A 230686-nucleotide genomic window follows, 5' to 3' on the forward strand; every position below is an offset into this window, starting at 1 on the left:
AAAATCGACGCCCAAAAAACTCTGTATGTTTCAATTCCAGATAGCAACGTTGTTATTTCGGATACAATTGGTAATATATTTAACGAATTCGGTAAAACTATAAAAGCTAAATCAGTTACCGAAGAAGATGCTTCTGAATTTCGTTTTCTTTCTGCTTCAATCAGAGATAGTTCAATAAACATACCGTTAGATAGACAAATATTATTTACTTTTTCCGAGCCTGTGGATAGTGTAATCAATGAATTGATTGATTTTCATCAATTCTCGGATAGTTCAGATGTTATTTTTTCTTCCAGTATTATTAATTCTACTAAATTGTTGCTGAATGCTTCATTAGTATATAACTCTTCCTATTCAATTAAAATACCACCTGAAGCAATTATTCCGCAATTCAAAGCGAACAAAGTCCGTGATACAATTTCCCTCTTCTTTAAAACAGAAGACAATAGGAATTATGGAACGGTTAGTGGATCGCTTATAGACTCTTCTGGAACAGAGTTGCAAAAAATTGTTGTATTCGAAGGTGTAAATGATAATAGATTATTTCAGGCAGTAGTAAATCAGGAAGGGAAGTGGCGTATCGATAATATTCGAAGTGGCGACTATAAAATATGGATATACGAAGATAGAAATAGCAATAATCGATATGATTTTGGAAAAGTTTTACCATTTGATTTTTCAGAAAAGTTTTATCTAACTGGCTTGACTGTTTCTGTGAAAAGTCGCTGGGAAACCGAAGGAATTACTCTCCGCATAGGGAAATAATATGAAAGTTGATAATTTAATATCGCTACGTTATATTTTCCCGAAGCATTCATTTAATTTCATTTCCTATGTTACATTCCTTTCTATTTTGGGTATAATTATCGGTAATGCTTCGCTGGTTGCCGTTCAGTCAATATTTAATGGATTTCAGGAACTTACTCTCAAACAAATTGTTGGTATCGACCCTCACTTGAGAATAGTTCCACAAAAAGGTAATTATATTAATTTAAACAATATAAATATTGAAAAAATCAAAGCGATTAAACAAATTCGTTACATCAATCCTACAGTTCAAAGCAAAGTAGTTGCTGTGCATAATTCTAAAATGCAAGTTTTTAATCTTAATGGTTTAGAGCCGAATAGTAATCTACTTAATAATGAATTACCTAAATATATTATCTCAGGAAGTTTAGGAATTTTCAATCAGTTGAGCGAACAGACCATATTTATTGGCTCTGCTCTTGCTGAACGTCTGCAGGTTTCTGTTGGTGAAAGTATAGAACTATTTACACCTAATAATATTGAAAACAGTTTGTTGGCATTTTCGCAGCCAAAAGGCTATACCGTTATTGTTGGGGCTATTTTCAATACAAACATTAAAGATTATGATTTAACAGTTGCATTTATTAGTTCTAATGATTTAAAAAATTTACTCTCAATTCCTTCAAATTCAGTTAATTCAATTGGTATTTTTCTTGATGATTTTCAGAAAGCAGAAGAAGTAAAATCAAAGTTATCGAATGCCTTGCCATCCGAAGTTAAAATTCAAACCTGGAAAGAGTTAAATAGCCAACTCTATTCAATAATGAAATTTGAAAAACTTGTTTCATTTGCAATAGTAGGAATAATTATTATCATTGCTGTATTTAATCTTTTTGCTTCACTTTCGATGACATTAACCGAAAAACAACAAGATATTGCTACTCTAAAAGCTCTTGGGGCAAACGAGAAACTGATTAAAAAGATATTTTTAAAGGTGGGCTTATTAATTGGGGTTATTTCTACATTCTTGGGAATTATGCTCGGAATAGTTTTCGTTTTTGTTCAATCTCATTACAAATGGTTCAAAATTGACATTAACCGCTATATTATTGATGCAATACCAGTGAGTTTGAACGCTGTTGATGTACTTATTGTTGCTTTTTTCTCAATATTTTTATGCTTTCTTGCAACTATTTATCCTGCAAGCCAGGCTGTAAAAATTAATATAGCAGAAGAATTGCGTAATGATTAATATATTTTTAGGAGAATTAATATGAACCCATCCGATTACAAAATCAAAACGGCTATTATTTCTGTTTCCGACAAAACCGGTGTTGTTGATTTCGCTAAAAAACTTGCAAATCTTGGTATTGAAATTTACTCAACCGGTGGCACTGCTAAAATTCTCAAAGATGCTTCAATTGAGGTAAAAAGCATCTCCCAGCTTACTGGGTTTCCTGAGATTTTAGGTGGTCGGGTGAAAACCTTGCATCCTGCTGTTCACGCTGGCTTGCTTGCAGACCTATCAGACGAAACGCATATCCAACAACTTGCTGATAATAATCTTAAATCAATTGATTTACTTGTTGTAAATTTATATCCTTTTGAACAAACTCTGAATAAGGAAAATGTTACTCACGAAGAATTAATTGAAAATATTGATATAGGCGGTCCGGCTATGCTTCGAGCTTCAGCAAAAAATTACAAATGGACTGCCGTTGTTGTCAATCCAGAACGCTATCCGGAAATCATTGCCTATCTCGAAGCAGGACAATCAATCCCAGAAGAATATCGCTTGAAGCTTGCTGGGGAAGTGTTTTCTCACACTGCATATTATGATAGCCTTATTGCAAATTATTTTAATCAATGTAATAAAATTGAAATTCCTGAAAAACTAAATTTGTCTTTCAATTTGTCTCAAACATTGCGTTATGGCGAAAATCCTCACCAAAATGCTGCTCTATATGGATATTTTAATTGCATTTTTGAAAAATTACATGGAAAAGAACTTTCTTTCAATAACATTATTGATATTAGTGCCGCTTCAGAACTTATTTTAGAGTTCGATGAACTTGCTCTTGCAATAATTAAGCACACGAACCCTTGTGGTGTTGCTTTGGGTGATACTATTGCTAATGCCTTCGAAAAGGCACTTGCTACTGATAATGTATCTCCTTTCGGTGGAATAATCGCTGTCAATAGGAAAATTGATTTCGATGCTGCCAATGCAATGCATTCTATGTTTACCGAAGTAATAATTGCACCCGATTTTACCGATGATGCTTTGGAATTGCTAATGAAAAAGAAAGATAGAAGACTAATAAAAGTTAATTTTGAATTGCTGAAAAAACATTCTTCGAAAAACATTCGTTCAGTACCTGGCGGATTGCTTGTTCAGGATAGTGATAATTTACTCCTTAATGAGAATAATCTTCAAGTTGTAACCAAAAGAAAACCAACAGACGAAGAACTTAATTCAATGAAATTTGCTTGGAAAGTCTGTAAACACGTAAAATCCAACGCTATTGTTTATGCAAAAAGCGATAGAACTTTGGCTATTGGTGCTGGGCAAATGTCGCGTGTCGATTCTTCGAGAATTGCAGTTGAAAAAGCAAAACTTCAAGGTATTGATTTAACCGGGTCAGCTATTGCTTCTGATGCTTTCTTCCCGTTTGATGATGGTGTTCGTTATGCTGCTTCTGCTGGTGCTACTGCCGTGATTCAGCCAGGTGGTTCTGTCCGTGATGAAGAAGTTATTAAAACTGCAGATGAACTCAATTTAACTATGATTTTCACTGGGATAAGACATTTCAGACATTAATTGAGTTTTCTTGATAAAATAAAGGCGGGATAAATTATATCCCGCCTTTTATTTAGATTGTTAGGAGATATTATTTTTCGTATTCTGAAACTGGAGTTCGAATAACCACCTGAACTGTTCTATTGTAGAAACGACCTTCCGGCAAATCATTCGTATATAATGGATCGTCTTCGCCAACGCCTTTTGAATTCAACGTAGCATATCTACCACCGGTAGCTTTAATTATTCCTTGACGAACTGTTTCAGCACGTCTTTCGGATAATTTCAGATTGTGATCAAATAATCCTACAACGTCAGTATGCCCAACAACTTCTGCTACAGAGGTTGGTTTTACACGGTCATATACATATTCACGCATAATTCTGTTGTTTGTTTCACCTGCTTCAGCAGAGTTGAATGGGAAAAGAATAAGATTATAGCGCTCAAGAGTACTATCACCAACTACAGATGTTTTCTTTTCTAATGTAGAAATTTGCTTGACTGGAATTGTGATAGGATCGGAGGAACATTCTGCTCCACTCTTTGTGGTTACTATTAATTGCGCTGTATATGGAACTTCATCTTTCGGATATTTCCCGTCTTCATTTGTCCAATCCCAAGTATAATTGGGTTCTGTCAATCCGATATTATTCAATGTCATCCATTTTTCATTCCCGCGCTTGATTTCAATTCTTCTTTTAGCAATTATTGCGTCATCAATTCCATTCTTTATTACAAATTTCATCTCTTCTGGTTGTGGGAATGTAGTAGGATCTTTATCAAATACAGGTTTTGTAATATTCCAATCATCGCAAAGAATTTCTACACGACGATTTTCCTGTATTCCTAATGAATCTTTAAGATTAGAAACTACAAGAGGTTTGTCTCTAAATGTAAGTTTCATTCTATCAGGGCTTATCTTCCAGATATTCTTGAAATAATTATAAACAAATTCAGCCCTTTCTTTCGAAAGATTTACTCTCTTTTCTTCAGGAGTAGTACCATCTGTTGTCCCTACAATTTCAATCTTAGCATCCGGGAATTTATTCAAACGATAACCATAAATATTCAATACGTGATAATATTTATTCAGTGTACCACCTGCTATAGTTGTGTCTGTGAAGTTCTTAGCTTCTTCAGGTGATTTGAATAAAATATAGCGAGGCGGAAGAACAGATGAACCTAAATCAAAAAATACATAATTCAACAAAGGATACAAATCCCAGGTTTGAACTTCTTCCATTACAAGTCCGCGATAACTTGCGAGTTTCGGGTCGGCAACTTTTGCTCTTTTAATATAATCTGCTTCATCTATTTCTGCCGTAAGAACTGGTCTTTGTCCCATTAATATTTTAACATTAATTTCATCAGCGAATTTTTTGGCTTCTTCCGGATCGTCTGTTTTCTTTGGTTTTATTACTTCTTGGAATACCGATCTTTTACCATATTTTGGATTGAAAGCACTTATTTCTAATTGAACTCTATCAGCCGACTCTTTTCCTTCACCATAATCGCTGTTGGTTACAACATATTCAAATTTTGTGCGTTGCAAATTAAGAGAATCCGTATATATTCTGCCGGTAATAGGATTTTTTATCTCAATTTTTGCAGGGATAAATTCACCGGTACATTCATCAACAACAGTACCAGCAACGTTTACAGCACGGAAGAATGTAGGAACAAACGCCATAAAAATATCATAATCTCCTTGGTAACTTGGAATATCTGTTCTTCTCGAAGAGAAATATAGAATATCACCGGATGCAGGCAAAGTGATAAACATTTCATCTTCTTTCGTATTAATTGGTTCACCCAGATTTTCCGGTGTACTCCAGGTTTTAGTTACAGGATCGTAGCGAGTAACATAAAAATCAAGCCCTCCATAGTTTGGTTTGTGTCCATCAGAAGCAAAAAATAGTGTTTGATTATCTGCAGCTATGAATGGTGAAACTTCACGCCCTTTTGTATTGATTGCTTCTAAATTTTTAGCAGGTTTCCATTCTTCTAAATCATAGTCCCAATCTGAATACCAAATATCAAAATTCTTTGGAACATTTCTGCCATCGCTATTTGGTCCTTTTCTGGTTGAAACAAAATATAACCTACTTTGGTCAGGTGCAATTGATGGTTGCGAATCAAATACTTCTGAATTAATGTTCTTACCTAAATTCACAGGGCGTCCCCAACGATCACCTTCGATTGTTGTCTTGTATATATCGCAGTCTCCGATTCCATCTGGACGATTGCAACCTGTAAAATACAAAGTTCTACCATCCGCACTTATTGAAGCAACGCCTTCATTTAATTCAGTATTAACACCTAATCTCCCATAATTTGTCGTAGTATCAATATTATATGGCTGGAAAAATACTGAATCCAATCTTTCTAATTTTTTTGCTGCCCAAAAATCATGAGATGGTTTCCCATCTGGTGTGAGCTTGCTGCCCGGTCTGTTCGACACAAAGTATAAAGTTCTGCCATCAGCACTTATTGTCGGAGCGTAATCCAATCCTTGCCAATTGACAACCGGCCCTAAATTGATTATTCGAATTCTTCTGCTTGCAATGATATTGGACTGCCCTTCAGACGGTTCAATCTTCATTGCAATTAAATGCATTTGGTTACTTAGTGCAGTCTCGTCATTTTCTTTTGTGTTTTGAGAAAACAAAGACTGAGAAATCAATATGCAGAGAAATAAATACAATGAAATCAGCGAAAATGTCTTAAACTTTTGCATTTACATCCACCTTGTTTGTTTACTAAAAATTAATATTTTAATAATTTTCAATTAATAAATTACCTTAAAATCTTAAAAAATCAAAATCATTTATAATTAAAATTACAATATTTTCAAATTTTTACTCTCAATTCGATTAACACTCTCCAATTTGAAATTTTAAAGTTATCTCCATAATCAGAATATTTACTAAATGGATAATAATAATAAAATTGTGGAGACAAATAGTAGTTATTATCAACTTTGAAGTCAAATCCAATATTGGTTGCAAATCCAAATTGTAAAGAATTAATTTCTCGATAATCATTATCTTCAAGAATTATTTTATTCGAATTAGTTTCTGGGAACAATATTTTTACCTGCTCTCCATTTGGCAACAATATGCTTTCATCTAATATTTCTTTTTTATGTATTAAATTCGATGATATAATATAAGAGATTGACGGAGATATTTTAATGAACATTAATTCAAATCCAATAAACTTCAGATACGGTTGTATTGCTAACGCACTGGTGTTGATTTCGCTCGTGTTTCTGAAATTAACACCAACAAATCTATTCTTTTCATATTCAAAGGCTTCTCTTTCCCTATAACTTGCTTTAACAGATATATTTTCATACATTAAAGCAAATCCGTATTTGATACTATTCTCATTCACAAAATCTTCCATATTTAATCCAAATGTATAGCCAAACCTATTCCCATTTTCGAACTTGCAGTCTTCGCAGTCTACATAGCTTGTTCCAAGTTGGTGATTCCCACCTAAACCAATAAACATACCTGCTTCTTTTGGTTTCTTAGGGATTGAAGGAGTAAGTGGGTCAGAAATTTGGCTAAAAACTGTATTTATTGAAAAAAGTGCTAATACAATATATAGGAACTTTTTCATAAATTCACCAAAAGTTTTTTCTTGTTTATTCGACTATACATTTGTAATTAACAATTTAACAAAAAAACGTTACATTATTTATGGTAAATTTTGAATTAAGCGAAGAGAAGAAATCAAAATTAAACTGGGTTCGCTATCTTGCAGTCAGAATATTAAGTCGTTATGAGCGGAGCGATTCTTATTTGGACAAATTATTAGCGAACGAACTTAAAAATAATGAACTTACTCAACAAGATAAAGCTTTGCTCACTGAACTAATCAATGGGGTTGTTCGCTGGAAGTTGAAATTAGATTGGGCTTTGACCGGATTTTATAATGGCGATTTTCAAAAATGTTTGAACTTCGTCAAAAATGCTATGCGAGTTGGGCTTTATCAAATAATGTTTTTAGAAAAAATACCTGCCTATGCAGCAATAGATGAATCGGTTGAGATAGTAAAGCAAATTCAGGGCGAAAGAACTGCTGGTATGGTGAATGCTGTCCTGAGAAACCTTCATAGGAACTTAGACAAAATTCGTTATCCCGATAGGGAAGAAGATTTAGTCTATTATCTTGCAACTGTTCATTCTCATCCTAAGTGGATGGTTAAGCGATGGTTGGAAAGATTTTCAGAAGATGAAACAGAAAAGTTGCTCATTGCAAATAATCAAAGACCATACATTCCAATTAGAGTTAATCTGTTAAATTCCTCTATCGACAAAATTAAATATCTGCTTGATAAAAACAATGTTGAATACGTCCAATGTGAATATCTTCCACAAACATTCCTGTTAAAAAATCCCAAATTTGATATTACTTCTACTGAAATTTTTCAGAATGGTGAAATTACAATTCAAGACCCAAGTGCTTCTCTTGCAGTTATGCTCGCCAATCCCAAGCCAGATTACAAAGTCCTCGATATTGCTGCCGCTCCTGGTGGGAAATCCTTTTTTCTTGCTGAACTTATGAAGAACCAAGGCAACATCTTAGCAATCGAAAAATATTCTTCAAAGATTAAATCAATTAATGAAGGTCGCCAAAGATTAAAACTATCGATAATTGACACACTTGTAGAAGATGCTCGTAAACTTCGCTTGCAAGAAAAAGTTGATTTGATTTTTGCTGATTTGCCGTGCTCTGGATTGGGCACCTTACGCAAAAAACCAGATATCAAATGGAAACGGGATACAGACGACATACCAAAAATTGTTGAATTACAAAAAGAAATCATCTCGAATGCTGTTAGATTTATGGCAACAGGTAGTGTTTTGATTTACTCAACCTGCACAATCGAACCCGAAGAAAATCAGGAAGTTGTTTATTGGCTGCTTGATAATTACAAAGACCTGCAGATTGATCCCGCTGAAAACTATTTGCCTAAAAAAGTTTGTAAAGATGGTTTTATGCAAACTTTCCCGCATATTCACGGGATTGATGGTGCTTTTGCTGCTCGTATTGTTAAAGTTTAGTTCTTTGCACTTCTGACGATATATTAGATATGAAATTGAATAAAAAAAATAATTTTCAGCACTCATCTCATGGTTCAGAAAAAGATAGGTATTTAGTTACTTATGCTGATTTGATTACTTTGCTTTTGGGATTATTTGTTATTCTTTATGCTTCTTCACAAGTTGATCAAGAAAAGTTTAAAGAAATTTCTTCAGCACTTACCAAATATTTCAAAAGCCAGCCAGCAAACCCAATTGAGGGTGGTGATGGTGTGCTTGAATCAGGTCATAGAGCTATCCCAGAACCTATGATTTCTCCTCGTGAAGCTAAGGGCATAAAGGAAGTTGAGAACCAGGCAGCAACTGTTCTCAAAGATTATATAGCTAAAGGCGAAATTTCACTTAGAACTTCCTCAGAGGGGCTTGTAGTTGTTCTTCCAGAAAAATTAATGTTTCGTTCGGGTAAAGCCGAAATTCAACCTGATGGTATTACTGTTATTGATTCTCTTGCTAAAATATTGTCTACTCTGAACAATACTATTTTTATTGATGGACATACCGATAATACTCCGATAAGGACTTTCCAATATGAATCAAATTGGCATTTATCTGTTGCTCGTGCTTTAAATGTTGGGTATAGACTTATTTCTCTTGGTGTGTCCGGTGATAACATTGTTATAAGAGGTTTCGCCGATAAAAGACCTGTCGATGACAATTCTACAGAAGAAGGAAGAGCAAGAAATAGACGTGTCGAAATCACTATCTCCAGAGTTGATATAAACTCTCCTGCAAAAGTATCACAATCAGACTAATTACCTATTATTGTTTTTTTATTCGTTAAAATAAGGTAATTTTGTAATTATTCTAAATTTTAAATGGGATTTTTATGATCAAAAGTATGACTGGGTTCAGCAAAGTAGAACTCAATGAAAATGGAATTTACGTTACTGTTGAAATAAAAACATTAAATGGTAAAAACTTAGAAATTAATTGCCGATTGCCCAAATCTTTGTCTCACCACGAACTCGAAATTCGCGAAATTTTAAGAAGTAATTTGTCTCGAGCAACCGTTTTTCTTTCAATTAATGTTGATGCCGATCCATCTGTCAAAAGTTTCAATTTAAATCTTGAAGCTGCTGCCGCCTGCTATAATGTTCTTAACCAAATCAAAAAAGAATTAAAGCTAAAAGATGCTGTCAAACTCGAAAATATTTTGGTTTTTCGTGATTTACTCTATAAGCAAGATGATGCAATAAATGAAGATGCCTGTATGAAACTTATTACCAAGTCGCTTAAGCAGGCTCTCAAAAACCTCGATGCAATGAGACTTCGGGAAGGGCAACAAATTTCAAAAGATATTATTGCCAGAATGAAAAAAATTCACGAAAATGTTCAAAAAATTGAACAAATCAGTTTAAATAAAGTGCCTCAGGAAAGAGAAAGATTAAGAAATCGCGTTGCTCAGCTTTTTGAAAGTGATGAAATTGACGAACATCGTCTCCAACTTGAAATTATTTTGCTTGCCGATAAACTCGATATTTCGGAAGAATGCACTCGGCTTTATTCTCATTTCAAGTTTTTCAATGATGCTGTTAAATCTAAGGTTTCTGAAGGAAGAAAAATCAATTTTCTTTTACAAGAAATTCATAGAGAAATTAACACTATCGGTAGTAAAGCAAATGATACCGAAATTTCTCACCTTGTTGTTCACTGCAAGGAAGAACTTGAAAAAATTCGCGAACAAGTGCAAAATATTGAATAATGAACAATTTCCTTGTAATTGCTTATTATTTCCCACCATCTGGTGGTCCGGGCGTCCAACGTGTTCTAAAACACATCAAGTATATTCGTGAGTTCGGTTGGCAACCAATTGTTCTTACTGTCGAAAATGGACAATTCCCCGCTCGGGATGAATCTTTGTTTGCTGAAATTCCGGATGATGTGATTGTTCGTCGAACTAAAATTTATGAACCATATGATATTTACAGGTTTTTTACAGGCAAAAAGCCCGGCACTCCTATTGATGTTAATACTATAAAAAAAGATGACCAGGAATTGAATTTAAAAGAACGTATCGCTGAATTTATCAGAGCTACTTTTTTTATTCCGGATGCTCGCGTCGGATGGCTGCTTACTGCAAAAAACGAAGCTATAAGAATTATCAGGGAATACAATTGCAAGGCTATTTATTCATCTTCGCCTCCTTATACTTGTTCATTAATTGCAAGATATGCTAAACGAAAAACTAAATTGCCTTGGGTCGCTGGTTTTCGCGACCCTTGGACTGGATTTATTTCTGCTCCTAAACGTTGGTTTATACCTGCCAAGATAGACAGATATTTGGAAAAATCAGTATTCGAAGAAAGTAATTATGTTGAATGTGCTTGGGAAGGAATCATAAAAGATGCTTTATCCAAATATCCTAGATTGATTAAAGACAAATTTATTCACGTCCCAAATGGATTTGATTCCGACGATTTCCCGAATGTTGAATACAAAAGAAACGAGAAGTTTACGCTTACCTATACCGGTTCAATGTATGGCAGACGAAATCCATATTCTTTACTTATTGCTATCGAAAATCTTTTATCTCAACATAAAATCAGCGTCAATGATTTCAGATTAAAGTTCATCGGGCGTTTTGGCAACGAAGTTCTTGATATGTTCAATAATTGTTCTTTCAGACAAAACATTGAAATTATTGGCTATATTCCACACAAAGAAAGCATTGCTCATCTTATGGCTTCCGATGCTTTGTTGCTTGTTGTAGATGAATCGAAAGAAAGCGAAGAAATAGTTCCTGGAAAAGTGTATGAATACATCGGAGTTCATCGCCCAATACTTGCAATTGCCCCTATCAACGGAGCTATTGCTCGCTTAATTTATGAAACAAACTCTGGGAAAGTTGCTCACCAAACCGAGATTAATACTATTTCTGATATTTTTTTAGAGTATATTAATTTATGGAAATCAAATTCTGCGATTATTAGGCCAAATCTGGAAGTAATTCAACAATTTGAACGGAAGAATGCCGCTAAAAAACTCGCTGAACTATTAAATAGCATTGCTACCCCAACTTGATTTTTAAGAAATTTGTAAATGTCTTGCCTCCTTCGCTTATTGTCATCGTAATTGGAAATACAATGAGCTTCATACCATAATGTTCAAATCTGTCGATATATTGAACTAATTTCACAGCATCTTTTTCTGTTAGTGCAATATAACGTGAATTGTTATTTTCAGCAAAGCGTCTTATTTTTTCAATATCATTTCTATCATAATAATAATGGTCGCTAAAATTCAAATAATTAACAAGATTGTAATCCAATTTTTTCACCATTTCATAAAATCTGTAAGGTTTAGCTATTCCTGCAATAGCAACAATTTTTTCCTTTTTTCTTATTCTGTCAATTTCTTCAAGATCGCTTTTCGCATTTCCTAAAATATATGGGTCTCCACTTTGAACAGTTACTTTTATGAAAATAGCATCTTGGTTTGTAAACTGCTTCAATTCATCTGTTATTTTTGCACCACCGGTTAGACATACAACATTTGCACGACTAAGAGACTCCAATGGTTCTCGTAACATTCCTTTCGGAAACAAATAAGGCTTTTCGATTGTTTCTTTGTCTATAATCACAATGTCGATATTTCTTTTTAACGCTCTGTGTTGAAACCCATCATCGACAATTACACAATCTATATCAAATCTTCTTTCAGCAGACAATGCAGCCTCTACTTTTGATTCGTTTGCAATTATTGGCACCATTAACTTTCTTGCAAGCAGTACTAATTCGTCTCCGCCTTCGCGTGCATCAACTAATACTTTTTTCCCATCGCAAATAATTATTTCACCTTTTGATTGTCTTTTGTATCCACGTCCAATAATTGCTGGCTTTTTACCTAATGATTGCAACAATTTTACTAAAAGTTCTTCAAAAGGTGTTTTGCCGGTACCGCCTACTGAAAGATTACCAACGCTGATGACGGGAATAGATATTTTTGTCGAAAGGTGTTCTTCCCGGTCATACCTGCGATTTCTGTATTTTACTATTTTCCCGTATACTTTTGAAAAAAAATTAGTTATCATTTTATCTGATTGAATTAATTGTATTTTCAATTTTAACAATCATTTCCGAGACTTCTTCTCTCGTAAGCTCTTTTGGAATATAATACTTCTCAGAAATAACAATACGTATCTTAGAAAATGGTAGTGGCAGAATAAATTTATCCCAACTTTTCTTGAAAATAATCTTGCCGCTTATAAATGCACGAACAAGATGAAGTGGCACTTCACTTCTGTAGGCAATTATTGCTGCACCGTTTTTGAATTTTCGGGCAGGACCACGAGGACCATCAGGTGTTATGAAAATACTTGCATTTTTTGCTAATTCAGTTGCCTTTTCCAATACATCCTTGCTGTTTTTTGAGGAAGAACCTCGAATTAAGGAATAGTTCCACTTTTCTAATAGCTCTGCTAATACTTGCCCGTCTTTGCTCAGGCTTACAATTGCAAATTTTTCTTCAATTTTTTGAGAAAAATATTTCCAGATTGGCAGCATCTCTCCGTGCCAAAATGCAAAAACTGCAGGCGTTTCTTCACATTCGCCAATAACTTTAATTCTCCAGGTTGAGCTTACAAGTGCAATTAATCTGTGCAGTATTTTTATTCCGATAGCTTTCATAAAAATAAAAAATGCCTTCCAAAATACAACTCGAAAGGCATTTTTTCTTTTAAATTAGCCTAATTACTTAATTTCTCTGTGAATAGTGTGACGTCTCAAAAAAGGATTGTATTTTTTGAGCTCCAATCTTTCAGGGGTATTTTGCTTATTCTTTGTTGTTGTGTATCTCGAAGCTGGTTTCCCTTCAGCTTTTGCTTCAGTGCATTCGAGCGTAATCATAAATCTTTGTTCTTTTTTTGCCATTTCCAAACTCCATTATACAATTTTAGTAATTACAAAATTAACTATATATTACATATTTTCAAAACTTCTTTTTTAGCTCGAATATTTTCTGCTCACTTTTTCACTCTTAGCAACCACCTGATTTTTTCTTAGGTTTTGTATCCGTATCCTGTGTGCTGCGTGAATATTTTGTTTCAAGTGTTTGTAATTTTTCTGGTGCAGATGTAATGAAATTTATGTATGCAATTTGATGCAAATCGTTTTGGTTGATTTCTTTTGGTTTGTTTTGAAACTGTTTCCAAAAGCTGTCTAAACCACCCTGAAGAGCTACTGTTCTATGATTTCCAATCTCGTTAGCAAATGCTACTGCCTTGCTTGATAAAGTGCCTTGATTATCAACAAATACAATTGTTTTAGGATTTTTTTTGATGAAATTTTGATTTTCTTTCAGGAATATCTCCTCGAATGGAATATTTTTCGAACCGGGTATTGTTTTATTTCTTTTATCGCTCTTTTCTCGCAAATCAACGACTACTAAAGAATTATCTTCATCAATTATTCTAAATGCAAATTCTAATGGGTCAATATGCTTAATTTCATTTTTCTGAGCAATTTTTTGAATTTTATTTTGTAAATATACTTCTCTGGTCGGCAAAAAGGTAAGAATTAATGATACTGCTATAAAAATAAATCCAAATATTAGTGGTTTGTTTTCTAAAATTTCAAAAAACTTTTTACCATTTGTGTTAATTTTATTTACTTTACTTTCAATCTTTGATGTGAAGATAAATGCAACAAAAGCCATTAACGTAAATCCAAAAGCAATAATCCCCGGGTTTACGTTTAATAACTTATCTATTCTCAATTCTCCATAGTCAAATCCAAGGTAAATACTTTTGAAATACGGGTAAAGCTCTGCAAAAATAAATACTCCTAATAATCCACCAATGATAAATATTATTGCATCAATTTTACCTATAGATGCTCCTGCAAAACTCGTTCCAGGGCAATATCCTCCAATAATAAAGCCTGCTCCCATTATAACTCCACCAATAATAGCAGAGTAAAGAAATGTCGGGTTTATGTACAACATATTCCAGTCTACTATTCCTAAATAGCTTAGCACTATTATCCCTATCATTGCAGTTACACCAGCAGTAAAAAACACTCTCAACACAGTAAAATCGTAACCGTAAAACAACCCTGCGAGTTTCCTTGATGAGGAAAAACCCGCCTGTTCAAGTATAAATCCAAAAAAGAAGCCAATTATCAATGCAACAACCAAGTTTAACTCGTTGCTGATTATGTCCGGAACAAATGGTCCCATTTATTTTTCTCCTCTATATCCACAATTTTCTAAAAATATATGCCAGAGCATATGCTGTGGCAAAAATAGCAAACATTGTAAGCACCCCGCCCGCAGAAAGAACAGCCATTCCGCTCAAAGCAGCACCGCTTGTGCAGCCACGACCAAATTGAGCACCTATCCCAAACAACATTCCGCCAAATAATGCCGCAATTAAGCGTGTTCGTGATTTTATTTTTGGATTGTGCTCTACCTTCCAGGTCAGTCTATTAGCTATCAATCCTGAAACAAAAGCTCCGGCAATAACCCCTAATATTTCAAACACAAGCCAGTTCTTTAACGCTCCTTCATTATGTGAAGCTACATACTCTTTGTAGAATTCCGAATTATTTGCGTGTGTAGGTGAAATTGTCTCAACTCCTGCCACTACTACGCTTTTTATTGCTCCACTTGCGCCAAGCCCCCGACCTGTAACTACAAAGGTAACAAGCAGCAGCAAACCCAATAAAAATCCAGCCAAATATGGATTCATAAAATTATTTTGTGTTTTCATCTTCAACCTCTTCTTTTTCTTTTTCTTGTTCTTGTTCTTGTTCTTCTTCTAATTCTTCATAACCAGTAATCATTGCTTTTAAATTGGATGTAATTGTTTGTCCTGTCGTAATTAAGTATAAATGTGCTATCACAAACGCAACCAATAGGAAAGCTCCTATTGTATGCCAATAAGCAATGGTGCTTAAATTATTAATTGTAATTTTAATTCCGGTTTCATCCTGAGGAAATCTATAAAATAAATATAATACGCCGGTAGTTATCATCAGTGGGAAAAGTATAATTTTAAGTCCTAAATATACAAGTCTTTGTAAAGGATTTAGCTTGCTCAATGCAGTTTTACGTACCGGATGTGGTGCATTATGAAATATCCCTGTAATATAGTAGCGTATTTGTTTGTTGATGTTTTCAAGAGTAGGGATATATTGTTTCCATTCTCCCGTTGCAAAATGCCAGAATATTGCAAATACAATCAAGATTATTAATGAATAAGCAGCAATTATATGCAATTTTACAGCTTGTTCAAATCCAAAAAAACTAAAAGAACCGTGGACTTCAAATCCGGTAAACCCTAAGAAAAATACCAAAAATGCTTGTGCCCAGTGCCAAAATCTTTCAAATCCACGATAAATATATATTTTTTTCATAATTATTTATCTCCTTTATTATTTTTCTTTCTTCTCTGGTAGATTATTCTTGTTCCGCCGTGAACTACAACACCGAATACTACAGCCAAAATTATCGCTATTCCGATATTGTCTATCCAGATATTCCTGTCTCTTCCTGGTAGGTAAACGTCCTTAATTGCTTTCAACCTGCTTTCATTTCTTGTATGGCAATCGTTGCATTTCAATGATTGTTCTTTTGGGGATACCATATGATTCAACAACCAATACATCTCTGTTTGAACAAATCCATATTTCCCGCTCCAATCAAGATTTACATATTTCATTCCGGTATCAATTGCTTTTGCCCAATCAAAGTCTTTCCAAAATGCTCCTTTTCCTTCTTCTTTGTCCCATAATTTTGGGGATACAAGCCTGTTGTAAACAGGGTCATATGGCTGGATTGTCCTCATTATTTTGACAGGGTATATTTTCGAGTTCATATCGTAATAGTTCGCATTGAACTCGTTCAATTTTACTGGAACTTTTTTTATGCTATCTCCTAATAAATAATGAGTTGCAGTGCCTTTGAACCAAACATATTCAGGGGTTAAATTGCTTTCCCACCGAATTTCTCCTTTTTCAGACAAATAAATGTCATTCCCTTGTTCGTTGTCCACTTTATATGGTTTCCCATCTTTAAGCTTCCCGGCTTTCGACCAGTCCCAGAAAGTTTTTGTTTGGTTTACTTTTGCATAAGTTGGAATATGACAAGTTTGGCAAGCTACCTTAGTAGTATGTTCATTGATAATACTTTCACTGTGCGGTGCTTCGCTATGACAGTCTTCGCATAAAAGACGATTGCGATCCATTGATGCAACAGTATATAGTCTGCCCTTTATATTATGGTTTTCTGCTTTATGGCAATCCACACAATCAAAATTTCCACCGTCACGTGCTAAATGAACATCAACATTCCGATTGGCTGTATACAATGCCTCTTCCAGATCTCCATGTTTCGAATTGTTTCCGCCTCCACCATTAAAATGACAGTATCCACAATTTTCCATCTTTGGGCGACCAACGCTTTGAGCAATTTTAGCGAAATCTAAGTTAGGTTTTGGATATCCAGCCGCTTCTTTTTCTTTTTCGTATAACCCGGAATTGTCGTGGCACGACAGACAATCAATGTTTTCTGATTTAGTGAAATCAAAATTCTTGCTATCATAACCATAGCCGATATGGCATCTATTGCAACTTCCTTCACTTCCACCGATTGAAATGCAATGATTATTTAAAGCATTTCGTTTTCCAAGAGATATTATTCCTTTTCCTTCCATATACTCGTCTATTAACCAACGCCAATGAGATGTTGCCATTACTTCAATATCTCGCTTATTATGGCAACTGATACAGGTCTTCGTTATTTCTTGCGGTCGTTCAAATTTTTTATTCAATTCAGCAAATTTACTGTGATCTACTGCCGATTTCTTTTTCTGCTGCATTGTTTGTTTTAATAATTCTAACTTTGTAGGATTATATTCTGGTTCAAAAAATAATAAATAGACTATCAATACAGGCAGCAAAAAAATCAGAATTAATCCTATTGTTTTTTTCATGATTACTAAACCGTATTACTGTTACGTTATATAACGCAAAAGTAATATAGAGTTTTGAAATAAGCAAATAAATGAAAAATAATTAATAAATATTTGATTACCAATTAATCGTTTAGTTAGCACTAATTGGAAGACTTTAAGACTATTATTATAGCAAGTTAATTAAATAAAGAAAAAGTAAAAAAGGTATGCAGCAACTGCATATCTAAATACAACTTTTGGATATTTGTATTTTGTAGTAGTATATTCATAGAGATACACAATTCCCAAAGTTGCAAAGATTACAAATAATGCAGCTAAAATCGAATATTCCAGAGTAAGTTGCGAACGAAAATACTTTGCTAATCCTACAGAAATAGGTGAGCCGTATATTAGCATTAAATGTATAACGTAAATGTAAATTGCTTTCTTTCCAAACATTGAATAATATTTACCTAAAGGTTTTGTCAGGTTGTAAATATACGTCATTATTGAGATTATTGTCATCACCAATCCAATACGAATGAAAAAGAAACCCGGAGATACTCTCATTACATCTACAAATGGAACATCTACTTTGTTGAAAAGTAACATCATCGGATAACCAATTAAAATAGTGGGCACTCCGATTTTCCAACAAGTTTTCATCAAAAATTCATTGCGTCGATTACGATCTATACTTTGCAACCAAACTCCAAACGAAGCTCCAAACAATAGATACGCTGAAAAAGGAAATACGGGGAATAACGATCCGTGTTCAGAAGATAAATATGCAGCAAAAAATTCAGGTAGATAGTCGAACCAATGCACTTTATGCACAAATGGCGAAGCAAAAACAATAAGCAGAGCTAAAAATAAAGATACATAGCCAAGTTTTTTGTTATTTTTCGTTACAATAAACAAAGTAAGCAGTAATAGTAATGATACACTAAATAGTTGCAAAATATTTACACTGAAAAATATTCTCCATGAATCTTCGCTTACAAATTGCAGATCATACACTTTTGCAGCAGGGAAAACAAGCAAGTAACCAATGATTAAAAGCATTATGGCAATTTTTATTCTCTTCCAGATAATATCTTTGCCTAACGAGCCATCCTCCAAGCGCTTGTTTGCAAAAACATTTACCGCACCTGAAATAAATAAAAATGTAGGAGCTGTAAGTCCTCTGATAAAATTCCAAACACTCCAACCAAAAGTTGAATAATCAATTGTATTGGGGCTTGCAAGTTCATAAATTACGTGTCCCTGCATCATCATAATCATTGCAAAAAAGCGGGTGAAATCTAATGCTGTTAGCCTGCTACTATTATTATTATTTGACATTTTTTTTATCAATTTACTATAAAATAAAGTATACAAAATTATGAATAATTTCTTGCATATTAAAGAAAAAATCAATCACTACTTTGTTATTTTCTCAAATACTTATGACGAAATTAATTGATTTCAATTTCTTTATTCAAGTAAATAATATTTTTACTGCTTGTTCGTTTTATCATTTATGTTCCGTTGGAGGTGCTAATACAATAGTATTGGCTGAGAGAAAACTCCTTGAACCTGATCCGGATAATACCGGCGTAGGGAAACGGAAACCGCAAAGGCTTCTTCCCCGAGTTTCTCTCAACTTTATTCTCCATCGGAAAAGCTTATGTTTAACTTTAACAAAGGGCTTTTCAAGATGGGAAAGTTTTATTTTTTAATCGCACTTATTGCGTTGAATTATTCTTTTGCTTCTGCAGAATTAGCTGAAAGCCGTGATTCACTTCGTGCTTTCAAAACACCAAGTATTACAATTTCTACAAACAGGGCAGAGGAACGGCGAAGCCCGGTCCCGTTTGCTCAGATTACTGTTTCGGAAGTTGAACGAAAGCATACTCTTAAAGATTTGCCTATGATGCTTTCTGAACTTCCTTCCATACTCGCTTTTTCAGAAAGTGGAGGTGGTGTTGGCTACTCGAATTTAACTATGCGAGGTTTCAATCAAAGACGAATTGCTGTGCTTGTTAATGGAGTGCCTCAAAACGACCCGGAAGACCACAATATGTATTGGATTAATTTCCCGGATATTGCTTCAAGCGTTGATAATATTCAGGTTCAGCGTGGTGCTGGTTTGTCCAACTTTGGTTTTCCTGCAATAGGAGGTAGCATCAACCTTGAAACTTCTAATTTTACTGTTCAGCCCGGTGCAACATTGGAAACTGGTGTCGGTTTTCAACAATTTGGTGATAACTATGAACAAAATACAAGTAAATATTCCATTCAGGCGTCATCCGGGATTATTGATGATAAGTATGCTGTTTATGCGCGTCTTTCGCGAATCAATTCTTTCGGCTACCGTGATGTATCTTGGGCTCGGCTTGATGGTTACTTCCTCGGTTTTGCCCGCTTCGATGGTAACTTAACGACTCAAATCAATATCTTTGGTGGTCCTTTCGCTGATGGTTTGGCTTATAATGGACTACCAAAATCATATATAAAAGACAAAAATCTACGCCGCAATAACTATAATTTTTGGATGTATGATTCCACTGGCGAAAATGTATCTTGGATTACTGTTCGCCGGAAACAGGAAATTGAAAATTTCTCGCAGCCACATTATGAAATGCTCAACGATTGGAAAATTACTGACAATGTAACTCTTAAATCTACATTATTCTTCTATTCTGGGAAAGGTTTCTATGATTTTGATGGAACTGGATGGATGGACAAGAATAATTTCAGACTAACACCTGAAAACGGTTTCCCAGCAGATGTCAAAGATCCGGAAAATCCTATTATCAGAGCATTTGTCTATAATAGACAAGGCGGATGGATACCTCGCTTGCAACTGCAACACGACAACGGCACGCTTACACTTGGCGGAGAACTTCGTATTCATCGCTCCGAGCACTGGGGAAAAATTAGATATGCTGATAATTTGCCAGCAAATTTCAACCCTGACTACAAGTTCTATTCATATAATGGAGAGCGGGATATTTTCTCATTTTTTGCAAGAGAAGAACACAATTTATCTGATAATTTAATTCTTACTGGCGAAATACAAACAGTGCTTCATTCATATAGAATTACTAACGAAAAAGCCGGAATTAACTATACTAAATACATAAACATAGATGGAGACACTGTTGGCAATGGAGGCGATTTATTTAATATCCATTATTTCTTTGTTAATCCTCGTCTCGGTATCAATTATAATTTAGATGATAAATCAAATATATATTCTTTTGTTGCTTACACTTCTCGTGAACCAAGAATGAAAAATCTTTACGACGCAAGTAGCAGTTATACTGGTAAAAAGCCTCTGTTTAAAGGCGAAAAAATGCCAGATGGCTCAGTTAGATACGATTTCTCTCAACCTATTATTAAACCGGAGTCTATGCTGAATTTTGAACTTGGTTACAATTTCAGAACAGAAAAATACTTCTTCAACATCAATGCTTACTGGATGGAGCATTACAACGAATTTGTTAAAAGTGGCAAATTAGACATTTTCGGCAACCCAATTGATGGCAATGCTCCCCGCACTCGGCACTTTGGTATTGAATTGCAATCATCAGCAAATGTTTTTGATTTATCATTTGGCAGACTTGATATTTCAGGCAATTTAACATTAAGTAAAAATTACATTGTTGAGTATGATTTCTTAACTGACCAAGGTACAGTTGTATCTCTAAAAGATAATCGCATAGCTGGCTTTCCGGATGTTTTAGGAAACTTGCGTTTCACTTATCAGATAGGTGATTTCTACTTATCGCTTTTGAGCAAATATGTTGGTGAATTCAGAACTGATAATTTTGATGATATGCTTAAAACTAACGAAGAAATAAAAAAACATCTTGACTGGGACTACTACACCGATAACATAGTTGATGCTTACAACATTTATAATTTGGACTTGTCTTACACTTTTCGCAAGGTCTTAGGACTGAACTCAATTGAATTACGTGCAAGCGTCTACAACCTTTTCAATAAACTCTATGCTGCAAGCGGTGAAGGCAAGGAATTCTTCCCGGCAGCCGAACGAAATGTCTATCTTGGCTTTAGAATTCAAATGTAATAGCGTTGTAACTTATAATTAACTTGAATTAATTTTATGCAGGGCGAGTTCACTCGCCCTTTTCTATTTATCGATTTTCCAGCAAATATTATTTCAAAGATTTTCTATTCTATCATACCAATAAAAGCGGACATTCTTCCTGAAATGTCTTTGTCTCTTCTAAATGAATGAAAACGGCTACTTTCAATTGTACATATCTCAGATATTTCAATATTTTTTTCATTAACTCCACTTTCAAGAAGTTGGTCTCTGATTGTGCCTTTAATATCCAGTAGAAATTTGTTGTTTTCAATTGGTTTAATATATTTATCAGCAAAAAGTTCCGCAACTTCTTGCCCAACTTCGTAATTTTCCTTTCCTGCGGAAGGTGAAATCCATACAATCATATCTTTAGCTGAACATCCATATTGTTCACCCATCTTTTGAATTCCTTTTGCTACTATGTTTTTCTGAGTCCCGCGCCAACCTGAATGAAATGCACCAATCACTTCCTTCTGCTTGTCATAAATCAATACTGCTGCACAATCAGCAACCGTTACATTTAAAATTACTTGTTTCAGATTGGTTATCATTCCATCTGATAAATTGATTTCTTCGATATTTGAATTATCGATAACCTGAATGTTGTCGCTATGTTCCTGCTTCTGAAAAACTAAATTTTGCCGTTTAAAACCAAGATTATTTGCCAGTATTTTCCTGAAATATTCAACTTCTTCATTAGAATAAATTTTCGCAGGAAAAATGGAAAAACCCCCTGAAAATCTATTGTAATTAGTTTCAGTAATTCCTGCAATTATTCTATTGTTAGGAAAAATAGATGGCTTGTGAATTTTAATCTTCATCAATCACCTGAATGATTTGAGATACAAAAGTATTTGGAAAAAGCTTAGCTTCCAATTCCTTCTGAACAGAAGGAGCAAGCTCAATATATTTGAATTTTCGCGTTTCTTTTAATATATCTGCTGTATTAATTCCAGCATTTCCATTGACAGCAATAATTAATTCATCTGGTATTTTTTTCAAATAATCAACAAGATAGTAATCATTTTTGGGATATTGAGCTGGCTTCCTATCTGCAAGATATACAAACACAGTATCGTTGCTATACCTGAAAAATGATGCTACAAGTTGATTGCGAGGATATATTTTTTTGTTCTTAATCGTATAGCTATCAAACGTTGGATTTGAGAAATATATAAATAAAGGTATCGTTAAAATACAAACTATTGTTCTCGAAATTGTAAGTCTTGTGCTAGTCGAAGAAAAAATATATATAATGGCAAAACAGAGCAATAATGAATAATAAAGCGATGTTTCTCCAGAGATATATGAAAATGGTATAGAAATTAATAGTTGATTGATTTTGTTCGTTAATAAAAGCAGAAAAGTTGTAAAATATGCATAATATGACGCAATAGAAAAACTAAATAACGATATTATTATTGCTATCAACGAGCTAATCAATACTAATGAAAATATTGGCACAACAAATAAATTTGCAACAAATGAAATCAAAGAAAATGTATTAAAATAATATGCTACGAGAGGCGAAAGAACCACTGAAGCAGAAAAAGTGATAGCTATGCTTCCTCTTAAATACATCAAAATTTTGCTTTTATCAGATAAAATATTTTTCAGAAAATTATTTATTGGCTTGAAAAACAATGAAATACCCAATATTGCAAGCGACGACATCTGAAAACTTATTGAATATATTAAATTGGGTGAGAAAATAATTGAAAATAATATTACAGCACTTGCTACATTTAGCAAAGTGTATTGCCTTTGATAGTATTTTGCGTATAATATCATTATTGCCATCAAACTTGCTCTTACTGCCGACGGTTGAAATTCAGTTATGAAATTATACAGCAACAATACTAAAACGAAGCACACAAACTTTATATGGTGATTTCTGAAAATTCCAATAAATATGTATATTACAAAACTAATTACGCCTATGTGAAGTCCGCTTAGAGCAAGCACATGTGCGGTTCCGGAATATGCATAGAGTTGTCTGATTTCAGGAGTAATCGATGATTTATCTCCCAGAAGTATTGCATTTATAACACTGCTTTGTTCATTATCAAACAATTTTCCCGAAACACTCTTTATGCCTTGCCGAACTAAATCTCTATAATAATAAAGGTTCATTGGTTTGCTTACAATTGATACTTTTTCTGCAATTGCAATCCACTGAATATCCTGTCCCGCGTAGTACTGCTCTTCATCGAATTCGTTAGGTAATACTTTTTTCCTTGGCAAACGTATTTTACCTGAAAATTTAATTCTATCGCCAGAGTATAGTTCAATAGATGGATTGTAATACTTGACAAATACTCTTTGCTCAACTGGTTTTTTGAAGTCTGGGATAAACACTTTGCCTTCGAAAACAAAATTTACTTTATTTTCATCGCTATTTTTTATAGAAATTATCTTCCCATCACAAAATGCTTTAAATTCAAGGTCGATTGGATAAGGATTACTGATTCTTGTTGATGGCACTGCAAAAGCATAAATTATACCGAAAAGAAATGATACAAAAATAAATGACCAAAAAAATAGTTTTCTAATGTAAGTTGATATGATTATTAACAATGAAATTGCTGCTAATACATACGCTAAATAACTAATATTTGAAAACACATTTAATGTGATAAAACCGGTTAGAAATGAAATTAAAGAAAAGAAAACAGGTATTTCTGAATATCTATATCCCAGAAATGTCCTCATTATACTCCAAAACCTTCATCATTTAAATATATTGAGTAAAGTTTTCTATAAAACTTTACCGTCTGTTCGTCATATTTTGCAGGTGAATATACTTGCTTGATTACAAATATATTATTCTGTTTATCAAATTCCATAACAAACCGAAAAATTTTATCCTGTTTATGCTGAAACATTACATCCAGATCAAAGGTGCCATTTTTATTTTCAGCAAAGTTTACCATTATAAATTTGCCGGTTAGATAGCCTTCCTGATGCAACCTCGCAAAAGAATAAAGTTCGTCATTCGAAGTTAATTTGCCAATATTTGAATTTCCACTACCATCAAATGCAAATTTTGAAATGTATTTATTAATCGATTGATTGGAATTAAACAAATCTATTGCTTTGCGTAAACTTATTGTATGACTGTTTTCGTGCGTTGCTTTAAGTAGTCTTTGCCTGTTTATTAGATTTGTATCAGTTGCATTCGAAATATTATTGTCCGAATTATTATTATAATGAATCTGACAAGTATCATCGCCTGTAATTACTTTTCTACCTTGAACGTAATTTTCTGAATTTTTAGCCAATTTTTCACTTCCTGCAATGGCATCTTTCTTCTCTGGATTATCACAAGATACAACTAAAACAAAGAATAAAAGTAGAACAAACTTTTTCATAAAATTCAAAAAATATTGATTGTGAGAAAAATACTAAATTTAAAATAATCCGTATATTTTTTTTATCTTTGATTTTCAATTTGACGTGATATTTCTTCTGCAAATTTCAGTGCTTTTGCAGCTGAATATGCATCAACAGCAATAGGTTCATTATACTTAATGGCGTTAATAAATGCTTTTTGTTCTTCTTCAATGGCATTTAATTTAGGTACAGATGGTTTTGAATAATATATATTCTGGTTTTTCAGTCCATCTTGTATAGAGCCAAGCAAATGGGCATATTCTGCACTCTCATCTGAAATATTTTCTGACAAGTAAAAATGTTCAACTTCTTGATTGCCGAAATCAATTGAAATATATGCATTTTTCTGAAATATTCTCATTTTTCGCATTGGATGTGCCGAGAGTCTCGACGCAGTCAAATTTGCAACTGCTCCGTTTTCAAATTTTATTCGAGCATTCGCAATATCAATTGTTTCCGTAATTACAGAAACACCTGTTGCGTCAAGCAATTTTATTTCTGACTTTATCAGCCATAAGATTAAATCTATATCGTGAATCATTAAATCGTGAATAACAGACACATCTGTAGCTCTGGGCTTGAACTGACTTAATCTGTGTGCTTCAATGAACAATGGTTCGATACGAGTATCTTTCAATGCTTTTATAGCTGGGTTAAACCTTTCAACGTGTCCTACCTGAATAAGCACATTACTTTTTTCAGCCAGTTCTATCAATTTTGTAGCCTCTTTGTAAGTCGAAGTAATCGGCTTTTCAATAAAACAATGCTTATTGTTCTCAATTGCTAATTTTGCAACATCGTAATGGGTTGTGGTTGGACTTGCAATTGTTACAGCATCCACATTCATAAATAATTCTTCAAGCGAATCAAATGATTTGATTAAATACTCATTTGCAATATTTATTGCTTTATCTTTATCTACATCGTATATCCCGACTAATTCCACTTCAAGGTTATGCTTCCACAATTTTGTGTGAATTGAACCCAAATGACCTGTTCCAATAACTCCAATTTTGATTTTTTGCATTTTAATCCCCGTTTCTTTATTAATAAGATAATATTTCTCTTATTTTTCAAATTTCATTGCTTCTTCAATAATCTTTTCTTGTTCCAAAATATGCTTTTTATGTGAACCCGTAGCAGTTGCAGCAGAAGCACGACGTCCGATATAGCGAAATCTATTCTTCATATCATCAATCATCTCAATAAAAATTGGGTATAAATAGGGGAATGCACCCATATTCTGTGGTTCTTCCTGAACCCATAAAATCTCTTTTGCATTAGAGTAACTATCGATGATATTTTGCAGCAATTCTTTATGCAGCGGATAAAGTTGCTCAATCCTGATAATTGAAATGTTGCTGATATTCCTTTTAATTCTTTCTTCAAAAAGTTCGTAATATATTTTGCCGGTGCACAAAATCAACCTATCAATATTGCTTTTATCAATTATTGTTTCATCATCATAAATATGATGAAACTCACCAAAGATAAATTCATCTCTTTTTGATACTGCAAGCGGATGACGTAACATCGATTTTGGTGTCATTAGTATCATTGGCAATTTATGAGTAAGTAGCAACTGGCGACGCAATGCGTGGAAATAGTTCGAAGGGGTTGTGAAGTTCCCAACAATCATATTTTCATCAGCACATAATTGTAAATACCTTTCTAATCGGGCGCTCGAATGCTCGGATCCCTGTCCATCATAACCATGAGGCAGCAAAACAACCAGATTAGAATTTTGCCCCCATTTTACTTCACCGCAGCTAATATATTGATCAAAAAATGTTTGAGCGTTGTTTGCAAAATCTCCAAATTGTGCTTCCCATACCGTTAAATCACTATCTGCAATAATGCTATAGCCATATTCATATCCAAGTGTCGCTACTTCAGACAACGGACTGTCGAATATCCTCATTCTCCCTTGATTTTTGCGAATATGATTTAAAGGAATGTAAATATCTTCATTGTAATAATCATAGAGAACAGCGTGTCTTTGGCTGAATGTTCCTCGTCTGCTATCTTGTCCGCTAAATCTTACATCTCGTCCCTCAACCAGCAGCGATCCAAACGCCAGAGCTTCTGCCATAGCCCAATCTATTGCTCCATCACTATCAAACACCATCTCGTATCGCTTCTTTAGAAATTGCTTTAATTTCGGGTTCAGATTGAAATTATCAGGAATAGTAGTTATTGCTTCTGTTATCTCTTTAAGTAAATTATCGTGGATAGCCGTAAAATACGGCGAAATTGTTCTGCCTTCCTTCAAGAAAAATTCAAACTTTTTCTGTCCTTTGAAAAACACTCTATTATTATATGCTTCTTCGTATTTTAGCTTAATACTGGATAAATAATTTTCTACATCTTGATTATTAATAACTTTTTCTCTAATGAGTTCATTCTGATAAATTTTTGAAATAGGCGGCATTGACTTTATTTTTTTGTAAAGCAATGGCTGAGTGTATGTAGGTTCATCTCCTTCATTGTGCCCGTATTTGCGATAGCATAATAGGTCTATAATTACATCGCTTTTAAACGCTTCTCTATATTCCATTGCAAAAATCGCTGCTTCAAAAACCGCTTCCGGATCGTTTCCGTTCACGTGCAAAATTGGCGATTGTATCATCTTTGCAATATCAGTGGCATAATAAGTGGAACGAGAGGCGTCCGATGGCGTAGTAAATCCAATTTGATTATTCACGACGATATGAATTGTTCCGCCAACCTTGTATCCTTCCAACTGTGATAAATTTAACGTTTCTGCAACAATTCCCTGGCCAGCAAATGCAGCATCACCATGAATGTTTATCGGTAAGGCTTTAGAATAAGTTCCGTCTTGTATCTTATTATCTATTGCTCTTGCCATTCCGGCAATTACCGGATTAACTAATTCAAGATGACTTGGATTTGGAGAAAGAAGTATCTCCAAAGTATGTCCGTTTTTCCCGGTATATTTTCCTTTGTCGCCTAAATGATATTTTACATCGCCTGCTGCTTGATCCAATTCAGGTGCATAGTCGCCTTCGAATTCATTAAATATTAATTCAGGTTTTTTCTCAACATTATTAACTAATACGTTCAACCGTCCTCTATGTGCCATTCCAATTACTATTGAATTAAGATGATGTTCGGCTGCTTTCTCAAATAGTTGCGAAAGCAGAACTATTAATGTTTCGCCACCTTCCAAAGAAAATCTCTTGTGCCCGATATACTTTGTATGTAAATAATTTTCAAAGAATTCAGCATCTATTAACTTATGTAAAATTTGTATCTTTTCTTCTTTGGAGATTTTTGGTTTTAAACTCTTTGTTTCGAGCTTTGTTTTTATCCATTCTTTTTTGTCCGGAGCCTGAATATGCATAAATTCATATCCAATATGCCCGCAATAAGTACTTCGAAGTATTTCGAAAATTTCCCTGAATGTAAGTTCGTTCTTTTCCCAACTGTCATCAGCGTGAAAATATCTATCTAAATCCCAAATTGTCAGCCCATAATATGCAGGATCTAATTCCGGATAATAATATACTGCTCTTCCTAATGGATTACTTGATGCTAATAAATGTCCCCGCACTCTATAAGCATTAATCATCAGCATTATATGCGCATTTTTCTCAATTTTATCCTCGATATTCAACGGATATGTTTTTTTATTCTCAATATCAGTTTGCCAATGTAGTGGTTCGAAAGGAACATCCAGACTATAAAAGATTTGATAATAAAAATTGTCTTTACCCAACAATAAATTTGAAATGTATGCAAGAAATTCAGCACTTTCGGCACCTTGAATTATTCTGTGGTCGTATGTTGAAGTAATTGTTACGACTTTGGATATTGCCATATCAGTCAATATCGCTGGGTTTACTGCCTGAAACTCTGTTGGATAGTCAATCGAACCGGTTGCAACAATCAAACCCTGTCCTTTCATTAATCTTGGACTTGAGTGCGTTGTTCCAATCATTCCAGGATTTGTTAATGTAACAGTTGTGCCCTCCAAATCGGCTAAATCAAGCTTATTGTTGCGTGCTTTGTCTATTAATAAATCGTATTGCTCAATAAATTCAGAAAATGTGAGCTCTTCCGCATTTTTAATGTTTGGCACAAGTAGCAGACGTGAACCATCTTTGCGTTCCAAATCAATCGCCAAACCTAAATTGATATGTTTCTTTCTGATTTTTGCAGGTTTCCCATCTATTACATCAAAATGTGAGTTCATCTGCGGAAACTTTGTTAACGCTTTTACGATTGCCCAAGCCAAAATGTGAGTAAATGATATTTTCTTTCTCTTTATATTTAATAGATGCTTATTAATGATTTGCCTGTTTTCGTCAAGTAATTTTACCGGAATAGTCCTGACAGATGTAGCAGTAGGAATTTCCAGACTTTTTGCCATATTTTCTGCAATTTTTGCTGATATTGAGGATAATATTTCAATTTCAGCATCTTCTTGGATTTTAGTAGCTTGAATAGGTGCAGTTTCTGGCTTTTCACTTGTTCTTGGTTTGATAATACCTTTTTGTGAAAAGTATTCTTGCCACTCTTTGCTTACTGAATGTGGGTCCCGAAGGTAGTTATAGTATAGTTCTTCAACGAATGCTGAATTTATTTCGCTCATTTTTATCGTAAAATTGTTGAATAAATTAATAATCTCTTAACGTTTTTGTCAATATTACATTGTAGAACATCACTTCTACTAATAATATCAAGTGCAACTTACAAAAAGGCTGTTGTTTTGCAACAACAGCCTTTTAAATTTAGTCTTGAAATAAGTAAAAAAACTATTCCTTCTTTAAATAATTCTCAATAAATGGCTTAATTAAATCAATTGGAATTGGGAAAACAGTGGTCGAATTCTTTTCAGAAGCAATATCGGTGAGCGATTGCAGATAACGCAATTGAAGAGCAACCGGATATTCCTGAATTTGAGCTGCTGCTTCGGTGAGTGTTTTTGCAGCCTGATTTTCTCCTTCTGCACGTATAATTTTTGCGCGGCGTTCACGTTCAGCTTCTGCTTGTTTTGCCATTGCTCGCTGCATCTCTATTGGTAAATCAATTTGTTTCACCTCGACTGATGTTACTTTTACTCCCCACGGTTCTGTGTGTTCATCAATAATTGCTTGAAGTTTCCTGTTAATACTTTCACGCTCAGATAGCAATTCATCCAAATCACTTTGTCCAAGAATACTTCTTAAAGTAGTTTGGGCTATTTGATTGGTTGCGTACAAATAGTTTTCAACTTCAACAATAGCCTTATCTGGATACATTACTCTGAAATATAGAACAGCATTTACTTTGATGGACACATTATCTTTGGTTATCACATCTTGCGATTCGACGTCGAAAGCAATTGTCCGAAGGCTCACTCTCACCATCTTATCGATAAAAGGGATTAATATTATTAATCCTGGTCCCTTCGAACCTATCAACCGTCCTAATCGGAAAACCACTGCTCTTTCATATTCGCGGATTACTTTGATTGATGAACTTATTATTAAGATTATGAATAGCACTAAGACGAAAGTGAATTCCATAACAGTTCTCCAAAAATAAGAAATATTTATATTATACGTCTTTTATATTAAATTAGTTTATTATTTATTGAAAATCATTTTCATTTTAACTAAATTGTATTCAATCGATTTTGTGAAAAATTATTATTGAGATATTCGGGATGAATAAAACTTTTTGTATAATTTCTGTTTTTCTTTTGTGTATAACTTCTTCATTTGCTAATCAAGACAAATTGTCGATTGATATTTCTTCTGCTCAGTTTTATTTAGGCTCAGATTTTTATGAATGGAATCTATATTATTCTTTCGATGAGAGAGATGTAAAATTTGTTTACGAAGATAATTTATTTGTCTCAAAAATTCAGTTTAATATCAAATTTTTCAGTTCATTGGGCTTAGAATTCGAAGACAAATGGATAACAACATACAATGTAAATGAAATTAATCCGGATAGCGATGTAAAATTGTTCGGCGTTCGTTCTTTTCGACTAAAAGAAGGACAATACACAGTAGAATTTTCAGTTACAGATCTCAATCAAAAAAATTATGCGAAATCTGCAAAATTTGATTTATTTATTCGCAAAATGAAAGACGACCGTCTTGAACTTAGCGATATTGTGCTGGCAAACCTAATTCTCAACCAGAAGAATTCCGGAATTTTTGCAAATGAACAATTTTTACGTAATTCTCTGTATGTTTATCCAAATCCATCAGCAGAAATATATGGAAGTTCGCCTTCACTTAAATCTTATTTTGAAATATACAATGCAAATAAAGTTTCTCCTGATGGTGTTCAACTGCATTACTATATATTTGATGGTGCAAATCGCGAAGTCTTTTATTTCCCAAAGCAACTGAAATCATTATTTGATGGAATGGTTGAAACAATCGAAATTCCTCTGGATGCTATTCCTACAGGAGTTTACAATTTAGTTGTAGCTGCAAAGGCAATAAACTCATACGATTCTGTTACCATTTCCAAAAAGTTTTACTTAATTAACCCTGATTTGCCCCCGGTTTTAGAGCTTTCTCGTGGCATCGACCATACTTTCGAGCTTTCAGAATTTGCAACTATGTCCGAAGATCAGTTAAATCAGGAATTTCAACAAGTTCGATTTATTGCCTCAAAAGAAGAAATAGACCAATTCCGCTTGCTTTCTGACCCTACTGCGAAAGCTCGTTTTCTCTTTTCTTTCTGGCAGCGAAGAAACACAGATACAACCTCTTCCATTAATTTAGCCCGGTATAACTATAAGAAAAGAATCGATCAGGCTAATAAATTTTTCTCCTGGGGTGGAAAGCAAAATGGCTGGGATACAGATCGCGGTCGTGCTTTTCTGAAATATGGAGAACCGTCGAACAAAGATTATTTCCCTCAAAGAGGAAATGAACGTGCTTACGAAGTTTGGTTCTATTCAGAGCTTGAAGGTGGTGTTTATTTCTATTTTGTTGATGTTGGAGGTTTTGGTAATTTTCAACAAGTCCATTCTACAAAATCAGGCGAAATATACAATCAAGATTGGTATGAATTATATGTTCCAATTACTAAAGAAAACAGAAAAGATTATCAAATTGATGAGGATATGAGAAAGTATAGATGAGAAAATCAGTTTTAATCGATTATTTTACATATATATTAATGAAAATTCTTGGATGGATTGCTTCCTTGCTTCCACCAAAATTTCGTGGTCATTTGGGGATGTGTATTGGTAACTTTTTATTTTTAATACCAAGCAAAAGGAAAAAAATTGCTCTTTATAATCTTAGAATAGCTTTCCCTGGTAAGTCTTTTGATGAACTTAAAAAAATTGCTCGCAAGTCTTTCCAAAATTTGTCTATTGTATTTATTGAAACTTCCGCTGCTGAATATTTTAGCGAAAAAGATATTACTAAACTTATTAAAATAAACAATATAGAGTTAGTTCCTCAACTTCTAAGTCAAAATAAAGGACTTATCTTTCTTTCTGCTCATTATGGGAATTGGGAATATGCTGCAATTGCTGCTGGGATTTACAGTAAAGTGCCAATAAACGTAATTGTTCAAAAACAGAAAAACAAATTTGTCAATAAATCTATCACGAAAACAAGAACAAAATTTGGGAATAATGTTGTCCCGATGAACAATGCAGCTCGTCAAATTGTCCATGCTATCAGAAAAAATGAAGCCATTGCTATGCTTGTAGATCAATCTGCAAAATTCGGTAAAGATAATTTTATTGATTTTTTTGCTACCCCAGCCCTCACTTATGATGCTCCGGCTGAACTCGCTCTACGTTTTCGCACACCTATCGTTTATGGTTTTGCCTTTCGTAATGATGATTTCACTTATACAATTGATCTAAAGGAACTTGACTTTTCAGACTTATCATATAGCAAGGAAAATATTAAAATTCTTACTCGTCGTCATGTCGAAGCACTTGAAAAACAAATACTTAAAGCCCCGGAACAGTGGGTATGGGAACATAAACGCTGGAAACATTCCGTCGACTACAAAAAAATTGAGTGATGATTTTTATTTCCGTGTTTATGAAGTTATTGCACAAATACCTTATGGTAAGGTTACAACTTATGGTGCAATTGCTCGTGCTTTGGGAATTTCTCGTTCAGCTCGATTAGTCGGAATGGCGTGTGCTGCAGCAGCTGGCAAACTTGATTTGCCTTTTCATCGCGTTGTCAATAGAAACGGTGAGCTAACTGGTAAACACAATTTCCCGACACCCGATTTTATGGAACAAATGCTAATTGCCGAAGGTGTTGAGTTTATTAATGGATGCGTCGACCTCAAAAATTTTTTATGGGAACCAGAAATTTATTAAATTGAATTTATGAATTTAAACGAGCAAGATATTAAAACTAATATTAAGGGAAGCCGAATACTTGGTGTTGATTTCGGACTAAAAAGAGTTGGATTGGCTATATCTGACGAACTCGGTATTACAACTACTCCATTAGAAACGTTGGATTATTCCAAACAAGATTTTTGGGAACGATTGTTAGCAATTATTAATAAACAAAAAGCAAAAGTTTGCGTTGTTGGTGTGCCTTTCTATGGTATACAAACTGAAACCGATATTACTAACGCTTTGAACGTCTTTATCAATTTGCTTCGCAGCAAATCTGGGATGGATGTTTATGTCTTTGATGAAAGTTATTCTTCTCGGAACGCTGTACAGACTATGCTCGCAATTGATAAGCCCAAAAAAAAACGTAGCCAGAAAGGCGAAAAAGATAAAATCGCCGCTGCTCTGATTTTAAGAAATTTTCTTGATTACTACTTAGGGTAATATGACACGCAAATTTATTATTACTGCCGCTCTATTAATAATGCTTATTTTTTCAGATTGTTTCTCTCAACCCGAAAGAAATTTTCCTAATAGAGAACCAGGTAATTTTGTCTTTGACTATTTTGCTCAACCATCTTATACACCTGATAGTGTGGAAATTACTATTTTCTACAAAATTGCCTTTCAGGCTCTTTTATTCAACCAGCAATCAACAGGTTTTTCTACTAATTATCAACTCGAAGTCACGTTCCGTGATGCTAATGGAATAATTCGCCGCAGAGCTAATGTTTTTGACACAATCATTGTTAATACTTTTGATGAAACAAAAGCTATCAATAATTATAAGTTTGGTTTTATCAACCAGAGGCTTCCATTATCAACTTACTTCGTTCAAATTCAACTTTTAGATTTTCGCAATCAAGTTCTTCACAGGAGCAATTTCCAGTTTAGCAAAGATAAACCAGGCAATGTTAAATTCCTCCCAATCTTTACATATAATTCAAAAGAAAAAGAATATGTTTCGCAGGTTGCTAATGGCGTTTCTTTTGCCGCTCCAAATTTTTCTATATATCTACCGGTAATTTTATCAAATCGTAGCGAAAAAATTCGCTATGAAATCACAAAAATTGATGAGAAAGAAGCAATTAATTGGGGTGATTTTTCTCCGATTTCTGATGAAATTGAACCAGTCTCAAATACTTATTTGAGCTTCGAATTAACTGATGCTGGCGTTGCAATTTCAAAAAATAATTCTGATGCTAAAAATCCCTTTTTTGCATTGATTGATAAACCAAACACATTTGTGCCTGGTTCATACAATCTGATTCTTCAGTACGGAGATAGATTGGACACATTTAATTTCAGGGTAGTTTGGGAAAATATTCCTAAATCATTGCGAGACCCTCAATATATGTTACGAGTAATGGAATATATATTAACTGATGACGAAATCCAGCTATTTAGATCATTCAAAAGACGTCAGCTTCCTGAAAAATTATTCGACTACTGGAAGCGCTTAGACCCAACACCAAACACACCGTACAACGAAGCAATGAATGAATACTTTGCTCGCGTTGATTATTCATCTGTTGCTTTTAGAACTCCAGCTCAAAACGATGGTGCTTTAACCGATAGGGGAATGATTTATATTCTTTTCGGACCACCTGATGATATTCGAAGATTTCACCAAAACCATAAATTGCGAGAGCAATGGACATATCGCAGACTGATTAAGGAATACACTTTTGAACAGGTTTCTACTGGCAATTTCCGTCTAATTCAAATTAAAGAATAAATCAAGGAATTATTATGAATGTACCTCTTTTGGATTTAAGACAACAATATCAATCAATCAAACAAGAGATTGAACCAATTCTTCTGAAAATCGCCGAAAGTCAGATGCTTATATTAGGCGAAGAAGTTTCAAAATTAGAAAAATCGCTTGCTGACTATTGTGGAACCAAATATGCAATCGGAGTGTCTTCAGGGACTGATGCTTTGCTTATGGCTTTGATGGCTTTGGGTGTTGGTCCAGACGATGAAGTTATTCTGCCCACTTACTCATTCTTTGCTACCGCTGGTGTAGTTGCACGTTTATTTGCAAAACCTGTGTTCGTTGATAGCGATCCAGTTACTTTTAATATTAACCCATCGTTAATTGAAAATAAAATCACCTCGAAAACAAAAGCAATAATACCTGTTCATCTCTACGGTCAAGCTTGCGAAATGAATGAAATTTTGGAAATAGCAAATAAATACAATATCCCGGTAATCGAAGATGCTGCTCAAGCAATTGGATGTCAATATAAAAATGGTAAGCCTGTGGGCTCTATGGGCACAATAGGCTGTTATTCTTTTTACCCAACTAAAAATTTAGGTGCTTTTGGAGACGGCGGATTAATTGTAACAAATGATGAAATGCTTGCTAAAAAATTATTCCAGATGAGAAATCACGGGATGGAACCAAAATATTATCATAAATTTGTCGGTGGCAATTTCCGTCTTGATGCTATTCAAGCAGCTGTTTTAAATGTGAAATTCCCTTATCTTGAAAGTTGGCACCAGGCGCGCAGAAATAATGCAGAAATTTATTACAATGAATTCATTAATTCAGGACTTGCTGATTGCGTTGGAGCAACTTCTTTTGATGCTCGGAACAAAGTTTTACTACCGAAGCCTATCTACAAAGATACCGGCGTAAAAAATTATCATATCTATAATCAATTTATTATTCGTGTTGAAAAACGTGATGAATTAAGACAATTTCTTTCGGCTCAATCAATTGGGACAGAAATTTATTATCCTGTGCCTTTCCATCGTCAGGAATGCTTCGCTTATCTCGGTTTCGCAGACGAAGAATTCCCGATTGCGAATGCTCTCGCAGGAACTTCTCTGGCTTTGCCTATTTATCCTGAACTCACAGAAGAACAAATTAAATACGTCGTCCAAAAAATCGCTGAATTTATCAACCAATAATATAATAAAAAAAGGAGGCTGATTGTTTTTCAGCCTCCTTTGTTTAGATATTTATTCCCACATATTTTATTCGCCCGGTTGCTTTGGTGCAGATTTCCTTTGTTTTAATTCATTATCGAGGAAGAATAATGCACCTTTCGAATCACCAATAAGTTTCAATCTTTCAACAATTTCACCAGCAGTTGCTTCTTCTTCGACCTGCTCGTCAATAAACCATTGAAGCATGCTCGAAGTCGCATGGTCTTTTTCGCTAAATGCTAAATCTGCAAGTTCATTAATCCATCCGGTAACAAGTTGTTCGTGACGGAGTGCATCTTCGAATGCTGCAAGTGGCGATTCCCATTCTGATGGTGGTGCTGCAATCTGTCCAATTTTTACTTTGCCTCCGCGGTCAATCAAATAATCGAAAAACTTCAATGCATGCATCATTTCTTCTTCTGCTTGAACATGCATCCAGTTTGAAAATCCGTTTAAATTGATTGATGCAAAATACGCAGACATTGCCAAATAAAGATTGGATGAATACATTTCACGAACAATTTGCTGATTAATTGCGTCTTCAATCACTTTCTTAATCATAATATCCTCATAAAATTGTAAAATATTAGTTTCAGACGAAATAATTCAGCAATATTGTTAATCTATTTCTTCAATTACTACAACTTTTCCAAGCTCCCGAAACCTTGCTGCAAGCAAGGGAATGATTTTCTTTCTCGAAAGAAGTCCTTGTTGCACAAAACCAATATTATCAGTTGCCGGATTATACGAAGTGCCAACAAAAAAATTAATTCTATCTGCATTCATCAAATAATCATAAAGTTCTGTTACTGGATTTTGCTCGTCCATCAGTGAACGGTCCTCGTCCAATATATTGTATAATTGATTAAGTGTAACTGCACCTTCGGTTACTAAATCAACACCTTCAATTGAATATTTAGGTGGTGTAAAATGATTGGCAAAAGTGTCATCTATATCAATTCTTTTATTCAGATATTTCGAAACTATGCTTGCGGTTGTCCCTCCACATACAATTTTTGTTCCATCCATTGAGAAGAACTTTCTGCATACCTCGTAATCACGACTTTTATTTATTGGCGGACCAGTCAGCACATTTGCAATTGCTCCAATTCGTGAATATGCCAAAATTGATGTTATATCATCATCATTATTGTTATTGCACAATGAGTATATTTTTGTCTGTAATTGGTGTGGTATTTCATAAAGTTTTCTTCCGTCTGAGAGTATCCCATTAATTATTTTGCAAACCCCCTCGGGTCCAAGTCCCATAGGTAAGCCCCTTCCAATACCTGCTTGTGTAACTCCATCCGACACAAGTAGTAAAGCATCACCAACCGATAGATAACAGTTTGTTTCAGTTATTACAGACTTTTCTACAGTAGTGGATCTGCCTTTCAATACAGTTGCATTACCTTTGGAAATATAAATAGGTGGTGGCATTTCAAAGCTAAGCACCACTCCCAGTCCATCATTTATTATTCTCGCAATTGAAAATACTGCATAAGGCAAGTTCTCACGCGCAGCCTGGTTCATTGTTCTTACCATTGCTGCAAAAGCTTGTCTCAAAGTGAAACCGCACTTTAACAACTCTCGCAAACGCGATACACACATTGTTGCATAAATACTTGCCTTTACACCCGAACCCATCCCATCAGCAAGAATAATTATTGTAGAGTTTTGGTCTCTATCAATAAGCACAACATCGCCACAAGCAGTATTTGTTTTTTTGGTTGCTTGGCTTTTTTCTATCTCGACATATACATATCCCATATCCAGCCTCGCTTATCCTTTTCTGCTTCTACACTTGTTGGGGATTGTTCTTCAGTGATTTTAAGTATGTTTTCTACAAGAGCTTCACCTTGTGCGGTACTCTCGGCTAACAATTTAGCAATATTTTGTGCCATTGAAATTTGATGTGAGAGCAATTGTCGTGCTTCCTTAATCGTTCTCTGCCTTATATCATCAAGTTTGGACTTATCTGCTATATTTTTCGTGATATTTACAAAAATTCCAACAATTTGTTTCTCATTTTTTAGCTCATAAATAATCTGATGGCAAACTATTCCATAATTTTCGTGTTTTTGCGTTAGCTCAATTATATCTTCGTGCTTTGTAGCAATTCTTACAAATGGCTCTGGGTCCATCAAATATGAAATTGGTTTGCCAATAATTGCTTCTGAACACATAAAAAACCGCCTGAATGCAGGATTCATACTTATTATTTTTAAATGTTCATCCACTATTACTATTCCATTTGGGCTTGATTCAATAATCTTATCATTCTTCATTTCTGCTTTTCGACGCATAAATGGTATACACATATCAATTTCTGCCATCCCGTCAAGCACTGCACGAGCCTTTTCTTCGCAAGTATTATACCCACACGACTGACAGTTCAGACGATTCTCTTCAGATGAATTTCCCGTTTTTTCAAGTATTTGTAATAATTCATCTTCTGAATATTGCTTGTTATCTATTGCTACATCTCTATAAAAATTCGTTGTTAAATCTAATCCTTCAATTGGCTTAAACTCTTTATTTGGATACTTCTTGAAGTAATTAAATATTTCTTCTTTCCGTTCGAACATATTTTTTTCAGAAGTGATACCTTTTCCATTAATACATCCGTTCTTACAGAAAAGTGGCTCAAATAATATATTTTCAAAATTGTTCTTTGTAAGATAATCTGCCATTTCTTTTACATCTTCAAAGCCACTTAAAGCAATTACTTTTGTTTGTGCAATATCTGTGTCGTATCCGGATGTTTTCAATAATCCTCCCGATAATGGATAAAGTAAAGCGTTTTGGGGAGCATATTCGTCAAAATCACTTGCTTCAAAATTGGCTAAATTTATTTCTTCATCAGCAAATAATTCATTGAGTTCATCAAAAGTAATTACGTAATCTATATCATCCTGATATTCTTTGCGGTCTGATTCTGCTTTCTTTGCGATACAAGGTCCTATAAATACAATTTTGAACTCCTCACCTAAACGTTTCTTTATGTGCCGTGAATGTGCAATCATTGGGCTGACAGTTTGGGCTAATCTATCGATTAATTCAGGGTGATACTTTTCTATGTAGCTTACAACTGCTGGGCAAGCAGAAGATATTATGCCGTTGCTGCTTTTTTGATTAAATATTTCCTTCGTGATTTGAGATGTATAATATGCTCCGACTGAGGTCTCTGCAATATACGAAAAACCAATTTTTCGAAGTGCCGATGGTATTCGGACGCGTTCCCAACCTTCATAGAAACTTGCAAAAGATGGTGCTATACTTGCTGCGACTTTTTTGCCACTTTTTAATAGTTCCCTCACAAGTTCGACTTCACGTCGATATGTTTTTGCTTTTTGTGGACATTCTGCAATACACGTTCCGCAATGAATACACCGGCTGTCAATTACTGAAGCTTGTCCTTTTTTCATTTCAATTGCTTTTACTGGACAATTCCTTATGCAACGATAACAATCTCGACAGCGAGCTTTATTCGTGAATACTACTTGCAACTCTTTGTCTTTCATTTTAATCACATTTTATTATTGCTACTTAATCAAAATTAAGCAAAAAAAATGTGAAATAAAAGATATTTTTATCGATAAATTTTTATCATTTAGAAGTCTATCTGAATTCCATTCAGTAGATTTAAATCTCGTGGTTTTACTTTTTCAGGAGGTTCGCTATCGTAACGTAATCTTAAACTGGTTCTAAATGTTAAATTTTGATTGAACTTTATATTTAAACTGCTTTCGTTTAATAGACGATAATCTTTGTCGTTCGAAAAACGTGGTTGATAATATGTTATGCTTTTAATTAAAATATTTGGTGAAACATTTACACCCAATGAAAAATAAGATGTAAGTCTGCCAACAGTTGTTTCTTTTGATGGCTTTGTTTTCAACTCTTCATTTTCAATCATCGCACCAAGCCCGACAAAAGTATATATATCAAGTCTTTCAGTTGAATCAATCTTTATTGTTTCATTAATGATTTGTATTCTTGAAGTTAATCCAAATAAATTCCTATCTTTTAATAAAATAAATTCATTGAATTCTTTTTGAACAAACGCTTCACCATACAAAAAAGTAAATATTTCATAACTTGAACGAAGATGAATAAACCCGCGATTTTCTCTTTTTTTAACGGCATCTTCTGCGTAAGCATAACTAACAATCCCAAAATTATGGAATTTGTCTTTAAGCCAGTCAATTCTATATGATGGTCTTACTGTTGTATATTCTGTATTTCCTTTTGTTATGCCTAAATCGACATTTATTTTATGGTAAATGCCATCTTCTGAAAACTCTTTTCGGAATACTTCTGTATTGATTTGCGAAAATAAACTGCTTGCCCAAAAGAATAGTAGTGATATACAAATTGTTTTTTTCATAATAATAAATATCTTAATATTAATCGATTACAATTACTAGTATAAAACAGTAATTATGCTATTTCATTACTCAAATATAAAACCTGTTCAATTAAATTAGTTTTCCAAAAAGAATTATTGAAAGTTAGAATTTATATTGTATTCCAGCTGAAAAAATATTAAATCTACTAATATTATAATCAGCAAAAACTGAAAAATTCCCAATACTTTTGTTCAATCCCAAAGTTGCTTTCCACGAACGGTTAATTAAATTAATCTTTGTAGTTTGTGGTTTTGTATCTCCTGGATAATCAGGTGGCTCTGGAGGCATAATTTTGTTGAGTACTGGATCGTATCTTAGAAGTCCCAACTGCATTTGCGTTTCTACAGGCAAGTAATACTTAAATCTTGCATCAATATCTATATAATCGTATGAGAGACCACCGTACAAATCAATAATATTCTCGAAGGATTTAGAAATATTAATATTTGCATTCCAAATTTGAGCGTTGGCTTTCAAATCCGATTGGGTAACTCCAACTTTGTTTTGTAAATCCGTTCCTTGATAAACGATTTGAATCGCTAAGTCGAAAGGTGAATATTCAAAAATTTCACCCTCGCTTGTTTCAATATATTCTGTGAAATACTGCGATATACTATGCTTAATTCCAAAACCCCAAAAAGCAAATTTCCCAATATATTTTCCTAAGTCAAGTGGTGGAACAACACGAATCAATAACTCAGTGCCATACAGTGAACCAATCTCGATTTGAGGCACTCCTGCAACAATTGTATTAATATTTCCACCTGCGGGTAAAGTGAAAAATGATGGAACTTGCTTCATCACATTCAATAATGTGTCCTTCATTTCTTGTGGAAGATATTGATAGATTACATGATTTTTCACCAGCTCCGTAAGAATAGTATTATCAAGATGAAGCTGTGTTGTATCTTTACCAAGTATCGACGAAGCTTTTTTGGGTGGAACAATCTTCCCGGCTTTGTAGCCGTCGAAAAGCACGGTTTTGAAAAGATAATTAATTAATCCCGCAGTATCTTTTATGTTTATTACTGACTTCGATGGATCAAGAACATTAATGTTAATTGTTCCATAGCGTGTTAGCTTGCTTAACGAGAAACTATCCATCGGAAGCTGCGGAGAATAATATTTATCAGAATTTTTTACAATTCCTGCCATCCCATTTATAGTAATTTTAAAATAAGGTTTATTTACACTTCTTGGAACATATGCTTTAGTGTAAAACCGGGAGTTTGAAGTTGAATTTACTGCCTTGACCATCGGAGATAAGTATGGAACACCATTTAAGTCGAATATATCTTTGCTGAAACTGCGTGCCAGATCAATTGTATATTCGCTTGCTGGTGCTGCCCAAATTGGCAACCCAAAACTTAAAACTGCAAAAAACAATAAAAATAACTTTTTCATCTATTATTTCTCTTAATTTCTTTTTTAATAATAACAAAAAAAGGAATAGCGAACAAGAATATAGGGAGTATCAGATATTGCCATAATGAACTTTCAAAATGACCAACTATCGAAATCACTGCTACTCTGACAAAAATTGCCGATACAGCAATTGCCAATATCCAACTAACAGGAGTTATCAGTTGCTTTTTCATCTATTTTAATAGCCTGTTTTTTATATACAAATACAGGGGAACTGCTATCAGAATTGCAAAACCCAAAAAGAAAAGACTTGATACTATTTTAAAGACAATTCCCAATATATAAAACACTACTCGCACTGCAAGTAATCCACCAATTAAAGCAATTATTGCTATTAAAATTTTTTTAAACATTCTTTCGTCCCTTATTATTTAAATACGACGTATAAACAAAATTATTTATTTAGCACAAATTAACAAAGAATAATGAAAAAAGTAACATGTATTTTACTCTTAATTGCTTTGGTAACTGGTTGTAAAAGTGTAAAATTTGATGAAAAAATTGAAACTGACCAACTCATTAATTTAAATCGGAAAAATATTGACTACCTCAATATTAAAGCAGATTTCAAAGTTGATTTTCCGGATTTCAATCAAAGCTTTACAGCTGATGTAAATATTGCGGGTTATGATTCTCTGAATATGACTATTTACGGTCCATTTGGAATAACTGTCGGACGACTTTATGCCGACATAAAAGATTTTATTTTTTACAATATTTTCGAAAATTCAGTTATTCAAGGTAACTCAGATGCTAAAAGTTTCGAAAAAGCACTAAAAATTAATCTTTCACTGCCAGACCTAATATCAGTTTTTATCAATGAGGTTCTTGGAAATCCAGAATCATATAAAAAATATGAAGATAGAAAAGAAAGTATTGTATATGCCAAACTCGCAGATAATGCAATCGATTTCATTGAATTCTCATCTCATAAAAATGGAATTCTTAGATATCAGCGTAAAGATGAGACAAATCAAAAATTATTTGATGTGCTTTGCGATAACTTTGAAACCACAAAAAATGGAGTATTTGCCAAAGATATTAAAATTTTAATGCCTCAACATGATGGTCAATTAATGATTTCCATAGAGAAAATTAATATCAACCCGAATAAAATTGAACAATTTAAATTCAAAGTTCCCTCTTCTGCTAAAATCATCCAAATGTGAAAAAGAGTAAAGTCTTTTGAAATATTGTTTTGCTAATTACAAGAAAAAATATAAATTTGTAATTCTATAATTAACAATTTGTTAAATAAGCAAGGCTATTATTAAAAAATAGGAGAAAAAATGAGCTTACGCCGTGTTTACGAAACTACTGTAATTATCAATGCCGCACTCGAAGATGCAGACATTGATGCAGTAATCTCCAAAATTACCAGCTACATTGAAAGCCATGGCGGCACTATTTCCCAAATTAACAAATGGGGACGCCGTCGTCTTGCTTATCCGATTAATAAAAAATATAACGGATATTATGTGCATTTGGTTTTCGATAGCGTTCCAAGCGTTCTTCCTGTATTGGAGAGATTTTTAGTTTTAGAAGATACTGTTCTTCGCCATCTTACTCTTGTTCTTCCTGAACGACTTCGTAAGTTGCGCCTCGAAAAAGCATTAGCAGAAGGTAAAACTGGAGAAAACACTACAATTACCTCTGACGAACCTGAAAAGAAAGAGGAAAAAGCTGAAAAAACAGAAAAATCTGAAAAAGAAGTTGCTACTGCTGAACAGACAGCTGAATAATTATTTTGTAATTAATATTTTGGGATATAGATATGAAAATCATACTTCGTGAAGATATTGCAAAGCTTGGGAAAATTGGTGACGTCGTAAACGTTAGAGACGGTTACGCACGTAACTTCCTTTTGCCCAAAGGTTTGGCTTTTGTTGCTACCGATGGCGCTATGAAGAGAATTGAAGCATTGAAGCGCTCTGCTGAAAAACGTAGTGAAAAAGAACGCCAGGTCGCAGAACAAATTGCAGCTAAAATCGCCGATGTTCAAATTACTATTCCTATGAAAGTTGGCGAAGAAGGCAAGCTCTATGGTTCTGTTTCCCAACAAATGATTGCAAACGAACTTCAGGCTCGTGGCTTCGATATTGACAAACGTAATGTTATTCTTGAAGACCCTATCAAAACTCTTGGTATTTTCGATGTTAAAATTAAACTTCACAGTGAAGTAATTCCTACTTTAAAAGTATGGGTTATCAACGAAGAACAACAATAAATAATAACTTCCTTATAAAAGCGTTTTATTACCAATAAGTGTAATAAAACGCTTTTTTGTTATGAATGTATTTATTACCGGTGGAACAGGCTTTATTGGGAAATTCCTAATTTATAGACTCATCAAGGAAAATGCTCATATTACAGTAGCTACTCGCCAAAAATTTAAACACTCTTCCCATATTGATTATGTTAATTGGAATAAATTAACTGATGATGAAAAACTTGATACTATTTCAAAATCGGATGTAATTATTAACCTTGCCGGCGAGAATATTGCTTCACGTCGTTGGTCAGACAAGCAAAAAGCTAAAATTATTCGTAGCCGGACCAAAATAACAAGCTCATTAGTTGAAATAATTAATAGATTGCCTCAAAATGACAAAAGAGTTTTTATCTCTGCAAGTGCTGTCGGCTATTACGGTGATAAGAAAGATGAAATTATCAATGAAGCCAGCACTATTGGCAATGGATTCCTTGCAGAAGTATGCGAACTATGGGAAAAAGAAGCTTTAAAGGTGCGTAATTGTCGATTGGTAATTCCTCGAATTGGTGTAGTGCTTCATCCATCGGGTGGTGCCCTAAAAAAAATGTTGCTTCCATACAAGTATTATCTTGGGGGGATTCTCGGCAGTGGCAAGCAATATGTTCCCTGGGTGCATATTGATGAACTTGTTAATATGTTTTTGTTTGTTGCGAAAAATAAAAGCTGCGAAGGCGTTTATAATTTTGTTGCTCCAAATCCGTGCACTATGAAAGAATTTGCTTTATCTATTGGTAATATCTTACGCAAACCAGTTCTTTTCAAAATCCCTGAGTTTTTATTGAACGTTATTTTTGGCGAATCTGCAACAATAATAACGAATAGTCAAAGAGTTATCCCACAGAGATTAATTGATGCCCGTTTTGAATTTGAATTTGAACGTATCGAACCTGCTTTGAATGACCTGTTGAAACATAATGAATAATACCAGATATATTGAACTGCTTTCGCCTGCTCAAAACTTAGAATACGGTATTGCTGCAATTAATTATGGTGCAGATGCTGTTTATATCGGTGCTAATAAGTTTGGTGCAAGAGCATCAGTTGGAAATTCAATACAAGACATTGAAAAACTTTGCAAATATGCACATCTTTATAATGCTAAAGTATATGTAACGCTTAATACAATTCTTTACGAAAACGAACTTGAACAAGCAAAAAAATTGGTTTTAGAACTATATGATTCTGGAATTGATGCAATTATTATTCAAGATACTGCTTTTCTTATGATGGATTTGCCCCCGGTACAAATTTTTGCAAGCACTCAGATGCACAATTATGAATTAGAGCGAATAAAATTCTTCGATAATATTGGAATTAGCAGATTTATTTTGGCCCGTGAATTAAACTTAAAGCAAATAATAGAAATCAGACAAAATACCAAAGCTGAACTCGAATTCTTCGTTCATGGTGCTTTGTGCGTTGGGTTGTCAGGAAGATGTTATGCAAGTTTCCATTCAACCGGATATAGCGGTAATCGCGGTGAATGTAAGCAAATCTGCCGTTTGCGTTATGATTTACTCGATGCAGACAGCAATACAATTTTAAAACAAAAACATCTGTTGTCTCTGAAAGATTTGAATTTATCGGACTATTTAGAAAAATTATCCGATGCTGGTATTTCCTCGTTCAAAATTGAAGGTAGATTGAAAGATATTAACTACGTCAAAAATATTACCGCTTTTTACAGAAAAAAAATTGATGAAATGATTGCAAAAAAGCAAGGTTTAAGTAAATCTTCCAAAGGCAATGTTTATCTTCACTTTGAACCAAATCCAGAAAGAACATTTAACAGAGGTTTTACTAAATACTTTATTGATGATGCTTCTTCGAAAATGGCAAATTTCGAAACTCCAAAATCAATTGGGCAGTTTATTGGGGTTGTTTCAAATATTAATAAAAACAAAATATTAATCCAGACTAATGAGAAAATTAATAATGCAGATGGACTATGCTATTTTACTGAGTCAGGACTTGAAGGTTTTCTTGTCAATAAAGTTGAAAACAATTGGGTTATCCCCAACAAACAACTAAAAATAAAAAATGGCACAAAGATATTTCGAAATCAGGATTATGAATTTGAAAAAATCCTTTCCCAAAATAAAACGACACGCAAATTACCTGTCGATGTTGAACTAACAATTGAAAATGATTATTTGAACATTAAATTTATTTTTGAAAACCTTTTTGTTGAAAGCAAAATCAATTTTCAGACTTCTTCTAATCCGAAGCAAACTGAAATCATAGAAAATCAGCTTAGAAAAACAAACGATACTCCTTTTGAAGTAAGAAAAATTATCAATAATATTCAAATCCCGATTTATATTATAATCTCTGAACTTAATTCTAATAGGAGAAAATTGCTCAATTCTTTAGAAAAAATGATAATTGACGCTTATCAAAGAAACTCAACAAAAATTTCTCTTCAAACAGCGATTTTCCCAATTGATGTTGTCGACTATTCAGAAAACATCTCAAACTCGCTCGCCAATAAATTTTACGTGATGCACGGAAGTAATGTTAAAGAAAATGCCTTCGAAATTCTCCATAACAAAAGCAATAAAGTTGTTATGACAACTAAATATTGCATTAGAAGAGAAATCGGTGAATGTCCAAAAGAAAATAAAAATAGAGACCATAATAATAAATATTACCTTCAAAATGCCTACAGGCGATACGAACTTGAATTCGATTGTGTTTCCTGTCTAATGAAACTTAAAGCAATTGATTAACATCGAATTGTTAATTTTTAGTTAAGACTATTTTATTTTTGATAATTACTCAATAAGCGAGTATTTTTGTTAATATTTTAATTGAAAATTTGTAAAACTTTAATAAAATTTTATGGAAATTTATCTGTTTGTTGTAATTGCTCTGGTCTTGCTGGCGACTACTAATATTTGGGTTGGTGTTGCCAATGATGCTGTTAATTTTCTGGGTCCTGCTGTTGGCTCCAAAGCAGCTTCTTTCAGAATGATACTCGCGGTTGCTGCTTTGGGTATGCTTGTGGGAGTTACTTTTTCAAGTGGAATGATGGAAGTTGCACGAAAAGGTATTGTAAATCCTGAAATGTTTTATTTCCAGGAAATAATTATCATCTTTCTTGCTTATGCAATTGGAGATTTACTACTTCTTGATTTATTCAACACTTTTGGTCTGCCTACTTCCACCACTGTTTCATTAATTTTCGGGCTATTAGGGGCGGGTGTCGCTGTCTCCATATTGAAAATTTTAGGAGCAGACGGAAACTTGTCTAATCTATATATGTATATAAATACTGCGAGAGTTCTGACTTTTGCATCTGCTATTATTGTATCAATTGTGTTGTCATTTATTGCAGGCTCAATAATTCAATACATTAGCAGAATTATCTTTACTTTCAATTATGAAAATACTTTTCGTAAGTGGGGCGCAATTTGGAGTGCTTTTGCAGTAACATCAATTCTGTATTTTATCTTAATTAAAGGGATTAAGGGAGCTTCTTTCATCACTCCGGAAATGGTTGATTGGATTGGAAATAATATTTGGTCTATACTTGGGGTATCATTAATTTTCTGGACTATCTTTTTTCAATTGCTGATTTCTTTTACTAAAATAAATATTTTAAAAGGAATAGTTTTAACTGGAACTTTCTCGTTAGCAATGGCTTTTGCTGCCAACGATTTAGTAAACTTCGTTGGTGCTCCGTTCGCAGGAATTAGTGCGTATATTGCTGCCAGTTCATCTGCTAATCCGTTTGAAGTTACAATGACAGCACTTACCGAACCATACAGGGCAAATACTTTTTATCTTTTGATTGCCGGAATTATTATGGTTATTGTGCTTTATTCCTCTAAGAAATCTAAAACTGTTACTAAAATGTCTGTTTCTCTTGGAAGTCAGGAAGAAGAAGTTGAACGTTTCCAGAGTTTTGGAATTTCAAGAGGATTAGTTCGATTGGTGATTTCATTTTTTGATATTGTTCAAAAAATAACTCCGGAAAAAGTTCGAAAATATATTGCATCTCGCTTCGATAAATCACAAATGCCAAGATGGACTGACGAAAAAACTCCTCCTCCGGCTTTTGATTTAATTCGTGCAAGTGTAAACTTAATGGTTGCTGCTGCATTAATCTCTCTCGGTACTTCTCTCAAATTGCCATTATCGACTACTTATGTAACATTTATTGTTGCAATGGGCACTGCATTTTCAGATAGAGCTTGGGGACGAGATACTGCTGTTTATAGAGTGTCTGGTGTGCTTACTGTTATTGGCGGTTGGTTTATCACTGCATTTATGGCAGCTTTGATTGCAGCAACAGTTGCTACCATTATTTGGTACTTAAGCTTTGCTGGTATGATTCTGTTGATTGGGTTAGTCATTTTCTTGGTTTTCAGAACAACGATTCTCCACAAACGCAGAGAAAAAGAATTTGAAGAACGTGAAAAAGTTACTTCTAAACATCAGATGACAAAAGAAGAATTATACGAAGCAATTATTAATGGTAGCAGCAAGTTCATTCACTCTATTTCTGATTTAGTAACAAATTGCAACGATGGTGTGGCTCATAACGATTTGCGTATTCTGAAGCTATGTAAGCAAGGAACTAAACAAATTCAAAAAGATGCAGACTTATTAATTCCTTATATTTCAAAAGCGTTAAAAAAATTAAATGATGAAGAGCTTAATAAAGCCTATTCTTTTACGGACTTGGTTGGCTATCTCAACGTGCTTGCTTCTCTTTCACGAAGAATGGCTGTTCAGGTCTATGACTACTTCGATAACAACCACAAGTATCTGACACAGGAACAAGTTGTCGAATTATCTGAAACTGCAAAATCCACAAGTAGTATAATAACTTCAGTTGCTAACTCTATTATGAATAGAGAATATTTTAATCAGAATATTGATGATAGATTTGAATCCGTTCGTTCACGTCTCGATCACTTTAAATCTGAACAAGCTAAAAGAATGCATCACGGCATTTCAACTACTTGGCAAAATCTTCTTTATTTAAGTTTTATTGATTATTGTGAACGTTTGGCTCTTAATTCCCTTAAAGTTGGCAAAGCTATGCGTAAGTTCTTCGTAGAATAATTTCATCTCACTGCTATGTATAAAAAGAGGCTGTATCATCAATACGAAACAGCCTCTTTTTAATATTTTACAAATCATATATATTTATTACTTTAAATTGTTTGATGATCAAATCCTTCAATATATTGTGTAATATAATCTTTTGGTAATCTGCGCTTTTTGATTTTTAGCAATCTAAAATAAAATAGTGTGCAGTAAAAGATAGTTTGGCTCATCATTATTATTAATTCATTCTTTGCAAAGTAAATAGGATTTTGCATTTGGGTTACTTTCATTATTGCCTGCAAAAATGGTACAAGTGGGAATACATAAGAAATGTATTTAATTACTTCTAACAGTTGGCTCTGTGGCCAGGCAAATCCACTAAGCATAAAGAACGGATAACTTGTAAAACCTAAAATGAGAAATACAGTAATTCTATGCTTAAAAAATGTTCCGACAAAAAGTCCAAATGAAGCAGAGGCTGCTACCCCAAATGCTGCAATAATTATTTTATTAACAAGTGTGCTATTGTAGCTTATGTGATAAAATGGAGCAAGTAAAATAAAATATATCAAAACATAAACTATAAAAATCAATAAATAAGAAATCAATTTCCCAGTTGTAATTAAACTAATATTTCTTGAAATAAGAAATTGGTCGCGCCATTTATTCATTCCCCATTCTTTTGCTTGTGATGCAGCAACACCAATTAAAACAATCTGCGAAATAATAATTATCAATAGCCCCGGAAGTATTAAATCTCCATATGTAAGATAAGGATTGAATAAATATTGAAAATTTATTTTTATAGGCTGTGCGTAACCTATCTCTTGCAGTACCGGCGTTCCTTTTTTCATAAGTGCAGAAGCTGTTACCTTTGCTCCATATGTTGTTACTATTTGAGAAATTGGCATCCCAATGTCGCTAAGAACAAGCAATCTCCCCGGATTTATTAATAATTGAACAGATGTTTTTCTACCATATTTTAAGTTTTCTGAAAAGTTCAGTGGAATAATAATTGCACCGTGAATATTTTCCTTTGCCATTTCTCTTAGTATTTCATCTTCAGAGTGCAATATTTGCGTGATAGCAATATTTTGGTGCGCATCAATTTCTCGAACTAAACTCCTTGATAAATTGGTATTGTCTCTGTCAAGAACAGCTATTGGCACATTTTCTTCAGCTTTGTGCAAGTATATCGCCCCATAAAGCAGGGGATAGGCAATTGGCGCTACAAAGAATATCAATGCAAGATTTCTATCCAGAAAGACTTTTCTTATTTCTCTTTTTATTATGGATAATAACTCTTTCATATTATTTCGTTACCGAGTTTATTTCACGTTTTTCAAATACTTCGCGAAACCAATCTCTCATCTTAATTCCGATTGGTCCCATTAATATTATTATCAATCCCCAAATTACTGAGCCAATAATAATTAACTGAACGTATCCCCGTTCCGGGTTAGAACCAAACAGAAATAGGGGAAAGAATGCTTCTAAGTAATGGGTAAGTGGTATCAATTCAGCAAATTTACTTATTGCTTCTGGCATTGCCCAGCGTGGGAAAGTGTATCCACTAAATACAAACGATGGTGCATTAATTACCAATAGTGCTTGTGCCGCCGTTACTAAATTTGATAAAATTAGAGATAAAAATGTTCCCATTCCAATTGAAGCAATTATATATAAATTCGTAAGCAAAATTATTTTGCCGTAGCCATCGTTGATTGGAATGCCAAGCACTGGAAAATATACAGAAAATAATATTATTGCTGCCATCAAAGATAGTAAATATATTGGTGTTAGTCGTGCTAATAGCCACGCAGTTTTATATCCTTTTCTTGGAGTAATCCGACCCGGAGCTGTTTCTTTTTCCTCTCGGAATATCCAAATTGATGCAAAGCTGCAAGACATTTGTAAAATTGACAACAACATACCCGGAAGCAAGTATATTGCATAATTAAAATACGGATTTCCCGGAGCAAAAATATCTGTAGTTATCGGAGTTGCACGAATTGAAGATTCTTTTTTGCTAAAACCTTTTTCCACAAGCCTTCTTATCTGGATGCTTTTTGATTCGTCAAGCAACACTTGTGCTATTGCTTTATATAGCACTTTGCTGTATATCATATTAAAACCATTAACTACAATATCTACTGAGCCACCTTTTCCTTGTTTGACTTTTTTTGTGAAGTCTTCCTCGAAAATAATTGTAGCAAATGATTTATTACTTTTGATTAAACTATCAGCTAATGTCTTATCATTTGTAACTAATGAAACGCTGATAGATTCAACTGCGTCTAATTTGTTACTAATTCCTTGCGTCAATTCCGAACCATCATAATCAACAACCACTATTGGTACATCTTTTACATCACCATTAACAAACGCCAAACCCAGCACGCTCCAGGCAAATAATGGCATTACAAAAGCTATTACTGCAACGTGAGGGCGTTTCTTTAATTTTCTAATTTCATTTATCAAAAAATAATTATATAGGAACCAAAAATTTCTTTTCATTTTTTATTCTTCTTTGGAATAGTGAAACGAACTGTCATTCCAGGGCGAAGAGATTGAATATCCTTTTCTATTGGCTTCAACTTCACTGTAAATGAACGAGTTTCGAATGTGGCTTTGTCAGCACTAATTCTCCAATTTGCATAATCTGCCATTGCTGAGAAATTTACTACTTTGAACTTTGTTTTAAGCCCAAGCCCATCAATTCTTCCTTCAATTATATCCCCAATTTTGATATTTTCAAGTTCAAGAGCGGGCAAGTTGAGTTCAACCCATACATCTTTTGGGTCGATGATAGTGATAACCGGGTAACCTGTTGCAACAAGTTCGCCTGCATCAACAAATCTCTTTGCAATTATTCCGGAAATAGGACTTGTGATAATAGATTCATCAAGATACGCAGCCACTTCTTCCATAGATTCCACTGCTCGGCGCAACTGACCGCGAGCCATATCTTTTTGCTCACTTCTTGAACCTGTAATTGCCATATCGAGTTGAGCCCGTGCCGCTTCTTTCTGAGCCCGAGCTGCATCATATTTTTGTTTTGCTACGTCAAAATCCTGTGCTGATAATAATTTATCTTCATATAATGATTTCATTCTCTGAAAAGTCTTTTCAGCAAGTTCAAATTGGCTCGAAGCAGCCTCATATTGCCGACGTGCCATTTCAATTTCTTCTTTTCTCGCACCTGCAATTAGCATATTTAATTGTGCACGAGCGCTTTCAACTGCACCTTCCGCTTGAAAATACTTTGCTTTCAGTTCTCTGTCTGTTAGCTTTGCGATAGTATCTCCAACATTTATTTCGTCTCCTTCGTCCACTTTTATCCAGTCAATTCTTCCCGGAATTTTGGGTGAAACGTCATATTCTCGCATCTCTACTTGTCCTACTCGAACGATGGTTTGTTCTTCCTTCCCCAATAATAGAATTACTATTATTCCAGTAATTACAATAATGATGGCACTAATAAGCAAAATCAGAGCAGTTTTCTTTTTCATTTCAACTCCTTTATATTAATTATTTTTTCCCCAAATATTTAGAAAATAATCGTTATTATTATTTATTTTACAGATTTGAGCAAGATTTGAAAAATATTCTTTCAATGCGTTATTTCTTTTAAGCTTTATTGCTTCAAGCGAAAGTTCAGCGTCCAGCACTTCAATAGATGTTCCCAGTCCGGTTTCATAACGCTTCTCGTTAAGTCGCAAATTTTCAGTTGCTTGTTCCACTGCATCTTCAAGCATTAGATAACTATTCTCTGCGAGCTTCATTTCCATATAGAAGTTTCTGACCGCAAGTTCGATTTTCCTTTCTATTTCTTCGGCTAATGAATAATAACTTTCGCTTTCTGCTTTAGCAGCCTGATAGTCATTTGTCCGACGCATACCGTTGAAAATAGTGAAGCTTGCTCCAATTCCAACTGCCCATTTTGGATCTATTGCCGAACGATAATGGTCGAATACATCATACATTCCAAAGCCATAAATCGTAGGAAAGTAGTTTGCCATCTCTGCATTTGCTTTGGCATCTAATGCTTTTGCCCCATAACGAATTTGTTCGAGTAATGGGTTGTTGTTTTTAGCAAGCTCAATAAAATAATCAACACTTTGTTCTACCGTTTTATATTGAATTTTTTCTGCAAGTTGAGAGACTTCATAATTGTTTAGAAGCGACGATAATGCAATTTTTGCAATTTTAAGTTTTTCTTCTGCTTCGAATACATTTCTTTTTGCTTCAGAATATGCAACATCTGCACGAAGCTTATCGTGTGGAGCTATTAGCCCCTGCTTTAACATTCCTTCTGCGCGCTCTTTGTGTTTTTCAATTGTTTTTAGAGCATCCTGACGCACTTGCAGATTTTCTTCAGCAATTAATACATTTATATATGAAATTATTACTTGACTAACGATTTCAGCTTTTTCTCCATCCAATTTTTTTAGTTCAAGTTCCTTCTGTGCTTTGGAAGCATCAACCCCAGCAGAAATTTTCCCGCCAGTAAAAATTGGCTGGTTAATTGAAAATGTAGCTTTTGGAAATGCTCTTTCTTTTAATGTTTTCTCAAATTCAGGAATTGCATTGTTTAATTTTTCAATTGCTCCCTGTTTTATTGCAAGTTGTTGTTCGGCTGTTAGTGGTGAACCGGTTTTCAATAGAGATTCAAGATTAGAAAAGCCAACTTGATTATTAGCCTGAAGTGAAATCATTGCTGAACGAATAGGGGATAGATCAATGATAATATCTCTATCGATATAATTGTAGGTAATATCGAAATTAATATTCGGAAAATACCTGCCATATGCCGATTGAACAGTGTTGGTTTTTGCTTCAACGCTTTTTCTCGCTGCTTCAATGCCTTTGTTCGTTGTAATAGAGCGATTAATTGCTTCTTTCAACGTTAGTTGTGCATTCGCATTGTGAAAAAACAGAAGCAAACCGATTAAACATAAAATTCTTTTTTTCATATCTTTATATCTGAATAATGAACCATAATTCATATCTTTTTATTTCAATCCATAAATAATATAATTAAATAAAGTATCTGTAAGTTCTTCCTTGGAATAAGACAACAAATCATCTGATTTAGAAGCTATCCAAAACCAAACTCCTCCAATAATATACATTGTTGCATCCTTGGAGTTGATGTCTTTCCGGAAAATGTTTGCTTTTATTCCATCGCTTATTAATTCTTCAATCAATTGTTGAGAGTTTTCCACTGTTTTAGATAACTTCTCTTTTTTATTTGAATTCCAGAAACTATACTCATAAACCAGTATTTTGGCAACTGAAACATTTGAGTATATTAGTTCAATAATTTCGGCAGTAATTTCAGCAATTTTTTGTAATGGTGTCATATTTTTTATTTTTTTCATTTCCAAGAGCTTCATTTCAATACGAGACCAGGAACGCAAGAATATTTCTTCAAGGATTGCTTCTTTGTTCTTAAAATATAAATATATCGTCCCGGCTCCGATTCCTGCAATTTCTGCTATTTTGCTGATTTTCGCTTTGTGAAACCCTTCGCGTGCAAACACTTGCGAAGCCGCATCTAATATTATGTCGTACTTGTTATCAATCATAATTTCAAATTGAACACTGAACCACAATTCATTAACGTGCAAAATTAATTATTATTTTATTAATAAAAAAATATTTTCATCACTTCATTCTTTTATATAAATGCAAAAAAAGGTGGTATATTCTACCACCTTTCATTTTACTTGGATTTTATAATAATTTTTATTTGTCTAACATTGCTTTATATGCATTAACATCCATCAAAGCATCTAATTCAGCAGGATTACTCAATTCAATTTTGATCATCCAGCCTTCTCCATATGGATCTTTATTCACTACTTCAGGATTGTCGTTTAGTGAACGATTTACTTCGACAACCTTTCCGCTTACTGGAGCAAACAAATCAGCAACAGTTTTAACGGCTTCAATTGTTCCAAAGGACTGACCAGCCGATACTTCTGTAATATCATCTGGAATATCTACATATACAACATCGCCCAATTCGCCTTGTGCGTGATCAGAAATACCGATAGTTGCAATATTACCATCAACTCTTACCCACTCATGATCCTGAGTGTATTTTAATTCTGCTGGGAAATTCATAATTATCTCCAAAAATGTGATGTAAATTTATACAAAAATACAAACAAAAAAACTAAATTAACAAATAAATAGTAAAAATCAAATTATTGCAAAAAATGATTATTAAAAGAAATTTTTATCGAGAAAACAATGTCTAATTAGTAATAGTTATAGTATTAGTTATGTAAATTAAAAAAAATATTATAATTTTGAATAATTTAACTTGCAAAATTATTTTTTGCATTAATAATTGAATTATTAACAAATCAAGTGTAAAGCTATGTCACAAAACAGTTTGAACTTGTCGGAATTATTCCCTTATCCAAGCTACGAAGAATGGAAAGCGGCAGCAGTTGAAGCTCTCAAAGGTGCTCCATTCGAAAAAAAGATGATCACTAATACCTACGAAGGTATCGAACTGCAACCGATTTACTCTAAATGCGATGTTGAAGAATTAGATAATCTCTTGCATAATTTCCCGGGAGAAAAGCCTTATCTTCGCCATACTGAACCTTTAGGTTTCAAAATTACTCCCTGGGAAATCGCTCAAGAAATCAATATACCTCTGCCAAATGTTTTCAATGAGGCACTTATTAACGCTCTCGAACGCGGTCAAACTCGCGTTGTGATGAAATTCAATGAAAATTTCGCAATAAATACTCAATCTTCTGTTTCAGGCAAAGATTTGCTCGTTGCTGATTATAAAGATTTCCAAAATGCAGTAAAAGACGTTCAGTTTGAATGCGCTTCATTGAAAATCAAACCTAATAGCCTTGGGCTTGAATTAGCTGCATTGATCATTGCATATATTGAAAAAAATAAATTCGATAAGTCTAAAATCAATATTAGCTTCGGTATTTCACCACTTGCTCAGCTTAAAAATTATGGTAAATCAATTGTTTCTATTTCTAAATTAATTGATGATGCTGAGCAGCTAATTCGTTGGAAAATAGCAAACAAAATTAATGCAAAAGTTATTACAATTGATGGTGAAACTTATCTGAATGGTGGCTCGAGCTCTGTTCAAGATGTTGCTTTTTCACTTGCTGAAGCCACATTTATTATTCGTGAACTTATTCAGCGTGGTCTTTCAATTGATGAGATTGCCCAAAGCATTGAATTTGACTTTGCTATTGGACCAAAATTCTTTACTGAAATTGCTAAATTTAGAGCTGCCCGTATTCTCTGGGCTAAAATCGTAGAAGCATTTGGTGGAAACGAAGAATCGCAAAAAATGTATATTCACGCTTCAACTTCAAAAATCAACAAAACTATTTTCGATCCTAATGTTAATATGTTGAGAGTTACTACTGAGGCACTCTCAGCAGTTTTGGGCGGTTGCCAGTCAATTAGTGTTGGTGCATATGATGAAGCAATTGGAATACCCGGGGATTTCTCTCTTAGAATTGCGCGCAATGTTCAAAACATTCTATATCACGAAACTCATCTTATCGATACAATAGATCCTGCAAGCGGTTCCTGGTATCTCGAAGTTCTCACAAACCAAATTGCTAACAAAGTTTGGGAATTATTCCGTGAAATTGAAAAGAAAGGCGGTATTTTAGAATCTTTAAAAACTGGATTTATTCAGGGAGAAATCAGGAAAACTGCAGAAAGTCGTAAAGCTAATATTGCTTCTCGCCGCGATACTCTATTAGGAACAAATAAATACCCAAATCTCAAAGAAAAGCCAGTTTCAAGTCTTCTTGATATTCCTCAATCAGAAATTGATAAACATCTGAAAAAATATGCCGAAAAGTGCACAAATCCTGCTTGCGAAGCTGCTACTAATGAATATCGTAAAACTATCTATAATGAAAGAAATAAATCATTAGAAAAAGCTATTGCGGCTTTCAACGAATGCACAACTATTGGGCAGCTTATTGAAGCAACCGGCGCTCTCAATTCTGATGATATTCAAGTTGAACCTATTTCCCCATATCGTATGGGAACAATCTTCGAAGAATTGCGACAAGCTTCAGCTCAGGCCGACCCACAACTTATTAAGATATGTCTTGTGAATTTCGGTCTTTTAAAAGAATACAAAATCAGAAACGATTTTTCGACTGATTTCTTCCAGGTTGCTGGTCTGGATATTGTTAATACCGATGGAGCAATGAATCCTGACGAGGCAATCGATCAAGTTAAATCGACTGATTATAAAGTATATGTGATTTGCTCAACTGACGAACGTTATGCTGAGTTCGTTGAAGATTTTGCGAGAAAGTTTAAACAGATAAAACCTAATGCTAAACTTATTTTAGCTGGTTATCCAACTGAACTTGTTGAAAATTTCCGTTCTGCTGGAGTTGATGATTTTATTCATATCAAGACTAATATTTATGAATTTCTTTCTGCTTTGATGAAAGAAATTGGAATTTTGAATTAATTTGGAGTGTGAAAAATGAAAACACCTGATTTTTCAAATATGGAACTAAATCTGAATTCTAACCAGATTGGCTTCGATGCTTGGCGACAAAAAGCTGAAAAAGAATCGGGCAAATCTCTTAATGATTTTATTGTTAATACGCTTGAAAATATTGATATTTTCCCAATATATACTATAAATGATATTAAAGATTTCGAACATCTTAACTATACTGCTGGGATTCCACCTTTCTTGCGCGGTCCATATCCTACAATGTATGTGGCTCGTCCTTGGACGATTCGTCAATACGCTGGATTTTCCACCGCTGAAGAAAGTAATGCTTTCTACCGTAGAAATTTAGCTGCTGGTCAGAAGGGGTTGTCTGTTGCATTCGATCTTGCTACACATCGTGGCTATGATTCTGACCACGAACGGGTTGTTGGCGATGTGGGCAAAGCCGGTGTTGCTGTGGATAGTATTTTGGATATGAAAATTTTGTTCAATGGTATTCCACTTGACAAAATTTCTGTCTCTATGACAATGAATGGTGCTGTAATTCCTGTGATGGCTTTCTATATAGTTGCCGCACTGGAACAAGGAGCAAAGCTTGAACAACTTTCGGGTACAATCCAAAATGACATTTTGAAAGAATATATGGTTCGCAACACATATATTTATCCACCCGAAACATCAATGAGAATAATTGCCGATATATTTGAATTTACTTCGAAATTTATGCCCAAATTCAATAGCATTTCCATTTCTGGCTACCATATGCAAGAAGCTGGTGCTACAGCTGACCTCGAAATGGGATACACTCTTGCAGACGGTCTCGAATATGTTCGCACTGGGCTGAAAGCAGGTATAGACATTGATGCTTTTGCTCCACGCCTTTCGTTCTTCTGGGCAATTGGTATGAACTACTTTATGGAAATTGCTAAAATGAGAGCCGCTCGCGTTCTCTGGGCAAAAATCATCAAACAATTCAATCCTAAAAATCCTAAATCACTTGCTTTGAGAACACATTCTCAAACTTCTGGTTGGAGTTTAACTGAGCAGGATCCATTTAATAACGTTGCCCGTACTTGTATCGAAGCTATGGCTGCAGCTTTGGGTCATACTCAATCTCTGCATACAAATGCTTTAGACGAAGCTATTGCCCTTCCTACTGATTTCTCGGCTCGTATCGCTCGCAACACTCAAATTTACCTTCAGGAGGAAACCGGTATTTGTAATGTTATTGATCCTTGGGGCGGTTCATACTATGTCGAAATGCTTACTAAGCAACTTATGGATAAAGCTTGGGGACATATTCAAGAAATTGAATCGCTCGGTGGAATGGCTAAGGCTATCGAATCTGGTATTCCTAAAATGAGAATCGAAGAAGCTTCTGCTCGTCGTCAGGCTCGTATCGATAGCGGTCGTGAAGTGATAATTGGTGTCAATAGATACAGACTTGAAAAAGAAGAACCTATCGAAATCCTTGATATTGATAATTCTGCTGTGCGTGAACAGCAAATTAAGAGATTGCAAGAACTTAAAGCAAATCGTAATCAAGCTGAAGTTGATGAAATTTTAAATAAAATTACTGAAGCTACTGCTTCCGGTAATGGCAACTTGCTCGAGCTTGCAATCGAAGCTGCAAAACGCCGTGCTTCTCTTGGTGAAATTTCTTACGCAATCGAAAAGGTATGTGGTCGTCACGTTGCTACAACCCGCACAATTTCCGGCGTTTATAGTTCTGAATATGCTGAAAAATCTGCTATCGAAGAAGTTCGTCGTATGACTGATGAATTTGAACGTCGTGAGGGACGTCGCCCAAGAATTTTAGTAGCTAAAATGGGACAGGACGGGCACGACCGTGGTGCTAAAGTTGTATCTACTGCTTATGCTGATATGGGATTTGATGTCGATGTCGGACCTCTTTTCCAGACTCCACAGGAAACAGCAAAACAAGCAGTCGAAAATGACGTTCACGTTGTTGGCGCTTCTTCTCTTGCTGCTGGTCATAAAACTTTAATTCCTCAATTAATCGAAGAATTGAGAAAGTATGGTCGCGAAGATATTATTGTTATTGCTGGTGGTGTCATTCCTCAGCAAGATTATGAATTCTTATATAAAGCTGGTGTTGCTGAAATATTCGGTCCAGGAACAAATATTCCTTATGCAGCTAAGAAAATTATGGAACATTTGTTCGAGAGATTTAACGATTAAAATATTATCTTAACAAGATAATTCTTATAAATAAGCAAGAGCTCCATAAATGCTCTTGCTTTTTATTTATTTCTCATTTCTGTCTATTATTACTGCAATCATAGCATCACTGGTTACGTTGATAACTGTCCGTATCATATCTAAAGGTCTGTCTATCGCTAATATCAAAGCTAATCCTTCAACTGGTATTCCAACAGCATTCAACACAATAACAAGCATCACAACTCCTGCGCCCGGGACGGCAGCGGTACCAATTGAAGCAAGGGTTGCTGTAAATAATATTGTCAGGAAGTGAAAAAATGTCATCTCAATTCCAAACACTTGTGCTATAAATACTGCTGCTACTGCTTGATATAGACTTGTCCCATCCATATTTACAGTAACTCCAACCGGCAAAACAAAACTTGCTATTTCGTTTCGAACGCCTAAACCTTTTTCCACTTGTTCCATAGTAACAGGTAGTGTCGCTGCACTTGAACTGGTAGAAAACGCAACAAGATGAACCGGAAACATTTCTTTATAAAAGATTTTGAAAGGGAATTTAGCAAATATTCTTAAAAAGGTTGGATAAATAACAAAACCAAGAAATAAAAGCCCCAATATGACCACCAAAGCATAGTAACCTAAAGTTTCGAATAGTTTAAGTGATTGAGAAGTGTTATTTCCTGAATAATCGACTATCAAGCCTGCTAACAATGCCATTACTCCAATTGGAGCAAAATACATAATAAAATCAATGATTTTAAGAATAATATCATTTAATCCGGAAATAAAATCTCTTACAATTTCTACCTTTGGACTTTTCAGAACTACAATAGCCACTCCAAATAAAATTGCGAAAAATATTATCTGTAACATATTTGAATTATTTGAGGCAGAAGCAACAATATTACCAGGAACAATTTCGACAATAAATTTTAATGGTCCATCTGACTTAGTTTTTTCAATAACATTTGTTTTAGTTTCTAATACTTGCGAATACTTGCTTAGCAATTCTATCCTTTTTTCTTCCGGGAATGATTGTCCTGGTTTGAATGTGGTTACAAACAACAAACCGATTGTTACGGCTACTATTGTTGTGAAAATATAGAAGAGAAGTGTTTTAAGACCAATCCGCGATAGTTTTGTGATATCTGATAATCCGGAAATTCCTGTAATAAGAGAAGCAAAAATAAGCGGTATTGCTACAAGATTCAGCAGTTTCAGAAAAATTACACCAAATGGTTTTATCCAATCATCAACAATCCATCCAGTATTGGTATAAACTGCAATAATCCCGAAAATTGCACCTATAAGCATCCCAATCAAAATGCGAGCGTACAAAGGTATTTTTTTCATAAGGAATACATTCAGTTCGACAACTGATGTATAATATAATAATATTTAAGAAAAAATTATGGAATAATAATTTCGCCAAGAGATATTTTTTTTAGGACTTCTGGATATAATTTGTGTTCAATATTAAGCACTCTTTCCGCTAAGCTTTCAGGCGTATCGTTAGGCAAAACATCTACTTCCATTTGCATAAGAATTCTACCTTTATCGTAGTCTGCATTCACTAAATGGACAGTTGCACCACTAACTTTTTCTTTTGCCTCAATCACAGCCTTATGAACATTAATTCCATACATTCCTTCACCACCAAATTTTGGTAACAGTGCAGGATGAATATTAAGCACCCGTCCACTGAAATGTTCTATAACAAATGGTTCTAATTTTTTCATATATCCGGCTAATACTACAGTATTAACCTTATATCTGTCAAAAATGTCGATAATCTGTTCGCTCACTTTTCCGGGATGAGTTTTTTCGCTTATGTGAAATGCAGGTATTCCTTCTTTGCGAGCTCTTTCCAGTGCACCAGATTGCGAATTATTAGAAATAACGGCACATAAGTGTGCTTTGAAATAACCAGATTTTACACTATCAATTATTGCTTGCATATTTGTGCCACTATGCGAGGCGAGAAATCCAAGACGAAGCTCAATCATTTTATTCTTTTGGAATATTCATTCAAAAATTTCTTTTCATAATACGAAAGCGATTCTTTTCCTTTTTCGTTTATTTTGTCAAGAATTCTATTTAATTTTTCTTCGTTTTCTTCATCATTTTCCGAAAGTTCGCAGTAATCTTCTTCATACTTATGGTAGATATGAGAAATATTCATATTTGATATTCTTTTTGTAGCAACGATTTCTTCTGGCTCTGGAATAGTTATCTTAACTTGTCTTTGCTTTGATGAATTTATCTCAATCTCTCTTTTTTCAATATATTTTCTCATATTCCGGATTGGTATATAAACAAGAAAACCTGATAATACACCAAACATTATTGGAAAAGTGTAATACAATTCTATAGAATTTGCAACATACTTAATAATTATCCACAAACTGGCAATTAAAATTGCAAATGTTGATACTGTTAAAGGATTTTTTCTCGAAAGTCTGTCTTTGGGCATTATCAGTGTTGCAAGTGTTAGAATAAAGAACCCTATAGTTTCGCCACCGCTTATGTAAATATTCTTATTCCACAGCGATAATGTGATTAGCAATCCATTTAATACTGTAACCATCAATAAAAAAACTGGATAAAGATATTTGTTCAGGTAGTTTTCTAATTTTGTGGACAAAAATATTAATATTGGTGCAAGAATAAAGATAAGTAAATTGTCTTTTAATACTAACGGAAAAGTTACAAGTTGCCAGAAATGAAAATTATGTGCAATTTCCTTAGGATTTAATAAAAATAAATTGCCTAAATTCAAATTTAGAATTGAATTAATCAAATTTGCAAAAACAATTACAAGCATTAGTAAAAAAGAAAAAGATTTTATTTTTCGCATTGTATTCATTACTTTAAACTATCAAGAATTTCATCTACTTTTTCAATAGTTAAATTTTCATAAAAATCTTCATTAATTGCAATCATCGGGGCTCCACCACAAGCACCCATACATTCAACTTCTTCCAATGAGAATTTTCCATCATCCGAAGTTTCATTATTATTTAGGTTTAACTTTTTTGAAATATGTTCATAAATTTCCTGTCCGCCTCGTAGCATACACGAAACATTTGTGCATACCTGCACATGATATTTTCCGGGCTGCTTTTTGTGATACATTGTATAAAACGATACCACTCCTTCAACAGTTGAAAGTGGGACATCCAGCAATTCAGAAATATATTTCATCACATCTTTCGAAATCCAACCGAATTTATTTTGAGCAAGCCATAGAACTCCCATCAACGCAGCCTGTTGATTCGGGTATTTCCGCTTTAAGTTCTCAACTTTTGCTAATTCTTCATCATTAAACTTTATTTCCATATGCTTATTATCCCTTTTTTATTCTACGAATAAAGAGTTTTACAGATAACCACAGTTTTAGTGCTGTCATTATTTTGTGAATATTCGATACCTTAATTCTTTTGGTGAATACATCGAATTCATTAAGTTCAATTTTTTCGAGCAAGCGATAATAAATAGCGTCCATTATTTCAGCTGATACTATTGTTGGTTTTTCATCAGGTCTTAAAAATTGCCTTGCACGATGAAAATACTCCCTTGCTCGCATTGCTTCGAAATTCATAAGTTCAATAAAGTTTTCATTATAAACTTCGTTATACAAATCTTCTTCTGAATAATTAAAACGCCTTAAATCTTCTTGTGGCAGATATATATATCCTCTATTTTTATCTACTTTCACATCTCTTAATATGTTCGTAAGTTGCAGTGCATATCCTAAATTAATTGCATAGTTCTTTGTTTCTTCATACTTATAACCAAAAATTTCAATACTGATTAGTCCGACTACACTTGCTACACCATATAAATACTCTTTAAGTTCCTCAAAAGTTTCATATCTTTTTTTGTATAAATCTCTTCGGCATCCATCAATTAATGTTAAAAAATATTGCTTTGGAATAGCAAATCGATCAATAGTCCTGATAAATGGAGCAAGCAGCGGAGTAGTTATTGAATTATTATATAATTTCTCTATTTCATTTTCCCACCAGTTAAGTCTTTCCAGTTTCTTCTGTATTTCTTTGGGATTGTTGTTCGGTGAACTATCAACAATTTCATCTATATAACTACAAAAAGCATAAATTGTATTAATTGCGTTTCTCTCGTCTTTTGGCAAAATAGAAAAAGAATATAGAAAGCTCGATTTTTCCTTCTTCGGAACATCTGCTTTTTCATAATTAGCTAATATTTCAGGTGTTATTATTTCCATCTTTTTATAGCATTCCACATAATTTTTATTTTATCTTTACTATTTAGCTTTGGACGATGAAACAAAATATTCTCTTTAAGACGAACAACTTTTTCAAGAATTATTGTTCCTCCTGAAATAATCATAGCAAGCTCAAATCTTAGTCTTTTCGAATTAACCAATTTTAATATTTTTTCTCCTTCTTTGAATAAATTATCAGTCAGTAAATATAATTCTTTCAATGAATTAATCAAAACAAATTTATTTTCATCTTTTGTAAAATTATCAATAGAAATATCCGGGATTAAACTTTTGGGTATATATATTCTTCCTATTTCAATATCTACCGACACGTCCTGCAAAAAATTTACAAGTTGCAAACCAGTACATACACAATCAGAATATACTTTGGTAGCCTCGAGATTCTCATCAAAAAGTCGAAGAACTAATTCTCCAACTGGATTAGCAGAATACTCGCAATAATCAAGCAACTCTTCTATGCTTTCTGGCTGAGAAAAGTTTAAATCTTTTTTGAATGCATTTGTTAATTTTACAAATGGTTCGGCTGGAAGATTTAATTCATTTACAGTATTGCTCAACGCAAGAAATAAAGGATTAGAAGTGTTAAGTTTGAATTTCTGATTTGCACAATCAGCTAAATAGTCAAGTAATTTTAAGCCCAAATCTTTGTTTCTTATTCCTACCACATCGCCAAGGTCATCGGCAATTCTGCAATATGCGTATATTGAATAAAAATGCTTTTTTTTCGAAGAAGGAATTGCAACAGAAGCTACCGGAAAATTTTCATAATGACCTAATGCAACTTTTTTACAAAAATTGTATGCTTCTTCGAGATTTTTTGTTCTAAATTTACCACCATCTTCAGTTAGCAAGTCAATTATATCATTTTCACTTAGCTTCATCTTATTCATTTACAAATTTTGGCAAGGTAATAAAGAATTTGGTTCCAACTCCAACCTGACTTTCTACAGATATTCTTCCGTTCGACTTATCAAGCAATTCTTTGCATAATATCAAACCAAGTCCTGTTCCTTTTTCGTTTTGCGTACCAAGTGTTGTGTAGTGTTTATCTATCCTGAAAAGTGATTTTATTGCATTTTCGTCCATTCCTATACCATTATCTTCAATACAAAAAGTAACTGTATCGCTGAATATTTCTTTTACATATAGCTTTACATATCCATCAATGTCTGTAAACTTTATTGCATTAGAAATAAGATTTCTCAGAAGTGTTTGGAGCATATTTTTATCAGCTAACACATATATTTTTTCATCAATTTCATTAATTAACTTAATTCCTTTCCTGCTTGCCTGATGCGAAGCCAAATTCAAATTCACATCAACATTTCTTTTTAAATTTAATGGCTCAATGTTTATTTCAGACAATCCACCTTGCAATTTAGACCATTCAAGTAGATTTATAAGCAATTCATATATATTTTTAGCAGAGGTATTCAATGCGTCAGACATAATTACAATTTCTTCTTTTGTCAAATCATCAATATCTTGACTTATTAATTCCGTAAGCCCCATAAATCCGGTGAAAGGACTTTTCAAATCGTGTGCTATTATCGAAAAGAGCTTGTCTTTGCTTTGATTTATGTTTTTAAGTTGTTCCGCTGAAACTATTAATTCATAATTCAAATCCATTATTTCATTTGCAAGCTGTTCGATTTTTGCTTTCGATGATTTGAGTTCAGCAATTAATTTTTCTCTCTCTTGTTCGTATTCTTTCTTTTCTGTAATATCTTTTAGTACACCCTCGTAAAACAATACCTTTCCGGATAAGTCACGCACTGCTCTTGCACTATCTTGCACCCAAATTACTTTTCCATTTGGAGTTTTCATTTGTAGTTCAGAATATACTACGTTATTTTTTTCGATTGTTTGCAACCATTTATCTCTATCGTTCGGATTTAAATACAATTCTCTTCCATTAATACTATTCAGTTCTTCCTTTGTAGATATTCCGAGCATTTTTAGCAATTCTTGATTGCCATCAATGAATACTCCGTCCGGCGTTGTGATATAAAGCCCTAAAGGTATTCTTTCAAATAAGCTTCTATACTTTGCCTCGCTTTCTGCAAGTTTGATTTCGGCTTTTTTCCTTGCTGTAATATCGTGGATAATACCTTCGTAACCGATTTTTTTATTTGCAGAATTAACGCGTAAATTACAAACAATTAAGCAACTTAATATTTCACCTTTTTTATTTAATAATTGAGCTTCAAAATTATTCACATATCCATTGTTCTCAATTTCATTTATAAAACTCATTCTATCGGTATAATTAGCAAATAACTCTCTTATGTTTATTTTCTCAATCTCATCTTTTTTGTAACCTAATAATTTCAGCATAGATTTGTTGCATCCTTGAATTACACCGTCTGTGTTTGTATAAAAAATTGCGTCAAGTGAATTTTCAAATAACTCATAGTATCTTTCTTGAGCTTGCTTTAAAGCCCTTTGGGATTCTTCCAATTTGCTTTCTACTTGAATTCTGTTTACAGTGTTCAGAACAACAGTTGGAAGAAAATCTAAAAAGTTCATATCCTTTACGATATAATCTCTTGCACCTCGCTTCATCATTTCTACAGCAACGTGCTCATTCCCAAAAGCAGTCATTGTAATAAATTCAACGTTATAACCTTCCTGTCGCAGTTCATCAATTACATCAAAGCCGTTCATATCCGGCAAATTGTAATCAAGGAGAATTAAAGGGTTGCCCAAAGTCTTGTATATCTCAATACCTTCCTTGCCAAGCATAGTGGAATATACTTCAAACCCTAATTTCCTTAATGATTCCTGAATTATTATCAGCTGATTATCATCGTCCTCGATTACTAATATCTTAATATCTTGATTAACTTGATTATTATTGTTGTTTTTCATATCGCAACACGAAATATTAATTCTAAGCAAAATATATATAAACAATTCAAATATAAAAAAAACAATATTGAAATAATAAGATTTTTCATTTTTGGAATAAATTTTGTTGTTTTAATTATTCATAAACATAAGGTGCATATTTATGAAAAATGATAGAATAAACGTAACAAAACCATATCTTCCTCCATTAAACGAGTTTATGCCATTTTTGGAAGATATCTGGGAAGAAAAATGGCTTACAAACAACGGCAAATATCATCAACTTTTCGAAGATGAATTAGCACGGTTTCTTGGAGTAAAATATATTTCGCTCTTTTCTAATGGGACTTTAGCTTTAATTACAGCTTTGCAAGCTCTGCGTATAAGCGGCGAAGTTATTACTACTCCTTTTAGTTTTGTTGCAACAACCCATTCATTATGGTGGAATAATATTAAACCTGTTTTTGTTGATATTGAGCCAAATTCTTTCAATATCGACCCGAATAAAATTGAAGCTGCTATCACTCCTAAAACTTCTGCAATTCTGCCTGTTCACGTTTATGGTAATCCTGCAGATGTCTATTCAATTCAAACTATAGCCGATAATTATGGTCTTCATGTTATTTATGATGCTGCTCACGCTTTCGGTGTGAAACTTGATGGTACTTCAATCCTCAATTTTGGCTCACTTTCCATATTAAGTTTTCACGCGACAAAAGTCTTTACTACTTTCGAAGGCGGAGCAATTATTTCACACGACCCAGCAATGAAAAAACGTATAGATAATTTGAAAAACTTTGGTTTTGCCGGCGAAACAACAATCGTTGCGCCCGGAATAAATGCAAAAATGAATGAATTTCAGGCTGCTCTGGGTGTGTTGCAACTCAAATATGTTCACGAAGCCATCGAAAAACGTCGGATTGCAACAAATCGTTATCGTCATTTATTAACTAATATTTCCGGTGTGTCTTTTCTTAATGATTTCAAAAATGTAGAACATTGTTACTCATATTTCCCTATCTTAATAAACTCTGGAATTTGTGGAAAAACACGTGATGAAGTCTATGAAAGATTAAAGGAATTTAATATTTATTCACGAAGATATTTTTATCCATTAATTAGCAACATTCCTACTTATCGAGGACTTGAAACTGCAAATCCTGAAAACCTTCCTATTGCAAACTCCGTTGCTAATCAAGTGTTATGTTTACCTCTGTATTCTGAAATAGGAGAAAAAGTTGATTATGTTGTTGAAAAATTAGTTGATATTTTAGAAAAATAATGAACATCTTGTAAAATATTTTTTTTATAAATACTTCTAAAAATTGCTGTTTAGATATTTCTTTGGAGGTCTATTATGTTAAAACTCACTTATGTAAGTCATTCTACATTTATTTTGGAAGATGGACAATATACGCTTGTTATTGATCCTTTTTTCACAGGAAATCCCACTGCAAACATATCAATCGATAGTGTCAAACCAAACTTTATTGTTCTTACTCACGCTCACGGTGATCACCTCGGAGATGCTTTATCCTTAGCCAAAAAGCACGATGCACTGATTATTGCGGTAAACGAGTTGGCTAATTATTGTGCAGCAAATGGTTGCAAAGCACATAATATGCACATTGGTGGTGCTTATAATTTCCCGTTTGGTCGCCTGAAATTTACAATTGCTCACCACGGTTCTTCCACAAATGACGGGCAATATATGGGCGAACCTGCTGGAGTGATAATAAACATTGGTGGAAATATTGTTTATCACACTGGTGATACAGGTCTGTTCTACGATATGAAGCTCATCGGAGAACTCAATCCTATTGATATTTTCTTAGTTCCTATTGGTGATAATTTTACTATGGGAATAGATGATGCTGTTCAGGCAACAAAGTTTGTCGATCCAAAATTAGTAATTCCTATGCACTACAATACATTCCCAGTAATAAAGGCTGATCCTAACGAATTTAAATCGAAAGTTGAAAAAATTGGCAAAAAGTGCGTTGTAATGCAATATGGAGAAACAATTGTATTTGATGAATAATTAGGAGAATTAGATGCAAATTGAAGCAATTCAAAACGCTTTGAGGGAAGCAAATATTGATGGATGGCTTTTCTATGATTTTCATAATCGTGATACTATTGCTCATAGAATTTTGAAAATCGACACAAATCGTTTTACTTCTCGCCGTTGGTTTTATTATATTCCTGCCGAAGGAACTCCCAAAAAATTAGTTCACAGCATTGAAACTTATAAACTTTCTCATCTCCCGGGTGATCAGTATGTGTATCTTCCTTGGGAACAGCAACACGAATATTTGCGGCAAATTCTTACAGGAGCCCGCAAAGTCGCAATGCAATATTCACCAATGAACTCTATTCCTTATGTTTCAATTGTTGATGGCGGAACAATTGACCTTATTCGTAGCTTCGGTGTTGAAATAGTTTCAAGTGCTGATCTTGTTTCTTTATTTGAGTCTCATCTTTCTGATGAAGATTTTGAATCTCACAGCAAAGCGGGAATTATTATGCAGCAAATCAAAGACGCTGCTTTTAAAGAAATTGCCAATAGAATAAAATCTGGGAACCCGCCCAAGGAATATGAAATTCAGCACTTTATGCATAATCTGATGCGAGAAAATAATCTAATTTGGGGCGATGGTCCTGTTGTGGCTGTTAATGAACATGCTGCCGACCCACATTTTGAACCAACACCTGAAAATAGCTACTCTATGCAAGTTGGAGATTTAGTCCTCATTGATTTATGGGCAAAATTCAATGTTCCTGGCAGTATATATTATGATATTACTTGGATGGGCTATATCGGCGAAACAGTCCCCGATAAAATTCAAAATATTTTCTCTGTTATTGCCAATGCTCGGGATGCTGCATACAATTTAGTTAAAGATCGATTCTCTACAAGCACTCCTGTCTATGGTTGGGAGGTGGACAAAGCTTGCCGTGCGGTTGTTGAAGATGCAGGATATGGCAAATACTTTATCCATCGAACAGGTCATAATATCGGCGAAGAAGTTCACGGAAACGGCACTCATATTGATAATCTCGAAACAAAAGATTTACGCCGTATAATACCAGGTTCTTGTTTCTCAATTGAGCCCGGTATTTATATTCCTGACGAAAAAATTGGCTTCCGAACAGAAATTGACGTTTTTGTTACAGATGATGGCAAAGTTGAAGTAGTGGGCGATATACAACAAAAAGTTATTCCTATTATGAAATTATAATTATTGATATGAATTAATGTTTGATAAACAATTTTTTGTTGCTCTAAAAAATTAATTCATATCTCCAAATTCAATAAAAAATGCTTGCCACAAATTAGGCAAGCATTTTTTATATGTATAATTTATCTTAACTTTTGTTTTTTATTTGTTTTACTGCATTTTGAGCGGCTTTTAATAATGGTTCAGCAGATAATTTATTGCCAACTGCACCAGTCATCCATATTTCAGGTGTCAATCTTCCCTGCACACACATTCTATACATTTCGTCTGCTAAATTTTTATCTTTTATATATTCAGCTATCTGAAATTCTATCAGATGACCTAATGGATATGCAGATAAATACAATGGATAATCAATCATATGCGAATAAATTGCAAGTATAGGCTGGTCTTTTATACCAAATACTGGTGCATAATATGAATTCCAAACATCTTTGGCAATCTCAATAACTTTTTGTTTAAGTTGTTCTTCATTTGTGTTTGGATTATCATATAACCATTTCCAAACCCGCATATCTACAAGCGATACGCCCATAATTTCATAGGTTGCCCAAGCTGCATCGAGCACATCCAAGATTTCTTTTTCATTATTTGTATTTTTTATTCCTAATAACGGCAAATCTCTTGATTGGAAGGTGAACGCCCAGGCTTCTGTGAAAGCAGTGTTTGGCACACCATTTAAAATGTAATAATCAACATCATAAAGCGTTAAGGTTTGTTCAACGTTATGACCCAATTCGTGTATAGCAATATTATAACCTTTATAATCCATTCCAGCTTTACCAATGCGAGTGCGTAGATGAGCTTTGTCGCCACGCATCTGTGCTCCCCAGGCATGCCCAGCACCTCGCGAAGGATCAACAGTAATTCTTGAAGCTATTTCTTTTGCTTTCTCAGTCTTAAATCCAAGTTTTGTTAAAATATTTGGAATATCTGCTTCTAATGCTTTGGGGTTAGGATATTTTTTCGAAGTAATTTTAGTTAATTCATCTTGATTTAGTAATGAACGTGATTTAAATCCATCATACCAAATATCAAAAGGTTCAAGCGAGCGTCCCAAACGTTCTTTTATTATTTCGCCAATTTCTTTAAAAACTGGGCTTGAACAATAATCAATAAACATTTTTTCTACTTCTTCTTGTGGAATTTCCATCTCTTTTTCAAATTTTGCTTTAATGTAAGTAGGGAAGAGAGGGTTGTATTTGTCAATTTCTTTCAGAGCTTTGAAGTTTTGAAGTAAATGATAGTATCTTGTGTTTGGCTCGCTTTTCAGACTGACTTCTTTGTTGTCTTGATACACTTTATTTGAAAAAGGATTCCATTTATATTTATTGCTATTTACAACATCTTGAGGTATTGATTGTTCTATAATTCTCAACATCACTTGGTAAATCATTTTCTGCTTGTTTAATGGATTTTCTTTTCCGTATTGTGCTTTTATTTCATCTCGCAAATTCCAGTGGCTGATTAATTTCATATCTTCTGGAAAATATGTATTCATGTTGTCATCAACAAGATAGCCAGCCATAATATTATAATTGCTAATATAATTATCAGCGTTTGCCATCGCCTCAGAAGATTTAAGCAGTAAATTTGCAGGAATGTTTGCAGTAAACAAATCTCCCATTCTCGCATAAGCCCATTGTTTGCGTGTCCAGTTTTTCCCAAGTTCATTTTTCTCTTTTAAACTATAATATGGAAAGTTAAGAGCAATATAATATGCTATCTTGTTTTCGAAAAAGTCAGCTGTTAAATGTGCAGAAGGTTCATATCCGGAAATCATTAAATCAAGAGGTGTTACTTCTCCTTCATCGATATGCACAGGTTTCTTCAAATCAAGTGAAATTCTATTGAAATTGCCCAATAAGGTTTCCCAGTGCTTCAAGAAACTATTAAAAACAGCTTCTAATTGATTCTCGTCTCCCACGAAATTGTCCAAACAGAATTTCTCAAACTCACTTTCACTTCCGGTCCATAGTTTTGCTACAACATTTACACCGCGTTCAATTCTATCTTTCTGCGCTTCACCATATTTTTCAAGCAAACTTTTTATTACTTGCTCGATTTTCTGCTTGGAAATTTCACCTTTTTCAATAGTAACCTCAACATTCTTGCCGCAAGAAGTTATCATAGTTGCTATTCCAAATATCAAAAACAAAACTAAAAGTAATTTTTTCATAAAAACCTCAAGTTTATGAAAATAAATAAAAATCAGACTAATAAAAATAGTGAAAAAATAACGAATTTCGGCATAGAAATGTTATTCGTTCAGAAGTTCAGCTATCTTTTTCTTCATTGCATCGAATTCCTCACGAACAAACAGTCGTGTGAGGAATCTCACTTTACCTTGCTTATCAATTATTACGTTGCGAGTAACTCCCGCTCCTTTCTCTGCGTATAATTCAAAAATCTTACCTTCTTCATCTAATAATATTGGGTAACTAACCTTTGTCTTTTGAATAAATTTCTCAATTGTTTCCTTGTCTTCTTTGAAATCAATACCAAAAAGTTTAAAATTAGGGTTTTCTTTATGCACTTCCCATATTTCTTCTTCAATATAGGGCATTTCCTTCAAGCAAACACTACACCAGCTTGCAGTGAATTGCAGCATAATCACATTTCCACGCAATTCTCGTAGCTGTTTGGTTGTCCCGTCTAAAAATCTCAATGTAAAATTAGGTGCTTCATCTCCGATTTTAACTTTGTGTTGTGGGTCAACTTTTTGACTGAATAGGTTTAACGAGATTACTAATAATCCTAAAACTACTATTTTTATTATTCTTTTCATTTCCGTTAATACTCTAAGAAAATTTGAGTGCTTTTGAATAGTATTCAGCTTTGTTTCTGACACGTTCAAAATATTCACCATTACCATCCGGATAAATTATCGCTCTCGATACATTGACTATTGCCGGTGAATTACCGTTTGCTTTTAGAACGCTATTTATATCACCACCCTGTGCACCAATACCCGGAATTAGAAGCAAATGCAGAGGAACTAATTTCCTGACTTCTACGATTTCGTCAGGATGGGTCGCTCCGACAACATATCCTGTTTGCTCAAAATTATAGCTCACAGATGTCTTGGTGATTACTAATTTATAGAGATCTTGATTGTTGATTTTTTGCTTTTGATAATCGAATGCTCCTTGGTTCGAGGTAAGAGCCAAAATAAAAATAATCTTGTCCTTATAATTGAAAAAGGGTGATAGTGAATCATATCCCATATATGGATTGACTGTAATTGAATCTGCATTGAAGTAGTCAAAAATGCTTTTTGCATAGGCCATAGATGTATTTCCAATATCGCCTCTTTTTGCGTCGGCTATTACAAAATGAGAAGGCGGTATTGCCTTAAAAGTATCATATAAAGCTTTATATCCTGCGACACCATATTGCTCGTAAAATGCAAAATTGATTTTATATGCTATCGCTAAATCCTTTGTGGCTTCAATTATTTCTTTGTTGAATTCAATAATTCCACTCGAATTTTTTGGGAAAACTTCTGGTATTTTGTCTAAATCTGTGTCTAACCCAACACATAGCAATGTCTTTTTGCTTTTTATCAATTCAATTAGCTTTTGATATGCTGCCATAAATTAATCCTGAATACTATTCTTGAAACTCAAATATCTTTGTGTATATAAATTACTTTCTGTGGGTTGCCCAATACCATGCTTGATTAATAAATTATCTACTTTTTTTATTCTTTCTTGTGGCAAAGGGTGAGTTGATAGTAATTCTTCAAGTTTTCCGCCTTGCTCATTTGCACCAATTTTTTCAAAAAACAGTTTTGTTCCACCCGGATACCAATTTGTTGAAAGCAGATATTTAAACGAATACTCATCTGCTTCGTATTCATCGTCTCGGCTGTTTTTCAGCAGAGCCAGACCAGTCAGCAAATTTGCTGCTATTTCTTCCAACGCACCTGGATTGCTTCCAAGAACCAAACTCAAAAGTATTGTTATTCCATATTGTTTTGTTAAGCGTTTAGTTGAATGTCTTCTTTCAATGTGTGCAATCTCGTGAGCCAATACAGCAGCCATAGTCGCTTCATTATCGAGAAATTTGATCAATCCCTTATACACATACACATATCCACCGGGCACCGCAAACGCATTTATTGTATTTGTATTAATGATTTTCACTTGATATGTAAACGTATTTTTATATTTTATTTCAGGCGAGTTGAGTATTGTATTAACAATATTCTGTAAATATGCTGTTGCTTGTGAATTTTTTAATATTGGATATTCATTGGTATTTGCAACTATTTCAGAATCAATTTGTTGCCCTAATGCTACTTCATCCGAAGTTGAAAAAAGATTGATATTGCTTGGACTTGTTGATTCATCGCAACCAGTTAGAGTAAAAGTTGCTACTACTGCGACAAAGAATACTACTTTATTAATGAGTGCTTTCACTGTTTTCATAATATTACCTTATTGACTGTTTATAATACGTCTAAAATTAAAACTATTTTATACTAAATAATACGAATATAGTTATTATTAAATATTTTTCAAATGTTATTGTTCTCTACTAATGGTAGTTCAATTACAAACTTACTCCCATTATTGTAATTCTTATCTACCCAGATTTGTCCGTTATTTAGTTCAATTAGTTGTTTTGCTATCATTAGTCCCAATCCTGTTGAAACTTCACCTCCTGTCGGTTGTGCAGAAAATCTGCCAAATGAAGTAAATACCTTGTCAATTTCATCTTCTTTAAATCCAGGACCACTATCGCAAATTTCTAATCGCAGGAAATTTCCATTTTCTCCTTTGCTTTTGCTTACAATTGTTTCTATCGGCTTTTCATAAGGACTGTATTTAATAGCATTACCAATAATATTATTTACTGCACGAACAATTTTTTCGCTATCAACTTTAAGTTTTAATGGTTCTGTAACTTCTTTTTTTACTATTATGCTTTGTTTTTTATTTTCTGCTAATGGTTTTTGAACATCCAATACTTGTGCAAGTATATCATCAAAATTTACAATCTCAAATTTTAAATCGACCTCATTATTCCCTAACTTGTTAAATTCAAGTATTTCATTTACGATTTTCAGCATTTGTTGGGAAGTTCTAACAATAATATCCAAGTTTGAATAATTCTCGTGTTGTGCATCAAAATCTTTTTGAACAAGACCAGCCAGAACCATTATAGTCATCAGCGGCGACTTCAAGTCGTGAATGTTCATCTGCAAAAATCTGTTTCTTTCCTCTAACTCTTGATTTAATAATCTGTTTGCCTTGTATAATTTTTTTAACCGAACAAGTGTTTGCACCCTCGCGATTAATTCACTTGGCTCAAATGGTTTCGTTACATAATCATTCCCACCGCATACAAAACCGAAAGCAACGTTTTCGCTATTATCTTTTGCTGACAAAAATAATATCGGCAATTCAAACATATCATACTTTTTACGAACACTTTTGCATATATCGTATCCCGAAATATTTGGCAAAAGAACATCTAAAATTAGCAAGTCATAATTGTTCTCAGTAAGAATATTATCCAGATTATCAGGTCCGGGTAGGTAATCAATTGTGTATTCCGTATGAAGAAAATAACGTTTAATCAGCTTATAAAACGGCTCTTGGTCGTCTATCAACAATATCTTACCTTTTTCTTTCATTTTATCGTTCCAATATATCAGTTTTTAGCAGAATTATCAATTATGCTATTTAATATTCTGACGTTTTTTTCCCAAGAATAATTTGTCTTAACAAAGTTGTATGCATTCTCTGAAATTGTATTGCTAAAAGTACTGTTATTCAATAGATTAATACAATGTTGTGCATATTCTTCTGGGTTTCTACCAATTAATACTTCAAAATTGTCCTTTGCTTGAATCGCTTTATTACACAATTCTGATGTTACTACTGGCAATCGCATCGCCATTGCTTCTAAAAGCTTATTTTGCAAACCTGTGCCTGTCTGCATAGGGGCAAGAAATACTTTCCCTTGCGAATATGCCTCTCTTATATCGTCTAATCTACCTGTAATTATTACATTCTTTCTTTTCAGTGCTAATACTTCATTTTTTGGGTCAGCACCAGCTATCATTATCGTAGCATCAGGCTTTGCTTTCTGTATTATTGGTAATATTTCATTCACAATATATTTTACACATAGTACGTTAGGTTCGTATTGCATATTGCCAACAAATAATAAATCGAATTTTCTTTCAAAATTTTTAAGGGGCATAAAAAAATCTAAATCTATTCCATTTGGAACAACGACTATTTTTGCTCTATCATCACGATTAATATGTTTTCTATCTTCTTCCGTAATTATTATCTTATCGTCGAATTCATCAAAAATCTCAACTTCATAATTACTCAATCGATTTGCTTCTTGCTGATAGAAAAACCGTCCAAACAACTTGTTTTTCTTGCTTCTTCTTTCAAATCCTATGGACAAAGCATCCTGATAGTCCAGCATTTTCCTGATTCTTATTCCTTTCAGGTAATCTGCTGGTCTAACCATCAAACAAATTGCATAGTCATATTTTTCATTTTTAATAATTCTTTCCACTTGCTTTTTTATTGATTTATCATACACAAAAGCATTTTGGAAAGGTTTACCGTTGAATAAGTTCAAAAGTAAATTTTTGACAAGCTTTAATTTTGAAAATTTTATTTCAAAAATATTATTAACATACATTTTGAGAATGTCTCTGGACCCATCGTCTATCTTTTCATCAATAATCGATAATAAATCTATTTCGTGATATTTGGATAAGTGCTTAATAAAATGAAACGCTCTTAATTTGTCGCCTTTATCAAGCGGGTAAGGAAATCTATACATCAGATAGAGGAGTTTCATTATCAGAATTATTTGTAATTACACTGCTTACAAAATTAGCATTTTTTATTAACTAAACGAAAAAAAAGGAAGCAATTCAATGCTTCCTTTGATAATTTATCTTTGCTTTTTTCTTCCAGGTCTGTCTTGTGGTTCATTGGGACCGCCTCTTTTAGGTCCTCTTTCCATAATTTTCTTTCTGACTTCATTATTAAAGTTTCTTTCGAATAGTATTAATTTTGCAAATTCTTCGTCGCTAAGCAGGTTCTGAAATTCTTTATAACGTTCTCCCATTGTTTTGGATAATTCCGAATGTAGATTAATGATTTCGACGTTCTTATTCTTTAAATCACTTGATTTAACACGTTCCTGTTTCATTAGTTCCATCAGTTCCCGAGTTGCTTTGTCTATTTGATTGTGAATTGTAAAAATTTTGTTTTCATATGAACTGTATTTTGCCAAAAACTTATCAGATTTTGCTTCATCAAGAGCCAAAACTTCCATCATTTTCAATTTTTTCATAGTTGAAAAACGCTGGAATGCTTTTTCCCCCTGAAATGGTTGTCCTGATACTTCTATATTAAAGAGTAATAATATCAAGGGGATAAGACTTAAAAAAAATTGTCGTCTCATTTTATCTATCCTCTATAATTTCTTGAAAAATATCTTCATCAATGTATTGAAAATAGTTATAAACATTGAATTCATCTAAATAATTAACTCCAACCTCATTATTTGCAAATTCAACTAACGAATTATCTATTTCTTCTATTTCTTTTTCATCAATTTCTTCCTGTTGTGTTGCTCCATATTCAACAATCTGTACTAATTCCGGTGAAGAAACTTCTTCAATTATCGAGCTATCAATAATCATTGGTTCGCTAAGCTTTGAAATCTGAGACTGGTCAATCTTAATATATTTTCCTTTGTTATTTAAATCTAATTGTATTGCAATAAAGATTACTATTAACGCAATCAACGGGAGTGCCAATTTGGGAACAAATCTAAGTGAACTCTGAGATTGTGCTTTTCTCTCCATTTTGTTCAGCACTTTTACCGAAGTATTAACTGTATGAGACTGAAATACTTTATCAAAGTCCATTTGTTCCAATTTCTCGAAGAAAAGCTGAACTTCTTCAACTTCCTTTTGTATTTCTTCAAACTCTTTGTAATGCTTTTCAAAGAACGCTCTTTCATCCTCATTAAGTCTTCGAAAAACATAATCGGGAATGAGTTCGAGAAGTCTTTTTTTTATTTGCTCTTGGCTATCCATATAATTTCTCACTTTTAAGTTTTTCTGATAATTTTTTTATTGCCTGAAAATAATTTGCTTTTAGTCCTCCAACGCTTGTCCCGAGCAACTTAGATATTTCCTCGTAACTTAAATTGTCAAAGTATCTCAATGCAAAAGTTTCTCTCTGTTTTTCAGGTAATTTCGATAGTTCATCTAAAAACTTTCTTTCTAATTCGTCAGCAATGTAATACTGTTCCGGGCTGAAATCTTTTTGTTTTTTTATCGCATCACTGTTATCGTCAAGTCTGAAAAAAAAAGTAATTTTCTTCTTCCTCATAAATGTTATGCAAGTATTAACAGTAATTCTATATAACCACGTTTTTAAAGAACTGTCCTGTTTGAATTTTTTCAAATTATTCAGTGCCTTTATAAAGACTTCTTGCGTCAAATCTTCTGCATCATCATAAGAACCTGTATATCGTAAAGCAATCGCAAAAACAAATTTTTCATATTTCCGAATAAGCCTCGTAGCTGCATTATTACTACCATTCGATAAATAATCATCTATTATATTTTTGTCATCTGTATCTATCAACTCAATAGCATCATATATTTTACTGAATTAGACACTAAAAATTACAAAAGGTTTAATTTTAAAAAAAATATTTTCAAATTATTGAATACGAAATTATTAATTTGCTTATATTTTTTTGTATTTTTTGGAGAAATTATGAAATATTTTCCTTTTATTTTACTGCTTCTTGTTGCTGCTGCGTGTTCAAACAATAGCAAAGAACAAAAAAAAGCTGATCTAAAATCTGAAAATGAAAAAATGAGTTATACTGTTGGATATGAACTTGGTGTTGCATTCCGGACAGATAGTTTCCCATTGGCAGAAGATGCCTATCTGCAAGGACTACGTGATGGTTTTGCTGATGACACATCCGAAGCAAAAGCTAAAATAAAGAAATCCGAACGCCAGGAATTAAATATGAAACTTATGGAACGTATTCGCAAAACTCAGGAAAACAGACAACAGAAAGAATTGGATAATTTCCGTAAAAACGCTGAAAAAAACAAAGAAGAAGAAATTAAGTTTTTAGAAGAAAATAAAAAGAAAAACGGTGTTGTTTCATTACCTTCTGGCATTCAATATAGAATTCTAAAACCCGGCAATGGACCTAAGCCAACACTCAACGATGCCGTAATGATGAAACTTGTTGCAAAATTCACCGATGGAACTGTTTTTGATAGTTCAGCTAAAAATAATCCGGTATATCTTCCTATTAAGGACTTAATCGAAGGATGGAAAATTGTTATTCCTATGATGCCTGTAGGTTCTCGTTGGGAAGTTGTTATCCCTTCCAAACTTGCTTACGGAGAAAAAGGATATGGAATGGTTATTCCTCCTTATGCTACTTTGATTTTCGAGATGGAACTCGTAGAAATTACTAAAAATAAACCTCAAGAAATGAAATAGTTAATTGCTCTGATATCTAATAAAAAAGGATGTTTGCTCTTAATTTATGCAAACATCCTTTTTTATTATAGTGTATTATGCTGTTTTATTATTTCTCAATTCTGATTATTACGCTTCTATTCAAAATTCGTCCTAATGGTGTTCGATTATCGTATAAATACTGTGTCGGATATTCTATTTTGTAGTCTTCATCTCGTAATTGTAATAATTGAACTGCAGCTAAAGCTCTTTTTTCTGCCAACTTTGAATTATACTCTTTACTTCCAATATTATCAGTGAATGGAATTATAGTTAATTTTTTTCCTCGATAATGCAAGTCGTCAAGCACTTTTTCTCGTACCCGATTGTCGAAAAGTGAAAACTCGCTACTATCAAAATCAAATAATCCTAATATTGCGTATTCTTTGCCATCATATGAATTTATTAACAAGTTAACTCTTGACAACTTCGGATTTATCAAATAAGTTTTATTTTTAGCCAGTTCAATTCCATTACTCAATTTAACTTTTGTTCTCACATTCATTGGAGTTTGCACCAAACCCCGGAAAAGGAAATAATCATCGAGTATATTAAATCTTGAATCGACACTATCGTTTTCGAAAACAAGGCTGTCATTGATGAATATCTCAAGTTTATAATTTTCATAGTCAAAAGGTATTTGTGCATTGAAAAACACAACATTTCTGTTTTTCGAGTAATAAGTATGTTTTGTATCTCTGTAATAATTAAATCGCTTAATATTGAAATCTTTATATTCAAATTTTGCACAAATGTACTCATCCTCGATTTTTTTATTTATGCTATCTTTTTTAACGACGTTTTCTTGAAATTCAAAGTTTGCTAAATTGTTCGGAGCAAATTTTTTGATGATTTCAGTAATTTTTTCCTTTCGTTCCTGATAGAATTTAGGATTTTCACTTTCTAATCGATTAATGGTAACTAATGTTGCCACTTCGCTATTTTGGATAAATTTAATGAAGGCACTATCCAAATTAATAGATTTCGCAATTGAATTAACCGGATTAATCGCATTATTTAATTGACTGCTATTTTTTTGAAAAAAAACAGTAGATGGGAGAATAGAAACATCTGCTTCAAGATTACTTGTAATCGGAATATTTATTATTGAACTATCATCGAGTTCAATATTTGAGTATTTAGCAATAAGATTATATTCAAAAGTTGGGTTAGGTGGAATAGCAGGTTCAGGCATCGGAGGATTTATTGGCTGTATCTTAGGTTCTTCCTTAGTTTTCGGAATATTCAGATTAACATCCATTCCAAGCTTAGTGCTTACTATTTTCCAATCTACATTTTTAACTACATTATTAAGCCCATAATTTAGTTCAAATTTAGGTTGAAGGGTGAAGTTCTTGAAAGAAAAACTGTAATAAGAAACACCGAAAGAGATTGAATAAAGAACAGCGGACAAATCATATATTTTGCCAGATTGTTCTCCTCTAATTCTTGATTTTGTGTCAGTGAAAGTAATATTGTCTGGCTTCTTTAATTTTTCAACTTTATATAATTCATTTGAGACTGGAAAATCAAGATTAACTCCAAAAGAGAAAGTAAGCGGTAAATTCAAAGGTGGTATTATATTGATTTGAGAAAAAATCCCCGTCGAAATTAAATCTACATCAAGTCGGTAGTTAGAAATTATTTTTTGATAAACATCTCTATCAATATAATATCCAATAAATTCATCTATTGAATAATTAGCTGACAAATTTGATAATTTAACTCCAAATAAATACGAAATATCACTGTTTAGTATCTTGCTATCCTGATTGTAGCCCATTCCAAACGCCAGAGAGTAACCCATTCCATTAGCAAAATCATAATTTGTGCAGCAACTTGGATATGCTGGTAAACTTTTGAAATTTGAATTATAAAAATTCCCTTGAATTGCTAATGAACTATAAAGAAAGATATTCCTGAAATTTGTGTCTTGAATTCCGAATAATGAATTACTGCTCAACAATAATAATAGTAGTAAAATCGTGTATTTTTTCACTTTCCACCTTGCTCTATCTTAATATGATGATTTTTTCAACAATAGTTTCTTTTTTAGTATGTAAAGCCAGCTTGTAAGTGCCATTGCTAATATAAGAAATGTTTATTGGAAGTAATATATTAGCACCAGAAGAAAGAGATATTTCCTCTGTTTTCATCATTACGTTTCCAAATATATCAATAATTTCTATATACGCAGTTGTCGGGGTCTCGTTATTAATAGAAATATTAATAATATCTTTTGCTGGAATTGGGCTAATAGCATTTATAAAAGTAGATTTTGAGTTAATAAGCCGATTATCGCAAATATTAATTAATCTGAATTCACCATTGAGAACATTTGTTTGAACAGATGTGCCCCAAAACATAGAATTTTGCCATTCAATCTGGAAAAGCACATCATCTGTCAGCCCGGGAACTCCGGTTATTTCGCACAATGTTCCGTTTAAATCAAAATTACCTTCTATTCTAAATTTTATTAGTCTTTTGTTATCCACAACCAGATTGGACAAAATTTTAGCATTTCCATATTTGGAATAGATACTTTGTGGATAAAACGCTCTTTGGTTTATTCCAATTTCTCCTTCGAAAAATCTTTCACCTTGATATGGATAATTTTCTGTATTAATAAATGATATTTCAATTTTTGCATTTTGTTTTGGGTCTGCCTCAACTTTTCCAATCTTTAGTTGAGAAGTGCCCAGATAATTATCCAGAATTATGGCATTTGATGCAAGGCAGGGGATTGCTGTAAAATACATTCGTATAGGTTCATTAGCAAAATTCATACGAACAATTTCCAACTCTACAGATTTATCTTTTTCAATCGTTATAGGTAATGGTGTACTTAACGCGTAGTAACCTTCCGGCTCAAAATGAACACCAGTAAGTGTTGTTTTTTGTTCGCTGTTGTTTTTAATAATTAACTTACGACTGTTAATTTCATTAATAAACATAAGCTTTTCGTGACTTGTCGATAAAAATGTCCCTATACCTTTGCCTTTAAGCAGAACTCGCTTGACTACATTATTTTGATTAGAATGATAAATATATAAATTGCAGGAATATTCTTTCAATTCCTCTGGTGAAAATGAAATATTTAAATATAATGTTTCACCTGGTTTAATGATTGTATCATAAATAAAGTCCTCAATCTTAAAAATGTTTCCATATCCATCTTCAATTTTTATTCTGTTAATCAACAAATCAAGAGTATCATCATTTCTGAAAATAGGGAATTTTACTAAATTGCTTGTTCTTAAACAGGTTTCCTCAAAAACATTTCCATTCGGATTAATTAGTGTTAATTTTCTATCCAAACTACGAAAATGAATAGGGAAAATAAAATCTTTATAACAGGAACGCATAATCACTTCATCTTCAATTATTCCGGTATCCTGTGGATTAATATTCACCAGCAATTCAAAACAATGATAAGGATACAAAGTGTCCGTCAATACTGAGTTTAAAATTTTAACATTGGTTCCATTTTTGGTGGATACATCATAGATATACACTGGAACTTCGCTGTTATTGCAAATTTCAGCAGTAAAAGCAAAAAAGTTGTCGGTACCGATTATTATTGGCTTTATTTGGGGTTCAGTGATAGTTAAATTGGCGGCTACAATACTAAAATTATTGTTCGATACATCCAATTCAGGATAAGAAAAAGAACGATGCTTAAAATTCCCTTCACCTCGTGATGAAGATAATATCGCAAATCCCTCTGGGTCTAATTTCATATCATTCATTGAATTGAAATGTCCGCTAAGAACCGTTTTGGTTCCCGAACCGGTTAAATCATAAATTACAATTTGGTCTAAATTGGGTGAACCTATAACAATCGCATTAGTTGATGGACTGAAATCTACTTCAACGGGCTCATTTACAGCAGGTCGAAATGTCCTTACTATCATTTGTTTTTCTAAATCATACAAATATGTGTCAGTTCCCACATTGTCTTCTTGCATTACCGACATTGCAAGAAATTGTCCATTAGGTGAAAATCTAAGGTTAACAGGTATTGCTGTATATTCAACAAAAAAGTTGTTGATTTTCGAAATATTTTTAGCGTGTGTAATCCGGTATAAACTAATTCTTCCATCAATTTCAATTATTGCCAATGTGTCGCCAGACTTATTGAAGCTAATACTACTGATAGGCATATTTGTGATGACAGTATTCAAAATCGATAAATCATTAATATCCAGAACGTAAAATTTAGGTTCAAAAGTGTTTTTTGTGATGAAGAACCTTCTTTTGGGATCAATATATACTTTATTAAGGTCAATTGGAGAAGATAAAGTTTTATATGAAGCCGAAATTCCTACCTTATAGTAAGCTGCTTTGGGCAATGAAAAATAGTTTTCTCTATAGAAATAAACAATTTCACTATCATTATTAATATAATCTACATTTATGTTTATCAGATTATTTGTAGATAAACCAGTAAAATATTTGTTCAAAGGTGCATCAGGTGAATTGTATATATCAAATTCGTAAATATTACCCTGAGTATTTGCACCAATTGCTTTGGCACCATTAGAATTGAACGCAATTTTAGTGATGTTCGACCAGTCTTCTTTTAGCACAACCTCGTTAGCTTTAATGAATTCTTGGCGAACCCTTACCAATGCAGATGAAGTTTCAACATTAGGAACAATCCATTTGTAAACAGAGTCCATAACCCTGGCAATTTGCATCCAATTGCGTCCATTATCAATAGAATATTCAACTACCACAGGCTGGTCTTTCGAGTGTCCTTTCCATTTGATTTCGTATGTTTCGCACGGAGTAAGCTTTTCCCCACCATTAGGTTGAAGCAGCTGCAACATAGTAGTCTGTTTTACTTCGAGATTCCCAGCAAGCAGTGGAAGGCTTTTTATCATTCCGTTATTATAATGAAATTGCATTAATGCTCTTATAGGTCTATTATCAGCAGGAGCCTGATAATTAATATCAACCAAATAATGTGTGCTGTTTTCTAATTCCATCGGGGGGCGGGAATACATATCAAATGATGTGCCCTGCCAATTGTATGAAAAATATGGACTTGTAAATGTGATGGAGTCTAATCGTAATTTTTCATTTAGTGAACTTTTATTAACAAATCCAACTACGTATATTTGTTGTTTGTTTGTTTTCTCAAAGGAAAGTTCTTTTTGCTGAATGCCGCTGTGAGCTTCTTTGATTACTAATATCGGTAGTCCTGGATTTTCATAAGGAATACTTAATTTGCCGATTTCTCCATTGTGTGAAATTAACAAAGTTAAACTAATTAATGGGACTTCATCAGGATTTGTTGGCTTTATATAAGTTGGGTAAGTCTCTAATGGAGTTCGCCAACTGATGGCATATTTTGTGTCAGAAATTTTTTCTACTTTATCAGGTTTTTTGGTTCGTGTTAGTTCAATTATTAATACGTCATCTATTGTTAAATCATTAATTGGGACATTATTCTGAAAAACTTCTACTTCAATATATCCGGCCGGTGCTTTCGAAAGGTCTAAATTTGAATATTTGATTGTTATTGCTGAAAATACCTGACAAATATTAATTAAAACTAAAATTAAAACAAAAGTTAATTTTCTCATATATTATTCCAGTTGCGAATTTTGTAACATTTACATAACAACTAATATGTTATTAAAGTTACAAATTATTCTTGCCAAATATAATCAAACAGAAAATACGAGAGAATTACATTAATTCCACTATATGCAACAAGCATATTAAGATAATTGGAAGCTTTTGCTAAACTTATTCCTTCTATTGAGTCAATCGTCAAACTTATTCCAATAAATACTAACGGGAGCAAAACTGGAAACGCAAGAACAGGGAATAGGGCGTTTTTGCTACCTGCCTTTGATATTAATGCGGAAATAATCGTAGTAGCGGCTGCCAATCCAATCGATGACAGCAACATTGCTAAAATAAACACATCCCAAGAATTAATTCTTACCTGATTAATAAAAAATAAAAATAACAAAATGGTAATAATATTGATAACTATGCTTAGTATTGTATTATAAATTAATTTACCAAAATATATATAACTGGAATTAGCCTGAATTAACAGAAACATTGATGTGCCGCGTTCTTCTTCCTGAATGAATATTTTGGAAAGTCCTACCATAGACGAAAAAAACATTACAACCCATAGCAAACCACCAGAAATTTGAGCATTTATCTGCTCGTTCCCAATTCCGATTCCTATTATTGTGATTGTAGTAACAATAAATAAGCCAACTGTTGCAAGCGATGATTTGGTCCTAAATTCACTTAAAATTTCTTTATTAATAATTCCAATTATTTCTTTCATAGTTTGTACTTAATACCCATAATTATCGAAAGCATATTCAATTTCCAACTGCCATCATCTATTATATTAGTTATATGCTGATTAATAGAAAATTCTCCAAAAGCATAGTATCTCTTATAGATACAGTAGTTAATTCCAGCGCCGATATTTATTCCGAGAGCAATCGAACTCATCGAATTAATCTCACGCGGAGCGTCATTTGGTCTTATTTTTCTTTTGTTGTTGGAATATACAAAATCAATAGGTTCTAATATTTCTCTTGAATATGATACAGTTGATGAAGAATTAATATCAAAACTTAACCCAAATTTTGTGTAAAAATAGTCCCACAAAGAGTAATTTGCAGAAACATTAAGTTGAATATAACTACCTGTGAGCTCTAAATTCGTCTGTTCTCTGAATTTTTTTAATTCACCTGTATTAATATCGCGCACATACGCTATGTTTGTATCTGGAGATGAAATTGTGCCGGCATATTTTTCAAAAGATAGCTGAGTAGCAATTTGCCATTTTGGGTTTAATGTTTTCGATACAAATAAGCCATATCCCACCGAACTTGATGACGAATTTTTAAATTTACCATTAGAGATAATATTTCCCGTGCTGGAAAAATCAACCTGATTGGTTACATACGATGGTTTTACAAACAGCCCAACACTGTAGCCCAAATCAATTGCACATTTTACATCTAATCCCTTATTTAAAAAGAACTTATATCCACCTTCATACTCGTCATTCACATAGCATACTGTATAAAATGCTTCGTTTAGTGCAATATCCCTTATCCTAAAAGAAATTCTACCTTCTTCATTAGAAGATAAAGGAGTAATTTCTAAATTTAATTGTGGTGTTGCTTCAACTATTGTCGGTTCTTTAAATTGAATATTATTATTTACTAATACTTTTAAATCTTTAATTCCAGTGTCGTCTGGTCTGTCATCTCTTATCAATACCATATATTTGTTGTTTATTATCTTTTCATCTGCTGTTGGCGGATTAACGTCCCTTGTAACCGAATACTCTATGAAAGACTGTCCTCCCATAGTTCCATAAGCATCAAATGCATCAAACCCTTTCCCAAATCCATATGAATACATTCCGAATGGCAGCGCCCCTTCAATGATATGGCTTCCATAAGGAATAGATAAAGACGCAATTGAATATCTACTTAATCCGAATGGTCTAAACTCATTTGTATCCAATGCTTTGCCATCAATCTGTATCGTATTTATGGCTTCCGTCGGAACTACAATATTGACTAAATGCTCCCAGTCACCGCTCACAGGAGTAGCAAATCGATATTTCCTTAAAAACTGTTGGGTTGGACTAATTAGCAGCATCATCGGGTCGCCAATGGAGTCCCCGTTTTTAAAACCTTGCGAGTATTGAGCAACAAGAACAGGCTTGTCGGCTGTGATTTGAACGTCCTTGTCGGTGGTTTGCTCAAAAAATTGACCTGTTTTTAAGATTGCGACTAAATTAGTATTTTCAAAAATTTTAGTATCCGGATAATGTGCCAACACTCTGTATGTATATTTTGTCCTGAATTTAAATTTCCCAATGTAAAAATGTTTGCCCCACGAATGAATAGGGGGCAGTTGTTCAGCTAAATGATTGCAAGCGATTATTTCTGGAACAACATTAGGAACATACGAACACTGATGTCCACCAAAAACTGCAATTCTTTTGTTTGCTCGTATATAGGTTCCCGTTAAATCGCTCTTTGAAATTTTTGTTCCGGCTACTTGATAAACGTCGCCTCTATTTAATGTAACCCGGAATGTTTCGCTGCGCTTCTTTCCTGAATATGTATCTACCGATGGTGTTATTTCAACAATAGTATTGTCTTCAGTAGCAACTACAGCAGCTATTGAAAGCAAGTCATCTGTTACATAATAGGACATAACTCGGTATTCTGTCCCCAATACTTCAACCGGTAGCCCCAAATAAGTATCGGTAGTTTGATATCTTCGATTTAAACCATATACTGTAATTGGATTGTCCGATGTTATATGAATTCCTTGATTTTCCTCTATTTGGTCGAAATTCCTCACCTGTGCGCGAACATCAATCTTGACGTTTTTAATCGTTCCAGCTTGGACAAACAAACTATTTCTATAACCAATATTTCTTATTTCAATTACAACATTAGCATCTTTATCGCTTGTTATGAAAAATTCTAATTGCAATTCATTCGATTTTGATAGTTTACGGTCGTCATCTTTGAAATTCTTTAAAAAGCATAGCCAAAACTCACGTCCTTCTGGATTTTTTACAATTGAAGAATTATACGTTGTATCTTGTTTCTCTTGTGCCCAAATATTAATTGAAATAAACAATACGAGTATGTATAATATTCTCTTAATCATTTTGCTACTATTTGTTATAAATAAAATTAGTTTTATATGTTCCTTTTTTGGTTTTGAGAACTAAATAATATAATCCACTTGAGAATTTGTTTTTGTGTGGCGAAAAAACAAGTTTATATTTTCCTTTGTCAAGGATTAGATTATTAGAATTCTCAATTTTTTCATCTTTTTCGTTAAAAATCGAATATCTGATTTCGTCGTGATTTTTGTTGAATTCGAATACTTTCATCCCCGCACTGTTGAAAATCATCATTTCTGCTTTTGTTTCTTCCTCGATAATAAAATTCACAGTAGCTTCGTAGTCGAACGGACTGGGATATACTAAAGAAATGCTTTCAATGTATTTTTGTTCAACTATTGGTGATTTTGTTGTAACTGTTGAACTAATAAACTCACATTCCACTTCTTTATCGTTTATTTTCAACGCTACAGGACGGATTAAAGTCAAACTATCCGGACCTACAAGTGCCTGAACATTTAAATAGAATAATATCCCATTGTATCTCGGAGCATAATTACTGCTTCTAACAACAACCTCAACACTATCCCACTTATGGCGAATAAATTCAGTTATTATATTTTTGAACCCTTGACCCTGTGCTTCCTTCACATCGCTAATATCTAAATTCAGAGCATTAAATATAATACTCAACTTAATCTCACCAGATTGATTAATATCGTAATCTCCATAAACTGGGATGTCGTAGGTTTTCCCAACTGGAACTAAAGTATCATTAATTGCTATTCTATTCTTTGCAAATAATATTTGGCTTCCTATCAGAAAAAATAATAGTATTAAAGTTCTATTTTTCATTTCACTTATTCAAATATTACAAAAATTTAATTTAGTTATTTTTTTCATAATCTCACAACAAAAATGAGTAGCGCTAACAAAAACAAAAGTATTGCTTTTTCGTAAGAATAAAACAAACTTTTTTGATTTTGTATTTGAGCTTTCAAGAAATTTATTAAATCATTTGTTTTGGTTAATTCATCGACTTTAAAGTGAAAACCTTTATATAAACTTGCAAATTCCTTAAATTGTGTATGATTAGATTTTGTCGTAAATGCTTTATCTACAAATCTATATTTTTCTGGTTTAACCTCCTGTCTATTATTATCTCCAAGCGAGACAAAGAAGCTTTTAATATTTTTGTCCCTACACTCATCAGCATATTCCCCGCTATTACCATCAAAAATTTCTCCATCTGATAAAATTATTATTATTTTATCAGTATTAGCATTGGAAAATGATAAAAGAGATTTTTCAATTGCTTTCTCTAAATTAGACCCTTGAAAAGAAAAATTGTTGGGAGATAAGTTTCTTATTGTTTCAATCACTTGTGATTTGTCTTGAGAAAGCGGATACATTACATAAGCATTCCCTGCAAAAGCAACAATCGAAAAATTTGCATCAAATGTGTAGACTATTTCTTCGGCAATATCTTTAGCTACCTGCAATCGTTCAACGTCCTGAAAATTTGCCAGCATACTACCAGAAACATCCATTGTAATAACAATCTCTTTTTCTTTTTTTTCAGATATTGAACTTTTATCAAAATATAATTTCAGAAAAAAAATTCCCATTGCAAAAAACAATGAGAATTTGACTATAAGCAGTGTTTTAGTTATTGTTATACTTTTCTGAGGCGAAATATCTTTTGTTAAACGAATTTTCCAAAAGTAATACTTTACAAACAAAAAGACAAGAACAGATGAATAAACGAGAAGTAAAGCGTAATATAGAAAGTCTTCATCCATTACATAGCTAATTATTGCTCATTATTTAATTTATTTTTAATCTTATCAAATTCCGCAAACAAATCCGGAAGTTGTCTCAAACAAGCTTCAATTTTGAATGCCAGCATTCTCTCTTTAATCGGTGAACCAAAATATATACCCGGCTTGGTAACTGATTTTGATACTCCTGATTGAGCAATAAGCGATACATCGTCAACTGTTTCAAGATGTCCGGCAAACCCAACCTGCCCACCAATTCGATTTCGCTTGCCGATTTTGGTGCTACCCGATACACCAGTCTGGGCTGCTATTCCTGTGTTCTCTCCAATTGTGCAATTGTGTCCAACCTGCACTAAATTATCAATTTTAACGCCTTTTTCTATTATTGTGCTACCAAGAAGTGCCCTGTCTATTGTTGTGTTAGCCCCAATTTCTACGTTATCTTGAATAACAACATTTCCAATTTGTGGTATTTTTGTGAATTCACCAGTTTCCTTGTTCTCTAAAAATCCAAAGCCATCAGCTCCAATTATTGCTCCAGAGTGAATTATACAATTGTTTCCAATTTGAACATCTTGGTAACATACTACCCCTGAATTTATAATTGTATTATTCCCTATACTAACATTTTCATATATTACCACATTTGGCATCAATACTGTATTATTTCCGATTGAACAACCTTCAGCAACTACACAATAAGCCCCAATCTGGACATTCTCACCAATATTAACTCCTTCGGCAATTACAGCGGTTGGATGTATGAAGCTTTTTGGTGTATTGCGAATATTCTCTAAATGCATAATAAGCGAGACAAATGCTTCATAGGGCTTCTCGCAACGTATGAAAGCTTGGTTTGCCTTTGGAGAATTTTTATAATTCATCGGAACAATTATACCCGACGCATTTGATTGACTCAAATACTTTTCATATTCCATTCTCGCTAAAAATGTCAAATCACCTTCGCCAGCATCTTCAATTCTCTGTAATCTCTTGATTACAATATCTTTGTTACCTTCGATTTGACCATTTACGATTTTTGCTATTTGTTCTATTGATAAACTAAACATATTTAACCTTTATTGTTTTCTTTCAAGTTCGCGTTGTAATTTTTCTTTTTCTTCAGGAGAAATATTTTCTTCCTTTTGTTTTGATGGTTCGGTCGTTTGTGTGCTTCTGCTTCTTCTGCGAGTTCTATCAGTTGGTTTTTCTTCTTGTTCTTGATTACGTGGGTCATTTTTAATCTTTTGATCTAATTCTTTTTCAAGTTGAGAAACATCTACTCCTAATCGTCTGAGAACCTTTACTGTAATATCATATTTGAAATTAACATAAGTGAGAGGTTGAGTGCTTTGGTCCCAAATAATATCATATTTTTCGGCTGCTGCCACATCTTGAATAGCTGCATATATTTTTTGTTCTATTGGTTTCATTACTTCTTTTACTACCAAATCATATTCTCCGCCCGGTTCAAATTTTTCTTTCGCGTACTTTTCTCGCTTAGATATTAATTCTTGCAATTCTTTTTCTTTACCGGAACGTTCAGTGTCTGTCCAGATTAATCGGTTTTTCTTTATCTCGAATTCTAAGTCCTCGATTTGTTTTTTCATTGCTGTAAGTTCTCTTTTCCATTCATCTACAATAGTTTGAACGCGTTGTTCTGCTGCTTTCGCTTCAGCAAAGTTTTTTCTTATTGTTTCGCTCGAAACAAAACCAACTTTTTGACAAAAAACATTGTTATTGAATGCCAAAAAGAGAGTAGCAAAAACAAATAATATGAGATTTTTGCGCATTATTTTCCCTAAAAAACTCAGAAATTAAGTAAAGGATTATTCTATATAAACTCCAAAACAAATAATTCTAACATATCTTAATATTAGTAGAGACACTAATTGTGTCTCTACTATTTATCAATCTTTTTACTTATTTCTTTTAATTTTATCTAAAACTCTGTAAGTTATATCAAACCTGTTTTCAGCATATAGCACGACTGAAGAACCCTTATCCAGAACATAATTGAAGCCTTCTTCACGAGCAACTTCTTCTATAGCTGTTTTCACCTTTTTTCTAATAGGATCTAAAAACATTTCTCGCATTGCAGCAAGCTCGCCTTGATTACCAAATTTATCTTCCTGATACTGCATAATTTTCATATTCAACATTTGAAGGCTCTCTTCTTCTTTTTGTTGGGCTTCTGCATTCATCATTCCTTTCTGCTTTTGATATTGTTGAAACTTTGTTTCAAGTTCTTTTCGCCAGGTAATAATAGTGTCTTGCCATTTTGTTCCCATTTCCTTCAATCTTGCATCAGCTTCAGCTGCTTCAGGAAGTTCTTTTACAATTGTCTCTATTTCAACAACTGCAATTCTTATTCCTGATTGTTGAGGTTGATTTTTTTGAGCAAAGATGTTAAACCCGAAAAGTATAAAAATTCCTAAAATCAAAAGTGCTTTTCTCATAAAATAATTCTCCTTTTGTATTGTAAAAAATTATTGACCTAAATGGAATAAAAATCTCCAACCGGATGGTGCTTTTCCTCCTGTTACAGGGTCGAAACCATATCCATAGCTAAATCCAAAAATACCAATTGGATTGATAAACATTTGAATTCCCACACCAGCCGCTCTTTTCAAATCGAAAGGATCAGTTTTTCTAAGCTCTTTCCATACATTCCCTGCTTCAGCAAATCCATATACATATATAGGCATTGGATTCAGCGATATTGCAAAACGCAACTCAGCTGTATATTTTGCCAGAACCTTGCTTCCTGTGGAAATCCCAATTGAATTATCCTCATATCCACGTAGTGGAGTAACTCCAAATCCACTAAGACCATTGCCACCCATTAAATATAATTCAATTGGTGATAAAGTTGTGTCTGTTTTAAGGCCAGTAACATATCCTAACTTTGAGCCAAGATATAGCACAACCCTATCATTGCCGCCAATCGAAACTAACGGCAAATATGTATCATAGTTTAGCTCGTTTTTCAGGAAGTCAGTTGCGCCTATTCCTATTGCACCCATCGCAAAATCAGTTGAAAAAGAAAATTTACTTCCCACAGTAGGGAAGAAAAGATTATTCAAACTAATCCTTGAAATTTTTTGAGAAATAGTAACTTCCGTATATTTACCAGGTCTATAATAATATGAACTTTGAGTTTGAATGTCATTTTTTTGAATTCGAAGTCCCCAATCTCCGCGGAAAAAGTCATCAGGCCATTTGAAGCGTCTTCCAAAATTTACTGCTAATCCAGTCCTACGTATGTTATAATAATAATTGTAATAAGAATCAAATATGTTGAAACCAACAGTTGTAGGTTCGTCAAAGAGCCAGGGTTCAGTAAATCCGAGACTTAAATTTCTATATCTTGTAATTTGACCGATTTCTGCATTGAAATTAAATATTTGTCCACCTCCGCCTTGCAGAGGTTCTGTGATAGAAAAATTATTTAATGTTATTCCAGCCGATAAAGTAAGTCCATAAGAGCCAGCAAATCCAATTGCGGCATTAAAAGTATCTGTTGAACGCTCCTCAACCTTATAAATAATATCAACAGAAGTAGCATCAACCGATGATGGCTGAACATCAGGTTTTAATGCTTCGGGATTGAAATAGTTCATAACTCCAAGTGCACGAACGCTTCTTATAATTGCAGATCTATCGAAATAGTCGCCAGGTCGTGTATATAATTCACGTCTTATTACTTTGTCTTTTGTTTTATCATTCCCTACTATTTCTACTCTACCAATCTTAAATCTGTCGCCTTCGTATACAACTATTTCTACATCTACTGAATCACTGGCAACTTTTTTTATTTTTGGTTCCATTCTGGCTTGCAAATATCCATTATCCATATATAGCGATAATGCATCAGTGGATTCCTGATTGCCTTGCAAATTCATCATAAACTTTTCGTCGTTATAAACATCTCCTTTGTCAAATTCCAATCTTCTTTTAAGTGCTTCACCACTCTGAATTGTATTTCCAACAAATGTAACATCTCGAAGATAATATCTATTCCCCTCATATATTTCGATTTCTATAAAAATTCCTTTTTTTTCTTCACTGAAAATTACTGTGTCTCTTATAATATCTGCATCTAAAAAACCTTCTTTTTTGAAATATTTCTTTAATAACTCTTTATCTTTCTGATAGTCTTCGAAGTTGAATTTAGCACTTCGCCAAAATTTCCACCAAACCTTTTCAAGTGTTTTATCAAACGCTCCCTTTAAATCGCTTTGAGTTAATTCTTTGTTGCCAATAAACTTTATACTACGAATTCTGTAATCCTGCCCTTCGTCAATCACAATATATAAATCATAAAACCTGTCCGAAGTATCAGATTTTTCAAGTTTTGTTTCTATTTCTGCGAATGCAAGTCCTTCTTTAGCATATAAATTTTTGATGCTTTTTTTCATCAAATATAAATCATACTGGGAAATCACATCTCCTCGCACTTTCCCGGCTGCCAAAACAATGTCTTTTTCTTTTATCTCGTCGTTCCCTTCAATTATTAACTTATTTAATCTTGGTAATTCCTTCACTTTTATTACCAAAAAAACTCCCGCAGCAGTAATCCTATCAACTTCTATGCGGACATCTTCAAATTGTTTGCGTTTCCATAAATTCTTGATAGCGACCTGGAGCTTATCGTCAGCTGGAATTGTAATTTTATCTCCGACCCTTAGCCCACTTAACGCAATAATTGTTTCCGAGTGAGAAAAAATATTCCCTTCAACAGAAATGCCGGATATAGTTAATTCAGTTTGAGCGAAAAGATTTTGGCAAATAAATATCAACGAAAAAGATATTAGTAATAGTATCCTACTTTTTAAGCGCATTGACAACCCATTGAATGTAATTTGAAGCTGAACTTGATTTTTCATCTCTTAGTTGCGATGATGTTTTACCAAAACGTCTTTCTCTCTGCATATAGCTTTCTATAGAATTGTAAAAATCATCTCTTCTAAAGTCAGGCCAATACTTGTTCGTAATGTAAAACTCACTATAAGCAACTTCCCATAATAAAAAGTTACTTAGTCTCATTTCTCCACTTGTGCGAATTACTAAATCAGGAGCAGGCAAACTGTTCGTTTGAAGATATGATGAGAATCTTTCTTCACTAATGTCTTCTGGCGATATTTTACCACGACGAACATCTAACGCTATCATTTGCACAGCCCGGACAATATCCCATCTGCCGCTGTAACTTAAAGCCAATGTTAATGTAAGTCCTTTATTATTCTTTGTCTTTTCTTGAGCAGATTTTATCAACTTTTGCACATTTTTCGGAAGAGAACTTAATTTCCCAATTGTAAAAAATCTTACATTATTGTAGTGCAACTCATCAATTTCAGTTTTTAAATAATGTTCAAGCAAAAGCATTAATCCTTGAACTTCGGCAGACGGTCTTTTCCAGTTTTCGATAGAAAAAGCATATAAAGTCAAGTATCCAATTCCCAACTGCGAAGAAGCTTTAACAATTTCGCGGACGCTTTCTATGCCTTCTTTATGCCCGGCAATTCGTGGCAGGTTTCTCTCTGTTGCCCACCGTCCATTGCCATCCATAATCACTGCAACGTGATGAGGCAACTTTCCTTGACCAAGCAGAGCTTCTTGCTTTAATTTATCATCCTCTTTCTGTTCGATTAACCAATTATTTCCCACTTTTGTAATCTTGATTGTTATTAATTGTAAAATACAAATTTATTGTTATTTAGAGTAATATTCAAATAATTAATTTGTATTATTATTCTCACATTTATGATTAATAAATTGTACGATAATTGCTAAAGAATATTCTTTGATTTTAATTTTTCAACAAGATTTCTTATTGCGTTTGCTCTGTGGCTAATTCTATTTTTCTCATTGTCTGTCATTTCAGCAAATGTTTTGTCGAAACCATCCGGAATAAACATCGAATCATAGCCAAATCCATTTTCTCCGCGTTCTTCCGGAATAATTTTTCCTTCTACTGTTCCTTCAACAAAAAATAATTCATTGTTATCTATGTAGCAAATAATGCATCTGAATCGAGCTTTTGCCTCTGTTAAGTTTCTTTCCTGAAGTAATTTGATTACCTTTTTTCTGTTTTTTTCGTGATTTCCTTCTTCTCCGGCAAAGCAAGAAGAAAAAACACCGGGCTTTCCATCTAAAAAAACAATTTCTAATCCCGAATCGTCAGCAATAGTACTTATTTTAAATTCGCGAAAAAATTCTCTTGCTTTTATTTCAGCATTTTCGTAGTAGGTAGTACCAGTTTCCTGAGGAATTATTTTCTTTCCGAAATCAGCAGAACATAATAGCTCAATATTGTTGTATTGTAATAAATCCAATATCTGATTAATTTCGGATAGCTTATGTTTGTTATTTGTTGCAACTAATAATTTCATTGTTTATTAAAGAAAATATTTAATAATTGATTTACAGCATTTGTTGGTGTCAATGCTCCGGAGAGAACGCTTTTCTCAATTTCAGGCAATACTTTTGCAATATCAGGATTATTAAAAAATTTCTTTTTTAATTCTTCTTCGATAATAGTATATACCCATTCGAGGGTTTGTTGCCTGCGTCGTTGGTCGAATATGCCAAGCCTCTTTGTTATATCAACAAATCTATTTATTTCTGTCCAAATTTCAGGAATTCCTTTTCCTGTCAGTGCTGATGCAGTAACTGCGTGAGTTTTCCATCCCTCTGTAGCTGGTTGCAACATATTCAAAGCCATTGAGTATTGATGGCAGGTTACTTTTGCCTTTTCTACGTTCGTCCCGTCGGCTTTATTTACGATGAGCAAATCTGCGAGTTCGACGACTCCTTTTTTTATTCCTTGCAATTCGTCGCCTGAGCCCGGTATCAAAAGTAGCATAAAGAAATCCACCATTGATCGAACCGTTACTTCACTTTGTCCTACGCCAACGGTTTCAATTAATATCACATCATAGCCGGCTGCCTCGCATAGCAAAATTGTTTCACGCGTTTTGCGAGTAACTCCGCCCAACGCACCGCCCGAGGGCGAAGGGCGAATAAAAGCATTCGGCTCACGCGAAAGCATCTCCATTCTTGTTTTATCACCTAAGATAGATCCTTTGGTGATGGTGCTACTTGGATCAATTGCGAGCACTGCAATTTTTAATCCTTGCTTGCAAAGATAAGTGCCAAATGCCTCGATAAAAGTGCTTTTACCTGCACCAGGCGAACCAGTAATACCTATTCTTACCGATTTCCCGGTGTGTGGTAGCAATCTCTTTAATACTTCTTGCCCAATTTTTATATGTTCTTCTGCATTGCTTTCTATTAATGTTATAGTTTTAGAAAAAATTGTAATATTTTGTTCTAAAACTCCCTTGACATAGTCATCAACGGTTAATTTTACTTTTTTTGCTTTATATGACTTTTTGACATTCGGATTTATCTCCACACCCGGCATAACAAAAGAGGCATATTCTTTGCCTGCATTTTCTGGTTGCCATTCAGGTTTGTAGGTTTTACTCATTTTGCAACTTTTATGTTATTATTCTTCTTCAATATTTTCATCGAATTCATCAATTGGAATTGAGTTGATTTTTATCCAATTAATAAAATGTCGGAGGCTACTTGCAACTATGTAGAAAATCATAAACGGAAATATCAGATATCCTTTAGAGAGTAATATTGCAATAAATGCAATCGTGAAAATTACAAAAACAAAAGGTCTTTCCTGAAAAGAACGTTTGGTTGGTCTCGGTAAATTATCAAATTTTATATTCGATACCATTAGTAATGGGACAATTACAGTCAACAAGTATGGCATAACATATCTTATTTGTTCGCTTATATTTGTATCGAAATGATGAAAAATAATGTAGGAAATAATTGTTATTGCTGCCGAAGGTATTGGCATCCCTCGATAGTAGAGCTTATCTTCAAACGTTGATAGCAAAATATTAAATCTTGCAAGGCGAAGCACACCTCCTAAAGCCGGAAATGATGAAAGTAGAATTCCGAACTCACCAAATTGGTAGAAAACTACTTTATATAGCATAAATGAAGGAACTACTCCAAACGAAACTGCATCACATAAAGAATCAAGTTCAGCACCGAGTTCACTCGCGGCGTTTATTAGCCTTGCAGTAATTCCGTCGAGCATATCAAAAATACCGGCAAGCAAAACAAATGCGGCTGCTGCTTTAATATTGTTGTTTGTTAAATATATAATCGCTGTATATCCTGAAAACAAATTCCCAAGTGTAAGCAAATTGGGGACAACAGAACGAGTTATGCGAAGTCTTATTTTTCTCATTGCAGTTTACTGATTATTGTCTCGCAAGCCTTTACTCTATCACCGACTTTTACGAATACTTGTGCGTCTAATGGCACCATTACATCCATCCTCGAACCAAATTTCATCATACCAAATTTATCGCCAGCTTTTACTTTATCACCTACCTTTAATTCACACACCAATCTTCGAGCAACAATTCCTACAATCTGTTTGAAAAAAATTTTTCCGTGCTGTGTTTTTAATCCTATTCTTGATTGCTCATTTAGTTCCGATGATTTTGGATGATAGGCAACTAAATATTTACCGGGATTATAATCATAAAATTCAATTTCTCCGGTTGCAGGAACTCTATTGACGTGCACATCCAGCGGTGAGAGAAATATACTTATTCGGCGAGCTTTATTTTTTAAATAATAATTTTCTTCTTCTTCAACTATTTCAACTACTTTCCCGTCTGCCGGTGATAATACAAACGAATTGTCTGCTTTTGCTTTTTCTGGTACAGTTCGCTCAGGATCTCTAAAAAACCAAAAAGTAAATAATATAAGCAATAATCCAATCGAAAATAAGATTATTGATATATATTTATTAGAAAGAAATAGTGGCGAAAAAATTAAAATTCCACCAATAATTAGCATTACTATGATATTATCAGTTCCGTATTTTGTAAGCATAACATTTTTTCTATTATTTCCAACTACAAAAGTAATATTTTTTTTGAGAACATCAAAATTCAGACTTCTATTACATTTAATCGGAAAAATTTGAAATTTGTTACTCGATTTTGCATAAATATTTTATAAATAATCTGGAAACACAATTGTTAGTCGAAACTAATTGTTTGTTTTTTAATAACTTAACATTTTTTTAAATAAAAAAATCTCTAAATATTTACTATAAGTTTGTTATTTTGCAAATTGAAAATATAATAAGAATAAATCTTTTTTGAATATCAAATTTGAGGGGTTAATTAATGCAAGAAAAAGTATTTGCTACAATTGATGGCAACGAGGCAGCTGCTTACGTTGCATACAGAGTAAACGAAGTTTGTGCTATCTATCCTATTACTCCTTCATCTAATATGGGTGAATGGGCTGATGAATGGGCTGCAAAAGGTATAAAAAATATTTGGGGTATTGTACCGACAGTTTGTGAAATGCAAAGCGAAGGTGGAGCAGCTGGTGCTGTCCACGGTTCACTTCAGGCAGGTGCACTGACTACTACTTTTACAGCTTCCCAAGGGTTACTTCTTAAAATTCCAAATATGTTTAAAATTGCTGGCGAGCTTACTCCTACTGTTTTCAATATAACTGCACGCGCTCTTGCTACTCACGCTCTTTCGATTTTCGGCGACCACAGCGACGTTATGAGTGCTCGCTCGACCGGTTTTGCTTTTCTTGCTTCTGCATCAGTTCAAGAAGTAATGGATTTTGTGCTTATTGCTCAAGCTTCAACACTCCATTCAAGAGTTCCATTTTTGCACTTCTTCGATGGTTTCCGTACTTCTCACGAAGTATCGAAAATCGAGTTAATCAGCGAAGATGTGATGCGTAAAATGATTTCTGATGAACTTGTTCATCAACATCGTTTACGTTCGCTTTCTCCTGATAGACCTGTTATTCGTGGTACTGCTCAGAATCCTGATGTATTCTTCCAAAATCGCGAAACCAATAACAAATTCTACAAATCTTGTCCTGATATTGTTCAGCAACAAATGGATAAATTTGCTGAACTTACTGGTCGTCAATATAAAATTTTCCAATATGAAGGCGATGAAAACGCTGAACATATTATTGTTATTATGGCTTCTGCTTCCGAAACTGTTCAGGAAACCTGCAAGTATCTTAACAACAAAGAGGGACAAAAAACAGGTGTTATTAAAGTGCGTTTATATCGTCCTTTCGACGTTAAACGTTTTATGGAAGCAATTCCTTCAACTTGCAAAACAATCTCTGTTATGGATAGAACAAAAGAGCCCGGTGCTATCGGCGACCCGCTCTATCTTGATGTGATTACTGCTCTTCACGAAGGTTTAGCTCAAGGTTATGGTTCAATAAAATCTATGCCTAAAGTTTTTGCCGGACGTTATGGATTGAGCTCGAAAGAGTTCACTCCTGCTATGGTTAAAGCAATTTTCGAAAATGCTCAAAGCGAAAATCCAAAAAATCATTTTACAGTTGGTATTAAAGATGATGTTACTTTCACCAGCCTTGAATATGATGAAAACTTTAACATTGAACCGGACAATGTATTCCGCGGACTGTTCTACGGTCTTGGTTCTGACGGTACAGTTGGTGCTAACAAAAACTCTATCAAGATTATCGGTGATGAAACTGATTTCTATGCACAGGGGTATTTCGTTTACGATTCAAAGAAAGCCGGAACAATGACTGTTTCTCACCTCCGTTTTGGACCTGAACCTATTCGCGCTCCTTATTTGGTTTCTCACGCTAATTTTGTTGCTTGTCATCAAACTGTTTTCCTTGAGAAAACTGATTTTGTTTCTAAACTTGTTCCAGGCGGTGTTTTCTTAATTAACACTCCATTTCCTGTAGACCAAGTTTGGAACACTATCCCTCGTTCACAGCAAAAGATGATAATAGATAAAAAAATCAAAGTTTATGCTATCGATGCACAGAAAGTTGCTGAAAATAGTGGAATGGGACGTAGAATTAACACTGTTATGCAAGTTTGTTTCTTTGCGATTTCTGGTGTTCTTCCAAAAGAACAGGCTATCGATGCTATTAAGAAATCAATTATTAAAACTTATGGTAAAAAAGGTGACGAAGTGGTTGCAATGAACCTTCGAGCTGTCGATAACACATTGGATAATTTATTTGAAGTACCTATACCAAATGAAGTTACTGCCGACTGGGATATTGCTGCTCCGGTTCCTGAAACAGCTCCGAAATTTGTAAAAGAAGTGCTCGGCGAAATAATTGCAGGTCGTGGAGATAATCTCCCTGTCAGTGCTTTTCCTGTCGATGGCACTTATCCAACCGGAACAACTCAATATGAAAAACGAAATATTGCTCTGCAAATTCCGGTTTGGGACGAAGCAACTTGTATTCAGTGCGGTAAGTGTGCAATTGTATGTCCTCACGCTACTATTCGTATTAAAGTATACGAACCGTCGTATCTCGAAAATGCACCTGAAACTTTCAAGTATGTGGATGCAAAAGATAAAGAATTCGAAGGATTAAAATATACAATTCAGGTTGCTCCGGAAGACTGTACCGGTTGTGGTGTGTGCGTTGAAGCTTGTCCAGCTAAAAACAAATCGAACACCAGCCTGAAAGCCTTAAATATGGTTCCACAACTGCCTTTACGTAAACAAGAAGCCATTAATTGGGATTTCTTCCTTTCAATTCCGGATATTGACAGAGCGAAAATTAAAGTATCTCAAATTCGCCAGCAGCAAATAATGCGTCCATTGTTTGAGTTCTCTGGTGCTTGTGCTGGTTGTGGAGAAACTCCTTACGTTAAATTAATGTCCCAATTATTTGGTGACCGTGCAATTGTTGCAAATGCTACTGGTTGCTCTTCTATTTATGGTGGTAATTTGCCTACTACTCCTTGGTCGTTCGACCATAACGGGCGTGGTCCTGCTTGGTCAAATTCACTTTTCGAAGATAACGCTGAATTTGGGCTTGGTTTCAGACTTGCTATCGACAAACAAAATGAAATTGCTCAGATGCTTCTTAAAAAACTTGCTTCACAAATAGGTGAAACTCTTGTCGATGAAATATTAAATGCAGATCAAACCTCCGAAGATGGAATTAACAAGCAGCGCGAAAGAGTTCAAACTCTTAAAGAAAAACTAAATCTAATGGATAAAAATGAAGATGTTAATAATTTACTTGTAGTAGCAGACTATCTTGTTAAAAAATCTGTTTGGATTATAGGTGGCGATGGTTGGGCTTATGATATTGGTTATGGTGGGCTCGATCACGTGCTTGCTTCAGGCAAAAACATTAACGTTTTAGTTCTTGATACAGAAGTTTATTCAAACACTGGTGGACAAACTTCTAAAGCAACTCCACTGAGCGCCGTTGCTAAATTCTCATTTGGTGGTAAACCTACTGGGAAAAAAGACCTTGGTTTGATGGCTATGTCTTACGGCACAGTATATGTTGCCTCTGTTGCTTTAGGTGCAAAAGATGATCACACTCTTAAAGCTTTTCTTGAAGCAGAAGCCTACGATGGTCCATCAATCATTATTGCTTATAGCCACTGTATTGCTCACGGTATTAATATGGAAAAACCATTAGAACACCAAAAAGCAGCTGTTGATTCCGGGCAATGGTTGTTATATCGCTTTAATCCTGAACGTGCTCAATTAAAGCAAAATCCTTTAATTTTGGATTCACGTCCGCCGAAAATGCCTGTTGAAGAATATATGAATATGGAAAATCGCTTCAAAATGTTGCTCAAGAGCAAACCCGAAGCTGCCAAGTTATTCTACAAGATGGCTCAGGAAAACGTCGAAAATCGTTTCAAATTCTATCAATATTTAGCCAATAGAACATTTGATGGTGTTTCTCAATAATTGAATTAGTAAATAAATTTGGAGTTAGTTATGGATTTGACATCAAAATATTTAGGAATGACGCTTAAAAACCCATTGGTTGTCTCTGCGTCCCCTATTTCCAAAGAAATAGATAATATCAAGAAAGCGGAAGACGCTGGTGCAGCTGCTATTGTGATCTATTCACTTTTTGAAGAACAATTGATTTTAGAACAAAAAGAGATTTTCTACCACACAACCCAACATAATGAGATTACTCCGGAAGCATCTTCATTCTTTCCGGAACCTTCTGAATTCAAACTTGGTCCCGAAGAATATTTAGAGCATATTGCGAAAGCAAAAAACGCTGTGAAAATTCCTGTAATTGCAAGTCTTAATGGTAAAACTGAAGGTGGATGGACCGATTATGCAAAAAAAATGCAAGACGCTGGTGCTGATGCAATCGAACTGAATATTTATAATATTCCTACCGACACTATGCTTTCATCCGAAGCCGTTGAGAATAGTTACTTAAATATTCTGAAAGCTGTTAAAAGTGCTGTATCTATTCCAGTTGCTTTAAAATTAAGCCCATTCTTTACAAATATGGCAAGTATGGCAAAACGTTTTGATGAAGCTGGTGCGGATGCGCTTGTTCTTTTCAATCGTTTTTACCAGCCGGACGTTAATCTGAATGATCTTGAAGTTGTTCCTAATGTTGATTTGAGCACATCGGCTGATATTAAACTTCCTTTGCGTTGGATTGCTATTCTTAAAGATAGGGTGAAAGCCGATCTTGCTGCTACATCAGGTGTTCACACAGGTGAAGACGCAATCAAATACCTGATGGTTGGTGCTAACGCTGTTATGATGTGTTCGTCTTTGCTTAAAAATGGTATCTATCACCTTAAAACTGTATTAGATCAAATGCAAGGCTGGATGGAAGCTAAAGAATACGAATCAGTTGCACAAATGCAAGGTTCTATGTCGCAGTCGAAAATCGGCAATCCAGAAAGCTTTGAACGTGCTCAATATATGCGCGCAATTAATAATTATAAATTTGGTTACTAATATTAATCAAATGCAAAAAGAGGCTGTTTCTTGTAAGCAGCCTCTTTTTTTTATATATTTTAGGTTTAATAATCTATTTTAAAATATACTTTATTCTATTGATATTTCCATCTATGTTGCTTCTCCCATCTATCTTAAATATTTCGCAAAGCAAAGGATATATGTCCACATTTTCGAGCGTTCCAACTCTGTAATTCTGCTTAAACTTCCTACCGACTGCAAAAAATATCCCGTGCATATCTGTGTGGTGAGAATCATAACCGTGTTCGGCAACTGCGTTATACGTGCTTTTCCCATAAATCAACTTATACCCGATATCAGCAATTACAACAATCGGATAAATATAAGGATTACTACTGAAATTCCAGTATGCTGGTACTTCTGTTTTGTAATATACTTTATAATTTTTTTCAGCTTTTTTCAGTTTATTAAATACCAATTCTATTTCTTTATCATTTTTGGGTTTAATCATAGTTATTGCAGATGAACTATTAACATCGCAATCTATTTCTCCTATTATATCTTTAATATTTATTATGCCATCTTCGCGGATGTTTGTCATACCGTGGTCAGATAAAATAATAATATTTACACTATCTTTCATTCCAATTAACTCTATTCTTTGCCGGATTATTCCAATCAAAGAATCCAGCACAGCAATTGTTGAATCAATCTGCCGGGAGTTTGTTCCGAATTTATGACCTTCAGAGTCTGTATCGTGAAAATACAGTGTAATAAAGTGCGGTCTGTTATGATAAGGAAGTTTAAGCCAATCAATTATTCCGTTAATTTTATTTTCGTGAGGCTCATCGTGATTGTAAGCCTTGTAATAATTAGGGCGGCGGTTCTCATCTCGAACTTCAGACCCGGGCCAATAATACGAAGCTGTAATAATCTTATTTCGACGAGCTGTTTCCCAAAATGCTTCACCCCAATACCAAACTGGATTTTTCACGGCATTTGAATCAGAAAGTCGGTACTTTTCCCCATATAAATTTTCAAAAAAGTTAGAGATTAGTCCATGGTTTTGTGGATACATTCCGGTAATTATGCTTAAATGATTAGGGAATGTTGAACTCGGGAACGAAGGTTTAAAAGATAACGCTGAAACACCTTCTTTCTTGATTTTATCTAAATTTGGAGTAATTCCTCTTTCTGCATAGTCCCAACGGAACCCATCGAGCGAAATTAATAGCACATAAGGCTGTGGTTCGCTCGCTTTTATTTGCAAAAAGCAAAAAAGAACTAAGAACAATATATAATAAAACTTTTTCATAAAATTTACTAAGTTAATTCAACAATCAACGGAAATTACAATTAAAATGTTAATTTTTCAAAAATTCTCAATTAATATTAAAAAAGCAGGTTAAAACCTGCTTTTTGATAATTAAGAAACACTTTCCTTTGCTAATTGATTAAGTTTAGACAATACCTTTTCAATATCAATCCAAGAAACAGGTTTCGAAAAGAAATTTGTTGCTCCATTTTTTAATGCAAGCTCATCAAGATTAAATTGGTCGCACGCTGAGTAAATAATTACGGGTATTTCCGGGTCTATCTTTTTTATTTCTTTCATAAATTCAATTCCGTTCATCTCTTTCATCATATAGTCTGTAAGCACTGCAAGATACTTCCCTTTTTTGAAATGCTGAATTGCCTTTACTGGATTTTCGAATGCATCGCATTCAAAACCATTTAATACCAAAACATCGTTTAATACCTCGAGAGAGGAAATATCATCATCAATTAATAACACTTTCATTTTTAGCCTACTTAATAATAAATGCAAAAAAAATATTACAATATCAATATCAGCAAAATATGAGCCAACATTTATTGTTTGCGGTTTGTGTTCTAAGTTGTTGAAAAATAAATAATTAAGTGAAATCAAGGTGTGAGCGAAACTGAACAGTGTTCAAATCTGAACGCTCGAAATAATACACATTATTTATTTGAAAAAAGTTATTTTTGTAGTTGTATTTTTTATCTGTTTATGTCGCAATCTCGAAAGATAATTAAAAATTTTGTTTGGTTGAGCATTGCTGAGTTCGCAACTAAGGGTATTAGTTTCTTCAATAATGCTTATTTAGCTCGTGTAATTCTTGCTGATGGGTATGGCAAAATTAATTTCGCAATAGCTACTGTTACATATTTTGTTACTTTTGTTACCTTAGGCTTGAATGTAATTGGAGCTCGTGAAGTAGCTCGCAATCCTGAACGTAAGGTTTTCTTAGTTAATTCGATAATATCAATAAGATTACTTTTATCTTTTTTTGCTTACATCGGATATTTTGGTTTTATTTGGATTAATAAATTTTCCGATTCTCAAACACTCATATTAATAATCGCATCGCTCTATATTCTTTCTTCTGTTTTTACAATTGACTGGTACTACCAGGGAATTGAAAAAATGGAAGTGCTTGCAATAAGGCAATTCCTTATAGCATCTCTTAATTTTTTGGGAATTATTGCATTTGTTCATTCACCTGACGACGTTGTTATTGCAATTGTAGTTATGGCTTGCTCAACATTACTAAACACCATCTTCATTCTAATACCTTATTTTCGAGAAACCTGCTCTTTCTCTATCAATTTTAATTTGCAGAAACTTATTCCAATCATCAAAGATGCAATTCCAGTTTCATTGTCGCAATTGCTTTTAGTTTTTCTGAGCAGTTCGAGCATTATTCTGATTGGTGTTTTGTTACCTCTTTCAGAAACGAAATTAGGTATTTATACCGCTGCTAATAAACTTATGGTGTTGCTTTTTTTACCTATCACAGTTATTCAAATTGTTTTCTATCCGTATTTTTCCAAAGCAGACGATTTAAACGAGCGGCAGAAAGCATATGAAAAATATATTACTTTGAATATTATTATCGGTGTATTTCTTTCTACATTTTTCTTTCTATTTGCTAACGTAGCCATTGAATTAGTCTATGGGAAAAATTATTGTGAATCTGTTACACTTCTTAAACTTATGATGCTGATTGTAATGATGTCCTATATTTCTCAAACAGCTATTCATCCACTGATTGCCTGGAAAAAGGAGAAAAAAGTATTAAAAATCATTTTTTTGGCTGCCTTAATAAATATAATACTAAATACTTTTCTACTGTTAAAGCTCGATATTATGGGGGCTGTCTGGGCTAATGTCGTTACTGAAATATTTCTAATGTTATGCTTTATTTTGATAATCAGGAAAAATATTAATCAATACCCATTTATATTGATTGGCAAAATTTTACTTATTGGACTATTGTCTGCCTTTTTTGCCTATCAAATTTTAGTCTTAACTAATTCGGTGCTGATAAGTATATTAACATCGATAATTACATATTTTTTTATTATTTTAGTCGTTAAAATTATTACTATTAGAGAAATAAAAGGTTATCTTAAAAGATGAACTACGATTTTGTTATAATAGGTGCGGGCTTTGCTGGTTGTGTACTTGCTGAAAGAATTGCTAACCTTTTAAACAAAACAGTTTTAATAATTGAAAGAAGAAACCACATAGGTGGGAATTGTTTCGACTATTTTGATGAAAATGGTATTCTTGTTCATAAATACGGACCTCATATTTTTCATACAAACAACAAAAAAGTATGGGACTATTTATCACAATTTACTAATTGGCATTTTTATTTTCACAAAGTGCTGGCTGTTGTCGAAGGTAAAAAAGTTCCTCTGCCATTTAATTTGAATTCAATTGATTTACTTTTTCCAGAGCATTTATCCACAAAATTTGCCGAAAAACTCGTTAATAAATATGGCTATGGGCTTAAAATCCCGATTCTCAAACTAAAAGAAGACAGTGATGATGACTTGAAATTCATAGCTGAATATATTTATTCAAATGTGTTTTTAGGTTATACAACAAAACAATGGGATCTTAATCCGAACGAGCTTGATTATAGTGTTACATCGCGCGTCCCTATTCTTATAGGACGAGATGATAGATACTTTCAGGATACTTTTCAAGGTATTCCAAAACAAGGATACACTCATTTATTTCAAAATTTATTGAATAATAAAAATATCAGTGTTCTGTTAAATACTGATTATAAGTCAATTCTTGATGATTTGAAATATAAAAAATTAATTTACACCGGCGAAATCGATTATTTCTTCGATTTTGAGTATGGATATCTGCCATATCGGAGTTTAGAGTTTGATTTCAGAAGCATCAAGCAGCCGAATTATCAAGAAACTGCTCAGGTTAACTATCCAAATAACTATGATTTTACCCGAATAACTGAATTTAAACATTTTCTTCCGTATAATAGTGAATTCACTACAATTGCTCTTGAATATCCTACTAAATACGAAAGAAATAAAAACCAACCGTATTATCCTATCCCAAAGAAAGAAAATGATGAATTATATCAAAAATACTGGCAGTTAGCTCAACAATTAAAAGGGAAAGTATATTTCGTTGGTAGATTAGCTGAATACAAGTATTACAATATGGATCAAGTAGTTGCTTCTGCCTTGATGTTATTTAATCAAATTGCAAGCGTCGAATAATGAAAATCCTATCAATTGAAACAAGTGGCAGTGTTTGTAGTGTTTGTCTTTCAAGTAACAAAAATATTATAGCTGAATATAATATTTTACAAAGTTTTGAACATGATAGACTGCTTGCTCTACTTGTTCAAAGAATATTTGATGATTTTCAGATGAAAGTGTCGGACATAGATGCTGTTGCTGTGTCTTCGGGTCCAGGTTCTTTCACAGGGCTTAGAATTGGTGCCGCTTTAGCAAAAGCTCTATGTATTGACAATAGCCCGAAGTTAATAGCTGTGCCTACTCTTTCTGCAATGGCATTTTCTTCAGTAGAATTTTCAGAAAAGTATGAAGATATTTGTTGTGCTATAAACTCTCATAAAGATTTTGTCTATTTTCAGAAGTTCGATAAAAACGGACAACCACTAAGTAAGATAATTTTCGATAAAATGGATTATTTGGTTGAACTTTGCACAAAAAATTCATTACTTTGTGGAAATGGATTTGCTAACATAGGCAAGAAATCGCTTTTCCCTAACGGTATTTCAGCCTCAATTATCAATAAACTTGCAGTTAATTTATTTGAAACTAATTCGTTTATTTCTTCAAAGGATTTCGTTCCATTGTATGTTCAAGAATTCATACCAAGAAGTAATGAAAAATAATGTATTAATAATATTATGTTTATTATTGGTCGCAGGATTAACAGTAAATTCCCAAACCACAGATATATTGATTGAAAAAGGAAAATTATCTCTATTTAGAAATAACTATCAAAGTGCAATAAAATTTTTTGAACAGGCAATTTCAAAAGATTCAAACTCTTTCGAAGCTTATTATTATAGAGGATTAACTTATTTATATAGCAAAGATTTTCACAAAGCAGTTGATGATTTCACAAGCACAATTCTTCTGAAAAATGATTTTCCGGATGCTTATAATAGTCGAGGTCTTGCATATAGCTACTTAAATCAAATTGAACTTGCCCTATATGATTTTTCACGTGCTATTGAACTTGATCCAAAATTTGCCGAAGCATATATGAACCGAGGAAGTTATTATTTGGCTGTTGAAAACTTTGAACTCGCTCGCAAAGATCTTGAAAATGCTGCTAAATATACTACTTCTAATCCTGAACTGTTTTTTCTTCTCGGTAAGCTCGAATATGCTTCGCACAATTACCAGAAATCAATAGACTTTTTTTCTAAAAGTCTGTCGCTCGGGTTAAAAGATGAAAAAGTGTATTTTAACCGAGGAAATGCCTATGTTAAGCTCAATCAATTTCAAAAAGCAATTGACGACTATTCCAAAGTGCTTGAAATCAATCCGGAAGATTTATTCTCATACAATAACCGTGCATTTTGCTATGATAAATTAGGGATGGTAAATCAAGCAGAAGCTGATAAACAAAAGGCTCAGAGAATTCGCGAAAAAATCTATCCTAAACCCGTATTTGGTCAAATGAAAGCTGTTTCCGATCCTGATAGCGTTGTTTCTTTTATGCTTCCGGAGAACTGGTATTATTGGTTTGTTAAAGATTCTACAAAAATTAATATTTTAATTTCAAAAGACTATTTCGATCCATATTCTGAAGTTCTTAATATTGGAGCTAATGGTGCTTTAATCTACAATTTATCTAATGATATTTCAAACCGTAGCGACGATAATATTGTGGAATTTTGGGAAGCTGCTAAATCCCAGGTTGCTGAAAAGTTCGAGATTTATGAATTCAAGTATAAAAAATCTATGCGGTACAAAGGCACTCAGGCTTTTGAAAACCTTAGCCGGGTGCAGTATAAAAATACTCATAAAATTTTCAATATGCTCGAATTTGCTATGATTCAGAATGAAAAAATATTCTTTATTAATTTTCAAGCACCAGAAGATGAATTTTTCCTTTATGAAGAAATGTTCCAAAAAATAAAAAATTCAATAGACATTAATTTCAACAAAGAGGTTTCTAAATGAAAAGGATTTTGATTGTTTTTATTGCTTCATTTCTATTATTTAGCTGTTCAAAAAATAATGAAAACAATACTATAAAATTTTGGCATTTTTGGAGCGAACCTAATCAAAAACAAGCTTTATTGGAATTAATTTCTCAATTCGAGAAGAAATATAATTGTAAAGTGGAACTTACCGAACTAAGCTGGAACGACGGAAAAACTAAACTTATTGCTGCTTTCAATAGTGGAACAGCACCCGATGTGCTAGAACTTGGTTCAGATTGGGTTGCTCAGTTTTCTTCGTCTAATGTTTTGAAATCTTTGAATGCAGACAGTTTTTCGATAGATAAATTTATCCCATTTAGTACAGAACCTTCATATTGGAATAATAATTTGTATGCTATTCCTTGGGTAGTTGATACCCGTGTGTTATTTTTCAATAGAGAACTTCTTAATAAAGCCGGTAGAGATGGCAATCCTCCCGCTACAATGTCTGAACTTCTTGAAATGGCTCGTGCTGTTCATTTAGGCAATGATATTTATGGTTTTGGAGCTAATGGAGCCGACCCGCACCGCCTTTACAAAAAAATATTAACTTTTTTCTGGACTTTTGGTGGAGATATTTTTTCCAAAAATGGCGAATTAATTCTTGCAAGCCCGCAAAATGCTTCTGCTCTAAGCTTTTATAAAGAATTATCTAAATTTGGTATGATAGAAACTCAACGTCAGTTAGATGCTGCCTTTGTTCAAGGCAATATCGCTTTCTGGATTTCTGGTGCCTGGCTTATTCAAAAAATTCAAAATGAAAATCCGAAATTAAACTATGGTATTTCTTCTATCCCAGCTTATCAGAATAATTCAGGCGTTTCTTTTGCTGGTGGCGAATATCTTGCAATTAATAATAAAACCAAAAATTTCTCTCTTGCGGCAGAATTAATCAAATTCTTAACTGATGGCAAAAATTCTGTGGAATTTTGCAAAAAAGTTAATGAAGCTGGTTTCCCTGCTGATAAAAACTATTTCAAAAACGAAGCTCTTATTAATTCTGAAAGTAAAAAAGCATTTGCCGAACAGCTTATGTCTGCCCGAATGACACCGGTTCACCCTCATTGGCTCGAAATCGAAGAAATTATTGAAAATGCTGTTGTCGAAGTGCTTTATGACAAAGTGGATGCCTTTACCGCTTTGAAAGAAGCTCAAAATCAAATAAAATCTTTGTTGGACAAAAAGTAAACTCTTATGCGAAATATTCTGATATTTACTTCTATTATTTTGGGTTTGTTGCTTTTTTCCTCCTGTTCTGATAGTAAAGTAAAACAGGAAAAATTTCTAAATGCATACAAGGAAATTCTACTTGCAAGAGAAACAATAACTGATTCAACCGAAGCCAACAAAAAAGTAGCGCAAATATTGAAAAAATATGATTATGATGAACCTACGTTTCGAAAAGATTTTTTTGAATTGGTCAAAAATTCAGATAATTTTAGAGCTTTATTGGATTCTTTGCGTAATTCAATTATCAAAGACACAGTTAGGTGATTATGACTGAAAATCTTTTGCTCGCTTTTATTTTGACCACCTTAGCCGGACTTTCGACAGGTATTGGAAGTGCTATTGCTTTCTTTGCAAAAACTACTAATAAAAGTTTTCTTTCGATTTCGCTTGGTTTTTCTGCTGGTGTGATGATTTATGTTTCTTTAGTTGAAATTTTTGCAAAAGCGCGAAATTCATTGTCATTGCATTTCGGCGATTCACTTGGTTATGTCTATACCGTTATAGGCTTCTTTATCGGTATTTTGGTGATATTAATAATTGATAGATTGATTCCTTCTTACGAAAATCCACACGAAGCAAGAACTGTTGAAGAAATGAATGATGAAGCCGAAAAATCAAAAAAACTAAAACGTATGGGTGTTCTTACTGCTCTCGCAATTGGTATCCATAACTTTCCCGAAGGTATTGCTACTTTCACTGCTGCTCTGACTGAACCAAAACTTGGTATCTCAATCGCCGTTGCAATTGCTATTCATAATATTCCCGAAGGTATTGCTGTTTCTGTTCCGATGTATTTTTCTACTCAAAGCCGTAAAAAAGCTTTCTGGTATTCTTTTACGTCTGGATTGGCTGAACCGGTTGGTGCTATTGTAGGCTTTTTTCTTCTTAGAGCAATTTTGGATGATTCAACTTTCGGCTTTGTTTTTGCTGCCGTTGCCGGCATTATGGTGTTTATATCAATCGACGAACTTCTTCCAACAGCCCGCGAATACGACACTGGACACAAATCAATCTACGGTCTTGTCGCTGGAATGTTTGTGATGGCTCTTTCTCTTCTTTTATTTGTTGTTTAAAGGAGAATCTATGATTATTCTAACTAAAATTGATGGAAACAAAATCACCGTTAATGCCGATGAAATAGAAACTATCGAAACTTCTCACGATTCTATCATCAGTCTGAAAAGCGGGAAAAAAATTTTAGTTAAAGAAAACTCGCACGAAATCATTGCTCTTGTTATTGAATATCGCCGTAAATGTAATTCTAAAAGCGATGAAACTACCTCGTAAATATTTCTTTATTATTTTATTATTATGTCTCAACCCCTTATCCTCGTTTTCTCAGAACGCTCTTAATTATAGTTTACAAAAGAATCTTGATAACTATTCATTTTTGTTCAATTTCTATTTTACTACTAATTCGAACTGGGGGCAATTTGAAATTAATCAAAATTATGCTGGAAATAGCAATGCATATATAAAAAACTATTTTCGGGATGACGAAAACTTTAATTTTACTTATAAAAAAAATATCATTGATAGTTTCAAAATCGTTTCAGTTTCAAACTATTTAAGCAATTCAGATAAACGTTCTTTTGTTAATATTTACCAACGAACTAATACTTCATTAGGATTAGAATATAGCGTCTCTCAATTCTCCGTCAATTCAACTTATGGAATAGAAAAAAATAAGCATCAGCTTTTTGATTCTTATGGAAACATATTTAATGCTCGTTATAATCTTTCTCAACTTGATTTTGACGAGTTTTCTGTTGCTTCTGATGGGTTGGGAGAGTTATTGAATTTGGAGGACGGTCGAAAAAATAAGGATTTTCTGCTTAGCCTGAATATTTTCAAAACCTATGATAATAATAATCATTTTAGAATTATTTCTAATTACAAGCAAATAAAGCGAGATTTTGGTTACTTTACTTCCCAGAGTTTACCTTCTATTGAAACAAGAGACGAATCAAAACTGCAAAATCAGCTTTTGGTCGCATATTCAATCACAAACTTTTTTTCTCAATCATTATCACTTTCTTGGGAACGTTCCTCAATTATGAGATTTTTCAACCGAGGAATTCAAGGCAACAATTATTCCTTTACAAATAGAAAATTTGAAATTGATAATATTTCTATCAGTTTAGAAAATAATATTGATTTTTTGTTTATAAAGCAAAATTTTACGTTTTTCTTACAGCGAAGAGCTGAAAATAACTATTTAGAAAATAAATTAAAATTGAATAATTCTGATTTTTCAGTGCTAATGAATTACGAAAAACAAAAAGATAACATTAACACAAATTTCCGTTTTTCTTCTTCTACAATTTGGAATATTTCTGAGAAAAATCTCTTGGGATTGAATTTTTCTACTTCAATTACCCGCTATGACACACCAAGTGAATTTAATTATGATGATAGAGACGAACTTTCTTTAACTTCAAGTTTGTTCTATACTTTGCTAATTAGTAATTATTCTAAATTAAATTTGAATTTTGATATATCTGCAACTCATCTTGTATTCTTAAAATCACAACGTTCAGCTTTGAACAACTGGAACAGGATAATTAGATTTTCCCCTTCTTTTGAGCATTATTCCCGATTTTTCCAAATTAAACCGCAATTCGAAGTAATTGCTAATTATACAGTTTATGATTTCGACAAACTTCCTAATTCAAGCAAAAGCCTTTCTTTTCGACAAATTTCATATAGTGACAGCATAAAAATATTTTTTGCAAAAGAATTTCTTGCAGAAAGCAAAATTTTCTATAAATACAACGAAAGAGGAATATTGTATTGGGGTTCCTTTGCAGAACTTCCACAACTCGCATACTCGGAACTGTTTATCAATTTTATTTTCTATACGAAATTTGCTAATGATAATGCAAAATTTGGAATAGGAGGGAGGGGATATTCATTAACTCAAATGAAGCTAAACCGTTTATCTCAACTAAGTTCAACAAATATTTCACAAAGAAGTTTTGGTCCGGAAATAAATGTATCTATTCAATTTATTGAAAAATTATTCGTCAATATTTCAGGTTGGTATGAATATAGATATTATAAAGGTAATAAAATCAACTCTATTGCAAATTTGTTTCTTCAAACAAATTACTTATTGTAAAGTATGGAAAACTGTAATTATTGTAAGGTAGTTATCTTTCGTAGCGAAAAGGCTTCAATGACAAAAGTGGAGCCATTGCTGACAGAGATTAAACAAAAATACTCAATACCTGATGATAGATTTTACAATCTTTTGATTGCTCTTTCAGAGGCATTTAATAATGCCATTATTCACGGCAATAAATTAAACCCGGAAAAAATTGTCGAATTGGAAATTCTTTGCAACGATACAGTAATGAAAATCAGCGTTAAAGATGAAGGCGAAGGTTTTGATTTGGCTTCGGTGGCTGACCCAAGAGAATCCGACAATTTGCTTAAAGAAAACGGTAGAGGTATTTTTTTAATCAGATCTCTTCTCGATGATGCTAAATTCTATCCTTCAAAAAATGGAACAACCATCGAACTCATCTTCCGGCTAACTAATACCTGATTTTGCTGAATTCTTCCTGTCCAATTTCGCTAAGCCATTTATCCTTGTTTTCTAAAAAGTAGTTTAATGCAGCTTCGTATTCATTAGGTATTATTCCATCTAAAATAGCATCTTCTATTTTGCCTTTGATAATTCCTACAGGTTTGCTTGGAGGCAAATTGCAAATTTTCATTATCTCTTCACCGCGTACAGGCGACTGAAACTCCCTAAGTTTATCCTTTTCCTGAACTTCTAATACTTTCTGTGCTACTATATCGTAATTATTTAAATATTGTGCTTCCAAATAAGGATTTTTTGTAGTGATGTCTGCTTTGCAAAGGATAAATAAATCTTCGAGTGCATCTCCTGCTTGAAAAGCAAGCCGCCTTATTGCAGAATCTGTTACAATTTCGTCTACTAACTGCATCGGACGCTGATGAAGACGGATTAATCTCTGGACATATTCAAGATTGTCAAGTGGAAATCTCATCCGTCGGAAAATATTGGGCATTATCTTTGCTCCAAGCTCCTCGTGTCCGTGAAAAGTCCAACCGTTTGGAGTAATCCGCTTAGTTTTATATTTACCAATATCGTGAGTAAGAGCGGCAAAGCGTAACCATAGTTTATCGCTAACGAGTGAAACGTTGTCAAGCACTTTTAGCGAATGCAAAAACACGTCCTTGTGTTTGTATTGTTTTCCACCTTCTTCAATAATTTCAACTCCGCTCAGATTATCCAATTCGGGGAAAATATACTTCAGCAGTCCGGTATTTTTAAGTATTAATAGCCCAATACTTGGTTTATTTGCCGATAATATTTTCAAAAACTCGTCAGTGATTCGTTCTTGAGAAATAATTTTTATTCTGTCTGCCATTTGGATAATCGCTTCAACAGAACTCTGATGTAGTTGAAATTCAAGCTGGGCTGCAAATCTTGCTGCTCTCATCATTCGCAATGGATCGTCTGAATAGGTTGTGAAAGGATCTAATGGTGTCCGGAGAATTTTGTTTTTCAGATCGTCTAAACCATTGAAAATATCTATAACTTCGCCAAATCTCTCTTTTGATAGGTTTGCTGCCAGTGCATTAATTGTGAAATCTCGTCTTTTAAGATCATCTTCTAATGTTCCGATGCTAACAATTGGCTTTCTCGAATTTGGTAGATATTCTTCTTTTCTTGTTCCTACAAATTCAAGTTGATATCCGCGATAGGGAATCATAGCTGTTCTAAATCGTTCGAATACAATTGGTTCTCGTTTTAACTTTTCGCCAACAAATTTTGAAAAAGCTATCGAATCGCCAACAACTGTAAAATCAATGTCTTTTCGCTTGCGATTTAGCAGAACATCTCTCACATATCCGCCGACAGTATAAACTTCAACTCCAAATTCTTCTGCATATTCACTTATTCTTTTTACAATTGTTTCTTTTATTTTGATTTTATGCATATGAATTATTCGTTGAAGTGAGCTACATCTTTTACGTTGAAATAAGACTTAGAATTTGTGTCTCGCCTATCAATTGCAAGCAATGCAGAAGCATAGATCTCACGCCACGTTAGCCCGAATTTTTCCATTAATTCATCTGGTTCGCCACTTCCTCCGAAGGTATCTTTTACTCCAACAAATTCAATTGGCACAGGGCAGTTTTTCGCCAATACTTCAGCAACTGCTCCGCCGAGACCTCCATAAACCTGATGCTCTTCTGCCGTTACAACTGCACCGCATTCAAATGCTGCATCTACAATTGTATGGACGTCTATGGGTTTTACTGTATGACAATTTATCACCCGAGCTTTAATTCCTTTTCGCTTATATAATTCCTCTGCTGCTAGAATAGACTGCCAAACCATAATACCACAAGCAATAATAGCCACATCGTTCCCTTCGCTAAGCACATTTGCTTTGCCTAATTCAAAGTGCGTTTCTTTGTCTGTAAACATTGGAACTGGTGAGCGACCAAATCTGATAAATGCAGGTCCAACCATCTCACCGATTGCTATAGTTGCTTTTTTTGCTTCTTCATAATCAGCAGGAACAACGACTGTCATATTAGGAAGCGCACGAATAAATGAGATTTCTTCAAGTGCCTGATGAGTAGCCCCATCAGGTCCAACAGTGATTCCTGAATGACCACCCCCAATTTTTACGTTAGCGTTATTATACGCTACTGAAATTCTTAGCATATCAGAATTTCTAAATGCAGTAAATGCACTGTAGCTTGCAAAAAAAGGGATTTTCCCGGATAGTGCCAATCCTGCTGCAATTGTTGTTGCATTTTGTTCTGCTATTCCTATTGAAAAAAATCTGTCAGGAAATTTTTCTTTGAAAAATGAAGTTAGAACACTTCCAGTAACGTCAGTTCCAATAACAACTACATTATCATAACGTTCTCCGAGCTCAGCCAACCCCTCGCCAAAACCATGACGTGTTGGCTTATTTCCTTTTATTTCATATTTTTTCATATTATTACCTTCGATTAAACTAAAATAATTCTACAATTTCCCCTAATTCTTCAAGAGCTTTAATAGCTTGCTCTTCATTTGGTGGATTACCGTGCCATTGATAACTATCGTGCATAAATGAAACGCCTTTTCCCATAAAAGTATTTGCAATTATTACAAATGGTTTGCCATTATTATGAGTGTGATAATCAATAAATTTATCAAAAGCTGATTGAATTTCTTCATAGTTGTGAGCATCTATTTCGACTACCTCAAAATTGAATGCTCTGAATTTGTCTGCTATTGGATATATTGACATAACATCACGCACCCTACCGTCTATTTGACAATCGTTGCTATCAACTATCCAGCAAAGATTATCAAGTTTGTAGTGCCCTGCACACATTGCGGCTTCCCAGCATATTCCTTCCTGGAGCTCTCCATCACCTGTCAAACAAAATACTCTTTTATCGGTTTTGTCCAAATACTTATCACTCATAGCCATCCCAACAGCAATCGAAATTCCCTGACCTAAAGAGCCTGATGAGGTTTCTATCCCAGGCAAATTGTGATCAATTCCGGGATGACCTTGCAAACGAGAATTATATTTTCTTAATGTAGATAATTCAGAAGTTGGGAAATATCCTGCTCTTGCAAGAGATGCATATAATATCGGTGCAAGATGACCAGCACTCAGAACGAATCTGTCTCTTCCTCTCCAGAAAGGCTCTTCCGGACGATAACGCAAAAATCCACCAAAGTATAATACAGAAAAAATATCAGCTGTACCTAATGAACCACCACTATGACCAGACTTCGCTAAGTATAGACTTTTTATTACGTCTCTTCTTAATTCTAATGCGATTTCTGCATATTCTGATGGTTGACGGCGTTTGTTCTCGAAAGTTGTTTCGCTAAATTTAATATTTATTGCCATATCTTTTTTTGATTTATGATTAATTATTTTTTCAAAATTAACAAAAAATAGACAATTTATGATATACTTTCAATGACATTAATTAGTTGAATATTTTTTTAAGTAAATAATATATATTTGTGATTTGTTTAATATATCTTTAGTAAAATGAACAAAATCGACAACACTCAATTGATTATCTCTTATCGGCTTAATTTTTTTTCTAATCTGGGATATATTTTACTTATTTTTTCTTGTTTATTCCTGATTAATGAAAAGATGATTATTGCTGATTTTTCAAGTTATAGCATATTATATCTGGTAATATTTCTTTCGTTATCCTTAGTAATGATAATCATAGGCAATAGGCAAAGAAAAATAATATTCGATGACGAAAAATTTATTATGAGTAGTTCCGCTAAAAATAATACTTACTTCTATCGAGATTTGGATGAAGCATATTTGATAAAAAATCCTAAAAATAACAATTTAACTTTACGCTTAGTGTTCGTTGATCAGGCGAATGTTACCTTTTCCTCGTCCTATATAGGTACAGATAATATTAATCGAATATTTGAGTTTTTGAAAGAGAAAAACTCGAGCGTTCATTTCGATACTATTATTGATAGTGGCATTCGTTATGAGTAACATACATATTGTATATAGCGATGTATTTGAAAAAAATGACTATGAAAATTCTCCTGCTGCAATGAAAGGTAGGCTTTCAGGAATAATTGAATTACTAAAAACACAAAGTGATTATTCTTTTGTCCAGCCTCCAAATATCGATGATGCGGATATATTAAATGTTCACTTTCCTGAATATGTTCAAAAAATCAAATCGAACGATAATTTGTTTCAAATTGCCAAGCTGTCTGTGGCTTCAGCAGTCAAAGCTTCCGACCTTGCAATGGAAGGATTGCCTGCATTTTCTTGTGCTCGTCCTCCGGGGCACCACGCTTCAAGAGGAGACAGTTGGGGCTATTGTTATTTTTGCAATGTTGCAATTGCTCTGAAAAGATTGAGAAAACAAGGTAGAATTAATTCTGCTTTCGTTCTCGATTTCGATGCTCATACCGGCGACGGAACAATAGATTGCTTGTCAGACTGGAAAGAAGTAAAAATCTTAAATCCAATGGCGGACGATTCTCATAAATATTTAAAAGTAATTGATGAATATGTCGAAACATTATCCGATATTGATATTGTTGCTGTTTCGGCAGGCTTTGATTCTTATTTACTTGATGTTGGAAAAAAATTATCTACTTTTGATTTTTATGTGATTGGACGAAAAATGAAAGACCTTGCAAAAAAAATGGCTAAAGGACGTCGCTTTGCTGCGCTCGAAGGAGGTTATTATCTACCAGACTTGCCTAAAAATGTGCTTGCTTTTTGTGATGGTTTCAAAAATTCATAGATTTCTGATAATGAATCAAAATATTAGAATAGAGTTCATTCCAAGAGATGCCCAAAAGTCAAATTATGACTGGGCTAATATTTCCTGCGGCGACATAAGAGTTGGCAAAGCAAGATGTCAGATATCAGACGATACATTAATTATATACTCTATCAATATTTTCCCTGAATACGAGGGACGCGGTTTCGGTAAAACTTTTGTCGAATACGCAAAAAATCATTTTTCTAAAATTATTGCCGATAGAGTTCGTTTTTCTGCTATTGGATTTTGGGAAAAACTCGGTTTTATTGACAACAAAGACGGTAACTGGGTATATGAAAGACAATAATGGGAAAATTTATTTCATCTCGGATGTTCATCTTGGTTTTTTTAGCAGGGATTTCGATTATAAACGTGAAGAATTATTAATTACTTTTCTTGATAATATTCAGTCTGATTGCTTTGAATTAGTTATTGTAGGGGATTTATTCGATTATTGGTTCGATTATAAAACAGTTATTCCACGGGATTTTTATCTTATTCTATCCAAATTGAAGGAATTCTCTTCTTCTGGTATTCCTGTAACATATTTAATGGGTAATCACGATTTTGGGCATTATAATTTTTTCAAAAATGAACTCAAAATTAATGTTATAGAGCAAGACATTACTAAAATTTATTTTGGCAAAAAGTTCTATCTTTCTCACGGCGATGGCAAAGCATATAACGACAGAATGTATTTGATTCTCAAAAAAATATTAAGGAATAAATTCGCAAAGTGGCTATATTCCAAAATACATCCTGATTGTGGAATTAAACTTGCTTCCCACAGCTCGAGAAAAAGTCGTTCCTATACCTCGAATAAAAAATACGGCGAAATTGATGGTATGTTAGATTTTGCCAAAAATAAAATTCTAAATGATAATTATGATTTTGTTGTTATGGGTCATCGCCATAAAGCCGAAATTATTGATTTCGGAAAAGGTAAATATGTGAATTTAGGTGAGTGGTTAAAGAAGCCTTGCTATGGGGTTTTTGATGGGAATTCTTTTGATTTGATTTTTTTAGAAAAAAAATGGTGATAATTAACAAATTTGTTTATTTATTGCAGAAATTTTACAATTAATAATACTTTCTACTAAAAATGTTTAGTAAGAAAGTGTTAAGCTGTCTAATTAATTGTTAGTGTTTCAGAAATAAGAATAAATTTAGCTATTTTTTAGTATTTCCGCCCTTTCTGCAATTCGCAAAGCTTCTATAATTGGATCTAAGTCTCCGTCCATTACTTCTTTTAGTGAATAATTTTTTGCCTCGCCTTCTAATCTGTGGTCTGTAACACGATTTTGAGGATAATTATATGTGCGGATTTTTTCCGAACGATCTCCAGTCTTAACCATCGAGCGCCTTGATGAAGCTATTTCCTCTTGCTGTCTCTTTAATTCTATCTCATATAAACGCGAACGAAGAACTTTCATAGCTTTTTCTCGGTTTTTTAGCTGAGAGCGTTCATCTTGACAAGAAACAACAATTCCAGTTGGAATATGAGTTAATCGAACAGCTGTTTCCACTTTATTTACATTCTGTCCGCCAGCACCGCCAGAACGGAATATATCAATTCTCAGATCTTCTTCACGAATTTGAATATCAACTTCTTCTGCTTCGGGAAGCACTGCTACAGTTGCAGCTGATGTGTGAATACGGCCGCTTGCTTCAGTTTCCGGAACTCGCTGCACTCGATGAACACCACTTTCAAACTTCATCAATCCATATAATTCTTCACCACTCAGCGAAAAAATAATTTCCTTAAATCCACCTCGTTCGCTTTCATTGAAATCAATTATTTCCAATCGAAAACCCTTTTTATCGGCATATCTTTGATACATTCTAAATAAGTCGCCAGCAAAAATAGCCGCTTCGTCACCTCCAGTTCCGGCACGTATTTCAACAATACAGTTCTTATCATCATTTGGATCGCGAGGAATAAGAAGAAATTTCAGTTCTTCTTCCATCTTTTCGATTTGTTCCTGCAACTCAGATATTTCAATGTAAGCAAGATCTCTTAGCTCTGGATCGACGTCTTTCTGCTCTGTCAATTCTCTTGCTGAGTTTAAGTCGTCGCACAATTTAATGTATTTTTCACTTGCCTCTGCAACTGGCTTGATTTGCTTGATTTCTTTATTCAATTCTTTCAACAAACCGGGATTCATCGAATATTCTGGATTGTTTAATTTCCCTTCTAATTCTTTGTATTTTTCAAGCACCGACTTTAATTTTTCGTACATTTTTTCCTACTTGTTTCTTATGAAAACAACAAAAATACAAAATTTTTATTTTTTTTGAACCAAACTGATTATTTTTGTCTAATTGTTTTGTAATAATTAGCGTATGCAATAAATGTTTAAAAGACTTGTATCTCTATTGTTTCTTATATTTATATACGAACAGTCTCTTTCCAACGACACTTTGAAAATAAATATAAACGACACTCTCAAAATTATTCCATCTCGCTACCATGGTTCAGTTATTGATTATCATTCGATTATTAGTAAAAGAGATATTAATTACGATAATTTCTATTCTACAAGCGATATTATTTTCAAGAGAAATAGCTATTACAAATTGGATTTAGGTTTCCCCCGGCATAATACTTTTTTCTCTGCTTATTCTGGGAGCGTTCGAGATAATTCTGTTTGTTTTAATGGTGTCAGTCTATCAAGAATTGAATATGATTATTCAGAAATCAATCAAATTTCTCCTGAACAATTCGAAAATATTGAAATACTTGAAGGTTCAGATGCAGTTTTGCTTACAGGAAAATCTGTTTCTCTCAATTTTCAAGAGAAAATTTATAATACTGCTTCGCCTTTTACTAAATTTTGGTATTCTCAATCAGGTTATGAACTAATCGCCTCTGATGGTCAATTAAGTAAAAATATTACTCCGAAACTGAATTTTGTTTTTGGGTTCAGCAATTTAGGAGCGGACGGGCGTTATACTAATCAAGAAATAGAACATTGGCAGATCCGTTCAACATTACGGTATAATTTCGATAGCTTGAATTCATTATCTATTAATTATATTTTTAATAATAAAAAACACGGGTTAAATGGCGGAGTGGATGAAAATTCTTCCAATCCTGCTAATGAGTTCGAGACTAACGTTCTATTTAATGATTTTCGTGAAAGAAACTATACTACCGACCTGATTTTTTCAGTTTCATCTCATTCAAATGTCTCTCATTATTTATTCAATATCTTTTTCTCTCATCAAGATAATCAGCTTCGATTTGAAAACGAAGATAAAATCTTGCAAAATAAACCCGAAGGGAAAAGTATATACAATACTTTTCTTTATGGAGCGAACCTTTTGGTTGATTATCGATTGCTTCCATTCGTTAATTTGATGATTGGAGGTAGATTTGATCATTCTTCAATAGAAAAAAACAGCTTCACTCAATCGTTCGAAAAATTTTCTGGTAGTTCGTTTATCAAAGTCAAAATGCTTCTCACTGATAATATCAATTTTTCTTCTGGAATAAGATATGAAAGAAAATTCGACTACGATTTGTTTTCATATGCTGCTCGATTTACCTATGCTTTAACTGATTCCAGATACGAACTCGACTTTTCAAAGTTCCAGATACTTCCAAATCTATCTCAAGGACTGAATAGAGAAAGCGAGACAAATTATTTGCTTTTATTGAACTCTTATTGGAATAATTTAAATATTAAATCCACAATTTTCTATCGTCGAACAAATAATCCGCTGATTGCAAGGTTGTCATTAAACAAAAACTATGTAATTTATTCAGATGATTGCGATTGCAACAGTCGAAATTCTTTTGGTGTTTCGATATTATGGTCTGCTAAATTTTTCAATAAAATTTATTTAGATGCAAAAATAGTTTCGCAGTATTCAGAAACAAACAGTCGCCAGGAATTATATTCCCCATTGTTTTACTCTTACTTTTCTGCAGCATACGAATACACTGTAGGAAATAGCATCCTGAAAGCAGGCTTAGAAGCTGAAATATATTCTCCAATTAAGGGATTATACTTTTATCCGATTAGTAAAGATTTTGTAGAAACAGATTCCGAAGGGAAATGGCTTGGCAACGGGCTAAATGCTTTTGCTGCGCTAAAACTCGGCAATGCATTCTTAAGGCTGAGTTTCGAGAATGTTTTGGGGCAGTATTATTACAGGGTGAGAAACTATCCTATGCTCGATAGAGTTTTTCATCTATCGGTAACTTGGTCTTTTAATGATTAGTTGCAGTTAATAATCTTTTCGATTAGATTTTGCATAGTTAAAATATTATTTCCACCTGACGATTTTAATTCGAAATCTGCTTCGCAAAGTGCTATAATAGCATTTTCAGCAGCTTTATTAGAATAAATTTTCGCAGGTTCAATATAATCTTTTATAAAATATGAATTCACTCCAATTGCGTCAGCAATTTCTTTTGTATCCTTTGTTTTATTAAGCAGTTCTTGCACCTTCCAAATTGCAGTAAAATATCGCGTTAGCATTGTAATTATAAGCATTTCCTGACGTTCGCTTGCAAGCATATTAAATAATATTTCATTTGCAAGTGCAATGTTTTTAGATCCTATCGCATTTTGTAATTCGAACACATTATTAGTTCGTCTATTCCCGGTAACTTTTGATATGTCATCAATAGAGATTTCCTTGCTCTCACCAACAAACAAACAAATTTTTTCAATTTCATTAGCAATATCGCGTAATTCTCCGCTCGAAAGTGCATACAAAAGATTTGCAGCTTCTTGCGATATTTGCTTCCCGTAAGTTTTGAATCTGTCTTTTATCCAGCTTATTATTTGATTATCATAAAGTTTAGGAAATTCTATCCAATCATAATTTTTCAATAGTACATTGTAAGGGAATTTTGCTTGTTCTATCATTTTTTCAAATTTTGCTTTGTTCTTGCCAGAAAGCCCAGTTCCAATACCAGAAAAAGTGTCGATAAAAGCTACGAATATCAAAATAGAAAAATCTGATGGATTGTTCAAGTATTTAGCTAACGAAGAATTTTTATCTGCTTTTTTACTGCGACCTGTAAATAGTTTTTCTACATTTTTCACAACAACAAGTCGCTTCTCGCTCATCATTGGAAATGAGGAACATCTTTCTACAATTGTTCTTTCGTCTATTTCTCCACCATCCAACAAATCAAAATCAGAAGGATTCTTCCTATCAGGGCAAAAGGCATTTATTAGCTTATCTAGCGCTTCTCCAAGAAGAAATTCCTCCTGACCGAAGAGAAAAATTACTGGACTTTTTTTATTGATTATTTCATCTATACTTTTTAACATTCCTATATACCAATATCACGTTTCAGAGGCAAAAATGGCTTCAATTTCTTCACAATAATTTCAGTCGTCGTAGGCTTTTTTATAAAATCATTGATTTTCCATTTAACTAATTCTGCAACAAGTGTTGAAGTGCTAAGTGCTGTAAAAGCAATTGTTGGAATATCTTTTGTTCCTTCAATTGAACGAATGTTTTTTAATGCAGTAAACCCGTCCATTACAGGCATCTGCATATCAAGAATTATCAAATCAGGATTAATTTTGGGTATCATTTCAAATGCTTCACCCGGATTTTCTGCAAGATGTACATTAGCATAAAAATATAATTCTATTACTTTTTTCATCATCATACGATAGGCTTCGCTATCGTCTATAACAAGTACATTTGCTAGATCTCCTGCTTCTTTTGGCATATTTCAAATCCTATTTTAATACAAGAATTTTCATCGGTAATTGATCATTTTCAGCAAAACGAACTAATGCCGGTATCATTTCTTTCTTTACAGCTTCACCTTTTGCTGCAATTAATATTCCTTGTTTGGTATAATAATCTTCTGCAAATACCATTCCAGGTTCAATTTTATTTATAGGTACTCTCATAACTGCTTTTTGTCCCAAACTCATTCGTTCTGCTTGAATAATATCAATAAATACTTCTACAACTTTTTTTTCAAATAATATTCCACGCCGATTGAATAGAAAATTTAATGCAAAATTATATTTAGCTCGCGTTGCTTCCAAAAAAGCATTTATATCCATAACCATAGAAGGTCGTGATAGCGCACCAGAACGCGTTCTTGTTTTTTTATATACCGTATTATGAAAGAAATTGACAACACTGATTATTTTTGCTGCCGGAAGTATGCTATCTTCTTTCAATCCTTGAGGGAAACCCGAACCGTCAAGTTTTTCGTGGTGCTGATGCACAATATTCGCAATATTCTCCAAATGTTTATGCTTTTTTAGTAGATAAACTCCAACATCTACATGATATTTATAATGCTCATACTCAAGTGGCGACATTTCATTTATATTTTTATGAAGAGCGGAATCAAAAAAAGTAATTTTCCCAATATCGTGCAGCAATGCAGCAATTTTTAGTTCATATGTTGATTCTTCATCCATCCCAAGTTCTTCGGCTACCATTACACATTTTTCTGCGATAAATCGTGAATGACTCCCGTCATAAAATCTTTCTGTCAATAACGTTATCGAAGACAAAACTTCAATATTATCAATAAAAGTTTGAGCGAGCATATCACTCAATTCTTCGATAAGTTGCTCCTTTTCATCTTTTTTCTCAAAGGAATTTTCATTCAAAATATTTTCTTCTGTATTATTTATATTTTGCTCATCCATCTTTTACAAAAAATAAAAATTTGAACTGTAATTATTATGATTATTTTTTAACTTGTAAATTTAATAAATATTGTATAAAATTACATAATACAATTGTTTAAAATTAGAGAGGAGTTTAAATGAACAAAATTAAAAGATTGGGTGTTATTACAAGCGGCGGCGATTGTGGAGGATTAAACGCTGTAATCAATGGTGCCGCTCGAATGGCTTTAAGAAATAACATTGAACTTGCTATTATTCCAAATGGTTACGCGGGTTTATATAATTTGATTAATCTCGATTTGGTAATTATGGATGAATCTCGTATTGACAGAATTCATTCAGGAGTTGCTGGTTCGGAAGCAGGGCATTCAAGAGTTAAAATTAGCAAAATAAAAGACGAGAATAAATATGATAGAATACGCGATGGCTTAAAAAAGCACGGAATCGATGGTTTAATTATTGCTGGCGGTGATGATACGGGGTCAGTAGTTGTAGATCTTTACAATAATGGTATTCCTTGTGTGCACGTTCCGAAAACTATGGATCTAGACTTGCAAACATATTCAGTAGGTGGCGATTCAACAATTAACCGTATTGCTAAATTTACTGATGAACTGCGAACAACCGGTCTTACCCATAATCGCGCTCTAATTATAGAGGTATTCGGTAGATATGCTGGACACACTGCATTTCGAGGTGGAGTAGGTGCTGACGCCGATTGTATTCTTATCCCCGAAATCAATGCAGATTACGAAATCGTTTACCAGCACTTCAAGAAAACATATATTAATCGTTTAATTCACTCCGATGTTAAAGGTTCTACTTATATTATTGTTGCAGCTGAAGGTGTTAAAGATAAAGAAGGCAGATATTTTACAGATTCAACCGCTGGTCAGGATTCTTTCGGACATCAAAGATTATCTGGTGTTGGGCAATACATTCGCAAGCAATTGGAATTCTTTATGAAGCAAGATCCCGATTGGTCGGATGTTCTTAAACGTGAAGGTATTTATGTCGATGGAATTTATATGTACCCCGAAATTAGAGAAGTTCAACTCGGTCATTTAGTAAGAGCTGGGGGAACGACTGCTTACGATGTTGCTTTCGGCAAGCAAGGAGGCGGAGCGGCTGTGCTTCTTCTTCTTGAAGGTATTTACGGAGTTACTGTTGTCGGAGTAGAAGGTAACGAGATTTCTTATTTACCTACATCAGAGGCAATCAAACAGAGATACGTTGATCTTCAAGAAATTGCTTTCTACGAACAACTTGGAGTATGTTTCGGTCGTGAAGTGAAAAATTATGACCCAATTTTCAAGCGTCACGAAGGTGTAATCCATAGATATTTATAGTTTTGTTTCGAGCAGTAGGCAAAAAATTGCCTACTGCTTCTTTTTATCATATAATATTTATTGAATATTAGCGTTAATTATAATTATGTTAATGCTTATGTTTGAATAATATAATTTTTTAAGTTATTTTTGTTATCTTGTTTTTGTGTATTTTGTGTTAAGTTTGTTTTATGGAAGCTATTCTTAAAATTTTAATCGTATCATTATTCAGCTATTTGTTAGGTTCTTTTCCAACTGCAGTAATTATCAGCAAACGTTTTTTCGGTTTCGATATTCGGGAGAAAGGTAGTGGTAATATGGGCAGTACCAATGCATTTCGTGTCTTAGGTTGGAAATGGGGGCTTACAGTTCAAATTATTGATATTTTGAAAGGTGTTCTTGCTGTTGTTGTGATTGCACCAGTTATCGCAAATGGGATTTCATTTCCAAATACTACCGGTTTTGAAAATATTACAATTGTAAAAATAATTGCTGGCATTTCTGCAATTTTAGGACACGTTTTTTCAGTTTTTGTCGGATTTAAAGGTGGCAAAGGAATAAACACTGCTGCTGGTATGATGGTGGCTATTCTTCCGGTTGATGTTTCAATTGCACTGGGTATATTCATCCTTGCAGTGATTTTTTCTGGTTATATTTCTCTGGGTTCTATTGCTGCCGCCTTTACTCTGCCTTCTTCTTTGATTGTGAGATATAATTTATTCCACGTGAACATTCCTAATTATGAAATTCTTGTTTATTTTTCTTTTCTTATTACTTTACTAGTGATTTATACTCACCGTTCAAATATCAAACGTCTGCTTAGAGGGCAAGAAAATCGCTTCAAAAATTTACATCTAATCAGAATTTTCGGTAAGGCGGATAAGTAATTTGAAAAAAGTTTTCGTTATCGGTGCAGGTGGCTGGGGAACGACACTTGCAAATCTGTTGTCTTATCAATTTGATGTATTGCTCTGGGCTCACGAAAAAGAAGTAGCAGAAGAGATAAACTCTTTTCATATAAATAGCACTTTTCTTCCCGGAATTACATTAAATTCAAATCTAATATCCACTAACTCGCTCAGCGAGTTCGATCAATATGATTTTATTGTAAATGCTGTTCCTACTCAATATATTCGTTCCATATATTCAACATTGGCTGATATTGATTTTTCAAATAAAATACTTATTAATACCTCAAAAGGTATCGAACAGAATACAACTTACAGAATATCTCAGATTTTCTTTGAAACAACAAATTTGCCGGAAGATAATTTTGTTGTTCTCAGTGGCCCATCGCACGCCGAAGAAGTTTCGAGAAAAATTCCAACAACAGTTGTAGCGGCTTCAAGTGATATTTCCAAAGCAAAACTTTGTCAGGAAATGTTCTCTACTCCTGAATTCCGCGTGTATTCATCCAATGATGTAGTTGGGACCGAAATTGGTGGAGCCTTAAAAAATGTTTTGGCAATTGCTTCTGGTATTATTGATGGTCTCGGCTATGGGGATAATACCAAAGCTGCTCTAATTACACGCGGACTTGCAGAGATTGTCCGACTTGGTGTTGCTTGTGGTGCTCATCCTTGGACTTTTTCTGGTTTATCTGGTTTAGGAGATTTATTTGTTACTTGTAATAGCAAACACAGTAGAAACAGACTGGTTGGCGAACTGATTGGCAAAGGAAAATCTCTGTCCGAAATCACATCTTCTATGAAAATGGTTGCCGAAGGTGTTGCTACTACCATTTCCGCTATCGAGCTTGGCGAGCGACATAGTGTGGAACTTCCTATTACTCAGCAAGTATATCGCATACTTTTTGAGAACTTATCTCCTAAAGAAGCAATAAATGAATTGATGAACCGCGAAAGCAAGCACGAATGGGTCTGGTAAACTAATACTTAATATTTATCCCAATTATGAATTGCCTTTTCGGCATCGGATAATTTGGAATAATCTCATATTGTTTGTCGAGAGCATTCTTGCAATCCATAATTATATTCAACTCTGTATTCTTTATTTTCACAGGGATTATTAAGCCAAAGTCGAATAGAAAATAATTCGGTAATATACTATTATTATTGTTTTCTTGATCAGTATATCTGAATGATGTGTAGTCAAAATCTACTGAAAATTTAATGTATTCAAAATTCATTAACAAATAACCATTTAAAATTTCCTGCGGTGTCAAAATTAACTGTTTGTTGTAAAAGAGGGAACCTTTCGTCTTATTGATTGATGATTGCAGTGTCCAATTAATCCCAATTTTTTCAAGAAAAATTTCAGTGTAATTCCCAAAAATTGACAGTTCCATTCCTTTGTGTTCTACTTTATCAATATTTGCGGCACTCCACGAGACAGGACTTTTGGGAATTGCAATGATTTGGTCTCTTGTTTCTATTAAGAAAGTACTAAAATCAACTTGAACTCTTTCAAGGAAATTACCGCCAATAGTAAGTGTGTAATTCAAGGATTTCTCAGGTCGCAAATCTTTTGTTCCGTAGTTCAGATAATACATTTCGTTGAAACTTGGTTTTCTATAATTATATGAGTTCAGAATTTTCATATAGAAATCATTGTAATCAATTTTTATCCCAATTGATGGAGAAAGTGCTGGTCGCCCATCATCAAAAAAATCAGCTCTTGATGAAATGTTTGATGTTAATTTTAATTTGTAAAGATATAAAATGTTCGAATAACTTGCTGTAACAAATGGATTTGTTCGATGAACTTTATTCCCTGCTTTTGGATCGAGCATATCACCTTCGAGTAACGAATAATTAGCTCCTGTTTTTAATAATATCTCATTATTATCAAAAGAGCACACTATTTTTGACTGAACAATAAAATCATTAGTTTCAAATATATTATCTGTGCCACTTCCATTTATTGATGGCAGTTCAGGGTCAATAAAATGCATATATGAATATCTATATGCTACATCGAGCCCTATCAAAAAATACTCAGAATGAACGTAATCATAACTACTTTTTGCAAATACTTTCTGTTCACTCAAATTTGCTTTGGTCGATTCAATTCTTCCTTGCAAAACAGCTCCGGGAACTCCTCTTTTGGAATTTTCATATATAATAGTGTTCCTAAAATTATTATTGTTGTTCAAATACTCATTACTATATGAAAAAGTGAGATTTTTATATGAATTGTTAGTTCTTCTTACTGTCTTCTTTTCGCCAAATTGTAAGAATTCAAAAGGATAATCACCAGAACTATTGGTCCAATCAATATTTATTGAGTTTTTTACAGAACTGGTTTTAAAATTATACGAAGACATTAGCTGGGTTTCAGCAAAAGACGTGTGCTTTACACACAATTCAAATTCGTTATTATCAGCAATTTTAGGTACAAAATTAATTGCTCCGGCAATTGAATTGCTTCCAAAAGAACTGCTCGCTCCGCCTCGTGTTACCTCAACTTTATCTATTATGCTTAGTGGTATTCCTGTCAGATTGAAACTACCATTTTGAATGGAATTCAGTGGAATTCCATCAAATGCTATAACTGTTTGCATAGAGTTAGTTCCGCGCAATGTAACAGTTTTTAATCCTCCAAGCCCTCCATAGTTTTTAATAAAAACTCCTGGTGATTTCGACAATACTTCACTTATCTGAAAAAAATTTGACCGTTCTATATCAGATCTTGTCAGAATATTTATTGCAGAAAATTCAAGTTCCTTTTGCGATAAACTTTTTTTACCTTCAATATTGATTTGGTTAAATCTAAATACTTTACTTGTATCTGTTTCCTCACCAAGTAATTTAAACGAAGCAAAGAACATCAATAAAATTATAATTCGATTCATATTACTGGAAGTTAAAGAATTTTCTGTTACTTCTAAAATCTACAAGTATTTCGAATCTATTGAATGTAATAATGTAATTTCCTTTCTTGTCTATATATCCAGCTTTTTTGTTCTGTCTGTCTATTACAAACGCTAAACCATTTTTAAAACTATCTGCATCATTAAATTGAAAATCTATGACTGTTTTGCCGTTTTTATCAATATATCCCCATAACTTATCTTTTTGAACTGCCGCTAATCCTTCGCTAAAATCCAGAACATTTGAATAAATGTAGCTTTCTATCATTCTTCCGTCTTTATCAATGAATCCCCACGTTAGTTTATAGTCATCATCTAAAATACCTACAAAAGCTCTATCTTCAACAAAATTTCTTGCTTCATCAAATCGGTGTGCAATTACTAAATCACCTTGTTTATTAATAAAACCAAAACCATTTTCACCAAATACCTTGCATAAACCCTCAGAAAAAATGCCAGCTTCGTAATATTTCAATGGAATAATAATTTCGCCACTTTTATTGATGAAACCAACTTTCATATCTGCATTCGAAACAGCAGCCAATCCCTCTGAAAATCTGTAACCAACAAGTGTATCTGGAATTTGAATGGCAAATTCTGCGTTTAAATTTATGTATCCTTTCCTGTTATAATCATCGATATATGCCAGAGAATCTGAAAATTCTAATGCGTCGGGCAAAACATTCTCAAAAATAGTTTTCCCGTTACTATCAATCAAGCCATACAATCGTTGTGTTCCTTTTTCATCCAAATACTTAACAGTCAATGCATAACCTTGGTTGAAGTGAAATGGAAGCGATGTGTTCACTTTAAACAGTTCTTTTCCTTTTGTATCGAAATAAGCGAAATATGCTGTATCTTTAGTTCGTTTCCGGGCAGCAAATTTCCCTTCAGAATAATGCGATATGCCATCTAAAATCATTGGCTTACACATTTCTTTGCCATCTTCGGTTAAAAAATACCAGATGTTTTCAACCCTAAATGCACAAAGTGGCTGACTTGCATTCGCTACTGTGGCACAAAAAATCGTTATTAATGCTGACCAAAATAATTTCACTTCTAACCTCAGAAAATAGTAAATGTTAAAAATGTGCCATAATTTAATTAAGAAAAATAAAGATTTTTATTTAATTTTGATAATAATTTGTATTAATTAATTAGTATTTTCTTAATATGGTTGAAAGATATACACTGCCAGAAATGGCTCAAATATGGTCAGAAAAAAATAAATTCAATATCTGGCTCGAAATTGAAATCCTTGCTTGCGAAGCACAAGTGAAACTTGGTATAGCACCTCCTGAAATTATCAGTGAAATAAGAAGCAAAGCAAAAATAAACATTAATCGAATTAATGAAATTGAACAAACAACTAAACACGATGTTATTGCTTTCCTAACAAGTATTGAAGAACAAGTTGGTGAACCATCTCGTTTCATACATTTGGGTATGACTTCTTCTGATGTTCTCGATACATCTCTTGCTGTTCAAGCTAAACAAGCTGGTGAACTTATTCTTCAGGAACTCCAAAATTTAGAGCAAGTTTTAATTAGACGTGCCAATGAATTCAAATATACTGTTTGTATTGGACGTAGCCACGGCGTTCACGCTGAGCCTATGACCTTCGGCTTGAAATTTGCTCTATGGTTGGATGAATGTCGAAGAAACATAAACAGAATGAAGCAAGCAATTGATGAAATTTCAGTTGGCAAAATTAGTGGTGCAGTCGGAACTTACGAGCATATCCCTCCATTTATTGAAGAGTATGTTTGCGAAAAATTAGGCTTGCGTCCTTCAATAATATCTACTCAAGTTGTTCAACGTGATCGCCATGCTCAGTTTTTGCATTCAATTGCTATGATTGGCTCTATGCTCGAAAAAATTGCTACAGAAATTCGTCATTTACAAAGAACAGAAGTTCTCGAAGCAGAAGAATATTTTTCTAAAGGTCAAAAAGGTAGCTCAGCTATGCCACATAAACGCAATCCGATTAGTAGCGAAAATATATGTGGTCAAGCAAGGCTTCTTCGCACAAATGCTTTGGCTGCAATCGAAAATAATGCCCTTTGGCACGAACGAGATATTTCTCACTCGTCAGTTGAGCGGATAATTTTCCCTGATAGCACAATCTCTTGTCATTACATACTTCGCCGTGCAATTAATCTTCTTGATAATCTAATCGTTTATCCTGAAAATATGATGAGAAATCTTGAAATTACAAACGGATTATATAATTCTCAAAAAGTTCTTCTTGCTCTTGCTCGTAAAGGTCTAAAAAGACAAACTGCCTATGAATTAGTTCAGAAATCTGCAATGCGAACCTGGAACGAAAAAATTCCATTCTTACAGTCTCTCAAAGAAAATAAAGATTTAATGCAATATTTTTCTGATGAAGAATTATTAAACCTATTTGATTTTAAAGAAATTTTCAAAAGTGTCGATTATATATATTCTAAGTTGAATATATAATTTTTTATTTGTTTATGAAAAGAGAAGAAATATATAATCAGTTCATTGAAAAGATGAACAATGCTTTTGTATTATTAGAAATTGTTCCGATTGAACACGATAAGTTTGATTATATTTTTTTTGATGCTAATAAAGCATTTGAGGATTTTTTTGAAGTTTCAAGAAGTGATTTTCTGAACAAAAGTATAAGTAAATTATCTTTTCTTTTTTCCTCTGATATTTTTGCTTTTATAGATAAACTATCAATTATTACAGTGCCAAGTGTTTTTGAACTTTCAAACAAAAATACCAACCATTACTATGAAATTACAGTCTATCCTCTGGATAAAAAGTTTTTGGCACTGCAAATTGTTGATATTACTAAACGAAAATTGTTGGAAAAATCTTGCTTTGATAGTGAAGAAAAATATCGGACTTTAGCAGATAAATCTCCAATTTCTATCATAGTATTAGACAATTCGGGCAAAGTTAGATTCGCTAATGATTACTTTTTTTCAAATTTTTTACGCAATAAGTATAGAAAAGAAATTGTTTTAGACAAAGAACTGTCTTTGCAAGGTTTTTGTTCAGCTGACTACTGCAATGAAATAAAAAAAGTTCTTCAAAATCATATCATTGAATTAAAAGATGTGGAAGTGAAAATCGATGAAATTCAAGAACCGATATTTTGCAATATTCGTGGTGTTCCACTCCTACATAATGATGAAATTAATGGTGGTATTATTATTATTGAAGATATTACTGAAAAGAAACTTGCTGAAAAAAATCTTCAAAATAAGACTTTTGAACAACAATTGTTGCTTGATAATGTCGACTTGCTTATTTGGTATATGAATTCTCCTTCTTCTATAAAACTCTTTAATCATTCTTTTGCAGATTTTTTTGGTGTAGAACAAATTCCTTCTGCTATTGCACTGGATGAGTTCCTTCCTCACTTTGAAGCTGCGGAATTAATAGAAATTTTTAGAAAAGTCTGGAAAAGCAAATATCCTCAATATTTCGACAAATTTATTTTCAATAAATTAGGTAATAAGCGACTTCTTAAAATTAAGGTTACTCCAAAAGTTAATTTCCAAACTAATGAAGTTGAATTTTTAGTTTGCTCTGCTATGGATATTACTGAGCAACGAAGAAACGAAGAAGAGATGAAAAATTTAATCGTTGCTCTTAAACTATCAAATAGACTGACGGACGAGAGAGCAACTGAAATTATGGAGCTTAATAAACAACTCCGAAATTCTAAAGAACAATTAAAAGCAACGCTTGCTGCCAAAGATAAGTTCTTTTCTGTCATTGCCCATGATTTGATTTCTCCTTTCCAGGGATTTATGAGTTTAACAAAATATCTATCTACCAATATTAGTCAGCTTTCTTCGAAAGATATTCAAGATCTTGCTGCAGCTCTTAATAATTCTGCTGTTAATCTCCATAAGCTCCTTGATAATTTGCTCAATTGGTCTCGTATTCAACGTGGTAAAATTAGATATATGCCCGAATTTATAGATTTATTCCAGATTGTTGAACTAAATAAATCGCTTTTTACTGCTACTGCTGACGCAAAAAAAATATCTTTACACAATGAAGTGAATAATTCCATTAAGGTTTTCTCTGATTTAAATATTTTAAATACAATTCTTAGAAACTTAATTTCTAATGCAATTAAGTTTACTCACTATGGCGGTAACATTTGGATAGGTTGTCAAACAATTGATGAAAATTTCGTTGAACTTTACGTAAAAGATGATGGTGTCGGAATGGATGAAGCTGCCTTAGATAATTTATTTAAAATAGATAGCTATAATTCTACTCTTGGAACTGCTAATGAAGTAGGCACAGGTCTTGGATTGGTACTTTGCAAAGAAATTGCTGAAATAAATCAAAGTTCTATCAGAGTGGAAAGCACGTTAGAAGTAGGTTCCACTTTTTATGTTAAACTTCCTATAAAAGAAATGCAAAAATAATATCCATTTTGGTGGTTATTTTTGTTCATTCATAAACATCCTGCTTAATATTCAACTTGTATTTTTCTTGTCTCCGAAGTTGCTAACTGCTTAAATTCCAATTGATTAATGAAGTTGTGCTTTTCGCAAATCAACTAAATATTCTAATGGCATAATCATTGTTGAATAAGTTTTAGTTTTTCAAGGATGAAACGAAATGTTAAAGGAGTTTTTTACAGCAGCTCTTGGTATGCTCAATCAGCAGACCAGACTTGAAGTAACAGCAAACAACATGGCAAATGCCAATACTACTGGTTTCAAAAGGCAAGGTGTTTTCGAAAGAAATCTTATCGATGCACGTGCAAACTTTTACAACGTTAAAGGTGATGTCGAGCAAAATGATCCGCCAATTGGTTCTTATACTGTATTTGAAGCAGGAAGCTTCCAGCAAACAGACAATCCATTGGATTTAGCTATACAAGGGGATGGTTTCTTTGTTCTGAAAGATATCGAAGGGAAGGATTATCTAACCAGAGCAGGGAATTTTACAATCAACACGGATGGGGAAATAATTGCCAAGGATGGCAAAAAGTTACAAGGATATGGCGGTGATTTGGTGATACCAAAAGAATTCCTGATTTCAAAGGAAGGTTTCACAGATTTCAAATCAGTTGATATTAAAATCACTGAAAATGGACACGTGTTTGCCAATAATCGTGAAATTGGCACCATAATCATCGCCAAACCCCAGGACAACAACACAATCCAACGCATTTCTAATCAGCATTTCATCGCTAAATGGATGGCAGATGTAGAACCTGTCAATCCTGATGATGTTGTTATTAAACAAGGATGGATTGAAGGCTCAAACGTTAATGTTGTTAAAGAAATGGTCGAACTTATTGAACTTCAACGTATGTTCGAAGCTGGTAGTAAAGTAATTGCTACCAATGATAGTACACTCGATAAAAGTATTGCAATAGGAAGATATCAATAATTAAAATAAACAAGGATGTTTTATTATGGACAAAACATTAAGAACAGCGTCAACCGGGCTTTCATCCCAGCAGCGTTATGTGGAAATTATCGCTAATAATATTGCAAATGTAAATACTACTGGGTTCAAAAAAGTTCGCCCTGAGTTTCAGGATTTGCTTTATGAAACACTTCGTCCGGCTGGCAATGTAGCCCGTTCAGGGGTTGAGCCTCTTAATGAAGTTCAAATTGGTTCAGGAACTGAACTTGTTGCAACAACAAAAATATTCAAGCAAGGCGATATTACTTCTACAAACAATCCACTGGATATGGCGATTAATGGCGAAGGCTTCTTTGTTATTCGCAAGCCCGATGGAAATATCGTCTATACTCGTGATGGTTCTTTCCAACTTGATAGAAATGGACAAATAGTTACTTCCCAAGGATATTCTCTCGACCCGGGATTCACTATTCCTTCGGATGCAATTGAAATTCAAATTACAAGAGATGGTGTGGTTAGCATTCTTACCGAAAATTCCACTGATGCTACCGTTTTGGGACAAATTGAGCTTGCTCGTTTTATCAATCCTGCTGGTCTTAAATCAGTCGGAGATAATTTTTACCAGGAAACCCCTGCCTCTGGACAACCATTTTTCGAAGTTCCCGGAACTAACAATACAGGTGAAATTATTCAGCACCACCTTGAATCTGCTAACGTTGATATTGTTGAAGAAATGGTTAATATGATTACTGCTCAGCGAGCTTATGAATTAAATTCAAAATCTGTAAAAACTGCTGACGATATTCTTTCAACTGCTGTTAATCTTAAACGGTAGCTAATATGATTCGATACTTTAAAATACTGATATTATGTTTGTTTTTATTAGTTATTACCTCAAATTTATTTTCACAATCGTCTTTTTCAAAAGAGAGAATTGAAACTGCCGTTATTAATTTTCTGAAATCTCAAACAAATGAGGACATAGAGATTGAAATTATTCAAAATGTTCGTCCAATTTCTTTCGTGGAAAGTTCAGTTTCTGCATCTTTAAGACATAATTTCCGGGATTTCAAAGGATTAGGTTTTGTTTGGGTGGATTTCAATAAAGATGGCAAAACTATTTCTACAGAGCAGATTCGGGTTAAAATAAAAAAATTCCGTCAAATACCAGTAACCACTCGCTTTATTCGAAGCGGAGAAACATTATCAAATGCAGATTTTACTATCAGACGATTTGATGTAACTAATTTTAATGAAAATGAATTAGTGGTTAATAATTCAATCGTCGGCAAAATTACCAGAAATGGGATACCTAAAGATAATCCATTTAAAATTAGTGACTTATCAAATGATGTTATCATAAAAAAAGGACAAATTGTTACAATTATTGCTCAATCTGGAGCAATTTCAATAAAAACTTTGGGAACAGCTCTGCAAGATGGAGGTGCAGGAGACGTAATTCGTGTCAAGAGAAATGGACAAGGCAACGTTGTTCTTACTGGTTCGGTTAATGAACTTGGATTTGTTCTTCTTTCTAATAATTCAAATTCTACGAGATGAAAATGAAGAAATCATTTTTTATATTTTTGTCTTTGCTTTATTCTCAGCTTGCATTAGCTCAATTTAAGCCGCAAGAACAAAGTTTGCGTTCATTATTTTCTGATGTTAAAGCCTTCCAGGTAGATGATGCAATTATGGTATATATTGTTGAAGACACTCAGGCAGACAATAATGCCTCAACAGAAGAAAGAAAATCATCTGAATTAAGTGGCGGAGTCGGCTTATCAACCGGAACTTCTAATACAAATATAAGTGGCAATATTGGGACAGGCAATAATTTTCGAGGTTCTGGACGAACTACTCGCAACGAAAAAATTCGTTCACGACTTAGTGCGCGTGTGGTAGAAGTGCAGCCAAATGGTAACTTACTTATCGAAGGGAAACGCACTACCAAAGTCAATGGCGAAACTCAAACTATTACCATACGTGGAATTGTTCGTCCAGTTGACGTCAATTCAGATAATAGTGTATATTCATACAATATTATGGATTTAACTTTACTTATCGAAGGTGATGGCACTGTTTCGAAAACACAAGAACCCGGATTAATAACAAGATTTTTAAGAATTTTGTTTTGATGAATATGAAAACTAAAATTATTATACTATCAATTCCCATTTTGCTATTTCTCCTTTTTTTCGATGCAAATGCAGCTCGTATTAAGGATATTGCAACAATTCAGGGTGCCGGGAGCTTTCAGGCAATTGGATATGGTCTTGTTACCGGACTAAACCAAACTGGCGATAATCCTCAGGCTTCTTTTACTGTTCAATCTGTTGTAAATATGTTGAAACGCTTTGGGCTAACACCTCCTTCTATAAATCCCCGAACTCGCAATGTTGCAGCAGTGATGGTAACTGCAAATATTCCTGCATTTGCTGCGGCAGGTACAAAAGTCGATGTCCAGGTTTCCTCGATTGGTGATGCATCATCTCTTCAAGGTGGAGTGCTTTTGATGACTCCATTGTCCCTGTCAAATGGTGCAATTGTTGGTATGGCGCAAGGACCATTATCAGTCGGTGGATATGATTATCAAGCCTTTGGTTCCAGACTTGGGAAAAATGTAACCACAAGTGGCAGAGTACCTAATGGTTTAATTTTAGAAAGAAATATTAATTCAAACTTTATCAATAATAATGCAGTAATTGTTACCCTACGCGAACCAGATTTTACAACAGCTCAGCGAATAGTAGATGCTATTAATGTTTCACCGGGACTTAATGGAACTGCAACACCAATCGATGCTGGTAGTGTTCAGGTTCAGTTGCCCGGTGGGCTATCACAGTCTCAAATTTTTGGTTTGATAGCTCAGATTGAAGGGCTAAATGTGAATGCAGATCCCGTTGCAAGAGTAGTAATAAACGAAAGAACCGGTACAATTGTCGTGGGAGGTAATGTGCAATTACTTCCGGCTGTCATTGCGCATAGCGGATTGGAAATCCAAATTCAAAAACAGGTGCTTGTTCCGCAACCAGCTCCATTTACAATTAGGCCACCACAAATTGCTGAAAGTGCAGAGATTACAACACAAGAGGAAGTTCGGGCAGCCTCTGCTCTTGTTGTACGTGGAGCGACGGTTCAGGATATTGCCGATGCACTAAATTTACTTCAAGTAAAACCACGCGATCTGATAGCAATTTTTCAGGCTCTCAAGGAATCTGGTTCTTTGCAAGGTGAGTTGATAATTCAATAGGTGTCGTATGGATATGCCACTTTATGATAATAGTCTTAATAATTCATCAATCTTGCAAAGCAAAATTGATGAATATAAACATATTCAGACAACAAATGTAAATAAAAAAGCATTGTCAGATGAAGAGAAAGCCGGATTTGCTAATGCATCACGTGGTTTTGAAGCAATTTTTATCAATCTGATGCTTAAACAGATGAAACAAGCTATGCTTTCAAAAGATGATAACAACGGCGAAGAAATTGGATTTGGTGCAGATACTCTTGAAAGTTATGCAGATATGCTTTTTGCCGAAGAAGTCTCTAAAATAGGCAAAGGCATTGGTATTGCTGAATCAATGTATTTAAATTTTACTGGCGAAAGACTACCTGCTGTAAGTTCTAAAGAAATACCCGTTAATGTTCCTGTTTCTGTAAAGGAAAATAATGAACTGCTTCCTAAAAACAATATTCCAGTTAATTTAAATCAAAATGTAAATGGTAATTTTATTGATCGTGTGAAAAATCGCCTGAATTCGTACTCTGAAATAATCACAGAAGCATCCAGGAGATTTAATTTACCTGAAAATATAATTAAAGCTATAATTACTGCTGAGTCAGCCGGAATTCCTAATTCAACATCACCAGCGGGAGCAAAAGGATTAATGCAACTTATGGATGGCACAGCTCTCGAACTTGGAGTGAAAAACCCTTACGAGCCATATCAAAACATTATGGGAGGGGCGAAATATTTACGTCAAATGCTTGATTATTTTGGTGGTGATTTGTCTCTTGCTCTCGCAGCTTACAACGCTGGACCAGGGAATGTTCGTAAATACGGTGATATTCCTCCATTTCGCGAAACTCAGCAGTATGTAAAGAAAGTTTTGCGATATGCCGATATTTTCAATGAAAATGAAACCTAAATCAGGATGAAAAGTTTATAATAAATACCAATGGAGTGGTCAAAATGTTAGCCAAACTGTTCAATTTTCTCCAATTCGAACAGCAACTTCTTCAGGAGATGATTCGTCTTGCAGAACGTCAAAAAGTTGCTTTAGTTAAATTTAACATCAAAGAACTCGAAGAGATTACTTCATTTCAGGAAGAACTTGCTAAAAGCTTGCGACAAGCCGAAGAACAACGAATTGCTTACTTAATGTCCTGGTTGAATATTTCACGAACTGAAGCAATGAAATTGAGACTTTCAACCATTGAGAAGCAATTCCCGAATGAAGATACTAAAGATTTGCGAAAATTAAAGAGAAATTTAGCCAAACTGGTTAATATTCTACAGGACTTGAACCTCACTAACAGAGTGCTTGCCAATCGTGCTAAGTCGAGTGTTTCCAATATATTAGCTGTGCTTTCTAATGGCAACAATTTCGTTTGCAATGTGCAAATTTAAAGTTGGAATATTTATTGTTTTTACAAGGATGTTATTTAATTGTAAGGAGGCAAAAATGAGCACACCACAAAATTACGAAGAAACTCTGCTTTGGAAAAAAGCAGTTGAACTTGTTAAAAAAATACAAGAGTTCAGAAGAAATCTTCCTAATTCAGAAATGGATATCTATTCAATCAATAGCAAGCTTGAAAATAGTATAAGCGAACTTTCTCAATATCTTGAAGAAAGCTATCGCTCAAAATCTAAACTTGCAAAAGATAAAAATTCGTTTCTTGCTGAACTTGCTCTGAATGAATGTATTGATAATCTGAAAAGAGCAAACCGATTAAAATATGGCGAAGCAAGTTCAATTATTGAAGATGCTGAAAAGTTTAAAAAGATTTTAAATGGTAGGGAATTTATTTTTTCTTAGTAGGTTGAATAATGTCATCATTTTCTGCTCTGGAAATAGGGAAGAGAGCATTACTTGCTCAAAGATTTGGGATAGAAGTAACCAGCAATAATATTGCAAACGTTGATACTGCTGGTTACTCTCGCCGTTCTGCAGTCTTGAGTGAATCTTCTCCGCTTTTCCGTAATGGGCAGTTTATCGGAACTGGTGCTATTGCTCAAAAATTGCGCACTTTCCGCGAAGAATTCTTCGATAGAGAGCTACGTTCAACTGTTGCACGTAATAATACATTTGAAAATGATGAAAAAATTTTCCAACGAATTGAATCAATTCTTGCTGAACCAAGCGAATTAAATATACAGAATGATATTAATAGTTTTCTTTCGGCTTTTGAGGAATTGGCTATCAAACCAGAAGATATTGGTTTACGTGAGAATATTTTAGGCAAAGCACAAACTCTTGTTGAAAAACTAAATCGCACTTCAGTTCAACTTTCTGAAGCACGTAATGAACTTGCTACCCAAATTTCTCTGAATGTGAACCAAATTAACTCTTTACTTGCCGATGTTGCAAACCTAAATAAAAATATTGCTAATTCTAAAACTCTATCGCAAACTGAAGCTCAAACATATGTGGACCAACGTCAGCTTAAATTAGAAGAATTGTCAAAATTAGCTGGAGTAACTGTTTCATTCGAACAAGATGGTTCTGCAAACGTATTTCTAAATGGAATGAATTTAATCACGGGTTCAAACTATAATGAAATCAGACGGGTAGATATTAATAATTCTGCTTCCGGCGAAATTACAATTGCAATTGAAATTTACGATAAATCAAAGGATTTAGCTACTCGTGTTGTTCCTCAATTAGGTGAACTTTCTTCAAATTTGAAGCATTTTAATGAAACATTAGATCCACTCGAAAGTAAAGGTTTTTCGATTGTAAAGCAACTTGATGATTTTGCCGATGCTCTTGCACAGAGAATCAATCAATTAACGATTTCTGGTTACGGTCTGAATGACACGACTTCACCACCACCAGGAAGATTATTTTTTGAACCATCAACTGGTAGAATTACTGCTGCTACAATTAAAATTTCTGACGACATAAAAAATTCTCCTGAAAATCTTCCTTTTTCGAAAAATCCTGGAGAACCAGGTAATGCTGAAATTGCTCTTGCCATCGGGCGCATTGCCCAAGATTCAAAATTTCTCAATAACCAAAGACCTTACGAATTCTATTCTGCATTTATTGGAAAAATAGGTTCTCTAAGTCGCGAAGCAACTACAGGAAAAGACACAACAAGGCTTGTTGCTGAACAACTCTCAAATCAGAGAGAATCTGTTATCGGTGTAAATGTTGATGAAGAAGCCGTAAATCTAATTCGATTTCAGAAGGCATTTGAAGCAGCTTCGAGAATTGTAACAGTTACAAACGATTTGCTCTCCACTGTAATTAATCTTGGCAGATAGTAGAAGGGGTGCTCTATGCGTATCTCTAATGGATTGACTGTTAATACTTACTTGCGAAATTTGGATAATATCCAAAATCAAAAGTATAAAAACGAAATTCGCCTTTCTACTGGGAAGAATATCGTCAATCTTGCTGATGCTCCTGAAAAACTCGTAAGAGTAAAAAATATGGATTTTCTTATTTCTGACAATGAAAAATATAAGTATATAATAGACCAGTCTATTAGAGAGATGCAAGCTGCGGAAGATAAATTGCAATCTATTTCTGATAAAATTGGCGAAATTCGTCAATTAGCTGTTGATTCTACTCACGCTGGGGCTGCCGGCAACACTTACTCTCTTGGTGTATATGTTCGAGGATTGCTCGAAGATATTATAAAAGAAGCTAATACTGATTTTAATGGGAAACTATTATTTTCTGGAACAAAATCTACAGTCGATTCAATAACTCCTGAATCACCACAAACAACAAATTTACCATTTGAAATTGTTCAGGAACAAGCAACACCTGATAATCCTTCAGGTCTTAAAATTTATTTCAAGGGTAATTTTGAAGACAGAATTATTAATAAAGATTCCAAGACAACAGAGAAAATAAACGTTACAGCAAATGAAATGTTTGGTGCCGGTGGAACTGAGTTTTTCGAAAATATTATTAAGCTATATAATGTTCTTTCATTTAAATCAGATGGTACTCCACGTCAGGAAACTGACCCGTTATCAAAATTTGATGTCGATGAAATCAATAATTTACAAGCTAAATTAGCCGTTACCAATGAACAACTTAACAAATTGACTGCTCAGCTCTCTACAAGACGCAGCAGGATGGAAAATATCTCATCTCAAATGAGTGAGGAAGTTATTAGATACAAAGAACTAAAAACTATAAATGAAGATACTGATTATGCCAAGGTTACAATGGATTTACGCTTAGAGGAAATTGCTCTTCAATACTCTTTGCAAGTAGGTTCTAATCTTCTTCAAAAAAGTTTAATGGATTTTTTAAGGTAATATTCAATATTTTTATTGTTTTGTAGTCTAAAACTTATCGAAAATTGAATAATAATAATATTAAATGAAATCTAATACATTGCTGGGAATAATTGCTGGGTTGATAGCAATTTTTGGTGCTTACTTTTGGGAAGGAGGAGGAAGTGCCACACTTTTTATGTTGCCAGCAATGCTGATTGTTTTTGGAGGCACTCTTGCTGCAGGATTTGCAGGAAGTTCGTGGGATGTATTTAAGAATATTCCAAAAGTTTTACGTGCTGCATTTTTCCCTCGACAGTATGATGTAAAAAAAATTATCAATCAAATTGTTTCTTTTTCGGCAATTTCTCGCCGTGAAGGAATTTTATCGTTAGAGGACCGACTAAATAAAGTCGAGCATCCTTATATGAAGAAATTTTTTCAGGCTTGCATCGATGGTGCCGACCAGGACACATTAATGCAAATTTATGAAGCAGAAGTAAACTCTATCTCCGAGCGGCATAATACTTATATAACGCTTTTCAACAAACTTGGTGGTTATTCTCCAACAATGGGTATTATTGGAACAGTTATGGGGCTTATCCATACTCTGGCTTCTGCGGGATCCGACCCAAATATATTAATTCAACATATTGCGACCGCTTTTATTGCTACTATGTGGGGAATTTTGATGGCAAATATTGTTTGGTTGCCTATTGCAGATAAGCTACTTAATTTGCATAATAAAGAAATGTTCCTGCTGTCCGTTATTATTGATGGTGTGCGGTCAGTCCAAACTGGTGAAACTCCTACTGTTATTCAAAACAAACTTGCGAGTGCATTTCCGCTTACCGTTCAGGAAAAAATTACTTCTGTTAAACCCTCAACGAATGCGAATACTACTCCAGTTGTTGATAAAACTGCATCTTCTACTAATATTTCTATATCGAATAACCCAATAAACGAAACGGCAAGCTGATTCGTTTTGTTTATTACTATTTTATTTAATAATTTTGCTAAAAATGATTTGTTGATATGTATAAAGTAATAGCAATATTGCAAATAATTAGCGTCTTTACTTCAAATATCGGAGTAAACGTTTATTTGCATTATTGCCATTCAACAAACTCCGTCGTTGTTGCTTTATCTGCTGATGCAGCTACCTGTAAAGACCACGTTTGTTGTGAGCACAGTCATACTAATTCATCCCACATTCATTCACATATTTGTTGCGATAATTCTAGTGAAAATAATAATAATATTGCTTTCAGAGATTTAGAATGCTGTCAGAATGCTGAAAAATATCTTGTGCTTACTGAAAAATCGTTGCAAAGCTCTAATTCTTCTGCAAATATTTTTAATTTTATCCATAAAATTGATTACGACTTACCATTTTACTTTGATGTAATCTTTACCGACTTAAATTTCTCTGAAGGCTTCGACTTTTATAAATATCTAAAACAAAAAATAATATTTTCCTCGATTTACTTCTCTTCCAATTTAGTTTAGTTCTTCTTATTTATTTCTGGAATTTTCTAATTAAATCTATTCTGATTTTTTGTGTTTATTTATTTTAAGGAGAACTAAAAATGAAATCGATATTAAATATATTAACTTTGTTTCTAATTTTTTATTCTAATTTGTTTGCAGAAACAATTTCTGGAAGAGTTTTTGGTCTTGATGAAAATAATCAGAAAAAACCTCTTCCGAAGGCAACTATTGGTATTGTCGGAAGTAATCAGGGAGCATTTACTGATAACAATGGTTATTTTAAAATGGAATTGCCTCCAAAGGTACATTTTATTGTTGTAAGCTACGTCGGTTACGAGCGCGATACTCTTCACGTTCACGATTATGAAGGTGAAATAGAAATAGTACTTACTCCAAGTTTAAAAACTGAGACTGTAAACGTAGTTGGTGAAAAATCGGCTGTTGAAATTTCACAATCAAATGCTGTCAAAACTGAGACAATTACTACAAAAGGTTTGCATAAGGCAGCTTGCTGTAATTTAGCCGAGAGCTTTGAGGTAAGCCCTTCTGTCGATGTAGAATATAGTGATGCGATCTCCGGTGCTAAAAGAATACAATTGCTTGGTCTCGCTGGCAACTATTCGCAGTTATTAATAGAGAAAATACCTTCACTTAGAGGATTAGGTTCTATCTATGGTTTGTTGTATGTTCCTGGACCTTGGATGGAATCTATTCAGGTTTCTAAAGGTTCAGCCTCTGTTACAACTGGCTTTGAATCTATGACTGGGCAAATCAATATTGAATACAAGAAACCTGAAAATTATGAACCAACTCATATCAATGTTTATGGAGATGTGATGGGGCGAAGCGAGCTAAATTCATATCACACCTTCCGTTTAGATGACAATCTTTCAACAATGTTACTTGCTCATATTAATTTTTACCAGAATACAATTGATGAGAACAATGATTCCTTTATTGATAAACCGAAAGTATCTATGCTGAATTTTCAAAATCGCTGGAAATATGAAAGTGGAGAATTTGAATCTGTTACTGGTGCACGTGCTTTAATTGAGAATCGTGAAGGTGGTCAGAAAGGCTATTTTAATGAAAACAATGCAAATTATTATGGAATTAAGGTAAAAACTCATAGATATGAGGCATTTACAAAAAATGGTTTTATCTTTAATGACGAACCTTTTTCCAGTCTTGGCACTATCGTTTCTTTTACACATCATAAACACGAATCAAACTATGGAAAAAGAATATATAATGGTGAACAAAACTCTTTTTACACAAATATTCTTTATCAATTTGAGCCTCTCGAAGAAAATGGACTTACCTTAGGAACAAGTTATCAATACGATAATTACATAGAATATTTAGATAATTCGTCAATCAGCAAATATGAATCAATACCGGGTGCTCTATTAGAATGGAATTTCGGAATTATACACGATTTGACAATATTACTTGGTTTCCGGGCTGATTTTCCAAACGGTTATAAAACATTTCTTACTCCAAGATTTCACTTACGCTATGCTTTGGACGAATTAACAACGATTAGAGCTTCGTTAGGTAAGGGATACAGACTTGCACATATATACGCTGAAAATGTTGGTTTTCTTGCAAGTTCTCGGAAATTCATTATCGATGAAAAACTAAATCCAGAAGAAGCTTGGAACTACGGAATAAATGTATCCACAGTATTCAATATTTTAGGAACAAACTTTACCATAAATGCAGAATTTTACAGAACTGATTTTATCAATCAAGTGATTACTGATTTAGATCGCTCACCTGATGCAATACATTTTTATAATCTTGATGGTAAATCATATTCGAATAGTTTCCAAATTGACCTGCAATTTGAGCCAATTCAAAAATTAGTTTTGACTACTGCATATAGATTAAACGATGTAAAAACTACTTATAATGGAAAATTAGAAAAGAAGCCACTTCAAAGCCCTCACAAAGGATATTTCAATCTTATGTATGATACCCCCGACAATGGTTGGAATTTTGATTTAACTGTTGAGTATAACGGTGGTGGAAGATTGCCAAACACAGAACAAAACCCCGAAAACCTTCGTCTTGCGAAAAATTTCCCGGATTTTACAATTGTTAATGCTCAAATAACTAAGAGATTTAAGCTTCTTGATGTCTATTTCGGCGGTGAAAATCTTACAAACTTTATTCAGAAAAATCCAATATTAGATGCTCGAAATCCGTTCTCAAATCACTTCGATAGCTCCATGATTTGGGGACCAGTAGTTGGTCGTATGTTCTACGCTGGAATTCGTGTCAATTTTAATTAATCGATAATTATTGTATATTTCAATGGATGTTTGCTGAGCAATTTGGCAAACATCCATTTTATTTTTGAGGTTTTCTGATGGGGCAATCTAATTGGTCGTTCTCAGAACAATCCCTGTTACAAGGAACTACATACAATCGGGTTATCGAATTTAAATAGATATCTTTGATTTGTTTATCAAAGCGTTTTTCCAACTTATATTTTTGTTCAATCGTATAATCATATGGCAAGACAACTTCAATTTCTACAAGTAGTTTTTTACCCGCAGAGCGAACTTGCAATCTCCGAAATTCACAATAGTTTTTGATATTTTCTACCACAACAGATAAAATATTAAATTGTATTTCATCGCTTGCAGGCTTGTCGATAAGAATGTCAATGGCATTCTTAATATTAGAAATTGGTATGATAAATAGATACAACGATAACAATCCAGCCAAAATCTTATCTAAATGGATCAGAAATTTAGCTTTTTCTGCTTGGTAAAACAGTATTGCAATCGATATGAAAACAAAACATACAAAAAACATTATTAAAGTGTTTTTCCAGACAATGAAATTATATACTAATTTTCTATCGTTTGTGCCGCTTAAATTTCTATCAAATATTTTTTTTAGTAAAATAAGAATTAATGAGCAGAAAAATATATAACCAAGAAGCAATAGTTGATTATCTACTCTAATGATAATTGTGGAGATGTTTAATATTATTGTTAAATGAAACGTGATTATAGCAATAATCAACGATAAGAAGAAATGCAAAACAATAAATATGCTTTCAAATTTCGTATATCCATATTGAAATAAATAATCGGGATATTGATTTTTATTAGCTTCTGCAAAATAAATCGTCAAGCAATAGGCAATATTTATTAATAGACTTAATCCAAGAATAATTAAAAATATTTGATGAGAAATAACACCCAAATAAATATTGGTCAGGCATAGCAAAAATAAAATACCTACAGTAAGTATAATTCGGCGTAAAACAATTTTTTTCGATGTTGAAAATTCAAAATTAGTATTAATTTTCATCTAATACCATTAATAGTCCAAAATTACTCAATAATATTGAAACACAGATTTCAAATTAAGTTTTTTTTTGCTTTTTTAATAATATTATTTATTTTATAGCTTCAAAACGGAATACTTCTATGAACAAATCAATCTTTGCAATATTTCTTGTGTTGTTACTTGCTTCTTGTTCAGTTAGTAACGATCCAAATGAACCTATCATTCCGCAAGATAATTATTTGTTCAATGTGAAAACCGGTAAAACCTGGACATACGAAAAAAATGGTGTTGAAGCATCTTTTTTCGTTTCAAATTTTGATAGTTCTGATTGGGTAATAGAGTTTTGGGATACTCTTCCAAAATCTAAACTTCCAACATATACACTTGAATGGAAAGAACTCGATAATGGTTTTCCTCGTTACACTGATTTCGGACTTGCAGTTACTGATAGTTCCTATCTTTTCGGAACAAAGAAGCATCCTTTTGTTTCACCCGTTTATCCTACAGATTTTTTTGTGTTTATGTTTGAAATACCAAAAAAAATTACCGATAATTATTCAAAGCAAATTGAGTTTAATAAAAATATTGGTTCAGAAACATTATTCTGGATAAATACTTTTTCTTTTACAAAGAGTGATAACATCATTTTCAACAACATTTTATTAAAACGATGGAATTTATTGTTCGTTGCTGAACGTAAAAGACCAAGTCCAACTATATACAGCGAAGATTTTATCATCGTTGATAGTCTCGGAATTTATTCTTTTAGAAATTATTTGTTGAAAAAAATCGAAGAATAGAATGAACGAGTTGCAATTGCAGAAACGATTGCAAAGGTTGCTTTCAGAACCCTCGAGGATTTGGGTTACTGAGAGCGGTAAGCAACTTCAGGTGCTTTCCCCGGGGAGAATTAATCCATACGAAGGACCTGATTTTAATAATTTTGGTGCTCTCCTCGACAGTAAAATTGTTACTGGTGAAGTTGAGTTCCACAAAAATTCATCTGATTGGCTTTCTCATAATCATTCAATAAATCAACTTTATCAAAATGTGTTTTTGCATATTGTTTGCAATAACGACACAATATTAAATGAAAATTTCGAGACACTTGTAATTCCTGAAACAGAGATTGAAAATATCATTATCGAAGAAAGCGTTGATAGAGAAGAAATATTAAATCAAATACTTGATTTGCAACATTACGCATTAGTGAGAATATTGAGAAAATCTGCAGAAATTATGCCGCTATTGAGCAACAACGATATAAAAGAGGCTCTCAGAATATCAACATACAATTTTTTGGATAATTATAGGAAAAGAAGACGTAGACCTGTTTATAACAATTCTGTTTTTAATGATATTCTCGACAATCTGGAGAATTCACTTGTTATTCCTTTTTTGAATAAAATAAAGAATAATGAAGTGTTTGATATTTTTTCAAGTTTAGTTGATTTAATGAGATTTAAAATTTCTAATGAAGGTGCTGCTCTTAGAAGAGAACTCGTCTTAAACGTTGTATTGCCGCTTGCAATATGCCTTGCCGCGGACACTGCTCGAATTAGTTTGCTCACTTGGTTTTGGTCAACTCCTACTTTGAACATTTATGGAAATCTAAGTAGATTTTTCCCACACATTGAGCAAAAATATCTCTGGCAGCAGCAAGGAATGCTCGAATATCTTCGTTGCAAAGGAAATGCTGAAGAGTTTCCTCCAAATCCTTTATCACAATATAAGTTCGACGAAGTTCTCGATTTCTATTCTGTTGGTTTAGCTCGAAAAAAATAATTATTTTCTTACATAAATTGGATATATTTCGAAAGAACCGTCATCTAATTCTAAGCGTATGTAGTATAAACCATTTGCAACCGGAGTTCCATCTGCTAATCGTCCGTCCCAAAAATCACAATATGCAGTGTTCGGAAGTCTATGTGCATCTTTTTGTATTTCGCGGACTAATCTGTTACTTTGGTCAAATATCCTAATTTTGACGTAAGTTTCTTTCGAAACTTTATATACCAATTCCATTGTTTCCCCAAGCCGCATTGGATTTGGTGCAACAGAAATAATATATTTAGGTTGAAATTTCGAAATCAAAGTGTCAATTATTATGCAATTTTGAGAAGCACAAAAACGAATATATAGAGTGTCAGGTGTATTCAATGGAACATTCCATTTATATTTTTCCTGATTCGCTGCAATTCTATCCATTTCCGAATACTTTTCTCCATCAGTGGAGATTAGAAAATGCAAACTATCGATTTCAGACGGAATATCGAGGACACTCCATTTGAAATAAATTGTTGGGTCGCTTGTTGCAGAAGTATCCCAGGTTATTGGGAATTTCGCCGGTTTAACAGGCAAATTAAATATGTTTGTTGTATCTACATAGTTTCCTTTATGTATCTTAAGCTTCATTAAATACGATAAGTCTGTTACTTTTTCTGAACAACTGAATGTCTCTAAGCACGGAGTTGATAACCGAGAGGTAAAACTATTGTTTACAACATTAGCATTCCCAATATTATACCAATTCTTTCCATCATTGGAAACATAAAATAAGACGCTATCCACACAATTAGCACTTCCGGAAATATTCATCGACGAGCCGCTGACAAGCACTAATTGATTGAAGTTATCAATGTCTATTATTGGGCGATTAAATGTCAAGATAGTTGTGGTATCAAAATTAACCATTGGATTAGTCTCTGAGGCAACAATTAGAAATCCGCTTCGACCAATCACTTTCTCATTAACTACAAAATTATAATTAACTATCGAAGCCGAATTGTCAATGTTTCTGATTAATGTATCAATTGAAACAATTGAGTTATTCCTGACTTGTGCGAATAGCAACATCGCTTTTGCTGTGCTTGAATAGTTTTCCCAAGAAATCTTAACTGTATCATCAGGACAATAGACTTTTTGCACAGTATTCGAAAATTTGGGAGATAACACCGAAATGGTTTGTGGAATTGGCGTTCCAATCACGTAAGTAGAATCGAAAGTGGTTACAATAATATCGTTACGTCCGTCGCCATCAATATCGGAAACAGCAATATTAGAAATTGTTTGATTTGGAAAATTCTTTGTATATACTGTATCAAAAGGCATCCCGAGACGAAATTCAGGTGATTTATAATCTCTCATTCTTAATACAATAAGTTCCGAACCATTTACAAGGAAAATTTCATCTTTACCATTATTGATATCACCATCAAAATCATTTACAGCTGCAACCCATCCATTTATTCGCTGGCTTGCAATAGTATCAAAAGGAAATAGATATTCTCCCGGAGGCGATGGTTTATCAATCTCCGGACCGCTATTGTATCTTAACACAAATAATTTGCTCCCTGCAAAAGCAAATTCTTTTGAAGACTGAGTAACAACAATTTCATTTCCTCGATTATTCGGGAAATATGGAAGCCATTCGTTACTTGGATTTCCATCAACATTCCCAACAGCAACAGACCAGTAATGATTTTGTTCGCCTGTAAAGCTTGGTGGAAGATAAGGAGGTTCTGTGATTTTGTTTGGCGATGTCAAAGCATTGCCATTCAAATCAAACAAATGTATTCTTGATGTTCCGCTCGATCCTTGAAGTCCATTATATTCTTCCAATACAAGTATAAACATACTATCAGAGGGCATTGCGTTGTCAGTGATATTGACAAACATCGGTCTAATTCTTGGGCGATTTCCTTTTGTAATTGTGCTTAAATCTATCATTGGGAAGTTTTCAACTAAAAACGAACCCGATAAATCAATGCTTATTAAATATGGTTTGTTGGCATAAGTGCTTCCCGAAAGAACGCTATTATTTGGTATAGGTCTGGTAGTCAGGTTCGGAGTGGGATAATTTGGTAATAACATTAGAGACCTTCCAAGAATTTTGTTTGTTATGGAGGGTTGCCCGATATTAACTTCTGGACCAACAGTTATTCGATTAGTTATATCGTCTCCAATATCTGGCATTGGGAAATTTGAAATAATGTTGGAAGTAGAAAACTGAGTAAACCCTCGCAAAAATGGAGGTTCAAAGAAAAATTGATTGCCAATTTTAGGATTTGCCATATTAAAAGTAGCGTATAAAGTAAATTCATCGCCACTTTTTTTTGAGAAAATCGGTTTAAGTGAAGCGGAAACGTTTGGATAATTCGCACTGTTCTTTAAATTCATAGAAAATCTTCTCAATATCTTTATTCGCTTTTCCTGATGGTCGTATCCAACAATGAAAGCAACCGCAAGACTATCTTTCCGCTCAGCTTCTATGGTTTCAAGTCCAAGTACGACTGTTGGCGATGAAAATGGAAAATCAGTTCCGACGAAGCTTGTATCTAATAAAGAAGAAATATTAATTACTCCATATAATTCTTCTGAAAGTTTCTCATTTACAAGCACTTTACCGCTTCCGTCGATAATTACGATCCTATCACCGACTACTGCTGCCATCTCATTCGGAGAAAATGGCATATTTGCAAATATCTTGTCATTTGCAACTATATTCCCGATTAACGGCTGCACATCTCCTGCAATATATGGAGTTATCCATTTTATTTGTAACGAATCGAAATACTGGCGACCCGAGCGAGTTTCAACATTTCTTGTCCCTTCAATACTACCGTTTATATACCTCCAGTTTGCAGGGCTAGCTGAAAATTGTGCATTAATTGGTGAATAATCTACAATCGAAATAATCAATAGTAATAATATTAATTGGTTTCTTTCTTTGAAGAATAAATGCAAAAATTGTCTCATTTATGCATCCTGATACTTTTAATTTTACAATAATAAATCTATATGCATAAATCAAGCCAATATTTTGAAAATTCACTAATTATTTAAAAATATCAGACATTTTTTGAGTTCTATAGTCGAATATCTTATTTAATTGTCTTTTCACAAGCCAACTACCAAGAGCGTTTCCAATTATTCCAAAAGGTATACGATAATGCACAATATCTGTCATCTCTATCCCACCATCTATCTCTTTGAAAATATGCTGATGGTGCCAAAACTTGTATGGTCCAAATCTCTGTTCGTCAATGAAAAATATAGGTTTGTTTACCTGTGTGATTTCAGTTACCCAGTTCATAGGGATAGACAACAATGGGCTTACTTTATATTGAATAATCAGTCCAGGATATATTTCTTTTGGCAATTCTGTTAATATTACGAAGTTCATCTCTGGTGGAGTAATCAAAGAAAGATTCTCGGGATTTGAGAAAAAATCCCAGCATTCATAGATATTTGCCTTCAACCTTTGCTTCCTGATAAATGAATGTAAATACATATTATTAAATATATTTATTCTTACACAAAATGCTTGTTTTAATTTACATTATACGAAAAAACTATAACAATATTTAGAAAGCCCTAAACTTTAGAAAGTTCTTTTATATAATTATTTGAATACAATTATTCTTTTGAAAGTAGTAATTTTGCATAACTCATTTGAAACAAATAATGTATTTTTTCGTAATTTTCGATATACAATTCTGAATTTTGCATATAAGGGTATATCTTTGGAAAGAAGTGGCAATTCATTGTATTATAAGATTGTTTTTATAATAACTGCAACAGTCTTTGTCGTTATTACCTTTTACAATTTTTTCTATACAATATCACTTCCGACCGACGAAAATATCTTCGCTGAACCTATATCTAAATATTATATAGTCAGAAATATCCCGGGAATTAATAAAAATGAGCAAATCAATGTTGGTGATTTGATAATTAAGTTAGATGATAAATATATTGATTCAATCGGACAAATTAATCAATACATCTTTAATAAAACTTCACAGACTTCTATAATATTAACCGTTTTTTGTTTTAAGGAACATAAAGCAAAAAATGTTGCGGTCAATAAAGATAGTCTAAAACAAACTTTTTTTATTAAAATACCTTCTGCTGCATTTGTAACAAGTGTTTCTCCAGGTGGTGCTTCAGATAGAGCAGGGCTTAAGCCAGGAGATATAATTACAAAAATTAATGGCAAAAGTTTTTCTTCTGTTGCAGAAGCAGATTATCTTTTGAGAAGTTCAAAAGTTCCGGTAATAGAATATGAAATTCTACGTGAAGGACAAACATATAAATTAACTATCGAACTCGCAAAATTCGGTATTTCATTCACGCACATGATTTATTTTTTAACTGGTTTGATTTTTATTGCTTTTGGTTGTTTCATAGGGTATTCCCGAATTGAGTTCTTTACAGGTAGATTATTAAGTTTCGCATTTTTAATGGTGGGGTTTGCAATTACAGGAAAATTAAATCCTGTTTTTTCTCTTGGTTATAAAGTTGATTTAGGCTACATTATTATTATTGCTTTGGCAAATCTTTCAGCAATATTTGGTTTAGTTTTCCTTATTCATAGTCTTTTTTATTTCCCGGTTGAATTAAAAGAGTTAGCAAAGAAAAATAGAAAAATTATTTACTCTCTATACATTTTAGGTTCTTTCTTTTTTCTCTGTATTTTGATACCACTATTTTTTAATGAATTTTATTTTTTATGGGTTATCTCTACTTACGGTATCGGTATTTCTTATATAATTATTTTATTTATTCTCTTATTCAAAATAAAGAACTCCAAGCTCACAAAACAAATGCAATCAATAGGAAGACCTATTTATTATTCCATTCTTATCAATATTTTAGTTGTTCTTATTATTCCTATTTTAGCATACTTCAAGTTATATTATTTATTATCTTATATTAATCTATTGCTATTGCTTTTGCCTTTATCTTATATCTATACAATTGGTAAATATCGTTTATTGAATTTAGATTTAAGGATAAGAAAAAACAATCAATATATTATTTCTGTTTTCATTCTAAGAATTGCTCTTTTTATTGTTTTGTTTGTTTTTATTTGGTTTGTGGCTCATATCGATTTAAATTATCCTAATTTACATTTTACAGGAACTTCAATTGAAGTTTTGGAAAAACCAATGAATGAAGAAAATAGACAATTCTATAATACTGCTTTAAGTATCATTCTGTCATTCATTTTTATTTTTTTACTATTAAAATTTTACAATAAAACTTTAGAATTAATAAATAGAAAATTTTATCGCACCATTTTCGATTATAAAAAAATCACTCTTGACCTTAACAATATCATTGAAAAGAACATAACAATTGATGACTTTATCCAAACAATATCTCAGAAGTTGAAAAATTATTTACTTCTAAATAAAGTATGTATTATTCTTTTAGACGAATTAAAATCAAATTGTAGTTCGGAAATATCTAATGATATTTTGAATTATGTATATGCTAATTCGAATGATATAATACAGTTAGTAGGCAAAACCGATAGTATTTTTAGAATTGAATATTTACCAGAAAATTTGCGACAATTATTTCAGAAAGAAGGCTTTTCTGCAATTATCCCAATTAAGCACAAAGACAAAATTTATGGTTTTGCATTAATTGGGGATAAGCTATCCGAAGCTCCAATAGATAGTGAAGATTTTCACATTATTATGTCTTTATTAAATCAATCAGTTGTTGTGATTGAGAACATAAAACTATATGAGGATCTGTCTTCTCGTGAACGTATGCGGCACGAACTTGAGCTTGCTCGCAAAATTCAATTATCTTCTCTGCCACAGAAATTACCTGAAACAGAAAACATCAAAGTCGCAGCGATTACTATTCCGGCTTATGAAGTAGGAGGAGATTTTTACGATTTTATTAATGTTTCTAACGATGGTTTTACTGCGATTATTGGTGATGTCAGTGGAAAAGGTGCTTCTGCAGCATTATATATGTCTAAAGTTCAGGGAATAATTCGCACTTTATCGGAATTTGAACTTCAACCGAAGGAATTATTGATAAAAGCAAATAAATTACTTTATAACTACATTGAGAAAAATGCATTTATTTCTGTGCTGATTGCCAAGCTACATAATTCTCAGAAAAAAATATCGGTTGCTCGTGCCGGACATCTTCCGCTTATTCTGTTTTCTAGTAAAGAAAAAAGAGTGGTAGAAATTAAACCTAAGGGAATAATATTAGGTGCAAGTTCAAATGAATTTTTCTCGGCAAATATTTTTGAAGAGTCATTTGATTTTAGTTCTGGAGATATTCTGCTTTTAGCAACTGATGGAGCAATTGAAGCACGCAACAACGACGATGAATTTGGAATCGAAAGACTAAAAGCATTAGTTTCACATTTTAAATATTTAAACCCGGACGATCTTTTAAAGCATATTTTAAGTGAAATTTATAGATTTTCAGGTAAGGATTATTTTGAAGATGATTTGTCATTAATTATCATAAAAATAGTGTGAAAACTAATTCAATTTCTTTAATTTACGTAATATGAAGGTGTCATTTAAAATATTATTTTTTTTCTTTATTTCTATCTTTTCATTATTTAGCCAAACGCGTGAAAAAATTCATATTGAACAAAAAGGTAGCGTTGTATTAATTTTTGTGAACGACTTATATACTAATTGTGCTTCCAAATATTCATCAGATATTGATATTGATGAAAATACAATCTATGTTACTTTTTTTGATGTTTCTACTCAAAAAGCAAGATGCAATTGTTATATTGATTTAACTATACAAGCCAATCAAATCCCTTCGGGCGAATATAAACTAATAGTTCAGAAACGTGAATTTAAAAAGTTCGGATATTCAAAAGATACAACAACTACTCTTTTCGCTCAAAATATAAAGGTTAAATCTAACAATACAAGAATTATGGCTTCCAATTCAATTGAACAATCTGATTGTAAAAAAACTCAAGAGCGATCAAAAAATGAGACTGGGGTGAGCAAAGAAGTAATTGTAAATACAAACTCAGCAAATTTTACTATTGCATTACTTTTTGTATTGCCCGAAGATTCTGATGTGAACATTCAGCTTTTCAATATGCTTGGCAAGCAAGTATTCTCAACTTACAGGAGTGGATTACAAAAAGGAACAAATAGCATCACGCTTTCAGTAAAAGATCTAAATACAGGTATATATATCGGTAAAATTACGACCAATAGTGGAATTACCTATAATTTCAGATTAAATTGGTCTAAGTGAGAAGTTTCCTAACGTATTTAGCAATTGCAAGTGAGGATGTAAGCCCAGGAGATTCAATTCCTACAAGATTAATAAAACCGTCCAAATTTCTTGCTGTTTCATTTGTTATGTAGAAATCCCTAAAGTTTTCGTCAGGTTTTTGTAGTTTAGGGCGTATTCCAGCATAATCAGGCGATAGCATTTCGAGTGTTAATCCTTTGATGTAACTTTGTCCGGCAGTAAAGAACTTTTCAGCAAGATGATTTGGCACATCGTAATTAATTTGCCTTGAATTCAGAAATGATGTATCAGGACCTAATTTTAATCCTCCATTCAAATCTAATGTGAGATGAATTCCTAATCCTAAATTATTATCTGTTACAGGATATACCAAATGCTTCGTATCAAAAATACTTGAATTTATTTTGAAATAGTGACCTTTGCAATAATTTATCTTTAAATTTTCGTCATTTATCCCAACCATACTTGCTATCTCATCTGAATGAAGTCCAGCAGAATTTATTATAATCGGCGATTTTAATGAGAAGATTTCCCTTTCATCAATTTTAATAAAGATTTCAAATTCGCTGTTTGTTTTTTTTATATCAATTACTTCTGAATTATATGAAAATGTTGTCCCATTTTCAATAGCCAAAGCTTCCAAACACCTCATAAAACTGTGCGTATCAATAATTCCTGTGTTCCTCGAAATAAAAGCACTGTGAGCCTTAATGCAAGGTGAATACTTTTGCAAATATGTATTGCTTACATACTCAATCCCACAAACACCATTCCTTCTTGCATTTTCATATATGGAAATCAGTTTTTCTTCTTGTTCTTTTGTTATGGCAATTACTAATTTCCCAATTTTGTTGAATGGAACTTTATATTTTTCAGCGAATTCATATATTAATCTATTACCTTCGATGCATAGTTCGGTTTTCAGAGAATTTTGGGGATAATAAAGTCCCGCATGAATAACTTCACTATTTCTTGAGCTTGTTTCACAGCCAAAAGACGGGTGCTTTTCAAGCACAATACAATTAAAAATGCTGGAGAGTTCCTTAGCAATTGCTAAACCAACTACTCCAGCACCAATAATAACAATATCTGCAAACATTTATTAATTCTGGTTTTTCTGTGCCATTTTCAGTGAAGCGTTTAGAGGAAATATTAATTCAGATATTTCTTTTCCAATTGCACTGATTGGCAAAACCTTGCAGTTAATTCCAGATTGAACAACAGCTGTTGGCATCGAAGGAGCAGTTGCTGTTGCTGGGTCCTGAACTATCACGTTACCTTTAACAGAAGCAATATGAGCAGCCCCTTGAGCTCCGTCTTTGCCTAATCCTGTTAATATTACTGCAATACTGTATTTCCCAAAAGCTTCTGCTACACTTCTGAATAGTGGATCGGCCGCCGGGCGAACAAAATTTTCCTTTGGACCATCATCAACTGTAATTTTGTACGTTTTGGGATCAATTCGCATATGCTTATCACCGGGCGCAATATAGATATTATCAGGTTCCGGGACAACTCCATCGTAAGCTATTGTTACGTTGAAAGCTGTTTCGCGTTGTAAGCGTTGCGAGAAAGTTTCAAGCATCCATGATGGACCGTGCTGAACAATGAAAAAAGGAGCATTTACTTTTTCCGGCATTTTTTTGAAAAGCTCTATTAATGCAGGAGGTCCACCAGTGCTTGTTGCGATTGCTACTGCAACAAATGGAGGATTTACATCAATTTCTCTTGTTACTGGTATGATTTCAATATCTTCACCGGATTGTTGATGGCGGGCAAGCCCATCCTTCAATCTCATTAGCAGTTCTTCAACTTCTATGGGTTTTGCTATGTAATCATCAGCACCTGATTCAAGAGCATAGGCTCGGGCACCTTCGCTTACAAGCGCAGTTATCATCATAATAAATGGAAGTGGTTTGACGCTTGTTCGCATTCTGCGAATTAGTTCAATACCATCTACTTGTGGCATCATCCAATCAGTTAGTACTGCATCAAACTTTTCTCTTTCCAAATGCTTAATGGCTTCCAGTCCGTTATTTGCTACTACAACGGAATATCCTGCCTTCGAAAGTATCCTTTTTAGTAAAATTGAATTTGTGAGTTCGTCCTCTACTACTAAAATTTGTTTAAGTTCTGGCATAATTTATCTAATATTAGTTGAAATCAATATTTTCAAAAACGCAAGAGTATTCAATTTTATTTTAAATGTATTTTATTTAGTGATAACATTTTTTTTTCTATTTTTGCAAATATAATAATGTTTATTAATAATTAAAATTATTATGAAAAAAAATCTCTACATCTGCCTGTTGATTTTGTTTGTTACATCTTTGAATTTAAGTTCACAAACGAAATTTCTTGTAAGCGAATATAAAAATATTTCTGGAAATACTCAAGGCGAATGGATTGAATTATTAGTTATCGAAGACAATGTTAGTATTGTCAATTACTACTTGAGAGATAATTCTGGTGATGGATTGTGGATGGGAGGAGTTCGATTTAAAGATGTCCCACTATGGAGAAATTTGAGAAAAGGAACTTGTATTTTAATCTACACAAGAAACACAAGTGGTATCACAAATGACATCGATGCTGAGGATGGGTTTATTCGTCTTTCTGCTGAGAACGAGAATTATTTTGAAAAAGTATTGGAGAATGCAGTTGATTGGTCTTCTTCTGCTCTCAACTTCAATCAAACTACCGAGTGTATTCAGTTACTGGACAATAATAATAATCACCATCACGCACTTGCTCAGTCTGCAACAAATATGGTTTTAACTACAATTGCTGTGCTCCCATATCCAAAAGTAGTTCACCAAAACGATAATGCTGCTGCCGCTGTCCGTTTTTGGGGGTATGGTGGAGGACCATATCACCAGGTTTCCGGAAACGATTCCACAACTAATGTTTCCTATGGCGAAACACCGGGCTACGCTAATTTACCACCCAATCCATCTATTACTCCCAAGAATCATTACTTTTGGCGTTCGCTCAGGCAACCTGAATGGAGTAATCCCCAACTTACTATCTCACTTGTAAGTGAAGGGGTTAAATTGAGATGGAATAGTGCAAATGATGTTTTTCCTCAGGATAAATATCAGGGGTATCTTATTCTAAGACACTTGAAAAAAGATGATGCAAATGCTATTCTTCCGCAAGACGCTTATGTCTATAACGAAGGACAATATTTAGGACATTCTGTTGTGGTTGCAAACATTAAAGGCAGTGATATAACTGAATTTATCGATAAGAATTATGAATGTGATGTCGAATATGTTTATAGAGTTTTTGCTTATCGTTACTCCAATACCGGTGATGAAACAGATAATAAACCAGAAACTGGACGAGGACGTTCATATAACGAATCAAATTATGCACGTGCCGAGATAAAAACACCAGAAGCTGGCAAAGCGTCGATCTCGCTTTTAGTTCCGGGTAAAACTACATTTTGTGTGGGCGATACCATTACTTTATTTGCGAATGTTTCCACTGGTAATTTCACTTATCAATGGCTAAACAATAATGTAGTTTTCTCTAACCAGAAAAAAGACACAGTTTCTTTTGTTGTTCAAAGTGGGATTTCCAGAATTACTCTTAAAATTATTAATGAAATAAATTGTTCCACTACTTCAAACGAAATTGTAATTGAAGGTGTTGAAATTCCGAAACCATATTTAGCACAAATCAAAGGGAAAAAAGAAGAACGAATTACAAAAGATGATACAATTTATTATTGTTTTGGTGATACTCTGAAATTAGTTGGAAATGCAGGAATTACTTCATCAGAAACTCAGATTGTTTGGTATAAGGATGGTTTACCTTGGATTTCAGCTCTTAAAAACGTTTCAATTACTTCAAGCGGAAAATATTATTTCAACGCAATAAATAAGAACGAATGCAGTAGATTATCTCCAACTGTTACAGTTATTTTCAGAGAATATAATTTTGATGTAACTCCCAAAAGTTTAAGTTTTGTTGTATCAAAGGATGAGGATTTTATTGATCAAGTCATTACCCTAAACAATTTAGGGAATTCCACTCTGGAAATTACTCAAGAAATGCTCATTATTCCAGTGCCTTATACAATTGTTGAACCTAATACTTTCCCGATTTTAGTTGCTCCAAACACATCTGTTCAGATTAAAATTCGCTTTGCACCGCCTGATTTCAAGCTTTATAAAGGTAGATTGATTTTTGCAACTCCTTGCAACACAAGATTTGTATCTATCCAAGGATATAAAGATGCCGGTAAATCTTTTCTATCCGCTGGTGATGAGAATATCTATTTAGGAAAGTTTCTTGTTTGTGATTTACCACTTGAAATAGACACAACATTGAGCATTACTGCAATTGGAAATGAAAATCTCATTCTGGGCAATATTTCTTTTTCAAATTCAACTGATTTTGATATAACTGTAACCCCTCAGACATTAGTAAAACCATTTGAAAGTTTTCCTATCAATGTTAAATTGATTTCTAATCAAATCGGCAATTATAAAACAACGCTTTTTATCCCGTATAAACCTGAAACAACCGGGACTAATTATGACACTCTTAAAATCAATATTGTCGCTGAAATATATGAACCAATACTTAATTTTAACTCGAATGTGAATTTGAAAATTGAGAATTGCAGTCGCGACACAGTTTTCACTCTTCATTTAATGAATACCTCGCCAGATAGAATTATTTTAAAGCAATTTTCCTCGAGCAATATTCAAATATTGGATTTGCCACTTGAAATTGAGCCTTATGGAAGTGCTGATGTTTCGATATACTTCAAACTTCATAAAAATGTGGAAAATATAAATACAAATTTAAACTATGAGCCCTGTTCAATGGCACTTCCAATTGATATTTTTGCAGAATATGGCGGTATTATTCCTTCGCTTTCTGCAAATTCAGTTGATTTTGGAACAGTGTATTATTGTCAAACTCCGATTGAAAAAGAGATTAACCTCCAAATATTGAATTATAAATCACCTGTTGAAATAAAACAAATTGAATATCAAAACAATTTCTTTTCTCTCGATATTCAGGATAATCAATTTCTTCAAGATGCAAACTCGATAAAGGTTCGTTTGTCAACCAATCAAATTGGACATCATTCATCAGTGATTTCTCTGATTATTGGTGATTGTAATGATACAGTAAAGATTCCTGTAAATGCAAATATTATAGACCTTTCCTATACATTATCGACAAAAACACTTGATTTCGGAACAGTTGAGCCGGGAAATGAAGAAGTTCGTTCATTTGTTTTTCAAAACAATTCAAATGATGAAATTATTATCTCAGGGCTTGATTTCCTTGATAGTAGATTTGTTGTTATCAACCCGACTTCATTCCCAATTTCTTTAAGTAGTGGTGCATCTGTTTTGTTCGAAATAAAATATATACCTCAGGATTTTGAGGAAGAATTAGTGTCTTTTGCGTCAATTCAATTTATTGCTCCGTGTCAAATTCAGGAGAGAATCACTCTTAAAGGCAATAGCTCTAAAAAGAAACTTACAGTTAATGCAACTCTTGCATTGCCTCAATCAAAAGTGTTTATTGAAGCAGGTAAAAAAGTTAGAATTCCAATTAGGTTGTATGCTACTGGAACAAATAAATTAGCACAAGGTGAACTCAACAATTTAAGCTTTAATTTAGTTTATAATCCAAAACTTCTCTATCCTGAAACTATTTCTCCTTCCGGTAGTATTGTTAATAATTTTAATAAATTAACAATTAATGAAATTGGAAGTGGAATCGCCAAAATAGAGATAACAACCAAAAACGCTAATTTATTAGATGATGGCGAGATTTGTTCAGTAGAATTTTTAGGTTTGCTTGGCAATTCATTTAATACAAATTTAACAATTGATTCTGTAGAAATCATCAGTCCAAATGATTTTATTATTACAAAATTAAACGGGGAAGTTGAAATAATAAGCAATTGCTTGCCGGAAAATAGAATAATTGAATATATCGATAAACCTCAAATCAAGATGATTTCTGATAACAACAATACAATAGAAGTAGAAATAACAAAAGTAACAGACAATTATTCTCAGTTAATGATTTTTGATTTGATGGGGAACCAAATAATGAATATAAATGGGTATAGTAGTAAAGCTGGGAAATATAGATATTCTTTCGATAAGACAAATTTTGCTAATGGTATTTATCTCTTGACATTTGTTGAAGATGGATTTTTTGTTAGTAAATTAATGCTTATACGCAAATAAGCTGAAAATACTGATTAAATTCATCAATATATTTAAGAGTTGATATATAGGTATCTAAAAAGATAAAAGCCGATATATCAATATTGAATCTAAAATTTCACTTTAATTAATTCTTGTTAATTAGCAATAATATTGTTAATTTTATGTGTATTTTTATACATTATTATTTGTGCTATTCGATTATTAACTTATAAATATTATGGAGCGTTTTATTATGAAAAGATTATTTACTCTCGCAATCCTATTAGGATTGTTTGGTATTTTTTCATCTGCTAATGCAGATTCTCCTCGTAAAGTGTTATTTCAGCATTTTACGAGTGCAAGCTGCGGACCATGTGCTCAACTTGCCCCTGAATACTACAATTATGTCAAGTCGAATTTGGATAAAGTAATTCCAATTTCTTTCCATGGTAATTTTCAGCAAGATATTATGGAAGACCACTATGGCGAAGCTGCTCAGACTTATGCGAATTACTATTCAATACAGGGAGTGCCAACTCTTGTAATCTCTGGTAATAAATACAAAAGTTCACCAATCCCCAGTAATTTTTCAAGTATTGTGAATTCTGTCTCAGCTGGAAGTTCTCCTATCACAATTAATATTCAAAGCTCAAAAACTGGAATTACAAATAATTTATCAATTTCGGTTAATTCTTCAAAAAAATACTTAAATGATTTGTATCTTAGAGTTGCTGTTGTAGAAGCTTATCACTATTATGATAACGCTGGTACAAATGGGGAAAAGCATTTTTATTTTATCAATAGGGATATGCTTCCAAATCCTCAGGGTACTTCTTTCAAAATAAACAAAGATGAAACTAAATCATTTAACCTTTCTTATAATTTACATCCTGAATGGCATCCTAATATGGTATTTGTTGTTGCCTGGGTCCAAGATGACAGTAACAAAGAAGTTTATCAAGCTGCTTCGACACCTATTCCTGATTTAACTAATATCGAAAATAAACCTTCATTTACTCTGCAAATTACTGCTTCCGAACCAGCAACTAAAGTTGCAGAAATGCATGAATATACAAAAACTTTCCAGGTCAAAAACAACAATAATTTTCCTGTGAAGACTGCTTTCGTTATTGTTCCGGATATGAGTTCTATTCCTGATGATTGGAATGTTGTTTTAGACAAAGCCGAAGAAACAATACCAGCTGGTGGAACAACTGAAGTAAAAGCTACTGTCAATACTGGTATTGAAAACGCTCTTGGAGTTATTACACTTGGTGCTATCCCATTGGAAGACTACGATCTTCCGAAAAGTGCTACTAAAAGTGTTTATATGCTTTCTGAAGGAGTTAAGTATGTGATTTTCAATTCTATGATGAGCATGTACGGACCGCCTATTTTTAAAATGGTTCTTGATCCAACCAATTATGGCGATAAAACTGCTTTGCTGCCTTTTACTCCTGAAATTACATCTGTTTTCAAACCTGAAGACTTTGATGTTGCAATTTTCTCTACTACTACTCCTTATGGTTCGATAGCATTTCTTTATCCAGATATGATAAATGCAATTAATAAAATGCTCAATAATGGGAAAAACGTAATTGTCTTCTCCGATGCAAGTGGTCTTGCTGCTAATCATCCACAAATGCCTCAAGAATATGCAACTCCTATTAATAACTTTTTCTCAAATACGTTGAAAATTCAATATGCTGGAACTCTTGGGTGGGTTCAAAATAACACTATCTATCCATTCCGTGTTTCAGGATTGCCAACAGATACTGTGGGGCGTGATTTCACCTCTGATTTTAACAGATCAAATGTTCTATTTACACCATATACTGATTACTTCACCATTCCTAATGGCAGTCAGGCTGAAAAGGTTTGTTATTATTATAATGAACAGGATCCTAATGATATTTCCAAAGTCGCTGGCGTTCGCTTAGAGAATCCTAATGGTTCAAAGATTGTATATTTTGGCTTCCCGCTTGAAGTTGCAACAAGCATTGCAGCGCAAAAAATGTTGCTTTCGAATGCTTTCCGCTGGTTTGTTGGTGAACAAAAAACTCCTCAACCTGAAATTGTTACTGATTTAACTAATATTGATTTTGAAGTTGTTAAAATTGGAGAACACAAAGATATTACTATCGAAGTATACAATTTGGGAGATGCTGAGCTGAAAATTTCTAAAATTGAAGTTCAAAATGATCCAGATGGTGTTTTCACAATTTTAGATCCAGAAGTTCGAACAGTTGAACCAGAAGGAATGACTACTTACACCATTCGTTTTGCTCCAAAGGAAGAGAAAGTATATACATTAAGCGAGCTAGTAATTTTCAATAATGATAAAAATTATAAAACTTACACTGTTGGACTTAAAGGTTCAGGAGTATTGCCAGAAGCTACTGGTCCGAGAGTGAAACTTTCTGCTACAAGTGCTGATTTTGGTATTGTTGATACTGATAAATACTCCGATATTTCTATTGAAATTAAAAATACTGGAATTCAGGACCTTGTCATTACACAGTTAAGAATTGACAATAATGAAGATAATGCTTTTGAAATCATTAGTAATTTAACTAATCCATTACCTTCATCTATTCCACCGTCTGAAAAATACACCGTCACTGTTCGATTTACTCCAGTTTCTGATAAAACTTACAATGCATTTTTGAGATTTACCGCCAATACTCCTGAAAATCCTTATTATGAAATTCCTTTAAGTGGTATTGGAAATATTCCAACAAGTATTGTGGACAATAATAATGATTTATTCCAAATAAAAGTTGGACCTAATCCATTCGCTAATTCTACTAACATTTCATTATCTATCAATCACAATAAACCAGTCGATGCTCAAATTTTCTTAGTTGATATATCTGGTAAAAAAGTAGAATCTATTGTTAATGGCACTATTGCCTCAGGATTGCATAATTTCAAATTTGATGGTTCATTTGTTCCTAATGGAACATATTACTTGGTTTGCGATATAAACGGTAAGAGAACTGTTTTGCCAATGATAATTTCTCGTTAGCCATAATTGACCAACTCCTAAATTATAAGAAGCGGCTTTTTGAGCCGCTTCTTTTTTATTTGGATGATATTTCTCGATATATGATTATTAATTTTATTGTATTCTTTTGTTTAAATGATTAATTTTCATTTTGATGATTGTCGAAATGTCTAAATGTAATGAAAGATATGAGAAAAAAAATTGAAGTTTTGAAAGCAGTGTCTGAACCAAATAGAATTAGAATTCTGATGCTTCTTAAGAAGAAACCATTATGTGTTTGCGAAATCACATCTATTTTAAAGTTAAACACTTCAACCATTTCAAGCCATCTCTCTATATTAAAAAATGCGGGTTTCATTGTTGATGAAAAAGAAGGAAAATGGATAAATTATAAAATCAGTGAAGAAATTGATGAATATAATTCTGCGATACTTGAAGTGATTTCTGATTATTTCTCAGATGAGCCTCAATTATTAATAGATTCGGATGAAATTGAAAATGTAAATAGATATAGTTTAATTCAATTGCAAACTAATGACAAAAGGTGTAAATAATGGATTGGAGAAAAGAAGGTAAAATCCTATTGTTTATCGGACTTGTTTTTTTAGGTTTTTATTTCCTTCCAATAGGCGAACATCGATTTGACAATGCTGTTTTCGAAGCATTGTATTTAGCAAAATGGTATGCGCGAGAACACGTGATTTTTTGCCTTATACCAGCATTTTTTATTGCTGGTGCCATAGGTGTTTTTATTTCTCAGCAATCCGTAATGAAATATTTGGGAGCAAAGGCAAACAAAGTGCTTGCTTACGGTGTTGCTTCAGTTTCAGGTAGCATTTTAGCAGTATGTTCTTGCACAGTCTTACCATTGTTTGCAGGTATTTACAGAATGGGTGCCGGTATAGGACCAGCAACTGCATTTTTATACTCCGGCCCCGCTATCAATGTTCTTGCAATAATACTAACAGCAAAAATTCTCGGTGTTGAATTAGGGATTGCGCGTGCAATTGGTGCAGTTGTCTTTAGCATTGTTATTGGATTGATTATGCATTTAATTTTTCGCAAAGAAGAAGAGGAAAAAGCCATTCAACAGGCAGAACTTCCTCAACCTGAAATCAAGCATAGATTATATCAAAATGTGATTTATTTTGGTTTAATGATAGCAATTCTTGTGTTCGCAAATTGGGGTAAAGCAACTCCCGATGAAAGATTTTTCTACTTTATATTTGAAAATAAATGGTGGATAACATCTATTTTTTCGGCTCTTTTTGCTTTTGTATTAGTTATTTGGTTCGAAGTGAAGTTAAATAAAATCATTGCTGTTGCAATTCCAATTATTGCTTTATCTTTTATTTTTTATGGTAATCCGCTCATTCCTTTTTTAGCAGGTATAATTGCACTTACTTACCTAACTAAAACAAGCAATGACGAAATGCAGGACTGGCTATACCAAACTTGGGATTTCACTAAGCAAATTACTCCATTGCTTTTGTGGGGTGTTCTAATCGCGGGTTTTGCTTTGGGGCGACCTGGCAATGAAGGAATCTTACCTTCACAGTGGATTTCTTCTCTTGTAGGAGGGAACTCACTCGGAGCGAATTTTTTCTCATCGCTTGTGGGTGCTTTTATGTATTTTGCTACATTAACCGAAGTTCCTATTGTCCAGGGATTGCTCGGTAGTGGTATGGGAAAAGGTCCTGCACTTGCACTTTTGCTTGCTGGTCCTGCATTGTCATTACCAAATATGCTTGTTATTAAAAGCATTATGGGAACAAAAAAAACAATAATATTTGTAAGTTTAGTGGTTGTTCTATCTACAATTACAGGATATATTTTTGGTCTGTTATATTAATTTTGGAGAAATATTATGCTCTCAATCAAAGTATTAGGTCCGGGATGCCCTAAATGTGTCCGACTACAAGGAAATGTTCAACAAGCTGTAAACGAACTGAATATCGACGCTCAAGTTGAAAAAGTAACAGAACTCGATAAGATTATGTCTTATGGAATTATGGCTACACCCGGTTTAGTTATTAATGAAAAAGTTGTATCATACGGCAAACTTCTGAATGTTAATGAATGTAAAAAAATTATTGAAGAATATTTGTAGGAACTATTTATGAAAAGAAAAACTGTAATATTAGTATCTTTAATGTTGATCTTTTCTAGCAATATCTTTTCGTCTTCTAAATCATTTGTGAAAGTGTACTATTTTCACGGACCAATTCGTTGCCATACTTGTTTACAAATTGAAAATGAAATTAAAATGACACTAAATCAACAATTTGATAAAGAATTAAAAAACAAGCAAATTGAGTTCAATTGCATTGACTATGTTTCCGACACTTCTAATAATTATGAGAAACAATACAATCTCGAAAACCAAGCACTAATTATTGCTAAATTTGAAAATGGTAAACAAGTAAAATGGAAAAATTTAGATAAAATCTGGAAATTCACAGGAAATTATGATAGAATGTCTCGTTATATCTCAAGTGAAATAAAAGATTATCTAAAATAATGGAGTAATTCAATGCATATTAAAATTCTCGGAACCGGATGCATGAAATGCAATACATTAGAACGAAAGGTTCGTGAAATTGTCGAACAAAATAACATTGATGCAATAATTACAAAAGTTACAGACCTTGAACAAATAAGTCGGTATGGAATTGTTATGACGCCTGGATTAGTAATTGATGAGGTGGTTGTAAGTATTGGCTCTGTTCCTTCTGAAAAACAGTTGTTGTCTCTTTTGAAAGGTGAGAAATGAGAATTTTTCTGTTTTTGTCCCTATTATTATTTTTTGTCGGATGCAACAAAACTGATAAACCAGCAGAAATTAACGAAACTAAAAAACAACAAAGTAAAGAAATAAGTTCTTCTGGCGGTCAATCAAAAATTATTTTTTATGAATTAGGTTCCACTACTTGCATTCCTTGCAGGCAAATGAAACCTATAATGGAATCAATTCAGAAAAAATATGCTGATCAAATCGAAGTGATTTTCATTGACGTAAACAAAGACCCAGAAAAAGCTCAATCATTTGGAATCAGACTTATTCCAACGCAAGTATTTGTCGATAAAGAAGGAAAAGAATTACATAGACACGAAGGCTACTATCCCGAAGAAGAAATTGATAATTTTTTACAATCAGTTGGACTAAAAACTCTTAATTAGGATATTTATGGAATTTATTTTCACGAAGCTTTCTGAACTTTTATATGGTAGCTATCTGTTTGCAGGCATTAGCTCTTTTGCGTGGGGTATTCTGAGCATTTTGCTTTCGCCGTGCCATCTTGCGAGTATTCCTCTGATTATTGGATATTTAACTTCAAGAAATGATATAAATACTACATCACGTTCATTTGTCATATCATTGATCTTCTCTATTGGCATATTGATTACTATTGCTGTTATAGGTATCATCACATATTCATTGGGCAGATTATTGGGGGATGTTGGAATAATTGGTAATTTGATAGTTGCCTCTGTATTCTTTGTTGTAGGACTTTATATGCTTGATATTCTTAACCTTAATTGGGGCGGTTTCTCACATAAAAACACGAAATTTAGCGGATTGTTTGAACCATTATTGCTCGGATTAATTTTTGGTATTGGTCTTGGTCCCTGCACTTTTGCTTTTATGGCGCCGGTATTGGGTGTTGTATTTCAGCTTTCGAATAGTCAGCCTTTGTTAGCGATTTCACTTTTGACTTACTTCGCAATTGGGCATTGTTTTGTTATTGTACTTGCCGGCACTCTTGCCCATAAAGTTGGTAACTACCTGAAATGGACCGAAAAATCGAAATTATCGAAGATCATAAAAAAAACTTGCGGTGTTTTAGTTATTTTAGCCGGCTTTTATCTTATATACATCTCTTTTTAAAATAATTCTTTATAAAGTTGAGATTTATCATTAAATTTGTTAATTATATTTATATTATTTTTGGAGTTTTTAAATGCGTTATTTGTTTTTTATAGCTGCTTCTTTTTTGTTATTGAGCACTTTGAATGCCCAGAACAAACCTTTAAAAGCAAAACTTCCTGCTCAGCCCGCGGGTATTGAACTTAAAACTTATGAAGATTCTGTGGCTTATGCAATCGGTATCAATATTGGAAATAATTTAAAAAGAGATGAATTGTATTTTGACTTAGAAAAAGTTAAGCTGGGAATGAATGATGCTTTATATTCAAACAATAAAATTCTAAGTGATGAACAAGTTATGGCTATTTTACAATCATTCAGCACTAAATTACAAGCTAAATACGAACAAAAACAAAAAGAACAAGCAGCAGAGAATACCAAAAAAGCTAAGGAATTTTTAGAGCAAAATAAAACTAAACCGAATGTAAAAGTTACTGCTTCGGGTCTTCAATATGAAGTGATTAAAGAAGGAAACGGAGCTAAGCCAACTGCCAACGATAAAGTTAAAGTTCATTATTCTGGCACTTTGATTAATGGTAATAAATTTGATAGTTCCTATGACAGAGGTGAACCTGTTACTTTTCCATTGAATGGTGTTATTAAAGGTTGGACTGAGGGTTTGCAACTGATGTCGGTAGGTTCAAAATATAGGTTTTATATCCCACCAGAGCTTGGCTATGGCGAAAATGGTGCTGGTGGTGTTATTGGTCCAAATGAAGTTCTTATTTTTGAAGTCGAACTTTTAGGTATTGAACAATAATTTTTTTTAGTGTTCATATCAAAAGCAGTCCACTAAGGACTGCTTTTTTTGTTTTATTCGTTTGATTGATTAATAAAAAAGGCTGTTTCTTGAATCCTGAAACAGCCTTTTTTATAATAATTAACCAACAAATATTATGCTTCTTCTTGTTGGCTTTTCTTGTAAGCGTCAATTAGTTCTTGTTGAACATTTGGCGGAACAGTTTGATACTCAACAAATTTTGCAGAATAAGTAGCACGTGCCTGCGTCATCGAACGTAATGCAGTTGCATATTTATCAAGCTCTGCAAGTGGCATCCGTGCTTTTATCTTTTGGTATTTGCCTTCACTATCAATTCCAAGAATCAAACCACGACGCGATGGCAAATCGCTCATTACATCGCCCATAAATTCTTCCGGAACTTTTATATCCAGTTCATAAATAGGTTCTAAGATTTTTGGAGCAGCCTGAACAAATGTTTCTTTGAATGCCATCATACCAGCAGTTTTAAATGCAGCTTCGTTTGAATCTACGGGGTGCATTTTCCCATCGAATATAGACACTCTGATATCACGAACATAAGAACCTGTCAGAGGTCCTTCTTGCATTTTTTCCATAATACCTTTAAGAATTGCCGGCATAAAACGTGCATCAATTACACCGCCAACAATACAGTTCACATATTCGAGCACTCCACCCCAATCGAGCTGGATTAATTCCTTCCCGCGAACTGTTAGTCCAGCCGGGTCGGGCATATTTTCTACCCAAGGCTCAATTAACATATGCACTTCTGCAAATTGTCCTGCACCACCAGATTGTTTCTTATGGCGATACATACCGCGGGCAGGTTTTTGTATTGTTTCACGATATGGCACACGTGGTTCAATAAAGTCGGCTTCAACCTTATAACGATTTGCTAAACGCCATTTTATCACACCAAGATGAAGTTCGCCTTGTGCATAAACAATTGTTTGGCGAAGTTCTTGTGAATGTTCTATAACAACAGTTGGGTCTTCTGAATGCAAGTTATTCAATCCCATACCAACTTTTTCTTCTTCGCCTTTGGTTTTTGGAACTACTGCTGTACGAACTTTTGGATTCGGATATTCTACTTTTCTGTAAACAACATTGAAGTTCTTTTCAGCTAATGTATCATTAATATTTGTAGTTTTTAATTTTACAGTTGCACCAATGTCTCCTGCGGGTATTTCTGCAACCTCAGTTCTTTTCTTTCCGCATACTGTATATACTTGTCCAATTCGTTCGCTTTGCCCGCGATTACTGTTAATCATGTCAAGTCCGGAACGTACTTTTCCTGTATGAACTCGGAAAAATGTCATATCACCAGTTTTTGCATCAGAAAACATCTTGAAAATAAACAAAGAAGCCGGCTTTGTAATATCTGTTGAAACTTCTGTTGAACCGTTCTCTGTATATACTGGCAGCTCTAATGGTGATGGAATATAGTCAACCACAAAGTCTAAAAATCTTGTTATCCCAGCTAAATTTTTCCCGGATGTACATAATAATGGGAAAATACCACGGGTTTTAATTGCATTTTTTAATCCTTTGATTATTTCATCTTCTGATAATTCACCGGCTTCGAAGTATTTATTCATCAACTCTTCGTCAGTTTCTGCAATTGATTCAATCAACTCATTACGTAATTCATCGGCTTTTGATTTTTCTCCGGCTGGAATTTCTTCTTCTTTTGAGTTTCCTTCGGCATCAAAAGTATACATTTTCATCGACAAAACGTCTATTATTTGGTTGAACGAGTTGCCAGTCTTCACAGGATATTGCAGGATTTTTACAGAGTTACCAAATTGTGATTTTACATCATCCAACACTTTATCCCAATTTGCCTGGTCAACATCTAATTTATTTACTACAATTATTGCTGGCTTGTTCATTTTGCTTGTATAGGTCCAGCCGTGTTCAGCACCGACTTCAATTCCATTCTGAGCATTCAGGAAAATCACTCCGCAATCGACAGCTTCAAGCGGTGCTATCATTTCACCAATGTAGTCATCATAACCAGGGCAATCTATAAAGTTTATCTTTGTGTCTTTGTACTCTGCATACATAACACTGCTAAAAACCGAACTCCCCTTTTCCTGTTCTAATTCGTGATAATCAGATGTAGTATTTTTGTCTTCGACACTACCACGACGATTAATTGCTCCACTCTTGTAGAGTATTGCCTCTGAAAAGATTGTTTTTCCTGTTCCTGCATGACCGATAAATGCTAAATTCCTGATGTTTTTAGGTTCGTAAACTTTCATTAATAAACCTCTTGTATTAATTTGAAAAATTAATTATTGCTATTTACACAAAATTATAATTTATATAAAAACTTTGAAAATTTTTAGTAAATTTTTTTAAACTTATTATTTTTAATTTAGAAACTTATTGTTTGAGTTTTCATATTAATATTAACCGAAAACTAACTTGATAGATTAAGTAATATTTGTTGAGAATATTAAAATATTTGTGTGATTTTTTTTAGTTTATTCTTATATTAGTATAATAGATGTAATATTAGCTAATAAAAAGAAGTATTATAAATAATAAATCTGAGGTTTCGTTATGAAAAAATTATTAACACAAATTTCATTGTTGTTTTTCTTGCTATCGTTTGGAACTTCTGTTTCCAAATCTGATTTGATTACAGTTGGCACAGGAACGACTACGTCGTCGTTTCCTCTTTATACTTGGTATCACGATGCTGTAACTTATCTTTTATATTTGAATTCAGAAATTTCAGCGGCAGGTGGTGGTAGTGGGACTATTACCTCAATTGCTTTTAATGTATTAGGACCGGCGGGAATTTCTAGTAATCCACCATTACCAATGAATGGTTTTACTATTTTTATGCAAAATACGACTTTAACTTCTGTAAGTGTTCCAATAACATCAGGTTGGACACAGGTGTATACTACAGCTGTTTTTAATCCGGTTCTTGGTTGGAATACCTTAACATTATCAACTCCTTTTGAATATGATAATACCAAAAATTTATTAATTAAAGTATGTTTCGACAATACATCTTATCAGGATGCTTGGAGTGTGTCTGCTACTTCGGTAGCAAATTTATGCTTTGCCAGATATGCAGATGGAAATTCAAACACTTGCTCATCGGATCCTCCTTATGAAACTTCACCACCACGTGCCAATATTCAGCTTAATATTGAAATGGGTCCTACAATTATTAGTGCTTTCCCTGCTCAAAATGCAGTATTAGCAACTGATGCTATTTACAATACAGCCCCACATAAACCCGGCTTAGTAATAAAGAGAAAGCAATCAGACCCTCCAATCAGAGTGCAGTACAAAATACGTGGTCCAAAACCTTCGACTAATATTGTTTATACTGCTGTTCCATCAGGTGCAGATACAATTACTGAGTTAATTAATCTTCCAACTAATTTATTTGGAACAGCTCCATCATATCAATTCCAGCATAGATTTTCCGCTGCAAAAGGATATCTGGCTCTTATCGATCCCAACAATCCTATTACTGGAAATACAGGTGGCTTGGACTTGTTCAGTCGTCCTGTCGTTGGTGGCGAATACGAAATTCAGGCATCATTAAGATATCAACCACCATACGATCAAAACTATGTAAAAAGTTATACTGGTTCCTTCTATATTTCGCTTGCTAACGACTTGGCTATAACTGAGGTAATGGAACCACGAATATTTACCAAGAAAAAATTCCCTGCCTTTATAAAAACTCCGATTAGATTCGAAGTGAAAAATGTTGGGGCAAACCCAATCACAGAATACAAAGTGTACGTTAGAGTATTAAAAGATGCTCAATTAGTTTGGCAGGACTCTCTCCATCGCAGATATCCTCAAACTATGGCTCAACCTCTGGCACCAATTCAAGGAACTGTTATTGAATACGAACTTAAAGACTTTGTACCGCAGGAAGCCGGATTTTACTTCTTAGAAGTTCAGGCAGTGTTGATAAATGCTAACGATGAAAGTCCTATTAACAACATTTATCCTCAACCGGGTCAATCCCACAAATTCTGGGTTGTTTACGATCAGGAACCCGAAGCTGATACTGTATTAGTTCCATACAAAGGTAGTAATAACTATGTAGGTCGTCCGATTAGACCTATCGTGAGATTTACAAATAATGGATTGAGTGATATGAGTTATGTAAGGACTCGTATCGAAATTGCTAATGTAGCAACACCAAATAACATTATCCATAGAGATACATTAGTTGTTCAGGATATTCCTGCCGGTGTTACTGGCAACTTTACTGATGCTTTCTTCCTGAAATCGTTTATTCCTCCTGCAAAAGGCACTTATAGAATTTGTGCTTACGTTGATTTCCCTAACGATCCAGAGCCATCCAATAATATTATTTGTGATACATTCCTTGTTACACCTGCATTGTCTGGAACATATACAATTGGTCAAATGAACGCTGGCAATCCGAGAAACTATCTGACAATACAAGATGCTGTTGATGACTTATATCTAAAAGGTGTCGAAGGTAATGTTGTTTTTGAACTTACTGATGAAAACTATAACGTTGGTTCTACAACATTAAATTCAACGCTACCAGCATTAGATTTGCGTACCCGAATTTTCGGTGTCGGTCCGAACAGCACTATTACATTTAGACCAGCTCCAAATAGAGCAGGTAGCCGTGCAAGTGTTCGTGTTAATCTTATTACAAATTCCGGTATAGGTATTCAGTTCGGACAAGCAGATAATTCAACCAATCCGAATGCTTCGATCAATATACTTGTAGAATCTCATATGAAGAGACTTTACGCACAAAATCTTGGATACATTATTTTTGATGGTGGTAATAATAAATCATTGCTGTTTACTCTGCAAACAAGCGTTCCTCAGAGAATTGTATTTTATATGCAGAACTCAATGAATATTACAGTCAAAAACTGTATTATTACTGACGGTCTAAATCAACCACCAAGCTTTACTTGTCAATTACCAAACAACATTTTAAGTGGTACAGAATTTAGATTTGATAATGAATTCGATCCAGGTGTTTACTCATACTCTGCTGCTTTTACTTTACGTTCTATTCCACCAATTGAACAAAGATACCAATTCAATTACTATAATTTGGATACAATTACTACTAACAATATCCAGATTTTGAACAATGAAATCAGCAATTTTGCTTATGGTATTGTTTCCAACGGTATTGGAATGCTTCTCAGAAATGGTTTTATGACTAATTATTATAATAGAAATAATATCTACCGTGGTAACCTGATCACTGATGTTTCAACAATGGGTATTTTCCTCGGTTTTGAAAAGAATTCAATTATTGAGCGTAACAGAATTCATAATGTTACCGGTTCCTGTGGAAATGTTGCAGCAGGTATTTCTCTTGGAAATCAAGTCAAAACCAACTATTTAGAATATTCAAATACCGGTATTTACATTAGTGGTAACGAAATTAGTAATGTAGTTCATCAAAATGAATCTTACGGAATTAGAATATTCCAAGTTCGCCTTGAAATGATTGATATTGCTGGTCAAACTAAAATTTTCCCGGATGCTGATGAAAATATTATTACTATCAACAATCTTGTATGGGGTATTAATGGAACAAATGAAGCAACCAATAAATATGGTATTCGTTACTATACTAAACGTGGTTCATCGTTCGATCAGCCTTTCCATACCAGATACTTTACTAAAAATGACAGAATTGTGAATAATACGGTTGTCGTAAGTAATGATGATTTTGTAAACACAGGCGTTGTGGCAGGAATTGCTATTCAACACGCTCGTAATACGTTTATGTATAACAATGCTATCGGTGTGCTGGATTCCAGTCTGGGAAATAATCAATTTGCAGCCGCTGTTATTTTTCAGGGTATGCTTCCAAATGAAGCTGGTTCAAGCTTTAATAGAAATGCTTTCTGGGTTGGCAAGCCCGGCCAGACACCTGTTTACAGATTTATCCAGATTACTGATTCAAGTACTGTCCTCGAATATGGTCATAAAAATAACTTCTTACAACTTTCGCAGTGGTATTACTGGACTGGGCAAGACTTGCAATCGGTAGTTGGCGATTTCTTCGAAGATATGACTGTTGAAAATACTGTTCCTCCAAGATTAAGAGTAAAAAGTAATCCAACACCTATAGGTTCAATTCTGAACAACAGAGGCGAACGCCTACCAGAAGTTGTTGATGATATTGACGGACGTCCTCGTGGTGTTGCTAATCAACGTTACGATATCGGTGCTATTGAATTCGATGGTCGTCTCTATAATAATGATATGGAAGTAATGCTTATTACTTCTCCTGCTTCTTATAAAGAATTCTATGGTTCTTTTTCAGATGCTGAATATATTATGACTGAAGCTCCTGTTACAGTAAAAGCAAGAGTTCGCAATAGTGGCAGTAACCAACTAACAAATGCAAATCTTAAAATTCAGATTTATAGGGAAACCCCTGCTGCATACGACAGCACTCAGTTCGTTGGTTTTCTCGAAAAAACCAAAGTTATCCCTGTTACTATTACTTCTACTGATGATCTCGAAGCTGATTTCTTGTTAGCAGACGAAAATGGTTTGGGTGATGACTGGATTCCTCAGACTTATGCTGATTTACGTGGTATGGGCTACACTATTCCACCTCAATTCAAAACTATGCAGCCAAATGTAACTCCAAGATATAGAATGGTGCTCTCTGTAGACAATGCTTCAGATGAGGTAATTACCAACAATGTATTTACTAAATATGTTCGTTTCTATTTGAAACGCTCATCATTAAGTATACTTCTCTCTGTAGAAAATAGCCATATAGATATTGATACGGTTGATGCAAACGGTAATAAGGTTCCTCGTCCCGATATGATCGACCTGGACCAAATTGCTGGCAAGTTAAACTATGATTCGCTTGTAACTGCTTTCAAACGTATGGGATTTGTTGCTGATTACACTCTTGAAGTTCCTCGTTACGATATAGACATTTTCGAGCGTAATGCTTGGGAACCAAAAGCAGTTAATTATTCAATGTATCGTACTTTAGTTTGGTCAGATGGAGATGATAAACCGCTTACTCGTTACCAGACATTTGATTGGCAAAAATTCTTAGCCTTAGGTCAAATCGGTAGCAAACGCAATGTTATTGTTGCAAGTCAGGAATTTATTCGCCAAAATCAGGATTTTTATCCTTTCATTAGCTATGAGTTCAGAGCAAGTTACTCAACAAGAAATAATACTAACTTACCTTACAATTTAACTGAACTGCCAACTCAAAGATTGGTCGGGCTTGCAATGGCAAGAGATTTAGAATCCAAAGTTGCAACTACTGGTTGGGTTAACAACAGCGTTGTACCGGCAGTGAGTGATTTGCCACCTGCAACAGTTTATCACGATATTTTCTTTGTAAATGATGGATTTTCCAGAATTTCTTACTATGCTAAGCATCCAACAAATGTTGCTCAAGCTCAAAAAATCATTGGTATTGCTACTACTACTTTGAGCAAAAACATCCTTTATTACGGTTTGGATTGGCGACATTTCGCTGATGCAGAATTTATTGTTCGAGCTGCAGCAGACTTCTTGACGGATAATGAAGGGTACATTATTCCTATTGAATTGCTTTCATTCGATGCCAATCCAGTTGGTAAACGTGTTGAACTTCTCTGGTCTACTGCCAGCGAACAAAATTCATCTCGTTTCGATATAGAAAGAGCCGAAATTTCTAATAATATTAAGAGTGCATTTGTTAAAATTGATGAAGTTCGCGCAAATGGTAATAGCAGCACACTCAGAGAGTATTCAGCTTCTGATAGAAATGTAGAATTTGGAGCTACCTATGCTTATCGTCTTAAAATGATTGATATGAACGGCGAATTTAAGTATAGCGATCAGAAAATTGTTACTATTACAAGCGATGAGTTATTTACAATTAGCGAGGTTTCTCCAAATCCGGCAACAAACGAAGCTTCAATAGAATTCAATTTATTGAATGATGCCAAAGTTTCTATAGGCATTTATGATGTTACTGGAAAGTTAATCAGTACTGTTGCGGACAATGTCTATAACTCAGGCTTCAATGTAGTAAAATTCGACACCAAATCACTGGTAAGTGGTTCATATAAGCTTGTAGTTAATGTCAATAATACTGTCGTTGTTAAGAGATTTACGGTTATTAAATAACGGTTATTGACTTTATTGAAATGGCTGCCTTTTCTTCAAAGGCAGCCATTTTTTTTGGTTATTCAGAATTAGTTTTATATCTTACAGTTTTGTTTAAATAATTTATGAGAATAATGAAGTTCAAATTCAATTTTGGAAAGATATTTAACAAATCGCTTGATATTATTGAAATTGTTGGGAATAAGTTACCACATCCTGCTACAATTTTCGGCTTGCTTGCGCTGTCAGTTGCTATAATTTCTTTTGTTGGTGATTTACTTAATTGGCAAGCGGTTCATCCATCCGATGGTTCAATAATTACTGTAAACAACCTGTTGAGTGCTGACGGTTTTCGTTGGATTTGGACAAATATTGTTTATAATTTTGTAAACTTCCCTCCTCTCGGTTATGTTCTGGCAGTTATGGTAGGGGTTGGAGTTGCCGAAGGAGCTGGCTTGTTTAATGCCTTGATTAAGGCACTTGTCATTCATACTCCAAAAAAAATTATTACTGCGTCTATTGTTTTTACAGGTATTCTATCTCATTTAGCTTCCGAAGCTGGTTATGTGATATTAATCCCACTCGGTGCTTTAATTTTTCATACATTAGGTCGCCATCCTATGGCAGGGCTTGCAGCTGCTTTTTGCGGTGTAAGCGGTGGCTTTGGTGCAAACTTATTAATTGGTTCTGTGGATCCGATTTTATCTGGGCTCTCTCAATCTGCGGCCCAAATTGTTGACAAAAGTATATATGTTAATGCTGCAGTGAATTTATATTTTATGTTCTTCTCTTGCTTTGTAGTTGTAATTGTTGGTACTTTTGTAACCGAAAAGATTGTCGAGCCACGTCTTGGTAAATATAACGGAAATGCTGAGAAAATTCCAATCGAAGACATTACACCTATTGAAAAAAGAGGGCTTGCTGCTTCGTTAGTCGCTTTTGTTTCGGTGATTGCTCTTATTCTGATTATGGTGTTTTCTGAATGGGGAATTCTAAGAAATCCAAAAACTGGCGAAATACTTCATTCCCCATTTTTTGATGGAATTATCATTGGTATCTTAATTCTATTTTTAATCCCCGGATTTGTATATGGATTGACTGTTGGCACAATAAAAAACGACAAAGACTTTATGAAACACATTACAAAGTCAATGAGCACTCTGGCTTCCTATATTGTTCTTGTTTTTTTTGCTGCACAATTTGTTTACTTTTTCCGATATAGTAATGTTGGACTAATATTTGCAATTTCTGGTGCAGATTTCCTTTCTCACGTCGGACTTACGGGTATCCCGCTAATTGTTGCCTTCGTGCTGCTTTCTGCTTTTATTAATTTGTTTATGGGCAGTGCTTCTGCAAAATGGGCAATAATGGCTCCTGTTTTTGTTCCAATGTTTATGTTTTTGGGTTATCATCCAGCTCTTACGCAAGCTGCATTCCGCATTGGCGATTCTGTTACAAATTTGATTACTCCAATGATGAGTTATTTCGCTCTGATTGTTGCTTTCGCTCAAAAATATGACGAAAATTATGGTATGGGAACAATTATTTCAACGATGCTTCCATACACTTTCTTTTTAACTATATTTTGGACACTATTATTAATTGTATGGATGTTGCTTGGTCTGCCACTCGGACCAGGAGGTCCTTTGTATCTATAATTATGAAGGTATAAAATGAATAGAGTATTGATTACTGGTGGAGCAGGTTTCTTAGGTTCGCATTTATGTGATAAGTTTATTTCAGAGAATTTCGAAGTTATCTGTATGGATAACTTTATTACAGGCTCTCCTGATAATATAGCCCATTTATTCGGCAATAGTAGATTTCAGTTTATTCATCACGACGTTACAAATTATATTTACGTCGAAGGAAAGGTTGATTTCGTTCTACATTTTGCTTCGCCTGCTTCTCCGCTTGATTATTTAAAATTGCCGATTCAAACACTTAAAGTTGGTTCGCTCGGTACTCATAAAACTCTTGGGCTTGCTTTGGCTAAGAAAGCAACCTTCCTTTTGGCAAGCACGAGTGAAGTGTATGGCGACCCACTTGTCCATCCACAAAGTGAAGATTACTGGGGTAATGTCAATCCTATTGGTGTTCGTGGAGTTTACGATGAGGCTAAACGTTTTGCTGAGGCTATGACAATGGCTTATCATCGCTATCACAATCTCGATACTCGTATTGTTAGAATTTTTAATACTTTTGGACCAAGAATGAGGCTTTGTGATGGCAGGGCTATCCCAGCTTTTATTACTCAAGCTTTAAACAACGAACCTATTACTGTGTTTGGTAATGGATTGCAAACTCGTTCAGTTTGTTATGTCTCTGATTTGATTGATGGTATTTATAAACTACTACTTTCCAACGAGAATGAACCTGTAAATATTGGAAATCCTGATGAAATTACTATTCTTGATTTAGCAAAAGAGATTATCGAACTTACTAATTCTAAAAGTGAAATTGTTTTTAAAGATTTACCCGAAGATGACCCCAAAGTTAGACAACCTGATATTGATAAAGCACGTTCAATACTTGGTTGGGAGCCTAAAGTTTCTCGCCGCGAAGGTTTAATTAATACTATCGAAGACTTCAAAAAAAGACTTAAAATGTAACATTATTCTGAATTCAAACGTATATAAACATATGTTTAACATAAATTGAACGATTATGAAGGATTATCCAAGAAGAGATTTTTTGAAACAATGTGGGATTGGTTTAGGAGTTGTTATGACATCTAATTTATGGGTAAATGAACTGCTCGCTAATCCTACAAAAGCAGTAGGGGAGACCCTTCTTTCTAATTATTTTGGTTTTACAAAAGAGCAACTTAAAAAATTGCTTGAAATTGGTTTATCCAAAGGTGGTGAATTCGCTGAATTATATTTCGAATACCGTATTTCTAACAACCTAACTTACGAAGAAGATATTGTGAAATCTGCTTCTGAAAATATTATGCTTGGTGTTGGAACACGCGTTATTAAAGGGAATAAATTCGGCTATGGCTATACAAGCGACTTAAGCTTTGATAAAATCAAAGAAGCGTTCATTGCAGCTGCTGCAATTGCAGATTCTTCAAATGGTAACAAAGTTGCTAATCTTAATGAAAAGAAAATCCAAAATCAATTTTATTCTATGCAGCAACCAGTAAGTCTTGCTTCGTTAGAACCAAAAATTGATTTAATTCGCCGTGGCTATCATTCTGCTAAATCTTATGATTCTAAAATTACTCGTGTTACTTCATCTATTGCCGATGAAATGCAATATATTTTGATTGTTAATAGTGAGGGCTTGATTATTTCCGATGTTCGTCCCCAAGTTCGCTTGGTGGTAAGCGCTACTGCAGAAGATGGCAACACAAGAAATACAGGTCGAGGAAATGCAGGTGGTAGGGTTGGGCTTGATTTCTATGAAAAAATTATTACTCCCGAACAGATTGGTTACCAAGCTGCGGAAGAAGCTGTTATTCTATTGAAAGCAAAAGATGCTCCTCCTGGCGAAATGCAAGTTGTTCTTAGCAAAGACGAATCAGGTGTTATGATTCACGAAGCTGTAGGGCATCCTCTCGAAGCTGATGGTGTTTGGAAAAAAACTTCAATTATGTGGGATAAACTGGGGCAACTGGTTGCTAATCCAATTGTTACAATCTATGATGATGCTACTATCCGAGACCTCCGTGGTACACTGAATGTTGATGATGAAGGAGTTGAATGTGATAACGTTATGTTAATTGAAAAAGGCAAATTAGTCGGCTTCTTAAATGATAAGCTTTCAGCAAAAATCTTAAAACATAAAGAAAACGGTCACGGGCGTCGCCAGTCTTATATGCATCCTCCAATCCCGAGAATGAATAATACTGTTCTTGCCAAAGGTGATTCCTCACCAGAGGAAATAATTCAAAGCATTAAAAAAGGCTTTTATGCTGTAACTTATCAGGGTGGTATGGTTTCCGGTACCGGTAAATTTACTTTCTCTGTTAATTTAGGTTATATGATTGAAAACGGTCGTCTTACTTATCCTGTAAAAAATGCCACTTTAATCGGAACAAATATTGATATTTTGAAGGAGATTGATATGGTAGGCAATGATATGGGATTTTTCCTCGGTACCTGCGGAAAAGATGGACAATCTGTTCCTGTTACTTGTGGAACACCAACTCTTAGAATTAATAAAATGACTGTAGGAGGGGTAGCATAATGAAGACTGATTATAAAAAACTTGTTGAGCAAATTGTTGAAAAATCTATTAAAAAAGGTGCAACAGAAGCACAATGTAGCATCTATGATGGGGTGCGTTTCTCTGTTGATGTTCGCGAAGGAGAAGTTGAACAGTTGATTTCTGCTGGTTCGACCTCACTTTCTTTGAAAATTATTGTCGACAATAAAGTTGCAACTGCATCAACCTCCGATTTATCTTCGAAAACTATTGATGAATTAATTGAAAACTCTATCAAGAAAGTAAAATATTTATCCAAAGATGAATTTTCATCACTTCCTGAGTTGGAAAAAATTGATTTCAACATTGAAAAATTGAAATTATATGATGATGCAGCAGAAAAAGTATCTCCTTCCGAAAAAACTAAACTTGCTATTGAATTAGAAAAAATATGTGCTTCGAACAAGCAAATTACTCGTTCCACTGGTGCAGGATTTAGTAATTCTTATGGAACAACTTACCTTGCTAATAGTAAAGGTTTTTCCAATTCATACAAGAGTTCCAGTTGTTATATAGGTGTTGGTCTCCAAGCAGGCGAGGGAGATAATTTATACGAAGATGGTTATTATGATTCTGCTCGTTCATTTAAAGAACTTTTGCCTATTGATGTGATTGCAAAGAAAGCCGTTGATCGAACAATAAGAATGATTGGCGCCAAAAAAATTCAGACACAAAATGTTCCTGTTGTCTTAGAACCTGAAATGTCGGCACAAATGCTACTTGGTTTTCTTGTTGAATGCTTATCTGGTTCTAATATTTATATGAAACGAAGCTTCCTTGCCGGAAAAATTGGTGAAAAAATTTCAAGTGATTTGGTAACTCTTATTGATGACCCGCTCCTTCCCGGTGGAAGAGCGAGTGTTCCTTTCGATCGCGATGGAGTGCCGGCTCGTCAGAAAACTATAATTGAAAAAGGTGTATTAAAATCTTACTTTTTAGACAATTATTCTGCTAAAAAATTAGGTATGAAACCTAATGGTCCAGGTCCAACGAATTTGAAACTTGTACCAGGAAAATACTCCCAAGATGAAATTATTCGTTCTGTGAATAAAGGGTTGTTGTTATGTTCGACCATTGGACAAGGAACTGTTCCAACTTCCGGCGATTTATCTAAAGGAGCTTATGGTATTTGGATAGAAAATGGTAAGATGACTTATCCCGTTAATGAAGTTACAATTTCTGGCAATTTAGGGACAATTATAAAAAACATCACGATGGTTGGTAACGATCCAGACCCTCGTTCTTCATTCTCTGCTCCAACTTTACTTATTAGTGAAATGACTATTTCAGGCAAATAATTTTTCTATTTTGCATTATTAGTTAAAAGAGGCTGTTGAAATATCACAGCCTCTTTTATTATTATATTTGATACTTTGTTATTTGTTTCTCAATGGATTAAATGTATGAATAGATTGATACGGTTCTTGGTGCGGAGTTAGAGAAACGTCCTTCCCGAAATTGAATAAATCAGGCGAATATTTATTTTTTAATTTATCTTGTAGAGCTATTAGTCCTTTTATGACTGCTTCCGGACGTGGAGGACAACCAGAAACATATATATCAACAGGTAAAAATTGATCTATGCCTTGTACAACTGAATAAGAACGGAACATACCACCAGTCGAAGCACATACTCCCATAGACATAACCCATTTTGGATCAGGCATCTGGTCGTAGATTTTTCGCACTACCCACGCCATCTTGTAAGTAACAGTTCCAGCTACTATAAGAAAATCAGATTGACGTGGTGTCATACGAAATACTTCCGACCCAAATCGAGCAACATCAAAACGAGAAGAAGCAAAAGCCATCATTTCAATTGCACAACAAGAAATTCCCAGTGGCATTGGCCAAAGTGAATTCTTTTGTGCCCACTTTATTACTTCTCCAACAGTTGTAGTTAGAAATCCATCGCGTCCCAATATATTTTCTAATCCCATTCGAAGCCTCCTTTTTTAAGTTCATAAAAATATCCTGCAAGAAGAACTACAATGAAAATCATCATTGCAATGAAAGCTCCTAAACCTAATTCGCTCAATTGCACTGCCCAAGGATACATAAATACAACTTCCACATCAAATACTATGAAACTTACAGCAACCATATAAAATTTTACTGAAAAACGCTCTCTTGCAGTTCCGTATGGCAACATACCGCTTTCGTAGGTTGTCCCTTTCCCATAAGTTGTGCGTCTCGCTCCTAACCATTCAGAAAATAACATAAAAGCTAACGCTAAAATAAACCCGAACACAATCATCAATATCAGCGGTATATATTCAATAGGCATAACTATTCCCAAAATATTGTAAAAACATAATATTTAACGTATAAAAATTATTAATATTTTTAAATAAAAAAGGCTGTTCAGCGAACAGCCCGTTGATTGGGAGGGAGTTATCCTTTTCAGGAATTAGCGTTTCAGCTGATTTACTTCAGCCAACAATGTATCACTTACAGTTATTGTTCTCGAAGCAGCTTCGAAAGCTCTTTGAGTAGTAATCAATCGAGTAAATTCAACTGTCATATCAACATTAGATTGTTCCAGTGAGTTCCCGATTATTGATGTAGAGTTAAAAATATCATTAGCCGTTCCGATTATTGGTTCTCCGCTGTTAGGTGATACGGAATAGAAATTGTCTCCCGTGCGAACCAGCCCTTCTTGATTGGTAAATCTTGCTAAAAGCACTTGTCCAAGCAGTTCTGTTTTACCATTAGTGAATGAACCCCAGAGCTTTCCATCGCGTCCAACAGATAGCGATAATAAATCGCCAGAAGTATATCCATCTTGTGTTTTAAAAGATGCTGTGTTTGCTCCTGCAAACTGAGTGATTCCACTCATTAAGTTGTTTGGATCGGCAAGCTGAATTGTTAATGCTGTCGGTGTTGTAGCAAACACATTATTTCCAATTGCTGTATTTAAATCAGCATAATTTATTTGAACGTTTGTTGGGGTGTTTAGCGTTCCATCAGCATTAAATTGAATGGTGGTTGCATTCGTATTTACTGCCTGTCCATCAATTGAGGCAGTTAGTGAGTACGCATTTTGATTTGCTGTTTTTGTGAATGTAAATGTTAAATTATGAACACCACCAATATTATCATAAATATTAATACTTGTGCTACGAGTGTCGCCCGTTGCCATTCCTGCATTTAAGTTCCCAAAAAAGCTGATATTTTGGGTTTGGCGCGGGGGAGAGGTAATATCGGGCGGAATTACTAAATTATCTTTTGTAGCATTTAAACGGTTTGTCCCATCGGCATTTTTTATTATAACACCATTAGTTGTTTTATCAACGTTATATCCTCGCAGAAAAGCTCCTGTAGCAGTATCGATCAAATTTCCATCTCTATCCTGTGATATATTTCCTGCTCTTGAATAAAGTTCTCTACCATTCATATTGTAGATGAAAAATCCATCGCCTTGTATTGCCATATCAAGTGCTCTTTCTGAAGATTCAATCACACCTTGAGTCATATTTTGAGTAATACTTGATAAGCGAACTCCGTTCCCGAATTGATGCGGATTTATTCCTCCGTTACCTCTGTTTCCCTGAACATTTGGAGCTACTCCGTGAGTATATACTTGATAGAACTGATCACTGAAATTTGCACGATTGGATTTATATCCAATAGTATTTGCATTTGCAAGATTATTGGATATTACATCCATTCGTTGTTGGTTAGCGCGTAATGAACTCGCACCAGTTGCCAATGAACGAGAAAGACCCATAAAAACCCTCCTTGGTTATTAATTTTTCCATAAAATTCTGCGATTTTCTCGGTCATTCGAAAATCGCTGGGGTCTCCTTGCTGCGAAGCTTGGTCAAACCCCTTTGGTTAAGCAAGAACTGCTGAATCAATGTTAGTTATTACATTATCTTCCATTTGACCTTTTTGCATCATAGTAACTACAGTTCTGTTCTGAACGCTTACTATGAATGCTTTGTCGTCAAGCATTATTAATGAATCCCTTGCACCTTTTGCTGCTGCTTTATCTACTGCGTTTTCTAATCTCACTATTTCGTTGGCAGTAATGTCAATATTTTTGCTAATTAAGCGAGATTTTGCATGCCCCGAAAATTTCAGATTACTGATTTCATTTTCTAGTAACTCTTCAAATAAGGGCTTTGCTTTTACAGTAGGTTTTGCCGCAGGACCTCGAAGTGCATCAATGCCTCCGACTGGTACAAATGGAAGTTTTACTCCCTCAAGTTCTGCCATTGCAAAACTCCATTATTATTTCAAAGAACATTAGCTTGCAGTAATATCGAGAACCTTTCCAAGAGATACTTCGCTTCCTGATATAACTAATACTGTTGAATCTCCTTTAAATCTCACAGCATCGATTTTTCCTTCTATGAACGTATCAGCCGAAAAAGTTGTCGATCCGTCGTTCGATAATTGTACTTCATAAGTATATTTGCCAGATGGGATTGTATTCCCGTTATTGTCTGTTCCATCAAAAATATACTTATGATTTCCAGTAGTTAATTCATTAGAATTCAAAGATATTCTCTTTACAATTGTCCCGTTAGCGTCTCGCACAATTAAAGTCCCGGATTTTGCGTTTGTTGATACACCAAAACCTAAATTAACTTTGTTTTCGCCGTCGTATGTGAATTCATTGGTTAATGCTCTTGCAGTTTTGCCAAGCATACCCGGAAGAGCCGAGTTTGTAATCGTTTCAGCAAGTGTTTTGTTTAAATTTGCCGTTTCTTCAATCATTGAGCGTATGTCGATAAGCTGCTCAAGTTGAGAAAATTGTGCAAGCTGAGCTGCGAATTCTTGATTGTCGTAAGGTTTTAGTGGATTTTGATTCTTCATCTGAAACGTAAGTAGCTTCAGGAAGTCATCCTTACTAACAATGCTTTTCTTTGAACTCAGCTTTTGAGTCGATGTTTCCGTATTTGTTACGGAATTAATTGATTCTGCCATTGAAACCTCCTGTTTCGTGCTAAACGTACTTTTCGATTACTTTTTTCATCCATAATCGAAAATTATCGTTAGCTTCCTCCTGATTTATTCCATTTTTGTTTTCAGTTTTCACAAAAGAATTTAAAAATTCTCTTTCATCTTTTTTGTTTTTATGCTGTTCGTTGTTGTTTGCTAAATCTCTTTCTTCCTGGTTTTCATTCGAAATATCTATTTTGCCGGTTGTTATTCCGTATTCAGATAATTTTTCTTTAAGTACATTTATTTGTTTTTCAATTGCTTCCACTGTTTCCTTTGAACGTGCTTTTATTTTAATTTCAGCAACATCATTTTTCATCAATACATCAACAATTACTATACCAAGCCATTGTGGTTCTAATATCAGCTTTGCTGTTGCCTGATTTTCGCCACGAATATTCCCAATCAAACCACCAACATTTTTCCCGAAATTCTCTATTTTTACATTGCTAACTGTATAATTTCCAACGTTTTGCTCAAAAATCTCGCCGAACATAGGATTATTTTGGTGTGTAATATTGTTTAGTAAAGAATTGTTTAATATTGGACTATTGAATGATAAAAAATTATTAGAGTTTGAATGCTGTTTAAAACTATTCTCATCTTGGTCAAAATTATCCACTCTATTTTCGATATTTATGATTTCTGGTTTATTATTTGGAATATTATCTTTGTTATCATTATTTTGAATTAACTGAGAAATTTTTGATGTGATATTTTCTCTTAACGGCAAATTTTTTAATTCTAAATTTTTAATAATTTTATCACTATCAATATCTAATACTTCGTTTAACAATGTTGGTTGATTAATATTATCTTTATTATAAGTGTTATCTTTATTATAGGTATTATCCTCAGAACTTGTGATTTGTTCGAAAAATTTTGAAATTGGCAATCTATTGTTGAATAATGTCGAAGAATTGCTTAATTCATTAATGTTTTTCAATAATTTTAAAGAATCTTTAAGTAAATCACCATTATTTGAATATTCTCTTATGCTCGATAATTGCATAAATGCATTTTTAAAAGCTTCATTAAGCTGTGTTCCATATTTTTTGTCAAATGCTGTAAATATTCCATCAAAATAATTCAATATTTCTTTTTGGTTAATATTAACCTTATATTCTTTCAATCGGATTATGAAATTGTTGATTTGTTCAGAGAGGTTGTCTAAATTATCTACCATAAATTGATAATTTTGGCACACTATGTCTGAATAATGCTCAAAAATATTCGTTTCATCTGAACGCTTTTCGATGATTTCTTTGATTGCAGGATTATCTAAAAGGTCATTTTGAGTTTGTTTCAATAATTCATTAAAGACATTTGTCTTTTCATTCTGCGGGGACGGGTTTGTAACATTCCCAAACCCTAACTCGGAATGAGTTACTTCCAATGTTCTCATAGTTGCATCCTTGCAATTTATTTTATTGTCCTATACCCAGCAAAAGAATTGCAGCGGCATTTTCAGGTTTCATTGCTTCAATAATTTTGCCAGCTTTTTTCTTGTTCATCATTTTTAATATTCTTGCAGCATCTCTTTCGTCCAGACGCTCCAATATTGCAGCCACCTCCTGTGGCTTTGAATTCTCATATATTTTTGCAAATACTTCAAAATTAATTTTAGCACTGGAGTCTACCCTTTCCTCCAACATCTTTTGATAGTTCTCTATTCTCTTCTGTGCGAGCGAGTATTTTTCTGTAAGTTTCTTTATTTCAATTTCTTTCTTAGTTAAACTATCTTGCAGTTCTTTAGCATTTTTTTCAGATTTTTCAGCGATTGAATTAGCTCGCTTAACTGAATCTTGATGGAAACGAATTGTTTCTGCAATGTTTTTTAGTGAATCTCTTAAATATTTCTCAATTCGCATTAATGAATCAATTTTAATTGAAAATTCATTCTTTTTTATCACTTCATTTTCAAAAAAAGCCAGTTGTTTTTTCGAAATTTGAACAGTTGGCTCAATATAGACAGGCTTTAATGGTTTTATTATTTTTTTTGGCTTATCAACTTTTTGAACTTTAGTCGTATCTTTATTGTCTTTTATTCCCAGTAAATCGGGTCTATATTTAATTACACCAATAAGTCCTCCCATCAATATTGCTAATACTGATGATACAATAATAATCCCTATTAAAAGTTGCTTCCAGGTCACTTTTCTTTCCTGATAAATCCCATTATTGCAATTTCATCGATAAAATTACTTTCTTCTTTTAGAGTTTCTGCCTTGTATTCTTCTAATTTTTTTTCTTTCAATTTTTCAAGTATCATTTCATCTTTTTTTGCTTCAATATATTTATTTTGGCGAAGCTTTTCAATTTCGAGAAGTTGATTTTTATCTTGTATATGCTTTTCAATTTCTTTTTCTACCAATGCTTTATGAGCGATTCTTTCTTGAATATCCGAAGCCTTTCCGCTTGTGTATTTTTTTGCAATGAGATTATTCTTATACTCTATCTTTTCTTCAATAATTTGTTCTTTGCGAAAACGAAGTCGCAAAATCTTTGCAAGCTCTTCTTTTGCTTGATTTGTTCTAAATGCTCGTAAATTTAATAGTGGCTCGAGCCTGTATGTGAATTTCTTTGCCATTTCTACATTTTGCTTATTTCGATTACTTTGTTTACAATTTCATGATAATCATTTCGCTCATCTAATCCTTGTTTCAAAAATGAATTAATTATCTCAATTCTTTCAATTGCTTTATCTATTTGTGGGTTGCTTCCTTTTTGATATGCTCCGACATTTATCAAATCTTCGGCACTTTTATAGACTGCAAGTAATTCTTGTATTTTTTTTGCGGCATCAAGATGTTCTTTTGAAACAACATCACTTCGGCAACGACTAATGCTTTCAAGAACATCAATTGCCGGATAATGTGCAAGCGATGCGAGCTTTCTCGATAATACAATGTGTCCGTCCAAAATACCTCTTGTAGTATCTGCAATTGGTTCATTCATATCGTCGCCTTCAACTAACACAGTATAAATTCCTGTTATTGTTCCTTTTTCGGAAGTTCCGGCACGTTCCAATGTCTTTTGTAAAATAGTGAACACTGATGGTGTATATCCGCGAGTTGTCGGAGGTTCGCCAATTGAAAGACCTACTTCTCGTTGAGCCATTGCCAATCGTGTTACAGAATCCATCATCAACATAACATCCAACCCCTTATCGCGGAAGTATTCTGCTATTGTTGTAGCTGTAAGTGCTGCTTTTACCCGAATGAGTGGAGGAACATCACTTGTCGCGACTACAACAATTGACCTGTCAAGTCCCTCTTGTTTCAAATCTTTTTCTATAAACTCGCGTACTTCTCTTCCGCGTTCACCAATTAACGCTATAACATTAATATCTGCCGATGTATTTCGGGCAATCGTTCCAATTAATGTAGATTTCCCAACCCCAGAACCAGCAAAAATACCAACACGCTGTCCTTTTGCTAATGTTAGAAGTCCATCGACTGCTTTTATTCCTGTTGAAATTGGTTCAGAGATCCTTTTTCGCAATAATGGATTTGGTGGAACTGCATATATCGAACGTTTTTGCTCTATTGACACCTCTGCTTTACCGTCAAGTGGACGACCTAACCCATCTATTACTCTACCTAATAATTTGTCTCCTACTCCAACAGACAAGGATTTCCCTGTAGCAATAATTTCTGTCGATGGTTCAATGTCGTTTGTTTCTCCAAGTACCATTGAGAGAATCCTGTCATCTCGAAACCCAACAATTTCAGCTAAAGCAATTAATTCATCGTATTTGTTTCTTAATTCACATATTTCTCCAATAGGGGCTTTCGGTCCTTCGCTTTCGAGCACAAGCCCAACTACTTTTTTAACTTTCCCACGTCGCACTAATGTCGGTGTTTTCTTTATTGCTGGCTTGAAAAATTTCTCTATGTTAATTGCTTGGTACATTTGTTTCGTCTTCGCTATTGTTCGTTTCAGAGTTTTCTTGAATTTCTTGTGTTTCAGGCATAATTGTATCCAGAATATCGGGATAACTTTCTTTCAGAGATGATTCAAGGTCTAACTTTATTTGTTCTTTTGCTTCTGTCAATGCATTTTGTAGTTTTTTTAATTGCTCGCTTATTCGCCCATCAATAATTCCTGCACTTGTATGCAAAATGCAACTTCCTTGTTCTATATTATTCGATGTTACTATTTCGATTTTACTATCTGCCAAATTAAAAATTTGAGAATTTACTTTTTTTAGTACTTCAAAGTCATCTTTATTTAATTCAATTTTGAATATTTCTTCATCCTTTATTTCGCTAAATACTTTATTTATCTGACTTATAACTAATTGTTCACTTTCGACTGCAGCAAAACCCATTATTTTTCTTGCAATTTCAATTGATAAGTCTATTAATGCTTCATTGAATTTTTTTTGTTCTTGCAAAAAAGCTTTCTTTAACTCGAAAGCAATTTTATCGAAGCGTTTTATCCATTGACTATGAATTTGAATTTCACTTTGGTATATAGCTCTCGCAGAATCTTGACCATCAGAAAAACCTTTGTCGTAGGCTGATTGAATTTCTTTTGCAGCTTCTTCAATAGGAATGCTTTCATCTGGCACTCGTCGTAAATCTATTTCAATCGGTTCGTTAGAATCTGAAATAGTGTATGTTTCTGTGAAATATGTTACTTTGGGTTGAGGCTCTGGTTCAGGTTCGCCAATGAATTCTTCTACTTCTGGTAGTTCTTCTACTTCAATAGGTTTGGATTTAACTAAACTCTCAAGTTCTAATAGCTTTCGCTCAAACTCTCTGCGAATAATATCTTCGCTTTTGATAATTTTAACTTTTTGTTTATTTCTTGGTATTTTTAATATGATCTTGTTCATTTCATTCCTTTCTTATACGAAAATATCTTCCTTGCCACGACCACCGATAGCAATTTCTTCTTGTTCTTCGAGTTTCTTGATAATATCAACTATTCTCATTTGTGCTGCTTCGACTTCTTTTAATTTAACTGGTCCCATAAATTCGAGCTCTTCTTTAACAACTGCTGCTGCACGTTCAGACATATTCTTGAATATTTTCGAACGAATTTTTTCGTCAGAAACCTTCAATGCAAGTGCTAAATCGCGTTTATCAACATCACGTAGAATTCTCTGAATACCTTTGTCGTCAATGAGCACAATATCTTCGAATAAGAACATTTTGCGTTTGATTTCTATCGCCATATTATAATCTTTTTCTTCAATGCTTTCTAACAATTGTTTTGCTACTGCATTATTGCACTTGTTAAGTATGTTTGCTACCAGTTGCACACCACCAGCTTGGGCTAAATTCTGCGAAAGAGTTGCTTCTGCTATTTGATCTACAACGTGTTCAATTTCTGTAACTAATTGTGGAGATACTTTCCCAATTGTTGCCATCCGAAATACAGTTTCAGAACGTAGATCATCTTTGAATTCATTGAGCACATCTGCTGCTTGGTCAGGAGGCAGATGCGATAATATCAAGGCTATTGTTTGTGGATGCTCTTTTGATAAGAATGAAGCAAGCTGCTGAGGATCAGATTTCTTTAATATAGAAAACCCTCTCACAGTTGTCAGAACACGTATCTTTTCAATAATTTCTCGCGCTTTGTCCAATCCATAACTTTTTTCGAGTAGCATTTGAGCATAATCAATTCCTCCTTCGACCATATATGAGGAGGCTGTCATTAATTGGTAAAACTCTTCGATAACATCCTCGACAACGTTTGGAGGCAGTTCACGTAAATTTGTAATTTCTACAGCTATTTGCTCAACATCTTTAATATCAAGTTCTTTGAATACCTTTGCCGCTACTTCGACATCCATAGACATTAGTAATACGGCTGCCTTTTGTTTTCCTGTCAAATCAGATGCTGTAATTCTTTTCTTTGCCATTATTGTTTACCTAATTAATATTCTTACTAATATTCAACGAACAAACAATTTGTTTATGATTTGGCAGATTTCGGATTCTCAATATCTTGCTGTAATAATATCTTTATTAATTTCACTGCGTTTTCTGTTTGTTCATCTAAAAATGATTCAACCTTTTCTTTTATTTCAAGTTTCAACATATCTTCTTCAGTCATTTCCTGTGGTTCAACATCTAATGCTGACTTTGCTAATGCTTCAAGTTCTTGCATATCGGTTTCTTCTTCGATTTCTTGCGGCTCTTCTTCGCGAATTTCTCCTTCTAATAATACTTGTTCAGGAAGTTCAGCTGGAAGCAATAACAAATCTTCTTCATCTAATTTCAAATCCTCTAATTGTTCTTCTGGTTCTTCCTCTTCTTCCTCAATAGACACTTCTTCTTTGACTAATAATTTAGGATTTGGCAGTCCAAGAGCAATACGTAATCTGTCTTTTACAAATTTCGACTGTATTAATGCAAACATCAACATTATTGTAATTAATATTGCTGCAATCAAAGCAATTAATTTGATTATTTCTTTGTCTTTGTACCAAACTACTGGCTGCTGTTCTTCAATTTCTTGTTCCAATAGTGATGTGTCAAAAGGAACATTTAATACTGAAATCTGGTCATTTCTGGTTGGGTCGTATCCTACAGCATTTTTTATGGCAAGTGTTAATTGATCAATTTCTTCCTGCTTTCTTGGCGTATATTCAATTTTTTTTACTCCATTTTCATCTACAACCTTAGTTACACCATTAATGATTGCTGATACAGTGAGCCTCTTAATATTGCCTGTGCCTTCTACAATATGAGATACTGTTTTAGATATTTCATAATTTTGGATAACATTGGATGCATTTTTTGCCTGACTAACAGTTGGATAGCTCAGAGAATCTGTGCTTTCTGATACTTCCTGAATATTTTGTTCACTACGAATTACTTGGCGTTCCGGGTCGAAATCTGTAATTGTTTTTTCAACCTGTGTGAAATCAATTTCGGCATTTACTCTCACCTTCGAATTTTCTGTTCCAAGCACTCCATCGAGAAGCGATTGCACCTTTTCTGCATAATGCTGCTCAACTTGTCGCTGAATATCGTGCTGTGTTTGAGTAAGTCCGGTTACTGTTGAATTGTCCAATGGGGGCTCGGATAAAATTTTGCCTCGTCCATCAACAACTGTAACTTTATCAATTGTAAGTCCTTCAACACTGCTTGCAACAAGGTTTTGAATCCCTTCTATGCTTATTTTGCTAAGGCTTCTACCACTTTTCAAATGAATGATAACAGAAGCACTCGGTGGTTTCTCGTCTTTTTTGAAGAGTGTCTTTTCTGGTATTACTAAGTGGACACGCACTTTTTTAATTTCATCCATTGTCCCGATTGTTCTGGCAAGCTCGCCTTCCAAAGCCCTGCGATAATTCAGTTTTTGGACAAATTCGCTCATCCCAAGGTTTGTCTTGTCGAAAAGTTCATATCCAACTATGCTTTCAGATGGAAGACCTTCACCTGCTAACTGTATGCGAGTATCGTAAAGTTGAGACTTATCTACTAATATCGTATTTCCATTGTCTTCAAGTTTATATTGCACTCCTTTTGCTTTAAGGCTTTCAACTATTTTTGCAGCATCTGATGGTTCTAAATTACTATACAGAACTCCCATTTCCACAGGCTTGCTACTGGACAATAATAGAACTGTGCCTAATATTAATCCAGCAACAACGCCTCCAATTATCAATTTTTGAACTAATGATAATCTTTTATAAAATATTTTTACTTGTTCTGTGAATGTATTTTCAGCCATAATTATCCTTGTTTGTATTTGTTCACGAAATCATTTTTGGCTAATATTATCCTCCATTTTATACCTGCATTCTTAATACTTCTCGATATAGGTCAAGTCCTTTGTTTCTTAGCTCCATTAATAGCTGGAATGAGGTTCGTGCTTTTTGAGCAGTAATCATTACGTCGTGAATATCGACAGGTTCGCCTTTTATAAATTTTTCTGTCTGTTCTGCTGAATCAATTTGCATCTTATTTACATCATCCATCAATTGTTTGACAGTATCGGCAAAAGTTACATCTTTTGTGGTTGTTGTGCTTTCGCCAAATTTCTGTTGAACTAATGGAAGATACCTTCTCGATGGGTCTGTTTCATTGATTATCATAGTGAACTCCTTTCAAATTATTTCCTAAAAACCATCTAATTTATATCAATTACTATTCCAAATGATGTTTTCCTTCGGTTATGGCTAATTTTGTTCAATTCTTTTTTCAGGTTGAATTGAAATAGTCTGATTTTTAATATTAGTTATTTTTTGTTAAATTTATTTTATCAATTGTCGGGAATAACGTTATGGTCAGTTTAAAAAAGATAATTCATCTATTTTCAATAGAATTGTTGTTCATATTACTCAATACAAATAATCTTTTTTCAAATTTTGTCGAAAATAATGGACAATTTCCTGAAAATGTTCGTTTTTTGTTTCAAACCAAAGATGCCAATGTATGGATTAACAATAATGATATATTATTCGATTATTTAAACGAAGTTGGGGATAAAAGCTGTAATCGTTCTACATTAAAGCTAAGCTTTTCAGAAGCAATCAATTTCAACATTCAGCCTATTTCTTATAGCAATCGTGTATTTAATTATTTCACTAAATCAAATCCTTTTTCTTCAAAAGTTTATGATACTTTAATTGTTAAAAATCTATACGATAAAATAGATTTATTTCTTTACTCTAAAAATGGTTGTTTTGCCTATGATTTTCTTTTGCATCCTGGTGCAAACCCAAATGATATTAAAATAAAAGTAGATGGAGCTGATTCTGTTAATATTGAAACTAAACAAATTTCTTTCTTTACAACTAATATTGTGCAGTATCATTCGGACTTGAATGCATATTTAGAAGAAAGCAAAATACCAATTGTTTCTTCATTCAGTTTTGATGGTTATATTTCATTTTCATTAAATAATTACGACAAATCACAGATGATTAGGATTGACCCGGTTGTCTATTCTACTTATTTTGGTGGGAGTTCGTTTGATTATTTACGTAGCATTGCAAAAGATTCATCCGGGAACATAATTGTTGTTGGGAGAACTCGTTCTGCTAATTATCCTACAGAAATCGGTAGCTACGATACCACTTTTTCGGATATTTTTATTGATTTTTATGATGCTGTAGTAACGAAATTTTCTCCTGATGGAAAAAATATTTTGTTATCTACTTTTTTAGGCGGTATGGGAAACGATCAAGCAGAAGCAGTTGCTGTAGATAAGTTTGGTAATATTTATATTACAGGTTACACTCTGTCTTTGCGTTCGTTTCCGTTTACTTCAAAAGCTCTTGATACTTTTGATATTGGTGGAATAGATGGTTTCCTCACTGTAATGAATGCTCAGGGAGATTCTCTTCTTTATTCAACTCTTTTTGGTGGAACAAGCGACGATTTCCCTCAATCAATTACATTAGATAAAAACAAGAATATATATCTTGCCGGCTATACAAAATCCTCAAACTTTATTACTACTTCGGGGGCTTTTGATACAACATTTAACAGCAATGGAACTGATATTTTCAACGACGCTTTTGTGATGAAATTTTCCAGCAATTTTAACTTACAATATTCTACATATGTAGGCGGTTCTGGTGATGATTTTGGACAATCTATCGCTGTTGATGCTTTGGGAAATGCAATTGTTGTTGGAATTACTCGTAGCCAGGATTTCCCAATTTCATCATTTGGTTTTCAAAAGGTAATTGCTGATTCTGTCCCGTCGTCCAGCACTGGGGATGGCTTCATTTTTAAACTCAATTCCAACGGCACAAATAAAATATTTGGAACATATTTTGGGGGTTCGGCACTGGATGCAATCTATTCTGTTGCAATTGATAGTAGTAATAATATTTATTTTGCTGGTTATTCTGAATCAGAAAATTTGCCAATTTCTCCTAATGCATTCCAAAACACTTACAACAATATTAATTCCGGTTATATTTCAGGTGATGCCTTTGTTGGTAAACTCAAATTCAGTGGTGATTCACTTCTTTTTAGTACATATTTTGGCGGTTCTGGTAGTGAACGTATTGCTGCTATTGCTATTGATAGCTATGGTTTTCCTGTTGCAACTGGATTTACTACCTCACGTGATTTACCAACTACCCCGACGGCTTTTCAAAAACAATATTCAGATAGCACGGATGCCTTTGTTGTGCGTTTCACTCCAAATTTAGATGGCTGCCCATATATAAGTTATCTTGGTGGTAAACGTAATGATATTGCTAATTCTATTGTTACAGCTGATTATGCTAATATCTGGGTAGCAGGTTTTACTAATTCAAACGATTTTCCAGTTACAGCTGATGCTATATTCAGCACGGCTTTTGACAATTTAAGCGATATGTTCATTACAAAATTGTATGCTAACTACATTAGTCTTGATTTCGAAAAAAGTTTGGGTACGAGAATAATAAATGTTTGTTTAGGTGATAGTGTGTATGTTGGGGCGAAAGCTTCAGGTGGAATTGGGAAAATTTCATATCACTGGTTGCCTACTGATGGAGTTTCTTTCCCGGATTCTTGTTATACTTTTATTAAGCCAAATGATTCTTCTGTGTATTATCTTTTGGCACAAGACGAAATGGGTAATAGCGTAACAGATTCTCTTTATATTATTGTGCATACGAAACCTCATCTATCACTTTCGGGTTCTTTAGTTGTGCTCTCTAATTCAACGGAAGAATACACTCTTGTGTCTGATTATCAGGGTTTTACGGATTGGTATGTAACAAATGGGAAAATATTAGAAAAAACTTCTACAAAATTAAAGGTAAAATGGGCGGATACAACTGCAATAGGTGTAATAAAATTAGTGTTCACTTCTCAGTATGGCTGTATTGATTCTTTATCTGTATCAATTAGAATAGGGAATATCCCTAAGCCAAGAATTAAACCTATTGGTAAATTCCCACCTTGTAACGGGGATACTTTATTATTGGATGCAGGTGCTGGATATGCTACTTATCTTTGGTCAACGGGGGATACAACCCGAACAATCAAAATTACACAAAATGGAAAATATTCTGTAAAAGTTGCAGATTCGCTTGGTTTTGTAGCTTACTCGGATACAATTAATGTGTACTTTATGACATATCCTAAACCTATTATTAATGGATTAAGCATTGTTAAACCTGGGATGAATTATGAATACATTGTAGAAGGCTCGCCCGGCAGTAATTTCAAATGGATAATTCAGGGTGGGACAATTCTCTCAGGTCAAGATAATGATACTATTACTGTCCGTTGGAACAATACACCAAGCGGCTCACTTCTTGTCGAGGAAACAACTCGCGAAGGTTGCGTGATTTATTCCGATTTATTCGAAATCGATATAAGTGGTGTTTTTAAACCCAGAATTCGTGTGCTTGGTTCGACTAATATTTGCGAAGGTGATTCCGTTCTTCTCGATGCTGGCTACGGATTTTCATATTACCGGTGGAACAATGGTAGCAACAAACGGTTTATTTTTGTTTCTACTGCGGATACTTTTTACTGTTATGTTCGCGACAATTATGGTTTCGAAGGCTTTACAGATACTATTACAACAACTACTTTAGAACGACCACCTAAACCAGCAGTGAGAGTATTTGGAAATCAGTTTACCTGTTTAATCGATTCTTTGCCAATTCAATGGTATTTCAACGATCAGGTAATACCTAATGCCATTGGTACTTTATTTATAGCAGATGTACCGGGGCGATACAAAGTTTGTGTTCGTGGATATAATGGTTGCATAAATTGTTCGGATATTATTTCTTATCTTGTTTCTGTAGATGAATCTAAGAGTGATATTATGATATTCCCAAATCCTTGTGATAATGTGTTGAATGTAAATTTGAATATTAATTCTTCAGTGTACGCAAAAATTAGTATTTACAATGTAATTTTTGAAAAAGTATTTATTCAGGAATTTTCTAATAATTCAGTATTACACTTAGATGTTTCCTATTTACCAACGGGTGTTTATTTACTTGTAATAGAAAATAATTTAGACGTTCAACGAATTTTGTTTCTTAAAAATTAACTGAAACTTTTATCTCAGAAAAAACGTATAAAATACAAAACACTGAAAATGGAATATGAATTTTCTAATTAATATTAATAAACCGATTTATCTAACACTTGTTGCTATATTAATATTTTTGCGTTTTTCAATTGATACTATTTTTTACTATTTATTGCCTCAGGATAGTTTTGTTTTCTCATATTGGACTTTCTTTTCGTCTATTCTAATTTTATCGGCTTTTATTTATTACTTTTTCTCTGAGCAATTTGAAAAAAATAATAATGAGTATTCTAACGAGAAATTTGTATATGATTTTACACGTATTTTTTATTTGCAGTTATTGATATACATTTTAATAATTTTTCTACCAAATAATGATACATTCTACAGTCTTGAACTACCGTATTTCAAATTCTTTATTTCTGATGTTTCAACTGTTTTCTTTGCTTTGGCTACAATTTACTTAGCTTGGTTTTTGTTTGTCTGGTTAATAAGACGAAAGCACAAAAGAACAAAGCTATATTTAAAGATAATTGCTATTTTGCTTACTATTCTGCTGGTTATAGAATTAGCAAACTATGGATTTTTTAAGTCGCTTTATTTGAATAGCTTTATACCTCTTTTCCTATTAGTAATATATATTCTTACACTTTTAGTTACTAAAAAAAATAATTGGATTGCTCAGCTTGAACGCAAGCCAAAAATTAGACTTCTGTGGGTTTCACTTGCCAATCTAATTCTATCTATACTTTTAGCTGTTTCAATAATTGATAGTGACGGATTTTTATCACGAAACACAATAAATTTCTTATCTGGTGCAAATAATTTTTTCGGTGCAGTTGTTTTAGCTCTAAATGCTTTTTCTTTGAGAATTTTCCTTGCTGTAATAGTTTCACTTCCTACTGCAACAATCGTTGAACGAAAAACATCCGAAATTTCTTCTCTTACTTATCTTAACAAATTTATTGCTGAAACTTCGACAAAAAAGCCTGATGAAATCTTACAAATGGTTACTCAGCTTGCTTTAAATGCTTCTGGCAGTGCGGCTGTTTGGCTCGAAGTTTATCATAATGGTACTATTGACATTGGAGCTACAGCTCAAATTTCACCTGAGCTAATAAAAGATTTTCATTCCGACAAGCGAATTGGAAATATTTTTACTACTATTGAAAAGCCGGTGTTAGTTGAATCGGTACCAGAAAATGATGAAATTAAGTCTATTTTGAATTATTTTCATTTTGCAAATACATTAATTGCTATTCCACTGTATCAAGGTGCAAAAAGATTTGGCACTATTGTAGCAATCGATACGGAAGAATATGGATTCGAATTGGAAGATGTTGCTGTCCTCTCTGCTTTTGCCGATAATGTTAATTTAGCTCTCGAAAATCAGCGACTATTGCAGGAATCCTTACAAAAAGAACGTTATCGCAGCGAAATGTTAATTGCTAAGCGAATCCAGAAAGAGCTTCTTCCGCAGAATCTTCCTGAATTTCCTAAATTTCAACTTGCTGCTTATTCCTCACCTGCCGAAGAGGTTGGTGGTGATTACTATGACGTTGCCCGCTTTGCAGATGGAACTCCTTGCATTCTGGTTGGTGATGTTTCTGGCAAAGGAATGAGTGCTGCATTTTATATGGCTCAGCTCAAAGGTGCTGTGCATTCCGTTGCCCCACAAGTTAATTCTCCAAAAGAGTTGTTGTTAAAACTTAACAATATTCTTTTTGGATTGATGGACAAACAAAGTTATATTACTTTAAATTGCCTGAAACTCGATGAAAACAATAGCTCCATTACTTTTGCTCGTGCTGGTCATCCACCTCTTTTCCTGAAAAATTCGTCTGATGTCAATACGATTAAACCACAAGGATTAGGTATTGCTCTTGTTGGAAATGAATTATTCACTGATTATTTAGAAGAAGTCAATATTCAGCTTTCAAATGGCGATATTTTGATGTTAATTACTGATGGGGTGAACGAAATCCGTAACTCTTCAGGTGAAGAATTTGATTTTCAGCGAGTTTTCGACTTTCTTCTTACTCATAATTCTTCGGCTCAAAAATTGCTAAAACAATTTTTACAAAATATTGATGAGTTTAAAGGGGATGCACCTCAAATTGATGATTTAACTGTTTTCATTATTTCTTTTGGTTGTTTAGATAATACGAAGAGGTTAAAAAATGAATAATAATAATAATAATTTCAAAATTGAGAAAAAAAATATCGATGATTTAGTGTTGCTCTCTATTTCTGGTTATTTAGATGCACATACAGCACCTTTTCTCGAACAGGAAATAGAAAAATCAGTAAAAGATGGATGTTATAAGATTGTTGTTAATTTTTCTGATTTGGATTACATTTCAAGTGCTGGTCTTGGAGTTTTTATGGCTTTTATTGAAGATGTTCGTCAGAATGGTGGCGATATTAAGCTTTCTAATATGAAAGAAAAAGTTTTTGCTGTATTTGATTTGCTCGGATTTCCATTGCTTTTTGATATTCTTAACGAAGAAAGTGAAGCTATCGCTAAATTTAAAGGAAACTAAATGCTTTTGAGTGTTGAAAATAATAATTTTATTTGTATTAATGCAGACAGTGCTGAACTCGAAAGAATTCGCAAATTTGTGTTAGAGTTTGCTGAAAAATTTGGTTTCGATGATATTACTGCTAACAAAATTGTTTTAGCTGTTGATGAAGTTTGCACGAATTTAATCAAACATTCTTATAAATACGACAGTTCCAGAGAAATTTGCTTGCAAATATTAACCGATAACAATCAATTTTCCGTTCTCATTCTTGATGATGGTGCTTCATTTAACCCAAGTTCTGATACTTCATTAGATATGAATGATTATTTGAATAATTATCGTCGGGGTGGTTTGGGGCTTCATATAATCAATCTTGTTATGGATAAAATTCAGTATATTCCTCGTTCCGGTGATTTCCCACAAAATAGATTAATCCTAACAAAATATATTAAATAAATTTCTTTTGAAAGTTTCCTTTTTGCTTTCACAAAAAACAAATATTTTTGTATTTCGTTAATTGTTTATTTTCTTAACAATTTAAGGATTTTTAATGACTTCAAAAGAAATACGTAAATCATTTTTAGATTTTTTTGCTTCCAAAGCACACAAAATTGTTTCAAGTGCCCCAGTGATTCCTTTTGGTGACCCAACCTTGCTTTTTACTAATGCTGGAATGAACCAGTTTAAAGATGTTTTTCTTGGTCAAGGTAGTCGGGAATATACTCGTGCTGCTGACACCCAGAAATGTATCCGTGTCAGTGGCAAGCACAACGATCTCGAAGAAGTTGGAGTTGATACTTATCATCATACTTTTTTCGAAATGCTTGGTAATTGGAGCTTCGGCGACTACTATAAAGAAGAAGCTATTGAATGGGCTTGGGAATTGCTTGTTAAAACTTGGGGGCTTCCATCTGACCGTCTCCACGCTACAGTCTATCGAACTGATGATGAAGCATATGAAATATGGAAGAAATATTTGCCAATAGAACGCATCCACCGTTTCGATGAAAAAGATAACTTTTGGGAAATGGGCGAAACTGGTCCCTGCGGTCCTTGCAGCGAAATTCATTTTGACCGCACTCCCGACAAAAGTGGCGCAAATCTCGTAAATGCTGGCTCACCGGATGTTATTGAAATTTGGAACTTAGTCTTTATTCAATATAACCGTCTTATTGATGGCACTTTGCAACCGCTTTCTAAAAAACACGTTGATACAGGTATGGGGTTTGAACGTATTTGTGCCGTCCTTCAAGGGAAAAATTCTAATTATGATACTGATGTTTTTACTCCTGTTATCTCAAAAATAGAAGAGCTATCACACAAAAAATACTCCACAGACTTATCTAACAAAGACGGAATTGCGATGCGAGTAATTGCAGACCATTTGCGAGCATTATCTTTTGCAATTGCTGATGGTGCATTTCCGGGCAACGAAGGACGAGGATATGTGCTTCGTCGTTTGTTACGTCGGGCTGCTCGTTTTGCTCGTGAACTTGGATTTAAAGAACCTGTTATCTATAAACTTTTGCCAACTTTAATTGATGTGATGGGGGACGTTTTCCCAGAACTAATCACTCACAGAAATACAATCGAAAGAGTTCTCCGAGCTGAGGAAGAAAGCTTTCTTCTAACTCTTGAACGTGGTCTTGAAAAATTCGAAGAAATCAGAAACGAACTTATTAAAGCCAATTCTAAAGTGATTCCTGGAGAACAAGCGTTTCTTCTCTACGATACTTATGGCTTTCCATTAGATTTAACAGAACTGCTTGCCCGTGAAAATTCTCTGACTGTTGATATACAGGAATTTAATCAAAAAATGACCGAACAGCGTGAGCGTAGCCGTTCCGCTCGTAAAGTCCTTGCATACGAAAATGAACTTCCAGCTTTGGATTTTCAGACTACATTTGTAGGTTATAATAATTTTGAAGTTCAGTCGAAGGTTCTGTATGCCGAAGATAACTATTTAGTTTTGGAGCAAACACCTTTCTATTCAGAAAGTGGTGGGCAGGTGTCTGATATTGGTGAAATTATTCTTGCTGGTGAAATTTACCAGGTTGTTGATGTTAAAAAATCAAATAACGCGATAATACATATCACTGATAGGGAAGTGGAGCCTCTTGTCGGTGAAATGGCTCTTGCTCGTGTTTCACGAGTTCGTCGCCTCAGAACAATGAGAAACCATTCCGCTACTCATCTTATGCACGAAGCATTGCGTAAAGTGCTTGGTGAACACGTTCAGCAAGCTGGTTCTCTTGTTTCTCCTGACTATTTACGTTTCGATTTTAATCATTTTGAAAAAGTTACTGACGAGCAAATCAAACAAATTGAAAAAATTGTTAATAATAAAATCTATGAGCAAATCCCGGTAGAAGAACATATTCTCTCGATTAATGAAGCAAAGAATAATCCAAATATTAAAATGTTTTTCGGCGATAAATATGGAGAAACTGTTCGTTTAATTGTTATGGATAATAAATTCTCTCTTGAACTTTGTGGTGGAACACACGTTCGTAATACTGCTGAAATTGGCATTTTCAAAATTATTGCTGAAAGTTCAATTGCAGCAGGTGTTCGCAGAATTGAAGCAATAACGGGTGATGCTGTTTATAATTATATTTGTCAGCTCAATGATACTATCACATCAAAAGATGATGAAATTGCAAGGCTTAAAGAAAATAATTTACATCTCGAAAAGCAAATTAGTCAGTATAAACTACAATTTTTGTTCTCATCTATTCCGCAATTAATTAATAATACTGTTAAAATTAGCGATATTTCAGTATTAATTTATCAAAGTGAGTTGAATAATATTGATGAGTTACGTCTTTTTGCTGAAAAGCTGAGAGATACTTTCGGTAAAAACGGGATTTCGTTAATTATCTCTAAACAAGATGATAAAATCTCTCTTGTTTGCTCTGTTACCGACGACTTAAAAGATAAAATGCCTGCTGGCAAACTTGTTGGAGATGCTGCTCGCATACTCGGTGGCGGTGGAGGTGGAAAATCTCATCTTGCAACTGCTGGGGGCAAAGACGTTTCAAAACTTCCAGAACTCATTAACGGTGGATTTATTGAAATTGTAAAAAAATATTTGTAGTATTATTCAAATTTCTTCATTTTATTGCTTAAGAAATGGCTGTTTCAACTATTGTTACAGTCATTTCTTTTTTATTTTTAAATAAATAAACAAAAAGGCTGCCTTTCCCAGACAGCCTTCTTTAAAGAAGCAATTTATTGTAAAACTAAAATTTACAAATTAATAGCGGCGGTTTCCATTGAATCTTCTTTCCATTGGACGTGCATCTTCGCGTCTTTCTTTTGCTTCATTAACTTTAATTGTTCTGCCACCGAATTCGATTCCGTTCAAAGCTTCGATAGCTGCATTGCCATCTGCTTCATCCATTTCAACAAAACCGAACCCTTTGGGTCTGCCTGTTACACGGTCGCGAATCAATTTTACATTATGGACATCGCCATATTGGGAAAACAAGGTTGAAAGTTCCTCTTCTGTGGTTTGAAACTTGAGGTTTCCAACATAAATCGTAATCATAAAAAACTCCAAAAAACAAAAAAATTAGTTAAAACTTAGTTCTGAGAAAACTCAACAAGATAATTAAATTATTCGATTTAACTCTTGATTGGATTTCTTTCAAAACCTAATAACAAATATAGGTTAATTATTTAACATAAACAAGAAAATTATAATATTTGTCCATCTTTCATTTTAAGAACAACATCAGAAATAGAGGCAATATCAGAACTGTGAGTCGCGATAATAAAAGTTGTTGAAAATTCAGATTGTATTCGTTTTATCAAATTTATAAACGACATAGCATTTTTTGCATCTAAATTTCCAGTAGGTTCGTCTGCCAGAACAATTTCCGGTTTGTTTATTAATGCCCGCGCAATTGCAATACGTTGTTGTTCACCGCCGCTTAATTCCATCGGTTTATTATTAATTATGTCTGCAACTCCTGTTAATTCAAGTAATTCTATTGCGTCTTTTTTTGCATCGCTTGGCTTGCTTCCAGAAATGAGTTTCGGAAGCATCACATTTTCCAGTGCAGTAAATTCTGGCAATAAGTAATGAAACTGAAAGACAAATCCAATTGTTCTATTTCGAAAAATATCTAACTCATTTCGTTTAAATTGAGATAATTGTTTGGGAGAATTATCAATATTATAAATTATTTCTCCACTATCAGGTTCGTCAATTGTTCCAATGATATGCAACAAAGTACTTTTTCCGACACCCGAAGGTCCAACCAAAGCAACAATTTTTGAACGTTCAATCGATGTGGAAACTCCTTTTAGAACAACATTTTTTTCGTGTTTGTTGTTTGAGTAACTTTTAGTAATGTTATTTATTTCAATAATGGTGTTCATTACATTTTTCTAAGTTGGGCATTAAATTTATTTTCCACAGACTGGATAATTTTATTAATCTTACTTTCTACTTCTTCATCAGTCAATGTCCGTTCGGATGAGGAAAAAATAAGGCTAAATGCAAGGCTTTTCTTTCCTTCCGGAATATTTTTTCCCTCATAAACATCGAAAATATTAACATCTGACAATAATTTGCCACCATTAGTTACAATTTCATCCAGAATATTTTTTGCCTCTGTGTATTCATCAACTATGAAAGCCAAGTCTCGTTCAACCGAAGGAAATGGACTTACTGGTAAATATTTGTTTTCTACTGTATTGTAATGTGAAACATAAGAAAAATCAATTTCGGCAAGCAGCACATCTTCCTCTATATCGTAATTTTTAAGCACGCTTTTATTCAAATATCCACAATAGCCTATAATTGTATTATCTAATTCAATTTTAACAGAATTGGGTGAATATATTTTATTTTCATCTAACTTTGAGAAAGAAATCGGAAGGCGTAGAAAATCTGCTAAATCTTCTATGAATCCTTTTATATCATAGAAATCGAACGGTCTTTCTTTCTCGCTCCACTGTTTCGGGAATGTTTTGCCAACTAAACTAATTGCAAGTATTTCTCTTTCTTCGTATCCCGGAAGAATTCCATCATCAGAATGTTTAAAAATTTTACCAATTTCGAAAAGTTTCAGATTATTATTCCCATATCTAATATTTAAATTAATTGTTTTCAATAATGAGGGAACAATTGATGGTCGCATTATTGACAATTCTTCGCCAAGTGGATTTGATATTTTAACAGGGTCCGAAGTGAAAAACTCAGCAGAACGTGTGTCAATCATATTTTGAGTGAGAATCTCCGAAAATCCATTCGAAACAAAATAATTACGGATTTTGTCTTTTAGTGGAGAGATTTGCAAGTTTTTATCTACGATATTTTCGCTAAACGTAATGGAGGAAACATAATTAGGCTCGATATTATCATAATTATAAAATCGGGCAACTTCCTCAATTAAATCTATTTCCTCAAAAATATCATTTCTTCGATGAGGTATTCTGTATTTCACATAATCGTTCGTTTGCTCAGTTTTTTCAAAACCAAGATTTTCAAATATTTGTAGCATAAGCTCATTTGGAATTTCGCAACCAATGATTTTTCGGGCACGCTCAAAACGTAGAGATATTTCTTTCAATTTAACAGGTTCTGGGTAAACGTCGATTTCTGAACCAACAATTTCTCCACCGCAAAGTTCTGCAATGAGAGAAGCTGCTCTGTTTAAAGCAGGGATAACATTTTCAATATCTACTCCGCGTTCAAATCTATAGGAGGAATCGCTGGATAATCCCAATTTCTTTGATGTCTTGCGAATAAGTGATGGATTAAAATATGCTGATTCCAACAAAATGTTAGTTGTATCATTAGTTATTTCCGAATTTTCGCCACCCATAACTCCGCCTAAAGCTATTGGCTTCTTCTCATCAGCAATTACTATCATATAATCATCAAGAATTCTGGTCTTACCATCGAGTGTAACAAACTCTTCATCTTTTATTGCTTTGCGGACAATGATTTTTTTACCTTCGATTTTATTATAATCGAAAGCGTGAAGAGGTTGTCCCATCTCATACAATACATAGTTTGTAACATCCACTGCTGCATTAATTGGGCGAATTCCAAGTTTTGTAAGAGCATTTTGCAACCAGTTGGGAGACGGCTTGATTTTTACATTTTTGATTATACGAGCAGAATATCTTGGACAAATATTTGTGTCCTCAATTATGATTCTTGCATAATCAGAAGCGTTTTCATTATTTGAAACTATATTGATTTCAGGGTAACGAATTTGTTTATTCAATTTTGTAGCAATTTCTCTTGCTATACCAAGATGACTTAAGCAATCAGCCTTGTTAGGCGTAATTCCGATTTCAAATACTACATCATCTAATCCGTAATATTTCGCGAATTCCATTCCTACAGGTGCGTCTTCAGGAAGCACCCAAATACCAGAGCTGTCTTCGCCTAAATCTAATTCCACCTGACTGCATATCATTCCAAATGATACTACATCACGAATTTTCCTTTTTTCGAGCTTGAATCCTCCATTAGGAACAACTGCCCCGATAGTTCCGAATACTACCTTTTGTCCCTTTCTAACATTTGGTGCTCCGCAAACTACTTGAGCAGTTTCACTACCAAAATTTACCTTGCAAAGTGATAATTTATCAGCATTAGGATGTTTTTCGCATTCCAAAACTTCTGCAACATAAAAGCCCGAATATTTTTTATTGTAATCGATTATACTATCAACTTCCAAACCTAACATAGTCAAAGTATTATCGAGTTCTTCAGTTGTCATTTCAATATCAACAAATTCACGAATTTTCTTTAACGATACTAACATACAGATTAATTATTTGAATAATTAGACTTACTATTTAAACTTTGCAATATAATATATTGAGAAGAGAAATAAAAATTTTAGTTGTAATATCGAGCTTTTAGGATGCTCCAGGATGGGTAAATAGTGTCGTTTGAAGTTTGAAAATCTGACCAACGAACAATTTTATATGTACCATCAATAGCTTGTGAAATTATTAGTAGCATTCTACCATTATATTTTTCTAAATTTAGAGGTTGAACAGTTGGCAGGTAAAGTTCATAGTTAGCTGTAAAAATAATTGAATCGGGAGAAGTGTATTGATACTGGCTTTTTTCAAAATATAGTGATATTGTATTGTCGCCACTTGCAGCCGAAATTATTGATTTAAAACTTCTTTGTTCTTCTGCAATAGTCCAATTTTGAAAGATTGATTGATATGTTGCAAAAGCATCCTGAGCCGGTATAAAGTTATATTTGCCGCCTCCGATAAAGCAATCAGAATAATTTTGCAAACGCTTGTATTTTATAGAATTCATAAAGTTTTGCATTAATACTTCCGGGCTCGTAGCAGGAAGGAATACAACAGGACTTTGGTCAGGTTCCTCTGGTGAACGTGTTTCGAAAATCCCGCAAGAATATAAAAAGCATAGTAATATTAGCAAATACCATTTCAAAGTGTAATGCGTCCTTCTAATGCTCTCGAAAGTGTTGCTTCATCAGTCCATTCAAGTGACGAACCAACAGGCAGCCCGCTAGCTATTCGTGTTACTTTGATGTTAAATGGTTTTATCAATTTGGCAATATATTGTGATGTAACTTCTCCTTCGACAGATGGACTTAAAGCAAGTATTACTTCTTCTGCCGAAGATACTCTTTCAATTAACTCCTTGATTTTTAAATCAGAAGCATTTATTCCACCAATTGGATTAATAAGTCCGTGAAGAACGTGATATACACCCCGAAATTCATTGGTTTTCTCAATTGCAAAAAGATCTTTTGGTTCTTCGACAACACAGATAATCTTTGAGTTTCGGCTATTTGAAGCACAAATTGGACAAATATCGTCGTCTGAATAGTTATAGCAAGACTTGCAAAGTTTTATATTACTTTTTAAATTGCTCAACACAGCAATAAATTCATCAATATATTCTTGGTTTTGACGCAAAAGAAAATACACCAATCTTTGAGCAGATTTCCTTCCAATTGATGGTAATTTAGCAAAAGTAGCAATGGCTTTTTCTAATGTTTGAGAGGTAGAAATCATAAGCCCAAATTAAACCCTGGAATATTGGGAAGCATACCTGTGGCTTTGTTCATCTCTGCTGCTGCCAATTCGGCTGCTTTTTCACTTGCAATATTTATAGCGGCGACGATTAAGTCTTCTAAGATTTCAACTTCATCAGGATTTACCAATTCTTTTGCAATTTTTACAGATATTACTTTATTAGCACCATTCATCGTTACGCTTACCATTCCACCGCCACTTTCTCCGGTTACCGTTTTATTTGCAAGCTCATTTTTGATTTTTTGTATTTCTTCCTGTATTTTTTGCGCTTGTCCGAGCAAAGATTGCAAGTCAAATTTCATTTTTTTCACCAAAATTTTTTTTCAAATATAACATTTTTTAATTTAATACGTATTAAATAATGATTTATTAATACCCTTATTTCTCAACATTATTCAAGAGGTAAAAATGAGCATATTCAAAAGAATCGCAGACATCTTCAAGGCTAACGTTAATGATGTTCTCGACAAAGCTGAAGACCCGGAAAAGATGCTCAAGCAAATGGTTATCGAGATGGAGCAATCAGTTAATAAGGCTACTTTGGCTGTTGCACAAGCAATTGCTAACGAAAAAAGTTTGGAACGAAAATTAGAGAAAGCTCGCAAAGACAAAGAAGAATGGGAACACAAAGCTATGGTTGCTTTGCAAAACAATAGGGAAGACCTTGCTAAAGCTGCCTTAGAGAAAAAAGCAATTGCTGAACGAAACATTAACGATTTAGTCCCGATTTTAGAGCAAGCTCGTCAAACTTCAAACAAGCTTCGTCAGCAGCTCGACCAGTTGAAATCCAAGCTTGATGAAGCTCGTACTCGTCAAAGCACTCTTGTTGCTCGTTCGCAAGCTGCCAAAGCTCAAAAGCAAATCGCCCAATCATTCAGCGGTGTTGGCACTGATGCTTTCAGCAAGTTCGATAAGTTCGAAGGAAAAATTGAAAAACTTGAAGCTGAAGCTTCCGCATTCGAGCAACTCGCAGGCGAAAACACTTCTTTAGATGATGAATTCAAAAAACTGACTTCATCAAAAGATGTAGAAGACGAATTACTCGCTCTAAAATCTAAAATGGGCATGTTGCCACCAAACCAAGAAAATCAATAATAAGGTGGAATATGGAATTGTTAATTAATAAGGAGAAAAATAATATGATAGAAACTCCTGTGGAACTTATTCAGTCCACAATTGATAAGGTAGAAAATTATTTAAAAGAAATTTTCCCTGATTATATTTCATTCGGGAATGGTTCTTTTACTGTTAATTATGGTTCTTCGCAGATAATGATTATTGTTAGACCTTTTACTGAAACAGAAACTTGCGTTGAAATAGTATCCAATGTTGTTACCGGTGCAAATATTACTCCTGAACTAATGAAATTTTTGCTGAGTAAAAATTCTGAAATTCATTTTGGTGCTTTTGGATTATTGTTTGATAACACCATTACTTTTCAACATTCTATAGCTGGCACAAACATGGATAAGAATGAATTTGAAACTTCGCTTAAAACTGTTGCAATTATTTCTGATCATTATGATGATGAAATCGTTAAAATTGCCGGTGGAAAACGTGGGATAGATTTGCTCGGTGAAGAAATCGAATAATTTGTTTATAATAAAGTAGCAAAGTAAATTTAAAAAGGGCTGTCAAAAATAGACAGCCCTTTTAGGTAATGAAAGTAATAATAATCAACTAAATATCTAAATTTTTCACATATTGAGCATTTCGTTCAATAAACTCTCTGCGAGGTTCTACTTTATCGCCCATAAGTGTTTGGAATATAATTGCTGCTTTTTCTGCATCTTCAATATTTACACGTAATAAAGTTCGTTTTTCTGGGTTCATTGTTGTTTCCCATAACTGTTCAGGGTTCATTTCTCCAAGCCCTTTAAAACGCGATACTACAATTCCGCCTTTTAATTTTACTTCTTCATTTCCATCGTTTATTTCTTCTTGCTCTTCATTAGATTGTATTTTTGCATTCGGACTATCTTTCATTAATCTTTGTATAATACTATCTCTTTCTTCTTCATTATTTGCGTAATATTCAAGTTTTCCTTTTTTTATCTTGTAAAGTGGTGGTTGAGCAATGTAAAGCATTCCTTTGTTTATTAAGTCTCGCATATATGTGAAAAAGAAAGTAAGCAATAGCGTTCTTATGTGTGAACCGTCCACATCAGCATCAGCCATAAGTATTATTTTTCCATATCGAGCTTTTGAAACATCAAAATCTTTTTCTTTACCATTTCCGTTACCATTTGAGCTACCGTTTTCCTCACTGTTTGGTTTGTGAGAAAACCCAGCACCAATTGCGGCGATAATGGTTTTAATTTCATCGTTTTCTAATATTTTATGTGGCGTAGCTTTAATAACATTCAATATTTTACCCTTCAGAGGAAGAATTGCCTGAAAGCGTCTATCTCTTCCTTGTTTTGCAGAACCACCAGCGGAATCTCCTTCGACTATGAACAATTCTGTGTCTTCGGGAGAATTGAGAGAGCAATCTGCAAGTTTACCAGGTAAAGTTGAATTTTCAAGTGAATTTTTCCTTCTAACAAGTTCACGTGATTTACGGGCTGCAATGCGAGCTTCAGCAGCCGAATTAGCTTTTTCAATGATTTTTTTTGCTTCGGAAGGATTAGAATCTAAATACTCTGCTAATTTTTCATTTACAATTGACCTCACAATACCTTCTACTTCTGCATTTCCCAATTTTGTTTTAGTTTGCCCTTCAAACATCGGGTTAGATACTTTGACAGATACAATAGCAGTTAGACCTTCACGAAAATCTTCACCTGTAATTTCAAATTTATTTAACTTGTTGTTTTTTGCATAGTCATTAAGCGTACGAGTGAGGGCAGAACGAAAACCGCTAACGTGTGTTCCGCCTTCTATTGTATGAATATTATTTACATAGCTCAATAAAGTTTCGCTATAAGAAGTGTTGTACTGGAAGCAAATTTCAACTTCAATATTTGGATTATCATTTTTCCCATAAATATATACGTGCTTTGATATTGGAGTATTCGAACTATCAATGTAGCTGACAAAATCTTTCAATCCACCTTTGTATAGGTATTCTTCTTTTATTTCCTCTCTTTCGTCAATAATAGTAATTTTTACTTCCGGATTTAAAAATGCGAGTTCACGAAGTCTGTCTGCAACTCGTTCGTATTTGAAAGTAACAGTTTGAAAAATCGATGGATCTGGATAAAACTGAATTGTTGTTCCGGTTGAAACTGTTTCACCAATTATTTCAACATTTGTAACCGGAATACCTTTTTCATATATTTGTTGGAAAATTTTACCTTCTCTTTTAACTGTTGCTATCAGTTTAGTTGATAATGCATTTACGCAAGATACACCAACACCGTGCAATCCACCTGATACTTTATAGGTATTATTATCAAACTTACCTCCTGCGTGCAAAGTACACATTACAAGTTCTAATGTGGAAATGTTTTTTTCTGGGTGAATACCAGTAGGAATGCCTCGACCATCGTCTTCAACTGAACAAGAACCGTCTGAATGAAGGGTAACAATGATGTTTGTGCAAAAGCCAGCCAGAGCTTCGTCAATTGAATTATCGACTACTTCATTGATTAAATGATGCAAGCCTCTTTCACTTATATCGCCTATATACATCGCGGGGCGTTGTCGAACAGCTTCTAATCCTTCGAGAACCCTAATGCTTTCTTCAGTATATTGAGAGTTTGAATTTTTACTTTCTAATCCGAGTTCCTGGAAATCGTTTGCCATATTTCCTCTATTTCACAATAATTTATTTACAAAAATACGAAAAATTAACGAATCTTAATAGATTTAATAATGTTTTTTCCGCAAAATGAATTGAGCTTGTCTATAAGTTGCTCTTTACGAATAAGAATTTCAGTTCGCCACGTGGACGAATCAGCTTTCAATTGTAACACACCATCTTTAAGCTTTTGAGGTTCGATATGTTCAGCGAAGGTATCACCTACAATTTTTATCCATTCTTCTTTTATTTTGGCAAATGCAATTCCTTCGCCCCAATCGTTTAATTCGATTAATTGATTAATGATTTCCTTTAATGAATGGATGTTGTTAGAACTCATTACTCATCAACGCTTTCGAAAAGATTAATGATTTCATCCGGAGTTTTGCTCTTCAGGATTTTTTCTCTAAATTCATCATTATTTAAAAATCTCGAAATTTTGCTTAATAATCTCAAATGCATACCAATATTATTATCTTTTCCTAAAAGAAGAAAGCAGAGATTGACGGGTTCTCCATCAAGTGAATGAAAATCAACTGGGGTTTTTAGTGTAGCCATTGCAGCAACTGGTCCATCTATATATTCAGTTTTAGCGTGAGGCAGGCAGATATTTTTACCTATTCCCGTAGACATTATTTTTTCGCGTTCCATTATGCTTTTAAGCACAGCATTTCTATTTGATATTTTCCCTGAATTCATTGCCAAATCTGTGATTTTTTCAAGTAGATCTTGTTTGTCTTTTGCTTCAAGACCAACCTGAATACAACTCTTCGACAGCACTTCATTGATTTTCATTTCACACCTCAATAGTGAGTTTTTGAATATACAAAAATCTGAATTTAATTTTGATTATCAAAAAAAATGTTACTATGTTTGTTAAATTTTTTTCAACATTTAATCCTTGTAATGAATACGTTTGGACGCATATTCAAGGTATCGGTTTATGGCGAAAGTCACGGCTCTCATATTGGAATTACAATTGATGGAGTTCCAGCAGGTATCGCACTTAGTCCTGAAGACTTCTCAATTGAGATAAGCCGAAGAAAAAGCGGTTCTTTTGCTACAACACCAAGGATAGAAAGCGATATCCCAATTATTACTTCCGGTGTATTTAATGGTAATACTACGGGAACACCTTTGAATATTATTTTTGAAAATAAAAACAAAGATTCATTAAAATATTCTAGTGAACTTTATAAAAAACCAAGACCGGGACATACTGATTTTGTTTCTTTGCACAAATATTTTGGATTTGCAGATTATCGTGGAAGTGGTCATTTTTCAGGCAGGCTTACTGTGGCTCTTGTTGCTGCAGGTGTGGTTGCAAGAAAAATTTTCCCTTGCAGTATTGATACAAAAATAGTTGAAATTGGTGGTAAACAAGACTATCAAGATTTGATTAATAAAGTAGTTGAAGAAGGCGATTCATTAGGAGGCGTTCTCGAAACGGTTATCACTGGTGTTCCTATTGGGCTGGGAGAACCATTTTTTGATAGTGTTGAATCCTTAATTGGTCACATTATCTTTTCTATTCCCGGAGCCAAAGCTATTGAATTTGGTGCCGGATTTAATTCCTCAAAAATGTTGGGTTCTGAATATGCTGATTCAATAATAAACTCTGATGGAATTACTGAGACTAACAATTGTGGTGGAATAATCGGTGGAATTACGAATGGCAATAGTATTATTTTCCGAACAGCATTTCATCCACCTGTCAGTATAAGAAAAAAAATGCAAACATTTGATTTTGAAAAGAATACGATAGATGAAATTCAAACTACTGGCAGCCACGATAGTTGTTATGTTTTACGTGTTCCGCCAATAATTGATGCTTGCGTATCTATTGTTTTAGCTGATTTGTTTTTAATTAGACAAAGTCAAATTTTGCAGAAATAATTTTTTAATATTATCTTACAATTATGAAATATTGTGTATATATATTTATTCTGCTAACAATTCTTGTTTTTCAAAAATCATACTCTCAATTTATTAATAAATGGGAAAAACCAGAAAATCTATCTGTGCTCAATACAAGTAAAGATGAGTTTGCTCCTTTTTTCGATAATAAATCTTCGATTTTATATTACAATTCCACCATTAGTGGTGTGTCGCAACTCTATTGGATGCAAACAAACGATAGTTTTGATTTCGGAAAACCTATTCTTCACAAAAGTAAACTAAATAATCCTAAAGAAAATCGTTCTTATTTCTTTTTTTGTGAGGATGGTACAATTTATTTATCAAAGTTTCGCCTTACCTCAAAATTTCCAGTTCTTAATCTTGCTGTTTCTGAAATATATAGAAATAATTATTCTGAACCTACATTTATAAAACAACTTCAATGTGATTGTTTTGTTTCTCATCCTACTTTATCAAAAGATGGAAGAACTCTTATTTTTGCTTCAAATTGGAATAACAAAACAAACTTAGACCTTTTTATTTCATACAAAAATAATGATGGAGTATGGAGCGAACCAATAGAACTATCTGAAATAAATTCTGATGGTAATGAAATCACCCCTTTTTTGTATAATGATAGTCTTCTGTTTTTTGCTTCTGACGGGTTGTATGGCATCGGTAGTTATGACATATATTATAGCGAATTTATCGATGGCACTTGGCAAAAACCTGTTCCATTGAATGATATTAACACTGAATTTGATGAAAGCGACTTTATTATGCTCGAAAATGGATTTGCTTTCTTTGCTTCCAACAGACCATTTGGTACCGGAGGATTAGATTTATATTTGCTGAGACCTAAAATTAACCAAATTGAAGAAAGAAAAAATCCTTTGTTGATTGTTAAATATAGTCCATTAGAGATAAAAGCGAAAAGGATAGTTTCATATTTTTCTCTCGATTTGTCTGTGCCACTTGCATACTCAGGCGATTATTTTAATTTTGATTTAAATATGAAATGTATTGATAATGAAATCGAGTTTGATTATACAAAGTATTCGCCTATTAACTATATATTTCAAATTGCTTTTCTTTATTCCAAATATCATAACGATACACTCCGTGTTCTTGTTTCTAAAAACTTCCCTTTAGTGAAATTCCAAGATGATTTAATTGATTTTGGTAGTAAAGTAAGGGTCGATAAAAATAGGTTTATTATCATTCCAGATAGTAGCCTTTGCGAAAATTGTTTCAAAATTGATTTCAAAGAGAAAATTACTTTGCGAAATACTACTGTTCAAACTGAAGTTCCAAAATTGTACTTCGAATTTGAAACAGAAAATATTCCATTAGACAATGAATTATTAGTTTTTCTCAATAATTCGCATAATTATATTAAAAATACAAAACTTAGCTCGCATAAATTTTCATCTGAAATAGATATTACAGAATGTTTGGAAAATTGTAAATTTGACGAAGCTCTTGATTTTAGTTTTTCCACAGTTATTGATAATGATACTATCCCATTATCAAATTTAAGTGTTCCTATCTTGTCGAGTGTTACTAAAACTCCAATTATGAAAAGAAAAAATGATAAAATATATTTCTATTATTTATTGAGAATTTCTGATAATTATGATGAATTTGTTAATTCTAACTATAACGAGATAAATATGATTAAACAAAATTATCATATAGCAAGTTCCATTGATGTTTTTATTGATAAATTACGATATGAAAAAATTAGAAAAATGATAAATGAGAGAAATTTGTTTCCAAACAAAACAAATTTTATACAAACTGAGGAATATCGAGATGATTTTTTATTCGAGTTTCCAAATCATTTGTGGATAAGAGTTCCATTAAATAATTAATAAACTTTTCAGGAGTTTTTATGAATTGGTATGTTATTATAATTTTGTTGTATTTAATTGCTTTAACGGTTTACAATTTTTCGCAATCCAAAAAAGTTAAAAGTAAAGATGATATGATGGTGGCTGGACGCAGTTTAGGTGTAACAAAAATGGTTTTTACTTTGGTATGCACTTGGATTGGTTCGGGCACATTTATTGCAGGGGCTGAGTTTGCATATCGCGCGGGTTGGAGTTCGCTTTGGATGCCGGCCGGTGCGTGGGCTGGAATTGCAATTATTTACTTTTTGGCTGCCAAAATTAGAACTTTCGGACAATACACTATCGGTGATATTTTAGAAGAAAGATATGGTAAGTTTGCCCGCCTTTTCGGTGCTATCGCATTGATTATTGCCTTCACAACAATTGTATCATATCAATTCCGGGCTGGTGGTTATATATTAAACGTCATTACTGATGGTGCGATATCTGTCGAAGCTGGACAAGCAATTGCAGCAGGGTTTGTTATACTATTTACAGCTTTGGGTGGTATGATTGCTGTTGCTCATACAGACTTACCTAATGGAATAATTATTGTTTTGGCGTGCATTGTTAGTGTGCCATTTGTAGTTGCTGCTTCTGGAGGATTGTCTGCACCAGCAGAATTATTGCCGCAATCTCATTTTGAAATTTTTTCTTCTGAATTTGGACGTTTCCCTGCTTTGAAAGGTTTTTCATACTTCTTAGCGACAATGTTTTTGCTTCTCGGTGTCCAAAGTATGTATCAAAAGTTTTACAGTGCTAAAACTCCTGCTGATGCAAAAAAAGCAGTGTCTTTATGGATTGTTGGAACGATTATAGTCGAAACAGTAGTAGTTGTCATTGCTATATACGCATCATCATATTTCTGGGGAAAAAGTGATTTTGACCCTGCTTCTATTGTTCTTCAAGCTGCAAAATTTTTAACTCCGGCTCCTGTTGGTTTGTTGTTGCTTGCTGCAGCCGTAGTAGTTGTGATTTCCACTGGGATGAATTATTTATTAAGTCCTTCCACTAATATTATTCGTGATATTTATCAGAGATTTATTAACCCTAATGCTGAGGACAAAAAAATTGTTGCATTGCAAAAGATATTTATTGTGATAATCGGCTTTATAGCATTTTTAATGATATTTATTCCTACATATTATAAAATGAATTTGTCTGTACTGAAATATGCATATTTTGCCTACACAGTATACGGTGTTGCAATTACTCCTTCTCTAATTGCGGCATTAAGCTGGAAACGTGCTACAAAAGCTGGCGGAGTTGCAAGTATTATCTCTGGAACTCTCTCAGTGATTATTTTGGATATTATTATTCCTGCGCTCTTTCCGTCTATTATGTATGATGGTGATCCTTGGGGTATTCCGAGTATTTATCCATCAATCATTATTTCTGTCGGCACTCTGTTTATTGTAAGTTTATTAACTCCAAAACCTTCACCTGAGCAACTCGCAAAACTTTTCCCTGAAAAGTAATATTATTTGGGTTGAATATAAAAAAGAAAGAGGCTGAGAATAAATCTCAGCCTCTTTTATCATAACACTAATTAATCAGCACGATTTAGTTTATATTATTTTTCAGCAAATTCGTTTGCACCGTGGCATTTTTTATACTTTTTGCCACTCCCACAAGGACAAGGGTCATTTCTACCTACTTTAACTTGGGTATTACGAATTGTCTTTGTTGTGGTTGCTTCTGGTGCTTGTTGTGCTTGTGGAGCACCCATAATAAATGATGGAACTGTTGATGAATGTTCATACTGAACATTTCTTTGTGAATAAGTGCTATTTCTATATGTTGGAGCGGATTTGCGTCTATCTTCTTCATTGGAACGAACAATTTGAGGAAAATATCTAAATGCAAATTGAATAAATGATTTATTAATATCTTTTACTAATTCCAAAAACATATCGTGTGCTTCTTGCTTATATTCAAGTAATGGATCTTTCTGACCATAAGAACGCAGATGAATACCTTCTTTTAAATCATCCATACTTCTTAAATGCTCACGCCATTTTTCGTCAATTGTTTGTAATATAGCAACTTGCTCTAATCGTGCCATAAATTCACTGCTAAGCATTTCTTCCTTCTTTTGGTAAAATTCCAATGCAATAGATTTCGCACGTCGAACAAACTCATCAAGCTTCATTTTTTCAAATTCTTCCTCACTCATTGGAATATCGCATAGGAGAGTTGTGCGTAAAGAATTGCGTAATCCTTTAACATCCTTGTTTGGATAATGAGTTTCATACAATTCTATTAAATAATCTTCAACATACTCAAAAATTTCGCCTTTTAAGCGATCTCCTCTGAGTGCTGCTCGTCTTCTCGAATATATTACTTCTCTTTGATGATTCATTACATCATCATATTCAATTAATCGTTTTCTAATAGCAAAGTTATTTTCTTCAACCTTTTTCTGAGCGTTTTCAACTGCCTTTGTAATCATTGGGTGCTGAATAGGTTCGCCTTCGGGTATTTTGATTTTCGACATTACATTAGCAATTCTATCGCTCTGGAATAATCTCATCAGATTGTCTTCGAGAGAAATAAAGAATTGAGAGCTTCCTGGGTCTCCTTGACGTCCGGCGCGTCCTCTTAACTGCCTATCGATACGTCGAGCATCGTGCCGTTCTGAACCAATAATAGCCAAGCCGCCATTTTTCTTTACATCGTGGTCAAGCTTAATATCTGTTCCACGACCTGCCATATTAGTTGCAATTGTTACAGAACCTTTTCTTCCTGCTAATGCAACAATCTCGGCTTCGCGTGCGTGATGCTTAGCATTCAATACATTATGTTTGATTCCTTGACGGGTGAACATCTTAGACAATATTTCAGATACTTCAACGGATGTTGTTCCGACAAGCACTGCTCTACCTTCCTGAAGAATCTTTTTAGTTTCTTCTAAAATAGCATTATACTTTTCGCGTTTTGTTCTATAAACTAAATCATCGTGGTCAATTCGAATTACTGGCTTATTCGTTGGAATAACGACAACTTCAAGATTGTATATTTTTTCAAATTCTGCTGCTTCAGTTTCAGCTGTTCCTGTCATACCAGCTAATTTTTTATAAAGTCTGAAATAATTCTGAAGCGTGATAGTTGCAAGCGTTTGAGTGTCCCTTTCAACTTTTACTCTTTCTTTTGCTTCTATTGCTTGATGAAGTCCGTCTGAATAACGACGTCCTTCGAGAATTCTACCCGTAAACTCATCTACAATCAATACTTTGCCGTCCTGAACTACATACTCTATGTCTTTTTCATATAATGAATAAGCCCTTAGCAACTGAGAAATCGTATGAATTCTATCACTTCTTTCAGCAAAAAGATAATATACTTGGTCGATTTTTTGCTGTTTTTCCTCTGGGGTAAGTGTTTCATTTCCTTCGATTGCGCTTAGCTCAGCAGCAATATCTGGAATTACAAACATATCAGGATCTTCTTGACTTTGGCAAAGCAGTTGTCGTCCTTTTTCAGTAATATCTATTTGATGATTTTTTTCATCAATGGTATAATACAGTTCTTCGTCAATTTCAGGCATTCTGGCGCCTTTATCGCGCAGGAAAAAAAGCTCGGTTTCCTGACGTAGTTTTAAATTTTCTGCATCTTGCATCAATTTTAATAATTTTTTGTGCTTTGGCAGTCCGCGATGAGCGCGGAATAGTAGAACGCCGGCGGCATCTCGATCTTCTTTTTTTCCTGTTGCAAGTAGTCGTTCAGCTTCTGCTACAATCTCATTAACTAATTTGTTTTGTGCTTCAACCAGCCTTTTCACTCTTGGGTTCATTTCTTCGAATTTTTGGTCGGCAGAGGGAACAGGTCCTGAAATTATCAGAGGTGTTCTTGCTTCGTCTATCAAAACAGAATCGACCTCATCAACAATTGCATACCAGTGTGGTCTCTGAACAATGTGCTCAGAATCGACCACCATATTATCACGCAAATAATCAAAACCAAATTCATTATTTGTGCCATAAGTAATATCGCAATTGTATATTCTTTTTCTTTCAGAAGGTTCCATATTTGATTGAATTGCATCAACCGTAAGCCCTAAAAATTCATATACAGGTCTCATCCATTCACAGTCACGTTTGGCGAGATAATCATTGACTGTAACAAGATGGGCACCTTTTCCAGCAAGCGCATTTAAATAAAGTGGCATTATTGCTACAAGTGTTTTCCCTTCGCCTGTTGCCATCTCTGAAATTTTTCCCTGATGAAGCACTATTCCACCGATTAGCTGGACATCATAAGGAACCATATCCCAGATATAGTGTTGCCCGGCGTATGTATATGCAAATCTTTGGTCAGCAAGACGCTTGCAAGCTTGCTTTACTACTGCATAGGCTTGTGGCAATAACTCATCTAATTTATCTTCAATTCTTTCAAAAATTTCTCTGTCGAGCTTTCTAATTTTGTCATTAATTTCAATCACCTCATCAGCTGTAAGTTCAGATGATTTTAGCTGATTTTCGAGTTCCATCTTCTGATTTTCTAAATCTGAAACAGCGGACTTAATGATTTCTTTAAATTCTAAGGTTTTAGCTTTAATTTGTTCATCAGTTAAACTGTTGAATTCATCAAAATATCGATTAATTTCTTTGACAATCGGCATTATTTCTTTAATGTCTTTGTCGCTCTTACTTCCAAATATTTTTTTGAGTACGCTAAGCATTTTCTTTAATTCCAAAAATATACAACTTATTTAAAACGAATAATAGAACAATATCATTTAATATATGAAACAAAAATAACAGTTTTTGAATTAAATACTATTATAATGTTTGAAAAAAATAATAAAAGTATTATTTTACTTGTAACTTTCGGCATAATTATTGCATATTTGAATAATTAATAAGTGTTTGAGGTTCAAATGAATAATGCTTTAAATAGGCTTCAGTTCGATAACGATCTACCTTATGGTTTTTCAAACAAAAAAGCTACAGGCAAAATGCCCAATCCATTACCAGAAAAAGTATTTTTGAATTTAGGTTGCGGCAAGGATATTAGGAATGGCTTCATAAATATAGATTTATTCAGCGACGACCCGAGTGTTGTCTATGGTGATGTCAGAAAGCTTGAATTACCTGATAATTCAGCCGATTTAATATTGGCTAGTGATATTTTAGAACATTTTTCTCACCGCGAAACACAGAATATTTTAAATGAATGGGCAAGAGTGTTAAAGCCAGGTGGTGAATTAATTATTCGTTGTCCATCTCTAAGGTTGCAAGTTAATGCCTATGTTAATGGTGTTTGGAATGCTGATGTTGCGTCGTATATGATTTTTGGCGGGCAAACTAATCCCGGAGATTATCACTGTGTTGCTTTCGATGAGCAATCAATAAAAGACAAGTTACATAAAGCTGGACTAATTGTTACAGAATTTTACGAAGAGGATACTCCTCAGGACAGAGGCTTTATTAATTTAAATATGACTGTTCGAGCTATTAAGAAAAAAATAGAACAGGAATTATTTGAAAGCTCTTCAGTTCCAGAGATTATTGCCCAAGAACAAAATAATGAGAATGTTCAAAGAGAAGATTTTTTTGATATTGACGATTTGATGAATTTGTCAAATGATTTCTCTTCGCTTGAAAATCAAACACAAAATATTCAGTTTGATGATTCTAAGAGCATTACACCAAATGAACCTCAATTAAACATAGTTTGGGAAGGTTCCCAATTTGTATATCATTCGCTTGCTTTGATTAATCGGGAACATTGCTTAAATATTCTTGAAACTGAAGCAGCAAACCTTACGATTATTCCTTACGAACCAGATGCTTTTTCTCCGGACTTGTTCCCAAAATATAAGAAATTGAAAGAAAATGATATTCGATATAAACAAGATGTTCCTGAGGAAATTTCTCGCCTACCATACGTCTGGATTCGTCATCAATGGCCACCAAAAGCCGATCCTCCAAAAGGAGCCAAATGGATCATTATGCAACCTTGGGAATATACTGTGCATCTTGTCGAATTTGTTGAAATTTTCAAACAGGCTGCAGAAATTTGGACACCTTCTAATTTCTCTCGTCAGAGCTTTATCAATTCAGGTATCGATTTTGATAAAGTGCAAGTTATCCCAAATGGTATTGATCCAAAACTATTTAAACCATATGGTGAAAAATATCCACTTAATACCAACAAAAGAATGAAATTCCTTTATCTTGGTGGCACAATTTATAGAAAAGGATTTGATATATTATTGTCGGCATATATGCAGACTTTTTCCGCAAGTGATGACGTTTGCTTGGTTGTGAAAGATATGGGAGGCGATAGTTTCTACCGAGGTCAAACTGCTAAAGATATGATTTTAAGAGCAAAACAGAACCCAAATGCACCTGAGATTATCTACATTGACGATTCAATGAGTGAGGAAGAAATTGCGTCTCTTTATCGTGCCTGTGATGTTTTTGTTAGCCCATATCGTGGTGAAGGTTTTTCACTTCCTACTCTTGAAGCTATGGCGTGCGGTTTGCCGGTTGTGGTTACCAGAGGAGGAGCAACCGATGATTTTACTGATGAAAAATGTGCCTGGTACTTATCTGCTGAAAAGATAAATATCGGGAAAACGCTTGACGGTAAATTATTTACAAATGAAGCCTATTTGCTTGAACCTGACCGAGACCATCTATGTGCAACTTTAAAATATATTTTTGCTAATCCAACAGAAGTATATTCTGCTGGATTAATTGCCTCTGCAAAGGCGAGAAAATTCTGGACTTGGCGTAATTCCACTATTAGACTTCTATCAAGAATAGATTATTTGCAGGGAACAAATTTAGCTCAGGTTGCTGAGAAAAAATTGCCAGTTTTTGCTGATGACTATATTATTTTAGGTCTTGCAGAAAATGAATTCATTTCTGGTAATTACGAAAACGCTATTGGGCTATTCACTTCATTAATAGAGGAGAATTCTATTCTTGATGAATTTAGCAAACTCCATATTTTAAATCGAATGGCACAATATTACTTATCTAATAATAATTTCGAAGAAGTTGAGAAAATAATCAATGCAATCAAACTAAGCTTGCGTCCCAATTTAGATACTGATTATATCTATGCTAAACTATTAAAAGTAAAAGGCAGTAATGATGAAGCGTTTGAATTGCTGACTAAAATTTTTGACAGATGGACAGAAGAAAAATTCAACTGCACACTTGGAGAAAAACTTGATGATATATTAACTTTTTGTGGTGAAATGTCTCTGGAAGAAGACGATTTAGAAGGGGCTCATCAATATTTTTCTGCTGCATTGAAATTAAATCCTGAGAATTCTCGTGCTTGTATTGGGGCTGGTAAGTGTTTTGAGAGAATTGGGCAATACGATTCTGCAAAAACTATGTATGAATGGGCAAAAAAACTGGATAAAAATTAAAAAGATTAAAATATGGAACGTCGAGAATTCGTTAAATCAATGAGTAGTATTGGAGTATTTGCATTAGTTAATAGCGACTATAATATTGCTCTTCAACGTATTTCAGATTTTCCTTTAATTAAGCCAAAGTGCCTTAAAGCAGGGGATAAGGTGGCTATTGTTGCTCCTGCTACAAATGTAGCAGACCCAGATGATTTAAGAAAAGCCAGGGAAGTTTGCAACCATTATAAATTGCAACCTGTTTTTAGTAACTTATTGTTTGAAGGTTCTGGATATAGAACAAAATCGAGAATAGAAAGAGCAAATGAACTTAATAAGTTTTTCGAAGATAAAAATATTAACGCTATCTTTTGTATTCGTGGTGGATATGGTTCTTCTGAAATTTTAGATTTATTAGATTACGAACTAATTAGAGATAATCCAAAAGTTTTTACGGGCTACAGCGACATTACTGCAATTCACATTGCAATACAAAAATATTCACGGTTAGTTACTTTTCACTCTCCTGTTTTACTTTCTTCTTTTACAGAATTTTCAGCCAATTCTTTCGAAAAAACAATTTTTTACAAAGAGCCAATTGGAGTTTTAAAAAATCCCAATCAAAAAAGTGGTATCCGTGAACAATTTCCTGTTAGAACAATTAAAAGTGGAACAGCCAAAGGAAAATTAACAGGTGGAAATTTATCTATTATCTCATCCTTGATGGGCACTCCATTTGAGATAGATACACAGGATAAAATTCTGTTTCTTGAAGATGTTGCAGAAGAACCATTCAGAATTGATAGAATGTTAAATCAGTTACGACTTGCTGGTAAATTTGAGAAAGCAAAAGGAATTGTTTTTGGATTTTGCAATGATTGCACAATAAAAACTTCGCCACCAACTTGGGATTTACAACTTGGTGATGTTTTAGATAAATATTTTTCCTCTCTTCCTATCCCTTCTTTTTATGGGTTAATGTTTGGTCATACCAATGAACAATTAACTTTACCATATTCAATTGAGGCAATACTTGATGCTGATGCAGGGACATTGTTAATTAATGAAGCGGCTACAATTTAACTACCTGAAACCTAACAATTAGTTTATCAAAAATTAACACTTCAAAAGTAATTTTGAAAATTGTTAGGATTGATTGTAGTGATTTATGAAAATTAAAATGTCTCTTTTTGGTAAAATGATACTTTTAAGTGGGTTCATTGAAATAATAATGTTGCTTATTGTTATTTTCTCAATGTATGCTCTCTATCTGAATGAACGCAATTATAGATACTTGCTCTTGGAATCGCTGATTATTGAATCCAGCAATAAAAGACTTGAACTTTTGGTCAGAAGAGACACGAATTTCAAATCTATCTTTACTAACAACAAAGCTATTGTTTTAAACAATCTTCTCAAATATTATGAAGTTTCGCAAAAAATCCCTGCTAACAATGATAAAATCATTTTAGATAGTTTAAAAAATTTATACAGTAATTATTTCAAAAAATATACTGTTTTGCTTGAAAAATTTGGATTAGATGAAAATACAGGTATTGAAGGGGAATTTCGCGGCAAAATTCATCAAATCGAGAGCTTTCTAAAATCTATAAATAACTATTACTTGCTGGCTCTTACACTGGAAGCTCGCCGTAGAGAAAAAGATTATATGATGAGAAAGCGAGACGAGTATGTTAATAAAGTCCATTCTACAGTTGATAAAATAAAGAATGATTTGAAATTTCTGAACCTTTCTGAAAGCGAAAAAATAAAAATGAGAACATTAATTGACAATTATCTGATTGCTTTTAATGATTTTGTAAGAATATCGAAAGAGATTAAAGATTATGAAAACAAAATGAATGAAATTGAATATCAAATGAAAAGAATTATCAATGTTCAAGTTGAAAAATCAAAGGAAGAAGCAGAAAGTTATCATTCTTTTATTGTTCCATTTTTTGTTGTATCAATCATTTTCAGTTTGGTGATGTCAATCTTGATTTCCAGAAGCATTACCAATCCAATTGTCAGATTAAAACACGCAACCATAAAACTTGCGAGCGGTGATTATCGCATCAAAGTTAAAGTAGAATCAGATGATGAAATCGGCGATCTTGCAAATTTCTTCAACAAAATGGTTGATAATATTTCTACTGCAAATGAAACAATTATTGAGCAACAAAAAATTCTTCATCAGCAAAATATTGAACTCAAAGAAAGTAACATTACAAAAGATAAATTCTTTTCTATTATAGCACACGATTTAAAAAATCCTGTTAGTGCCTTTATGGGTGTATCCAATTTTCTTTCGCAAACGTTCCATGAACTATCAAACGAAGAACTCAAAGAATTTTTAGATGATGTTAATAATTCTGCTAAACAATTATACGAACTTCTTGAAAATTTGCTAATGTGGTCTCGTTGTGAACGTGGGCTTATTCAGTACCAACCAGCAGTCTATGAATTACGACAATTTATTACAAGCAATATAAATTTGCTAAAAATCAATGCGGATAATAAAAATATTTCGATCAATTATGACATGGACAAAGAATATAAAGTTTATACCGATGCTAATATGTTGAATACAATAATACGAAATCTATGCACTAATGCTATCAAATTTACACACGAGGGAGGTACAATTAATATTATTTGCCGTGAAGATGATAATAATTTCTGCCGCATTAGCGTTTCTGACAATGGTGTCGGCATTCCCAAAGAAAATCTCGAAAAATTATTTAGCCTGCAAAACAGTGTTTCCACAACAGGTACGAAACAAGAAAGTGGAACAGGATTAGGCCTTATTCTGTGCCGCGAATTTGTAGAAAAACATAATGGTCGGATATGGGTAGAAAGCACTGTAAATGTGGGCACAACTTTTCATTTTACTATTCCATTAGGTACTGGTATTTCTGCTTCAGGAGAACAAAATGGTTGAAAACCAAATACTTGCATCAATAAATTTTGATGATTTTAAAGATTTTATTTTTCATAATTCTACTGATATTTTTTGGATTTTGGACGAGAATTTTCAAACTACATTTATTAGCAACTCGATTGAAAATTTTACCGGTTATTCAGTTGGTGAGTATGTAAATCTATCATTGGAACAAAAATTTTCTGAAAGTTCTGTCATTAAATTGCTTGAACTGTTTGATAGTTT

Annotated in this window: 193 protein-coding genes and 1 riboswitch (2 of these 194 running past the window's edge); of the genes, 94 read left to right on the forward strand and 99 right to left on the reverse strand. The window is 33.7% G+C overall.

Going from position 1 to position 230686, the window contains the following annotated elements:
• The 3 genes in view from ACY2LT_RS00735 to purH are tightly spaced (at most 21 nt apart) and all read left to right on the forward strand, a layout consistent with a single transcriptional unit that may run on beyond the window.
• Positions 1-765, forward strand: the end of a protein-coding gene (locus tag ACY2LT_RS00735) for an Ig-like domain-containing protein (protein WP_491815696.1). Its footprint begins 921 nt before the window's first position; 765 of the gene's 1686 nt are visible here — the last part of the coding sequence; the start codon falls outside the window, past its left edge; its stop codon occupies positions 763-765.
• A 1-nt stretch (position 766) separates the two neighbouring features.
• Positions 767-1999 carry an FtsX-like permease family protein gene (locus ACY2LT_RS00740; RefSeq protein WP_491815697.1) on the forward strand — a complete coding sequence of 411 codons (1233 nt, stop codon included), beginning with the start codon at positions 767-769 and terminating at the stop codon, positions 1997-1999.
• 21 nt (positions 2000-2020) lie between these two features.
• Complete coding sequence (gene purH / locus ACY2LT_RS00745) at positions 2021-3568, forward strand: bifunctional phosphoribosylaminoimidazolecarboxamide formyltransferase/IMP cyclohydrolase (protein ID WP_491815698.1); 1548 nt, start codon at positions 2021-2023, stop codon at positions 3566-3568.
• A 70-nt stretch (positions 3569-3638) separates the two neighbouring features.
• On the opposite strand, the gene ACY2LT_RS00750 is transcribed toward purH, so the two are convergent.
• Together ACY2LT_RS00750 and ACY2LT_RS00755 are read right to left on the reverse strand one after the other, a co-directional pair.
• Positions 3639-6284: an OmpA family protein gene (locus ACY2LT_RS00750; RefSeq protein ID WP_491815699.1), complete on the reverse strand. Its 2646-nt coding sequence runs from the start codon at positions 6282-6284 to the stop codon at positions 3639-3641.
• Between the two features lie 113 nt (positions 6285-6397).
• Positions 6398-7174: a hypothetical protein gene (locus tag ACY2LT_RS00755; RefSeq protein WP_491815700.1), complete on the reverse strand. Its 777-nt coding sequence runs from the start codon at positions 7172-7174 to the stop codon at positions 6398-6400.
• A gap of 80 nt (positions 7175-7254) precedes the next feature.
• On the opposite strand from ACY2LT_RS00755, the gene rsmB reads away from it, so the two are divergent.
• The 4 genes from rsmB (at position 7255) to ACY2LT_RS00775 (ending at position 11682) form a co-directional block, all read left to right on the forward strand.
• The gene (gene rsmB / locus ACY2LT_RS00760; RefSeq protein ID WP_491815701.1) at positions 7255-8622 is read left to right on the forward strand and encodes a 16S rRNA (cytosine(967)-C(5))-methyltransferase RsmB; all 1368 of its coding nucleotides are present in this window, start codon (positions 7255-7257) and stop codon (positions 8620-8622) included.
• 29 nt (positions 8623-8651) lie between these two features.
• Positions 8652-9413: an OmpA family protein gene (locus ACY2LT_RS00765; RefSeq protein WP_491815702.1), complete on the forward strand. Its 762-nt coding sequence runs from the start codon at positions 8652-8654 to the stop codon at positions 9411-9413.
• A 74-nt stretch (positions 9414-9487) separates the two neighbouring features.
• Positions 9488-10363 carry a YicC/YloC family endoribonuclease gene (locus ACY2LT_RS00770; protein WP_491815703.1) on the forward strand — a complete coding sequence of 292 codons (876 nt, stop codon included), beginning with the start codon at positions 9488-9490 and terminating at the stop codon, positions 10361-10363.
• Positions 10363-11682 carry a glycosyltransferase family protein gene (locus tag ACY2LT_RS00775; protein WP_491815704.1) on the forward strand — a complete coding sequence of 440 codons (1320 nt, stop codon included), beginning with the start codon at positions 10363-10365 and terminating at the stop codon, positions 11680-11682. The genes ACY2LT_RS00770 and ACY2LT_RS00775 overlap by 1 nt, the downstream gene beginning before the upstream one ends.
• On the opposite strand, the gene lpxK is transcribed toward ACY2LT_RS00775, so the two are convergent.
• The 8 genes from lpxK to ACY2LT_RS00815 form a co-directional block, all read right to left on the reverse strand.
• Positions 11669-12691, reverse strand: a complete 1023-nt coding sequence (lpxK, locus tag ACY2LT_RS00780) for a tetraacyldisaccharide 4'-kinase (protein WP_491815705.1) — start codon at positions 12689-12691, stop codon at positions 11669-11671. The genes ACY2LT_RS00775 and lpxK overlap by 14 nt on opposite strands.
• Before the next feature lies 1 nt (position 12692).
• On the reverse strand, positions 12693-13286 hold the full coding sequence (locus tag ACY2LT_RS00785) for a lysophospholipid acyltransferase family protein (protein WP_491815706.1): 594 nt from the start codon (positions 13284-13286) through the stop codon (positions 12693-12695).
• A 63-nt stretch (positions 13287-13349) separates the two neighbouring features.
• Positions 13350-13529: a 50S ribosomal protein L33 gene (gene rpmG / locus ACY2LT_RS00790; RefSeq protein WP_491815707.1), complete on the reverse strand. Its 180-nt coding sequence runs from the start codon at positions 13527-13529 to the stop codon at positions 13350-13352.
• A 106-nt stretch (positions 13530-13635) separates the two neighbouring features.
• Positions 13636-14835, reverse strand: a complete 1200-nt coding sequence (locus tag ACY2LT_RS00795; protein ID WP_491815709.1) for a YeeE/YedE thiosulfate transporter family protein — start codon at positions 14833-14835, stop codon at positions 13636-13638.
• Positions 14836-14848: 13 nt separating this feature from the next.
• Positions 14849-15367, reverse strand: a complete 519-nt coding sequence (locus ACY2LT_RS00800; protein WP_491815710.1) for a YeeE/YedE thiosulfate transporter family protein — start codon at positions 15365-15367, stop codon at positions 14849-14851.
• Positions 15351-16013, reverse strand: coding sequence for a cytochrome b/b6 domain-containing protein (locus tag ACY2LT_RS00805; protein WP_491815711.1), 663 nt, complete (start codon positions 16011-16013; stop codon positions 15351-15353). The genes ACY2LT_RS00800 and ACY2LT_RS00805 overlap by 17 nt, the downstream gene beginning before the upstream one ends.
• Before the next feature lie 2 nt (positions 16014-16015).
• A complete protein-coding gene (locus ACY2LT_RS00810) occupies positions 16016-17590 on the reverse strand; it encodes a tetrathionate reductase family octaheme c-type cytochrome (protein WP_491815713.1) in 1575 nt (524 codons plus the stop codon).
• 162 nt (positions 17591-17752) lie between these two features.
• Positions 17753-18895, reverse strand: coding sequence for a heparan-alpha-glucosaminide N-acetyltransferase domain-containing protein (locus ACY2LT_RS00815; protein ID WP_491815714.1), 1143 nt, complete (start codon positions 18893-18895; stop codon positions 17753-17755).
• A 178-nt stretch (positions 18896-19073) separates the two neighbouring features.
• Positions 19074-19173, forward strand: a riboswitch (TPP riboswitch).
• 47 nt (positions 19174-19220) lie between these two features.
• Between ACY2LT_RS00815 and ACY2LT_RS00820 the strand changes: the two genes are divergently transcribed.
• Positions 19221-21629 carry a TonB-dependent receptor gene (locus ACY2LT_RS00820; RefSeq protein WP_491815715.1) on the forward strand — a complete coding sequence of 803 codons (2409 nt, stop codon included), beginning with the start codon at positions 19221-19223 and terminating at the stop codon, positions 21627-21629.
• Positions 21630-21733: 104 nt separating this feature from the next.
• On the opposite strand, the gene pgeF is transcribed toward ACY2LT_RS00820, so the two are convergent.
• The 6 genes from pgeF to ACY2LT_RS00850 all read right to left on the reverse strand — a co-directional run bounded on the left by pgeF (position 21734) and on the right by ACY2LT_RS00850 (position 30574).
• Complete coding sequence (pgeF, locus tag ACY2LT_RS00825) at positions 21734-22471, reverse strand: peptidoglycan editing factor PgeF (protein WP_491815716.1); 738 nt, start codon at positions 22469-22471, stop codon at positions 21734-21736.
• Positions 22461-24362, reverse strand: a complete 1902-nt coding sequence (locus tag ACY2LT_RS00830) for a ComEC/Rec2 family competence protein (protein ID WP_491815717.1) — start codon at positions 24360-24362, stop codon at positions 22461-22463. The genes pgeF and ACY2LT_RS00830 overlap by 11 nt, the downstream gene beginning before the upstream one ends.
• The gene (locus tag ACY2LT_RS00835) at positions 24362-25021 is read right to left on the reverse strand and encodes a hypothetical protein (protein WP_491815718.1); all 660 of its coding nucleotides are present in this window, start codon (positions 25019-25021) and stop codon (positions 24362-24364) included. The genes ACY2LT_RS00830 and ACY2LT_RS00835 overlap by 1 nt, the downstream gene beginning before the upstream one ends.
• A gap of 62 nt (positions 25022-25083) precedes the next feature.
• Entirely contained in the window at positions 25084-26070 is a 987-nt protein-coding gene (locus ACY2LT_RS00840; RefSeq protein ID WP_491815720.1) for a Gfo/Idh/MocA family oxidoreductase, read from the reverse strand.
• A gap of 39 nt (positions 26071-26109) precedes the next feature.
• Positions 26110-29658 carry a multifunctional oxoglutarate decarboxylase/oxoglutarate dehydrogenase thiamine pyrophosphate-binding subunit/dihydrolipoyllysine-residue succinyltransferase subunit gene (locus ACY2LT_RS00845; protein WP_491815721.1) on the reverse strand — a complete coding sequence of 1183 codons (3549 nt, stop codon included), beginning with the start codon at positions 29656-29658 and terminating at the stop codon, positions 26110-26112.
• 163 nt (positions 29659-29821) lie between these two features.
• The gene (locus ACY2LT_RS00850; protein ID WP_491815723.1) at positions 29822-30574 is read right to left on the reverse strand and encodes a slipin family protein; all 753 of its coding nucleotides are present in this window, start codon (positions 30572-30574) and stop codon (positions 29822-29824) included.
• 140 nt (positions 30575-30714) lie between these two features.
• Here ACY2LT_RS00850 and ACY2LT_RS00855 point away from each other — a divergent pair, with 140 nt between their 5' ends.
• From ACY2LT_RS00855 to ACY2LT_RS00880, 6 genes are read left to right on the forward strand one after another with little or no spacing between them, the layout of a single operon-like run.
• The gene (locus ACY2LT_RS00855; protein ID WP_491815724.1) at positions 30715-32154 is read left to right on the forward strand and encodes a GWxTD domain-containing protein; all 1440 of its coding nucleotides are present in this window, start codon (positions 30715-30717) and stop codon (positions 32152-32154) included.
• Complete coding sequence (locus ACY2LT_RS00860; RefSeq protein ID WP_491815726.1) at positions 32151-33059, forward strand: lysophospholipid acyltransferase family protein; 909 nt, start codon at positions 32151-32153, stop codon at positions 33057-33059. The genes ACY2LT_RS00855 and ACY2LT_RS00860 overlap by 4 nt, the downstream gene beginning before the upstream one ends.
• The gene (locus ACY2LT_RS00865; protein WP_491815727.1) at positions 33052-33369 is read left to right on the forward strand and encodes an MGMT family protein; all 318 of its coding nucleotides are present in this window, start codon (positions 33052-33054) and stop codon (positions 33367-33369) included. Before ACY2LT_RS00860 ends, ACY2LT_RS00865 begins: the two co-directional genes overlap by 8 nt.
• 9 nt (positions 33370-33378) lie before the next feature.
• Positions 33379-33837, forward strand: a complete 459-nt coding sequence (gene ruvX / locus ACY2LT_RS00870; protein ID WP_491815729.1) for a Holliday junction resolvase RuvX — start codon at positions 33379-33381, stop codon at positions 33835-33837.
• A 1-nt stretch (position 33838) separates the two neighbouring features.
• Entirely contained in the window at positions 33839-35131 is a 1293-nt protein-coding gene (locus tag ACY2LT_RS00875; protein WP_491815730.1) for a GWxTD domain-containing protein, read from the forward strand.
• Between the two features lie 14 nt (positions 35132-35145).
• Positions 35146-36312 (forward strand): DegT/DnrJ/EryC1/StrS family aminotransferase, encoded by a 1167-nt coding sequence (locus tag ACY2LT_RS00880; protein WP_491815731.1) that lies wholly within the window; start codon positions 35146-35148, stop codon positions 36310-36312.
• A 66-nt stretch (positions 36313-36378) separates the two neighbouring features.
• Here ACY2LT_RS00880 and ACY2LT_RS00885 read toward each other — a convergent pair whose 3' ends face one another.
• The 6 genes from ACY2LT_RS00885 to ACY2LT_RS00910 all read right to left on the reverse strand — a co-directional run bounded on the left by ACY2LT_RS00885 (position 36379) and on the right by ACY2LT_RS00910 (position 42340).
• Complete coding sequence (locus ACY2LT_RS00885) at positions 36379-36891, reverse strand: ferritin (RefSeq protein WP_491815732.1); 513 nt, start codon at positions 36889-36891, stop codon at positions 36379-36381.
• Between the two features lie 57 nt (positions 36892-36948).
• Positions 36949-38100, reverse strand: coding sequence for a PP2C family protein-serine/threonine phosphatase (locus tag ACY2LT_RS00890; protein ID WP_491815733.1), 1152 nt, complete (start codon positions 38098-38100; stop codon positions 36949-36951).
• On the reverse strand, positions 38076-39854 hold the full coding sequence (locus tag ACY2LT_RS00895; protein ID WP_491815734.1) for a [Fe-Fe] hydrogenase large subunit C-terminal domain-containing protein: 1779 nt from the start codon (positions 39852-39854) through the stop codon (positions 38076-38078). The genes ACY2LT_RS00890 and ACY2LT_RS00895 overlap by 25 nt, the downstream gene beginning before the upstream one ends.
• Before the next feature lie 89 nt (positions 39855-39943).
• Entirely contained in the window at positions 39944-40720 is a 777-nt protein-coding gene (locus ACY2LT_RS00900; protein ID WP_491815735.1) for a DUF481 domain-containing protein, read from the reverse strand.
• A 124-nt stretch (positions 40721-40844) separates the two neighbouring features.
• Complete coding sequence (locus tag ACY2LT_RS00905; protein ID WP_491815737.1) at positions 40845-42146, reverse strand: DUF6588 family protein; 1302 nt, start codon at positions 42144-42146, stop codon at positions 40845-40847.
• Positions 42143-42340 (reverse strand): hypothetical protein, encoded by a 198-nt coding sequence (locus ACY2LT_RS00910; protein WP_491815738.1) that lies wholly within the window; start codon positions 42338-42340, stop codon positions 42143-42145. Before ACY2LT_RS00910 ends, ACY2LT_RS00905 begins: the two co-directional genes overlap by 4 nt.
• Positions 42341-42592: 252 nt before the next feature.
• Here ACY2LT_RS00910 and lolB1 point away from each other — a divergent pair, with 252 nt between their 5' ends.
• The 6 genes from lolB1 to ACY2LT_RS00940 all read left to right on the forward strand — a co-directional run bounded on the left by lolB1 (position 42593) and on the right by ACY2LT_RS00940 (position 49512).
• Positions 42593-43336 carry a lipoprotein insertase outer membrane protein LolB1 gene (gene lolB1, locus ACY2LT_RS00915; protein WP_491815740.1) on the forward strand — a complete coding sequence of 248 codons (744 nt, stop codon included), beginning with the start codon at positions 42593-42595 and terminating at the stop codon, positions 43334-43336.
• A gap of 120 nt (positions 43337-43456) precedes the next feature.
• Positions 43457-43909, forward strand: coding sequence for a 30S ribosomal protein S6 (gene rpsF, locus ACY2LT_RS00920; protein ID WP_491815742.1), 453 nt, complete (start codon positions 43457-43459; stop codon positions 43907-43909).
• Positions 43910-43941: 32 nt separating this feature from the next.
• Positions 43942-44394: a 50S ribosomal protein L9 gene (rplI, locus tag ACY2LT_RS00925; RefSeq protein WP_491815743.1), complete on the forward strand. Its 453-nt coding sequence runs from the start codon at positions 43942-43944 to the stop codon at positions 44392-44394.
• Between the two features lie 61 nt (positions 44395-44455).
• On the forward strand, positions 44456-45361 hold the full coding sequence (locus tag ACY2LT_RS00930; RefSeq protein ID WP_491815745.1) for a TIGR01777 family oxidoreductase: 906 nt from the start codon (positions 44456-44458) through the stop codon (positions 45359-45361).
• Entirely contained in the window at positions 45354-47168 is a 1815-nt protein-coding gene (locus tag ACY2LT_RS00935; RefSeq protein ID WP_491815746.1) for a peptidase U32 family protein, read from the forward strand. Before ACY2LT_RS00930 ends, ACY2LT_RS00935 begins: the two co-directional genes overlap by 8 nt.
• Positions 47169-47280: 112 nt before the next feature.
• Positions 47281-49512, forward strand: a complete 2232-nt coding sequence (locus tag ACY2LT_RS00940; protein ID WP_491815747.1) for an inorganic phosphate transporter — start codon at positions 47281-47283, stop codon at positions 49510-49512.
• 92 nt (positions 49513-49604) lie between these two features.
• On the opposite strand, the gene ACY2LT_RS00945 is transcribed toward ACY2LT_RS00940, so the two are convergent.
• The 6 genes from ACY2LT_RS00945 to gcvH all read right to left on the reverse strand — a co-directional run bounded on the left by ACY2LT_RS00945 (position 49605) and on the right by gcvH (position 55629).
• Positions 49605-50807, reverse strand: a complete 1203-nt coding sequence (locus ACY2LT_RS00945; protein ID WP_491815748.1) for an ABC transporter permease — start codon at positions 50805-50807, stop codon at positions 49605-49607.
• Between the two features lies 1 nt (position 50808).
• A complete protein-coding gene (locus ACY2LT_RS00950; protein WP_491815749.1) occupies positions 50809-52014 on the reverse strand; it encodes an ABC transporter permease in 1206 nt (401 codons plus the stop codon).
• Positions 52011-53009 (reverse strand): HlyD family secretion protein, encoded by a 999-nt coding sequence (locus ACY2LT_RS00955; protein ID WP_491815750.1) that lies wholly within the window; start codon positions 53007-53009, stop codon positions 52011-52013. The genes ACY2LT_RS00950 and ACY2LT_RS00955 overlap by 4 nt, the downstream gene beginning before the upstream one ends.
• A gap of 15 nt (positions 53010-53024) precedes the next feature.
• The gene (locus ACY2LT_RS00960; RefSeq protein ID WP_491815751.1) at positions 53025-54473 is read right to left on the reverse strand and encodes a TolC family protein; all 1449 of its coding nucleotides are present in this window, start codon (positions 54471-54473) and stop codon (positions 53025-53027) included.
• A gap of 39 nt (positions 54474-54512) precedes the next feature.
• Positions 54513-55088 (reverse strand): TetR/AcrR family transcriptional regulator, encoded by a 576-nt coding sequence (locus ACY2LT_RS00965; protein ID WP_491815753.1) that lies wholly within the window; start codon positions 55086-55088, stop codon positions 54513-54515.
• A 160-nt stretch (positions 55089-55248) separates the two neighbouring features.
• A complete protein-coding gene (gcvH, locus tag ACY2LT_RS00970) occupies positions 55249-55629 on the reverse strand; it encodes a glycine cleavage system protein GcvH (protein ID WP_491815754.1) in 381 nt (126 codons plus the stop codon).
• A 259-nt stretch (positions 55630-55888) separates the two neighbouring features.
• Between gcvH and ACY2LT_RS00975 the strand changes: the two genes are divergently transcribed.
• Positions 55889-57997, forward strand: coding sequence for a methylmalonyl-CoA mutase family protein (locus ACY2LT_RS00975; protein ID WP_491815755.1), 2109 nt, complete (start codon positions 55889-55891; stop codon positions 57995-57997).
• Between the two features lie 15 nt (positions 57998-58012).
• The gene (gene scpA, locus ACY2LT_RS00980; RefSeq protein ID WP_491815757.1) at positions 58013-60190 is read left to right on the forward strand and encodes a methylmalonyl-CoA mutase; all 2178 of its coding nucleotides are present in this window, start codon (positions 58013-58015) and stop codon (positions 60188-60190) included.
• 66 nt (positions 60191-60256) lie between these two features.
• Here scpA and ACY2LT_RS00985 read toward each other — a convergent pair whose 3' ends face one another.
• The 7 genes from ACY2LT_RS00985 to ACY2LT_RS01015 are packed head-to-tail and all read right to left on the reverse strand — an operon-like array spanning position 60257 to position 67313.
• Positions 60257-61528 (reverse strand): dicarboxylate/amino acid:cation symporter, encoded by a 1272-nt coding sequence (locus ACY2LT_RS00985; protein ID WP_491815758.1) that lies wholly within the window; start codon positions 61526-61528, stop codon positions 60257-60259.
• A gap of 56 nt (positions 61529-61584) precedes the next feature.
• Positions 61585-62181 carry a phosphoribosylglycinamide formyltransferase gene (gene purN / locus ACY2LT_RS00990; protein ID WP_491815759.1) on the reverse strand — a complete coding sequence of 199 codons (597 nt, stop codon included), beginning with the start codon at positions 62179-62181 and terminating at the stop codon, positions 61585-61587.
• Positions 62178-63032 carry a DUF6576 domain-containing protein gene (locus ACY2LT_RS00995; protein WP_491815761.1) on the reverse strand — a complete coding sequence of 285 codons (855 nt, stop codon included), beginning with the start codon at positions 63030-63032 and terminating at the stop codon, positions 62178-62180. The genes purN and ACY2LT_RS00995 overlap by 4 nt, the downstream gene beginning before the upstream one ends.
• A gap of 8 nt (positions 63033-63040) precedes the next feature.
• A complete protein-coding gene (locus ACY2LT_RS01000) occupies positions 63041-63514 on the reverse strand; it encodes an NADH-quinone oxidoreductase subunit NuoE family protein (protein ID WP_491815763.1) in 474 nt (157 codons plus the stop codon).
• Between the two features lie 7 nt (positions 63515-63521).
• The gene (locus ACY2LT_RS01005; RefSeq protein WP_491815764.1) at positions 63522-64421 is read right to left on the reverse strand and encodes a phytoene/squalene synthase family protein; all 900 of its coding nucleotides are present in this window, start codon (positions 64419-64421) and stop codon (positions 63522-63524) included.
• Positions 64412-65323 carry a squalene/phytoene synthase family protein gene (locus tag ACY2LT_RS01010; RefSeq protein WP_491815765.1) on the reverse strand — a complete coding sequence of 304 codons (912 nt, stop codon included), beginning with the start codon at positions 65321-65323 and terminating at the stop codon, positions 64412-64414. The genes ACY2LT_RS01005 and ACY2LT_RS01010 overlap by 10 nt, the downstream gene beginning before the upstream one ends.
• A gap of 1 nt (position 65324) precedes the next feature.
• Positions 65325-67313, reverse strand: a complete 1989-nt coding sequence (locus ACY2LT_RS01015; RefSeq protein WP_491815766.1) for a PAS domain S-box protein — start codon at positions 67311-67313, stop codon at positions 65325-65327.
• 142 nt (positions 67314-67455) lie between these two features.
• Here ACY2LT_RS01015 and ACY2LT_RS01020 point away from each other — a divergent pair, with 142 nt between their 5' ends.
• The 3 genes from ACY2LT_RS01020 to ACY2LT_RS01030 all read left to right on the forward strand — a co-directional run bounded on the left by ACY2LT_RS01020 (position 67456) and on the right by ACY2LT_RS01030 (position 70534).
• Complete coding sequence (locus ACY2LT_RS01020; RefSeq protein ID WP_491815767.1) at positions 67456-68574, forward strand: DegT/DnrJ/EryC1/StrS family aminotransferase; 1119 nt, start codon at positions 67456-67458, stop codon at positions 68572-68574.
• A 75-nt stretch (positions 68575-68649) separates the two neighbouring features.
• Entirely contained in the window at positions 68650-69333 is a 684-nt protein-coding gene (locus ACY2LT_RS01025) for a metal-dependent hydrolase (protein ID WP_491815768.1), read from the forward strand.
• A 13-nt stretch (positions 69334-69346) separates the two neighbouring features.
• A complete protein-coding gene (locus ACY2LT_RS01030) occupies positions 69347-70534 on the forward strand; it encodes a M24 family metallopeptidase (protein WP_491815769.1) in 1188 nt (395 codons plus the stop codon).
• Positions 70535-70661: 127 nt separating this feature from the next.
• Here the strand turns inward: ACY2LT_RS01030 and ACY2LT_RS01035 are convergent, their stop codons facing one another.
• The 9 genes from ACY2LT_RS01035 to ACY2LT_RS01075 all read right to left on the reverse strand — a co-directional run bounded on the left by ACY2LT_RS01035 (position 70662) and on the right by ACY2LT_RS01075 (position 79179).
• On the reverse strand, positions 70662-72713 hold the full coding sequence (locus ACY2LT_RS01035; protein ID WP_491815770.1) for a hypothetical protein: 2052 nt from the start codon (positions 72711-72713) through the stop codon (positions 70662-70664).
• A gap of 81 nt (positions 72714-72794) precedes the next feature.
• Positions 72795-73322: a TlpA family protein disulfide reductase gene (locus ACY2LT_RS01040; protein ID WP_491815771.1), complete on the reverse strand. Its 528-nt coding sequence runs from the start codon at positions 73320-73322 to the stop codon at positions 72795-72797.
• 13 nt (positions 73323-73335) lie between these two features.
• Positions 73336-74130, reverse strand: coding sequence for an orotidine-5'-phosphate decarboxylase (gene pyrF / locus ACY2LT_RS01045; protein ID WP_491815772.1), 795 nt, complete (start codon positions 74128-74130; stop codon positions 73336-73338).
• A gap of 3 nt (positions 74131-74133) precedes the next feature.
• Positions 74134-74967, reverse strand: coding sequence for a M48 family metallopeptidase (locus ACY2LT_RS01050; RefSeq protein WP_491815773.1), 834 nt, complete (start codon positions 74965-74967; stop codon positions 74134-74136).
• Between the two features lie 89 nt (positions 74968-75056).
• The gene (locus tag ACY2LT_RS01055; RefSeq protein WP_491815775.1) at positions 75057-76178 is read right to left on the reverse strand and encodes a hybrid sensor histidine kinase/response regulator; all 1122 of its coding nucleotides are present in this window, start codon (positions 76176-76178) and stop codon (positions 75057-75059) included.
• A gap of 17 nt (positions 76179-76195) precedes the next feature.
• A complete protein-coding gene (locus ACY2LT_RS01060) occupies positions 76196-77371 on the reverse strand; it encodes a glycosyltransferase (protein WP_491815776.1) in 1176 nt (391 codons plus the stop codon).
• A gap of 96 nt (positions 77372-77467) precedes the next feature.
• The gene (locus ACY2LT_RS01065; RefSeq protein WP_491815778.1) at positions 77468-77983 is read right to left on the reverse strand and encodes a hypothetical protein; all 516 of its coding nucleotides are present in this window, start codon (positions 77981-77983) and stop codon (positions 77468-77470) included.
• Between the two features lies 1 nt (position 77984).
• A complete protein-coding gene (locus ACY2LT_RS01070; RefSeq protein ID WP_491815779.1) occupies positions 77985-78623 on the reverse strand; it encodes a hypothetical protein in 639 nt (212 codons plus the stop codon).
• The gene (locus tag ACY2LT_RS01075) at positions 78616-79179 is read right to left on the reverse strand and encodes an RNA polymerase sigma factor (RefSeq protein WP_491815781.1); all 564 of its coding nucleotides are present in this window, start codon (positions 79177-79179) and stop codon (positions 78616-78618) included. Before ACY2LT_RS01075 ends, ACY2LT_RS01070 begins: the two co-directional genes overlap by 8 nt.
• 135 nt (positions 79180-79314) lie before the next feature.
• On the opposite strand from ACY2LT_RS01075, the gene ACY2LT_RS01080 reads away from it, so the two are divergent.
• Positions 79315-80064 (forward strand): FKBP-type peptidyl-prolyl cis-trans isomerase, encoded by a 750-nt coding sequence (locus ACY2LT_RS01080; RefSeq protein ID WP_491815783.1) that lies wholly within the window; start codon positions 79315-79317, stop codon positions 80062-80064.
• Positions 80065-80152: 88 nt separating this feature from the next.
• On the opposite strand, the gene ACY2LT_RS01085 is transcribed toward ACY2LT_RS01080, so the two are convergent.
• The 15 genes from ACY2LT_RS01085 to ACY2LT_RS01155 form a co-directional block, all read right to left on the reverse strand.
• A complete protein-coding gene (locus ACY2LT_RS01085) occupies positions 80153-82081 on the reverse strand; it encodes an OmpA family protein (RefSeq protein WP_491815784.1) in 1929 nt (642 codons plus the stop codon).
• A 13-nt stretch (positions 82082-82094) separates the two neighbouring features.
• Positions 82095-85673, reverse strand: a complete 3579-nt coding sequence (locus tag ACY2LT_RS01090; protein ID WP_491815787.1) for a T9SS type A sorting domain-containing protein — start codon at positions 85671-85673, stop codon at positions 82095-82097.
• A 65-nt stretch (positions 85674-85738) separates the two neighbouring features.
• Positions 85739-86401: a heme exporter protein CcmB gene (locus tag ACY2LT_RS01095; protein ID WP_491815788.1), complete on the reverse strand. Its 663-nt coding sequence runs from the start codon at positions 86399-86401 to the stop codon at positions 85739-85741.
• Positions 86398-88770 (reverse strand): hypothetical protein, encoded by a 2373-nt coding sequence (locus ACY2LT_RS01100; RefSeq protein WP_491815789.1) that lies wholly within the window; start codon positions 88768-88770, stop codon positions 86398-86400. The genes ACY2LT_RS01095 and ACY2LT_RS01100 overlap by 4 nt, the downstream gene beginning before the upstream one ends.
• Positions 88771-88777: 7 nt before the next feature.
• Positions 88778-89584 carry a hypothetical protein gene (locus ACY2LT_RS01105; protein WP_491815790.1) on the reverse strand — a complete coding sequence of 269 codons (807 nt, stop codon included), beginning with the start codon at positions 89582-89584 and terminating at the stop codon, positions 88778-88780.
• A 44-nt stretch (positions 89585-89628) separates the two neighbouring features.
• The gene (locus ACY2LT_RS01110) at positions 89629-90531 is read right to left on the reverse strand and encodes a vWA domain-containing protein (RefSeq protein WP_491815792.1); all 903 of its coding nucleotides are present in this window, start codon (positions 90529-90531) and stop codon (positions 89629-89631) included.
• Positions 90532-90542: 11 nt separating this feature from the next.
• Complete coding sequence (gene lpxD, locus ACY2LT_RS01115) at positions 90543-91580, reverse strand: UDP-3-O-(3-hydroxymyristoyl)glucosamine N-acyltransferase (protein ID WP_491815793.1); 1038 nt, start codon at positions 91578-91580, stop codon at positions 90543-90545.
• Positions 91581-91589: 9 nt separating this feature from the next.
• The gene (locus tag ACY2LT_RS01120) at positions 91590-92303 is read right to left on the reverse strand and encodes an OmpH/Skp family outer membrane protein (protein WP_491815794.1); all 714 of its coding nucleotides are present in this window, start codon (positions 92301-92303) and stop codon (positions 91590-91592) included.
• Positions 92304-92429: 126 nt separating this feature from the next.
• Positions 92430-92969, reverse strand: coding sequence for an OmpH/Skp family outer membrane protein (locus ACY2LT_RS01125; protein WP_491815795.1), 540 nt, complete (start codon positions 92967-92969; stop codon positions 92430-92432).
• A gap of 30 nt (positions 92970-92999) precedes the next feature.
• Positions 93000-95354 (reverse strand): outer membrane protein assembly factor BamA, encoded by a 2355-nt coding sequence (bamA, locus tag ACY2LT_RS01130; protein WP_491815796.1) that lies wholly within the window; start codon positions 95352-95354, stop codon positions 93000-93002.
• On the reverse strand, positions 95338-96180 hold the full coding sequence (gene uppS / locus ACY2LT_RS01135; RefSeq protein ID WP_491815797.1) for an undecaprenyl pyrophosphate synthase: 843 nt from the start codon (positions 96178-96180) through the stop codon (positions 95338-95340). Before uppS ends, bamA begins: the two co-directional genes overlap by 17 nt.
• Positions 96181-96302: 122 nt before the next feature.
• Positions 96303-96905: an RdgB/HAM1 family non-canonical purine NTP pyrophosphatase gene (gene rdgB / locus ACY2LT_RS01140; protein ID WP_491815799.1), complete on the reverse strand. Its 603-nt coding sequence runs from the start codon at positions 96903-96905 to the stop codon at positions 96303-96305.
• Positions 96902-98005, reverse strand: a complete 1104-nt coding sequence (gene meaB, locus ACY2LT_RS01145; protein ID WP_491815800.1) for a methylmalonyl Co-A mutase-associated GTPase MeaB — start codon at positions 98003-98005, stop codon at positions 96902-96904. Before meaB ends, rdgB begins: the two co-directional genes overlap by 4 nt.
• Before the next feature lie 18 nt (positions 98006-98023).
• Complete coding sequence (gene pssA, locus ACY2LT_RS01150; protein ID WP_491815801.1) at positions 98024-98791, reverse strand: CDP-diacylglycerol--serine O-phosphatidyltransferase; 768 nt, start codon at positions 98789-98791, stop codon at positions 98024-98026.
• Positions 98788-99447: a phosphatidylserine decarboxylase family protein gene (locus ACY2LT_RS01155; RefSeq protein ID WP_491815802.1), complete on the reverse strand. Its 660-nt coding sequence runs from the start codon at positions 99445-99447 to the stop codon at positions 98788-98790. The genes pssA and ACY2LT_RS01155 overlap by 4 nt, the downstream gene beginning before the upstream one ends.
• Positions 99448-99746: 299 nt before the next feature.
• Here ACY2LT_RS01155 and nifJ point away from each other — a divergent pair, with 299 nt between their 5' ends.
• Positions 99747-103322, forward strand: coding sequence for a pyruvate:ferredoxin (flavodoxin) oxidoreductase (gene nifJ / locus ACY2LT_RS01160; RefSeq protein WP_491815803.1), 3576 nt, complete (start codon positions 99747-99749; stop codon positions 103320-103322).
• A 30-nt stretch (positions 103323-103352) separates the two neighbouring features.
• On the forward strand, positions 103353-104351 hold the full coding sequence (locus ACY2LT_RS01165) for a dihydroorotate dehydrogenase-like protein (protein ID WP_491815804.1): 999 nt from the start codon (positions 103353-103355) through the stop codon (positions 104349-104351).
• A 73-nt stretch (positions 104352-104424) separates the two neighbouring features.
• Here the strand turns inward: ACY2LT_RS01165 and ACY2LT_RS01170 are convergent, their stop codons facing one another.
• The gene (locus ACY2LT_RS01170; protein WP_491815805.1) at positions 104425-105627 is read right to left on the reverse strand and encodes an alkaline phosphatase family protein; all 1203 of its coding nucleotides are present in this window, start codon (positions 105625-105627) and stop codon (positions 104425-104427) included.
• A gap of 111 nt (positions 105628-105738) precedes the next feature.
• Entirely contained in the window at positions 105739-106113 is a 375-nt protein-coding gene (locus ACY2LT_RS01175) for a response regulator (RefSeq protein ID WP_491815806.1), read from the reverse strand.
• 231 nt (positions 106114-106344) lie between these two features.
• On the opposite strand from ACY2LT_RS01175, the gene ACY2LT_RS01180 reads away from it, so the two are divergent.
• The 10 genes from ACY2LT_RS01180 (at position 106345) to ACY2LT_RS01225 (ending at position 115628) form a co-directional block, all read left to right on the forward strand.
• Positions 106345-107757: a flippase gene (locus ACY2LT_RS01180; protein ID WP_491815808.1), complete on the forward strand. Its 1413-nt coding sequence runs from the start codon at positions 106345-106347 to the stop codon at positions 107755-107757.
• Positions 107754-108878 (forward strand): UDP-galactopyranose mutase, encoded by a 1125-nt coding sequence (gene glf, locus ACY2LT_RS01185; RefSeq protein ID WP_491815809.1) that lies wholly within the window; start codon positions 107754-107756, stop codon positions 108876-108878. Before ACY2LT_RS01180 ends, glf begins: the two co-directional genes overlap by 4 nt.
• A complete protein-coding gene (gene tsaB, locus ACY2LT_RS01190) occupies positions 108878-109522 on the forward strand; it encodes a tRNA (adenosine(37)-N6)-threonylcarbamoyltransferase complex dimerization subunit type 1 TsaB (RefSeq protein WP_491815811.1) in 645 nt (214 codons plus the stop codon). The genes glf and tsaB overlap by 1 nt, the downstream gene beginning before the upstream one ends.
• Positions 109512-110825 carry a tetratricopeptide repeat protein gene (locus tag ACY2LT_RS01195; RefSeq protein ID WP_491815812.1) on the forward strand — a complete coding sequence of 438 codons (1314 nt, stop codon included), beginning with the start codon at positions 109512-109514 and terminating at the stop codon, positions 110823-110825. Before tsaB ends, ACY2LT_RS01195 begins: the two co-directional genes overlap by 11 nt.
• Positions 110822-112036 carry a sugar ABC transporter substrate-binding protein gene (locus tag ACY2LT_RS01200; RefSeq protein WP_491815813.1) on the forward strand — a complete coding sequence of 405 codons (1215 nt, stop codon included), beginning with the start codon at positions 110822-110824 and terminating at the stop codon, positions 112034-112036. Before ACY2LT_RS01195 ends, ACY2LT_RS01200 begins: the two co-directional genes overlap by 4 nt.
• 6 nt (positions 112037-112042) lie before the next feature.
• Complete coding sequence (locus ACY2LT_RS01205) at positions 112043-112342, forward strand: hypothetical protein (RefSeq protein WP_491815815.1); 300 nt, start codon at positions 112043-112045, stop codon at positions 112340-112342.
• A gap of 2 nt (positions 112343-112344) precedes the next feature.
• On the forward strand, positions 112345-113151 hold the full coding sequence (gene zupT / locus ACY2LT_RS01210) for a zinc transporter ZupT (RefSeq protein ID WP_491815816.1): 807 nt from the start codon (positions 112345-112347) through the stop codon (positions 113149-113151).
• Between the two features lie 10 nt (positions 113152-113161).
• Entirely contained in the window at positions 113162-113365 is a 204-nt protein-coding gene (locus tag ACY2LT_RS01215) for a flagellar FlbD family protein (RefSeq protein WP_491815818.1), read from the forward strand.
• A 103-nt stretch (positions 113366-113468) separates the two neighbouring features.
• Positions 113469-115199 (forward strand): hypothetical protein, encoded by a 1731-nt coding sequence (locus ACY2LT_RS01220; RefSeq protein ID WP_491815819.1) that lies wholly within the window; start codon positions 113469-113471, stop codon positions 115197-115199.
• Between the two features lie 3 nt (positions 115200-115202).
• On the forward strand, positions 115203-115628 hold the full coding sequence (locus ACY2LT_RS01225; protein ID WP_491815821.1) for an ATP-binding protein: 426 nt from the start codon (positions 115203-115205) through the stop codon (positions 115626-115628).
• Here the strand turns inward: ACY2LT_RS01225 and ACY2LT_RS01230 are convergent.
• The 3 genes from ACY2LT_RS01230 to ACY2LT_RS01240 are packed head-to-tail and all read right to left on the reverse strand — an operon-like array spanning position 115618 to position 118986.
• Positions 115618-117054 carry a CCA tRNA nucleotidyltransferase gene (locus ACY2LT_RS01230; RefSeq protein ID WP_491815822.1) on the reverse strand — a complete coding sequence of 479 codons (1437 nt, stop codon included), beginning with the start codon at positions 117052-117054 and terminating at the stop codon, positions 115618-115620. The two genes, ACY2LT_RS01225 and ACY2LT_RS01230, sit on opposite strands and share 11 nt — an antisense overlap.
• Positions 117055-117059: 5 nt before the next feature.
• On the reverse strand, positions 117060-118070 hold the full coding sequence (locus tag ACY2LT_RS01235) for a transketolase family protein (RefSeq protein ID WP_491815823.1): 1011 nt from the start codon (positions 118068-118070) through the stop codon (positions 117060-117062).
• A gap of 19 nt (positions 118071-118089) precedes the next feature.
• Positions 118090-118986 (reverse strand): transketolase, encoded by an 897-nt coding sequence (locus tag ACY2LT_RS01240; protein ID WP_491815825.1) that lies wholly within the window; start codon positions 118984-118986, stop codon positions 118090-118092.
• Between the two features lie 147 nt (positions 118987-119133).
• Between ACY2LT_RS01240 and ACY2LT_RS01245 the strand changes: the two genes are divergently transcribed.
• Genes ACY2LT_RS01245 through ACY2LT_RS01260 form a run of 4 tightly spaced genes read left to right on the forward strand, consistent with a single transcriptional unit; the run spans position 119134 to position 121443 of the window.
• A complete protein-coding gene (locus ACY2LT_RS01245; RefSeq protein WP_491815826.1) occupies positions 119134-119613 on the forward strand; it encodes a hypothetical protein in 480 nt (159 codons plus the stop codon).
• On the forward strand, positions 119606-120382 hold the full coding sequence (locus ACY2LT_RS01250; protein ID WP_491815827.1) for a histone deacetylase family protein: 777 nt from the start codon (positions 119606-119608) through the stop codon (positions 120380-120382). Before ACY2LT_RS01245 ends, ACY2LT_RS01250 begins: the two co-directional genes overlap by 8 nt.
• Positions 120383-120392: 10 nt before the next feature.
• Entirely contained in the window at positions 120393-120710 is a 318-nt protein-coding gene (locus tag ACY2LT_RS01255) for a GNAT family N-acetyltransferase (RefSeq protein ID WP_491815829.1), read from the forward strand.
• Positions 120697-121443: a UDP-2,3-diacylglucosamine diphosphatase gene (locus ACY2LT_RS01260; protein WP_491815830.1), complete on the forward strand. Its 747-nt coding sequence runs from the start codon at positions 120697-120699 to the stop codon at positions 121441-121443. The genes ACY2LT_RS01255 and ACY2LT_RS01260 overlap by 14 nt, the downstream gene beginning before the upstream one ends.
• Before the next feature lie 126 nt (positions 121444-121569).
• On the opposite strand, the gene prfA is transcribed toward ACY2LT_RS01260, so the two are convergent.
• Entirely contained in the window at positions 121570-122643 is a 1074-nt protein-coding gene (gene prfA / locus ACY2LT_RS01265; RefSeq protein WP_491815831.1) for a peptide chain release factor 1, read from the reverse strand.
• A 112-nt stretch (positions 122644-122755) separates the two neighbouring features.
• Here prfA and ACY2LT_RS01270 point away from each other — a divergent pair, with 112 nt between their 5' ends.
• Entirely contained in the window at positions 122756-124630 is a 1875-nt protein-coding gene (locus ACY2LT_RS01270) for a putative porin (protein ID WP_491815832.1), read from the forward strand.
• Here the strand turns inward: ACY2LT_RS01270 and holA are convergent.
• The 3 genes from holA to ACY2LT_RS01285 are packed head-to-tail and all read right to left on the reverse strand — an operon-like array spanning position 124627 to position 127050.
• Entirely contained in the window at positions 124627-125694 is a 1068-nt protein-coding gene (gene holA, locus ACY2LT_RS01275; protein ID WP_491815833.1) for a DNA polymerase III subunit delta, read from the reverse strand. The two genes, ACY2LT_RS01270 and holA, sit on opposite strands and share 4 nt — an antisense overlap.
• A 2-nt stretch (positions 125695-125696) precedes the next feature.
• Complete coding sequence (locus tag ACY2LT_RS01280) at positions 125697-126104, reverse strand: response regulator (RefSeq protein WP_491815834.1); 408 nt, start codon at positions 126102-126104, stop codon at positions 125697-125699.
• Positions 126105-126114: 10 nt separating this feature from the next.
• Entirely contained in the window at positions 126115-127050 is a 936-nt protein-coding gene (locus tag ACY2LT_RS01285; protein ID WP_491815835.1) for an HD-GYP domain-containing protein, read from the reverse strand.
• Between the two features lie 119 nt (positions 127051-127169).
• Between ACY2LT_RS01285 and ACY2LT_RS01290 the strand changes: the two genes are divergently transcribed.
• The 3 genes from ACY2LT_RS01290 (at position 127170) to ACY2LT_RS01300 (ending at position 130247) form a co-directional block, all read left to right on the forward strand.
• Complete coding sequence (locus tag ACY2LT_RS01290) at positions 127170-128381, forward strand: 6-phosphofructokinase (RefSeq protein WP_491815837.1); 1212 nt, start codon at positions 127170-127172, stop codon at positions 128379-128381.
• Between the two features lie 170 nt (positions 128382-128551).
• Positions 128552-129247 carry a glycerol-3-phosphate 1-O-acyltransferase PlsY gene (gene plsY, locus ACY2LT_RS01295; protein WP_491815839.1) on the forward strand — a complete coding sequence of 232 codons (696 nt, stop codon included), beginning with the start codon at positions 128552-128554 and terminating at the stop codon, positions 129245-129247.
• 1 nt (position 129248) lies between these two features.
• Positions 129249-130247 (forward strand): NAD(P)H-dependent glycerol-3-phosphate dehydrogenase, encoded by a 999-nt coding sequence (locus ACY2LT_RS01300; protein WP_491815840.1) that lies wholly within the window; start codon positions 129249-129251, stop codon positions 130245-130247.
• 1 nt (position 130248) lies between these two features.
• Here the strand turns inward: ACY2LT_RS01300 and ACY2LT_RS01305 are convergent, their stop codons facing one another.
• Both ACY2LT_RS01305 and ACY2LT_RS01310 read right to left on the reverse strand, forming a co-directional pair.
• A complete protein-coding gene (locus ACY2LT_RS01305) occupies positions 130249-132174 on the reverse strand; it encodes a TonB-dependent receptor plug domain-containing protein (RefSeq protein WP_491815841.1) in 1926 nt (641 codons plus the stop codon).
• 1 nt (position 132175) lies between these two features.
• Complete coding sequence (locus ACY2LT_RS01310; protein ID WP_491815842.1) at positions 132176-133249, reverse strand: WG repeat-containing protein; 1074 nt, start codon at positions 133247-133249, stop codon at positions 132176-132178.
• 116 nt (positions 133250-133365) lie between these two features.
• On the opposite strand from ACY2LT_RS01310, the gene purB reads away from it, so the two are divergent.
• From purB to ACY2LT_RS01385, 15 genes are all read left to right on the forward strand, one after another.
• Complete coding sequence (purB, locus tag ACY2LT_RS01315; protein WP_491815843.1) at positions 133366-134658, forward strand: adenylosuccinate lyase; 1293 nt, start codon at positions 133366-133368, stop codon at positions 134656-134658.
• A gap of 14 nt (positions 134659-134672) precedes the next feature.
• Positions 134673-136619 carry a sensor histidine kinase gene (locus ACY2LT_RS01320; RefSeq protein ID WP_491815845.1) on the forward strand — a complete coding sequence of 649 codons (1947 nt, stop codon included), beginning with the start codon at positions 134673-134675 and terminating at the stop codon, positions 136617-136619.
• 196 nt (positions 136620-136815) lie between these two features.
• Positions 136816-137595: a flagellar hook-basal body protein gene (locus tag ACY2LT_RS01325; protein WP_491815847.1), complete on the forward strand. Its 780-nt coding sequence runs from the start codon at positions 136816-136818 to the stop codon at positions 137593-137595.
• A 25-nt stretch (positions 137596-137620) separates the two neighbouring features.
• Positions 137621-138409, forward strand: coding sequence for a flagellar basal-body rod protein FlgG (gene flgG, locus ACY2LT_RS01330; protein ID WP_491815848.1), 789 nt, complete (start codon positions 137621-137623; stop codon positions 138407-138409).
• 5 nt (positions 138410-138414) lie between these two features.
• Complete coding sequence (flgA, locus tag ACY2LT_RS01335; RefSeq protein ID WP_491815849.1) at positions 138415-139134, forward strand: flagellar basal body P-ring formation chaperone FlgA; 720 nt, start codon at positions 138415-138417, stop codon at positions 139132-139134.
• 2 nt (positions 139135-139136) lie between these two features.
• A complete protein-coding gene (locus ACY2LT_RS01340; protein WP_491815851.1) occupies positions 139137-139712 on the forward strand; it encodes a flagellar basal body L-ring protein FlgH in 576 nt (191 codons plus the stop codon).
• Positions 139713-139717: 5 nt separating this feature from the next.
• Complete coding sequence (locus ACY2LT_RS01345) at positions 139718-140827, forward strand: flagellar basal body P-ring protein FlgI (RefSeq protein ID WP_491815852.1); 1110 nt, start codon at positions 139718-139720, stop codon at positions 140825-140827.
• Between the two features lie 7 nt (positions 140828-140834).
• A complete protein-coding gene (locus ACY2LT_RS01350) occupies positions 140835-141728 on the forward strand; it encodes a transglycosylase SLT domain-containing protein (protein ID WP_491815853.1) in 894 nt (297 codons plus the stop codon).
• Between the two features lie 44 nt (positions 141729-141772).
• Complete coding sequence (locus ACY2LT_RS01355) at positions 141773-142210, forward strand: flagellar protein FlgN (protein WP_491815854.1); 438 nt, start codon at positions 141773-141775, stop codon at positions 142208-142210.
• Positions 142211-142265: 55 nt separating this feature from the next.
• Positions 142266-142622: a four helix bundle protein gene (locus tag ACY2LT_RS01360; RefSeq protein WP_491815856.1), complete on the forward strand. Its 357-nt coding sequence runs from the start codon at positions 142266-142268 to the stop codon at positions 142620-142622.
• Between the two features lie 11 nt (positions 142623-142633).
• Positions 142634-144073 (forward strand): flagellar hook-associated protein FlgK, encoded by a 1440-nt coding sequence (gene flgK / locus ACY2LT_RS01365; RefSeq protein ID WP_491815857.1) that lies wholly within the window; start codon positions 142634-142636, stop codon positions 144071-144073.
• 15 nt (positions 144074-144088) lie between these two features.
• A complete protein-coding gene (locus ACY2LT_RS01370; RefSeq protein ID WP_491815858.1) occupies positions 144089-145084 on the forward strand; it encodes a flagellin N-terminal helical domain-containing protein in 996 nt (331 codons plus the stop codon).
• A gap of 64 nt (positions 145085-145148) precedes the next feature.
• Positions 145149-146021 carry a motility protein A gene (locus ACY2LT_RS01375; protein WP_491815859.1) on the forward strand — a complete coding sequence of 291 codons (873 nt, stop codon included), beginning with the start codon at positions 145149-145151 and terminating at the stop codon, positions 146019-146021.
• Between the two features lie 56 nt (positions 146022-146077).
• Positions 146078-146551 carry a hypothetical protein gene (locus ACY2LT_RS01380; protein WP_491815860.1) on the forward strand — a complete coding sequence of 158 codons (474 nt, stop codon included), beginning with the start codon at positions 146078-146080 and terminating at the stop codon, positions 146549-146551.
• Positions 146552-146631: 80 nt separating this feature from the next.
• Positions 146632-148830 (forward strand): TonB-dependent receptor, encoded by a 2199-nt coding sequence (locus ACY2LT_RS01385; protein ID WP_491815862.1) that lies wholly within the window; start codon positions 146632-146634, stop codon positions 148828-148830.
• 58 nt (positions 148831-148888) lie between these two features.
• Here the strand turns inward: ACY2LT_RS01385 and ACY2LT_RS01390 are convergent, their stop codons facing one another.
• The gene (locus ACY2LT_RS01390) at positions 148889-149863 is read right to left on the reverse strand and encodes a hypothetical protein (protein WP_491815864.1); all 975 of its coding nucleotides are present in this window, start codon (positions 149861-149863) and stop codon (positions 148889-148891) included.
• 119 nt (positions 149864-149982) lie between these two features.
• Here ACY2LT_RS01390 and ACY2LT_RS01395 point away from each other — a divergent pair, with 119 nt between their 5' ends.
• A complete protein-coding gene (locus ACY2LT_RS01395; RefSeq protein WP_491815865.1) occupies positions 149983-150642 on the forward strand; it encodes a membrane lipoprotein lipid attachment site-containing protein in 660 nt (219 codons plus the stop codon).
• A 1-nt stretch (position 150643) separates the two neighbouring features.
• The gene (locus tag ACY2LT_RS01400; protein WP_491815866.1) at positions 150644-151627 is read left to right on the forward strand and encodes a DUF2851 family protein; all 984 of its coding nucleotides are present in this window, start codon (positions 150644-150646) and stop codon (positions 151625-151627) included.
• Here the strand turns inward: ACY2LT_RS01400 and ACY2LT_RS01405 are convergent, their stop codons facing one another.
• Together ACY2LT_RS01405 and ACY2LT_RS01410 are read right to left on the reverse strand one after the other, a co-directional pair.
• Positions 151628-154600: a hypothetical protein gene (locus ACY2LT_RS01405; protein WP_491815867.1), complete on the reverse strand. Its 2973-nt coding sequence runs from the start codon at positions 154598-154600 to the stop codon at positions 151628-151630.
• A gap of 79 nt (positions 154601-154679) precedes the next feature.
• Complete coding sequence (locus ACY2LT_RS01410; RefSeq protein WP_491815868.1) at positions 154680-155102, reverse strand: SRPBCC family protein; 423 nt, start codon at positions 155100-155102, stop codon at positions 154680-154682.
• A gap of 265 nt (positions 155103-155367) precedes the next feature.
• On the opposite strand from ACY2LT_RS01410, the gene ACY2LT_RS01415 reads away from it, so the two are divergent.
• Positions 155368-158142: a SpoIIE family protein phosphatase gene (locus ACY2LT_RS01415; protein ID WP_491815870.1), complete on the forward strand. Its 2775-nt coding sequence runs from the start codon at positions 155368-155370 to the stop codon at positions 158140-158142.
• 145 nt (positions 158143-158287) lie between these two features.
• Positions 158288-158893 carry a T9SS type A sorting domain-containing protein gene (locus ACY2LT_RS01420; RefSeq protein WP_491815871.1) on the forward strand — a complete coding sequence of 202 codons (606 nt, stop codon included), beginning with the start codon at positions 158288-158290 and terminating at the stop codon, positions 158891-158893.
• On the opposite strand, the gene ACY2LT_RS01425 is transcribed toward ACY2LT_RS01420, so the two are convergent.
• Complete coding sequence (locus ACY2LT_RS01425; RefSeq protein WP_491815872.1) at positions 158886-159992, reverse strand: NAD(P)/FAD-dependent oxidoreductase; 1107 nt, start codon at positions 159990-159992, stop codon at positions 158886-158888. The genes ACY2LT_RS01420 and ACY2LT_RS01425 overlap by 8 nt on opposite strands.
• A 3-nt stretch (positions 159993-159995) precedes the next feature.
• Positions 159996-161033, reverse strand: a complete 1038-nt coding sequence (locus tag ACY2LT_RS01430) for a chemotaxis protein CheB (protein ID WP_491815873.1) — start codon at positions 161031-161033, stop codon at positions 159996-159998.
• Positions 161034-161175: 142 nt separating this feature from the next.
• Between ACY2LT_RS01430 and ACY2LT_RS01435 the strand changes: the two genes are divergently transcribed.
• From ACY2LT_RS01435 to bamJ, 10 genes are all read left to right on the forward strand, one after another.
• Entirely contained in the window at positions 161176-165123 is a 3948-nt protein-coding gene (locus ACY2LT_RS01435; RefSeq protein ID WP_491815875.1) for a COG1470 family protein, read from the forward strand.
• A 214-nt stretch (positions 165124-165337) separates the two neighbouring features.
• Positions 165338-168112 carry a choice-of-anchor D domain-containing protein gene (locus ACY2LT_RS01440; RefSeq protein ID WP_491815876.1) on the forward strand — a complete coding sequence of 925 codons (2775 nt, stop codon included), beginning with the start codon at positions 165338-165340 and terminating at the stop codon, positions 168110-168112.
• A gap of 167 nt (positions 168113-168279) precedes the next feature.
• Positions 168280-168645, forward strand: coding sequence for an ArsR/SmtB family transcription factor (locus ACY2LT_RS01445; RefSeq protein WP_491815877.1), 366 nt, complete (start codon positions 168280-168282; stop codon positions 168643-168645).
• Positions 168645-169943, forward strand: coding sequence for a permease (locus ACY2LT_RS01450; protein ID WP_491815878.1), 1299 nt, complete (start codon positions 168645-168647; stop codon positions 169941-169943). The genes ACY2LT_RS01445 and ACY2LT_RS01450 overlap by 1 nt, the downstream gene beginning before the upstream one ends.
• Positions 169944-169958: 15 nt before the next feature.
• A complete protein-coding gene (locus tag ACY2LT_RS01455) occupies positions 169959-170201 on the forward strand; it encodes a thioredoxin family protein (protein WP_491815880.1) in 243 nt (80 codons plus the stop codon).
• 9 nt (positions 170202-170210) lie between these two features.
• Complete coding sequence (locus ACY2LT_RS01460) at positions 170211-170612, forward strand: nitrophenyl compound nitroreductase subunit ArsF family protein (RefSeq protein WP_491815881.1); 402 nt, start codon at positions 170211-170213, stop codon at positions 170610-170612.
• Positions 170613-170624: 12 nt separating this feature from the next.
• Positions 170625-170864, forward strand: a complete 240-nt coding sequence (locus ACY2LT_RS01465; RefSeq protein ID WP_491815882.1) for a thioredoxin family protein — start codon at positions 170625-170627, stop codon at positions 170862-170864.
• On the forward strand, positions 170861-171271 hold the full coding sequence (locus ACY2LT_RS01470; protein WP_491815883.1) for a thioredoxin family protein: 411 nt from the start codon (positions 170861-170863) through the stop codon (positions 171269-171271). Before ACY2LT_RS01465 ends, ACY2LT_RS01470 begins: the two co-directional genes overlap by 4 nt.
• A gap of 7 nt (positions 171272-171278) precedes the next feature.
• On the forward strand, positions 171279-171980 hold the full coding sequence (locus ACY2LT_RS01475) for a cytochrome c biogenesis CcdA family protein (protein ID WP_491815884.1): 702 nt from the start codon (positions 171279-171281) through the stop codon (positions 171978-171980).
• A gap of 73 nt (positions 171981-172053) precedes the next feature.
• Positions 172054-172779, forward strand: coding sequence for a BamJ family beta-barrel-assembly machinery protein (gene bamJ, locus ACY2LT_RS01480; protein WP_491815886.1), 726 nt, complete (start codon positions 172054-172056; stop codon positions 172777-172779).
• A 134-nt stretch (positions 172780-172913) separates the two neighbouring features.
• Here bamJ and ACY2LT_RS01485 read toward each other — a convergent pair whose 3' ends face one another.
• On the reverse strand, positions 172914-175043 hold the full coding sequence (locus tag ACY2LT_RS01485; RefSeq protein ID WP_491815887.1) for an elongation factor G: 2130 nt from the start codon (positions 175041-175043) through the stop codon (positions 172914-172916).
• 304 nt (positions 175044-175347) lie between these two features.
• Here ACY2LT_RS01485 and ACY2LT_RS01490 point away from each other — a divergent pair, with 304 nt between their 5' ends.
• From ACY2LT_RS01490 to ACY2LT_RS01510, 5 genes are all read left to right on the forward strand, one after another.
• Positions 175348-180930, forward strand: a complete 5583-nt coding sequence (locus ACY2LT_RS01490; protein WP_491815888.1) for a T9SS type A sorting domain-containing protein — start codon at positions 175348-175350, stop codon at positions 180928-180930.
• 113 nt (positions 180931-181043) lie between these two features.
• The gene (locus tag ACY2LT_RS01495; protein WP_491815889.1) at positions 181044-182567 is read left to right on the forward strand and encodes an AbgT family transporter; all 1524 of its coding nucleotides are present in this window, start codon (positions 181044-181046) and stop codon (positions 182565-182567) included.
• Between the two features lie 15 nt (positions 182568-182582).
• Positions 182583-183521, forward strand: coding sequence for a UDP-glucuronic acid decarboxylase family protein (locus tag ACY2LT_RS01500; protein WP_491815890.1), 939 nt, complete (start codon positions 182583-182585; stop codon positions 183519-183521).
• 115 nt (positions 183522-183636) lie between these two features.
• The gene (locus tag ACY2LT_RS01505) at positions 183637-185103 is read left to right on the forward strand and encodes a TldD/PmbA family protein (RefSeq protein WP_491815892.1); all 1467 of its coding nucleotides are present in this window, start codon (positions 183637-183639) and stop codon (positions 185101-185103) included.
• The gene (locus ACY2LT_RS01510) at positions 185103-186419 is read left to right on the forward strand and encodes a TldD/PmbA family protein (RefSeq protein WP_491815893.1); all 1317 of its coding nucleotides are present in this window, start codon (positions 185103-185105) and stop codon (positions 186417-186419) included. The genes ACY2LT_RS01505 and ACY2LT_RS01510 overlap by 1 nt, the downstream gene beginning before the upstream one ends.
• A gap of 78 nt (positions 186420-186497) precedes the next feature.
• On the opposite strand, the gene ACY2LT_RS01515 is transcribed toward ACY2LT_RS01510, so the two are convergent.
• The 13 genes from ACY2LT_RS01515 to fliE form a co-directional block, all read right to left on the reverse strand.
• Positions 186498-187061, reverse strand: coding sequence for an NADH-quinone oxidoreductase subunit B (locus ACY2LT_RS01515; protein WP_491815894.1), 564 nt, complete (start codon positions 187059-187061; stop codon positions 186498-186500).
• Entirely contained in the window at positions 187052-187408 is a 357-nt protein-coding gene (locus tag ACY2LT_RS01520; RefSeq protein WP_491815895.1) for an NADH-quinone oxidoreductase subunit A, read from the reverse strand. Before ACY2LT_RS01520 ends, ACY2LT_RS01515 begins: the two co-directional genes overlap by 10 nt.
• 123 nt (positions 187409-187531) lie before the next feature.
• On the reverse strand, positions 187532-188851 hold the full coding sequence (locus ACY2LT_RS01525; RefSeq protein ID WP_491815896.1) for a flagellar hook protein FlgE: 1320 nt from the start codon (positions 188849-188851) through the stop codon (positions 187532-187534).
• 107 nt (positions 188852-188958) lie between these two features.
• Positions 188959-189342, reverse strand: coding sequence for a TIGR02530 family flagellar biosynthesis protein (locus ACY2LT_RS01530; RefSeq protein WP_491815897.1), 384 nt, complete (start codon positions 189340-189342; stop codon positions 188959-188961).
• Between the two features lie 30 nt (positions 189343-189372).
• Entirely contained in the window at positions 189373-190056 is a 684-nt protein-coding gene (locus ACY2LT_RS01535) for a flagellar hook assembly protein FlgD (protein ID WP_491815898.1), read from the reverse strand.
• A gap of 19 nt (positions 190057-190075) precedes the next feature.
• Complete coding sequence (locus tag ACY2LT_RS01540; RefSeq protein ID WP_491815899.1) at positions 190076-191476, reverse strand: flagellar hook-length control protein FliK; 1401 nt, start codon at positions 191474-191476, stop codon at positions 190076-190078.
• Positions 191477-191498: 22 nt separating this feature from the next.
• The gene (locus tag ACY2LT_RS01545; protein ID WP_491815900.1) at positions 191499-192227 is read right to left on the reverse strand and encodes a MotE family protein; all 729 of its coding nucleotides are present in this window, start codon (positions 192225-192227) and stop codon (positions 191499-191501) included.
• Positions 192224-192661, reverse strand: coding sequence for a flagellar export protein FliJ (fliJ, locus tag ACY2LT_RS01550; RefSeq protein WP_491815901.1), 438 nt, complete (start codon positions 192659-192661; stop codon positions 192224-192226). Before fliJ ends, ACY2LT_RS01545 begins: the two co-directional genes overlap by 4 nt.
• A gap of 2 nt (positions 192662-192663) precedes the next feature.
• Entirely contained in the window at positions 192664-193986 is a 1323-nt protein-coding gene (fliI, locus tag ACY2LT_RS01555; protein ID WP_491815902.1) for a flagellar protein export ATPase FliI, read from the reverse strand.
• The gene (locus ACY2LT_RS01560; RefSeq protein ID WP_491815903.1) at positions 193970-194914 is read right to left on the reverse strand and encodes a FliH/SctL family protein; all 945 of its coding nucleotides are present in this window, start codon (positions 194912-194914) and stop codon (positions 193970-193972) included. The genes fliI and ACY2LT_RS01560 overlap by 17 nt, the downstream gene beginning before the upstream one ends.
• A 12-nt stretch (positions 194915-194926) precedes the next feature.
• On the reverse strand, positions 194927-195949 hold the full coding sequence (fliG, locus tag ACY2LT_RS01565) for a flagellar motor switch protein FliG (RefSeq protein ID WP_491815904.1): 1023 nt from the start codon (positions 195947-195949) through the stop codon (positions 194927-194929).
• A 53-nt stretch (positions 195950-196002) separates the two neighbouring features.
• Positions 196003-197769, reverse strand: a complete 1767-nt coding sequence (gene fliF, locus ACY2LT_RS01570; protein ID WP_491815905.1) for a flagellar basal-body MS-ring/collar protein FliF — start codon at positions 197767-197769, stop codon at positions 196003-196005.
• Positions 197770-197827: 58 nt separating this feature from the next.
• Positions 197828-198133: a flagellar hook-basal body complex protein FliE gene (fliE, locus tag ACY2LT_RS01575; RefSeq protein WP_491815906.1), complete on the reverse strand. Its 306-nt coding sequence runs from the start codon at positions 198131-198133 to the stop codon at positions 197828-197830.
• A gap of 188 nt (positions 198134-198321) precedes the next feature.
• Between fliE and ACY2LT_RS01580 the strand changes: the two genes are divergently transcribed.
• The 5 genes from ACY2LT_RS01580 to alaS all read left to right on the forward strand — a co-directional run bounded on the left by ACY2LT_RS01580 (position 198322) and on the right by alaS (position 207660).
• On the forward strand, positions 198322-202056 hold the full coding sequence (locus ACY2LT_RS01580) for an SBBP repeat-containing protein (protein ID WP_491815907.1): 3735 nt from the start codon (positions 198322-198324) through the stop codon (positions 202054-202056).
• Positions 202057-202111: 55 nt separating this feature from the next.
• Positions 202112-204226: a GAF domain-containing SpoIIE family protein phosphatase gene (locus ACY2LT_RS01585; protein ID WP_491815908.1), complete on the forward strand. Its 2115-nt coding sequence runs from the start codon at positions 202112-202114 to the stop codon at positions 204224-204226.
• Positions 204219-204581 carry an STAS domain-containing protein gene (locus ACY2LT_RS01590; RefSeq protein WP_491815909.1) on the forward strand — a complete coding sequence of 121 codons (363 nt, stop codon included), beginning with the start codon at positions 204219-204221 and terminating at the stop codon, positions 204579-204581. The genes ACY2LT_RS01585 and ACY2LT_RS01590 overlap by 8 nt, the downstream gene beginning before the upstream one ends.
• A complete protein-coding gene (locus tag ACY2LT_RS01595) occupies positions 204582-205019 on the forward strand; it encodes an ATP-binding protein (protein ID WP_491815910.1) in 438 nt (145 codons plus the stop codon).
• 94 nt (positions 205020-205113) lie between these two features.
• Positions 205114-207660 (forward strand): alanine--tRNA ligase, encoded by a 2547-nt coding sequence (alaS, locus tag ACY2LT_RS01600; RefSeq protein ID WP_491815911.1) that lies wholly within the window; start codon positions 205114-205116, stop codon positions 207658-207660.
• A 159-nt stretch (positions 207661-207819) separates the two neighbouring features.
• Here the strand turns inward: alaS and rbp are convergent, their stop codons facing one another.
• From rbp to ACY2LT_RS01630, 6 genes are all read right to left on the reverse strand, one after another.
• Complete coding sequence (gene rbp / locus ACY2LT_RS01605; protein ID WP_491815912.1) at positions 207820-208113, reverse strand: RNA-binding regulator; 294 nt, start codon at positions 208111-208113, stop codon at positions 207820-207822.
• 149 nt (positions 208114-208262) lie between these two features.
• Positions 208263-208949 (reverse strand): ABC transporter ATP-binding protein, encoded by a 687-nt coding sequence (locus ACY2LT_RS01610; protein WP_491815913.1) that lies wholly within the window; start codon positions 208947-208949, stop codon positions 208263-208265.
• Positions 208949-211354, reverse strand: coding sequence for a phenylalanine--tRNA ligase subunit beta (gene pheT, locus ACY2LT_RS01615; RefSeq protein WP_491815914.1), 2406 nt, complete (start codon positions 211352-211354; stop codon positions 208949-208951). Before pheT ends, ACY2LT_RS01610 begins: the two co-directional genes overlap by 1 nt.
• A 77-nt stretch (positions 211355-211431) precedes the next feature.
• Entirely contained in the window at positions 211432-211995 is a 564-nt protein-coding gene (locus ACY2LT_RS01620; protein WP_491815915.1) for a hypothetical protein, read from the reverse strand.
• Between the two features lie 8 nt (positions 211996-212003).
• Positions 212004-212597: a recombination mediator RecR gene (gene recR, locus ACY2LT_RS01625; protein ID WP_491815916.1), complete on the reverse strand. Its 594-nt coding sequence runs from the start codon at positions 212595-212597 to the stop codon at positions 212004-212006.
• Complete coding sequence (locus ACY2LT_RS01630) at positions 212594-212920, reverse strand: YbaB/EbfC family nucleoid-associated protein (protein WP_491815917.1); 327 nt, start codon at positions 212918-212920, stop codon at positions 212594-212596. The genes recR and ACY2LT_RS01630 overlap by 4 nt, the downstream gene beginning before the upstream one ends.
• Positions 212921-213026: 106 nt before the next feature.
• Here ACY2LT_RS01630 and ACY2LT_RS01635 point away from each other — a divergent pair, with 106 nt between their 5' ends.
• Positions 213027-213713 (forward strand): PspA/IM30 family protein, encoded by a 687-nt coding sequence (locus ACY2LT_RS01635; RefSeq protein ID WP_491815918.1) that lies wholly within the window; start codon positions 213027-213029, stop codon positions 213711-213713.
• 11 nt (positions 213714-213724) lie between these two features.
• Positions 213725-214210: a T3SS (YopN, CesT) and YbjN peptide-binding chaperone 1 gene (locus tag ACY2LT_RS01640; protein WP_491815919.1), complete on the forward strand. Its 486-nt coding sequence runs from the start codon at positions 213725-213727 to the stop codon at positions 214208-214210.
• Positions 214211-214298: 88 nt separating this feature from the next.
• On the opposite strand, the gene gyrB is transcribed toward ACY2LT_RS01640, so the two are convergent.
• Genes gyrB through ACY2LT_RS01655 form a run of 3 tightly spaced genes read right to left on the reverse strand, consistent with a single transcriptional unit; the run spans position 214299 to position 217155 of the window.
• Positions 214299-216365 carry a DNA topoisomerase (ATP-hydrolyzing) subunit B gene (gene gyrB / locus ACY2LT_RS01645; RefSeq protein ID WP_491815920.1) on the reverse strand — a complete coding sequence of 689 codons (2067 nt, stop codon included), beginning with the start codon at positions 216363-216365 and terminating at the stop codon, positions 214299-214301.
• 44 nt (positions 216366-216409) lie between these two features.
• Positions 216410-216700 carry a DciA family protein gene (locus ACY2LT_RS01650; protein WP_491815921.1) on the reverse strand — a complete coding sequence of 97 codons (291 nt, stop codon included), beginning with the start codon at positions 216698-216700 and terminating at the stop codon, positions 216410-216412.
• Positions 216700-217155, reverse strand: coding sequence for a PTS sugar transporter subunit IIA (locus tag ACY2LT_RS01655; protein WP_491815922.1), 456 nt, complete (start codon positions 217153-217155; stop codon positions 216700-216702). The genes ACY2LT_RS01650 and ACY2LT_RS01655 overlap by 1 nt, the downstream gene beginning before the upstream one ends.
• A 111-nt stretch (positions 217156-217266) precedes the next feature.
• Here ACY2LT_RS01655 and ACY2LT_RS01660 point away from each other — a divergent pair, with 111 nt between their 5' ends.
• The 3 genes from ACY2LT_RS01660 to ACY2LT_RS01670 are packed head-to-tail and all read left to right on the forward strand — an operon-like array spanning position 217267 to position 221629.
• A complete protein-coding gene (locus tag ACY2LT_RS01660) occupies positions 217267-218256 on the forward strand; it encodes a chorismate synthase (protein ID WP_491815923.1) in 990 nt (329 codons plus the stop codon).
• A 23-nt stretch (positions 218257-218279) separates the two neighbouring features.
• Positions 218280-220133 carry a hypothetical protein gene (locus ACY2LT_RS01665; protein ID WP_491815924.1) on the forward strand — a complete coding sequence of 618 codons (1854 nt, stop codon included), beginning with the start codon at positions 218280-218282 and terminating at the stop codon, positions 220131-220133.
• Between the two features lie 20 nt (positions 220134-220153).
• Positions 220154-221629, forward strand: a complete 1476-nt coding sequence (locus ACY2LT_RS01670; RefSeq protein ID WP_491815925.1) for a sodium:solute symporter family protein — start codon at positions 220154-220156, stop codon at positions 221627-221629.
• Between the two features lie 95 nt (positions 221630-221724).
• On the opposite strand, the gene secA is transcribed toward ACY2LT_RS01670, so the two are convergent.
• Positions 221725-224832 carry a preprotein translocase subunit SecA gene (gene secA / locus ACY2LT_RS01675; protein WP_491815926.1) on the reverse strand — a complete coding sequence of 1036 codons (3108 nt, stop codon included), beginning with the start codon at positions 224830-224832 and terminating at the stop codon, positions 221725-221727.
• Positions 224833-225030: 198 nt separating this feature from the next.
• Here secA and ACY2LT_RS01680 point away from each other — a divergent pair, with 198 nt between their 5' ends.
• The 4 genes from ACY2LT_RS01680 to ACY2LT_RS01695 all read left to right on the forward strand — a co-directional run.
• Complete coding sequence (locus tag ACY2LT_RS01680) at positions 225031-227541, forward strand: glycosyltransferase (RefSeq protein WP_491815927.1); 2511 nt, start codon at positions 225031-225033, stop codon at positions 227539-227541.
• 12 nt (positions 227542-227553) lie between these two features.
• Positions 227554-228603, forward strand: coding sequence for a S66 peptidase family protein (locus ACY2LT_RS01685; RefSeq protein ID WP_491815928.1), 1050 nt, complete (start codon positions 227554-227556; stop codon positions 228601-228603).
• A gap of 85 nt (positions 228604-228688) precedes the next feature.
• Positions 228689-230461: an ATP-binding response regulator gene (locus ACY2LT_RS01690; RefSeq protein WP_491815929.1), complete on the forward strand. Its 1773-nt coding sequence runs from the start codon at positions 228689-228691 to the stop codon at positions 230459-230461.
• A protein-coding gene (locus tag ACY2LT_RS01695) for a PAS domain-containing sensor histidine kinase (RefSeq protein WP_491815930.1) crosses the window boundary here: on the forward strand, positions 230454-230686 show its 5' end (the start). Its footprint extends 892 nt past the window's final position; 233 of the gene's 1125 nt are visible here — the first part of the coding sequence; it begins with the start codon at positions 230454-230456; its stop codon lies beyond the right edge, outside the window. Before ACY2LT_RS01690 ends, ACY2LT_RS01695 begins: the two co-directional genes overlap by 8 nt.

Source organism: Eximiradius proteiniborus, assembly GCF_058546985.1.

Coding starts and splice junctions, on each gene's coding strand:
- ACY2LT_RS01490 (WP_491815888.1), top strand. CDS start 175,348: ATGAAAAAATTATTAACACAAATTTCATTGTTGTTTTTCTTGCTATCG.
- ACY2LT_RS00965 (WP_491815753.1), bottom strand. CDS start 55,088: ATGATTGATAACAAGTACGACATAATATTAGATGCGGCTTCGCAAGTG.
- ACY2LT_RS01585 (WP_491815908.1), top strand. CDS start 202,112: ATGAATTTTCTAATTAATATTAATAAACCGATTTATCTAACACTTGTT.
- ACY2LT_RS00945 (WP_491815748.1), bottom strand. CDS start 50,807: ATGAAAGAGTTATTATCCATAATAAAAAGAGAAATAAGAAAAGTCTTT.
- ACY2LT_RS01260 (WP_491815830.1), top strand. CDS start 120,697: ATGAAAGACAATAATGGGAAAATTTATTTCATCTCGGATGTTCATCTT.
- ACY2LT_RS01165 (WP_491815804.1), top strand. CDS start 103,353: ATGGATTTGACATCAAAATATTTAGGAATGACGCTTAAAAACCCATTG.
- ACY2LT_RS00795 (WP_491815709.1), bottom strand. CDS start 14,835: ATGGGACCATTTGTTCCGGACATAATCAGCAACGAGTTAAACTTGGTT.
- rpmG (WP_491815707.1), bottom strand. CDS start 13,529: ATGGCAAAAAAAGAACAAAGATTTATGATTACGCTCGAATGCACTGAA.
- ACY2LT_RS00830 (WP_491815717.1), bottom strand. CDS start 24,362: ATGAGGACATTTCTGGGATATAGATATTCAGAAATACCTGTTTTCTTT.
- ACY2LT_RS01535 (WP_491815898.1), bottom strand. CDS start 190,056: ATGGCAGAATCAATTAATTCCGTAACAAATACGGAAACATCGACTCAA.
- ACY2LT_RS00805 (WP_491815711.1), bottom strand. CDS start 16,013: ATGAAAAAAATATATATTTATCGTGGATTTGAAAGATTTTGGCACTGG.
- ACY2LT_RS01425 (WP_491815872.1), bottom strand. CDS start 159,992: ATGTTTGCAGATATTGTTATTATTGGTGCTGGAGTAGTTGGTTTAGCA.
- holA (WP_491815833.1), bottom strand. CDS start 125,694: ATGTTAAAAAGTATAGATGAAATAATCAATAAAAAAAGTCCAGTAATT.
- ACY2LT_RS01650 (WP_491815921.1), bottom strand. CDS start 216,700: ATGAGTTCTAACAACATCCATTCATTAAAGGAAATCATTAATCAATTA.
- ACY2LT_RS01540 (WP_491815899.1), bottom strand. CDS start 191,476: ATGAGAACATTGGAAGTAACTCATTCCGAGTTAGGGTTTGGGAATGTT.
- ACY2LT_RS01390 (WP_491815864.1), bottom strand. CDS start 149,863: ATGAAAATTAATACTAATTTTGAATTTTCAACATCGAAAAAAATTGTT.
- ACY2LT_RS01690 (WP_491815929.1), top strand. CDS start 228,689: ATGAAAATTAAAATGTCTCTTTTTGGTAAAATGATACTTTTAAGTGGG.
- ACY2LT_RS01100 (WP_491815789.1), bottom strand. CDS start 88,770: ATGATTAAGAGAATATTATACATACTCGTATTGTTTATTTCAATTAAT.
- flgA (WP_491815849.1), top strand. CDS start 138,415: ATGATTCGATACTTTAAAATACTGATATTATGTTTGTTTTTATTAGTT.
- ACY2LT_RS00940 (WP_491815747.1), top strand. CDS start 47,281: ATGGAAATTTATCTGTTTGTTGTAATTGCTCTGGTCTTGCTGGCGACT.
- ACY2LT_RS01250 (WP_491815827.1), top strand. CDS start 119,606: ATGAGTAACATACATATTGTATATAGCGATGTATTTGAAAAAAATGAC.
- rplI (WP_491815743.1), top strand. CDS start 43,942: ATGAAAATCATACTTCGTGAAGATATTGCAAAGCTTGGGAAAATTGGT.
- ACY2LT_RS00880 (WP_491815731.1), top strand. CDS start 35,146: ATGAATGTACCTCTTTTGGATTTAAGACAACAATATCAATCAATCAAA.
- ACY2LT_RS01240 (WP_491815825.1), bottom strand. CDS start 118,986: ATGGCAATAAATATTAAATTTAGCGAAACAACTTTCGAGAACAAACGC.
- ACY2LT_RS00820 (WP_491815715.1), top strand. CDS start 19,221: ATGTTTAACTTTAACAAAGGGCTTTTCAAGATGGGAAAGTTTTATTTT.
- ACY2LT_RS01590 (WP_491815909.1), top strand. CDS start 204,219: ATGAATAATAATAATAATAATTTCAAAATTGAGAAAAAAAATATCGAT.
- ACY2LT_RS01125 (WP_491815795.1), bottom strand. CDS start 92,969: ATGAGAAAAGCACTTTTGATTTTAGGAATTTTTATACTTTTCGGGTTT.
- ACY2LT_RS00950 (WP_491815749.1), bottom strand. CDS start 52,014: ATGAAAAGAAATTTTTGGTTCCTATATAATTATTTTTTGATAAATGAA.
- ACY2LT_RS01200 (WP_491815813.1), top strand. CDS start 110,822: ATGAAAAGGATTTTGATTGTTTTTATTGCTTCATTTCTATTATTTAGC.
- ACY2LT_RS01155 (WP_491815802.1), bottom strand. CDS start 99,447: ATGCTTACAAAATACGGAACTGATAATATCATAGTAATGCTAATTATT.
- ACY2LT_RS00755 (WP_491815700.1), bottom strand. CDS start 7,174: ATGAAAAAGTTCCTATATATTGTATTAGCACTTTTTTCAATAAATACA.
- lolB1 (WP_491815740.1), top strand. CDS start 42,593: ATGAAAAAAGTAACATGTATTTTACTCTTAATTGCTTTGGTAACTGGT.
- scpA (WP_491815757.1), top strand. CDS start 58,013: ATGAAAACACCTGATTTTTCAAATATGGAACTAAATCTGAATTCTAAC.
- ACY2LT_RS01015 (WP_491815766.1), bottom strand. CDS start 67,313: ATGAAAAACAACAATAATAATCAAGTTAATCAAGATATTAAGATATTA.
- ACY2LT_RS00750 (WP_491815699.1), bottom strand. CDS start 6,284: ATGCAAAAGTTTAAGACATTTTCGCTGATTTCATTGTATTTATTTCTC.
- ACY2LT_RS01580 (WP_491815907.1), top strand. CDS start 198,322: ATGGTCAGTTTAAAAAAGATAATTCATCTATTTTCAATAGAATTGTTG.
- purN (WP_491815759.1), bottom strand. CDS start 62,181: ATGATTGAGCTTCGTCTTGGATTTCTCGCCTCGCATAGTGGCACAAAT.
- ACY2LT_RS01255 (WP_491815829.1), top strand. CDS start 120,393: ATGAATCAAAATATTAGAATAGAGTTCATTCCAAGAGATGCCCAAAAG.
- ACY2LT_RS01065 (WP_491815778.1), bottom strand. CDS start 77,983: ATGAGACGACAATTTTTTTTAAGTCTTATCCCCTTGATATTATTACTC.
- ACY2LT_RS00765 (WP_491815702.1), top strand. CDS start 8,652: ATGAAATTGAATAAAAAAAATAATTTTCAGCACTCATCTCATGGTTCA.
- ACY2LT_RS00840 (WP_491815720.1), bottom strand. CDS start 26,070: ATGCAAAAAATCAAAATTGGAGTTATTGGAACAGGTCATTTGGGTTCA.
- ACY2LT_RS01515 (WP_491815894.1), bottom strand. CDS start 187,061: ATGGGATTAGAAAATATATTGGGACGCGATGGATTTCTAACTACAACT.
- zupT (WP_491815816.1), top strand. CDS start 112,345: ATGACTGAAAATCTTTTGCTCGCTTTTATTTTGACCACCTTAGCCGGA.
- ACY2LT_RS01025 (WP_491815768.1), top strand. CDS start 68,650: ATGTTAAAACTCACTTATGTAAGTCATTCTACATTTATTTTGGAAGAT.
- fliF (WP_491815905.1), bottom strand. CDS start 197,769: ATGGCTGAAAATACATTCACAGAACAAGTAAAAATATTTTATAAAAGA.
- ACY2LT_RS01060 (WP_491815776.1), bottom strand. CDS start 77,371: ATGAAACTCCTCTATCTGATGTATAGATTTCCTTACCCGCTTGATAAA.
- ACY2LT_RS01320 (WP_491815845.1), top strand. CDS start 134,673: ATGAAAAGAGAAGAAATATATAATCAGTTCATTGAAAAGATGAACAAT.
- ACY2LT_RS01285 (WP_491815835.1), bottom strand. CDS start 127,050: ATGGATGAGCAAAATATAAATAATACAGAAGAAAATATTTTGAATGAA.
- ACY2LT_RS01215 (WP_491815818.1), top strand. CDS start 113,162: ATGATTATTCTAACTAAAATTGATGGAAACAAAATCACCGTTAATGCC.
- ACY2LT_RS01640 (WP_491815919.1), top strand. CDS start 213,725: ATGGAATTGTTAATTAATAAGGAGAAAAATAATATGATAGAAACTCCT.
- ACY2LT_RS01395 (WP_491815865.1), top strand. CDS start 149,983: ATGAACAAATCAATCTTTGCAATATTTCTTGTGTTGTTACTTGCTTCT.
- rbp (WP_491815912.1), bottom strand. CDS start 208,113: ATGATTACGATTTATGTTGGAAACCTCAAGTTTCAAACCACAGAAGAG.
- ACY2LT_RS00975 (WP_491815755.1), top strand. CDS start 55,889: ATGTCACAAAACAGTTTGAACTTGTCGGAATTATTCCCTTATCCAAGC.
- ACY2LT_RS00740 (WP_491815697.1), top strand. CDS start 767: ATGAAAGTTGATAATTTAATATCGCTACGTTATATTTTCCCGAAGCAT.
- ACY2LT_RS01225 (WP_491815821.1), top strand. CDS start 115,203: ATGGAAAACTGTAATTATTGTAAGGTAGTTATCTTTCGTAGCGAAAAG.
- ACY2LT_RS00815 (WP_491815714.1), bottom strand. CDS start 18,895: ATGTCAAATAATAATAATAGTAGCAGGCTAACAGCATTAGATTTCACC.
- ACY2LT_RS00885 (WP_491815732.1), bottom strand. CDS start 36,891: ATGATTAAGAAAGTGATTGAAGACGCAATTAATCAGCAAATTGTTCGT.
- rdgB (WP_491815799.1), bottom strand. CDS start 96,905: ATGAAATTATTAGTTGCAACAAATAACAAACATAAGCTATCCGAAATT.
- ACY2LT_RS01290 (WP_491815837.1), top strand. CDS start 127,170: ATGAACAAAATTAAAAGATTGGGTGTTATTACAAGCGGCGGCGATTGT.
- ACY2LT_RS01510 (WP_491815893.1), top strand. CDS start 185,103: ATGAAGACTGATTATAAAAAACTTGTTGAGCAAATTGTTGAAAAATCT.
- ACY2LT_RS01485 (WP_491815887.1), bottom strand. CDS start 175,043: ATGAAAGTTTACGAACCTAAAAACATCAGGAATTTAGCATTTATCGGT.
- ACY2LT_RS01325 (WP_491815847.1), top strand. CDS start 136,816: ATGTTAAAGGAGTTTTTTACAGCAGCTCTTGGTATGCTCAATCAGCAG.
- ACY2LT_RS00785 (WP_491815706.1), bottom strand. CDS start 13,286: ATGAAAGCTATCGGAATAAAAATACTGCACAGATTAATTGCACTTGTA.
- ACY2LT_RS01105 (WP_491815790.1), bottom strand. CDS start 89,584: ATGAAAAATAGAACTTTAATACTATTATTTTTTCTGATAGGAAGCCAA.
- ACY2LT_RS01495 (WP_491815889.1), top strand. CDS start 181,044: ATGAAGTTCAAATTCAATTTTGGAAAGATATTTAACAAATCGCTTGAT.
- ACY2LT_RS00905 (WP_491815737.1), bottom strand. CDS start 42,146: ATGAAAAAGTTATTTTTATTGTTTTTTGCAGTTTTAAGTTTTGGGTTG.
- ACY2LT_RS01175 (WP_491815806.1), bottom strand. CDS start 106,113: ATGAAAGTGTTATTAATTGATGATGATATTTCCTCTCTCGAGGTATTA.
- lpxK (WP_491815705.1), bottom strand. CDS start 12,691: ATGATAACTAATTTTTTTTCAAAAGTATACGGGAAAATAGTAAAATAC.
- ACY2LT_RS01505 (WP_491815892.1), top strand. CDS start 183,637: ATGACATCTAATTTATGGGTAAATGAACTGCTCGCTAATCCTACAAAA.
- ACY2LT_RS00985 (WP_491815758.1), bottom strand. CDS start 61,528: ATGAAAAAAATACCTTTGTACGCTCGCATTTTGATTGGGATGCTTATA.
- pheT (WP_491815914.1), bottom strand. CDS start 211,354: ATGTTAGTATCGTTAAAGAAAATTCGTGAATTTGTTGATATTGAAATG.
- ACY2LT_RS00860 (WP_491815726.1), top strand. CDS start 32,151: ATGAGAAAATCAGTTTTAATCGATTATTTTACATATATATTAATGAAA.
- ACY2LT_RS00930 (WP_491815745.1), top strand. CDS start 44,456: ATGAATGTATTTATTACCGGTGGAACAGGCTTTATTGGGAAATTCCTA.
- ACY2LT_RS01170 (WP_491815805.1), bottom strand. CDS start 105,627: ATGAAAAAGTTTTATTATATATTGTTCTTAGTTCTTTTTTGCTTTTTG.
- ACY2LT_RS00895 (WP_491815734.1), bottom strand. CDS start 39,854: ATGAAAGACAAAGAGTTGCAAGTAGTATTCACGAATAAAGCTCGCTGT.
- ACY2LT_RS01610 (WP_491815913.1), bottom strand. CDS start 208,949: ATGAACACCATTATTGAAATAAATAACATTACTAAAAGTTACTCAAAC.
- ACY2LT_RS01195 (WP_491815812.1), top strand. CDS start 109,512: ATGAAAAATAATGTATTAATAATATTATGTTTATTATTGGTCGCAGGA.
- ACY2LT_RS01270 (WP_491815832.1), top strand. CDS start 122,756: ATGTTTAAAAGACTTGTATCTCTATTGTTTCTTATATTTATATACGAA.
- ACY2LT_RS01465 (WP_491815882.1), top strand. CDS start 170,625: ATGCATATTAAAATTCTCGGAACCGGATGCATGAAATGCAATACATTA.
- alaS (WP_491815911.1), top strand. CDS start 205,114: ATGACTTCAAAAGAAATACGTAAATCATTTTTAGATTTTTTTGCTTCC.
- pssA (WP_491815801.1), bottom strand. CDS start 98,791: ATGAGAAAAATAAGACTTCGCATAACTCGTTCTGTTGTCCCCAATTTG.
- fliE (WP_491815906.1), bottom strand. CDS start 198,133: ATGATAATCAATGAAACAGACCCATCGAGAAGGTATCTTCCATTAGTT.
- recR (WP_491815916.1), bottom strand. CDS start 212,597: ATGATTTCTACCTCTCAAACATTAGAAAAAGCCATTGCTACTTTTGCT.
- ACY2LT_RS00800 (WP_491815710.1), bottom strand. CDS start 15,367: ATGAAAACACAAAATAATTTTATGAATCCATATTTGGCTGGATTTTTA.
- ACY2LT_RS00770 (WP_491815703.1), top strand. CDS start 9,488: ATGATCAAAAGTATGACTGGGTTCAGCAAAGTAGAACTCAATGAAAAT.
- ACY2LT_RS01445 (WP_491815877.1), top strand. CDS start 168,280: ATGAGAAAAAAAATTGAAGTTTTGAAAGCAGTGTCTGAACCAAATAGA.
- ACY2LT_RS01050 (WP_491815773.1), bottom strand. CDS start 74,967: ATGAAAACAGTGAAAGCACTCATTAATAAAGTAGTATTCTTTGTCGCA.
- ACY2LT_RS01385 (WP_491815862.1), top strand. CDS start 146,632: ATGAAATCGATATTAAATATATTAACTTTGTTTCTAATTTTTTATTCT.
- nifJ (WP_491815803.1), top strand. CDS start 99,747: ATGCAAGAAAAAGTATTTGCTACAATTGATGGCAACGAGGCAGCTGCT.
- ACY2LT_RS01070 (WP_491815779.1), bottom strand. CDS start 78,623: ATGGATAGCCAAGAGCAAATAAAAAAAAGACTTCTCGAACTCATTCCC.
- ACY2LT_RS01680 (WP_491815927.1), top strand. CDS start 225,031: ATGAATAATGCTTTAAATAGGCTTCAGTTCGATAACGATCTACCTTAT.
- ACY2LT_RS01345 (WP_491815852.1), top strand. CDS start 139,718: ATGAAAACTAAAATTATTATACTATCAATTCCCATTTTGCTATTTCTC.
- ACY2LT_RS01435 (WP_491815875.1), top strand. CDS start 161,176: ATGAAAAAAAATCTCTACATCTGCCTGTTGATTTTGTTTGTTACATCT.
- ACY2LT_RS01670 (WP_491815925.1), top strand. CDS start 220,154: ATGAATTGGTATGTTATTATAATTTTGTTGTATTTAATTGCTTTAACG.
- ACY2LT_RS01000 (WP_491815763.1), bottom strand. CDS start 63,514: ATGGAAATAAAGTTTAATGATGAAGAATTAGCAAAAGTTGAGAACTTA.
- ACY2LT_RS00810 (WP_491815713.1), bottom strand. CDS start 17,590: ATGAAAAAAACAATAGGATTAATTCTGATTTTTTTGCTGCCTGTATTG.
- ACY2LT_RS01665 (WP_491815924.1), top strand. CDS start 218,280: ATGAAATATTGTGTATATATATTTATTCTGCTAACAATTCTTGTTTTT.
- gcvH (WP_491815754.1), bottom strand. CDS start 55,629: ATGAATTTCCCAGCAGAATTAAAATACACTCAGGATCATGAGTGGGTA.
- ACY2LT_RS00875 (WP_491815730.1), top strand. CDS start 33,839: ATGACACGCAAATTTATTATTACTGCCGCTCTATTAATAATGCTTATT.
- ACY2LT_RS01010 (WP_491815765.1), bottom strand. CDS start 65,323: ATGAAGCTAAGTGAAAATGATATAATTGACTTGCTAACTGAAGATGGT.
- rpsF (WP_491815742.1), top strand. CDS start 43,457: ATGAGCTTACGCCGTGTTTACGAAACTACTGTAATTATCAATGCCGCA.
- ACY2LT_RS01635 (WP_491815918.1), top strand. CDS start 213,027: ATGAGCATATTCAAAAGAATCGCAGACATCTTCAAGGCTAACGTTAAT.
- ACY2LT_RS01660 (WP_491815923.1), top strand. CDS start 217,267: ATGAATACGTTTGGACGCATATTCAAGGTATCGGTTTATGGCGAAAGT.
- ACY2LT_RS00890 (WP_491815733.1), bottom strand. CDS start 38,100: ATGGGATATGTATATGTCGAGATAGAAAAAAGCCAAGCAACCAAAAAA.
- bamJ (WP_491815886.1), top strand. CDS start 172,054: ATGCGTTATTTGTTTTTTATAGCTGCTTCTTTTTTGTTATTGAGCACT.
- ACY2LT_RS01035 (WP_491815770.1), bottom strand. CDS start 72,713: ATGAAAAAATTACTTTTAGTTTTGTTTTTGATATTTGGAATAGCAACT.
- glf (WP_491815809.1), top strand. CDS start 107,754: ATGAACTACGATTTTGTTATAATAGGTGCGGGCTTTGCTGGTTGTGTA.
- ACY2LT_RS01355 (WP_491815854.1), top strand. CDS start 141,773: ATGTTAGCCAAACTGTTCAATTTTCTCCAATTCGAACAGCAACTTCTT.
- ACY2LT_RS01235 (WP_491815823.1), bottom strand. CDS start 118,070: ATGAAAAAATATGAAATAAAAGGAAATAAGCCAACACGTCATGGTTTT.
- ACY2LT_RS01360 (WP_491815856.1), top strand. CDS start 142,266: ATGAGCACACCACAAAATTACGAAGAAACTCTGCTTTGGAAAAAAGCA.
- ACY2LT_RS00955 (WP_491815750.1), bottom strand. CDS start 53,009: ATGAAAAAGAAAACTGCTCTGATTTTGCTTATTAGTGCCATCATTATT.
- ACY2LT_RS00960 (WP_491815751.1), bottom strand. CDS start 54,473: ATGAAAAAAAGAATTTTATGTTTAATCGGTTTGCTTCTGTTTTTTCAC.
- ACY2LT_RS00855 (WP_491815724.1), top strand. CDS start 30,715: ATGAATAAAACTTTTTGTATAATTTCTGTTTTTCTTTTGTGTATAACT.
- ACY2LT_RS01440 (WP_491815876.1), top strand. CDS start 165,338: ATGAAAAGATTATTTACTCTCGCAATCCTATTAGGATTGTTTGGTATT.
- ACY2LT_RS00900 (WP_491815735.1), bottom strand. CDS start 40,720: ATGAAAAAAACAATTTGTATATCACTACTATTCTTTTGGGCAAGCAGT.
- ACY2LT_RS01500 (WP_491815890.1), top strand. CDS start 182,583: ATGAATAGAGTATTGATTACTGGTGGAGCAGGTTTCTTAGGTTCGCAT.
- ACY2LT_RS01525 (WP_491815896.1), bottom strand. CDS start 188,851: ATGGGTCTTTCTCGTTCATTGGCAACTGGTGCGAGTTCATTACGCGCT.
- ACY2LT_RS01655 (WP_491815922.1), bottom strand. CDS start 217,155: ATGAAAATCAATGAAGTGCTGTCGAAGAGTTGTATTCAGGTTGGTCTT.
- ACY2LT_RS01450 (WP_491815878.1), top strand. CDS start 168,645: ATGGATTGGAGAAAAGAAGGTAAAATCCTATTGTTTATCGGACTTGTT.
- ACY2LT_RS01040 (WP_491815771.1), bottom strand. CDS start 73,322: ATGAAAAGAATAATAAAAATAGTAGTTTTAGGATTATTAGTAATCTCG.
- ACY2LT_RS00995 (WP_491815761.1), bottom strand. CDS start 63,032: ATGCGAAAAATAAAATCTTTTTCTTTTTTACTAATGCTTGTAATTGTT.
- ACY2LT_RS01350 (WP_491815853.1), top strand. CDS start 140,835: ATGGATATGCCACTTTATGATAATAGTCTTAATAATTCATCAATCTTG.
- fliI (WP_491815902.1), bottom strand. CDS start 193,986: ATGTACCAAGCAATTAACATAGAGAAATTTTTCAAGCCAGCAATAAAG.
- ACY2LT_RS00850 (WP_491815723.1), bottom strand. CDS start 30,574: ATGGAATTCACTTTCGTCTTAGTGCTATTCATAATCTTAATAATAAGT.
- ACY2LT_RS01180 (WP_491815808.1), top strand. CDS start 106,345: ATGTCGCAATCTCGAAAGATAATTAAAAATTTTGTTTGGTTGAGCATT.
- ACY2LT_RS00835 (WP_491815718.1), bottom strand. CDS start 25,021: ATGAAAAAGTTTGTTCTACTTTTATTCTTTGTTTTAGTTGTATCTTGT.
- fliJ (WP_491815901.1), bottom strand. CDS start 192,661: ATGGCAAAGAAATTCACATACAGGCTCGAGCCACTATTAAATTTACGA.
- flgG (WP_491815848.1), top strand. CDS start 137,621: ATGGACAAAACATTAAGAACAGCGTCAACCGGGCTTTCATCCCAGCAG.
- prfA (WP_491815831.1), bottom strand. CDS start 122,643: ATGTACGAAAAATTAAAGTCGGTGCTTGAAAAATACAAAGAATTAGAA.
- ACY2LT_RS01375 (WP_491815859.1), top strand. CDS start 145,149: ATGAAATCTAATACATTGCTGGGAATAATTGCTGGGTTGATAGCAATT.
- secA (WP_491815926.1), bottom strand. CDS start 224,832: ATGCTTAGCGTACTCAAAAAAATATTTGGAAGTAAGAGCGACAAAGAC.
- ACY2LT_RS00910 (WP_491815738.1), bottom strand. CDS start 42,340: ATGAAAAAGCAACTGATAACTCCTGTTAGTTGGATATTGGCAATTGCT.
- ACY2LT_RS01370 (WP_491815858.1), top strand. CDS start 144,089: ATGCGTATCTCTAATGGATTGACTGTTAATACTTACTTGCGAAATTTG.
- tsaB (WP_491815811.1), top strand. CDS start 108,878: ATGAAAATCCTATCAATTGAAACAAGTGGCAGTGTTTGTAGTGTTTGT.
- fliG (WP_491815904.1), bottom strand. CDS start 195,949: ATGGCAAAGAAAAGAATTACAGCATCTGATTTGACAGGAAAACAAAAG.
- ACY2LT_RS01400 (WP_491815866.1), top strand. CDS start 150,644: ATGAACGAGTTGCAATTGCAGAAACGATTGCAAAGGTTGCTTTCAGAA.
- ACY2LT_RS01685 (WP_491815928.1), top strand. CDS start 227,554: ATGGAACGTCGAGAATTCGTTAAATCAATGAGTAGTATTGGAGTATTT.
- ACY2LT_RS01530 (WP_491815897.1), bottom strand. CDS start 189,342: ATGGCAGAACTTGAGGGAGTAAAACTTCCATTTGTACCAGTCGGAGGC.
- ACY2LT_RS01470 (WP_491815883.1), top strand. CDS start 170,861: ATGAGAATTTTTCTGTTTTTGTCCCTATTATTATTTTTTGTCGGATGC.
- ACY2LT_RS01520 (WP_491815895.1), bottom strand. CDS start 187,408: ATGCCTATTGAATATATACCGCTGATATTGATGATTGTGTTCGGGTTT.
- ACY2LT_RS01080 (WP_491815783.1), top strand. CDS start 79,315: ATGAAATATTTTCCTTTTATTTTACTGCTTCTTGTTGCTGCTGCGTGT.
- lpxD (WP_491815793.1), bottom strand. CDS start 91,580: ATGTTTAGTTTATCAATAGAACAAATAGCAAAAATCGTAAATGGTCAA.
- pgeF (WP_491815716.1), bottom strand. CDS start 22,471: ATGAAGATTAAAATTCACAAGCCATCTATTTTTCCTAACAATAGAATA.
- ACY2LT_RS01460 (WP_491815881.1), top strand. CDS start 170,211: ATGAAAAGAAAAACTGTAATATTAGTATCTTTAATGTTGATCTTTTCT.
- ACY2LT_RS01095 (WP_491815788.1), bottom strand. CDS start 86,401: ATGAAAGAAATAATTGGAATTATTAATAAAGAAATTTTAAGTGAATTT.
- ACY2LT_RS01055 (WP_491815775.1), bottom strand. CDS start 76,178: ATGAAAGAAAAAGGTAAGATATTGTTGATAGACGACCAAGAGCCGTTT.
- ACY2LT_RS01630 (WP_491815917.1), bottom strand. CDS start 212,920: ATGAAATTTGACTTGCAATCTTTGCTCGGACAAGCGCAAAAAATACAG.
- ACY2LT_RS01595 (WP_491815910.1), top strand. CDS start 204,582: ATGCTTTTGAGTGTTGAAAATAATAATTTTATTTGTATTAATGCAGAC.
- pyrF (WP_491815772.1), bottom strand. CDS start 74,130: ATGGCAGCATATCAAAAGCTAATTGAATTGATAAAAAGCAAAAAGACA.
- meaB (WP_491815800.1), bottom strand. CDS start 98,005: ATGAGTAAAACCTACAAACCTGAATGGCAACCAGAAAATGCAGGCAAA.
- bamA (WP_491815796.1), bottom strand. CDS start 95,354: ATGCGCTTAAAAAGTAGGATACTATTACTAATATCTTTTTCGTTGATA.
- ACY2LT_RS01230 (WP_491815822.1), bottom strand. CDS start 117,054: ATGCATAAAATCAAAATAAAAGAAACAATTGTAAAAAGAATAAGTGAA.
- ACY2LT_RS01455 (WP_491815880.1), top strand. CDS start 169,959: ATGCTCTCAATCAAAGTATTAGGTCCGGGATGCCCTAAATGTGTCCGA.
- ACY2LT_RS01475 (WP_491815884.1), top strand. CDS start 171,279: ATGGAATTTATTTTCACGAAGCTTTCTGAACTTTTATATGGTAGCTAT.
- ACY2LT_RS01305 (WP_491815841.1), bottom strand. CDS start 132,174: ATGAATCGAATTATAATTTTATTGATGTTCTTTGCTTCGTTTAAATTA.
- ACY2LT_RS01020 (WP_491815767.1), top strand. CDS start 67,456: ATGAAAAATGATAGAATAAACGTAACAAAACCATATCTTCCTCCATTA.
- ruvX (WP_491815729.1), top strand. CDS start 33,379: ATGAATTTAAACGAGCAAGATATTAAAACTAATATTAAGGGAAGCCGA.
- ACY2LT_RS00845 (WP_491815721.1), bottom strand. CDS start 29,658: ATGAGCGAAATAAATTCAGCATTCGTTGAAGAACTATACTATAACTAC.
- ACY2LT_RS00935 (WP_491815746.1), top strand. CDS start 45,354: ATGAATAATACCAGATATATTGAACTGCTTTCGCCTGCTCAAAACTTA.
- ACY2LT_RS01090 (WP_491815787.1), bottom strand. CDS start 85,673: ATGAGAAAATTAACTTTTGTTTTAATTTTAGTTTTAATTAATATTTGT.
- flgK (WP_491815857.1), top strand. CDS start 142,634: ATGTCATCATTTTCTGCTCTGGAAATAGGGAAGAGAGCATTACTTGCT.
- ACY2LT_RS01120 (WP_491815794.1), bottom strand. CDS start 92,303: ATGCGCAAAAATCTCATATTATTTGTTTTTGCTACTCTCTTTTTGGCA.
- ACY2LT_RS01110 (WP_491815792.1), bottom strand. CDS start 90,531: ATGGATGAAGACTTTCTATATTACGCTTTACTTCTCGTTTATTCATCT.
- ACY2LT_RS01560 (WP_491815903.1), bottom strand. CDS start 194,914: ATGAACAAGATCATATTAAAAATACCAAGAAATAAACAAAAAGTTAAA.
- ACY2LT_RS01280 (WP_491815834.1), bottom strand. CDS start 126,104: ATGCCAAAAGAAGCAGGAGATCTAGCAAATGTACTTGTTATAGACGAT.
- ACY2LT_RS01205 (WP_491815815.1), top strand. CDS start 112,043: ATGCGAAATATTCTGATATTTACTTCTATTATTTTGGGTTTGTTGCTT.
- ACY2LT_RS01405 (WP_491815867.1), bottom strand. CDS start 154,600: ATGAGACAATTTTTGCATTTATTCTTCAAAGAAAGAAACCAATTAATA.
- purH (WP_491815698.1), top strand. CDS start 2,021: ATGAACCCATCCGATTACAAAATCAAAACGGCTATTATTTCTGTTTCC.
- ACY2LT_RS00775 (WP_491815704.1), top strand. CDS start 10,363: ATGAACAATTTCCTTGTAATTGCTTATTATTTCCCACCATCTGGTGGT.
- ACY2LT_RS01380 (WP_491815860.1), top strand. CDS start 146,078: ATGTATAAAGTAATAGCAATATTGCAAATAATTAGCGTCTTTACTTCA.
- ACY2LT_RS01245 (WP_491815826.1), top strand. CDS start 119,134: ATGAACAAAATCGACAACACTCAATTGATTATCTCTTATCGGCTTAAT.
- rsmB (WP_491815701.1), top strand. CDS start 7,255: ATGGTAAATTTTGAATTAAGCGAAGAGAAGAAATCAAAATTAAACTGG.
- gyrB (WP_491815920.1), bottom strand. CDS start 216,365: ATGGCAAACGATTTCCAGGAACTCGGATTAGAAAGTAAAAATTCAAAC.
- purB (WP_491815843.1), top strand. CDS start 133,366: ATGGTTGAAAGATATACACTGCCAGAAATGGCTCAAATATGGTCAGAA.
- ACY2LT_RS01430 (WP_491815873.1), bottom strand. CDS start 161,033: ATGCCAGAACTTAAACAAATTTTAGTAGTAGAGGACGAACTCACAAAT.
- ACY2LT_RS01005 (WP_491815764.1), bottom strand. CDS start 64,421: ATGGAAATAATAACACCTGAAATATTAGCTAATTATGAAAAAGCAGAT.
- plsY (WP_491815839.1), top strand. CDS start 128,552: ATGGAAGCTATTCTTAAAATTTTAATCGTATCATTATTCAGCTATTTG.
- ACY2LT_RS01340 (WP_491815851.1), top strand. CDS start 139,137: ATGAAGAAATCATTTTTTATATTTTTGTCTTTGCTTTATTCTCAGCTT.
- ACY2LT_RS01030 (WP_491815769.1), top strand. CDS start 69,347: ATGCAAATTGAAGCAATTCAAAACGCTTTGAGGGAAGCAAATATTGAT.